The following is a 230,686-nucleotide window of genomic DNA, read 5'->3' on the forward strand; positions in this document are numbered from 1 at the left end:
ATCTAACACCCATTTTTTGGGTTGCAACATAAAATCTACCAGTAAATGTGCTAATAAAAGTTTTGTAAATAGTTCCATCGTATTAGGTGTTTATGGTATGTGAATAATAGGCCAACACTTCTTGTACCAAATCTAGGCGAGCTCTTTTTTGACGCTGACTTACCGCCGATTGTTGAATCCCCAAAAGAGCAGCCAATTCTTGCTGTTGCATCTGAGGATTTTCTAAAGCTAAGTAAATAATTTCCGCAGAAACTACACTCCAATTATCCATAAAGTCTAAAGCCAATTTTAGGATTAAATTTAAAGTTAGGTCTTTGTCGATACTGCCAGTTTTAATGGCCATGTTTATTTTTTGCGCTCTTAAGGTTTCAAAAACGCGACCTGAATTCTGATATGCTGTTCCATTTGACTCACTTATGCGCGTACTTTTAAAGCTTTCGTCACCCACACCTATTGCAAGGCGTACATCTAAGCCTTTTATGGTTTTTACTTTGGCCTTTACCAACACGCCTAGGGCTAGAGCTTTTTCAGGGCTTGTCTTGATTTGAAATTCATCACCCCTATACACTTCCCATTCCTCTGGAGTTTGTCCAAATTTTGAAAGTTGTTTTTTTAATACAGGCATCCATGCTTTAGCCTCACGACTCTCCGAATTGATAATATCCCCTGTTAGTATTGCGATCATAATTTATAAGCTAAAGCGCTAATATATAAAAATATAAGTCAAATAGATAATATTTTTATATATTAGCCAAAAAACTTCTTTTAAGGCACTTAAATTAAAACCATCTACGTACATTTTTGACATACTGCTTATAGGCTTCGCCAAATTTTATGCTCAAAGCTTGCTCTTCAGGGAGGATTTGAAACTTATTCATATAGGCCACAAAAAATACCAACACTAAGAAATTGAAAGCATTAGGCAAGTATAGGCCCCAAGCCAAAAGGAGAAGCAATAAGCTCAAATACATGGGATTCCTACTTATTTTATAGATTCCGCTGACCACTAATTCAGAAGCTTTTTGAGGGTCTCTAGGATCTATACTTGTTTTGGAAGTAAAAAATTGAATCAAAGATACAGTCCCCAAAAACATCCCTACACCGAACAAGGCCCACAAAACATAAAATCTCCCTGTAAAATTAAAATCACCAAAGGGCAAAAAACGAGCTACTAGGTACATTAAAAGCGCTGTTATCACTGTTACTAATGCTGGTGGTATTTTTAAATGCATCTGTTAAATTTAAAATCCTATTTTTGGTTTAAAATTACATTTTAAAAATTAACTACGCCTACATGAAACTTGTTTTTGCCACCCAAAATCAAAATAAAGTTAAAGAAGTTCAACTACTTTTACCTGAAAACATCCATGTTTTGTCCCTACAGGATATAGGTTGTCTTGAAGAAATACCAGAAATAGCAGACAGCCTAGAAGGCAATGCCATCCTCAAAGCTAATTTCGTAACAGCGCGTTATGGCTATGACTGCTTTGCTGATGACACTGGATTATTGGTGGATGCATTAAACGGCGCACCTGGAGTTTTATCGGCACGCTATGCCGGAAATGAGAACAACTCTGAGGCCAATATGAATAAGTTACTAAATGCCCTACTCCACCACAGCAACCGGAAGGCTCATTTTAAAACCGTCATTGCCTTAAATTTAAACGGTGCCCAATACGTTTTTGAAGGCAAGGCACAAGGCGAAATTACAAGCGAAAAAAGAGGAAATCATGGTTTTGGCTATGACCCTATATTTAAACCAGACGGTTTTGAGGAAACCTTTGCAGAACTCCCCATAGCCATAAAAAACGGCATAAGCCACCGCGCTAAAGCCATAAAAAAACTACTGCTTTTTTTGAATGAAATGTCATGATAAATAAAAAGTTAATAAATAAACTTCAAACTCATAAATAAGTAGTACTTTTGCAGCTTTAAATAACGCCGCTAGTATAGCATGTGTTGCGCTGAGTATTAATAGGTTATAAACATAATCGCTCTATGCAACATACATATTTGCGATTAAGTATAACATATTATGACAAAATTTGAAGCGCTAGGGCTTAAAAAGACCCTACTAGACGCTATTGTGGATATGGGTTTTGAAACTCCGTCCGAAGTACAAGAAATGGCAATCCCCATTTTATTAGAAGGTGACACTGATTTAGTAGCACTTGCACAAACTGGAACTGGAAAAACCGCCGCTTTTGGTTTCCCGTTAATCCAAAAAATAGATGCCAATAGCAAAACCACACAAGGTTTAATCTTATCTCCTACTCGTGAGCTTTGTATGCAAATCACAAACGAAATGCAAGCCTACTCTAAATACGAAAGAGGTATCAATGTTGTTGCTGTTTACGGTGGCGCAAGCATTACCGACCAAGCACGTCAAATAAAAAGAGGTGCTCAAATAGTTGTTGCAACTCCCGGTCGTATGAAAGATATGATGAGTCGCGGCTTAGTGGATATTTCTAAAATAGATGTTTGCATCTTAGATGAAGCTGATGAAATGCTGAACATGGGCTTCTATGAAGACATTAAGGAGATTTTATCTGATACCCCAAAAGAAAAAAATACGTGGTTGTTTTCTGCAACAATGCCTAAAGAGGTTGCTACAATCGCAAAAAAATTCATGCGTAATCCGCAAGAGATAACTGTAGGTACTAAAAATTCTGGTGCTTCAACCGTACAACATGAATACTATGTGGTTGGTGGTCGTGACAGATACCCTGCTTTAAAAAGGTTAGCAGATACACATCCTGATATCTTCTCTGTTATTTTTTGTAGAACTAAAAGAGATACTCAGAAAGTTGCCGAAAGTTTAATTGAAGACGGTTATAACGCCGGAGCTTTACATGGCGATTTAAGTCAAAACCAAAGAGATTTGGTAATGAACGCCTTTCGTAAAAAGCAAATACAAATGTTGGTAGCTACAGATGTTGCTGCCCGAGGTATTGACGTTGACGATATTACACACGTTATCAATTACCAATTACCTGATGAAATTGAAACCTACACGCACCGTAGTGGTAGAACGGGTAGAGCTGGTAAATCAGGGACCTCCATGGTCATTATTACTCGTAGTGAACTTAGAAAAATTAAAGCCATTGAAAATAAAATTGGTCAAAAATTTATTACAAAAAATATTCCTTCTGGAATGGAAATTTGTGAAATTCAATTGTACCATTTAGCGAACAAAATAAAAGATACCGAAGTAAATGCCCAAGTTGAAGCCTATTTACCTGCTATCACTAAAGTATTTGAAGGGATTGATCGCGATGAATTAATCAAAAAAGTAGTTTCCGTAGAATTTACACGTTTCTTTAATTACTACAACAAAACAAAAGATTTGAATGCTTCTGGTTCTGACCGAGGAGATAGAGACGATAGAAATTCAGATCGTGGCAATAATAATAGCGGAGAAATACCAACAAGTGGTGCCGTTCGATACTTTATTAATGTTGGTGAAAAAGATGATTACGACTGGATGTCTTTAAAAGATTTCTTAAGAGATACTTTAGAAGTGGGTCAAGATGATATTTTTAAGGTTGATGTTAAGGAAAGTTTTTCGTTCTTTAATACTGATGCTTCTATTACTCCAAAAATTTTAGAAACCTTTAAAGATTTTAAAGTTGAAGGTAGGTTTGTAAATGTAGAAATCTCAAGCAACCCTGGCGGTGGCGGTGGCGGAAGCCGCAGTGGCAGCAGAGACCGAAATCGCGGTGGCGGTGGCGGCAGAGATAGAAGCCGTGGTGGAGACAGCGGTGGTTATGGTGGCAAGAAAAGAGAACGTTCTTCGTCATCCTCAAAAGGAGGTTTTAAAGACGATAGCGGCTCTAAAAGAAGATCTGGTGGAAATAGGTCTAATTCAAGATCAGAATCTAAAGGAGGTTCAAAAGAGTCTAGCGGCGGTAAAAGCAAAAGAAGAAGTGGCTTCTTTTAAGGAACCCATTTTTAGTTAATTTCATAATAAAAAAATACGCTTCGGCGTATTTTTTTAGTTTTCTTTAGTATTTTCGTCCTTATTTATCTTATGAAATCAAAATTTACACTCTATTTTTTCTTGCTATTTTCCGTATTAATTTCCGCTCAAGAAAATGACATAAACGAAGAAGGCAAAGAAGAAATAATGACCGCGCTTGTCGTAAATGCGCAAGACGGTTCACTAATGGAAAGTGTTCATGTGATCAACCTCAACAAAGTGAAAGGCACCATTACTGACGAAAAAGGTGTTTTTAATATTATAGCTTCTGTAAACGATACCTTGTACTTTAGTTATATTGGTTTTAAATCTCAAAAAGTAAGGGTAACCAATGACATGTTTAAATTTAAGGATACTAAAATTACCTTGACAGAACTTGCTTATGCCTTAGAAGAAGTCATTGTCAGCTCTTATAATTTAACGGGGTATCTTGAAATTGATGTTAAAAATCTTCCTGTTAACGATGCCTATCAGTACAGTATTTCTGGTTTAAATACGGGCTACGAAGCAGGTAAAAAAAATCCGAGTGCAGTGAGTAAAGTACTTGGAGCTATTTTAAATCCTGCTGATTTATTGCGTAACCTTTTTGGAAAAAAACCAAACCAAATGAGGAAATTACAACAAGTTAAGAATGATGATGCTATCAAAGATCTTCTAGCCTCAAAATTTGATAGAGAAACCTTAACGGAATTGCTTCAAATTGAAAAAGTAGATATTGAAGACATTTTGAACAACTGTAACTATTCAAAATCTTTCATAAGAACGGCAAACGATCTTCAAATCTTAGATGCGATAAGCGGATGCTACGAAGATTTTAAAGTACTAAATAGAAAAAAATAAAATACGCTTCTTACTAGAATTAAAACTATTTGTTACACTGAAATGAGAGAATGCTGTAGCTTATTAAATAGATTTTCGAATTCATTACAAAATCCCAGATTCATTTTATAATTTTAGGCAAAATAACACATGATGAAAAAAATACTTCTAATTCTACTCGTATCCTTTTTTATAATATCATGTAAACAAGCCAAAAAAGGACCTTTACTTGATGCCCAAACTTCTGAGAAATTAATTTTAGACAAACCTTTTGTTTGGGAAGGTGCCAATATCTATTTTCTTTTAACTGACCGCTTTAAAAACGGAGATACCACCAATGACCTTAATTTTAATAGGACCGAAGAACCTTCTCCATTAAGGGGTTTTATGGGTGGTGATATTAAAGGAATTACCGCTAAAATTAATGAGGGTTATTTTACAGACCTGGGTATTAATGCCATTTGGTTTACGCCTGTAGTAGAACAAATTCATGGAGCTACTGACGAAGGCACCGGAAATACTTATGGGTATCATGGGTATTGGACTAAAGATTGGACTGCCTTGGACCCCAATTTTGGCACTAAAAATGATTTGGAAGAAATGGTAAAAACTGCCCATAAATACGGTATTCGTATTTTAATGGATGTAGTGCTAAACCATACTGGTCCAGTAACCCCAATAGATCCTGTTTGGCCTTCTGATTGGGTGAGAACTGCACCGGCGTGCACTTATAGTGATTATAAAAGCACTACAGCCTGTACCTTGGTCGCTAATTTACCCGATATTAAAACAGAGAGTGATGCAGAAGTTGAACTTCCCGAACACTTACTGGCGAAATGGAAAAAAGAAGGTAGATTGACCTCAGAGTTAGATGAATTAGAGCAGTTTTTTGAGAATTCAGGTTATACAAAAACCTCTAGAGCCTATATCATTAAATGGTTAACAGATTATGTGCACGATTTAGGTATTGATGGCTTTAGAGTAGATACTGTAAAGCATGCAGATGAAACTGCATGGAGTGAACTATACACTCAAGCTTCGATCGCCTTTAATTTGTGGAAAAAAAATAACCCAGATGATGTCTTAGATACCCAAGATTTTTATATGATGGGCGAAGTATACAATTATGGTATTTCTGGAGGTAGGACATTTGATTTTGGAGATAAAAAGGTAGACTATTACGACCACGGCTTTAAAAGTTTACTCAACTTTGAACTGAAGTATGATACTAAGAGTGATTATGAAACTATTTTTACAAAATATGATGACTTGCTGCATACATCATTAGAAGGAAAAAGTGTCGTGAACTACCTAACTTCGCATGATGATGGGAGTCCTTTTGACAAAGAACGCAAAAAGCCTTATTATTCAGCGAATGTACTTTTGTTAACCCCTGGAGCCTCTCAAGTGTATTACGGTGATGAAAGTGCTAGAAGCTTAGAGATAGCGGGTACAAAAGGTGACGCTACTTTACGTTCCTTTATGAATTGGGAAGAAATTGACAGTCTACCTGAAACAAGAAAAATACTCGAACATTGGCAAAAATTAGGTCAATTTAGAGCGAACCATCCGGCTGTTGGGGCTGGAAAACATAAAATGCTCACGGAGTCACCTTATGTATTTCAAAGAACCTATATAAATGGCACTATAGAAGATAGGGTAGTCATAGGCCTAAACTTACCAAAAGGAAAAAAAACATTGTCTGTAAAAGATTTTTTTAGCGATGGTACTAAATTATTTGACAGCTATTCCAAAACCTCATTAGAAGTAAGGGATGGTAAGGTAATTTTAGATTCTGATTTTGATATTGCTTTACTAGAAATACAATCCTAAACATTTATTAAAAGCTTTCGATTTTAGTTGTAAAATCCATTACTTTGCAGGCTAATTTACAAGAGTTTTTTTAATGAAATTAAGCCGAAGAATTTTTATAAAAAGACTTTTTTTAAGTGGATTGGGTATTGCTGGTATTGTGTACTTAGATAGCTTTTGGATAGAAAAATATATCATCGATTGGAATGAGCATGATCTTTCTGAAAGCAGCAAGGATAAAATTAAAATCATCCAGTTATCCGACTTACATTTAAAGGAAATAAAATATTTCCACAAAACTATAGCTGAAAGAATTAACAGCGAACTACCTGATGTCATTGTGTTTACTGGGGATACCATTTCACGACGAAACAGCTTAAATATCTTTGAAGAATTATTAAACCTTATCAATCCAAAAATCTTAAAAATTCTTATTTTAGGGAATAAAGAGTATGATGCTAGAGTATCTTTAGAAGTGCTAAAAAAAGCTTTTGCTCCCTTTAATGGCTACGTACTTGTCAATGAAAATTTTGGGTACACCAAAAACAAAAGACGTATTAATATTTTAGGGATTGATGATTATTTACATGGCACACCTGACTTTAATGCCGCTGTCTCCACCATAGAGGATTCAAGCCTAGAAACCATAGTGCTAAACCACTGCCCAGCGTACACAGACACCATTGACGAATTAAATAAAAGCACAAAAATCCCAATAAAAATGGTGCTATCAGGGCATACTCATGGGGGGCAAGTCACCTTTTTTGGGCGTGAAATATACACACCAGACGGTAGCGGTCGCTATTTAAAAGGTTGGTATACTTCAGGCAATACCAAAATGTATGTCTCAAAAGGGATAGGCACAACTGTTCTACCCTTGCGATTTTTTGCCAGAGCAGAAGCTTCCATTTTTTATCTATAAAAAATACGGGAAGGGTATTAAATTTTTAAAAGTTGAAGCCGAAATCCTACCTAAAACAAGCTGCTTCGGGTAAATTTCACGCATCCCAAGAACGCTCTACAATTAATTTTAAAGTACCTAAACCCTCTTCAAAATCTGTTCCGACCATTTTATCCATATTTACAAAAAGTGTAAAAATGTTCATTGGAAAGTTGGTTTCTCCTTTAAAACTCCAAATAACTTTTGTCTTTGCTTCTGTAATAGTTTCCACTCTTAAGCTGCAATACGAAATAGATTTGAGCGGTCTGTAAAAACGAAGTTCCATTTCCACCATTTCGCCATCTACGATGCTCATGATCTCTTGCTCGCCTTCACCTACCTCTTTATTTCCGCTCCAATAATTAATGGCCCCTACTTGTCCGTCCACACCCGTAATTCTTATGTTCATATGAGCGTCTTTTTTAAACCAAGGCGACCATTCATTTTGCCTTTTCAAATAACGTACATAGTCGAACACCGTAATTTTTGAAGCAAAAATCTCTATTGATCTTGACACCTCATAGGTTTTAGGGGCGAGAAATATCAATACCGTCGCTAGTAAAATAATACCTGAAATACCATAAAGTGCTAAAGTCATAGACTAGATTTGATGCTGACTAAAGATACATAAAAATCACCTAATACTTGGTTTTAGTAGCTCTTCACAAGCTATGACGACTTTCAAAATATGTAATTAGGTTATCATCCTTTCGATCATTATAATAATAAGCGAACTAAAGGATTGGTACTTTAAAAGCTTAAGAAAAATCTAAAATGCTTATTTTTACAGGGAACTATGTTGAACCTTTAGAACATTATTTTTTGCTTGTTCCTCAAAAGTATAAGTGTTCCAATGAAGCGTACCGTTGTTCAGTATAAATACATTTTTCGCTATTTCAATGTAGTACGTATAAAAAATTTAGGGTAATGAAAAAAATTGTTGTTTTAACTGGTGCAGGGATTAGCGCTGAAAGCGGTATCCAAACATTTAGAGGCGCAGATGGCTTATGGGAGGGGCATAATGTGATGGAAGTAGCCTCTCCTGAGGGTTTTAAAAAAAATCCTTTATTGGTATTAGATTTTTACAACAAACGGCGCCAACAGCTATTAATGGTAAAGCCAAATCAGGCACACCAAGCGCTTATAGAACTAGAGACGCATTTTAATACGACAATCATTACCCAAAATATTGATGATTTACACGAAAGAGCGGGGAGTTCTTCGATCGTACATTTGCATGGCGAATTATTAAAAGTAAGAAGTTCTGGAGGAACAGATGGCACTGATGATGAAACTTTAGACTGGAGAAAAGACTTACTTTTAGGCGATACTTGCCCCAACGGATACCAATTACGACCTCATATTGTTTGGTTTGGCGAACAAGTGCCGCTTTTTGATAAAGCCATTGAAATCACCGAACAAGCTGATATTTTAATCATCATAGGGACTTCAATGCAAGTTTATCCCGCCGCAAGTTTAGTGAATTTTATTTCGCAAAACACACCTATCTATGTGGTAGACCCAAAACCTAGTGTCCGGAAAAACGATTTTAATAATTTAACCATTATAGAGAAAACCGCTGTTAACGGCGTGCCAGATTTAGTGAGCAAGCTAATTGCAAATTTTCCCAGATAAAGCGTAACGGATGTCAGTAACAACAGTACAGGAAGCATTAAGCCATGTAAATCATTCACGTGAAAAAAGAATGGAAATGGCCCTTTTAGTTTCTGAAAATACGGCTTTAATAAAACCATTACTTAAAATGGCATTTACCATTGATGACCCCATATCTTGCAAAGCATGTTGGGTATTAGAATTTACAGCAAAAGAAAATTTAGCATTTATTTATCCGTATTTAGATGAGTTTACCTCGAAACTAAGTACCGTACATTTAGAATCTGCTATGCGGCCTTTAGCTAAAATATGTGAATACTTAACCACATCCTATTTTAGGCAACACAGCATACCCACTAAAAATAGCCTTAGCGATGCACATCTAGAAAAAATCACTGTAGCTTGTTTTGATTGGCTAATCAATCCCCATAAAGTCGCAACACAAGCCTACGCTATGACCTCATTATTATTATTGGGAAGAAAATTTAAATGGATTTTACCTGAACTGAAATTAATACTAACACAAAACTATGCCGATGGCAGTGCTGCCTATAAAGCAAGAGCTAGAATGACCTTAGCTAAAATAAAGTAGTATTGGGTACTGGATTTTGGTTTTTTTGCCATTCGACATTCGCCTTTTGACATTAGACTTTTGACTAATAAACCCTATCTTTGCCACTTCAATAAAACCAATCAATTACAATGGCTTTAAATAAATTGAATGCGATTTCACCCATAGATGGTCGCTATAGAAATAAAGTAGATAAATTAGCTGATTTTTTTTCTGAAGAAGCGCTCATAAAGTATCGTGTACATGTAGAAATTGAATATTTTATAGCGCTTTGCGAAATCCCCTTACCTCAGCTTGCGGGCTTTGACAAAACAAAATTTGAAGCCTTAAGAAAAATTTATTTAGAATTTACTTCTGAAGATGCACAGGCCATCAAAGAGATTGAAAAAACGACCAATCACGATGTAAAAGCGGTTGAATACTTTATAAAAAACAAATTTGATGCTTTGCATATAGCAGAACATAAAGAATTTATTCATTTTGGATTAACGTCTCAGGATATAAACAATACCGCCATTCCACTTTCTTTAAAAGACGCTATGAACGAGGTGTATGTACCTCAATATTTTGAGCTTCTAGAAGAATTAGAAGCCTTAGTTTCTGAGTGGAAAAACATTCCTATGCTGGCAAGAACTCATGGACAGCCAGCTTCCCCTACTCGACTAGGAAAAGAAATTCATGTGTATGTAGTGCGCCTAAAGGAGCAATTTAATTTATTGAATGATATCCCAAGTGCAGCAAAATTTGGTGGTGCAACAGGAAATTACAATGCACATAAAGTAGCATACCCAAGTATTGATTGGCAATCATTTGGACAAGAGTTTGTTCAAGAGAAATTAGGTTTATACCATTCGTTCCCAACGACCCAAATAGAGCATTATGACCATATGGCCGCTTTATTTGATAATTTAAAAAGGATAAACACCATTATTTTAGACCTAGACCGCGATTTTTGGACCTATGTGTCTATGGATTATTTTAAGCAAAAAATAAAAGCAGGGGAAGTAGGCTCATCCGCAATGCCCCACAAGGTTAACCCTATAGATTTTGAAAACTCTGAAGGAAACTTAGGTATTGCTAATGCCTTATTCGAGCACTTATCCGCAAAATTACCCGTGTCAAGATTACAAAGAGATTTAACGGATAGCACCGTGTTGCGCAATATAGGCGTACCTTTTGCACACACGATGATTGCTTTTCAATCTACCCTAAAAGGTTTAAACAAGTTATTGTTAAATAAAGAAAAGTTCGAGCAAGATTTAGAAAACAATTGGGCAGTGGTAGCCGAAGCGATTCAAACTATTTTAAGACGGGAAGCGTATCCTAACCCCTACGAAGCTTTAAAAGGCTTAACACGTACTAACGAAAAAATCAACCAAGGCACTATTGCCAATTTTATCGACACTTTAAAGGTTTCTGAAAGCATCAAAACCGAATTAAAACAAATCACACCAAGTAATTACACAGGCATTTAAGGATGTAAAGCCGCTACATACCGTAAGAAAAAGCAATTTTTATAACTTTAAAACCTCTTTAGGCCTTATAAAAAGTGATATAGTGAACCTATCATTGGCATCTTTTTTAGATCTATAAGTACCCTACAAATAATCCTGTTTTGCATAGCATCAAAACAGGATTATTCAAGTATTTTAACTTTTTTTATTCGAAAAATGTACCTAAAGCTTTAATTTGATCCCCACTAAAGTCTGTACTTTTCATGGCATCCATTAATTGCACTAAGTGAGCCGGATTCATATTGTCGCCTAGCACTCGTACCAACATAAACCCTTTTTCATCGCTATCGCCGTAGACGATTAATTCGTCTATAGCTTCAGTTTCTCCTGAATAACTCATAATTCCCTTGCCAAAACTCGTGTTAATCTTCATTAACTCTTCGTATTTTCCGTTCCTTAAAATTTCTTTTACATTGGCCTTTTCTGTAATAAAAACACTTGAATTATCTACGGTTTTCTTAAAGGCTATAATATTTAATTTTTTTAAGGAGGCAACAGCTGTTTTTTGCTCCGGAGTTAATGTGGCCTTATCTAAATTCAATAAGCTTACCGGCAAATCAAGTGATATAAAGTTGGGGTTTTCTGAGTTATCTACATAGTATTCCTCTAAACTTTGGTTTGATGAGCAGCTTACTACGACTAAAGCCAATGCTACAACTAAGGGATATATCATCTTTTTCATGGTCTTGGATTTTTTAAAATTTTATAAATTTTTATTTACTTCTCTTTGCTTGGTTGAGTTCTTTAGGAAGGTTCATTTTATTGGTTAGAGCACTAATTTTTTCTAAATCTATATCTCCCGTCATCGTTAGTAAAACCGTTTCTACCTGCCGATTCCCAATGCTTGCTTCCTTAATATTTTCAATTCCTGAAGTAAACATTAAAAGTTCTTTTACATGGGTATCTTTTCGGCCTTCTCTTACGTAAAATCTTACATTGACATCCTCACTTTTTACGCGCATTAATTCTTCCAGTTTTGAAGATTTTAAATAGCTACCGACGGCTTTGGTCATTTTTATGGAAGCCTTTTGATCTTCTGTAATAAAAACTTTTAGGCTTTGTAATCCACTTGCGATAGCTAAAAAATCTTTTGCATCCTGATCATTTTCATCAATTCCGAGAGAACTGACAAGGTTGATCATGTTTTTATTAACTACTATTGACGATACATTATCCATGTTTTCAAAAGGATCAAATAGGGATTGTGAAAATCCTAAAATTGGCAATAGTGTTGCGATTAAAAATAAACTGATTGTTTTCATGACTGATTGTTTTTGATTATTGATGATTGTTTATGATTGCTATTTATTTTTGATGAATGATGATTCCTTATTTTCCTTTTTTTGATGCTTTACCTAATTCTTTTCCACCTGGTAAATTCATTTTATCGGTTAAGGTGGCAATTTTTTTTAAGTCTATATCTCCTGTTAAGGACAATAGAACAGTTTCAATTTTTAGACCGTTCATGTCCACATCTTGCAGTTCTTTGCGATCTTTTAATCCCGTAACCAGCATAAGTAATTCTTTTACATGGTCTGCATCTTTACCTTCCTTCACGTAAAATTTTACATTCGAATCTCCGTCACGCACTCTCATAAGCTCTTGGTAGGTAGCAGCACTTAGCTTTTTGGCTACCCAACTATCTAAATCTTTTGAAATTGAAGCACTTTCTGTGGTAATGACCTTAAAACTGGTAATAGAATTGACTAAAGAGAAAAAATCTTTAGATTCTGGATCATCACCACTAATACTCATTTTAGCCAACATTTGAAACATTTTTGGCTGCATGGCAACATAGGTGACATCGTTATTTTCTGCGTATTTGTCAAAAATATCTTGACTAAAACCAAGACTAGGCAAAACGAGTAAGGCAATAAATAATAGGGACTTTTTCATATTTTTTTTTATTAGGGTTTATTTATTTTAAAAATTTATTGGTGTTCTTTTCGAATTCTTGTAAATAACTAATCTGTTGTGTGCCTTTATCAAAATTAAACGCGAGTAATTTTAAAGCTTCTTGTGCAGAAGCAATTTCTTCTTGCGTGTATTCATTTTCTAGAGGATCATTTTTAGGTTGCATAAAATAAATTCCAAAAAACAGTATAACCGCTGCTGCCACAGATATCCATTTGAAGGGACTTGATTTTTTCTTTATGAGGAGCGGCTTTTTAAAAGTCTCATTTTTTGCCTTTTCTAGTTGTACAAAAATAGGCTGGTACTCTTTTAAATGGGGGACAACCCCATTCGTTGAAAAATAAGCTTTAAGTATTTTTTCTTCGGCTACCGTTGTAGTAGCTTCAAAATACTTTTCAAGTAACTGTTCTATATTATCTAATTCCATAGCTGTGTTTTTCTAATAATTTTTCTCTGACTGTTTTTCTCGCTCTTGATAAGGCTACACGTATTGCCGTGGGTTTCATATCAAGCATCACCGCAATTTCATCGAACTCGTATTCTTCTACATCACGCAATTGTAATACCATTTTTTGCTGTTCGGGTAATTCCGCCATAATTTTCTCAACCCATGTAACGCTATCTTTGGTTTCAAGTTGGTTTTGCAAAGACCTAGAGGCGTCTGTATAATTGCTATGTACCAATTTTAAATTCCCAGCTTGTTTAGATTTTAAACGATCTAAACAAAAATTTTTAGTCATGGTCATTGCAAATGCTTCTACATTGTTATAGTTTTCTATGCTAGCCTTCTTTGACCATAATTTTAATAAAACCTCTTGGGTAGCATCTTCTGCTTCTTCCGTAGAAACTAATAAACGCTTAGCCAAGCGATATAATTTATCTTTAAATGGCATGATAAGGTTTATAAATGCTACTTGTTTCATTTTTGGTTTAGGTTGTTGATAAAACCATGTACAGGGTTTATACTAGCAAGACGAGTTACAACGAATATTGTTACAAATAATTTTTTTTTAACGCTAATGTATTTAATTTAGGACGATTAAAACTAATTGAATCCTATTACCGTATATATTTCAAAGTACAAAAAAGCTATTTTGGCATGTTTTGTGTACCGTAATAAAAAAAAGAAAATTATGAAAAAGAACTTTATTCTACTAGCTTCAGTAGCAATAGCCCTATGTACAAGTTGTAAAAAAGATGAACAAACTGAACAAGAAGTAATAGTAGCCGACGTTGAACTTGCTAATGAAGTCAATGAATTTATTTGGAAAGGTATGAATGCTTGGTACCTATGGCAAAATGAAGTACCTGTATTGGCTGACAACAGATTTATCGACAACAACGAGTTCTACACGTATTTGAACGGGTTTTCTGAGCCTAGAGACCTTTATAATGCAGTGCAATCTAGTAAAGATCGTTTTAGTGGAATCGTGGACGATTATGATATCTTGTTTAATTCGTTTGCTGGTGTTGCAAAAACTACTGGTGTTGAGTATTCATTAACAAGACCTCCAGAAGGGGGCACAAGTGTAGTTGGTGTTGTTCGCTACATCATCAACGGTTCTGATGCAGCTGCTAAAGGAATTCAAAGAGGTGATATTTTTTACGCCGTTAATGGCACGCCACTCTTTGCAGAAACTAACGCTGATGGCAGAATTACGAATAGTAATTTAAATTTACTGAGTGCGGACACGTATACCTTAAACTTTGCGACAATTTCAAATGGGTCTACAACTCCAAATGATGTCAATATTTCATTAACACAGCAAGAGTTGACAGAAAATCCAATTCATATCTCCAAAATTATTGAAACCGGTGGTAAAAAAATTGGTTATATCATGTACAATAGTTTCACGAGCAACTTTGACGATGAATTAAATACAGCGTTTCTAGAGTTTAAAAATGCTAATATTGATGAGTTGGTGCTTGATCTAAGGTATAATTTAGGTGGTTCTGTAACCTCATCAACTAGGCTGGCTAGTATGATCACCGGACAATTTAATGGACAACTTTTTTCCAAAGAAAAGTGGAATGGTAAATGGACTAGACTACTCGGATCTGATAATGCTTTTGTTTCTAGAATAGATAACGATTTGATTAACAGCGTGGGTATGACCCGTGTTTTTGTAATAGCTACAGATGATAGTGCGTCTGCAAGTGAATTATTGATCAATGGCTTAACACCTTATATCAATGTAGTGCATATTGGAGATGTCACGGTAGGGAAAAATGAATTTTCAATTACCCTTCTTGATAATCCAAATCAACAAGCCGATCTTACAGATGGAAGTAAAATTAGTTTTCCGTATGCCAACTTTTTTTCTACCACCCTACAGAATGCTAATAAAAATCATAAATACGCATTACAACCACTTGTGGGTACGAACGAAAATGCCGCAGGTTTTTCGGAATTTACAACAGGCCTAGTTCCTGATTTTTCGCAACCAGAAAGTTTAGGCAATTTAGGACAGTTGGGAGAAATTAATGAGCCGCTACTTGCGGTAGCCATAGCTCAAATTACTGGTGCTACAGGGAAATCATTTTTAACACCCGTAGCTGAAAATTTAAAAATAAAAACCATAAGTAGCTCTAATAGCTTAAAGCCCTATAGAGATGTGATGCTTCAAGATACGGAAATAAAATTTAAATAAGTAAATACTTATAATTCTAAACAGCCCTAATGATCGTGAATGCTTAGGGCTGTTTTCAATGTATTGTCTAGCCTACCTTTTTTAATCGTAATTTTAAACCTTAGCTGTATTTTAAAATGAAAAAACAACTTTACTTAGTGCTAGCCCTAGTATTCTTATTTACATCTTGCTCAGATAATGATGATGATGTAAACACTGATGTCGTCGTTCAAGATTTTATGTGGAAAGCTATGAATACCTATTATTTTTGGCAACAAGATGTTTCAAATTTAGCGGATACCAAATTTCCTACATCTCAAGAATACCAAGAATTTTTAGCTTCTGCTCCAAACCCTGAAGTTTTTTTTGATTCTAAACTTCGTTTTAGTGAAGACAGATTTAGCTTTTATTCCGATGATTACAAGGAGTTAGTCAATAATTTTGCTGGTATTTCAAAAAGTAACGGGTTAGAATTTGGATTAATTAATTCCGCAAGCCGAGGAGTATTTGGTATTGTTCGCTATATTATTCCTAATTCTGACGCGGCCACAAAAAACATCCTGCGGGGAGAGGTTTTTAATGGTGTCAACGGTCAAACGCTCACCTTAGAGAATTATGAAGAGTTACTTTTTGGCAATAGCGACACCTACACCCTTAATATGGCCGATATTACAGCAACGACAATCAGTAGAAATGATAAAGAGGTAACGTTAACGAAACAAGAAGGACTCACTGAAAATCCCGTTTTTACGACGAAAACTGTAGTATTGAGTGGTAAAAACATAGGCTATATCCTATACAATGGCTTTACCAACGAATTTGATGAAAATTTGAATGCGGCCTTTGGCCAATTAAAGGCTGAGAATATCACAGATTTAGTACTAGATTTGAGGTATAATGGTGGTGGATCCGTTAACTCAGCTCGTTTATTATCAAGTATGATTCATGGAACTGATGAAACAAAGCTTTTATTTCGTCAGCGTTGGAACGACAAATTACAAGCACAATTTACACCAGCACAATTAGAAGACTATTTTGCTAGCAGAACGGCTAGTGGCACCGCCATAAATACACTAAATTTATCAAAAGTGTATATTTTGGTAAGTAGAAGTAGTGCGTCTGCCAGCGAACTCGTTATAAACGGATTGCGACCGTATATGGATGTTATTTTACTAGGTACCACCACAAGAGGTAAAAATGAATTTTCTATAACCTTAGTAGATGACGCTAGTAGACCTAATGGTGCTTATATCTATACGAGTTCTAGAGAACGGAACATTAACCCCTTTAATTCTTGGGCTATTCAGCCACTGGTCGGTAGAAATGAAAATGCCTCCGGTTTCTCTGATTACACGTCGGGATTTAACCCTGACATTGAACTAGCCGAAGATGCCACTAATTACGGTATCTTAGGAGACGTTAATGAGCCTTTATTTGCAAGAGCTCTTCAGGAAATTACAGGAGTTTCTGGCAAAAGAGACTTTACAGTAAACGTACCAACTCCTATCATGACGAGCTCTAAAATGTTTACGCCTCTAAAAGACCACATGTATATAGATAAAGACATAAACGTCAATTTCTAAAAATTCTAATGGATAAATAAAAAGGGTCAGCTTTACGGCTGACCCTTTTTGTTGTGAACGCATTCAGACTTTTACAAACTTAAAGTAAAGCCTATTCTTACATTTCGACCACGCGTGTTAAAACCAATGGTTTCCACAAATTCTTCATTTAAAAGATTATCCACATTTAAAAATACCTTTAATTTCTGGTCTAACAGGCTGTGACTAAAATAAAAATTCACCATTGAAAAGGCTTCTAAATTTACCTGGCGAGCAGGGAAAGTGGAAAAATCACTATCTAATCGCTTCCCTACAAAAGCATAGTTTAAAGAGCTAAACGTAGTCTTGCTCAAAGTAATATCAAAAGATGTATTTAGCTTGTGTTTTGGAATCCGTATCGCATTGTCGCCTTTGCGCTCCGTAAACGTATAATTGGCGGTCCATTGTACAGCCCCACTCAAATTCCAATCTAACTCCGCTTCTAAACCTTGTGCGTCAATAAAACCTGCACTATTTTGATAGCCGTTAGCCCCGTCATAGATAATAGGGTTATTCTCATCTCTATTAAAATACAAAGCGCTTACTCTTAAGGCGGTAGTGGCATACTCTACCCCTCCTTCTATAGTTCTGTTTTCTTCAGGTTGTAAGTCAGGATTTGCTCCAAAAAAACCATATAATTGCGCCAGGGATGGCGTAATATAGGATGTGGCATACGAACTCAATGCCTTTATATATCCTTCATTCAAGGTATAGGTAAAAGAAGGATTTAAATTATACACCAACTGATTGCCATATTCGGAGTTTGTATTAAGCCTAGCACCTGCATTAATATTTAATCCAAAAGAAGAAACATAAACAATATTCGCATAAGGATCGGTAATGGTAATTTTTTTATCCACTGAAAACTTTGATTCGTCTTGAATATAATTTAAGCCTACTATGGTATAAAATTGATTATGGAAGGTATATTTATTAAAGAAGTCTACCGTATAATTATTGGATTCAAAATCATTTGGAAAAGCACTAATGTTTTCAGAATTATACTCAGCAAATGCCGCATTTAAGTTCAGGGACCCCTTATCAGAATAGCTATATTTTGAAGCTATACCAAGACGTTCTTGCTGGCTATTGTAGAAAAACAGTGCGTCTTCACCATTAAATGAATCATCGTAGGCGGTTTCTAATTGCGTTTGATTGGCATATACTTGAAAATTAAAATTTTTAGCAAATTGGTAGCCTAGTTTTACATCTAAACTGTAGTTAGCATAGGGGTCTTTCTCAGGAGTGTTTGCAATATCTGAAAGTCCGTTTGAATACCGATTCGTAATTCCTAAACTATAGCTAAAACCCTTTAAACTACCATTTACATTCGCCAAATTGGTGAATTCAGAAGCATTATAATTTTGATTATCGGCCGTTTGTTGTGTACCCACTGTCGATTGAAAATTACCAGCAAGCATTTTTTTACTGGCTTTTTTGGTCCTAATGTTGATTACTGCGGTAGCAGCGTTAGTGCCATAAAGCGTACTAGCAGCACCTTTAATGATTTCAATGGATTCAATATTGGCTACCGGTAGCAAGCGTAAATCATACTCCGAAGCTGAAGATGACGGATCAGAAACCCGGATACCATCAATAATTACTAAAACTTGTTTACCGCGACCCCCACGTGCAAAAATACCCAGAATATTTCCTTCTCTACCCCTACTGCCGTTAATTTCAAAACCACTTTTGGTGGTGATAATTTCGGCAACTGTTCTGCCCTGGTTGCGTTCTAATTCTTCTCTGGTAATTTTTATTACTGTTTTACCTGAGTTTTCTCTCTTTAATGCAAATCGAGAATCACTGACCACCACTTCATCTAGCTTTTGAAGTGTAATAGAGTCGTACTGCTGCTCTTGTGCAGCAGTACTTGTACCTGCTAAAACGATAGCACATAGACATAAAAAATTTTTGTTCATTTCGATGGTTTCGAATAAACGGGAGCATAGTATGTATAAAAATCCATACGCAAACTTTTATCCCGAAAGTTTAACATTGTTTGTTTGAATTTGGCAGGTCTCCTGACTTGTTTATTGCCATTCACCTTCCCAAGTATAAACTCAGTGGTTAATGAAGAAATGACAAACGCCTATTACGAACTGACATTAATATCAGTGCCGATTCGGCACAACTTACAGTTGCGGGAACAGTTCTAGATTTTAACTAGATTCCCTTTTAATCTAAACAATTACAAAAACAACTATTTAGAACCTAAATTCAAAACGAAGGTATTACTTAAAATAAGAACGAATAGAAAAAAATTATTTTTTCTTATTCATTTTTATCGCGAGCCAAATAATTCCGACTAAAAAATGAACTAGAATTACAGCAGCAATACTATAGATGATTACATTGGAGTCGCTTCGCATTTTTTAAAAGTTTTAGCAAAATTACTATATGAAAAGCATTAAAAATGTGACCTTTGTCATAGTACAGGTTTTATTTGTCTACCATGAAGCATAGCTTACTATTCTTACTCGTTGTTTTCTCTTTTTCCTGTAAATTAGAAAAAAAGGAAGCTGCGATTGAAACTCATCATACCAGTAAAGAACTGCTATTTGCTAAAGGTTTTACGATTGAAAAACAAGATTCAGGCGTGACCCTAATTACCCTAAAATCGCCCTGGCCAGGTGCTGAAAAGGCATTTACCTATGCTTTGGTTCCCAAAGAAAAAATACGGGAGATTAAGCTAAACAAAAAAGCTTACGACGCTATTGTAGCGGTCCCTATTGAAAAAGTAATCGTAACTTCGACCACACATGTCCCTGCTCTTGAAAGTTTGGGTGTCGCGAACAAACTAGTAGGTTTTCCGGATACCAGATACATCTCTTCAGAGGAAACAAGAGCTTTGGTGGAGACTGGAAAAATTTTAGAATTAGGTGTAAACGGAGCATTAAATACCGAAATGGTTATTGCACTGCAACCCGATTTAGTTGTTGGTTATAGTTTGAATAGTGAAAACAACAACTACGAAACCATACAAGCCGCCCAAATTCCGGTGGTATACAATGGTGATTGGATGGAAGAATCCCCTTTAGGTAAAGCGGAATGGATTAAGTTCTTCGCTGCTTTTTTTGATAAGGAAAAAGAAGCGGACCACTACTTTTTAGAAGTAGCTACTGCCTATCAAGAAGCAAAAGCATTAGCAAAAACGGCCACAAATAAGCCTCAGGTAATTAGCGGTGCCATCTACAAAGACATCTGGTATTTGCCAGGAGGAAAAAGTTGGGCGGCACAATTTATTTCAGATGCCAGCGCCAACTATATATATCATGACAACGAAGAAAGTGGGAGTCTTTCTTTAAGTTGGGAAAGTGTGTTAGAAAAAGGGCAAAGCGCTGATTTCTGGATATCCCCTGCGCAATTTACAAGCCATAATGCAATGCTAGAAAATAGTCCACATTACCAACAATTTGATGCTTTTAAAAAGCGACAAGTTTATTCGTTTGCGGGAACTGTGGGCAGTACTGGTGGGGTCATCTATTATGAATTGGCTCCAAACCGCCCTGATGTAGTATTAAAAGATTTAATTCATATTTTTCATCCTGAATTATTACCGAATTATACACCCTACTTTTTTAAACCTTTGAAATAAGTGCTAGAAACAAAATCATATCGTCTGTATTTTATGTTGCTTACACTACTCATGATAGCTCTTGTGTTTGTTAATATTAGTTTAGGTTCTGTTACGATTCCCTTAAAAAACACCTTCACTATTCTTTTTGGTGGCGATACTTCAAATACATCTTGGACCTATATCATTTGGGATTCTAGGATTCCTAAAGCCTTTACCGCCATTCTAGTAGGTAGTGGTTTATCACTTAGTGGTTTATTGATGCAAACCTTATTTAGAAACCCATTGGCAGGGCCTTTTGTTTTAGGCATTAGCTCAGGAGCAAGTTTAGGTGCTGCACTTTTAATTATGGGGGCTAGTATTTTTTCTAGTATTTTTTCTTTTTCACTATTTAATGATGTCAGTTTGGCTATCGCTTCTAGTTTAGGAAGTTTTCTGGTCTTATTAGCCGTACTATCGGTAGCAGCAAAGGTAAAAGACACCATGTCGCTCTTGATTATAGGCTTGATGTTTGGAAGCATCACTGGTGCCGTGGTAAGTGTACTCTCGTACTTTAGCTCGGCTGAAAAACTACAACAATACATTTATTGGGGTTTTGGAAGCTTAGGTGGACTCTCTTGGTCTCAATTAGCCTTGCTAAGCCTTCTGGTTGGTATTGGTATATTTTTAAGTATTATATCCATCAAACCATTAAATGCCTTTTTGCTAGGAGAAAATTACGCACAAAGTTTGGGCGTGGAACTAAAAAAATCACGTTTTATTATCATTATGGCTACAGGCTTATTAGCGGGAGCCATAACCGCCTTTGCAGGTCCTATTGCTTTTATTGGTTTGGCCGTTCCCCATTTAACCCGGCAGTTATTCAATACTACGGATCATAAAATTTTAGTACCCGCTGTATGTATTTATGGGGGTATCTTAATGCTGGTTTGTGATACTATAGCTCAATTGCCAACATCAGCAAGTGTATTACCGATTAATGCCATTACAAGTATCATTGGTGCTCCAGTGGTGATTTGGTTGTTAATTCGAAAAAGAAAAATGGTTTTTTAATATTGAGTCAAAAAGTCTAATGTCGAAAGTCTTAAAGTTGAATGAAATTTAGTTGATAGAACTTATATTGAATGAAAATGTACATTGAAAAAAGTGCAAGTTCAAGTGTCAAGTTCAAAAAAATCATATCTAAGAACCCATTATGATTAATATAACAATTGTTTGATTTGAAGATTTAATTAATGTGATAACTTAACAATGTAACTAATGTTATAATGATGATTTTAAGATTTTATAATTTGATTTTTTTTAAAATTAGTCAATGTAATCATCACTTGAAACATGAAACAAAACTCAAACTTGAAACTTGAAACTTGAAACTTGAAACAAACAACATAGTGAAAGAAAAAGCCTTAGAAATCAAAAACCTAAACATAGGGTATAAAAGCAAAAAACATGAAACTGTTGTGGCTCATGGTATTTCTTTTGACTTGATTCAAGGAGAATTAACGGCCATTGTCGGCATCAACGGAATCGGAAAATCTACCTTGCTCCGCACTATTGGAGCTGTACAACCAAAACTTTCAGGAGCCATCATGATTGACGGCAAAGAGCTTTCGACCTACTCTACCCTGCACCTGGCCTCTAAAATTAGCTTGGTACTTACCGAAGGCTTAGCAACAAAAAATTTAAGCGTTATTGAATTAATTGCATTGGGCAGACAACCTTACACCAATTGGCTTGGAACCCTAAGCGTACAAGACAAAGAAAAAACAAAAGAGGCGATTCAATTGGTAGAGATTGAAGCACTACAACATAAACGATGTTACGAGTTGAGCGACGGACAGTTACAGCGTGTATTGATTGCAAGGGCCTTGGCTCAAGATACACCTTTAATGCTTCTCGATGAACCTACTACACATTTAGACTTATATCATAAAGTGCAGCTCCTAAAGCTACTTAAACATATAGCACACAAAACAAATAAAACCATTTTATTTACGACCCATGAAATTGAAGTTGCGATTCAGCTTTGTGATAAAATGTTGATACTAAATAAAGAAAATAGTGTTTTTGGACAACCCTGTGAATTGATTAAAGAGGCCCATTTTGAAAAATTATTTCCTACAGATATGATTCAATTTGATGCAAATTCCGGGAGTTTTAAAATAAAATAAGTCGTGCTTTTGTTTATAGTTTTTGATAATTTGCAGCCTAGTTTTTAACGACAATCAAGTATCTTTACTTTTTTGATTTTAGCACCATGAACGAATACCTTATCTATTTTAGCATCATCATCCCTTGTTTGGCTATTGGCTTTTTCATAGGAAATTACATACAAAAATTAAAAACGACCTCCACACAGAGTGCTTTAGTAGAGCGTGAACAGCAACTACGACAAAACATCAGCAGTTTAGAAGAACAGCTCTTTAAAGCTAAAGAAGACACTGCAGAAATTAGAGTTCGTTCTGAAGAAGCTAAAACGGAGCTCCGCAACGAAAAAGAACTGCTCGGAAATCAGATTACCCGATACCAGGCAGATTTAGAGAATCTTCAACAAAAGAACACCGAACAAAAACAAGAAGTTGAAAAATTACAAGAAAAATTTACGAAAGAATTTGAGAATCTTGCGAATAAAATTCTAGACGAAAAAAGTTCTAAATTCACAGAACAGAACAAAGAGAATATCAAGAATATTTTAACGCCGCTGCAAGAAAGAATTCTCCTTTTTGAAAAAAAGGTTGATGACAGTCAAAAAGAAAGTGTGGGGATGCATTCAGCTCTAAAAGAGCAATTGGCCAACCTACAAACACAAAATTTAAAGATTACTCAAGAAGCAGAAAACTTAACGAAGGCCTTAAAAGGTGATAGTAAAATGCAAGGAAACTGGGGCGAATTAGTCTTAGAACGGGTGTTAGAAAAATCTGGATTAGAGAAAGACAGGGAATATTCCGTACAACAAAGTTTTACCCGTGAAGACGGTTCAAGAGTATTGCCTGATGTAATTATTAATTTACCTGACGGTAAAAAAATGATCGTAGATTCTAAAGTTTCATTAACGGATTACGAGCGTTATGTAAATGCAGAAGATGAATTTAAAGAAAAATTTTTAAAAGATCATATCAATTCACTACGGCGTCATGTGGATCAGCTTTCCGCTAAAAAATACGAAGATTTGTATGCCATGGAGAGTCCTGATTTTGTTCTATTATTTGTCCCGATTGAACCCGCATTTGCAGTCGCGATTAACAATGACAATTCACTGTACAACAAGGCATTTGAACAGAATATCATTATTGTAACACCTTCTACCCTATTGGCTACCCTACGTACCATAGATAGCATGTGGAACAACGAAAAACAACAACGTAATGCTATTGAAATTGCACGACAAGCTGGGGCGCTTTATGATAAATTTGAAGGTTTTGTAAGCGACTTACTTAAAGTTGGTAAAAAAATGGACGAAGCCAAAGGAGAATATAAAGGGGCTATGAATAAACTAACTGAGGGACGTGGTAACATTGTTTCTAGCATCGAAAAATTGAAGAAAATGGGTGCCAAGGCCAAAAAATCAATTCCTGAAAACCTTTTAAAAAGAGCTTACGACGATAGCGATGAGGATGTGGAAGAGCCCAAAAACGATCTGCGCTAGATGCTGCCAGAAAAACTACAGTACCTTATTTTTAACGTATAACCCATAATCAAACTATGAAAAAAATTCTCGGCCTTATCATTACGGTTCTACTCGTAGGCTTTGCTGCGTATTATGCATTTATCTATTTTGTGCCTTATAGCGAAGGTTTACGTTCTGGAGAGCTCATTAAAATAAGCCACAAAGGTGTTGCCATTAAAACTTGGGAAGGCGAAATTAGTCAAGGCATTTCAGGCGCTCAAATATTTTCGTTTTCGGTATTAGATAAAGATCAAGAAGTCATTGACCAATTACAGGAATATCAGGGACAGTATGTAAAGTTAAATTACGTAGAACGTTATAGAACCTTCTTTTGGTTAGGCGATACACGGTATTTTATCACTAAGGTACAGAAAGAAAAATCCCCTCATTTTGGAAATTAATAGGTAGCTTACTATTTAGACCATAGCCTATTGAAACCATCAGGGATTAAAGCACTTCATTGCAATTCAAGACAAAATTAGTACACAAGGCATAAACACAGCTCCACCCTATGAACGACTATAAAACATCAAAAGAATCGCGTGTTTCCATCACCGAATTAATGCTGCCCTCACACTCTAATTTTGGAGGTAAAGTCCATGGAGGCCATATTTTAAATTTAATGGATCAGATTGCTTTTGCCTGCGCTTCTAAACATTCGCGCAGTTATTGTGTAACGGCATCCGTAAATAAGGTAGATTTTTTAAATCCTATTGAGGTTGGTGAATTGGTGACCTTAAAAGCGGCAGTGAATTATACAGGCAGAACATCCATGGTAGTGGGCGTTCGGGTAGAATCGGAAAACATTACCACCGGAAAAAAGAAGCATTGTAATTCCTCTTATTTTACAATGGTGGCTAAAGATATAAACGGGAAAAGCATTCCTGTTCCTGGACTCATTGTGAATGATATACAAGGAGCCAGACGCTATGCCAGAAGTATTCAAAGGAAAACAGAGGCGACCTCCAGAAGTTCAAGATTTGATCCTGCCAATTTTAAAATTGAGGAGCATTTAGCAGGCTTAGCTACCGAAAATATTAAATTAGACCTTTAACGAATACCTGCGGCTGCATCTTCGTCTAAAAACCAAATCAACTTTCTAGAGCTTGGTTTCACTAAGGTAGCAGGATACTTCTTAAAGTCTCCTGTTTCTTTAATAATTTCTTGTACTTTTTTGGTTTTACTAACGCCGGTAACTAAAAAAGCCACCAGATCGGCATTATTAATAATAGACCCCGTGATGCTCACACGCTGTTGACCCGAGTCCGGATGAAGCGCTACCACGCAGTGGTTCTTAGCCTCCCATAGTTGAATTTCATGTGGAAAAATAGAAGCGGTATGCCCATCATCACCCATGCCTAAGATGACGAGATCAAATTTGGGAATTTTGTGTTCACTTGGCAATTCTTTTTCTAAAACAGCACTATATCGAACGGCTTCTTTTTGAGGATCGTTTTCTCCTTGTATTCTATGAATATTTTGTTCTGGTATGGCAATTTTAGAGAGTAAATGTGCTAGCGTCATTTTATAATTACTGTCGTCATCTGTCGGTGGTACACAACGTTCATCTCCCCAATAAAAATGAACCTTAGTCCAATCTAAATCTGAGTAGTTTTCCGCCAAATAATCGAACACTATTTTTGGAGTACTTCCTCCTGATAAAGCAACATTCAAGGTTTTATTTGATGCCACCAAATCAGCAAAAAAGATTGAAAATTTGACTGCTACTTCTTGTTTTGTTGGGTATATTCTTACTTGCATAGTATCAATTTAACAAATTTCACAAAAACCGTCATCATCTATTAATTGTTCACCAGGGTTTCGCCATCCTAAGCTACCTTCAATTAAATCATCAGAATTTTTAGGTCCCCAAACACCGGCAGAATAGCCGTAGGTTTTTACTTCCTTTCCATTTTCCCAATAATCTAAAATAGGGTCCACAAAAGCCCAAGCGGCTTCTACTTCATCGGCTCTGGCATAGAGTGTGGCATCACCTTGCATACAGTCTAACAATAAGCGTTCATAGGCCTGCATAATATTCGAATCTGCTAAACTAGAATAATAAAAATCTAAGTTTGCACGCTCCACTTTAAAGCCTTGTCCAGGTACTTTTACACCAAATTTAATCAAAATACCTTCATCAGGCTGAATCCTGATGATCAGTTTATTATCCTTATTTCCGAGATTTTGGTCTTTAAAAATTTGATGGTGCGGCGTTTTAAAATGAATTACTACCTCTGTCACTTTAGTAGGCATACGTTTGGCAGTACGCACATAAAACGGGACATCTTTCCAGCGCCAATTATCTACAAAAAACTTTACCGCGGCAAAAGTTTCAGTTTTAGAGTTCGGATCTACGCCTTCTTCTTCTCGATATCCCTTTAATCTTTCTCCATTTAGTTTGGAGGCGATATATTGACCTTTGATGGTATTTTCCGAAAGAATTTTTTCATCGGTCATAATGCGCAATGATTTTAAAGCTTTTACTTTTTCATTCCGTATTTCTTCAGCCGATGAATTTATAGGGGGCTCCATGACAATTAATGAAACAATCTGCAATAAATGACTTTGAAACATATCGCGTAAAGCGCCCGATTTGTCGTAATAACCACCTCTTTTCTCTACGCCTACTGTTTCTGCATTCGTAATTTCGATATGGTGAATCGCATTTCGATTCCATAAAGGCTCAAAAATAGAATTCGCAAAGCGGGTAACCAATAAATTCTGAACAGTTTCTTTACCCAGATAATGGTCTATTCTATAAATCTGATTTTCATGAAAATATTTCTGTAATCCTGTATTTAACTCTTTAGCAGTGCTTAAACTATACCCAAAAGGCTTTTCTACAATAATCCGCTTCCAACCTTCATCTTCATTCGTTAAACCAGCGTCACACAAGTTTTTAGCAATAATTTCGTACAAACTAGGCGGTGTAGAAAGATAAAATATATAATTGTCGTTGGTTTCGTATTTCCTATTTAAATCTCCAATACGTGCGCTTAAACGACCGTAGTTTGTTTCATAATTGTCCCCGATATCCTCGTAAAATATTTTTTCAGAAAATGTGTTGATAAAATCCGAATCTTCCTTCTCTAATTTATTTGAAAGATAGGTGCTTTCTTGTACTACCTTCTTTCGAAACTCGCCGTCGGTTAGAGCACTTCTGCTCGTCCCTAAAACAACAAAATTTTCAGGCAAATGCTTTCCTTTGTATAAACTGTAAATGGCTGGTATTAATTTTCGTGCTGTTAAATCTCCTGAAGCACCAAAGATAATAAGCATTTGGTTGTTCGTTTTTTGCATATAGGTCCTATGGTTTTTTTAGTACACTTTTGATCTAATTTTAATTTTTGTACCAAAAGTTGAATTCAGTTCAGTAATTTTGAACTTATAGTAATGCTAAATTAAGACTAATTTACAGTTTTTAATAGTTTAGCATGGCACTTAACACAATATTTACACCTTTCGTTAGGTATTAAACAATTATATAAATGAAGCATGCAGGTTATGATTTTGGATTAGTAGGGTTAGGCGTCATGGGACGTAATTTTATATTGAATGTTGCTGACAATGATTTTAGCGCCTTTGGTCACGATCTAGACCAAGAAAAAGTGGATGCCCTAAAAACTGAAGGCGGAGCTTTGGAACGTGTTAATGCCTCCAGTGATATGAAGACTTTTGTGCAGGCCTTAGCAACACCGCGCAAGATAATGCTTTTGGTACCCGCGGGCAAAATTGTCGATACGGTTATCGAAAGTCTTTTACCCCTTTTAGAGAAAAACGATATACTCATCGACGGTGGAAATTCTTTTTTTACAGACACGGACCGAAGAGAAACTTATTTACAAGAAAAAGGGATTCACTTTTTTGGTGCCGGTGTTTCTGGTGGTGCTAAAGGCGCAAGAAAAGGTCCAAGTATTATGCCTGGAGGAAATAAAGAAGCCTACAGTCATGTAAAACCTATTTTTGAAGCGGTAGCGGCGAAATATAAAGGTGAACCTTGTGTGGCTTATTTAGGACCAAAATCTGCTGGAAACTATGTGAAAATGGTGCACAATGGAATCGAATATGGTTTGATGCAATTAACATCGGAAATTTATGACGTTTTAAAAAAATCAGCAAGACTCAGCAATCAAGAATTACATCAAGTATTTGATACTTGGAATAAAGGCCGGCTCCAATCATTTTTGGTTGAAATATCAGCAGAAATTTTTAAGCAAAAAGACGATAAAACAAATGCTGATTTAATCGATAAAATATTAGACAAAGCCAAACAAAAAGGTACTGGTAAATGGACGTCTCAAAATGCCATGGATTTGGGAATTCCCGTCCCAACAATAGATGTTGCGGTTAGTATGCGTGAAATTTCAGCCCTGAAAGAGGAGCGTGTTGCCGCTGACAAACTATACGCCCGCCCAACACCAACGCAACAAAACAAAGACAAAATGATTACGATGGCGGAAGAGGCCTTGTATTTTGCCTTTATTACGACCTATGCACAAGGTTTACATCAATTAGCTGATGCCTCAAAAGCCTATGAATACGATTTAAATGTATCGGTGATTGCCAAAATATGGCGTGCTGGTTGTATCATTAGAGCGGGATTATTAGCCGATATCTCAAAAGCCTTCACAGCTAATAAAAATTTAGAAAATTTATTGGTATCACCTGCTTTTATACCGCAAGTACAAAAAGCAGTGCCCGCAGCTCGTGAGTTAGTGGCTTATGCCGCAACAAACGGAATTCCGATGGCTGGATTATCCAATTCACTGACCTATTTTGATGCCTATACCTCTAGTACATTACCACTAAATTTAATTCAAGCACAACGCGATCATTTTGGCTCACACACCTATGAACGTAACGACATGGATGGTATTTTTCATACGGAATGGGGTGTTTAATTTATCATTTATATGATTAAATCTATAGAGGTTCTTAAGTATGTATTTCTTTTTTATTGTTTTATAAGTTGTAACGACACAAAAATTTCAGAAAAAAATGTGGAAACCGAAATCCCATCCGATGTTTTTATCACTGTTTTAGGTACGCTACAAGACGGTGGTGCTCCACATTTAGGCTGTAAAAAAGATTGTTGTACTCGTTTATTTGAGAATCCTCATGCGGATAGAAAAGTAGTTTCATTAGGACTTATAGACCCCAAAAACAACAAGAAATACCTTTTTGAAGCCACTCCAGATATCGTCACCCAATTAAAAACCTTAAAAAACTACCTACCTAAAAACGATAGTGAAACACCAGATGGTATTTTTCTTACTCATGCCCATATTGGTCATTATACGGGACTCATGTATTTAGGGAAAGAAGCGGCAAATACAAATAAAGTTCCGGTTTATGCCATGCCAAAAATGGCAGACTTTCTAAACACCAACGGTCCTTGGAGTCAGCTGGTGCAAAACAATAATATTCAATTAAGTCCGCTACAAAATGAGGAAGGCATAGCTCTATCCCCAGAAATAACCATTAGACCTATTTTAGTACCACATCGTGATGAATTTTCTGAAACGGTGGGTTATTATATAAAAGGGCCTAATAAAACGGCACTTTTTATTCCTGATATTGATAAATGGGAAAAATGGGATAAAAATATATTAGAAGAAATTAAGAAGGTAGATTATGCTTTTTTAGATGCCACCTTTTACAGTGGAGAAGAAATAAATACTAGAGATATTTCACAAATTCCGCATCCATTTATTAGTGAAAGTCTTAAAAAGTTTGAAACGCTAAGCAAAACAGAACAACAAAAAGTAATTTTTATACATTTTAACCATACCAATCCTATTCTAGACACTGAAAGCCAAGCCACAAAAAATGTATTAGCCAAAGGTTTTCGAGTGGCACGGATTTGTGATGTGTTTGAGTTGTAATGTATTGCTATGCGTAAAGATTAAACGGTATTTTGATTTCAAATTTCACGTTCAATCTTCGATAGGTCTTTTGATGCTAGAAATGACAATTATAAACTTCTAAAACAAAAATATAAATTGAACCTCCTTAAAAACCCAAAATATAAAAACCTGCAACTACTCCTGTCTGCGCTTGTCGTGATCAGTGTGAGTTTTGTGTATGGAGGAAATCCAAGTGTGTTTATGCCTTATGTTTTTGGCTTTGATGTTGTTGCTATCGATTTAAAAAACATACTAAGAGCGGTTATGGGCTTGTATTTAGCGATAGGTGGCTTTTGGGTATATGGCATAGTGCATCAGAAGTATTGGGAAACTGCCACCTTACTTAATATTTTATTTATGGGCGGACTCGCTTTTGGACGTCTCGTAAGTACCATTTTTGATGGTGTTTCACAGCAATTTATGGTTGGCCTTGTGCTAGAATTCATCTTTATGCTTTGGGGGATGCACAATTTAAAACAGTTTGGAAACGCAAAAATTTTATAGTAATGCTAGCCTTAATTTTCTAAAAGTAGTATCTTTCAATCTTTAGAAAAATCTATTTAAAACGCTATTTTACCATGAAGCATTTCTCACTTTTTTTAGTTCTATTTTTAGGCTTTACCATCACTATTTTTTCACAGGAATACAATAAATCGCCCTTAACGATTAAAGAAATTATGCAAGGCGATACTTTTGTGGGTCATTTACCTTCAAGTGTAAACTGGTCTCAAGACGGCGGTACCATTTATTTTGACTGGAATCCTGTAGGGGCCACGAGCGATTCCCTTTACGGATATTCTTTAAAAACAGCAACAACGAATAAGGTAGCATACGCTATTGAAAAAGATCTTCCTTCACGTTCTTTCAATCTGAACACTAGCAAAACAAAAAAAGTGTATGCCAATTCTGGCGATATTTTTATCAGCGATTTAAGTAAGAATACTAGGTTTCAAATTACGAACACTAAAGATTACGAGAGTAATCCTTATTTCGTAAAAAATGAAACTGAAATTGCGTACACAAAAAGCGGAGACATTTATACTTGGTCGATTGCTACTGGAGCAACCACTCAAATCACAAATTTTACGGATAGAAAAGAAAAAATAGAAAAGAAAAATGCCAAAGACGAATGGCTACAAAATGATCAATTGGCACTGTTTGATGTGCTTCGAGAGCGCAAAGAAAAACGTGATGAGCGACAAAAAATAAGAGAAAATCGCGAAGAAAAAGCACCTTTAGAAATCTATACGGATGGGAAATCTATCTTCAATCAACAATTGAGTCCGAATGGTGATTACGTGACCTATGTTGCTGCAAAAAGAGCCAAAAATGACGGTACAATCATGCCCGATTATGTTACAGAATCTGGCTATACCGAGAATGAAAATACACGTTCCAAAGTGGGTGATGATCCCACCACCTACGAAATGTTCATTTATGATATCAAGAATAACAAGGTGTACCCTGTAGTTTTAGACAATCTAGAAGGTTTAGATTATATTCCTGAATACACCAAAGACTACCCTGATAAAACCTATAAGAACGAGAATAGAATCGGGTACATCTCCGGTCCTAATTGGAATGATGCCGGCACAAAAGCGGTTTTAGACATCAATACCAACGATTATAAAGACCGTTGGCTGGTGTTATTGAATGCTGAAGATGGAACGATTACCAATTTAGATCAACAACATAACGAAGCTTGGGTTGCTGGTCCTGGTATTGGGGGGTATTCCGGAGGCGCTATGGGTTGGATGCCTGATGATAAAAGCATTTGGTTTCAATCTGAAAAAACAGGCTACTCGCACCTCCATACCATGGATGTAAAGACCAAAAAAGTAAACGCACTAACGTCGGGTAATTTTGAAATTTACGATCCGTTTTTAGCTAAAGATGAAAAGCGTTGGTATTTTACCGCCAATAAAAACCACCCAGGAGACCGTCAGTTTTATACCATGCCTTTAAATGGTGGAAAATTACAGCAATTAACCACCATGGTGGGAAACAACGAGGTAATATTATCCCCTGATGAAAAATCTATGGCGATTTTATATTCCTACTCCAACAAACCAACGGAATTATACCTTACTACAAATCCTGTTTTTTCTAAAAAAACGGAAGCTCCAAAACAAATTACACAATCGACCACAACACAATTTAAAAATTACGATTGGCGCGCCCCAGAAATCATTACGTTTAAAGCAGATGATCAGGCCGAAGTCTATGCCCGTTTATACCAACCCAAGGCCGAGGTGAAAAATAAAGGTGCCGTTATCTTTGTACATGGCGCAGGCTATTTACAGAATGCACACCAATGGTGGAGTAGCTATTTTAGAGAGTATATGTTTCACAACTTCTTGGTAGATAATGGTTATACGGTTTTAGATATTGATTATCGCGGAAGCGCCGGATACGGTCGTGACTGGCGTACTGGAATTTATAGACATATGGGAGGCAAAGATTTATCAGATCATGTAGATGGCGCGGAGTATTTGGTAAGCAACTACGGCATTGATAAAGATAAAATAGGCATTTATGGTGGATCTTATGGCGGCTTTATTACCCTTATGGGTATGTTTAACGAGCCAGACACTTTTAAAGCAGGTGCTGCGATTCGTTCTGTGGGCGATTGGGCAGCTTACAATCACGGCTATACCGCACGCATTTTAAATACGCCAGTAACCGATAGTTTGGCGTATCGTAGAAGCTCTCCTATCTATTTCGCAGACGGCTTACAAGGTGATTTACTCATTTTACACGGGATGATTGATGATAATGTTCATTTTCAAGATATGGTGCGCCTATCACAGCGCCTAATAGAATTAGAAAAACCGAATTGGGAAATGGCAGTATACCCGTTAGAGCGCCACGGTTTTATAGAACCTAGTAGCTGGACGGATGAATACAAACGTATTTACAAGCTTTTTCAAGGCAGTTTGATGGGGATAAAGCCCGAGGAATAAACTCCTGCAAGTCTTCGTTTTTACTAAAATAAAGGGCTATGATAGGCTACTTAAAACTACCTTTTATCGATAATTTTAAACCTTTGGTAGAATGACGGGTAAATCGCTTACAAAATGTGTAGTAAAACTATTTCTATGTAACTTTTTTCAACTATTTTAGGGCAACTAATTTTATGGTTATTAGTAATAATACTGATATCCATATATTAGTCAAAATGCAAACAAAACACCCAAACTCAAAAGAAAAAAAGACGAAAACTATTTAGTTTTCGTCTTTAGGTTTAATAAGTTCAGACTGACATTTTTCTAAAAAGTTTTTCTGTCTTGCAATCATTTGTTGCCTTAATTTATCAATGTCCATAAAGTCATTACCAAAATTACTTCCAAAAAAATCATCATTAAAGAAACGTTTGCTAAAAAGTGAATCTTGAGAAAACACGTCTGAAAAACCTTCATTTTCAAATCCTGAATAATTTTTAAAGAATCTGGATTTAAAAGATTGTATCAAACTATCCTTATCGGACAAAGAAAGACTATCGAATTCGTCATTGGATGACCACGAATAAATACTGTCATACCTTATCATATTACCATTTTCATCAAATTCCTTATTGACTTTCCAAGTTCCTTTAGGTTGTTCAACTAATTTACTATCACTCTCTTTTGTTTCTGTTTTTTGTTCATTTTTTTGTCCGTTGCAACTATTACTTAACAATCCAACCATAAAAAACAAAATATACTTTTTCATCACTTTAGATTTTAAGTTAAACTTAATTTAGGCGTTGGCAAAAATGTCCTGAACAGTCCACCAGTTTCTGTGGTTTTAATCAATTTGTTTTGGTGGAACACTTCACAATTTCTTTCACCACTTTTATACCAAATACATTCCAAATAAGTATCATTATCTACTAATCCAAGTATTGAATCTTTTTTTGAAACATATTTGAGAACTTGCATTTTTGGAGCGGTAAGTTTTCCTTTAACTTTTACCCAATCCCCAGATTTAAACTTTCTTGGCATAACGATATAGTTTTAAAGAATTAAACTGATTATTAAGAGGATGCTGAATAAATCAGCATCCTTCTCATTATTTTACTCAAAAAATTAGTGAAACAATTATGAAATCTTAATACTTCTGGCAGGCTTTTGTTTGGCCTCTTCTTTTTTCGGCAAAAGAATATTCAAAATACCATTTTCATAGCTCGCATTAATCTTTTCATCATTTACACTTTCTGGTAAAGTAAAAGTTCTTTTCAACGAGGAATAACCAAACTCTCTACGGGTATAATTTTCTTCCTTGTGTTCACTTTCTTCCTTCGTTTCTGTAGAAATAGATAATACTTCATTATCGAGGTCAATATGGAAATCTGATTTCTTTAAACCTGGTACGGCCATTTCCACCATAAAGGCATCGGCAGTTTCCTTGATATTCACCTTAGGTAAAGTAATGGCAGTATTGAAATTTGAGGTAAGTACTGATGATAGGTCCCTGTTAAAGATATCTTCTAACCAGTTTGACACCGTAGGGAAGTTTTGATTTGAATTTCTGTTCGCTAAACTTCCGTTTTTAGGAACAGTTGCTAAATTGTTCATAATTAAAAAATTTAAATTAAACATTATTTCAAATTTGAAATCTATTGCGATTTCAATCATTTCAAACAAATAAAATACCAAAATCAAATAAAGGAATTTTGTTGAGATTTTTATCTAATATTCTAAGAAATTTTGTCATAATTCTGAATAATTGTCATATTTACTCATAATAAAATGACATATTTACACTTGGATACTTATTAAAAAATGGAAATTAGATATGAAAAATAAAACCTGCCGGAATCAAAGCTTGTGATAAGCACTACACACAACAAAGTACTGTGATAAAAAACAAGTAAAATCTTCGCAGATTTTCTATTCGGTTTGTTTTTGCTAATTTTAGTACATAAACACGAAACGAAATCATACACTAGACCGTTGTGTAATTTAAACAACCAGAATAGATGACAGAAAAAACAGACGATTTAGATAATTATCTAGATAATCATTACATACATCGAAGTAATTGGTTAAGAGCTGCTGTCCTTGGAGCCAATGATGGAATTTTATCAACTGCCAGTATCGCGATTGGAGTTGCTGCTGCGAGTGACATGCGAGAACCTGTTATTTTAGCAACATTAGCTGGATTAGTTGCTGGTGCTTTATCGATGGCAGCTGGAGAGTATGTTTCTGTAAGTTCACAAACAGACGTAGAGAAAGCTGATATTGAGCGCGAAAAAATTGAATTGAAAGAAATGCCCAAACTTGAATTACAACGATTAGCGGAAATTTATGAAAAAAGAGGACTGAAAAAAGATACCGCATTAACTGTTGCTAAAGAATTAACCGAACACGATGCATTAGGAGCACATATTAGAGATGAATTAGGAATTAATGAAATTAGTCAAGCTAAACCAATGCAAGCTGCCTTTGCTTCAGGTGCTGCATTCACAGTTGGAGGATTACTTCCTTTTTTAGTAACACTTTTTCTTCCGTTAAAAAGTATGGCATATTCACTTTATGGTTTTGCATTATTTTTTCTAATAATATTAGGAGCATTAGCAGCCAGAACAGGTGGTTCAAGTATAGCGAAAGCAGTTATTCGAATTACATTTTGGGGAACAATTGCTATGGGACTGACTGCTTTAGTTGGTTATTTCTTCAATGTTAATGTCGGATAAAAAACTACAAACAACGGGCTGTATAAATTATAGCCCAAAGCAGCTGATATGAATAAGGGCACTTATGATAAACCTATCGTTGTGCTTCATTATAACCAACCAATAACCAATGATAAAATTCTTTAGAAAAATTAGACAAAACTTGCTTATGGAAAATAAAACTGGAAAGTATTTGAAATATGCCATTGGAGAAATTGTTTTGGTCGTAATTGGAATATTAATTGCACTTCAGATTAATCAATGGAATGAAAATCGAAAGGAAAATAATGCGTTAAAAATATTAACTGAAAATCTAAATAATGAATTCCAGAAGAATTTGAAAGAACTTGAGATTGACTTATCACGTGTTAAAAATACAATTACTGCGAGTACTACTTTATTATCATATACAGGTTTAAAAAATGTTGAAGTGAATAACAATATAATTGATAGCTTAATTTATTTTGCTATCTCTAATCCTACTTGGAATCCAAGTTCTTATGTATTAAATGACATCAAAAATTCTGGTAAATTATCAACTTTGAAAAATGAAAACCTTAAACTTCTTTTTTATGACTGGGATAGACTTTATGAAGATATCCTAGAATGGCATGCTGGCTCAACTACTAATACAAACCGACTAGTTTATTTTGTAGGTGAAAAAGGATCCCTAGTTAATATTGACAATTATAATAAAAAAAATGAAAAGGATACAAAGTTCGAAATTGAAAATAAAGACTTATTACAAGAAATACGTTTTGAAAATGAACTAGAGAACAGTTTATATTCTTTAATAGAATTGGAAAAAAGGTATCATAAAGCAAGTGTTTTATTAAATAAAATTATAGAGCTTTCAAATACTGATGATAGTACAAAATAAAATAACGAAGGGCTTGCACCGTATATAATTAATTCTTTGGTCCCTCCCGACTTACGGACAATCCTTCGGATTATTCTATCCGTGATACTTTACTATCTTAGTACGCTAACCACGTAACTAATCATATCCAAGACTATTATAAACCATCTAAAAAAATAGGAAAACAAATTTGCCCCGTAAACCTAAGCATTACGATCGTGACAACAACAGTAAAAACCCAAAGCAAAAAAATATTCATTGTACAGATTTTTGTGTTATTTTTAGAGCTGCTTTTAAGGGTATACCCACTTTCTTATCAAGCTAAAAAATGGAGGAATCATGTCTCAATTGCTAAAATTTAGAGAAAAAGCCAACCTAACGCAACAACAACTATCTGAAAAGTCACATATTTCAGTAAGAACCATTCAACGTATTGAAGCAGGGAAAGCACTAAAAGGCCATACCTTAGAAGCCTTAGCAAAAGCTTTAGCCATTGACAAGGAAGCACTTTACGAGACAGACCCAGACATTAAAGTGGAGAATTTTTTTTGGATTAAATTAATTAATTTATCCTCTTTACTTCTTTTAATTGTTCCATTAGGCAGTATCCTTCTTCCCCTAATTCTTATGTATTGGAAAAAACAGATTAATCCCATTACCAAACAGCTCGTTTCGCTTCAAATTTTATGGACTTTATCCTTTCCTGTCATTCTATTCATCGTAATTTTTCTTGGAAATTTAGTTCCGTTGAGCAAGCAACTCGTTCCACTGACTATGCTGTTATTGCTATTGGTTAATATGTATATCATACTTCGCAATACAGCCGCACTAGATAAAAACAAACAACTTTATATCAAATTGAAATTCAGCATTATATAAAGGCGACAAGCAATTGTCGTGTTATTGGCAGGTATAGTTTAGCTTTTTTTTGAGGATTGAAAGTAGTTTTGTACGTATTCAACAATCAAATCATTTCAACAATGAAAAAGCACGCGTTATTACTTCTATTATTCTTGAATTCTGCCCTACTAGTATCGCAAAATGTGGCCTTCCCTGAAATGGAAAAATGGCTAAAAGAAAACCACATACCTACTTTGGGTTTGGGCATTATAAATAATGGCGAACTAAGCCAAATACAAGTATATGGCCATCTTACACCGGAACAAAAAGCGCCTTATAATACCCTATTTAATGTGGCTTCATTAACAAAACCAATTACGGCCGTTGTGGCCCTAAAATTAGCTAGTCAAGGAAAATGGAATTTAGATGAACCGCTAACCAAATACTGGATTGATCCTGATATTCAAAACGATGCTAGAACTAAATTACTGACGACACGACATATTTTAAGTCATCAAAGCGGGTTTCCCAATTGGAGAACTGAAACATTAGCCTTTATGTTCACTCCAGGAACACAATATCAATATTCAGGGGAAGGCTTTGAATACCTTAGAAAAGCATTGGTAAACAAGTTTAATAAAAGCTTACATGAACTAGCGTCTGAACTCATTTTTGAACCTTTAAAGATGGAAGATACCCATTATGTTTGGGATCATAATACCGATGAATCTAGAGTAGCTTTAAACTTTGATGCCGATGGAAAAAGCTATGACACCTATAAACCCAAGACAGAAAATGGTGCAGATGATGTACTCACCACGATTAAAGATTATGGTACCTTCTTATGTAGTGTTATAAATGGTGATGGCTTTTCTGAAGCTATATTTAATGATATGCAAAGCAATCAAGTAGCCTCAACCAATGGAAAACATTTTGCACTTGGTTTTGAAAAATATAATTTTAAAGACGGTAACTATGCCCTATCGCATGGTGGTAGTGATAAAGGTGTCCAAACTATTGTATTCATATTTCCGAAAACCAAGCAAGGCCTATTAATTTTTACCAATGTAGATGACGGATACAAGGCTTTTGAAAAAATTTTAATCGACTATTTGGGCGATTATGGAAAAGAAATTGTCGCCATTGAAACAGGCCAAAAATCGACCTACCGTCCAGAAAAATCAATGAATATAGAAAGTGATAGCATAGTGTATGCTCCCATAGATCAAGCCTTGTATGATACTATTATGGTAAAGGACAAAGAATTTTTTGATGCCTATAATTCTTGTGATTTAGAAAAACAAGCTTCGATATACGCCGCGAATATTGAGTTTTTTCACGATAAAGGTGGACTCATAACGTCAAAACAAGACATTATTGATGGAACAGAAAAAAATATCTGTGGTAAAGTAACCCGAGTATTACTAGAAAAAACGGTTGAAGTTTATCCCATTAATAATTATGGAGCCGTTGAAATAGGGTTTCATAAATTTTACAACCGTGAAGAACCTGATGCGGAGTCTGTACCCAGTAAATTCATCATCATGTGGCATCACGATCATGGCACATGGAAAATGTCGAAAGTGGTGAGCTTACATTAGAGCTAACCTGTAAAACAAAGCATTAATAAAAAACTTAAAAGTCTTGACTTCAATAAAAAAATCCCCAATAAATTGGGGATTTTTAACTTTTATACGCTCCAAATTTTACTTGCTTAAATACATTTTTCTACGCGCATATAAGTTGTAAAACTCATCGTCTTTTAAACTGTCAATAAATAAAATGCTTTCGCCTGTACTCTTCATTTCTGGGCCTAAGTTTTTATTGACATTGTGGAATTTCTCAAAAGAGAACACAGGTTGCTTAATGGCATAGCCTTCTAATTGAGGATTAAAGCTAAAGTCCTTCACTTTTTTCTCACCCAACATCACTTTGGTTGCATAATTCACATACGGCTCTTTGTAGGCCTTTGAAATAAACGGTACGGTCCGTGAAGCTCTAGGGTTGGCTTCAATGATGTACACAATATCATCTTTTATCGCAAACTGAACATTTATAAGTCCCACGGTATTCAATGCCAAGGCAATTTTTTTCGTGTGATCTTTTATTTGCTGCATTACAAATTCGCCTAAATTAAAGGGTGGCAAAGTAGCATTAGAATCTCCAGAATGAATTCCACAAGGCTCAATATGCTCCATGATACCGATAATATAGACATCTTCGCCGTCACAAATAGCATCGGCTTCTGCCTCAATGGCGCCATCTAAATAATGATCTAAAAGCAGTTTGTTTCCAGGAATCGATTTTAACAAATCAATGACATGCTCTTCTAACTCTTTTTTATTGATCACAATTTTCATCCCTTGTCCTCCTAAAACATAAGAAGGTCTAATTAAAAGCGGGAAGTCTAATTTATCCGCAAGCGCCAATGCCTCATCTGCCGTTTCAGCGACTCCGAATTCGGGAAACGGAATGTTATTTTCTTCTAACATTTTAGAAAAACTACCTCTGTCTTCGGCTAAATCTAAGGCTTTAAAGCTTGTGCCAATAATTTTTATGCCGTACTTATCGAGTTTCTCCGCTAATTTCAATGCGGTTTGTCCGCCTAACTGCACAATTACGCCTTCTGGTTTTTCGTGTAGAATAATATCGTAAATATGTTCCCAGAAAACAGGCTCAAAATATAATTTGTCTGCGGTATCAAAATCGGTTGAAACAGTTTCAGGATTACAATTAATCATAATGGTTTCATAGCCACATTCTGCGGCTGCTAAAACCCCGTGCACACAGCAATAATCGAACTCTATCCCCTGCCCAATGCGGTTTGGGCCTGAACCCAACACTACAATTTTCTTTTTATCTGTAACAATACTATCGTTGGCCACGTAGCGCTTTCCGTCTGCGGTTTCAATTTCTTCTTCGAACGTAGAATAGTAATACGGCGTCATCGCCTTAAACTCCGCCGCACAAGTATCCACTAGTTTAAAAACTCGGTTAATATTAAGTTCTGTACGTTTTTTATGCACTTCACTCTCATAACAATCGAGCATGTGCGCTATCTGGCGATCTGCAAAACCTTTTTGCTTGGCTTCTAGTAAAAGATCTCTAGGTAAGGTTTCAATAGTATACGTTTCTATTTCTTTCTCTAATTTATGCAGTTCTTCGTATTGTTTTAAGAACCACATATCAATCTTGGTGATTTCATGAATTCTGCTTAACGGAATCCCCAACTGAATTGCATCATATATAATAAACACACGATCCCAACTCGGAATGGTAAGTTTGCTGATGATTTTATCATAATCTTTTAACCCTTTACCATCAGCACCTAGGCCGTTTCTTTTAATTTCTAAAGACTGGGTCGCTTTATGTAAAGCTTCTTGAAACGAACGTCCAATGCCCATCACTTCCCCTACCGATTTCATTTGCAAGCCTAAGGTACGGTCAGATCCTTCGAACTTATCAAAATTCCAGCGCGGTATTTTAACGATGACGTAATCTAAGGTAGGCTCAAATAAAGCTGAAGTTGATTTTGTAATTTGATTATCTAATTCGTCTAAGTGGTAGCCAATCGCTAATTTCGTCGCTATTTTTGCAATAGGGTATCCGGTTGCTTTTGAAGCTAATGCCGAAGAACGGGATACTCTTGGATTAATTTCGATGGCAATAATATCTTCTTTTTCATCGGGACTTACCGCAAACTGAACATTACAACCTCCTGCAAAATCACCGATACTACGCATCATGTGTATGGCCATATCCCGCATGCGCTGGTAGGTTCTATCCGATAAGGTCATCGCTGGAGCTACGGTAATAGAATCTCCAGTGTGGATGCCCATGGGATCCATGTTTTCTATCGCACAAATAATAACAACGTTATCGTTTTTATCCCTTAGCAACTCTAATTCATACTCTTTCCAGCCCATTAAGGCTTTGTCGATCATCACCTCATGGATGGGTGAAATTTCTAAACCACGACTTAATAATTCATCAAAATCTTCGGCTTTGTACACGATCGATGCTCCTGCACCACCCAAGGTGTACGATGCTCTGATGACCAAAGGAAAACCAAACTCTTGTGCAATTTCTTTTCCCTTTAAGAACGATGTTGCTGTTGCTTGTGGTGCCATGCCAACACCAATTTTAAGCATCAATTCTCTAAATTTCTCACGATCTTCAGTGATATTGATCGCGGCAATATCCACGCCAATTAATTCCACCCCAAAATCTTTCCAAATGCCTTTTTCATCAGCCTCAATACATAAGTTTAACGCAGTTTGGCCTCCCATAGTTGGCAAAACGGCATCAATATTAGGATGTTTTTTTAAAATCTCGATGATAGATTTTGTGTTTAAAGGCTTTAAATAAATATGATCTGCCATACTCGGGTCGGTCATGATGGTCGCAGGGTTACTATTAATTAAAATAGTTTCTATCCCATCTTCACGTAAGGAGCGTAAGGATTGAGAGCCGGCATAATCAAACTCACAAGCTTGACCGATTACAATAGGCCCCGATCCAATAATTAAAACAGATTTGATACTTTTTTTCTTCGGCATGGTACTGATATTTTATAGCGTGTTATATTATATATTTAAAAATAGACAAAAAAAAAGGTGTTACTTAAAAAAAAGTAACACCTTATATTTTGAAAATCAATTCAATCATTTATTTTTTATGTCTGTTCTCTGAAGAAACAGTTAGCTTCTTTCTTCCTTTTGCTCTTCTTCTAGCAATTACTTTTCTTCCATTTACAGACGCCATGCGCTCTCTGAAACCATGTTTGTTTCTTCTTTTACGCTTTGATGGCTGGTATGTTCTTTTTTGTCCGGGCATTTTCTAATACTTTTTAATGTTTTTCAAAACCGCGGTTCTGTCCGCAAAATCTGGGCGCAAATATACAAAGAGTTTTTGCTTTCACAAATCTAATTTAAAAAATATTTAAGTTTGTTTTTATTACTTTTGCCGAATCAAAATTTAAAACCTAAAATTAACTCCATTACAAATTTACAACTATCATGTTTAACAAGATTTTTAAATTAATACTAGCCGCCTTAATCATTGCCTATGCCGTTTACCAGTTTATTGAGGGCAATATTGGAAATGGTATTTTTTTAATCCTTTTTTCAACCATTTTTATCTTTTTATATTTTAGAAACGAGATAATTCTACTCGCGTTTTTAAGAATGCGTAAGCAAGATTTAACCGGAACTGAAAAATGGTTGTCGAAAATAAAAAATCCAGAGGCTGCTTTAACCGTAAAACAGCAAGGCTATTTTAATTATTTACACGGAATTATTTATTCGCAAACTAATTTAACCACTGCTGAAAAATACTTTAAAAAAGCTTTAAAGCTTGGTTTAACGATGGATTATGATGTGGCCATGGCAAAGTTAAGTTTAGCAGGTATCGCCATGCAGAAGCGCAGAAAAAGAGAAGCTACGATGCTTTTAAACGAAGCTAAAAAGCTAGACAAACAAAATATGCTCGCTGATCAGATAAAGATGATGAAGGAGCAAATGAAAAAAATATAAGGTAAGACCTACCGGTTTTACTTAAAAAAGTACAATTTACTTCTTCTTAAAAAATTAAAATCATACACCGTACTTTTAATACTTAGCTTAGTTGCTCTTATGGGTATTTTTTACTAGGCTATTACTTTAATGAGGTCATCTTGTAATAAAAAAAAAGAAGCTTTTTAAAAGCTTCTTTTTTTGTTGTGATTTTTTACTATTTACTTTGAGAACTTATAATAGCCCTTATTTGGAATTTCAATGGTGTATTTTTTTCGAGACGCATTATTTAAATGTGGCTCGCGTAACCAAGGGTTGTGTCGTTTTAAGATTTTATAATTAATTTCATATTGCTTAGCAAAATCGGAAAAATTACTGATCGGAGCATCTACCTCAACATTAAAAGTAGGTACCTGAGTATACATATCTTCTTTGCGTATATCAAAGCCATACTTTTGGGGATGCGATAAAATTTCTTTAATCGCTAAAATTCGAAACACATAGCGACCTGTTTCCTGTCCTAATAACAAATCATAATAGGCATTGACATCTTGAGCTGTTAAGTTCTTCTGAATGCCATAAGATCCAGCATTGTAAGACGCTGCAGCTAAGGTCCAGTTTCCAAATTTAGCTTTTGACTTTTTTAGGTATTCACATGCTGCTTCAGTCGCTTTTTCCACATGGTACCGCTCATCGATATTTTCATTTATTTCCAGTCCGTATTCTTTACCCGTAGTTTTCATAATCTGCCAAAAACCAGAAGCTCCCGCTGGAGATACCACATTTTCTAAACCACTTTCTGCAACGGCTAAATATTTAAAATCATCCGGAACACCATTTTTCGCCAAAATAGGCTCTATAATGGGAAAGTATTTATTGGCTCTTTTCATTAATAAAAGGGCATTAGACTGCCAATAGGTATTTACCAAAAACTCTCGATCTACACGTTCCATAATTTCTGGATCATCAAAAGGAACTTTTTCTCCGGCAAAATTTAAATCTTCTGGAATATCAATCGCGCTTATTTTGTAGGTCGGACTAACATTTTTAGTATTATTTTCCGCAGCAATTTCTCTATTTAAAGGTTCATTTTCATCCGTTACGTTTTGTACGGCAAAAATTAAAGTGCTGCCTACAAACAGCACGCCCAATAGCATCAATATATTTTTTAAAAATTTCATAGTTATCGCGTTTATAGTAGTTCAAAGATATTGAACTGGTTTATATTATGTTCGTTTATATGTAAAAAGTTTAAACAAGCTGTTTATATAGAACTTTCATTTTCCAAAATTAGTGTAGGAAGGTGCTCATTAAACCATTTATGCCGGTGAATAATCATGGTATGGGTACCATTTTTTACAGAAATACAGTTGTGAATATTTTCTATAGGGAAAACGGCATCTTTATCTCCTTGAATGTGCACTAAATTTGGCAGCACCGTCGTTTCTTTCCAGTTAATAATCTGATCTATGGACCAATCTATATAGGCCTTATCTCTGATCGATAAATACTTTTCATACAGTGCTAATCGTTTTGTGACTGTTTCCCCAAAAGCATATTTTGCTAGTAACTCTACATTGTGCACCAAACTTGTGGGTAATAACTTATGAATTTTTGTATACCTCGAAAATTGCATTCTTTTTGGAAACTCTTTTGATGATTTAACACTCGAAATAATAATCACTTTTCGTGTAGGCATCTGTTTGGCCATTTCTTGTACCAAGATACCACCAAAGGAAACACCAATTAAAACAGGATTTTTATGCATCACTAAGGCACACATTTTTAAGGCGTATGCTTCAAGGCTTTCATTTTTTTCTGGCATAAACCAAGATAATTCGTGTACTTCAAAAATTTCCGGAGCTAATTTAAGATGTTCAAATATCAAAGGAGATGCTGCCATGCCCGGCATTAAATAAACAGGTATTTTCAAATTAATCAGTATAAAGTAAAGATACACAAAGCTAGGAAGTTAGTGATAATTATAGTACTTTTACGTACTTATTTTTTTTCATTACGAATATTTCACTGATGGTAATCGAAGCTCAGAACATCTGAGAACTTACATGGGTTTCAAAACATAAATTAAAATCAAAACTATATGAATGAAGTACAAATTAAGGACAATAGTTTTTTGCGTCAGTATGAAACTAGTGTTGATGGTCATTTAGCGAAGATTGAGTATTCTTCACAAGAACGAAAAATTTTCTTAACGAAATTAGTTATCCCTGAAGAAATCACCCAATCGGGTTTTAAAGATGCTTTTTTAGGGGCTGTTCTTGATGATATTCAGGAAAAAAATCTGCGAGTGGTACCAACGAGCCCACAAATTGCAGGTTTTTTAAGAAAAAACAGAAAATACAAAGATATGCTCCCTATTGGAATTCGTATCTAAATTGCAGTACTATACCTTACGAAAAATATATTTTTAACCTCTCTTTTGAGAGGTTTTTTTATGCTTCAACATGCGCTTCAACAAAATCAAAACGCACTAAGCCATCTTCATCAATCTTAGTTAAGGCTACTTTTTTAAGTTGATTGACCAATTCAGGATCCCAAGCGGCCTTTACTTTCACGTAATTTTCGGTAAAGCCATGAATATAGCCTGCTTTGTTTTCACCTTCAAATAAAACAGTTCTTATGCTGCCTAATTGACTTTCGTAAAAAGCCCTTCTCTTTTTAACCGATAAACTTCGCAACATTTTACTGCGTTTGTTCCTGACTTTTTTGGGAACCACGTTCAACATATTAGCGGCTACCGTGTTATCACGCTCAGAATAGGTAAAAACGTGTAAATAAGAAATGTCTAATTCGTTTAAAAAATGGTAGGTCTTTAAAAACAATTCGTCTGTTTCACCGGGAAAACCAACAATGACATCAACACCAATACAGGCATCTGGCATTACCTCTTTAATTTTAGTAACACGATCAACATACAAACCGCTTAAATAACGCCTACGCATCAACTTTAAAATTTCGTCACTTCCACTCTGCAAGGGAATATGAAAATGAGGCACAAAAGAATTGCTTTTGGCGACAAAGTCGATTGTTTTATTCTTTAAAAGATTAGGTTCTATAGAGGATATGCGCAACCTGTGAATGCCTTCAATTTGATCTAAAGCTGCTACTAAATCGTAAAAAGTGTGCTCATGCTTTTTGTTTCCAAACTCACCTTTTCCGTAATCGCCAATATTAACTCCCGTTAAAACAATTTCCTTTATGTCTTGGGAAGCTATTTCGTAAGCATTTTTGACCACGTTGGCTAAGGTATCACTTCGTGAAATACCACGGGCTAAAGGAATGGTACAGTAGGTACATTTATAATCACAACCATCTTGAACTTTTAGAAAGGCTCGGGTTCTATCACCAATAGCATAACTGCCCACATAAAAATCAGCTTCTTCTATTTCGCACGAATGGATAGCGCCAAAATTGTTTTTTGAAAGGTCATTGATGTAATCCGTTATCTTAAACTTTTCGGTAGCGCCTAACACCAAATCAACACCATCAACGGCTGCTAATTCTTCTGGTTTTAATTGCGCATAACAGCCAATGGCCGCTACAAAAGCCTCTGGGTTTATTTTTTGAGCTTGTTTGACAATATTTTTAAAGCGCTTATCGGCATTTTCAGTCACCGAACAGGTATTGATCACATACATATCGGCCCTCTCTGAGAAATCTACACGATCAAAACCTTCGTCCTGAAAGCCTCTTGCAATTGTGGATGTCTCTGAAAAATTTAGCTTACAGCCTAAGGTATAAAATGCGACTTTCTTTTTCAATGTACTCGTATTTATTTAATTACTATGTATTAATGCCTGCCATGCAAAGATAGTGATGGCTTAGGAAAGTAAAAAAGAATATAGATAGCGAAGCTTTAAATTATGTTCGAGCCGATACCCTTAAGATCCTAACCTAGGTATTCATATTTTAGAGTGACCTTGACTAATATTTTCTCCATTTTTTAGTCTCCTCGAATACGTGATTTAAAATATCTTCATCAAGAGTGGTAAATTCGACCCCTCGCCTCGCCATCATTACCTTTGCGGCTTCAAAGGCTTTTGCTGGTTGATAACTGATAAATCCTGAAGCTCCACCCCAACTAAAACTAGGAACAAAGTTTCTTGGAAAACCAGGTACGTAAATATTGCAGTTGACCCCAATAACCGTTCCTGTATTAAACATGGTATTTATAGCAGATTTACTATGATCACCCATCATTAAGCCACAAAACTGAAGGCCTGTTTGTTCAAAACTCTCCGTCTCATAATTCCAGAGTTTTACTTTTGCATAATTATTTTTCAAATTCGAATTATTTGAATCTGCACCAATATTACACCATTCTCCCAAAACAGCATTCCCCAGATACCCTTCGTGACCCTTACTTGAATAACCAAAAATAACAGAATTACTTATTTCTCCGCAGACTTTACTATAGGGACCAACTGTTGTGGCTCCATAAATTTTGGCACCCATTTTAACTACCGCATGGTCGCACAAGGCTAAACCACCGCGAATAAGACTTCCCTCCCAAACTTCGGCATTTTTGCCTATATAAATTGGGCCCTCAGTAGCATTTAAAATGCTGTGTTCTACTTTTGCTCCTTCTTCAAGAAAAATATTTTCTGGACAAATTAAGCGGTTCGTATTAGATATAGGCTCACTTATTCGGCCTTCGGTGATCAAATCAAAGTCGGCCTGCAAAGCTGCTGCATTTTTAGAAAAAATATCCCATGTTTTTTCAATTCTACATACCTCGCCTTGAAACTCTATGGCTTCATAGGTCTCAAAATTAACCTCCTCTTGTGTGTCGCTGGTATAAAAAGCAATGACATCTTCCCCGTAAAAAATAGCTTGGTTCACTGTTAACTCGGTGACCATATCCACCAATTTTTTAGTCGGTAAAAACGAAGCATTGATTAAGACATTCTCTTCCATTTCAACCATAGGGTACTTTACGGACAGGTATTCTTCTGTAATCGTGGTCGTGGTACTTTTTAAATAATGCTCCCACTTTTCTCGAATCGTCAGTATGCCTATACGAATTTCGGCAACAGGTCGCGTAAAAGTAAATGGCAATAGTGCTTTGCGTACGGTGCCATCAAAAAGTATATAATTCATTTGTTTCGTTTTTAGACAAAAATAAAAAAAGTCACGCTCCGATATCTATCAGGGCGTGACTTTCTTTTATAAGAGTTAAGAAGTGTTATTACTTCTTAAATTTGTCGTACTTATTTTTGAATTTATCAATACGTCCAGCAGTATCTACCAATTTAGCTTTACCTGTGTAGAACGGGTGCGATGTTCTTGAAATCTCTAATTTAATTAATGGATATTCTACACCATCAACCTCTAAAGTTTCTTTTGTATCAGCAGTAGACTTCGTTAAAAAAACATCTTCGTTAGACATGTCTTTAAAAGCAACTAATCTATAATTCTGTGGGTGTATATCTTTTCTCATGAGTTTAAAACTTTATAACTTGTATTTTTCGAGGTGCAAATTTAAAATTTTTTCCGGATATACCAATAGATAATGATAAAAATATACTACAATTTTGACAACCTTGGTATTTAAACAAAATAATAAAGATTATTTTTGCCTCACAAGCGTAAAATTACACAAAATTGAAAACAACGAGCTCATCAAATATTAAAAACTTAGTATTCCCTATTGCAATTGTATTTGCTATGGCAAGGATACTTTTAGATCTAGGTCTAAAACTCATAGAAACCAGCGCAATACCTTATTACTCATCCTTCTTTATTGCTGCAGTTTTCGAAATTATTGCCATTGTTTACCTGATAAAAAAATATAAAAAAAGCAACCAAGAACAATTATCGCTTAGTGAAGCTTTAGTCGTAGGTGTCATGTTTATGGTTATTGTGGGTACTTTATTTGCCCTACAGTCTTTTTTATACGACACGTATGTAAATCCTGAATTTCAAAAAAACGCGGCCTTAGAATTTGCTAATCTTTATGGCAAGGGTGCTGATGTAGAAAAAATGATGATTGGCGAGGAAAATATACAAGCAACAAGTTCTATTTTCAGTATTTTCACCAGTATTCTTAAATTTTCTTTACTAGGTATTTTAATTTCATTTATTGTAGGAAGCATCTTAAGAAATAGATAAGAACAAAAAAAGACAGACTATTTACATGACAGCAAATCAGACTAAAATTTTAAAATTTGGCGTTAATTTCGGCCTCCTAACGGGTTTTGTGGTTGTGCTATATACCATTATTACGGTAGCATTAGGCTTGCTGTATGACAAAAGCATCACCAAGGCCTTTATTGGATTATTAGCACTGGTCATCCCCATAAGTTTTACCATTGCATCCTTTAAAAAACAAAATGATAATTCACTGAGTATAAGCGAAGCATTGGGAGTTGGCATCATAACAGCATTAGTGGCTTCCGTATTGATTATTATTTTTACCTATTTGTTAAGCAACTTTATTATTGATGATTATTGGGAAGTATCCGCGGCAAATAGTCGCATAGCCTTGCAACAACAATTTCCTGAAATAACAGAAGACCAGTTAAATGCTAAAGTAATTTCGCAACTAGAACTGTCCTGGATCACTTATCCGCTTATTCTTTTATTTAATGCAGCGATAGGCTTTATCACCTCCTTTATTACAGGGATGGTCTTAAAAACAAAAGAGACGTTTAGATAGAAAAATTGTTTTAGCGTAACATTTTTATGTAAATTGATGCTAATTAAGTAATTAGCAACCTAAAAATCGATTTAAAATGGAAGAACTAGAACTTAAAACAAGAAAATTCTCATTTACTTTCGGTGTACTTTTTGGTGTCTTTAGTATTATATTTAGCTTAATGCTATTTTCCGCAGATTTGCAATATGAAAATGGCGCATTGGTGCAGATAATTCCGTATGTACTTTTGGCAACTGCCATAATTTTAGCCATGGTACAATATAAAAAAGCAAATTCCGGCTATTTGAATCTAAAACATGGAATGAAAATAGGTAGTTTAACTGCATTTATAGGTGCAATTATCGCAGTTCTTTATTTTTATGTTTTCGCCAATTATATGCAACCCGATTTTTTGGATAACATGTTCGAAATTCAAAAACAACAAGCTATGGAAGCAAACCCTTCTTTATCTTTAGAACAAATAAACCAAGGAATAGAAATGCAAAAGCAATTTGCATGGATTTTTTATCCTGCAGTAATTTTTATGTATACTATTTTTGGATTTGTAGTAGGACTTATAACGGGACTAATTATGAAAAAAGAAAAGTCAGCTTATTAATCTCAAAATTGTATTTTTGAAAATATTTTCAGAAATAGTGCATGAACTTATCTATCGTAATACCCTTATTAAACGAAGAAGAATCCTTACATGAACTTCATCAATGGATTGTTTCTGTCATGGAGGCCCACCAACTTTCCTATGAAATTATTTTTATTGATGATGGTAGTACAGATACTTCTTGGCAAAAAATAATAGAAATTTCCAATCAAGATCCTCGTGTTCAAGGCGTACGATTTTTAAGAAATTATGGTAAATCGCAAGCATTACATGCTGGTTTTAAGGCTACTAAAGGCGATGTAGTGATTACTATGGATGCAGATTTGCAAGACAATCCTGAAGAAATACCAGAATTATACCGACTTATTATAGAAGAGCAATACGATTTAGTATCGGGCTGGAAAAAAAAGCGCTACGATGCAGTATTAAGTAAAAACCTGCCTTCCAAATTATTTAATTGGGCTGCACGTAAAACAAGTGGTGTACAACTGAACGACTTTAATTGTGGTTTAAAAGCTTTCAATAAAGTAGTTGTAAAAAATATAGAAGTTTCGGGCGAAATGCATCGCTATATTCCTGTTTTAGCCAAAAATGCAGGGTTTTCTAATATTGGTGAAAAAATAGTACAACACCAAGCGCGAAAATATGGCAAAACGAAATTTGGTATGGAGCGCTTTATTAATGGTTTTCTAGATTTAATTACCATTTGGTTTGTTTCCAAATTCGGAAAACGCCCAATGCATTTATTCGGCGCATTGGGGGTTATGATGTTCATCATCGGTTTTGGATTTTCATTATATTTAGGGATTGATAAATTATTTATTCATCAAACAGGACGATTAATAACCGACAGACCACAATTTTTTATCGCGTTAACAGCTATGATCATTGGAACCCAATTATTTTTAGCAGGCTTTTTAGGAGAAATCATGGTGCGTGCTAAAAACAATGAAACCAGGTACACTATTGCTGAAGAAATAAATAATACCTTACTTTTAGAAACGAAAACTAGTAAATTAAAACTATAAAATTTAAGTCACTCTTTTATGGAAGACATCCTAAACACTGCCAAAGCTTGGTTATCAAGCCCTTTCGATAAAAAAACTAGAGACGAAGTTCAAGAGTTAATAACTTCAAATACCGAAGAATTAAAGGACCGCTTTTATAAGAATATGGAGTTCGGAACGGGGGGTATGCGCGGCATCATGGGGGCTGGCACCAACAGAATTAACAAATATACCTTAGGAAAAAGCACTCAAGGATTGAGCAACTACTTAAAGCAAACCTACAAAAACGAGGCTATAAAAGTGGTTATTGCTTACGATTGTCGCCATAATAGTGATACTTTGGCGAAAACAGTAGCCGAAGTTTTTTCGGCGAACGGCATTCATGTTTATTTGTTTTCAGAACTAAGAACCACACCCGAATTGTCGTTTGCGGTACGCCATTTAAAATGCCATGCCGGCATTGTCTTAACGGCATCACACAATCCGCCAGAATATAATGGCTATAAGGTATACTGGACAGATGGTGGGCAAATTGTGCCTCCTCAAGACACGGCGATAGTTGCTGAAATAAATTCATTAGCCTTCGAGGATATTAATTTTGAAGCAAAACCTGAGTTAATTCAATTAATTGACAAAGAAGTAGATGAAGCTTTTATATCAGAGTCTGTAGCAAAAGGAAGCTTTAACGCAAAAGGAAAAGATGATTTTTCAATTGTTTTTACCTCCTTACACGGTACTTCAATTACGGCTATTCCCGAGGTTTTAAAACGTGCAGGCTATAAAAACGTAACGATTATAGAAGAACAAGCCAAGCCTGACGGTAATTTCCCAACGGTAGTTTCTCCTAACCCCGAGGAACCGGAAGCGCTCTCTATGGCGATTAAAAAAGCAGAAGAACTAGGCGCAGATATGGTGGTCGGTACAGATCCAGACAGTGATCGTTTGGGGATTGCCGTTCGTAACTTAGAGGGCCAAATGGAAATTTTAAACGGGAACCAGGCCATGGTTCTTATGACCAATTTTCTTTTAGAAAAACAAAAGCAAAAGGGATTCAAGGGCAACGAATTCACTGCTTCAACCATTGTTTCTACACCTATGATGGAGGCGATGTCGCAGGCCTACGGTGTTGAATACAAAACGGCATTAACGGGTTTTAAATGGATCGGAAAAATGATCAAAGATTTCCCTAACCAACATTTTATAGGTGGTGGCGAAGAAAGTTTTGGCTATATGGTAGGTGATTTTGTACGTGATAAAGATGCGGTTACTTCTACCCTACTCGCTTGTGAAATTGCCGCCGATGCGAAAGCAAAAGGAAGTTCTTTTTATGAAGACTTAATAGATTGTTATGTAGCTTATGGCTTCTACAAAGAAAAATTAATTTCACTGACCAAAAAAGGAATGGATGGCGCTGCCGAGATTAAGCAGATGATGATCGATTTCAAGGAAAATCCAGTAGTTGCAATCGATGGTTCTAAAGTCATTATAGTCGATGACTATAACACATCGACTTCTAAAAATATAAAAACGGGAGTGGTTACCGCTATTGATATACCCACCTCTAATGTGCTAATTTACACCACAGAAGACGGTACTCGAATGGCTGCTAGACCTAGCGGCACCGAACCTAAAATAAAATTTTATTTCAGTATCAACACAAGCTTAGATAGCGCTAAAAACTTTAAAAAGGTAAATGCAGCATTAGAAGCTAAAATAGAACGAATTTTGAGTGAACTCAAATTGTCGTAATGGAGTATTACAAGAAAATTCTTCGCTTTGCGAAACCCTATGCTAATTACGGCTACTTAAATATTTTTTTTAATGTACTTTATGCCTTGTTTAGTGCGCTTTCGTTTGCGGCACTTATTCCTATGCTAGATGTACTTTTTAATAAAACTGAAAAAGTATTTACAGCGCCGGTTTATACCGATATTGCCCATATTAAAGATTATTTACAAGCGTATATCAATTACCGAGTAACCGCTTATTCTGGTGATGATGAAATGAAAGGTCTTGTTCTAGTTATTGGTTTGGTCTTAGTATTGTTCCTGCTAAAGAACTTTTTCAATTACCTGGCGATGTATTTTATTACATTTTTAAGAAATGGAGTCTTAAAAGACATTCGCAATAAAATGTACGAGAAAATTACAGAATTACCACTTTCTTTTTATTCTGAGAAAAGAAAAGGCGATGTCATTGCAAGAATAACTTCCGATGTATTAGAAATTCAACATTCGTTTTTATCCGTTTTAGAATTGATTGTTCGTGAACCGTTGACGATTCTATTTACCATAGTAATTATGTTTGGCATAAGTGCTAAACTAACCTTTTTTGTATTCATTTTTATTCCTATCGCTGGACTCATCATTTCAAGTATTGGAAAAACTTTAAAGAAAAAATCAGATAATGTTCAGCGAGAACAAGGCGAATTTTTATCGATTACTGAAGAAACTCTAGGTGGCTTAAAAGTAATTAAAGCCTATAACGCAGAATCACGTTTTAACACGGCCTTTAAAAACTCTACGAATCGTTTTTTTAAATTTTCAAACATATTATTAAACAGGCAAAATTTAGCCTCACCCACAGGAGAGTTCTTAGGAATTTTAGTTATTGGTGTGTTATTATGGTTTGGTGGCAAAATGGTATTAATTGAAAACACCTTAGATGCTTCTTCTTTTATTGCGTATATGGGTTTAGCCTATAATATCCTTACACCAGCAAAAGCGATCAGTAAAGCATCTTACGGCGTTAAAAAAGGCAATGCCGCCGCGGAACGTGTATTAGAAATCTTAGAAACAGAAAATACGATTACCGAAAAAGAAAATGCGATTGCTAAATCAGCGTTTGAAGAAAGTGTACAACTACATAATATCAGTTTCAAATATGAAGATGACTATGTGCTTAAAAACTTTAACCTGACTGTTCCAAAAGGACACACCGTGGCCCTAGTGGGGCAATCTGGTAGCGGAAAAAGTACCATTGCAAACCTAGTTACGCGTTTTTATGATGTCACTGAAGGCGAAATTTTGATTGATTCGATCAATATAAAAGACTTCAAAAAAGATTCCCTTCGTGGCCTTTTAGGGCTAGTATCACAAGATTCGATTCTGTTTAACGATACGGTTAAAAACAACATCAGCTTAGGGAAAGAAAATGCCACAGACGAAGAAATTATAGCAGCGGCGAAAATTGCCAATGCACATGATTTTATAGCTGAATTGCCTGATGGGTACGATACCAATATAGGCGATAGTGGTAATAAGTTAAGTGGTGGCCAAAAGCAACGCTTGTCGATCGCCCGAGCGGTTTTAAAGAACCCGCCTATTATGATCCTCGATGAGGCTACCTCAGCCTTAGATACGGAAAGTGAGCGTTTAGTACAAGATGCCTTAGAAAAAATGATGCGAAACAGAACCTCCATTGTCATTGCACATCGATTATCTACCATTCAGAATGCGAATACTATCGTAGTACTTCAAAAAGGGGAAATCGTAGAACAAGGTTCACATGCTGCACTATTAGCAGCAAACGGAGTTTATAAGAAGTTAGTGACCATGCAGTCGTTCGGGTAATTTGGTTATTGGGTTTAAAACGTTTAAGCTTTCTAGTTTAAAGTATGTTTTTAACGTATCATTAAACGTTTATTACATTCCGTATTTTGAGTTTTTTTGAACTTGACACTGGCGCTAGAACTTTTGTTTTTTTTTTTAAATTAAACCTTTTCTTATTTTTAAAGTCATATAAGTAGTATTAGATAACTCAATTTGGTATCAGAAGAACTTTTAGTAAAGCAATTGCAAGCACCTACTACTCAGGCGTCTGCTTTTCAGTTATTGGTGAATACCTATAAAGAACGCTTGTATTGGCACATCAGAAGAATTGTTGTAGACCATGATGATACCGATGATGTTTTGCAAAACACTTTTATTAAAATTTTCAGAAATATAGATGGTTTTAAAGGCGAAAGTAAATTATACTCTTGGATGTACCGGATTGCCACCAACGAAGCCCTAAGTTTTATTAAGGAAAAAACTAGAAAATTAGGCAACAATAACATGGAAGTGCAGCAAAAAATGATTGAAAATTTAGAAAGTGATGTTTATTTTGAAGGTGATTTTATACAGTTACAACTCCAAAAGGCCCTTGCTACCCTGCCAGAAAAACAAAAATTAGTTTTTAACATGAAGTATTTTGAAGAATTAAAATATGAAGAAATTTCTGAAATTCTTGAAACTTCTGTCGGCGCATTAAAGGCCTCATACCATTTGGCAGTAAAAAAAATTGAAAGCTTTTTAATCGAGCATTAAACCTTTTAACACATTGATAGTCTTATAAATAATGAATAAAAAATTAGACGGATTTAAGATACCTGAAGACTACTTAGATAATTTTACCCATAAGCTTATGGCTAAAATTTCAGAGGAAAGTTCTCGTGAAACTAAGCGTGATGGCTTTAAAGTTCCAGAAGCTTATTTTGACGCTTTGTATACTAACATTGAAACTAAAATAAATAGCCCTTCACCGAAAGTTATACAGCTTAACCCATTCAAAAAATATTACTATGCTGCTGCTGTGGCGGCTGTGCTTCTATTTTTTATTGGTCTTAACTTAAACACTACTGCTGAAATTACTTTCGATGACCTCGCAATTTCTGATATTGAAAGCTATTTTGAAGATAACGATTTAGATTTTAGCACTTACGAACTGGCTGAAATGTTACCTATTGATGAATTAGAGATTAAAGACATCATCGACCATCAATTAAATGATGAAAATATCATCGACTATATCGATAATAGTACTGACACTTTTGAAGAATTAAATTTTGATCCCAATGAATAATTTAAAAAAAATACTATTCCTAACACTTCTTTTTTCAAGTGCCCTATTTTATGGCCAACGTGACGTGGATAAGGATAAAATAAAAACGCTAAAAATTGCATTTATAACCGAGAAATTAAATTTATCGTCTCAAGAAGCGCAAGGTTTTTGGCCTATCTATAACGATTATCAAGCCGAAAAAGAAAAATTGCGCCAAAAAGAATATGCAGAAATTCGTTCTAAAATAAATGATGCCGATAAGCTATCTGAGAAAGAAGCCGCTACACTTTTAAATAAAGTAATGCTGCACGAAGACGACGAAAATAAAATTCTAGAAAACTTTATGGGTAAAGTAACTAAGGTTATAAGCGCAAAAAAAACACTTTTACTATTGCGATCTGAAGAAGAATTTAAAAGACAACTAATTCGTCAATACCACGAAAAAAACAGAAAAAGTAAGCCTTAAAGCAATTTTGTCCCTATTGGAAACTGAGTTTCGCGATTCTATTTTTCCCTGCAGCGTAGGCTACAGAATCATTTTTGAATCGAAGGGTATAAAATGCCTCCTTAGATAATTCAGTCCAAGTACTACCCATATCTTTAGAGTAACTAATGCCATTAAAACCTATAGCAATTAAGCCCTTCCCGTCTGAATTAGGCACAAATTGAACACAACTTTTGTAAGAAGGTGCTAGCCCATCGGCTACCAATTTCCAAGTTTTACCTCCATCAATGGTCAATGCTTTGTTCTTAAGGTTTTCTTCTGGTTTGGTATAATCACCCCCAATCGCAAAACCAATCTGTTCATCATAAAAATCAATACTGTAAATACCCTGGGTTGCTTCTGTATGAATAATGGGTGTTTGAATAAGCTCCCAATTTTTTCCCTTATCCGCAGAATAAAAAATACGTGCTTTTGTAGTGGCCACCCAAGTTTTATCGCCAACCGTTTTAATATTCGTATTACTTGCGGCGAAAGCCCCTTCACCTTCCATACCATCAGGCAATTCAGAACAAGGTAACTTTTTCCAAGTTTGGCCTCCATTTCTCGTGATGATAACCGACAAACATCCTTCCATACTGTCCCCAATAGCAATACCTTCTTGATCATTCCAAAAAGTCATGGCATCATAAAAAACGGTTTCAGCCTCTTCTTTATACACCAATTCAAATTCACCGGCATCGCCCGTTTTATATAACAAAGCAGGATTTGCAACAGACAATACAAACACATCTTTAGTGTTGTGCGCTATGGCCCTAAACTCTGGTACAATAGCATTGAACTGCTGTGTTTTTGTAAAAACTTTATCTTTCGCTAAGTCGATAGAACCGATAAATCCTTTATTCGCTGAAAATACCAAGCTTTCACCTATAATTTCAATGGCTCTAATACTTAAAGAATCTTCGTAGATGGTTTCTACACTTACGGAACTAAATGTTTTCATTTGTTTTTCTTCTTGACAAGAAAATAAACCTATTGAAAAAATTACGAGTAGTACATATTTCATTATAATAGAATTTAAACTGGTTAAAATAAAAATGACAAAACTCTAACGCCCAAAAAATACAGACATTTGGCTTTCGACCTTAGACTTTTAGTCATTTATATTAATTTGATCAAAAATAAAAGGATTAGGTTCTAAAACAATACCTTTGCAGCCTTAAATTTATAAAATACAAACAATGAAACTACATAGAAATTTGGTATTTGCCGTGGTTGATGCCTTAAACCTAATTTTTAATGAAGGGGAATATGCCGATAAAGTAGTTCAAAAAGTATTGAAATATGATAAACGATGGGGTGCTCGTGATAGAGGCTTTATTGCTGAGACGACCTATGAAATTGTTCGTTACAAACGTTTATATACCGAAATTGCAGAAGTAAAAGCACCATTTAGTCGTCCTAATTTATTTAGATTATTTGCTGTTTGGGCGGTTTTAAGAGGTATTGAGTTGCCTGATTGGAAGCAAATTGAGCCAGTTCCAGAACGTAAAATAAAAGGGCGCTTCGATGAGTTGTCAAAAATTAGAAAGTTTAAAGAATCTATCCCTGATTGGATGGATGAATTAGGAGAAAAATCTTTAGGAGAAAAACGCTGGACGAAAGAATTAAATGCCTTAAACCAACAAGCAGAAGTAATTTTAAGGGTCAATACCTTGAAAACAACCAAAGAGGCCTTACGACAAGAGCTTCTAGAAAACGGTATCGACTGTGAACCAATTAAAGGCTATCCAGATGCCCTTAAGCTAGCCGAACGCGGGAATGTTTTTACGACCGAAGCCTTTAAAAATGGTTTTTTCGAAGTGCAAGATGCTTCGTCTCAATTAGTTGCAGCCTTTTTAGATGTGCAACCTGGGCAACGGGTTATTGATACCTGCGCTGGTGCTGGTGGAAAAACATTGCATATTGCAGCCCTTATGGAAAATAAAGGGCAATTGATTGCTATGGATATTTACGAAAACAAATTAAAAGAACTTAAACGAAGAGCCAAACGCAACGGTGCTTTTAATATTGAACCAAGAGTCATAGACTCCACCAAAGTCATCAAAAAATTAGCCGAAAAAGCAGATCGTATTTTAATTGATGCGCCTTGTACCGGACTAGGTGTTTTACGAAGAAACCCTGATGCAAAATGGAAATTACAACCAGAATTTTTAGAACAAATAAAAGCCACACAACAAGAAATTTTACGTAGTTACAGCAGAATGCTAAAACCAGAAGGTAAAATGGTCTACGCTACCTGCTCTATTCTACCCCAAGAAAATAACGATCAAGTAAAATCATTTTTAGCCTCTCCAGAAGGGGCAGATTTTAGATTACTAAAAGAAAACAAAGTATCTGCTGCTGAAAGTGGCTACGATGGTTTTTATATGGCCTTATTAGAGAAAGTGGCAACAAAAAGTAAAATAGCCTAATTTTTAAAGTAATCAACAATCCACCCAAAAACTGTTAACTTTTCTCGAAAGATAATCCTTGAAAAAATCGTAAATTTGCCCTTTCTTAAAACGAACAACACGCGCAAATGATTCACTTTTTCGGAAACACCAACACCAAAGTTTTTGCTGTACAAACCAAAAACGAACTTTCAGAAGAAAACACTACAAAATTGAGCTGGTTATTTGGCAACCAACCTAAAATAAATATGGCGTCATTAGACGCCTTTTTTGTTGGCCCAAGAGCTGCCATGATTACACCTTGGAGCACCAATGCTACCGAAATTACTCAGAATATGGGTATCGAAGGGATTATCAGAATCGAAGAATTCAAAGCTTCGAACGCTGATGACCAAAACTTTGACCCTATGTTGTTGCAAAAATATAAAAGCTTACATCAAGATATTTTCAACGTAGCTATTTCACCAGAAAAAATTCTTGAAATTGATGATATTGCGCTTTACAACCAAAAAGAGGGTTTAGCCCTTAATGACGAAGAGGTTGAGTACCTCAACAATTTATCTAAAAAATTAGGCAGAAAATTGACAGATTCAGAGGTTTTCGGATTTAGCCAAGTAAACTCTGAACACTGTCGCCATAAAATATTCAATGGTACGTTTGTGATTGATGGTCAAGAAATGCCATCTTCCTTATTCAAACTTATCAAAAAAACATCCCAAGAGCACCCGAATAGTATTGTATCGGCCTATAAAGATAATGTGGCTTTTGTAAAAGGTCCTAAAGTGGTGCAATTTGCTCCAAAAACTGCTGATAAGCCCGACTTTTACCAGGAACAAGATTTTGATTCGGTGATTTCTTTAAAGGCAGAAACCCATAACTTCCCCACAACCGTAGAGCCCTTTAATGGCGCTGCTACTGGTGCCGGTGGTGAAATTAGAGATCGATTAGCAGGTGGAAAAGGTTCGCTTCCTTTAGCAGGAACTGCGGTTTATATGACGGCATATTCGCGTTTAGAAGAAGGTCGTAATTGGGAAAACGGCATGCCAGCCCGTGAATGGTTATACCAAACACCCATGGATATTTTAATCAAAGCATCGAACGGAGCTTCTGATTTTGGAAATAAATTTGGACAACCATTGATCTCTGGTTCTGTACTAACTTTTGAACACGCTGAGACTTCTACTACGCTCAGCCCACGTAGGTTAGCATATGACAAAGTCATTATGCAAGCAGGTGGTATAGGCTATGGAAAAGCAGAACAAGCGATAAAAGATAAACCCAAAACAGGCGATAAAATTGTAATTCTTGGTGGCGATAACTACCGAATCGGGATGGGTGGTGCAGCTGTTTCGAGTGCGGACACAGGCGAATTTAGCGCTGCTATTGAATTAAACGCGGTACAACGCTCTAACCCTGAAATGCAAAAACGTGCCGCCAATGCAGTGCGAGGCATGGTAGAAAGCGATATAAACACCATTGTTTCTATCCACGATCATGGGGCTGGTGGCCATTTAAACTGCTTATCCGAATTGGTGGAGGAAACTGGAGGGAAAATAGATTTAGACCAACTCCCTGTTGGTGATCCTACGCTTTCTGCCAAAGAAATTATCGGGAACGAATCACAAGAACGCATGGGCTTAGTGATTGGAAAAAAAGACATTGATCTACTAAAGCGCATTGCCGATAGAGAACGTTCGCCAATGTACGAAGTTGGTGAGGTTACAGGTAATGATCGATTTACCTTCGAATCGAAGACTACCGGTGAAAAACCAATGGATTTAGCTTTGGAAGATATGTTTGGTAGCTCTCCGAAAACCGTCATGAATGATGTTACCGTAAAAAGGAACTACGATAATCCGCAGTATTCTTTAGAGTTTTTTCATGATTATTTAGATCAAGTTTTACAACTAGAAGCTGTAGCTTGTAAAGATTGGCTAACCAACAAAGTAGATCGTTGCGTAGGTGGAAAAGTAGCCAAACAACAATGTGTTGGCCCCTTACAGCTACCTTTGAACAATTGCGGGGTCATGGCTTTAGATTATAAAGGTAAAGAAGGTATTGCCACCTCTATTGGCCATGCGCCTATTGCGGCTTTAATAAATCCGGCAGCAGGAAGTAAAAATGCCATTAGCGAAGCGCTTACGAATATTATTTGGGCACCCTTGAAAGATGGTTTACAATCTGTTTCCTTGTCTGCAAATTGGATGTGGCCATGTAAAAATGAAGGTGAAGATGCACGTTTATATGAGGCTGTGCAAGCGGTGTCGGACTTTTCAATTGCTTTAGGGATCAACGTACCTACCGGAAAGGATTCACTTTCCATGAAACAAAAATATAAAGATGGTGATGTCATTTCTCCAGGCACCGTCATTATTTCAGCAGCCGGAAATTGTAATGACATTACCAAAGTAGTCGAGCCTGTATTGCAGAAAAAAGGCGGCTCTATTTATTATATCAATCTATCTCAAGATGCTTATAAATTAGGTGGCTCTTCTTTTAACCAAATTCTCAATAAAATAGGCAGCGATGCGCCAACGATTACCAATGATGCTTTTGTAAAAAATACATTTAACACCATTCAAACTTTAATCAAAGAAGGGCAAATTTTAGCAGGACATGATGTAGCTTCTGGAGGATTAATCACAACCTTACTTGAAATGTGTTTTGCTGATGTTGACTTAGGAGCAGCATTAGACTTGACAAGTTTAGGAGAAGAAGACACGATTCAATTGCTTTTTTCAGAAAATTCAGGCATCGTTTTTCAAGCAAAAGAGGATAGGTTGGTAGAAGAAGTTTTAGCCACAGCTAAGATTGATTTCCACGCGATCGGGAAAGTTACTTTAAAACCTATGCTCCGCATTAAAAATGGAAGTATGGAGATGGGCTTAAACATCAATACACTTCGGGATACCTGGTTTAAAACATCGTATTTATTAGATCATAAACAAACTGCGAACGGTTTAGCAAAAGTGAGATTTGATCAGTATAAGATGCAAGCTTTAGCCTATAATTTTCCTAAGGATTTTACGGGCACAATTGCGAGCGAAGCGAAGTTATCTGTTAAAGGTAAACAGGATACTTCTCTCAACGATCGTCCCAAAGCGGCAATTTTAAGAGAAAAGGGCAGCAATTCGGAACGTGAAATGGCTAATGCCATGTTTCTTGCTGGCTTTGATGTAAAAGATGTACACATGACCGATTTAATTTCGGGTCGTGAAACCCTAGAAGATATTCAATTCATTGGCGCCGTAGGCGGATTTTCTAATTCAGATGTTTTAGGAAGTGCCAAAGGATGGGCTGGAGCCTTTAAATACAATGAAAAAGCGAATACGGCATTGAAGAATTTCTTTGCTCGGCCTGACACTTTATCGGTAGGTATTTGTAATGGATGCCAGTTGTTTATGGAATTAGATTTGGTCAACCCCGAACACCATACCCATGGCAAAATGACCTATAATGACTCGAATAAACACGAAAGTAATTTTACATCGGTTATCATTCAAAAAAATAATTCTGTTATGCTTTCCTCTTTAGAAGGCGCTAAACTTGGGGTTTGGATTTCTCACGGTGAGGGTAAGTTTAGTTTACCACTTTCTGAAACCGACTACTCTATTGTTGCGAAATACGGGTATGAAAATTATCCCGCAAACCCAAATGGCAGTGATTTTAATACGGCTATGCTTTGTGATAAAACAGGTCGACATTTGGTAACCATGCCCCATATTGAACGCTCTATATTTCCTTGGAACTGGGCACACTACCCTAAAGATAGAAATGATGAAGTTTCACCTTGGTTAGCTGCTTTTGTAAATGCTAGAAAGTGGATTGAGAACAACTAAAAAATGTATTTAGAACCTTAAAAAAGCAAAGACTACCTCATGTAAATTAAGTAGTCTTTGCTTGTTTTACATTATAAATTGCTCAAAAAATCGTTAATATTTTTATCAATCTCATTTTAATACTCCCTTTTTTCTTATTTTGCAGCGACAATCCAGAATTACCCTATGCAGAATATAAGCCGCCTTTTCGATTTTCCTTATTATCAATTAGAAAAATATAACCTAACAGTTGCTCTTGCCACAAAATATAATGAAAATTGGATTACTACCTCTACACAAGAGTATATTAACAAAGCCAATGCTATAAGTAGAGCACTACTTCGTTTGGGAGTAAAACCGAATGATAAAATTGCCATAATTTCTATGTCTAACAGAACAGAATGGAATATTATGGATATTGGAGTTTTACAATTAGGTGCCCAAAACGTACCTGTTTACCCTACGATATGCGAAGATGATTATGCCTATATTCTAAATCATTCTGAGGCTACCTATTGCTTTGTTTCGTGTGATGAAGTATATCAAAAAGTGAAAGCTATCCAAGATCAGGTGCCAACGCTTAAAGACATATATTCTTTTGATGAAGTACCGAACTGTAAAAATTGGAATGAAGTTTTAACTTTAGGAGAAGACAACGCGAACCAAAATGATGTTGAAAACCTTAAAAATGCCGTAAAACCTAGTGATTTAGCCACCTTAATTTATACGTCTGGAACTACAGGAAGACCTAAGGGCGTTATGCTGTCACATGCTAATTTGGTGAGTAATGCTTTAGAGAGTTTTAAAAGAATACCGATAGAGCTTGGTAATTCAAAATCATTAAGTTTTTTACCCGTTTGTCATGTATACGAACGCATGTTGATTTACTTGTACCAATACTGTGGAACGAGTATTTACTTTGCTCCTATTGATCAAATTAGTGAATATGCTAAAGAAGTTAAACCCCACGTGATGACCGCTGTTCCGCGCTTATTAGAAAAAGTGTATGATAAAATTATTGCCAAAGGAACAGATTTAACAGGACTTAAGAAAAAATTATTCTTTTGGGCTGTAGCCATAGGTTTACAGTACGAACCTTACGGACAAAACGGATGGTGGTACGAGAAAAAATTAGGCCTAGCCAGGAAACTAATTTTTAGTAAATGGCAAGATGCCTTAGGTGGTAACTTATCCGTCATGGCATCCGGTAGCGCAGCATTGCAACCCCGTTTAGCCCGAATTTTCAATGCAGCTCAATTTGGCGTGATGGAAGGTTACGGACTTACCGAAACCTCTCCTGTGGTTTCTGTAAACGACATGCGTAACGGAGGTTTTAGAATTGGAACCGTTGGCAAACCTTTGGATAAAACAGAAGTAAAAATCGCTGAAGATGGTGAAATTTGTATTAAAGGGCCTCAAGTGATGTTAGGCTATTACAAGGATCCTGAAAAAACAGCTGAAGTATTGATTAATGGGTACTTCCATACTGGAGATATTGGAGAAATTGATGCCGATGGATTCTTAAAAATTACCGATCGTAAGAAAGAAATGTTCAAAACTTCTGGTGGTAAATATGTAGCGCCTCAATTATTAGAAAATAGATTAAAACAATCCAGATTTATAGACCAGGTTATGGTGATTGGGGAAAGTGAAAAAATGCCTGCGGCATTAATTCAGCCAGATTTTGATTTTATTAAAAATTGGGCCAAAATACATAAGATTGAAGTTGGTACTCATGCAGAACTTGTGGTTAACGAAAAGGTGATTGCCCGAATTGCAGAAGAAGTTGAAGAAGCAAATGAAAATTTTGCCAAATGGGAAAAAGTAAAAGCATTTAGACTTACACCTGATGCTTGGAGTATCGACGAAGGTCACCTAACACCTACGATGAAATTAAAGCGTAAAATCGTAAAAGAAAAGTATATAAAACTATACAACGAAATATATGAGCATGTATAGTGCTACATATTAATTATTAAAATTCATAAAAAAAGAGATTATCGATAAGATTTAATCTCTTTTTTTAATAAAATTTATTATGCATGCATAATAAATTTTATTATATTTGAGTTTTAGTATTTATAAATGAAAGACCTTACTATAGATTATGCATTGAGATCAACTTGGCAATCGGTGGCTCGAATGTATAATGAAGAAGCCAAAATATTCGAATCTACCATGGCCGTTGGCTTTACGCTTTTAAGTATCGACCCTAAGGAGGGTACCCCCTCAACATCACTTGGCCCTAAAATGGGAATGGAAGCGACAAGTCTTTCGAGAATACTGAAAAGCATGGAAGAAAAAGGCTTAATTAAACGAAAACCAAATCCAAATGACGGTCGCGGAGTTTTAATTCACTTGACCGATTTTGGCTTAGAAAAAAGAAAAGATTCTAAAGATGTCGTATTGCGGTTTAATGAGGTTGTAAAAGACAATGTAACTCCAGAAAAACTAAATTCCTTTTTTGAAGTTATCGACGTCATTAACAAACTAGTTTCAGATAAAAAAATTTATAGTAAAGATTCAAAAACAAATTATTAGTAATGAATTTGAAAAACAAACACATCAAAAAAATAGCTGTAATTGGCTCAGGAATAATGGGAAGCGGTATTGCTTGCCATTTTGCGAATATCGGAGTAGAAGTTTTGTTATTGGATATTATTCCAAGGGAACTCAACGATAAAGAAAAAGCTAAGGGCCTTACTTTAGAGGATAACGCTGTTCGAAACAGATTAGTGAACGATTCGCTAGCTTCAGCTTTAAAATCAAAACCATCGCCAATTTACCATCAAAAATTTGCCAGCAGAATTACTACAGGTAACCTTGATGACGATCTTAGCAAAATATCAAAGGTAGATTGGATTATTGAGGTTGTGGTTGAACGGCTTGATATTAAAAAATCGGTCTTTGAAAAAATAGAAAAATACAGAACGCCTGGAACCTTAATTACCAGTAATACTTCTGGTATTCCTATTCATTTTATGAGTGAAGGTCGTAGTGAAGATTTTCAAGAACATTTCTGTGGCACCCACTTTTTTAACCCAGCACGTTATTTAAATCTTTTTGAAATTATACCTGGACCTAAAACATCTCCTGAAGTTTTGGAGTTTCTAAACGGATATGGCGAACAGTTTTTAGGAAAAACATCTGTAATTGCTAAAGACACGCCTGCTTTTATTGGAAATAGAATCGGAATATTTAGTATTCAGAGTCTTTTTCATATGGTGAAAGAAATGGGTATGACCGTGGAAGAAGTCGACAAATTAACAGGTCCTGTTATCGGACGTCCTAAATCAGCCACATTTAGAACCGTAGACGTGGTAGGTTTAGATACTTTAGTACATGTGGCCAATGGCATTGCTGATAATTGTAAAGATGATGAAAAACTAGACTTGTTTAAACTACCTGGTTTCATCAATACCATGGTGGAAAATAAATGGTTAGGAAGTAAAACAGGCCAGGGGTTTTATAAAAAAGAAAGAAAAAAAGACGGTTCAAGTGAAATTTTAACGCTTGACTTAGATACGATGGATTATCGTTCTAATAAAAGAGCCAGCTTCGCGACTTTAGAGCTGACAAAAAGCATTGATAAAGTAGTGGACCGCTTTAAAGTTTTAGTTTCTGGAAAAGATAAAGCAGGTGAATTTTACAGAAAAAGTTTTGCTGCCTTATTTGCTTATGTATCCCATAGAATTCCTGAAATTTCAGACGAGTTATACAAAATTGATGATGCTATGAAAGCAGGTTTTGGCTGGGAGCACGGACCTTTCCAAATCTGGGATGCTATTGGCGTGGAAAAAGGACTTGAAATAATGAAAGCAGAAGGAGAAACTGCTGCCGATTGGGTAACGGAAATGCTATCAAAGGATATCAGTTCTTTTTATACGGTAAAAGAAGGCGCAACTTATTTTTATGATATTCCAAATACATCTTATGCAAAAGTACCAGGACAAGATGCGTTTATCATTCTAGACAATATTAGAAAATCAAAAGAAGTATTTAAAAATAGTGGTGTTGTCGTAGAAGATTTGGGTGATGGTATTTTAAATGTAGAATTCCAATCTAAAATGAATACAATTGGCGGTGATGTATTGGCTGGCCTGAACAAGGCTATCGATATCGCCGAAAAAGATTTTCAAGGATTAGTGGTTGGAAATCAAGCTGCAAATTTCTCTGTTGGTGCCAATATTGGAATGATTTTTATGATGGCTGTGGAGCAAGAATATGACGAATTAAATATGGCCATTAAAATGTTCCAAGATACCATGATGCGTATGCGCTATTCTGCCATACCCACCGTAGCTGCTCCTCACGGGATGGCTTTAGGCGGTGGATGTGAACTTTCATTACATGCAGATAAGGTTGTGGCAGCAGCAGAAACCTATATTGGACTTGTAGAATTTGGAGTTGGTGTTATTCCTGGTGGCGGTGGTTCTAAAGAATTTGCTGTAAGGGCACAAGACCTCTTTCAAAAAGGAGATGTTGAGTTAAACGTTTTACAAGAATATTTCTTGACTATCGGAATGGCAAAAGTATCTACCTCAGCCTATGAGGCTTTTGATTTGGGCATTTTACAACACGGAAAAGACATTGTTGTTGTCAATAAAGACCGTCAAATTGCAACGGCCAAAGCACATGCAAAATTAATGGCAGAAGCAGGCTATACGCAACCTATAAAAAGAAGCGATATTAAAGTGTTAGGAAAACAAGCACTAGGGATGTTTTTGGTAGGCACAGATGCCATGGAAGACAGTAATTACATTAGCGAACACGATAAAAAAATTGCGAATAAATTAGCCTACGTTATGGCGGGTGGAGACCTATCGGAACCAACCTTGGTCAATGAACAGTATTTGTTAGATTTAGAACGCGAAGCTTTCTTATCACTTTGTACCGAGCGTAAAACCTTGGAGAGAATTCAACATATGTTGAAAACTGGAAAACCGCTTCGCAACTAGTTGCGATGCTTTAAGCCTTATGCTTTATGCATTAGGCAAAAGTTAATTTTACAAATCAAAACAGCTTAAAGCATAACGCTTAAAGCCTAAAGCATTAGAACATGAAACAAGCATATATAGTAAAAGCATACAGAACAGCAGTAGGAAAAGCACCAAAAGGGGTTTTTCGTTTTAAGAGAACTGATGAGTTAGCCGCTGAAACTATTCAGCACATGATGTCTGAATTACCTCAGTTTGACAAAAGCCGAATTGACGATGTGATTGTAGGAAATGCGATGCCAGAAGGTTCGCAAGGACTAAACATGGCTCGCTTTATCTCTCTTATTGGTTTAGATAGTGTTGATGTTGCCGGTGTTACCGTCAATCGTTTTTGTGCCTCAGGTATTGAAACTATAGGAATGGCAACCGCAAAAATTCAGGCCGGGATGGCAGAATGTATTATTGCTGGTGGTGCAGAAAGCATGAGCGCTGTCCCTATGACAGGCTTTAAACCAGAATTAAATTATGATACGGTAAAATCTGGCCATGAAGATTATTATTGGGGCATGGGAAATACAGCTGAAGCCGTAGCGAAGCAATTTAAAGTATCGCGTGAAGATCAGGATGAATTTGCCTATCATTCGCACATGAAAGCTTTGAGAGCTCAGGCTGAAGATCGCTTTCAAGATCAAATTGTTCCTATTGAAGTAGCGCAAACCTATTTAGATGAAAAAGGAAAAAAAGCTACGAAAAAATATACGGTAACCAAAGATGAAGGGCCTAGAAAAGGAACAAACTTAGAAGCCTTAGCTGGCTTAAGACCCGTTTTTGCCGCTGGAGGAAGTGTTACTGCAGGGAACTCCTCACAAATGAGTGATGGAGCCGCTTTTGTATTGATTATGAGCGAAGCCATGGTAAAAGAATTAAATTTAGAACCCATCGCCCGTTTAGTGAATTATGCAGCGGCTGGTGTTGAACCGAGAATTATGGGGATCGGACCTGTTAAAGCAATTCCTAAAGCACTAAAACAAGCAGGCTTAAAACAAAATGACGTGGAGTTAATTGAACTTAATGAAGCCTTTGCTTCTCAATCTCTTGCTGTTATTCGAGAACTAGATCTTAATTCAGAAATCATCAATGTAAATGGTGGCGCTATTGCTTTGGGGCATCCTTTAGGCTGTACAGGAGCTAAGCTATCGGTACAATTGTTTGATGAAATGCGTAAAAGAAATATGAAAGGAAAATACGGAATGGTCACCATGTGCGTGGGAACAGGACAAGGAGCGGCAGGTATTTTTGAATTTCTGTCATAAATAGCCCCCTAACCCCCAAAGGGGGAATAAATTATATAAAATCTTAATACTTAGTACTTAATACTAATTACTTTAAAAAAATGAAAACAATAGAAAAAGACAATTTACTAAGAGGAGGACAATTTCTAGTAAAAGAAACCAATTGCGAAGATATATTTACGCTTGAAGATTTGTCTGAAGAGCAAAAAATGATGCGTGAAAGCACCAAAGAATTCGTTGATCGCGAACTTTGGTCCAATTGGGAGCGCTTTGAGAAAAAAGATTATAAATTTACCGAAGAATGCATGCGTAAGGCCGGTGAACTTGGCTTATTGAGCGTTGCGGTTCCAGAGTCTTATGGAGGAATGGGAATGGGCTTTGTCTCTACCATGCTTGTTTGTGACTATATTTCAGGAGCAACAGGTTCTTTCAGCACCGCTTTTGGGGCGCATACAGGTATCGGAACCTTACCTATTACCTTGTACGGTACAGAAGAACAAAAGCAAAAATATATTCCAAAATTGGCTTCTGGTGAGTGGTTTGGAGCGTATTGCTTAACAGAGCCAGGTGCTGGATCTGATGCCAACTCTGGAAAAACTAAAGCGGTTTTATCGGCTGATGGAAAGCATTACAGCATTACAGGTCAAAAAATGTGGATTTCAAACGCAGGATTCTGTAGTATGTTCATTGTTTTTGCTCGCATCGAAGACGATAAAAATATTACAGGTTTTATCGTAGAAAACGACCCGAGTAATGGAATCACCATGGGTGATGAAGAAAAGAAATTAGGAATTCACTCCTCTTCTACCCGCCAAGTTTTCTTTAACGAAACAAAAGTACCCGTAGCCAATATGCTGTCGGAGCGCGAAAACGGATTCAAAATTGCTATGAATGCTTTAAATGTTGGTAGAATTAAATTAGCAGCAGCCTGTTTAGATGCCCAACGAAGAGTGATTGATGAGGCTACCAAATATGCCAACGAAAGAATTCAGTTTCAAACACCTATTATAAATTTTGGCGCTATTAAAGCAAAAATAGCAAATATGGCTACCAATTGTTATGCAGATGAGTCTGCATCTTACAGAGCTGCAAAAAACATTGAAGACCGAATTTCCATGCGTGAAGCTGCGGGTAACACACACCAAGAAGCTGAGCTTAAGGGCGTTGAAGAGTACGCTATTGAATGTTCTATTCTTAAAGTAGCAGTATCCGAAGACGTTCAGAATTGTACAGATGAAGGGATTCAAATATTTGGAGGTATGGGCTTTAGTGCAGACACACCTATGGAATCTGCCTGGAGAGATGCCCGTATTGCTAGAATATATGAGGGTACCAACGAAATTAATCGAATGCTTGCTGTTGGTATGTTAGTTAAAAAAGCAATGAAAGGCCATGTGGATCTTTTAGGTCCTGCTACTAAAGTAGGTGAAGAATTAATGGGAATTCCGTCTTTTGATACGCCAGACTTTTCTGAACTCTTTGCAGAAGAAAAAGACTTAGTAAAGCGATTAAAGAAAGTATTTTTAATGGTGGCTGGTTCAGCGGTTCAAAAGTATGGTCCTGAATTAGAGAATCATCAGCAATTAATGCTTGCTGCCTCTGATATTTTAATAGAAGTATATATGGCAGAATCTACTATTTTAAGAACAGAAAAGAATGCAAAACGCTTTGGTGAAGCAGCACAGGCCACTCAAATAGCCATGTCTAAATTATATTTATATAGCGCCACTGAAACCGTCATTCAAAAAGGTAAAGAAGCTATTATTTCTTTTGCTGAGGGCGACGAGCAACGTATGATGTTAATGGGGCTTAAACGTTTCACAAAATATACTAACAACCCTAATGTAGTCGCTTTACGCACGCAAATTGCCGATAAAGTAGCTGCTGATAATGGTTATACCTTTGACTAACTCAACTATTTTTTTTTACAAAGGTGAAAAACCGCTCTTGAAAGAGCGGTTTTTTTGTTTTAGTGATAAGCCAAACAAGTAGCTTGCTCTTTAACTTTCGGAAGTCTTCATGCCTCAACGACTATTTTTCTATCCACTCTCGAAAACTGGCCGTAGTGCTTTGGCTTGTCTTTACATATTCTTGGTGGTACCTTATTTTGATGGCTAAGGTATTTTTAGTATATCGCTCTATTTTTTCAACGTACTTTTTGTGTACCATTTGATTGCGATTAATTCTAAAAAAATCTGAGGAATCCACTAAAACCTCTAAACTTTTTAAGGTGGTTTCGCTCAATAAGTGTTTTTTTCCAGATGTATCATATGCAAAAATAACGCCTTCATGGGCTTCAAACAGCGTTATGTTTTCAGTTTCTAAAAAATATACGCCTCGACTTGTGTTGATGCTAAAGCGTTTTTTATAAGTTATAGTCGTTAGTTTTTTTTCAAGAATATGTTGAATTTTCGACAGCACTTGATCATCAGTCGTATTGGATTTTCTTAAGGTTAAAAATTTATTCCAAGCTTGGTTAAAACGCTCTTTTGAAAAGGGTTTTAGAAGATATTCAATGCCGTTAGTCTCAAAAGCTTTCATCAAAAATTGATCATAAGCTGTTGAAAAAATAATAGGACATGTAATAGTCACGTGCTGATATATTTCAAATGCATTACCGTCTAATAATTCAATATCTGAAATTATTAAGTCTACCTCAGTTCCCTTCAGAAATTCAATGGAACTTGCTACGGTATCTAGTTCCGTGATGATCACTACGGGCTCTTTTACTTCTTGCAGAAATCTTTTAAGTTTTTTTCTAGCAGGAATTTCATCCTCAATAATTACTACTTTTATCATTCGTTTTTTATTCAAATTATAGGCACGGTCACTGAAAAGTTAGATGCAGTTCTCCTAATTTCTATAGGGCTTTTTGAAAGCATGCCATACTGCTCCTTTAAATTAATAAGTGCTCTCCCAGAAGTGGCTTTTGGATGCAATTTTGCAATGCTATTATTGGTAACTGTTATGACATCCTTAATGCTTATTCTTATGGTTATCGGCGTTGATTCTTTTCCCAAATTATGCTGTAGTGCATTCTCAAGGAGCAATTGTAAGGTTAGGGGTACGATATTTCCATAGAAGCTTTCTGATTCAATTTCCAATACATAAGCATTCCCATATTTGTGTTTCATCAAATTAAAGTACTTTTGAACAAAGGCTAGCTCCTCGCCTATTGAAATTAGTTTTTGATCAGACACCTGTAAAACATAGCGATATATTTCCGCAAATTCGTTTAAGAATTCAGAAGCTTGGTATTTATCTTCTTCAATTAATTGATCTAAAACATTCAGATTATTAAATAAAAAATGAGGATTAAGTTGTGCCTTAAGCTGGTTAATTTTGGTCTCTGCCAGCGCTTGGTTGTAAGTGGCTATTTCAATTTGGTTCTTTTTATATTTGCGATAATAGTAGTACGCTAAAAAAAAACTCCCATAGATAAAAGCATCCATTAAGTTAGTGCCTATGGATAATACCAGCGTTTTACTGTTAAAATTTCGTTCGAAGGTATCAAAGATTAGGGCTGTTAGTAAACCTAATACTTTCATTACTATCAGAAATAGTACCACTGAAACGCTTACTATTTTTGATATTTCTTGGAGGCTAAATACCGCTGATTTTTGCCATCGCTCCATAAAAAAATTGAGTATCACAAATAAAATACAGGCTGAGACTAAAGATACCACGGCAGCTTCAGGAGTGAAAATATACCAATCCAGTTGCCGTCTTAACAAAAAGCGTATCTGTATAGACTGCGCATAGGCAAATAGAAAAACAAACAGTAAAAAGTACTTGCTTCGTTGTATTTCAAATGCAATATTTTTCATTTTTCAAAAATCTAATCCACAAAAATAGCCCTATAAATTTTTACAGGACTATTTTTTTAGGGTGTTTATTTATCGTTTTTTTGCTCTGGAAACGAAGCTATAATGTTTCCTTTATCATCAAAAAAGTCTAGTTTGGCACTGTTTTCCTTATCCACATAAAACATGGCCTTGGGTTTTCCTTCTGTATCAAAAAGAAATAATCCATTGTTTTGACTTCTTGATTTTCCAAGCATCACACGTGGAGCGCCACCTATTAATCCCAATTCCTCATATTCCTTATATTTCAATTGAGCCGCTTTGGGATCTTTTTCGCGAAGTTCTCTCAACTCATTCATTATTTCGCCCGTTTTTAGTTGAGACTCTTTTGCAGGACGATCGTTGAATACTAGACTACTAGAAACATATCTTTGATCTCCCTCGCTATAATCTTGGGTCAATAACTGCATGACTTGATCCCCATCATATTGATCATAGGTAAGCGACAAACCCGAACTATGTCCACTTTCGTTTTTTTGTCCATCGTATATAAAACCTCCACATTCAATGCCATCTTCGTTGAAGAAAATCATTCCTGAACGTTTTTTTCGTGTTTCGTTCGTTGGTCTATTATTTATCATTTCATGACCGTTAGGGAAACGCTCCACATTAGTGATCATCATTTTTACAGTCCCATCTTTTTCTACGATATTTATGCGCTCTACATCAATTTCACCAAATTTTTTATTTCCTGTATGTTGAAATGCTGTAGTAGTCATAAAAATCATCCCAAGAGAGGTCATAAATGCGAATGCTCTTAAAAATATTAATTCTTTTGTCGTTGTTTTAGTAGTCATTTTTTGTCTTTTAAGGGTTTTATATTTTGTTTTCTAAGAGCAAATATATTTGAAGATAATCGTACTATTCATAGTAAAATAATGAGCTAAGGAAAATAGCTAATGAACTAAGGAATTTACCATTTAAACTTAATGTCCATTTTAATTTACCAGCTTGTATGCTTTGAATTCAGTAGTAGAAAGTTCAAAATAAAATACTTTTTAAGTCTTATTAAACTAGATGCTGCACCATGCCTTATAAATTTATAAATTATAGGAAGTTTATTTAAAACACTTTGTTTAGAGTCAATAAGTCAATACTTTTAGTGCTTGGAATGAGCACTAACAATTTTAGTTTCTTAACTAATTGTTGATGGGCAAATTACGTAGGACCATAAAAAAATAAATTTAGATCAAAAGATGAAAAATGACCTTTTAAGAACAGCCTATTCCTCTGAAGAATTCAGAAAACGTGGTCATCAATTAGTGGATGAATTAGCAGCGCATTTAGCGCAAACTATTTCTGATAAGCCTGCAAAAGTGATCGACTGGAAAAGTCCTATGGAAGAGCATGAGTTTTGGACTGATTTCTTAGAAAATGGAAAAGCGGACAACGTATTTTCAGAAACTTTAAAACATAGCATTCACGTTCACAATCCAACATATATAGGGCACCAAGTAACGGCTCCCTTGCCTATTACGGCAGTTTCTAGCATGTTTAGCGCCCTATTAAACAACGGTATGGCTGTTTATGAAATGGGCATGGCTTCAACAGCTATGGAGCGTATTGTCACCGATACATTGTGTGAAAAAATTGGTTTTGCTGAAGATTCGAGGGGCTTTTTAACTTCAGGAGGCACCTTAGCGAACCTTACAGCCTTATTGGCCGCTCGCAAGGCTAAAGTAACAGATGATATTTGGACAGAAGGGCATTCCGCTTCCTTAGGAATTATAGTCAGCGAAGAAGCTCATTATTGCGCAGACAGGGCCGCAAGAATCATGGGCTTGGGAGAAAAAGGAATTATAAAAATTCCAGCGACGAACGATTTTAAAATGAATACTTCTTTTTTAGAGGAAACCTTAGAAAGCGCTAAATCAAACGGAATTACCGTATTTGCTATTATCGGTAGTGCGCCTTCTACGGCAACGGGAATGTATGATGATTTAGAGGCCATAAGTTCTTTTAGTAAAAAACACAATCTATGGTTTCATGTAGATGGGGCGCACGGTGGGGCAGCGATATTTTCAAAAAAGTATAAATACACTTTGAAAGGAATTGAAAATGCTGATTCTGTTGTCATAGATGGGCATAAAATGTTGATGATGCCTGCGATTACTACAGCGCTTCTTTTTAAAGACGGGGCAAACTCCTATACGACCTTTAGTCAAAAAGCCGACTATTTACTGGGAGAATCAGAAGGAGAAGATTGGTATAATTTAGCCAAACGTACCTTCGAATGTACTAAAACCATGATGAGCTTACATTGGTTTACGCTTTTAAAAACCTACGGTGAGGATATTTTTGAAGAATATGTAACCTCCTTATATAATTTAGGTCGAGATTTTGCAGAGCTTATTCAAAAAGATACACAATTTGAGTTAGCGCTTGAACCAGACTCAAATATTGTATGTTTTAGATTTAAACCTCATGGAATAAAAAACGAGCACCTTAATAAGTTAAACATAAAAATTCGTCAAGAACTCCTAGAAAGTGGTGAATTTTATGTGGTACAAACCACATTAAGAGGTGTTTTTTATTTACGAACAACCCTAATGAATCCCTTTACGACCATAGCGCATTTGACAGCATTGTTGAAGGTAATAAAAAGAATTGGTGGCAATATAGCTGTGTAGTGCTTTTAAAATAATAACATATTTTATGGTATTATCCTACTGCAAAATACATTCCACTTAATTCTCTTTTAAAGGCGATTCATTTTGGTAAAACCTAATGCCCCATCGATTCTAAAATATGTTCTTCTGACTCTTTATTAGAAAAGTTGATGGCACATTCTATTAAGGCTAAGTGCGAATAGGCTTGTGGAAAGTTTCCTAACAATCGTTTGGTTTTAAAGTCGATGTCTTCACTGAATAAGCCCAAGTGGTTGCTATAACTTAATAATTGCTCAAATTGTTTTAAAGCCTTCTCTTCTTCTCCTATTTTAAACAAACTATTAATAAACCAAAAAGTACAAATTGTAAACGATGAAGATGGCGCTCCAAAATCATCGTCATTTTTATACCTATATAACAAGCCTTCATTACACAAATCTTTTTCTACAGCTTTTACTGTACTCACATATTTGGGATCTTTTGCATCGATAAAACCATACGATTCCATTAATAATACAGAAGCATCCATATGTTCTGATCCGTAACTTTGCGTAAAGGCTTGCTTATTTTGATTCCAAGCCTTATCCATAATATCCTTTCTTATTTGTTCCTCAAGCGGCTTCCATTTTTCGATTTTATGTTGCTTGTTCAACAACTCAGCTACCTTAATGGCGCGGTCTATCGCGGTCCAACAAAGCACTTTTGAAAAGGTAAAATGTTTGTCTTCTGAACGAAATTCCCAAATACCCTTATCCGCTTCTTGCCAATGTTTTTCAACGATCCAAACGATTCCTTTGGTAATTCCCCAAAGCTCCTCTCCATTTTGAATTTCAGTTTTAAATTGTTTGATCAGTTCATAAATAACATCCATTAAAATACCATAAATATCATTCTGGACTTGCTCGTAAGCTGCATTTCCAATACGTACCGGCTTAGAACCTTTATAACCACTTAAATGGTCTAAGGTCATCTCAGTGAGTTTCTTTTCACGATTGATACCGTACATGATTTGGAGTTTTTCATCCTTATCGGGAATTAAATCTATAATAAACTGTAAATATCGTTTTGCCACGTTTTTGTGACCTAGTTCTGAGACTACTTTTATAACCATTGAGGCATCGCGAATCCAACAGAAACGATAATCCCAATTGCGTACTTCCCCTATGGTTTCTGGTAATGACGTGGTAGCAGCGGCCAAAACGGCTCCTGTTTTATCATAACTCAATAGTTTTAAGGTAATAGCACTCCTTTTAATTTGCGCATCAAACTTTTTATAGGTTGGCGTTTTTTGAGACCAATTTAACCAATAAATTCGAGTACGTTCAAGATCCATAAAGGCATTTTTTATGGTCGGTAAAAATATCTTTTCGTTGTAGGTTAACAGAAAAAAACCGTCTTCGGTAAGTGTTATTTCATTCCCCTGAACTACACACTCTTTATCAAAAGAAGTATATAAAAAAACCGTGTCGAATTTTACTTCGTGCGTAAGACTAGCAATAAAATCTTTTTTTATAAAAGATGTGGTTTTACCCTGTGCATATTCTAATTTAGGATTATAGAGCACCTTAAAACTAGGTTTTCCTGATACCAATTTCAAATACCTAACAAGCTCAGGAGGAGAAAAATGACCACCCTCATTGTTTTGGTATCTGGGCATAAAATCATGCAATTCAAAACTATTCTGGCCAGAAGTAAAGCTGGTAATTAAAATAGCGGTTTCTGCATCATAAGCCTGTTGAATTTCATAAGAATCATCTACATCAATCCCAAAGCTTCCGCCTATTTCATCATCTAATAATTTGGCAAAAACCGAGGAAGAATCAAATTCTGGCAAACAGCACCAATCTATGGATCCATTTTTAGAAATTAATGCTGCGCTCCTACAATTACCTATTATTCCGTAATCTAAATTATTCATTCGTTTAATTCTTTTTAATTATTGCAAATTATTAAAACTCTTTTAAGCGAAACTATTGTCTACATACTAAACCTATTGACAAAGTTTCAAATTTAAAGGTCTTTGTCAAAGAAATCGCTAAAAAGTATCATGGATAGTTTCATATCAATAAATTAGTACCACAAAAGGATTCATTTATTGTTTTAACCCATCTTTTTCACGAAATTTAGAAAAATTAAAATAAAATACACCAAAAAACAGCCAATCATGAGTAAAACTATCATAATCTCAAACAGACTACCTGTACAATTGCAAATTGATAATAAAAGCATAAAAGCAATACCAAGTGTGGGTGGTTTGGCTACGGGTATGAAATCTGTACATCAAGGAGGTGATAGTCTTTGGATTGGATGGAGTGGATTAACGGATGAAGAAATCCCGGATGGCATGTCGGGTAAAATTGATGAAGCCTTAGCTAAACACGGATCTTCAAAGGTAAATTTAACAGCCGATGAAGTTGATGGTTTTTATTATGGCTTTAGCAACCGAACCATTTGGCCTCTTTTTCATTACTTTTTAGAATATTCGGAGTTCGAATTAGACAGTTGGGAAACCTACAAAAAAGTAAATCAAAAATTTGCTGATGCCATTGTTGCCCAAGTAAAAGAAGGCGATATTGTTTGGGTACATGACTACCAATTAATGCTTGTACCACAGATGGTTAAAGAGAAATTACCTACTATTTCTATTGGTTTCTTTTTACATATTCCGTTTCCGTCTTATGAAATATTTAGAACTTTGCCTTGGCGTACTGAAATTTTGCAAGGTTTACTAGGGGCCGATTTAATAGGCTTCCATACCTACGATTACGAGCGGCATTTTTTAAGTTCAGTTAAGCGTTTACTTAGTTTAGAAGTTAGTTTTAATGAAATTTACTTAGAAGACCGTATCATTAAGGTGGATTCTTTCCCTATGGGCATCGATTACAAAAAGTTTAGTGATGCAGCTAAAGCACATCAGCAAAAAACACCAGAAAAAGGTTCTGAATTACAACAGCGATTAGACGCTCATAAGGCATCGACCCCTGATGCTAAGTTTTTACTTTCAATTGATCGCTTAGATTACTCCAAGGGAATTGCAAAAAGATTGAATGCCTTTGAATACTTTTTAAATAAATATCCGCAGTATAAGGAAAAAGTACGATTAATTATTTTGGCCGTACCTTCACGTAGTAACGTTCCCCAATACCAATTATTAAAAAGAGAAGTTGATGAATTGGTAGGTCGCATTAATGGTGAATTTTCTACGGTGAGTTGGACCCCCATATGGTATTTTTATAGGTCTATGCCCTTTGAGAATTTAATAGATTTGTATACCTCTTCTGATATTGCCTGGCTTACCCCTATTCGCGATGGCATGAATTTGGTAGCTAAAGAATATATCGCCACAAGAACGGATAAAACGGGAGTTTTAATTTTGAGTGAAATGGCAGGTTCAGCTAATGAAATGAACGAATCATTATTAATAAATCCGAATAATTTTGAACAAATTGCGGATGCTATTGATCAGGCTATTAATATGCCTATTCAAGAACAGCAAGAGCGAAATGATATTCTTCAAAAAAGATTAGCCCGCTACAATGTAGAAAAATGGGCCAATGATTTTATGAATTCTTTAAAAAATCAAAAAGAAAAAAGTCACGCCTATGTCTCTAAAAATCTATCGAATGACTTACTAAATTCGGTACTTAAGGAGTATAAGAACGCTAAAAAAAGATTGCTGTTTATTGATTATGATGGTACTCTAGCGGCTTTTCATAATGATCCCCAAAAAGCAAGTCCCGATGAAGAATTATACCAGCTCTTGGATAAAATAGCTTCCCAAAAGAACACCGTTATGTTTTTAATTAGCGGCAGGGATAAGGAAACCTTTACCAAGTGGTTTTTACCTAAAAAGTACAATATGATTGTGGAACATGGGGTTTGGCTTTCTAAAAACGGAGATGACTTTTTTATGCTAGAAAATGTAAAAAAAGATTGGATGGAAAAAATACAGCCAGTTTTAGAGTCTTTTGTAGATAGAACACCTGGTAGCTTTATTGAAGAAAAAAATTATTCACTAGCCTGGCATTACAGAAAAACGGATCCTGATTTTGGTCAAAAAAGAGCTTCTGAGCTCAACACCGTATTAACGAGTTTAATTGCCAATGATGACTTAAGTGTGCTTAATGGCAATAAGGTAATGGAAATTAAAAGTAGTAACGTAAATAAGGGGCGTGCGGCAATGCGCATGTATGGCGAAGCTGATTACGACTTTGTTTTTGCCATTGGCGACGACTGGACCGATGAATTTATGTTTCAAGAATTACCAGAAAGTGCTGTCACTGTGAAAGTAGGACTTCAAAAAACACAAGCTAAGTACTATGTAGATGGTACCAAGGATGTGCGTACACTTTTAAAGCGTTTTGTGGAATAAGTCGCTCGAGAAACCACTCAAAAAAAGTTTCGCCTACTCCAAATAGGAGGTGAATTCTAAAGAATACATTTAATTCATACCTTGCGCTCTTTTTTAAATGAAGATTTTTTCAAAACCAACTTGAAACCAAAACCACACATACTTCCTTTACTGGTTATCGCTCAATTTGCATGCACTTCACTTTGGTTTGCAGGCAATGCCATTATCGACGATTTATCCCTCAAAATTGGTCTGACGGATGGTTCTATGAGTTATATTTTGTCTTCGGTTCAATTCGGGTTTATTACAGGAACTTTACTTTTTGCCGCTTTGTTAATCGCAGACCGGTATTCTCCTTCTAAAGTATTTTTTATTTGTGCGATGTTTGGCGCTTTATGTAATAGTAGCTTACTCCTTGAGAACTTAACGAAAGAAATTATTTTCTTTGTACGCTTTGGTACTGGCTTTTTTCTAGCAGGAATATACCCAATTGGTATGAAAATAGCAGCGGATTATTTTGATACCCGTTTGGGAAAAGTTTTAGGCTTATTAGTCGGTGCCCTAGTTTTAGGGACTGCTTTCCCTTTTTTATTGACTGCACTAGATGTAAATACCAACTATACCCTCATTATAAAAACAACCTCTTTATTAGCCGTTTTAGGCGGATTTATTGTATTTATATGTATTCCTAACGGTCCCTTTAGAAAACCTAGTAAAAAATTACAATTAAAAGCAGGACTCTCACTTTTCAGCATTACTGCTTTTAAAAAATCTGCTTTTGGATATTTTGGGCATATGTGGGAACTGTATGCTTTCTGGGCTTTTACCCCATTGGCTATCAAAACCTATAACGAAATTAATACTACTTCTTTTTCAATTCCCTTATGGACATTTGTCGTGATTACTTGCGGCGCTTTAGCTTGTTTTTTAGGTGGCGTTTTATCGATACGTTTTGGTAGTCGTATCGTAGCTTTTATATCGCTGCTTACTTCAGGTGTTTTTTGCCTCATCTCTCCTGCCCTTTTTCTTGTTTCTCCCATACCTTTCTTAATGAGTTGGTGCATCTGGGGCATGATGGTTGCCGCAGATTCTCCACAATTTTCTAGCCTAGTTGCCAATGCAACACCTCTAGTTTTAAAAGGAACCGGATTAACCCTAGTTACCTGTATTGGTTTTGCCTTGAGTATTTTTAGCATTCAGCTCTTATCTTTTTTATCATTAAGTCTAAATCCTACTATAATTTTTATATTTTTAGCCTTTGGTCCTATCTTTGGTTTATACCATTTAAAAAGTACAAAATAAAACTCTTATGAAAAATACCTTACTCGCCTTCGCCTTACTTACTTCTACCCTATTTTTTGCACAAACAGATGCACGAATTTATGAGATCATTGATGCCGTTTCCGCTGATCGAATCAAAAAAGATGTCACAAGACTTACTGAATTCGGCACCAGAAATACTTTTAGCGATACCGTGTCGACCACACGTGGTATTGGCGCTGCTCGCCGTTGGATAAAATCGGAATTTGAAGCTATTGGAAAGGACTGCAAAAACTGTTTAGAGGTTTTTTATCAAAAAGATTTTGTAACGACTGACATGGGCTCTCGCATTCCGAATGATGCGTGGATTGTAAATGTGGTTGCCATTCAAAAAGGAACAAAATATCCAAATCGCTATATTATTATGAGTGGTGATATTGATTCCCGTGCTAGTGATACAATGGATTTTACCACAGATGCGCCAGGCGCTAACGACAATGCTAGTGGTATGGCCGGAACTATTGAGGCTGCCAGAGTATTGTCAAAATATCAATTTGAAAATAGCATTATTTATGTAGGACTTTCAGGAGAAGAACAAGGCCTTTTTGGCGGTGGCGGTTTAGCCAAATATGCCAAAGAAAAAGGCTGGGATGTCATCGGAATATTAAACAATGATATGATTGGGAATATTAAAGGTGTTGATGGTGTTATAAGTAATGTGGATTTTAGAATTTTCTCAGAACCTGTGCCCGCCACGGAAACCGATAGAGAACGACAAATGCGACGCTTTTACGGAGGCGAGGTAGACGGAATTTCACGTCAATTAGCGCGTTACGTTCACAAAACAGTAAAGACCTACATGCCCGAAATGAACCCCATGATGATTTATCGTTTAGACCGTTTTGGTCGTGGCGGACACCACCGTCCTTTTAACGATGCAGGTTTTGCGGGTATTCGTATTATGGAGGCACATGAAAACTACACCCAACAACACCAAGATATTCGCACAGAAAATGGCATTGAATATGGCGATGTTTTAGAACATGTTAACTTTGATTATGCTAAAAAATTAACGGCTGTTAATGCCATAAATTTAGCCTCTTTAGCTTGGGCACCCCCTGCACCTAAAGAAGTAAAAATTGGAGGCATTGTACAAGCTGCAGCAAAATTCGAGTGGTCAAAGGTGGATGGAGCCGCCGGCTATAAAATATATTGGAGAGACACGACCTCACCTACTTGGGATCATAGCAGATACGTTGGGGATGTATCTACTTTTACCTTAGACGGTATCGTGATTGATAATTTCTTCTTTGGCGTCTCAGCTGTAGGTAAAAATGGCTTTGAGAGTCCCGTTGTTTTTCCTAATGGGATTATGAGGTAAGGTTTAAGCTTTACATGGTTACATTTAGGATTCAAAATAGTGCTTTTCGTGTCTTGTTATTTAAACGCAACCTGAGCATTATTTTGAATCCTTTTTTTGATGTTTATTTGGTAGGTAATAGCAGCTTAAAACTTACCATTTATTTTAATAAACTAGCATCTATTGCTTAAACTCTGGAGTAATTACAATACTTCTAAACGCGATAGGGCCATGGTCTCCTTGAATTAAAATAGGACCCGGTTCACCTTCGTTACTATCTAGCGCCCCACCTGTAATTCCAGGAATGGTTTGGTCTGTTATTATTTCTTTACCATTGGCAACGATTGTTACACGTTGTCCGTTCAAGGTAATATCATACACTTGCCATTCATCAGGATTTTTAGCAGCCATTTGATTGGGCGTTAAAAAACCATAAATCCCTCCAAATAATAAGTTATTAGGGGCTAACCCGTGATTATCTTCGATTTGAACCTCATGCCTACCTCTTAAATAAATACCGCTGTTACTGCCCTTTGGATATTTAAATTCTACGTGCAGTTTAAAGTTATCAAACGTTGCGTCAGAAACTAAATTAGAGCCAGATTTGGGACTTTCTAAAATTCCATTTTTAACCAGCCATTGGTTCTCTCCCATAGCACGCCAACCTTTTAAGTTTTCGCCATTAAAAAGGGCTATGGGTGTTCCCCACACTATATTTTCATTATATTCAAGAATAGGAGCTCGTCTCGCCATCCAATCGTATTTTTTTCCATCGGAATACACCATGCTACCTTCAAGGTTTTCGGCAATCATCTTCCCTTCAAAAACCATATCGTTTGTTCCGGGCTCCCATTGAACGGGTATTGCAAAACTAAATTTTCCATTCTTCACTTTCACTTCTGCAATTGGGCGTGCGCTACCAAAGGCATAGACAAAACGCCCCACAAGGGTTGATCTGCCTGATTTTGAAATCTCTAACCAAGAAGGTAATTCTTTAGCTTCCTGCATAATGACCATGTCCCATCGACCTATAAAGGTATTTTTATCGTCCTGAGCATGTACTGAAGCACAACATAAATTAGATAATAGCACTAAAAATGCTAAAATAGCGTTGAAAAAGCTTTTCATTTTTGCGGATTTAAAGTTAAACAGGTAAATATACCGAATGAAATTATAGTTTTAAAATTACTGCTTCTAAATTACCTGCATTTTAAAACTTTAAAAAATAGTACCTTTAACTATTCTATTTCCATATCCTATGAAGCTAAAAGCAAGCCTCCTATTCTTTTTAATCGTAAGCATGACGGCCAGTGCTCAGGTCTTAGTTGCTCAAAAACAAAAATTCACAAAACAAGATACCTTACGTGGTAGTATCACTCCAGAACGTGCTTGGTGGGATGTAAATTTTTATCATTTAGCACTAGAAGTTGAGCCAGACAAAAAATTTATTTCGGGTACGAATGCCATTCGCTACACGGTTCTATCTGAACATAACACTTTGCAAATTGATTTACAAGCACCCCTAAAAATTGAAAAAGCTACGCAAGATGGAGAAAATTTAGCGATAACATCGGATGTGAATGCACATTTCATTAGCTTAAACAAACCTCAAATTATAGGCGAAAGCAATGAAGTTATCGTGTATTATTCAGGGGTTCCAAAAGAGGCCGTGAGGGCTCCTTGGGATGGTGGGTTCTCGTGGAAAAAAGATGAAAACGGAAAACATTTTATAGCGACCTCTTGCCAAGGTCTAGGGGCAAGTGTTTGGTGGCCGAATAAAGACCATATGTATGACGAAGTAGATAGTATGGCTATTAGCGTTACGGTGCCAAAGGGTTTAATGAATGTATCAAACGGCAGACTGCGTTCCACGGACGAAAATGAAACCACAAGCACCTTTCACTGGGCCGTTGAAAACCCAATAAATAACTACGGGGTTAATGTAAATATTGGCGATTATGTTCATTTTGGTGAAAAATACGAGGGTGAAAAAGGTACTTTAGATATGGATTATTATGTCTTAAAAGACCATCTTGATGTAGCTAAAAAACATTTTAAAGACGCTCCAAAAATGATGAAGGCTTTTGAGCATTGGTTTGGACCTTATCCGTTTTACGAGGATAGTTTTAAACTAGTGGAAGTACCTTATCTGGGCATGGAACACCAAAGTTCTGTCACCTATGGAAATAAGTATATGAAAGGCTATTTGGGTGAAGATTTATCTGGAACTGGCTGGGGAATGAAATTCGATTTTATTATCATTCACGAGGCAGGTCATGAATGGTTTGCTAATAATATCACCTATAAAGATATTGCAGATATGTGGATTCACGAAAGCTTTACGGCCTATTCTGAAAATTTGTTTCTAGATTTTTACTACGGAAAAGAAGCTTCGGCGGATTATGTGATTGGCACCCGAAAAAAAATTAAAAATGATACGCCCATCATTGGACCCTATAATGTAAATACCGAAGGTAGTAGGGATATGTATTACAAAGGGGCCAATATGCTCCATACCATACGCCAGCTAGTCTATGATGATGAAAAATGGCGTTCTATTCTTAGAGGTCTTAACCAAGAGTTTTACCACCAAACCGTAACTACTGCACAAATTGAAAATTATATGAGTAATCAATCCGGACTGGATTTATCTAAAGTATTCGACCAATATTTACGATCGACTACCATTCCAGTTTTAGAATATAAAATAGTTGGTAAAAAACTAAGCTACCGATATACTGACGTGGTGGAAGGTTTTAAAATGCCCTTAAAAGTAAGGGTAGGCAAAAAAGAATTAGACCTTACACCTACTGAAAATTGGACAAGCCAAAACCTAAATGGTGATTTGTCATCCTTTGAAGTGCCAAGAGACTATTATATACTAATGCGAAAACTGTAATGGTTTTGAAATTGTTTTAAAACACACCATGATTGTAAACCGGTATTAAGGCTAATTGGTATTGTTTAACAATCTAAAGAATCATCATAAAAAAAGAAGTTATTAGGATTAAAGGACAGATCTAAGAGCTTATTTTGTTTTAAAACAGAACAAATTCATTCTATTTTATGAGGCTACAGACACAAAGTATAAACTTGTTTACTATATTTAAACTATTATTTCATAAACCTATCCTAACCATGCTGTATACATCAAAAATATTATCCGTATTTCTTTTACTATTTTACAGCGCCTTGACCCTAGCTCAAGACGCGCAACAAGCCATTACTATTGAAAAAATACTCGCTCTTAAGTCGGTTTCAGATGTACAGATAAGTCCTGATGGGAAATGGGTGGCGTATACGGTTTCAGAAAATGATTTAAAAAAAGACAAAAGATTAAAAAGAGTTTATATCATTCCTATCACCGGCGGTGAGGCTATTGCCATTACAGGCAAAGAATATTCTGCAAGTCAACCACGTTGGAGCGCCGACAACAAGTACCTATCTTTCTTGGCCAGTAAAGGTGAAAATGAAAAAACTCAAGTTTGGCTTTCTAACCGTTTAGGCGGCGATTCAGAGGTACTCACCAAAATTCCACAAGGCGTAAATGAACATGAATGGTCCCCTACCGAAAATAAATTATTACTGGTACTAACAGATCCAAAACCAGAAGAATTAACAGCTGATAAGGAAGATGACAAAAAAGTAAAACCTTATGTTATAGATCGCAGGCAGTTTAAACAAGACTATGTTGGCTATCTTGATCGGTATCGAAATCATGTGTATACCTTAACTCCTGGTGATAGTTTAGCAACGCAGTTAACTTTTGGTGATTTTGATGATAGCGCTCCTGTCTGGAGTCCGGACGGTAAAAAAATTGCTTTTGTCAGCAATAGAACTGAAGATCCTGATGGAAATGCAGATACGAATATCTGGGTAGTTTCTGCATCAGGACAAAATAGTGATAAAACCTTAGTGCAAGTAACCACTAATCCAAATAAAGACGATTCACCAACGTGGAGTCCTGATGGAAAATCTATTGCCTATAGAACCGTTTTAAATGGAAAAATTCTGTGGTATGCAGGTGAAAAATTAGCTATTTCTCCGGCTATTGGTGGGAAAGCGCGTGTATTAACCGAAAGTTTAGATCGTAATATTAGCATGCCAAAATTTACTGCTGACGGTACCGCTGTTCTTTTTCTTTTAGAAGAAAATGGCGCTAGCGTGTTAGCTTCGGTTGGCTTAAAAGGTGAAAACCTTAAACGAGTTATTTCGGGGAATATAAGTGTCGGCAATTATGCTTTAAAAGGAGAAACAATTGTTCCTCTTTTAGGAAAAGTAGATCTTTCAAATAACCTATATACCTATGAAAAAAATAAATTAAAAGAACTCACCACAGTCAATGATGCTCTTTTAGCCAGTACTAAAAAACCAATCATTGAAAAAATTAATTATAATAGTACGGATGGCACTCCTATTGAAGGTTTTGTGGTAAAACCAATAGATTTTGATGCCTCAAAAAAATATCCTACCATTTTATGGATTCATGGCGGACCCACAGCCCAATACGATTTTTCATTTGATACTGAACCACAATTGTTTGCTGCTCAAGGTTATGTTGTATTGCTTATTAATCCCCGAGGATCAACTGGGTATGGGGAAGCGTTTTGTAAAGCTATATTCGCCGATTGGGGTAATTTAGATTACCAAGATGTGATGTCAGGTGTAGATTATGCCATTACCCAAGGCTATGCAGACCCTGATTTATTGACTGTTGGGGGTTGGTCTTATGGCGGTATTTTAACCAATTATGTCATTACCAAAACCAATCGCTTTAAAGCTGCTTTATCGGGTGCTAGCGAAGCGCTGTATCGTGCAAATTATGGACACGACCATTATCAGCTCACTTGGGAACAAGAATTAGGCTTGCCTTGGGAAAATAAAGATGCCTGGGAACGTATTTCTCCCTATAACGATGTGGCTAAAATACTAACGCCTACCCTATGGATGGGTGGTAGCGATGATTGGAATGTGCCTATTTTAAATTCAGAACAAATGTATATGGCCATGAAAAGATTAGGCAGAGAAACCCAATTAATTGTCTATCCTGGTGAACACCACGGTATTCAAAGGCCTTCTTTTCAAAAGGATAGATTTGAAAGGTATTTGGCATGGATGAAAAAGTATGTGAAATAAATCTTTAAGCCTAACGCAAGGTTATAATTTTGCCTTTGACCTATTTGGTCTTGTTTGTTTCTTATACGAATGCCTGTACAAAGAAAAATGGGGGTACCTGTTGCTCTTTGAACTCTTTTCAATGGGATCAAAAAAAGATAACGTTATTCATTAGGAACCTTATAAAAACAACATCATGGAAAAAATTAGACTTGAGATCAAATGGGCAATGCTATTTATAGTGATGACCCTTCTTTGGATGGTACTAGAGAAACTAGTGGGCTTACATAGCACGCGTATTGACTTACATATGTATTTGACCAACTTGTTTGCTATTCCTGCAATATTGGTTTATGTATTCGCTTTAAAGGAGAAGAAGAAAAAAGACTTCAAGGGTCAAATGACTTTTAAACAAGGCCTGTTTTCAGGACTGATCATGACCCTTATTATTACCTTATTTGCGCCACTTACGCAATGGATTATTTCAACGATAATTACTCCGGAGTATTTCCCAAATGTCATTGCTCATTCGGTGGAAACTGGATATCATAGCACTTTGGAAGAGGCTCAAGCCTACTTTAATTTAAATAATTATATGGTACAAAGCACCATAGGTACGTTGATAATGGGCGTCGTAACGACATTAATCGTGGCGTTTTTTTTAAAGACCAAAGTGAGGACGTAAAAATGATATGTGCTGGATAAAAAAAATTTAGCCAAAATAATTTCATTGCTTTGAGCAAATTATATAGGCTCCCATCTATTTTGCAGAGGAAGCGATTGTAACTAAAAAAACTTAGCTACTAATCATTACGATAGGTAGCTAAGTTTCATTTCTTTAAAACTACGGCTGAGTGCAGCCCTTAGATAGCTTACAACGAGTATACAAACCTAAAGGTTACAAAACGAGGCTGGATAAAGGTTTCTGACGTAAATACCGATACATTGTTGGCACTGTTACGTACTTGCGAATCTATATCTAAAAGGTTAGTAGCTCTAATTTCGTATTCCCATTTGGCATCTCTATCTTTTCTATACGCTAAAGAAGCATCCCAATTTTGAAATGATTGTGATTCTCCATTACCTAAATCTTGGTTGGTGTACGTATAGTTTGTTCTAAAGGTTACTCTTTTCCAAACATAAGCATCAAACTCTACCGAAGGCGCATTCGTAACAAACTTGGTTTCACGACTTCCTTGATTGTTGTTGGTAACACTGTAGCGGTAATTAAAATTTAGGTTTGGTGCTACCTTAAAATTAGTTCTGATCCCTGGGGTATAGGTTTGTGTATAGCCTTCATTAACAGACTGCAATCCTTGAATAAACTGATTAATTTTACTATAATTAAAACTTCCATTTAAAGTAGCCCTAATTTTCCCAAAGGTGCGTTGTACCCGACCAAAAACATTGACGTTTTCATCGGCGAAATTAGAATTAAAAAAAGTACTTGTTCTAATGACATTGTCAAAATTGGTGAGTCCACGAATTTGATCAACGTTATTGCTATACGCTGCACGTGCAAAAACGTTTGTATAATTAAATAAATTAAAACTGTTGTATAATAAACTTACATTATGTGATAAGGCATTTTGTAGTTCTGGTTCACCAAACTGGATGCTATTAAAATTATTCAAGACCAAACCTTGCGCTAAACGAGTTACATCCGTAAAGTTATTAGCCATGTTATAATTTAAGGTTAAGGATTCACTCTTTTTAAAGTCAATTCTAGTTTCAAATTCCGGTAACAAACGGAAGAAATTTTCTTCATAGGTTACTCCAAATTGACTGTTTTTATTTCCATACGCATGTGCCGATAGACCAGGTGTGATGGTAAACTTCCCTGTTTTAACTCGGTAGCGCATGCCTAAATAAAGATCACTAAAATTATATTGGGTATCGTTGGTCGCTAAACCATCATTTATTAAAGGAGTTGGATTAAATTGCGAGCCGTCTTCTAAAAATTGAAAAATATTAGAATTAAAATCTTGGCGACTAAGTATGGTTCCTAAAGTAAAATTTAAATTACTCTTCGCGTTTAAAATTCTAAAGTAATCTAGCTTAGCATCTAATTGGTTAGATTTTATGCGTCTATTTTGCCCTAAATCATAATTTGTTAATGAAGTATCTAATCCTAAGCCTTCCGCTGTATTGTCAAAAGCATCTACACCGTTCGGATCATTGACCAGCAGCGCATTGTAGAAAGGATCTTCGTTTCTCAATAAATGCTGTGCTTCGAAGGCAAAAATATTGTTCTCGTCAAGCGTGTAATAATAATTTATATTTTGATTGATACTGTAAGGGGTTACTTCATTGAACTGAGCCGTTGTACCGACTACAGAAGAAAAAACATTTTGGTTTTGTGCGTCATTAGATATGCGACCCAAAACATCATAATCAATTTGATTACTAAAATTAGGCTTGTAGGCAGCACTTAATTTTATAAGTACTTGGTCAGAACGATCTCTACTAGATTCTTCTTGCGATTCATCAGGGATTCCTAAATCAGGATTCGTGTATTGCACAAAGCTTGTTTCTCTAGAAAAAATGCGACTGCTATTGTAAATTAAAAATCCACTTAAATCTAAAGCTTTATTAGGAGAATAACTGAAGTTACCCGTCGCAAGTTTACTTTCAATTTCTAAGGCATTGGCTTGGTTTGTTAAGGAACCAAGTCCGTTATCGCCTAAATTTATGCTCGTACCACTGCTTCTGCTTGGTGCTCTAAAACCGCCACCAAAATTACGGATATCACGACTCGTTAAGGCTTGTTCCCCAATATTATTTAAATCCCCTATAAAGTTTAGGCTGTATTTAGGATTGTAGTAAAACAATTTGGGTTGCAATAAATAAAGCTCATTCTCTGGTGAGGCCCCACCACCGGCAGTGACCGTTCCAAACCAAAAGTTTTCCTTACCTTCTTTTAACTTTATATTTAAAGCTACATTGTCTTGATTGTTCGTTACCCCACTCAACTGACCTACTTCAGAGTAGTTACGCAACACCTGAATTTTATCAACGGCGTTTGACGGTATATTTTTTGTGGCAAGTTTCGTGTCACCATCAAAAAAGTCTTTTCCATTGATCATTAATTTATTCACTACTTTGCCTTCAACCTCTACCTGTCCGTTTTCATTAATTTCAAAGCCGGGTAAATTTTTAATTACATCTTCTAATTTACGCTCTGTTCCTGTGTTAAAAGAATCGGCATTATAGATTAATGTGTCTCCTTTAATACTCACGGGCATTTCATAGATAAGCTCTACCTCGTCGAGCATGTTATCAGGCTGCATGATATAATTTTTGGTAATGTCTGCTTCTAAAGTAGAAATAAGATCATCAATCCCTTTCATTCCCACGTAACTAATTTTAATGGTGTACGAGCCATTTTTTCCTAATTGTAACTTAAAATTACCTTCGGAATCTGTAATACCGTACGATTCTAAACCATTGGTGACTTTGTTAATAGCCACAACATTGGCTAATTCAAGAGGAGCATTTAAACTGTCTGTTACTACACCTTCAAATTTAATTTGAGCATGCGATATCGTTGCTACAAAAAGTAGCACAATTGAAAGTATTTTTTTCATAAAATTAGGTTGATTTGTGTAGTATGTTATTGGTTGTTTTTGTTGTTCAAATTAACCCCGTCCTCGTCCTCGATTGTTTCTCATTTCAATCATTTTTCCTTGAACTGTTTCGCGGTATTCACTTTTCGTAATCTCTTTTCCCTTATCGGGTGCTTCAATCTTTAATTTTGTCTTAGGATTCATAACAATTTTAGAACATAGCATGGTTGTATTTCCTGCACTTACTTCTAAGATAAGACCCGGTAATCCCCAATACTCACTAGGACCATGACTAACGGGTACTTGAAGGGTATACCATGCTTCAACCTCTGTCATGGGTATTTCAGGAACTACTTTTTCTACTGCCGTTGAGTCTGCATTTGCCTCAGGTTCTTGGGCTATGTCGCTCCAGGAAAAATTGTACCAAGTTAACTCTGCCGTTGGTATAGATGCCGTAGCTTTAAAACATAAATACTGACCAATTTGTTTTGATTCTGATCCCATTTTCCAATTGATCACTTGTAATTTATCTTTTACTAAAAATTGCTTGCCGTAAAACTCTTGACTTTGAATCAACATATTTTCTTTTACGTTTTTATAAGAGTCACCTTGGGCAAAATTCTTACCCCAAGAATCTGTTGCTCCTGACATGGCGTCTAATTTATCTTCTTCATTAAAAAAAGAAGCCTCCTTATCAAAGCTAAGGACATATGTTTTTTCTAATCTGTTTTTCATACGCTCTTGTATCTGCTTTTTTTGAGCTTCGCTCATACGTGCGCCCCAGGTCCCAAGATCCATGGTAGACTTAGAAATGTATGTTGCTTCACCCTGAAATTCCTGAGCATTACTAATGAACGATTGGCATAAAAAGAAAGATAAAATACTGATTTTAAAAAGTAAGGATTTCATAATAAAAAATTAAATTTGTTTTGTTTAACAAATATATAAAAATATTGAACAAATTTTTTTTATTGTCATAATATTAACAGTGTTTATACAGTATCTACAAGCAAAATCTAATTTCTTAAACAGAATAGTAAAATTATACAAATACTCCTTTCTATTGAACGACTACTAAATTGTAGTACACTACATTCTCAATCAGTAGTACGTACAGCTCTTTGATTTTAAATTAGGTTTATGGTTTAACTAAGCTTAGTTAAATATTTGTTAAAGAAAAAAAGTAGCTAGAGTAAATGGTGAATAAGTGCTGTTAACAATCTAAAAATCCTGAAACTTTTTCTTCGTAATCCTAATCTTAACTTTTCACTTTTAGCAATGCGCACGTTTCTATTTTAGAGATAAAAAAACGGTAATTATTTGAACAATACCGTTCAATTCTAATGCAACAAACAGACCAAAAGGCTTGTTACCTACCCCATTATGTAGTACATTAGAGCGTATCAAAATAGCGCAAGAGCTATAGAAAAAGTGTTCATGTATGAGTTACAAACTAGGAATTCTTAATGTGATAGGATTTTTTTTAATGATATCCTGTACTCGTAATGTTGAAACCATACAGCCCGAAGTTAAAAATATCACCGAAAGTGTTTATGCGTCAGGATTCATAAAGAGTAAAAATCAATATGAAGTGTATGCTAAGACTACGGGAATCATCGAAGAAATTTATGTTTCTGAAGGCATGCAAATCAAAAAAGGAGACCCTATTTTTAAATTGAATCAAAAAGATTTAAAAATTGTTACGGATAATGCTAGAGTTGCTTCTTCAATGGCTGATTACACAACAAATTCTGATAAATTAAAAGATGCAAAAACAGCCATAGCCTACGCCATAAAAAAACGCTTGAATGATTCTTTATTATATGATAGACAAAAAAAATTATGGGACAACAGAATTGGAAGTAAGGTAGAGCTTGAACAAAGAGAACTCAATTTTGAAAATGCCAAGTTGAATGTGGCCAGCGCTCAAACAACTTACGAAGATTTAAGACGTAGCTTAAAACTAAGTTCGGATCAAAGTAAAAATAATTTAGAAATTGCAAAACTTTTAGAAAATGATCTCATTATACGAAGTGAACTTGATGGTGTGGTTTATAAACTGAATAAAGAAAAAGGAGAACTCATTACTAGTCAAGAACCTCAAGCCATCATTGGCGCTACTACTTTCACTATCGAATTAGCCATTGATGAATTCGATATTGTAAAAATTAAAATAGGTCAGGAAGTAATTATCCGTATGGATAGTTATAAGTCTCAGGTGTTCGAAGCTCAAATTATAGCCGTTGATCCCATGATGAATGCAAGAACACGCTCTTTTCAAGCCCATGCTACTTTTAGAAAGGAACCCAAGGAGTTATATCCGAATCTCACAGTAGAGGCAAATATTATTATTCAAAAAAAAGAGGCTGTTTTAACCATTCCTAGGAAGTATATGGTCAATGACTCTAGTGTTATGCTTGAAGGAGGAAAACTAAAACAGGTAGAAACAGGGTTAATGGATTATGATGTAGTCGAAATAAAAGCGGGCATTTCAAAAACAACGAAACTAGAATTACCTAAAAAATGAAGGTAAAGCATATTACAGAAATTGCCGGTGCGCTCATGCGGGCGCGATGGAAACAAACACTAGTTGCGGCCATTGGCGTTACTTTTAGTATTGCGCTGTTTATTACGCTACTTGGTTTTATGGAAGGGCTAAACCAATTGTTAGACGGCATTGTTTTAAATAGAACGCCACACGTACGACTATACAATGATATTCTGCCCTCCAAAAAACAACCTATAGCGCTAAGTGAAGACTATCAAAACTACTATCATTTTATCAGCTCTATAAAGCCAACCAATACAAGAGAGGAAATTTATAACGCCAAAAAAATCATCAATAAACTCGAAAATGATAAAAGAGTAAAGGGAGTAGCGCCTAAAGCCACTGCGCAAGTGTTCTATAATTTAGGGAATATAGATGTCAACGGCATTATTAATGGTATCGACCCTGAAAAAGAAGCACAACTTTTTTCATTTTCAGACTACATTACCCAAGGAAATTATAAGGAACTCAAAACGGTAACCAATAGTATTATACTAGGACAAGGTGCGGCAAAAGTGATGAATGCTGAACTGGATGATATCATTACGATCACAAATACCGAAGGTGAGCAATTTACCTTAAAAGTAATTGGCTTTTTTGAATCTGGAATTGCCGAAGTAGATAAAGTTCAAAGCTATACGAGCCTAGCTACCACACAAAAAATACTCGGTAAAAACAGCAACTATTTAAGTGATATTCAGATAAAACTACATCATTTAAATCTGGCTCCTGCATTAGCCTTGGAATACGAACAGTTTTTTGAACTTGATGCCGAAGACATACAAACAGCCAATGCGCAATTTGAAACAGGTAGTAGTGTTCGGTCCATTATCAGCTATGCTGTCGGCATTACACTACTTATTGTATCAGGGTTTGGTATCTATAACATTCTCAATATGCTTATTTATGAAAAAATGGATACTATTGCCATCTTAAAAGCCACTGGCTTTGCAGGTGCTGATGTTAAAAAAATATTTTTAACTATTTCTCTAAGTATTGGCGTAGCAGGTGCTTTGGCTGGCATACTCTTAGGTTTTTTATTCTCACTTGGTATTGATGCCATTCCTTTTGATACCGCTTCATTACCTACGGTAAAAACCTATCCAATTGATTATGGAATTCACTATTACCTGATAGCCGTCATTTTTGCCATTGCCACCACTTCTTTAGCCGGTTGGTTGCCCGCCAAAAAAGCGAGCAAGGTGGATCCTGTCGAAATTATAAGAGGTAAATAAATGCATAACAATACCATCCTTAGTGCGAATGGCATCAACAAATCGTTTTACGACCCTGTAGAAATACATGTTTTAAAAGATGTCTCTTTTACTGTTTCTCGTGGAGAATATACTTCTATTATAGGTAGATCGGGAAGTGGAAAATCTACCTTACTCTACATATTATCTACAATGGATACTGATTTTACAGGAGCGCTTTTTATTGATGGTATTAGCATCCGTGATAAATCCGAACAGCAGCTAGCAGCCATACGAAACGAAAAGATAGGATTTGTGTTTCAATTTCATTATTTACTCAACGAATTTACTGCCCTCAAGAATGTGATGCTACCTGGGTTTAAGCTAAATAAGCTTAGTGAAGAAGAGTTAGAGCATAAAGCCTATACCCATTTAAAAGATTTAGGCATTGAAAAATTAGCCAAAAAAATGGCCTACCAATTATCGGGCGGTGAAAAGCAACGTGTTGCTATTGCCCGTGCCATGATCAATGATCCCGTATTGCTAATGTGTGATGAACCTACAGGAAATTTAGATTCTAAAAATGCAGCTATTGTTTTTAATATCTTTAAAGAACTAACTGAAAGCTTTAATAAAACAATATTGGTAGTCACACACGATTTAGATTTTGCTGATAAAACAGGGCGTATCATTGAATTAGATGATGGCCGAGTTATCCGAGATTAAAAAGCTGTAAAAATCATTTTAACTAAGGTTCTAATTTTTAGGTAACATAAAACAGATTAAAACATGGAAAATAAAAACTCGTTTTTGTGTATTAAAATACTCAAGCTAAAATAACGCTATAATTTGATGCTTAAAACACTTTTAATTAGTGGCTTGCTTTACCTTTTCTTTTTGCCCTATGAGACTTTCTGCCAGGAAAAACAAAGCGGTGACTATATCGTAAATATCGAAGGAGATACCCTGTTCGGAAAAGTTCAACACTTAAATAAAAAAAATGTCAATCCAAAATATTACAAAAAAATTAGGTGGACAAATCAGCAAGGGCAACGCAGAAAATTCAATAGAAAAGATGTTTTAGCTTTTAGTGTGGACCATCAAATTTTCGAAGGTTTTTGGCTAAAACCATCATCACAAAATGGCTTATTTGGAACGTTTACGTACACTATAGATCCTAAAAAAAAAGAACGCTATTTTTTAAAAACACTGCATAGAGGTAGTCTAAATCATTATGAATTGGGGTGGTGGGAACAAGGCGAATCGCTTTTCCTGACCTTAGAGTTATTTAAAAAAAAAGAGGACATGTTTTTAATCAGGGTAGATCAAGGTGTACTCGGTTTAAAAAGAAAATCACTAATCCATTATTTTCAAGAATGCCCTCAGCTAGTAGAGAAGATAAAAAACAAAGTACTGAAAAACTCCTCGGAAATTGTGAGTTTTTACACTACAAAATGTGATAATCCCCAATAAAAAGTTAGTCCTTTTATCCTAAAATTGATAAATGTTTCCTTAAATACGGTTTGTGTGCATTTCCTAATTGTTAATTTAACCTTACCTTTGTACCTCCATTTTTTGAGGCAGACTAAGCTAGCGTGTTTTCGTTATTGGTAGTACTCTTAAAAATGGATGCTTACCATGTCAAAATTACCTCAAGAAAATATTTTTTTAGACCTATCAGATTACGGTAGATCACCCGCCAGATTCATTGCCAAATCCTTTAAAAACACAGCTGTTACGCCCATACACATCACCTTGATATTTGTAGTCTCAGGACTAATAGGTATTTGGTGTATTCTCAATGAACAGTATTGGTATGCTGGTTTCTTTTTGATTCTGAAATCTATTTTAGACGCTGCAGATGGAGAGTTAGCCCGGATAAAGCAAACCCCATCGTACACGGGAAGGTATTTAGACTCTGTGTCTGACATCATTTTAAACTTTTTGATCCTATGGACCGTTTACCATGTAACCAATGGCTCCTTACTTTATATGTTTTTAGCTTTTTTTGGAATGCAATTACAAGGCACACTTTACAACTACTATTACGTAATTCTAAGAAATAAATACGATGGAGATACCACGAGTCGTGTTTTTGAAATCGATACGCCAATAGCCCTAAAAGGTGAAAAGCAAAGCCATGTCAATATTTTATTTTCTTGCTATAAATTCTGTTATGGTATTTTTGACCAACTTATTTATGCCTTGGATAAAAATGCAGCTAAAAGTAAAAAATTACCAAATTGGTTTATGACTTTAGTTTCTATTTTTGGTTTGGGTTTTCAATTACTGCTCATTTCAATTTTACTAGCTTTTAATTTAAAAGAATTCATTATTCCTTTCTTTATCCTGTTTTCTATTTTTATCTTTATTTTTATTGGCATCCGGAAACTTATTAACCATTAACCACGCTTGTCTTTAATTTATTCTAATTTTAATGAAAGCCATGAAAAATCTACTATTTTTTTTCTTTTTTGTTGTTTGCTTTTCTTCGAATGGCCAAATCGTGTTGCAGGCAGATCGAGTTTTTGATGGTGAAAAGATCCATATGAATTGGTCTGTTGTAGTTGAGAAGAATATGATTACTTATGTTGGTCCTACTTCAGCATTACCATCCGGAGTGTCCTATGAATTTATTACACTTAAAAATAAAACATTGATGCCTGGTTTAATTGAAGGGCATTCACACCTATTATTACACCCCTATAACGAAACAAGCTGGAATGACCAGGTACTAAAAGAATCACCTGTAGAACGTGCTGTAAGAGCTACGGTACATGCTAAAAGCAACCTGCTATCTGGCATTACCACGATGCGGGATTTAGGTTCGGAAGGTGCTGGTTACACAGATATATATCTAAAGAAAACTATTGAGGAGGGTATTATTGTGGGGCCACGTTTAATAGTTGCTGGCCCGGCTATTGTGGCCACTGGGGCCTACGGACCAAAAGGGTTTCACGATGGTGTCGTTGTTCCTCTGGGTGCAGAACCAGCTAGTGGTATTGATGAAGTGATTAAAACAGTACGCACACAAATAGGCAACGGAGCTGATTTTATAAAAATATATTCCGATTATCGATGGTCGCCCGGGCAGGCTGCCCAACCTACTTTTTTACAAGAAGAAATTAATGCGATGGTTCAAACAGCAAAAAGTGCAGGTACCTACGTAATAGCTCATGCTAGTACCCCAGAAGGTATGAAAAGAGCCATTCTGGGAGGTGTTGAAACTATTGAGCATGGTGATGGTGCCACTCCTGAGATTTTAAAATTAATGAAAGATAAGGGCGTTGCCCTATGCCCAACCCTTGCCGCTGGCGATGCCATTGAGCGCTATGCTGGATGGGACAAAAATACAATGCCCGATACAGAACGTATCCTTAACAAAAAGAAAAGCTTTCAGCTCGCTCTTGAGGCCAATGTTTCTATAGTATTTGGTGGAGATGTCGGTGTTTTTTCGCATGGCGAAAATTATAGAGAACTAGAGCTCATGGTTGCGTATGGCATGAATTCTTTGGAGGTTTTAAAATCGGCAACTTCCGGCAATGCTAAGAGGCTACATTTAGATACTTTAGGGCACATAAAACAAGGGTTTCTAGCAGATATTATTGCCGTTGAAAACAATCCAATAGAAAATATTAAAGCCATGCAAAATGTTGTATTTGTCATGAAAGACGGCGTGATTTATAAAAATTTATAATGCACTTCACCCATGAAAAACAATCTTGAAGAAAAATATTGGACGAATCGCTATTTAGAAAAACAAATGGGATGGGACATTGGTTATCCGTCCAGTCCTATTAAAGCATATATCGATCAACTTAAAGATAAAGACATTCGCATTCTAGTGCCAGGGGCAGGTAATGGCTATGAAGCGGAATATTTATTCAAAAACGGATTTAAAAATGTTCATGTTTTAGACATTTCAGAGCTACCATTAAAGGCCTTCAAAAAAAGAAATCCTACTTTTCAGGAGCAAAAGCTACTCCACGAAAATTTTTTTGAACATACTGGGACCTACGATTTAATTCTAGAGCAAACATTTTTCTGCTCTTTTGTACCTACCAAGGCCAATAGAAAAGCGTATGCCCAACAAATGTCAAAACTTTTAAATTACAAAGGAAAATTAGCAGGTTTGTGGTTTTCATTTCCCTTAACCAATGATATGGAGAAAAGACCATTTGGCGGTGACAAAGAGGAATACCTAGGCTATTTAGAACCGTATTTTGAGGTTAAATCTTTCGAAGTCTGTTACAATTCTATCCCAGAACGTGAAGGTAATGAGCTCTTTGGTATTTTTGTAAAAAAATAAAATACCTAAGCTTTTAAAATGTCCTCCTCCATAACGGTCAAGGTTGATGTAAGATATAGCACAGTTCGAATATCCCCTTTTTACTCCTTACTTTTTTAGCTGAAGCTACTTTTTAAGTTGAGCTTTTTCTAATATACTAACTCAGGCTATTTTCTATTTCTCTTTTATTTTTGGTACCTTTAAACCAACTAAATATATCAAATACTTTAAACGATTTTAATCCAAGCTAAACAAATGAAAAAACTTCTTTCCTTACTACTACTTTTTGTCGTGTATACTACAAGCGCACAGAACTTTTCCATGGATCTAGTTCAAGATTTAAAACCTAGAAATATTGGACCAGGAGGCATGAGCGGTCGTGTTACGGCTATTGATGCCATTCACGCTAATCCAGATATTATGTACGTGGGCACAGCCTCCGGAGGTGTATGGAAATCTACCTCTGGCGGTATTAAATGGGATCCTATTTTTGATAAAGAAGTTACGGCATCTATTGGAGCTGTAGCTATTCAACAAAGTAATCCATCCGTAATTTGGGTAGGTACAGGAGAAGGGAACCCAAGAAATAGTTTAAATGGTGGCTACGGCATTTACAAATCGCTCGATGCTGGTAAAAGCTGGATCGCCATGGGTCTAGAAAAAACACGTCATATTCACCGTATTGTGATTGATCCCACGGACCCTAATATTGTTTATGCTGGTGCTATTGGTTCTCCTTGGGGAGAACATCCAGAGCGTGGCGTTTTTAAAACCACCGATGGCGGAAAAAGTTGGAAAAAAATACTATTTACTAATAACAAATCGGGTGTAGCTGATCTGGTCATGGACCCTACAAACCCCAATAAACTTATTGCCGCTATGTGGGAGCATAAGCGTGACCCTTGGTTTTTTAAATCAGGTGGAGAAGGTAGTGGTTTATATATGACCCACGATGGAGGCGAGAATTGGAAAAAGCTAACGGAAGAAGATGGTTTACCTGCAGGAGAATTAGGGAGAATGGGTGTTGCTATCGCTCCAGGAAAAACAAATATTATTTATGCTTTAGTAGAGGCAAAAAAAAATGCCCTCTACAAATCTGAAGATGGTGGCTTTAAATGGAAAAAAATAAACGACAAAGAAGATATTGGCAATAGGCCCTTTTACTACTCCGAAATTTATGTAGATCCACAAAACGAAAATAGGGTATATTCTGTTTTTACCTATGTCAATGTTTCTGAAGATGGCGGTAAAAACTTTAGTGAATTAATGCCCGCCTATAACGCTGATAATGGCGTTCATCCTGATCATCACGCGTGGTGGATTCACCCTAAAAATGGTCAATTTATGATGGACGGTAATGATGGTGGTATGAACATCACCAAAGATGGTGGAAAATCATGGCGTTTTATAGGCAATATTCCTGTTGCACAATTTTATCATATCAATACGGATAATGAATATCCTTATAACGTGTATGGCGGTATGCAAGATAACGGCTCTTGGCGAGGACCCGCCTATGTTTGGAAAGCACAAGGCATTAGAAATAGTTATTGGCAAGAAATTGCCTTTGGTGATGGCTTTGATGTTGTTCCTGACCTAGAAGATTCGCGATATGGTTATGCCATGAGTCAACAAGGAAATGTATCAAGATATGACCATATTACGGGTAATAATTACGTGGTAAAACCTACAGCACCTGATGCGGATACCAAGTTACGCTTCAATTGGAATTCGGGAATCGGTCAAGATCCTTTTGATACGAGTACCGTATATTTCGGAAGTCAGTTTGTACATAAAAGCTCCGATAAAGGATTAACATGGAGCGTTATTTCTCCAGATTTAACAACCAATGATCCTGAAAAACAGAAACAAAGTGAAAGTGGTGGCCTATCTATGGATGCCACTGGAGCAGAAAATCACTGTACTATTTTAGTTATAGAGCCGTCAAGTATCGAAAAAGATATGCTTTGGGTAGGAACGGATGATGGACGTGTGCATATCACTCAAAATGGCGGAAGTTCTTGGTTAGAAGTAGGTCAAAATATCAAAGGACTTCCTCAAGGAAGTTGGATTGCTCAAATCAAAGCATCCAATAAAAACAAAGGAGAAGCTTTATTAATTGCGAATGATTACCGTAGATTTAATTTTACACCTTATGCGTATAAAACTAAAAACTACGGTAAAACATGGGAGCGTATTGTCGACCAAAATGATGTTAAAAGCTATACCTTGGCCATTGTTGAAGATATAGAGAACCCTAATCTACTATTTTTAGGAACCGACGATGGCTTATATATCTCGTTTAACGCCGGTGAAAAGTGGCAAAAATGGACCGAAGGATTTCCTACGGTATCGACAAAAGATTTGGTGATTCACCCAAGAGAACACGATTTAGTTATCGGTACTTTTGGTAGAGCAGCATGGGTTTTAGACGATATTAGGCCCCTCAGAGCGATTGCAAATGACCCTAGCATTCTACAACGTGAGGCAAAAGTGTTTACGCCACCAACTGCTTACCAATCTGCCATACAGCAAGCTACAGGAAGTAGATTTGGCGCTGATGCGATGTACAATGGCGATAACAGAAAATTAGGCGCTATGATTACCTATTATATTAAAGAAGGTAAGTCTAAAAACGATAAGTCTACAGATACAACAGTGAAAAAAGACAGTACCCCAGATCAACGAACAGGTGTCGAGAAAAAAGATTCCATCCAGTTTGAAATTTTTAATGGCACTGCGTTAATCCGAACCTTAAAATACAAAACTCCGGAGAAACCAGGTTTCCACCGTATCTATTGGAGGATGGATGAAAAAGGTCCAGAACGCGCTTCACGTACTATTCGAAAAAGAACAGGCGAATCTGGTGGAATTGATGTAAAACCTGGCCTATTTAAGGTAAAAATGAGTTATGGTGCTATCGTCGATGAAACTCAGGTCGAAGTGAAATCTGACCCTAGAATAGCTGTAGATCTAGCGTCAATAAACGAAGTGTATGAAACCAGTAAAAAAATTCAAAATTTCGCACAAACTGCTGCTGATGCCGTTCGGCAATTAGCAGAAAGCAAGGAAGTAGCAGAAAAATATAAAAAAGAGCTGAATGAATTAGACAAAGAGAAATATAAAGACGCGATTAAATCTTCTAGCGAAATTAGCAAAGAAATAGATGCCCTTATGGCCTTGTATTTAGGAAAAGAAGATAAAAGGCAAGGTATTACGAGAAATCCTGAAATAACGGTATTACAACGTATTGGAGAAGCTAACAGTTATGCATCATCTCGTAAAACAGGTATTACAAGTACAGAAAACAAATTAATTCAATTCGCCGAAGAAGCGCTACAAGAAGCCCTTGTAAAAACAAATGCTTTTTTTACTGGCGAGTGGTCAACCTACAGGTCTAATCTAGAAAAAATAAACAATTCGCCTTTTAAAGAAACAAAAATAATAGCCATTAAATAACACTCAACGAGATGAAGAAAATTGTATTTTTAATTACTTTGTGCATGATTACAGCAACAAAGGCGCAAGAAACTGGCGAAGATGATTGGGGCTCTTGGTATATGTATTTCGGCACCAACAAAATCTCGGATAAACTAAGTATTCATAGCGAGGCGCAATTCAGGTATTATGAAACGGCTACTAACTTTAATCAACTGTTACTGCGTACCGGTTTAAACTATCATATTGATGAAAATGCCATAGCAACAATAGGCTACGCCTACATTGGTACAGATACAAGCTTTGAAGAAATACGCAATGAAGAGAATACCAATGAACATAGAATATTTGAACAATTGATTCTTAAAAATAAGGTTGGAGAATTCTTATTTGAACATCGGTACCGATTAGAACAACGCTTTTTAGAAAACCAAGGAGCTACGGATACTGAACATAGAGCACGCTATCGTTTGCAGGTAACCTTACCGCTAACAAATACTTTCTTTCTTAATTTTTACGACGAGGTATTTATTAATTTTCAAGATCAGATATTTGGCCAAAACAGATTGTATGGAGCCTTGGGAGTTCATGTTACCGATAATCTATCCGTTCAAGCAGGCTATTTAAAAAATCATTTTAACACTGCTAATTTTGACCGTATGCAGTTTGGTATATTTTTTAATCCCGACCTGAGAAAGAAAAAATAGCATTTGTGCTAATATGAAATTGAATTGGGTTTGATTCTAGTATAAAATATGTGTAATTTTAAAGACTTAATAAAAAATAAAAACATGAAAAAAATAGTATTTGTCCTATCCATTGCTTTAGTTGGCTTAACCTATAGCTGCAAAGAAGTAAAGAAAGAAGCTCAAGAAGCTGGAGAAGAAGTTGAGGCTACCGTGAATGAAATACAAGAAAGCATGGAAGCAAAAATGACTGAAAAAACCATGACCATTACTTTGATGCCTAAAAGCGATAGCAATGTGAAAGGTGAAGCAACCTTTACGCAAAAAAATGGTACCGTAATGATGGTGGCGACCCTCTCTGGATTAACACCTGGTGTACACGCCATTCACTTACATGAAAATGCAGATTGTTCTGCTGCTGATGGTACGTCTACTGGGGGGCACTGGAATCCAACCTTTCAACCTCACGGAAAATGGGGTGTTGCAGAAGGATACCATAAAGGTGATATAGGAAACTTTACCGCAGATGCTGATGGAAATGGAAAAGTAGAATTCTCAACAGAGGAATGGTGTATTGGTTGTGATGATGATACCAAAAATATTATAGGCAAAGCTGTCATTGTACATCAAGGCACGGATGACTTTACCACACAACCCACTGGAGATGCAGGTGCACGTGTAAGCTGCGCAGGAATCATTCAATAAAAAAAAGTGAAAAAGTGAAAAAGCTGTATTTTTTGCAGCTTTTTTTTTATTATCTTACTCCAGTAAATACCCTAAATGGAATTAGAAGTTTTAGTAGAAAAATTTCGGAACAAAGACGAAAAGGCTTTTGAAAAGCTCTACGCTATGTATTCGGATAGCATTTGTGGCGTTATTTTTAATGTTGTAAAAAATACGGATATTGCTCAAGAAATTTGTCAAGATGTTTTTATAAAAGCATGGAAAAACGCCCATACCTATAACGCTACGAAAGGGCGTTTTTTTACTTGGATGTTAAATATAGCTCGAAATGCAGCCATCGACGAGGTACGCTCAAAATCTCATAAAAATAGCAAACAAAACCTATCCTCTGATTTTTTCGTAGATATACTTGAAGACAAAAATGATCTCAACAATCAAGTGGATGCCATTGGAATAAAAAGTTTATTATCACATCTGAAAGAAAAATGTATTCAGATCATAGAACTCTTATATTTTCAAGGGTATACACAAAAAGAAGTAGCAGAAGAATTAGAAATACCTGTGGGAACAGTTAAAACTAGAAACAGAAGTTGTATTTCACAAATTAGGGGCAATATTTCGATATAGCATATGGATATAGATAAGTACATAGCATCAGGTATTTTAGAGCTTTATATAGCAGGTACACTAACGGAAGATGAAAATTTAGACGTTCTTAGTTATGCCCGAAAGCACCCTGAAATTCAAGCAGAAATTGAAGCCATTGAGGCCTCTATTGTTGCATTGACAAAAGCTGCCACACCAACACAAACCTCAAAATATAGCTACACTACGCTTTACGATAAAATTAAAACCACTTCAGAAAGCGAAGTGAAAGTGATACCATTGCCAAAAGAAAAATTAAACTGGTCCTCTTATTTAGGCTGGGCCGCTTCCGTACTATTAGTAGCTGCATTAGCCTGGATGTACACTCAAAACAACGCACTTAAAAACGAGTTGCAAAGTTCTTCACAAGCAACTGTTAGCCTAGAAAAGCAAATTGAAGAAGCTAAATCGTCTTTGGTAAAATCTGAAGAATTATTAAGCACCATAAGAAATAAAGACATTCAAGTCATAGCCCTAGGCGGCCAGGCAGTTGATCCAAATTCGTATGCCAAGGCCTATTGGAACAAAAAAGAACAGCAGGTTTTTATTGATGCACAAGGACTTCCTGACCCTCCAGATGGTATGGTCTATCAAGTTTGGTCTTTAAAACTCGACCCCCTTACACCTACGAGTATGGGGCTATTAGAAAATTTTATTACTGACGATAATCGAGTTTTTGCATTAGCAAATCCGAATGAATCAGAAGCTTTTGGGATAACCCTAGAGCCGGCCGGAGGAAGTGAATCCCCGAATTTAGAGCAACTATATACTTTGGGTGCAGTGTAGTCCTAAAAAATAGCTTATAAATCCTTTTTGACGCGGTGAATTTTCATGGCTTTGATCATCCATTTCGGCAATGGGTTTGTAGGGTTTCGTTTTTTTAAATCGATGTAAATACCCCACTTTTTAAAAATAGGTACTTTATGTGTTTCTACCATTTCTATTAAAGTCCCATCAGGATCTTCTAAATAACCAAACTGGCCGGCAGCATCTCCCATATCAAAACTGTCTGTACTATCAACTGTAAATGAAAAGTTGTGTAGTGCAGCCTCTTCTTTAAAGGCGGTCATACCATGTATATCAAAACACAAATGGATATACCCGACATCACCCCATAACCTGTCTTTATAGATTTTCAAAGGTGTACGATTTAATACCTGTATTAATTCAATTTCTGAACTTCCTAACAATTCACCGAAGCCGCCAACGGCTCTTTTTGAATGTCTTAGAATCACTCTATGAAATGTGTTTTTTCCTCCGGGTAAATTCTCAAAATCCTTAAAAACTCCTTTCTCATCGAAATACACGATATCATATCCCAATAATTGTTGGTAAAATTTAATTGAAATAGCCATATTCGAAACACCAATAACAGCTCCCATAACTCCGCCACTTAGAGATTTGGTACTCGTATATTGCTCTTCGTGCTCTACAAGTTGCACTAAATTATGCCATGGGTCAGCACAAAAAAAATGAGATCTTAGCGTATCGATGGATTCTAGTTCACCTAAAATTGAAAGCTGTAACTTTTGAAAAATAGTGTGATTTTCTTTAATTTTAGTACTGCGGACTTTCATTATATTGATGCCTAAATCACCTAATAAAAGTTTTTCTTTGGATATTTTAGGCACCCTATCTTTGAATTGCCAAATTTCTAAGCCGCCGCCGCCCTTCAGATTTAAGGCTAGCAATGCAATTCTTTTATAGCTAATATTATCTGTATATCGCGTCATCAAGGCAGCTTCTGCCTCATCTTCAAATACAAGGATATCAAATCCCAAAAAAGTGCGATACCAGTTAAAAACATCTTTGGCATTTACCACACCTATACCCATTTGTTGAATACCGTTAATTATTTTATCCATAGCTATTGTTTGTTGGTATAGGGTATTTTAAGTAATTTATGATGTAGCGATTTTAATTTTTCGGGAGGATAGCCGTACTTAAACAAGAGAACGAGCAATAAATTAGAGGCATTCACTTTTAGATAAGAATTCGTTTCGTATTTCCGAGCCGATACAATTAAATCATTTTTGATAATGGTATAGTTGACCCTATTTTTTTTCATTCGCTTAAAAAACTCAAAATCTTCCATGATGACTTGTTGTTCATTAAACTTACCTAAGTCTGTAAAAACAGTTTTTTTTATAAACAAACATTGGTCACCACCCCCCGTAAATAAGCTATCTTTAGCCGTAAATGAAGCGTTTATGCGCAAGAGAAAATTTTCTTTATCAAACTTATACGAAAAAAACCCAGCTTCATACCTAGCCTTAAATGCCTGTTGAATATCCACAATAAAATTCTTAGGTGGCTTTACATCGGCATGTAAAAAAACCAAATAATCACCTTTCGCTTGTGCTGTTCCACAGTTCATTTGTATAGCTCTTCCACTTTGCTCACAGGTAACAATTGTCGTAGTTAACGAACACGGAATTTGAACACTATTGTCGCTATTTGTTGCCGATAATACAACAATAATTTCGACTGCCTTTTCTTTTGTTATGTGCTCTAAATAAGGTATTAAATATTTAAGATTGGCTTCTTCGTTATGTGCTGGAATTATAATAGAAATCATAAATTTGTTCAACTGTGGTTTAAGAATTAAAGCTATTTATTTATGTGTTAAAGCCTCGTTATTTCATATCATTTACGTAGATTTAACCAAATTGGTTTTATAAAATTTTAGCAGCACTTTTGTAAAATGTTAGGAAGATCAATTTACCTAAGTACTACAGTTCATCTAAATATATATATAATTACTCATGTCGAAATTAGCCATTAAACTACTAGTATACACCATTATCTTTTTTTTTATAAACCATAATGTTACCGGACAGAATAGCGAAAATACCCCGATAAAACTTACGAAACAATCTGAACAATTTTTAAAAAATATAAAGTCAGGAAAAAGCACCTCAGAATTTAGAACTCAACTTGCCACTACTTCTATTGAAACATTAGAAAAAAGTCTAGTCACTGATTTAGAAAAATTAGCTTTTTGGGTGAATATTTATAACGGATATATTCAAATAGTTTTAGCTGAAAATCCTGATTTATATAATGATAGAGGATCATTTTTTAAGAAAAAACAAATCCCAATTGCAGGTGACACTGTATCCTTTGAAAAAATAGAGCACGGTATTATTCGCAAATCACAATGGCCTTTAGGTTTGGGATATGTTAGAAAGTGGTTTCCTAATGCATTAGAACGAAAATTAAGAGTCGAGAACCGAGATTATCGCATACATTTTGCCTTAAATTGTGGCGCCAAAGACTGTCCACCAGTAGCGATTTATGAAGCTGATAAGCTTGATGCACAGTTTAATAAAGGAACAGAAAAGTATTTAAAAGACACATCGATCTACGAAAAAGATAATAAAAAGGTCATTATCACCCCTTTATTTAGTTGGTTTAGAGGTGATTTTGGTGGTAAAAAAGAAGTGAAGCGTATTTTAAAAGAATTTAAAATTATCCCTGCAACCGAAAAAATCGAAATAGATTATAAAAACTATGATTGGACTTTAGATTTAGATAATTGGACAGAATTATAAATTATAGGACCTAAAATGTTGTGCAAGGTCACAAATCCTTTTATTCTTAGCATACCTAAAACTTCGAAAAAATCCGCATTCTAGGCCAGACCATTTAAGAACAGACATATAAAAACAAGTATTTCTAATTAATATTCTTTAGATATGCTTCTAGAATTGAGCATTCCTTTTTTTATTTCATTGCTTAGTTCTCTATTTGCCAAATATATTTTCACTGCCACGGATAGCATAAAGAAAAACCAAAATCCTAAAAAAAAATATTCCATAACGTATTCATTAATTGCAGTTTACACCTTATACCAGCGCTACAACTGCTGTTCAATAATACATACGATGCTCCCTATTTGAAGGTTTTACCTGTTGGCTTGTTTTCTATACTATTCAACTAAAAAAGCATCGTAGTATCCCGACTACGATGCTTTTGACCTAAAAACAAAACAAAATAATTCGCTTAGAATGTAAAACTCAGATTCGCTTTAATAAATAACGGTGTACCTGGAATAAAATGAATCTCTTCGACCGAATTGGCTTCATTTGCTAATCGCGATTCGGTTGCAAATTGCGTTTCATTCCATTCCGTATCAAATAAATTCTCTATGGACATACCTATATTTAAATTTTTTGAGATTTGATAATTCGCATTTAAATCGGTTACAAAATACCCTTCTGCAATGATAGAATTATCTTCGTTTGCTGGTCTATCATCAATAAATCGATAACGCAAGCCTCCTGAAAATCTTCCTAAATCAAGCACACTGAAACCCCCTGCCATAGTAAAATTGGGAGCCAATGGAATATAATCGTTTCCGCTTGCCTCCTCGAGGCTCCTCGCCTTGGTGAGAGTAGCATCGGTATTAAAAAACAACCAGTCAGTTAGCTGATAGCGCAGGCCTAAATCTAAGCCAAAACGCTCTGTTTTACCACTGGGTTCTACAATACCTGCATCACCGACATATACAAATTCTTGTTCTAAATATAAGTACCAGGCGGCAGCATTTACTAATAGTTTTGAAAACGGTCTCCAAATAGTCCCTAAATCTGACCCATAAGCAGCCGGTAAAATGTCTTCTCCTGTTTGCGCCACAATGACCCGGGTATCGTTTGAATGGAAACCAATTCCTGATTTTAAAAAGAATTGTAAATCTTCATTTTCACGATATAAAAAATTTAGTTTAGGTGAAAAAGCAGTTTTAGATGCCAATAAATTGGTGTATGCCGTTTGCAATTCATCTACATAATTAAAGTTAAAGTTATCCACGCGTAGGCCAGGAATAATTGACCATTTATTGCTCTTATAATCAAGACTTGCATAAGCAAAACTATTCGTTTCTTTAACATCCCCTAGCTGTATGGTATTTAAAGTCTGACTGCGATTTAAGGTATTTGAAAGTTCTACATCATTTACATTATCGGTTCTAAAACCCACTCCTGCTTTTAAAACAGCATCGCCCTTTTTCCAGTTTAAGTTTTTGTAAAGTTCAGATTTGAATCCAAAAATATTTCGGTCTTCCTGCTGTTTTATTTGATCTCCGTTTACAGGATCTTCTAAGAAAAAAGTAAAATTAGAGTACAATAAAAATTTGTAATTGGTATAAAACACATTAGACTTTACAAAGGTATTTTCATCTATCACTTTTAATACTTCTGCGTTCAGATTGGTGCGTTCTGTGGTACCTCCTTCGGTATCATCAATGGCTCCAAATCTTGAGATAAGTCCGCTATCTACAGCCCGCTGAGGAATTTGACCAGAAGCATCCCAAGTACTCGTAAAATGAGATGCACTTAACGAAAAGGTACTCCCATCTTTAAATCTGGTGTTGTATTTACTAAAAACATTTAACCTTGAAAAATTTTGAGGTGTTTCGAAAGCACCATCAAACTGCATATACTCTGTGGCTACAAAGGCATTGCTGTTTTCTGTTTTTAATAGATTAAACATCCCTAAAGTTCTATTCCAGCCAAAATCACCATACTCTAGCTTTAATAGGTTGTTGGGCAACATATCTTTCGTCTCAAATGCCACATAGGCTGCGGTTGAAAAATTACCAGCATGGGCATAATAAGGACCTTTTCCAAAATCAATATTATCCATAGTTTCTGGGATTAAAAAATGTAAATCAGCATAGCCTTGACCATGCGCATGAGAAACCATATTTACAGGCATGCCGTCTACAGAAATAGCAATATCAGTTCCATGATCAATATCAAAACCTCTTAAAAATAATTGTTCTGCTTTACCTCCACCGGCATGTTGACCGATAATTAAGCCTGGAACTTTTTGCAGTAATTCCTGTGAAGAACGTACCGGGGTAGTTTTTAAATCGATATCAGAAATAACATTTAATCCGTTTAAGTTAGGGCGAATAACAACCTCATCTAATTCTAAAGACTGTTCGTTTAATAGTAAGGTAATTCGTTTTAAAAAATCTTCCTTAGAAATTATAAAATTTAATTTTTCATAGCCTAATGCTCCTATGCGCAAGGTATCTCCTAGGCTATTTTCATCTAACTTAAAAAAACCTAATTCATTGGTATGTGTATGCTTTTCCGAATTTAAATTTAAAATATAGGCGCCCTCTATCGGTTTATTTTGCTGATTTACTAATTTACCTTTTAACTCCTGAGAAAAGCCAGAACTAAAGCAAAACAAAAAGCCTATAAGTATATTGATTATTTTCATAATGATGGTTTATAAAGAAACTTTTGAATTAAAAAAATGCAACTGTCTTAAAAAGTTATAAAGCTTCAATTTTGGGTTTCATGAATGGACCCAATTCATAAATAGCTTCTGATAATTCTTGCTTTAGAACTTTTACCTGAGTATTTTTTCCATTTACTTTATAAATTTCTGCTGCTGTATATAAAATGGCAGGTTCAAAAGTTTTTCCTTCAATATAATTTTGAACAATATCTAATGCCTTTTCTTTATCACCCAACTTTAAATAGCTGGCTGCTAAAAAGTGATAGGCTTCTGGTGTTGGTCTATTTGCAACTTCACGTTCAGCGAGTACTAAAGCCTTGTCAAGCTGTTCTGTTTTATTTAAAAATAAATCAATGTTATAGGCATTGTACATATCTCCGTATTTTGGATTTTTCACCGAAGCAAAATAGGTATCTAAATGCATAAAAGATTCTTTTTCATTACCCATAAACTCTGCTATTTCAGCTTTCAATAGGTAGTAATCAGGTGCTTTGTAGTTTTTGGTCACCGCCTCTAAAATTCGCAAGGCTTCCTTTGGGTTTTGTTCGTGAGAAAAAACAATCCAAGCAATACCCTTTTTTGCATAGGCGTTTTGAGGATCTAAATGCAGCGCTTTTAAATATAAGTCGTAGGATTTTTTGATATTCCCGTCATGGCCATAATAATCTGCTAAATTGGTATAGGCCCACAACGTTAAGGCTTCATTTTTCGTGTTTTCAGCTTTTTTGGTAGCCTGCTCCATATAATTGATGGTAGAGGATAAATCTCCTTTATAATCATTCCATTTTGCAGCGCGAATTAAAAAATCAAAATTATTTAAGTCAGTAATACTGTCTAAATAGTTTTTTGCAAGAGGATAGTTTCCCAATTCCATATGCACATCAAACAATAGACTTTGGGTTTCTAAGCGTCCCCCTCCTATTTTTTGGGCCGTTTCAGCCTGTACAAGTGCCTCTTTAAACCTATGCTGCGAAATATAATTTCTTGCTAGGGCTCTTCTATACCCAGCTCTGCCCACCGCGGCAATTTCTACTGCTTTTTCTAAGGCCTTTTCCGCTTTTTTTAAATATTCGATGTCACCTGTTGCCTTAAAATAGCTGTCATACTGCCCAGCAACAATACCAAAACTGGTGAGTTGAATACTATCGGGTTGAATTTTTGAGTTCCACAAATCAAAATATTTTGAAGAAGTTTCTGGAGCTGCTGAATTTAAGTACTGATGATAGTCATCAGCATGTGTAATTTTATTTTTTGTTTCAGATTGACAAGAAAACAATATAGTAAATAGGGATATATAGAGTATCTGTTTCATAATGAAATTATTTTGTTTTAGGGTTTGTTTTAAAAATATGGGAGGATAACTTGTATCCTCCCAATTCTCCTTCATAGCATCCTTATTCTGGGTTGCCCAAGTAAGGAAAGGTAGTTGTGGGGTTGGCTGTGATACCAACGCCGTCTGATGTTAGTCTGGGTAAATTAGGCATTCCATCGCCGTCGGTATCTTGACCGCTAAAACGATTACCTTCCATACCACCAAATAATAGTATTAAAGAAACATCGATTACATCATCTTGAATCATTCTTCCTGTTAATGCCACTTCATCGCCATCTGGCACTAAAATTCTTCCGTCCATATCCGCATCAGTTCCTGGATTAAAATATGTTGTTGGTAAATTTGGAGCTACTTCTAAAACATCAGCAGCCAAATAGCCTGTTAAACTTGCAGCATCCAAGCCCAAAATGTTATTCTCGTAGTTAACCGCTGCAGGATCTGCTCCTAAAATATTGGCATACACATCATGATAAGCTTCTAATCTTGCTTCAAATCCAGCTTGAAAAGTTGCCGCCATATTAGCTGGAAGGGTTCTGTTGTGCAAATCTTTAGTGGCATCATCAGCACTTAAAACTGTATTGATTCCTGGTCGACCCATGTGATCTACCTGTGAATAGGTACCTGAAAAATCGGCCTTAGGATCTGGCATTTGCATCGTATCATTGTCATCATTATCGCATGAGACAAAAGAAATTGCTGCTACGTATAGCATGGCGTATAGTACATTTGAAAGTTTCATAAATTCTTGTTTTTAAATAATTAATTATTGTTTTCTGTTTGATGTTACCCATGTTTTGTAAACCTCTAATCCCAAAGCATTGGTCGCTGTAGTTGCTCCTAATAAACTATTAGGTAATTCAATAACAACAGACATGGTATTGGCGCCGTCAAAAGTATCTACAGCTTCATTAGCCGCTTTAAAGCCGTTTGGCGCTGTTCCTCCGATAACCGCGTTAAACTGAAAGAAGTCAAAGAAAAATGCGTCTTGGCGTGGTCCCGCGAATAACTTAACACCACTTGCGGTTGTTGTTACTTTAGCACTTGCCTCTGAAATTTCAACACTACCTAAAGGAGCATCAACCCATACTTGACTATCCAAACCTTTTTGCGCAGGAGCAACTGGTCCAAAGAAGTACATAACACCATCTCTAGGAATCGCTTGGATCACCAAATCTTCTACTAAATCACCGTCGGTATCAATGTTAATTTCGGTAAGAACGTCTTCATCAAAAGTACCATACGCTAAATCTGGTAATACATTAGACTGTAAGTCCACAATAAAAACAGTGTTATCTGAACCTGTTGTTGGCTCAAAAGCATAAAAATCTGCAATATCTGCGGAAGTTCCTCTAGATGATGGAGCGTCGATATGATCGGCGGCTACCAAAACAATAGTTGCAACTGCACAAATGGCAAGTCCTAAATAAATTTTTGTTTTTTTCATAATTGAAAGTTTTTAGATTATAAATTCAACAACACTTACGAGGGAATTAAAAGTAGGTTTGTTTTTAAGTGTTAAAATTTTGTTAAGATCAAAAAAGCAGGCTCTGCGGTTCTGAATTTTAAAAAAGAATAGTAGTTACTTTTGGCAATTGTAGTAATTTCGCATTTTAAACAGCAATAGTAATGAACCCTTCATCAAACGGTTGGATTGATAAGTTTGGATATTTAGTAAAAGATTATCAAAGTCTGTATGATAATTTTGATGAACTCTATACACATTTAAAGGAGTTAGGATTTATTTATGGTATTAATATTAAGATACCTGAATTTATTCATCCCGAACACCCCTTGTCCGAAGATGAAAAGGCTAAGATTAATTTATTAACAGGCCTTTACTTTACCTATAAAAACAAAACAGGAACAACTGATTTTTCAAAATTTCTAGAAGCTATTTTTGAATTCTACACACAATTAGGAATTGGTAAAATATCATTACTTCAAAAAATACTAAACGGAAAGAAGACATCATCTCAACTTGAAAAACTGATAGAATCTCGTGTTTATTTAGATGACAATGTCATTAGCAAAACCTTCAATAGCATTATTACCAACTCCTTACTATGTATTGATGTGTTAACATTTAAGAGTTATTTAGACGAAAAAAATGATATTAAAGCCCATGCAAAGGAGCTAGAATACATTACCATTAACATGACCTATCATGCCTTAAATTCAAAAAAAAAGAATAAAAAGGATGAAAAATTAGCACAGCTATTTGCTTCTTCTTTGACTTTTGTAGATAGTGCAATTAATAATTTTGACGATACGTATAGACAAAAGTTAACCACCAAATTTGTACCCTATGAAAATAATTATTTTCTAGATGTTGCTTGCTTAACCGTATGGGAAGATCAGTCCTTAGACTATAAGGAATCTAAGTTCATTTTTGGTGTCGGAAAAGACCTTGGAGTAGCCCCAGAAAAAGTATTAAAAGCCATAGAAGACGTTGCCGTTTTTTTTGAAAAAAATTCAGCTCAAGTTCCACATTTAAAAGACAAAAATTTAGCTGTTCAGTTTTACGATAGTATGTCGAGAATCGTAAATAAATTAATTTTAAGAAATAGCAAAAGGCTTCAAAAAGAGCTTTCAGAAAGTAAAGAGTTAGTGGCACTTTTATCTAAATCAACAGTCAAAGATTTAAGTGCTGAAGAGAAGAAAAAAGTACAGAATCAATTGCTCGATATTTTCAAAAGTATCCCTTCCTTAGCGATTTTTATATTGCCAGGTGGTGCTGTATTATTACCTATTTTTATAAAATTAATTCCTAAATTGCTCCCCTCATCTTTTGATGACAATCGTATTGAATAAAAACTTAAAACCATATAAAAAACCCACTATAAAGAAAACTTATAGTGGGTTTTTTACTTATTTAAAATGTATTAAATCAGGGTTTTAAAACTACTTACTCTAACCACAACTTAAAGTCTTTTACACGCTCTCGACTAACGATGATTTCTTGCTCATTAAACTTTATTAATTTAATCTGAAGCCTTGAATTGGTGTAGGAGACCATATCTTTTATGTAGTTGACGTTCACATAAAATTTACGACTCACTCTAAAAAATAATTTGGGATCTAAATCATCTTCTAAGTTTTCTAAGGTGGTTTCTAAAAGGTAATTTCTACCGTCAGAAGTCGCTGCATAGGTTCCTTTGTTTTCACTGTAAAAACATTCTACTTCGTCGGCATTTATGATTTTTAGGTGCTGCCCTATTTTGGTGGTAAAACGCTTTTTAAATTCTCGCTCAACAGGGTTCACTAATAGCCTTTTTATATCGTCAAAATCAATAGCTAATTTTTGCTTTTTGGGCGCTAAAGATTGGTATTTTTTAACGGCAGATTTTAGCTCATCTTCGTCAATGGGTTTTAACAAATAATCGATGCTATTTAGCTTAAACGCTTGTAGGGCATATTCGTCAAAAGCAGTGGTAAAAATGATAGCACTTTTAACCTCAACAACATCAAAAATTTCAAATGAAAGTCCGTCTGAAAGTTGGATATCTAAAAAAATTAAATCCGGGTGTTCGTTATTTTGAAACCAATTCACAGCTTCTTCAACCGAATGTAAAAGCACAGAAACCTCAACACCTATTTCATTCAACAATCTACTTAATCTTCTGGCTGAAGGTTTCTCATCTTCAATGATAATGGTTTTCATGTTTTTGATATTTGGTGTTGGTTTCTAGTTTTAGATTTAAAGTTTTTTGGTAAACCTTAAGTACCACTTATTCGATTTTAAAAGATTTGTAATTCTAGTTTCCCAAGACGTACACTTATTTTTACTCAGCAAATTTTGAACTTAAACTTGCGCTTGAACTTTGTTGTATTCTTAACTTAAATACATTTTTATATTATCCTTACTCACGCATATACTTTTCTAGCTGCTTATGTTCCCATTTTTTAACAAAAGAGGGTTTTGAGCCAAAAACAACTATCGCATGAACCAATAAACCTATCCCCCAAATAATTGGTGTACCAAAAACATTCCAGTTTATCCAATGTAAAAAATCTGGGTTCCCAATGGCTTCTTTGCTTATCAAAGTAAAAATAATCTTTTCTTTAAATATAATAAGGGTAAGATTGATGATGATATAAACTACCAGATGGTTATAAAATCCCTTTAGGTTAGCTACCTTTAATTTTGCTCTTTCGAATTTTGAATTTTGATTGTTTTTCATGGTTTTCTATTTAAACTTTTCAATATCAACTTTATCTTGATCCACATACTTTTTTATTTGGCGTGCTTCCCACTCTTTGCTAAAAAAAGGATTTACCCTACTTATTTTCAAACCATGAACCAACAGCCCAATTCCCCAAAAAAATGGCGTAATGAAGGTTGAAAAATCGAAGAATGCTTGTGCAAACGATTCCCCATTTTCTATATTATTCATAATTTTTATCAGTATCAGTAACGTATTGATAATAACATATACCGCTGCATGAATATAAAACCCCCTTAATTGGGCGATACGTGCTTTAGCCCTTTCTAATTTTAAATGTTCATTTCTCATCGTATGATTTCATTAAGTTACTTGACATTAGATCATAAAACATTTGACTTTAGGGTTTTTATTACTCCCATCTTGTTTTTTGTTCCTCATCTTTCATATATTCTTTTATTTTTCGCTCTTCCCAATTTTTTCCGAAAACCGAATCATATCCAAAAATTTTTATAGCCTTGATTATAGTTCCTATAGATACGCCAAAAACAACCCATAAAAACCATGGATAACGCCATTCATTCGTGTAATAATTTATAGCACCTGTAAGTACTATCACAAATAAATTGCCCAATAATGAACTGTAAAACTTTTTTAGGGTTGCTACGCGTTCTTTTGCCTTGAAATATTTGTCTTCTGGTTGAATATTATACATGATTTTTATATTTGTTTATTTTATTTGAATCAATCAAAGATCTAGTAATCTTCATTGAAACCTAAATACGATATACTGAATTGTTGATTTATTGGTTTGAGTTGTAAAACCCTTGGAATAACTCCCCTAAAACGAATCATCATCCATGTATTCACGCATTTTACGAGCTTCCCAGTTCTTTCCAAATAAGGGGTTGTAGCCAAAAGCTTCCATACCGTGAGCGGCCAGTCCAAATCCCCATCCTAAGGCTGGAAAAATAGCCCAAGGAAAACTTGTGGTATTGTAGTTGATGATGATTAGAAAAGGTATGACAATACAATATGCCAATAAGTTGCCATAAAAGCCTTTAATATTTTCAACTTTTTCTTTTGCTTTCTCGTAGCGTTTATCTTCTAAATATACTTTTTGTGTTTCCATACTTGAAATTTGTTTTGTGAGTATCGGTAATTCTACTCTGAATTCCGATGCTGATTTAATGATATTTACTTTTTTATCTGAAAGTATCCCATACCGCTCTTGAATATTCTTTAAACCCACTCCTGTGCTCTTTTTTACGACTGATTTTTCTTGTAAATTATTACTAATGACCAGCCTGCCGTTTTTTTCAAAAACCTTAATATGTAATGGTTTATGCGGCGAAACCACATTGTGTTTTACGGCATTTTCTAACAATAACTGCAAAGATAAAGGCACTATTCTAGCTTCTAGATTCGTGGTTTGTTCAGGGATTTCAAAAACTATACTGTCCTCAAACCGCATTTGCAATAGACGCACATAGGTTTTTGCAAATTGCAGTTCTTCATCAACAGAAACCAAATCTTTATTCTTTTGTTCTAATACATAGCGATATACTTTTGAGAGGGAAGTGGTAAACTTTTGTGCCTGTTTAGGGTCCTCTTCAATTAAACTTGTCAATACATTTAAACTATTGAATAAAAAATGCGGATCTAACTGATTTTTTAAAGCATCGAATTTGGCCGAAGCAGTACCTGCAATTATTTTTTGCTCGGTTACCTTTTTTTGCTGACTAGCTCTATAAAAATAAATAGCGTGAAAAAAAACCGAGACGACCATTGTAATCAAAAGTGATACCGCGTAAAAAGTGGGGTTTTCAGAGTTAATAAAACCTACCCAATCTTTATTACCTAATACTACTTCCATAAAAAATCGGATTAAAAAAACACCGGCCATAGTAAGAACTACACTTCCTAAAGCGCCAATCAGCAACCTATACTTTCCGTACTTTTTCCAAACCACTTTATGATTCAAATGATCGAAAAAAGAAACATTTATAAGCGTAAGTACACAGGCATAAAGCATATAAAGCCCTAGGTTTTGAAAGAAAATAGTGTCTAAACTCAGGGTTCTACCGCCAAGAACACTCAATCCAATATCAATAAATGCAATTACCAAACCAACGATAAGGCCTATTAGGATGGTTTTTCTTAAATTCTTCATTTTAAATTTTTTCAGCGAACTTGTCTACTTCTTACTATTTTTCTTTAAAGATATTAAAAAGTGACTTGTTGGATCTTTATTTTTAAAGCACATAACGCTCTTATTTTGAATGACCACAAATTTGAAGGCTTTTGCAGTTAAAGCAAACTAAGGAGTGCTGAATTGTAGTATTAACAGGCTGAATTGTCACAAACTACCTTATGCCCCTGTGGAAAAGGTAAGAAACTCAAGACCACTGCACTAAAAGAAACATGAAATAGGTTTTTTAACCTGATTCTAGATCTCTTATTCTTTTATGAGCAGGATGCTAATGCACTACTAGAAAGTGAAAATCAGTGAACTAAATGAATTAAAATCTCATGGTATAGCCGTTCGATTCATTTTAGCATATGATTAGAACGTTTCGGCTTCAGGTTTCCTTAAAAGAGGAATCAACCTAAATTTTTTTTAGTGAAAGGCTGCAAAGTATTTATGTTTAGTAGAACAGAATAATACCGTAAAGGTATTGGCTCAATCGAATACACCGGCAAACTTGGTAGGTATACCTTGAATTAAAGCTTAAATAAAACTTAGTATTTTTAACTTTTTAAACACTCCTTCTATTAAAATCGCTTTTTGGATTAAACCTTTGATAGGTTTCGTTAGTCTAATGTTAAATATTTACCAATTTTATAATATTCAAAGTACTTTAGTGCCAACAATAACCAAAGACTCATTAAACCCTTACACAACGCATGCAAAAATTTACACTCCTACTCATTTTAAGTTTATCCTTTAGTTTCATCAACGCACAAAACAAGGATAAGGAAAATCAAACGCCAACTCCAAATTATAGAGCTGCTGCTAAATACTCACCGACCAATTTAGGAAAGTTAGTGCATTCAACTTCAGTCAACCCTCATTGGTTAAAAAATGGCAATCGCTTTTGGTATCAATACAAAACCACTGATGGCTCTAAATACTATATAGTGGATGCCGACAATCGCAGTAAAAGAGAACTTTTTGATAACGAAAAAATGGCTAAGTGGTTAACCGAGATGACTAAAGATCCCTATGATGCCAAACATTTGCCTAAGTTCGATTTTGAATTCGTAAAAAACGAAACTGCGATACGCTTTTACGTCACATCTACTGAAAAAGTTGATGAAGAGAAAAAAGACGAAGACACAAAAACTGAAAATAGTATAGAAAAAGATTCTACAAAAACGGTCGACAAGAAAAAAGAAAAAACTAAAAAGGCTAAACAGGTCAATAAGGTTTATCATTTTGAGTATGTTCTAGGTAGTAATACTTTAACCCTTATTAGCAACAAAAAGAAAGGTGATGAAGACTGGAAAAAATGGGCCAATATTGCACCAGACAGTTCTATCGTATTATTCTCCAAGAACTACAATATGTATTGGATGGATAAAGAAAATTTCCTAAAAGCCGTAAAAAACGAAAAGGATTCTACTATCGTGGAAAACCAATGGACCACTGATGGAGAGGAAAATTATGATTTTGGCGGAAGTACTCGTGGTGAAAACAATGAAACGAAACTAAAGAATAAAGACAATCGAAAATCTGTTCGTGGCCTTTGGTCTCACGATTCCAAAAAATTTGTATTTGAAAGAACGGATTCTAGACACATTAATGATCTTTGGGTTATTAACACGACCTCTAGCAAGCGACCAACCCTTGAGACTTATAAATACCATATGCCAGGTGAAGATGAGTTTTACAAAGCGGAGCTTCATGTGTTCGATATCCCTACAAAAAGTAAAATTCAGGTACAATTAGACACTGTAAAACAGCAGAGCATTCAAGTATACCGTGAACCTACAAAAAAATCAAATGAGGATGATGACTTCAGACCGTCCTTACTTTTATCTAAAAAAGGTAAAATTTATTACAGTACCATAAGCAGAGACCGCAAAAAGCTCGATATATGTGTTGCGGATATCAACACGGGGGAAACCAAAGTATTGATTGAAGAGCGTTTTAACACCTATATTGAAGCACGGCCTTTAGTCCTATTTAATAACGAAACTGAAATGCTACATTGGGCAGAACGTTCGGGATGGGCACACTACTATTTATATGACATTGAAGGTAATTTAAAAAACGCCATTACTTCTGGATCCTATCATGTAGAAAGCGCGGTTGGCGTAGATGAAAAAAATAGAAAATTATACTTTACAGCACATGGTATTCCCAATGACCAAGATCCTTATTACGAACATATGTATAGTATTAACTTAAATGGTTCTGGATTAAAAGCATTAAATCCTGGAGATTATAACACGAGCACCGACATGGGTGATGCTAATGCCTTTTTTGTAAATAACTATTCTAGAGTAAATACTGTACCTAAATCAGAATTAAGATCAAGTTCTGGAAACCTGATCATGGTATTAGAAGAGGCTGATTTATCGCAATTGATGGCTACAGGGTATCAGTTTCCTGAAACTTTTAAAATGAAAGCCGATGATGGAATTACAGATATTTATGGTGTCATGTACAAACCATTCGATTTTGATGAAACCAAATCTTATCCTTTATTAGAATACGTGTATCCTGGACCCCAAACTGAAGCTGTAAATAAGTCCTTTTCCTTGGGTATGGATCGTTTAGATCGTATGGCCCAAGTTGGATTTATTGTAGTAACTATGGGAAATCGCGGTGGGCATCCTGACCGTTCTAAGTGGTATCATAATTATGGGTATGGTAATTTAAGAGATTATGGTTTAGCAGACAAAAGACATGTGGCAGAACAACTTGCCGATAAACATCCCTTTATAGATATTGAAAAAGTGGGTATTTATGGTCACTCCGGTGGAGGTTTTATGTCTACAGCAGCCATGCTGGTGTATCCAGATTTCTTTAAAGCTGCGGTATCTTCTGCTGGTAACCATGATAACAATATTTACAATAGCTGGTGGAGTGAAACGCACCATGGTGTTCAAGAAGAAATGGATGATGACGGTAACGTAAAATACAAATACCTGATAGACGACAACCAATCTTTAGCCAAAAACTTAAAGGGAAATTTAATGCTCATCACTGGTGATATAGATAATAACGTTCACCCAGGAGGCACTATTAGAATGGCCAATGAGTTAATTAAAGCCAACAAGCGCTTTGATTTTATGCTTATGCCAGGTCAACGTCATGGTTTTGGCAACATGACAGAGTATTCATTTTGGCTACGTGCTGATCATTTTAGCAAACACTTTCTAGGTGTAGAAGCTACAGCTATCGATATCAGTGAAATCAATAGAGATCAGCCCAAATCTAAATAACAAAACATGAAAAGGAACCACGTTTTAAAACGTGGTTTTTTTTTGGAATTCTCTATACGTATCACACTCTAAAAAATATACAGTACATAAGTTATAAAAAATGAATACTGTGTTGTGGTTTGATATGCTGTTTGGTAAATTTCAACTAATTTTGCAGCATGATTAGAACGTTTCAGCTTCGAGTTTCATTAAAAGAAGAATCGCAAGAAGGGATTCTTAGCACCAAGGCTGCTAAATATTTAGGGGTAGCTGAAAAAGATATTACCGTTAAAGTATTGCGTAAATCTATTGATGCGCGTAAACCGAGTATCTATTTTAATTATAAGCTAGAAGTTTATCTCAGAGAAAAACCTTCTGAGAAGCCTGATTATTCTTTTGATTACAAAGATGTCTCTAAAGCGAAAGAAATTCATATTATTGGTTTTGGTCCTGCAGGAATGTGGGCGGCGCTGCGTTGCTTAGAATTAGGTTTTAAACCCATCGTATTAGAACGTGGTAAAAATGTACAAGAAAGACGAAGAGATATAAAAGCTATTAACCAAGACCATATTGTAGGCGAAGATTCTAATTACTGCTATGGCGAAGGTGGAGCGGGTACCTATTCCGATGGAAAATTATACACCCGAAGTATTAAACGTGGCGATGTACGTCGAATTTTCGAAAGCTTAGTGCATCACGGAGCTACCGATCAGATTTTGATTGATGCGCATCCGCATATTGGCACCAATAAGCTCCCAAAAATAGTGGAGAATATTCGAGAAACTATTTTGAAATTTGGTGGCGAAATTCATTTTAATACCCGAGTGGTAGATTTCACGATTCAAAATAATGCCATCAAAGCCATACAACTGCAAAATGGTCAAGAAATGCCCGTTACTAAAGTAATTTTGGCTACCGGACACTCCGCCAGAGATATCTATTATCTATTGCATAAAAAAGAAATTGCTTTAGAAGCTAAGTCATTCGCCATGGGTGTTCGTGTAGAGCATCCACAACATATTATCGATAGTATTCAATACCATTGCTCAGGCGAGCGTAACGAGCTTTTACCAGCAGCCTCTTACAGCTTGGTAGAACAGGTTAAAAATAGAGGTGTATATTCATTTTGCATGTGCCCGGGTGGCTTTATTGTTCCTGCCGCGACCTCTCCAGGAGAAGTAGTTGTTAATGGTATGTCGCCCTCTAAAAGAAATAACTTATTTGCTAATTCGGGCATTGTAGTAGAAATAAATGCCAATGAAGATTTAAAAAAATACGAAGCGCATGGCGTTTTAAAAGGTTTAGCTTTTCAAAAAGATTTAGAACGATTGGCTTTTACCGCCGGGGGAAGAACTCAAACAGCACCAGCCCAACGTTTAACTGATTTTGTAGAAGGCAAATTATCCAATGATCTTAACCCCTGCTCCTACCAACCAGGTTTAAAATCAGTTCCCTTACATTCTCTCTTACCCAAATTTATAGGAAGTAGATTACGGGGTGGATTTGCAGCTTTTGGCGAGAAAATGAAAGGATACTATACGGCTGAAGCAAACGTGATAGGCGTAGAATCAAGAACCTCTTCCCCTGTCAATATCCCAAGAAAGGAAAACTTAGAACATCCAGAGATTTCAGGACTCTTCCCATGTGGCGAAGGTGGCGGCTATGCAGGTGGCATTGTTTCGGCAGCTATGGACGGAGAACGTTGTGCAGAAGCGGCTTGTGTTTAATGAAATTAAAAATTAGATGGTTAAAAATGACCTTAGAACTAGCAGTAACTTCAATTCATTCTAGAAATAATCGATCTTAACCGACACTCATTAGTTCAATTTTTACGACTATTTTTGAACTTACGCTTTTTCAATCAGCGCAGCCGAAGTTTGAGCTTGAACTTTTTTTTCAGTATGACCTGAACCTCCTAGTTACATTTTACATTAGTAATCCTATTCAAATCAATAAATTATCAAATCAAACACAATGTTACCTGAAACAATTGGTACATTGGTACATTATTTTAATTTTGCAATAGAGTAAACTATAGATGAAAGACGAACAAGCAACCCGAATTAATAAATACCTAAGCGAAGTTGGTTATTGCTCGCGTAGAGCGGCCGATAAATTAATCGAGCAAGGCAGGGTTACGGTAAATGGTGCTGTTCCTGAAATGGGGACTAAAATTACCCCTGCAGATGAAATTCGCGTTAATGGTGAATTGGTTGGGAAGCCTAAAGAAAAATTCACCTACCTCGCTTTTAATAAACCCGTAGGAATTGTTTGTACTACTGATACCGGTGTAGAAAAGGATAATATCATTGACTTTATTAACTATCCCAAACGTATTTTCCCCATAGGACGACTTGATAAACCCAGTGAAGGCTTAATTTTTATGACCGATGATGGCGATATTGTCAATAAAATATTAAGAGCTAGAAACAACCACGAGAAAGAATATATTGTTGCAGTAAACAAGCCTGTTACCTCAGATTTTCTAAGAAAAATGAGTGTCGGAGTTCCTATTTTAGATACAGTTACAAAACCATGTAAGGTGACTAAAATTGATAAATACACCTTCAGTATTATTTTAACTCAAGGTCTAAACCGCCAAATTCGTAGAATGTGTGAGCATTTAGAATATCGGGTAAAGCGATTACAACGTGTGCGAATTATGAATATTGATCTCGATGTAGAAGTGGGTAAATGGCGCCATTTAACCGATGCTGAGTTATCCGAAATTAATCGGCTAGTGGCTGATTCTGAGAAAACGGTTTAGTGCTTAAAAACAAACACTAAGCTGAATCGCCAAGTAATTTATTTTGAATACTTACTTTACAATAGCCAAGTTTGTTCACCTTAAGTGCCTCGCTTAACTATTCGTACTCAAAAAATCTATGTAGTGTCAGGATGTAAGAAGTATAGGCTTCTTTTCTGTGTTTTTATGGCTAAGGTTTTATTTATTTACTCCTTAGCTTTTTAATTCCTCAACGACAGTATCAACCAACTATTTCACTAGCCCCATACCCGACTACCGTACTGTTTAACTATTTCACTACCTTTGCAAAATATTTATAAAACTACATGACATTTAAAGAGTTAGGAATTGCAGCTCCTATTTTAAAAGCGCTAGAACTACAAGGGTACGAAAACCCAACTCCCATTCAAGAACAAGCAATTCCTATTTTACTTAAAGGCAAAGACCTATTGGGTGTTGCACAAACCGGTACAGGAAAAACGGCAGCCTTTGGGATTCCCATATTACATCATATTTATCAGAACAATAGCGGACTCGGAAAGCGAAAAATAAAAGCTTTGGTGGTTACACCAACGCGTGAATTGGCCATACAAATTGGTGAGAGTTTCACGGCTTATGGCAAGTTTACAGGTATAAAAAATACTGTGATTTTTGGTGGTGTAAAACAAGGCAAACAAACCGATGAATTGCGAAAAGGCGTGGAGATTTTGGTGGCTACGCCGGGTAGACTTTTAGACTTGATGAATCAAGGCTTTATTTCACTTCGTGATTTAGAATTTGTGGTGCTCGACGAGGCAGATCAAATGCTCGATATGGGCTTTATTCACGATGTAAAAAAAATTATTGCGAAACTACCTCCAAAACGGCAATCGCTTTTCTTTTCGGCAACCATGCCTAAAACCATCGTAGAACTTTCACAGAAAATTCTGGGCGATTTTGAACAGGTCACCATTAAACCGCAACAAGCGACGGCAGAAAAAGTCACGCAAGGTATTTATTTTGTAGCCAAAGGCGACAAGGTAAAATTGTTAGTGCATTTAATCGAAGAAAAACAAACCAAAGCGGTGTTGGTTTTTTCAAGAACAAAGCATGGTGCCAATAAAATTGTAAAGTTGCTGGATAAGGCTGAAATAAATGCGGCCGCTATCCATGGCAACAAATCGCAAACGGCACGACAAAATGCTTTGAACGATTTTAAAGACGGAAAATTAACGGTTTTAGTAGCTACTGATATTGCAGCACGTGGCATTGATATAGACGAGTTGTCTTTAGTGGTAAATTACGATTTGCCAAATGTACCTGAAACCTACGTACACCGAATTGGCCGAACAGGTCGGGCAGATGCTAGTGGTGTTGCCTTATCGTTTTGTGATGGAGAAGAACGACCCTATTTAAAGGATATTCAAAAGTTGATAAAACAAACCATTCCTGTCATATCAGACCATCCGTATGTAGATGACGGTTCTAAGAAAGGAGAACCTGATGAAGATAGGAGGCCTAGACAACAAAACAACCGACCTAAAAATCAAAATAACCGAAACCCGAGAAGTAAAAATCGCAATCGGAACCCTAGGAATTAAGGGTGAAAAGTAAATAGTGTTCAGTTTGCCCTAATAGGGAAACAAAAAAAGAAATAGAAGTTTTAAAATTATTTTTTTTAACTGCCAACTGCCTCTGTTTACTGATTACTTATCCCCATATGATTAAAAAAACGAAAGAAGCCTCACTTTACAGCGAGGCTTCTTTTTTACAATGTATTCAAGTTTATTTCCCAAGCATCATGAGCTTATTGCATTTTATTTCGGTGATGTAGCGCTTCTCCCCTTCTTTGGTTTCATAAGAGCGGTGTACCAATTTACCTTCGATGGCTATTTGCTTTTCTTTGGTTAAATAGTTTTCTACAATTTCGGCGGTTTTTCCCCAAGCAACAATATTGTGCCATTGGGTGCCTTCTACTTTTTCACCTTGTGCGTTTTTGTAGCTTTCGCTTGTTGCAATTGAAAATTTAGCAAGTTTACTTCCACCATCAAGATTTACAATTTCTGGGTCGTTACCCAAGTTTCCAATCAACTGTACTGAATTTGTATGTGCGTTCATAATTTTTAAAATAAACCAACTGCAATAAAGAAACAACAAGACCGTTTTTGAATGATATTTAAATTTAATAACCCTAAATCTTAATCCATGAAAATTAAAATGTTTTTCCCGAATTTTTTATTAGTATTATTTATTGCAAGTTTTGCTTTGTCATGTTCAAATGATGATCAAAAAGATGTGGAACCAACAATTTCTGCAGATGAAATCGCTAGAATAAACGAGCTTGTTGCAGCAGATTTAATGGTACAATTTAAAGTAGCCGATCCCAGTTATAGCAAGGAGGTTAAATTTACGTCAACAGCAGTTGAAATAATTGATGGCGAATACTTTTTGGTTTCAACATCATCAGAATTGAAGACTACAACTTTACTAAAAGTTGTTGAAACAACACAAGAAAATAAGCTTGCATTGTCATTAGTAGACGCCGGTGTTTCTTGCACGTCGAAAGTTTGTATTAGCGGTCTTGGATGTACTCCTAATAGTAGTAATTTATCTTGTAGAGAATGTCCAGGTGGCGACTGTGCAAGAACTATAACTTTGGATGTAGACCTATAAGTAGTAATTTACCTTGTAGAGAATGTCCAGGTGGCGACTGCGCAAGAACTGTAACTTTGGATTAGTGATTTTACTTAGAAAAACGATATTCAGAAATAAAAAACTTGGTTTTTATATTTCCTTAAAGTCTACATAGAAATAGGGATTCTTTCAAACAAACATAAAAACGGTTCAGGTATATACCTGAACCGTTTTTGCTTTTGATGAAAAATATTATTTCCCAAGCATCATGAGCTCGTTGCATTTTATTTCGGTGATGTAGCGCTTCTCCCCTTCTTTGGTTTCATAAGAGCGGTGTACCAATTTACCTTCGATGGCTACTTGCTTTCCTTTGGTTAAATAGTTTTCTACAATTTCGGCGGTTTTTCCCCAGGCCACAATATTATGCCACTGGGTGTCTTCTACTTTTTCACCTTGTGCGTTTTTGTAACTATCACTGGTAGCGATAGAGAATTTGGCCAATTTTGCGCCACCTTCCAAGTTTACAATTTCTGGGTCGTTACCCAAGTTTCCAATCAACTGTACTGAATTTCTAAGTGCGTTCATAATTTTAATTTTACGTTATAACAGTTCATACTATCGCAACACTATTGTTTCGACACTGCAAACATAAAACGACATTTCAATGGCACACGGTTCGGAAATAGTTACTTACGTTTACAAACGTTTGTAGTCGTTTGTAAAATATCATATACTTATAAATCAATATTTTACATAGAGTTCAAGCGCCATGAATTATTTTTAATTCGTCCTTTTATTATTTCCGTTTTGAAAAAGTAATAGGGTATCTATACACATTTATAAGAACTACTAAACCTGTTAAGTCATCAATTTTTAAAAAATTTCTCAAAATTGGGAGGCGAATAAACCAAAAAAAAACTTAAAGTTTTTATTTATCTTAAGGTATTTTCTATTTTTACCGTACCATGGAGAAAGGCAAGCACATCACTAGCAAGAAGCAAGTACGGCAAAAAGCCGTATCGCTTTTGTTATTTGTACTATTCTTATTTCCAAATGCTATTCAATTTGCACATGCTTTTGATGGCCACAAACACACGACCTGCAAAGAGGTAAATACGCATTATCATGAAACGCTTATTGATTGTGAAATTTGTGATTTTCACTTTGTTCCGTTGACCTATGAAATTTATGACTATCCAGATTTTTTAGTTTCCACTATTCCTACTGCTTCTAAAAAGCACTTTACAACTTTATTATATACTCCTTTTCATACCACCAATACCCAATTAAGAGCACCTCCTTATTTTCTTGTTTAGTTTAAAACTAAGTATTCTTAATCAAGAAAAATTATATGCGTATTTACACTTTGTTGCTTCTGTTAATTTGCAGTGCAACCGCCATTTCACAAAATTGCAACAATACCCTTTCAGGAAAAGTTATCGACCTTCACGACGGTACTATACTCGTTGGAGCTACCTTAATTGTAGCCGGAACTGAGCAAATGGTCATCACCGATCTAGAAGGGAATTTCACGATTCCCAACTTGTGCAATCTAAGCTATAATATTCAAATATCACATCCCTATTGTTTAACCAAAGTATTGAATATTAAAATAGATGGCGATACTAGCAAAACTATTTATTTAGAACACCATATAGAGGAATTAAACGAAATTATTGTTAAAGGCCTATCCATTACTAAAAAGCTAAATACCATTATTGAGAAAAATATTTCTCAAGAAGATTTAGAACGCTATAGTAGTGGCTCCTTAGGTGATGCCATAAATAGTTTGTCGGGAGTATCCTCCTTAAACACCGGAAATACCGTTGTAAAACCCATGATAAACGGATTACATAGTAGCCGTGTCATTGTTATCAATAACGGAGTTCAAATGGAAGATCAAGAATGGGGTTCAGAACATGCACCGAATCTAGATATTAATGCTATCGGAAGCATTTCTGTCATTAAAGGGGCTGGGGCCTTGCAATACAGTGGTGACGCTATTGGTGGTGTTATTGTTGCAGAAGCCGCTAAAGTGCCTGTAAAAGATAGCCTTTTTGGAAAAACATTAATGACAGTTGCTACGAACGGTCGTGGTGGTTCTCTAAGCTCACAACTCACCAAAAGTTATGAAAACGGTTGGTATGGCACTGCGCAAGCAACCCTAAAACGCTTTGGCGATTTTGAAACTCCCGATTACGTGCTAAGCAACACGGGGATTTATGAGACCAATGCTTCTTTTCGGGTGGGTTTTAACCAGTTTAAATATGGTTTTGAAGCTTTATATTCAGTTTTTAAAAATGATATAGGAATATTAAGAGCATCTCACTTGGGAGGCGCGGAGGACCAATTTAGAGCCATAAATAGCGACAGACCTTTGATTATTAATGACTTTACCTACGACCTTAATGAACCAAGGCAGGAGGTTACCCATCATTTAGCGCGCTTAAAAGCATTTAAAAGGTTTAACGGATTAGGGAAACTTAGTTTGCAATACGATTTTCAGCAAAATAATCGCTTAGAATTCGATGTGCGTCGGGGTGACAATAGCGGGGAAGCTTCTCTAGATTTGGCATTGAGTACGCACACACTTATGCTTGATTTAGATAGTAAATTATCTGAAACTACAGACCTAAAAACAGGGATAGTGGCTAGATATCAAGATAATTTTGCGAATCCAGAAACTGATGTAAGAAGGTTAATCCCTGATTATGATAAATATGATTTGGGTGCTTATGCTATTGTTGATCATCGTTTAAACGACAAATGGTTGCTCGAAGCTGGTGCACGATTCGATTACACCTTTATCGATGCTTTAAAATTTTACAGAACCTCGTTTTGGGAATCACGTAATTACGATCAACTATTTCCAGAATTGGTGATTGAAACTTCAGGCAACCAAGTATTAACTAATCCGGAGTTGCGTTTTAATAATAGTTCAGCCACAGTGGGTGCTAATTATTTTATGGATGAAGACTACACACTAAGCTTCAATTATTCGTTGGCGTCTCGTGCTCCAAATCCGTCTGAGCTTTTTAGTGAAGGCTTGCATCACTCTGCCTCTCGGATCGAGTTGGGCGATTTGCGTTTTGTATCAGAAGTTGCCCATAAATTTGTGGTAAATTTTCAGCGTGAACATGAGGTTTTTAGTTTTTCTGTAAATCCGTATGTAAATACTATAAATAACTTTATGTTGATTGAGCCCACTGGTATTCAACAAACGGTTCGTGGTAATTTTCAAGTTTGGGAATACCGCCAAACCAATGCGCGATTGCTAGGCGTAGATATTGATGCACTGTACCAATTTTCGAAAAACATACATTACAAGCATCAATTTTCATTGGTCAAAGGCTACGATCTCACTAGAAATTTGGCCTTAATAAATATGCCCTCAGCAAATACACAGAATGAAATTGTTTATCAAAATTCAGAGCTAAACAATGTAAGACTAAGCATACAAAGCGATTTTGTTTTTAGACAAAATGAATTTCCAGATAATAATTTTGAAGTTTTTATTCCGGAAACACAAACTACAGAGCTTATTGATGTAAGTACGCCACCCGATGCGTACCATCTACTTAATTTCAACTCGAGTATGGATTTTAAAATGAACGAAAAATCGAGCTTGACTCTTGGGTTTGCCATGACCAATATAACAAATACACGATATCGAAATTACTTAAATCGTCTGCGGTATTACGCAGATGATTTAGGTCGTAATTTTTTACTTAACATAAAAATCAATTATTAATTATTTAAAATATTAAACATGAAAAAAATACAATTTTTAGCAGCATTTTTATTTGCAGGATTACTTTTAACTAGTTGTGATGATGATGAAAATCCAATAGCTATAAATGAAGAAGAGGTAATAACTACCTTAACCGCTACATTAACACCTGTTGGAGGTGGAACGACCATCACCTTACAAACGCGTGATTTAGATGGCGAAGGGCCTAATGATCCTGTAGTAACAGTTTCTGGTAATTTAATGGCGGGTGCAGTTTATAACGGTACGCTTGTTTTATTAAATGAAACCCTAAATCCAGCAGAAAATATTACCGATGAAGTTGAGGAAGAAAGCAATGAGCATCAATTCTTTTTTACCATTGGTGGACTAGATGCGACTGCTGTTTCAGCAAACAATGATAGTGATGGTAACCCATTAGGCACCATGTTTACACTTACAGCTGGTGCTGCAAGTACTGGAACCTTAACGTTTACATTGCGTCATGAACCAAAAAAACCAAATACTGGTTTAGCCGATGCTGGTGGTGAAACCGATGTTAGTGCAACATTTAATGTTACTATAGAATAATTTCTTGGAATAAAAACTTCAAATTCTAAACACCCTTTAAAGCTTTTGCCTTAAAGGGTGTTTTTTTGCTTAAATTAGCACAAGACAAATTAATGGTAATCATGTATATCCCGCAACACTACAAACAAACTAAACTAGCTGAAATAAAAGATTTTTTGATTCAAAATAGTTTTGGTATTCTAATCAACCAAGTGAACAATAAACCATGGGCAACGCATATTCCGATAGAATTAGATACTGACGAAAACGGCAAGGATATTTTAGTTGGGCATATTTCAAGAGCCAATCCCCAAGCTTCATATTTTGATGATGAAGGTGACGTACTATGTATTTTTAACGGCCCGCATTCGTATATTTCCTCATCGTGGTACAAAGAAGAAGAAGTACCTACTTGGAACTATATTGCCGTACATATTTACGGAAAGTTGACGGTTATTAGTGAAGAAGAAGTGATGGCATCACTCCATAAATTAGTCGAAAAATATGAGAGGAATTCAAAAAATCCTATTTCACTACATGACATGTCTCATGAAACTTTACAACAAGTTAAAGGTGTTGTTGGTTTTAAAATTTCGATAGATAGCATACAAGCTACCTATAAATTATCCCAAACAAGAGCTGAAGATCACCCAAAAATTATCAGTGAACTTGAAGACACAAAATCAGCATCTGCTTGTGCTATTGCTCAAGCTATGAAACAATACCAGTAAATAATTGATTGTATAAAATACCATCAAAAATAGCGCTAGGCACCGAACCCAAACTATTAGGATATGATACACTTTAAAATTTTTAGTAAGCCGTTTATTTTAATAGGCATTATTTTTCTCTTTTTGTCCTGTTCGGATGCTGAGAACAAGACCAAAGAGCCAGATCCAGAAATGATAAAGCCAGTTAGCTTTACTGTCATTGGAGATGTACCTTACGGCGATACCCAAAGAGATGGACTTATAGCTATGGTGAATACCCATAATACGATCACTAGTTCACAATTTGTAGTCCATGTTGGCGACATTAAAAGGGGAGCTGATCCTTGTAATGAAGCTGTTTATGCCGATGTTAGTAGTATTCTAAAAACCTTTACAACACCCACGTTTATGCTGTTGGGAGACAATGAATATAATGACTGTTCCGACCCTATAGAAGCCTTAGGCTACTGGAAACGCTATTTTCTAAAATTTAATGAAAATTGGACTTTCGATCAAAACATAACCTACCAAGTGGCACGAACTGAAAATTTTAGTTGGGTGCAAGAAAAAATACTTTTTATTGGGTTAAACATCGTAGGAAGTAGTGTTCATGATCAGGCAGAGTGGACCGAAAGATTAACTGATAATGTCAATTTTTTAAATACTCAAATCGAAGCCAACAAAAATAATATTGAAGCCATTGTCGTCATGGCCCATGCCAATATGGTAGAGGCTGGTGCTGCAAAATTTGAACCCTTCACCATTCCTTTTAGAGCTGCAGCTGCTTCGTTCGAAAAACCAATTTTATTTTTGCAAGGTGACGGGCATTTTTGGTTTAGAAATAAGCCTTGGGATGAAAAAAACATCACCAGGGTTCAGATAGATGGTGGCAACAAAGCAGTACAAGTAACCGTTGATGCTCGTAAAAGCGATCCTTTTTCTTTTGATAGAACTTTCTTAGATTAGACGAGTAACGCCCCTGATGATAAAGCAAGAGAAAGGCCTGTTGTGCATACCTTTGTTGGGGTAAAAAAGATAAATAGCCCATAGTATTGATATAAAACCACACTTCAGCACCCCATTTCTACAGTTGAGTAGTTTCTGTTTTAGTTTTGTTAAATAGATTTGCAACTTTGTGATGTAATTAATCAACACTTAAAAACAATCACATGAAAAATTTAGCAATTTACACCGCATTTTTATTTTTAACGAGTTTTGGCTTTTCGCAAGAAGCACAAGGACAGAACATTACAGTAACCATTGATAACGTTCTGAGTAATGAAGGTAAAGTATTACTTTCATTGCACACAACTGATACCTTTATGAAAGGACCAGGAATTCAAAATTTAGAAAGTACTATTATAGATGGTAAAGTTAGCTTTACTTTCAAGAATGTTGCCATAGGAGAATACGCCATTATGGCTTTACATGATGCCAATGACAACAAGCAAATGGATTTTGAAACCAATGGAATGCCTAAAGAAAACTACGGCATGTCAGGAAATGAAATGTCTTTTGGACCTCCAAGTTTTGGAGATGCAAAATTTGAAGTTAAAGACGAAGATCTATCGTTTATCATTCGATTTTAATACCTTGCAAATTAAACAATTAGGAGTATCAAAGTGCAAAAGACCATAAATAAAGGGTCTTTTGCACTTTTTACTTTATACCAAATACACTACATAGGCTCTAATACCCTTTTGTTTAAATTTTAAGCAAAATATTCCCTGTATTTTATTTTTATCAGGCCTTTATTTAAATAATATATACCTTAAAAACAACTTGTTTTAGCGAGAGTTTTTATAATTTTACAGTATAAAATAACACGAATGACAATTACCCAATTACAATATGTTCTTGCTGTTGCTGAGTATAAAAATTTTACTTTAGCTGCCGAAAAAAGTTTTGTAACACAACCCACCTTAAGTATGCAAGTTCAGAAGTTAGAGGATGAATTAGACATTCTTATTTTTGATCGGAGCAAAAAGCCCATTGCTATTACCGAAGTTGGTAAAAAAATTGTTGCACAAGCTAAAAATATTGTCAATGAAGCCAATAGAATAAAAGATATTGTCGATCAAGAAAAGGGGTTTATCGGTGGCGAATTTGTTCTAGGAATTATCCCTACGGTTATGCCCACGTTATTGCCTATGTTTTTAGATACATTTATCAAAAAATACCCCAAGGTAAATCTAATTATCAAAGAGCAAAATACAGACGATTTAATTCGGAATATTCAAGATGGCCATATTGATGCTGCCATTGCCGTAACTCCTTTAGAAATTGAATTTATCAAAGAACGCCCACTTTATTATGAACCTTTTGTAGGGTACATTCCTAAAAATCATCGTTTAGGGAATTCCTCAAAAATTGATGTAAGTGATTTGGATATCAATGACGTATTACTGCTACAAGACGGACATTGCTTTAGAGATGGAGTGTTAAATTTATGTAATACCTCTAAAGTAGCTCATAGAGAACAATTTCAGATACAAAGTGGAAGTTTCGAAACCTTAATTAATTTGGTCAATGAAGGTATGGGGATGACGCTTTTGCCCTATCTAAATACTTTAGGCTTAAGTGAAACCAAAAAAGAAAATTTGAAATATTTTAACACCCCATCACCCGCAAGAGAGGTAAGTATTATCTACCATAAAAGTGAATTAAAAATTCAAATTACAGAAGCTATTAAAGAAGTAATTTCAAGTATCGTTCGTGGAGCGATTACTTTTCAAGATGTTAAAATCATAAGTCCGATTACCAACACAAAAAAATAAAAAAGCCACCAAATTTGGTGGCTTTTTTTATTAATTCGTAATTAATATTAAACTTTGTTGCAATTCAGGCTTGTCGTCAATGAACTGTTGAAGCCAAATTTTTAGTTGTTCTACTTCCTCTGGCAACAATATTGAAATTGCTTTTTTTACTTCTTTATAAAATAATCGTGTATCAAAACTAACTTTTTTGAGCACTACAATAGTATACTCAAGCATTGATTCTGTCATGATAAAAAATTTTTTATTGTTAGGCCTAAGATAACCAAAAAAAAATACATTTTATTACTTATACCTAGTTAAAAAATAGATAAATTGCTGTTAAATCACTTAAATTACGTAGTTTTCAACAGTATGAAACCATTCTTTTTTATGAGAAAATTTATTGTTATCGTATTGTTATTGAGTACTTTATCAAGCTGCACAACTACAAAAAAACAGTATATAAAGAAGCAAACTGCAAAGATTTTAAACGATGCTGTTTTCGAAAATCAATTTTTAGGTGTCATGGTCTATGATCCCGTAAAAAAGGACACCTTGATAAGCCTTAATAGCCACAAGTATTTTTTACCAGCTAGTACTACTAAAATTTTTACCTTGTACACAGCCCTGCGATCCTTACCTGACAAAATTCCCGCTTTAAAATATAGGGCTATTAAGGATACTCTGTATATTCAAGGCACTGGCGATCCAACATTTTTACATCCCTATTTTCAAGATAGTACTACCCTATCATTTCTAAAAAATTACAAAAACATCGCACTTATTTTAAATAATTTTGAATCAGAACGCTATGGCCCTGGATGGGCTTGGGAAGACTATGAATTTTATTTTCAACCAGAGCGCAATGCCTTTCCTATGTATGGTAATGTGGTATCTATAACCAAAGCCGATACGATAAAGATAACTCCCGACTACTTCAAAAATAATGTCATAGACCTAAGCCATACCAAAAGCAGAGCCGATTATAGCAATACCTTTTATACTAATTTTGCTAAAAAAGACAGCATCGAAATACCCTTTATAACAGATACTACCCTTACAAAAAACCTTTTAGAACAGGTATTAGATAAAAAAGTTAGTATTGCAAACCAATTTCCTATGGGAGAAAAAAGCATCTTATACAGTGTGTCCTCAGATTCGGTTTACAAAAGAATGATGGAGGTAAGTGATAATTTTTTAGCAGAGCAATTATTGGTACTATCGAGTGCTACCTTATCGGATACCTTAAATGTTGAAATGGCTCAAAAAAATATCCTTCAACAGCAATTAATTGGTTTATCCGAGCAACCTAGATGGGTTGATGGTTCTGGATTATCACGATACAATCTGTTTTCTCCTGCATCATTTATTCAAATTTTAGATAAAATGTATACCGAAGAACCCAAAGAACGCTTGTTTAATTTGTTTCCTGTGCGGGGGAAATTGACAGTAGCTGAAGGTTTAGATGGGGAAGGAGTTCCCTATATCTATGCTAAATCAGGTTCTTTTGGGAACAATTACAATCTAAGTGGGTACTTGCTCACCAACTCAGGCAAGGTATTGATTTTTAGTTTTATGAATAATCATTACAGAGCATCTACAGAAGAAATAAAAAAAAGGATGTACGCTTTTTTTGAAAACCTAAGAGATCATTACTAAGTAAAAAAAACAGCTTTCATATTGCCTATTTTCTGAAGAAAGTGACTGAATTTAAAATAAAAATGACGGCGTTTATACCATGCTTTTAAGCACCTTGATGCATCCCTTTTTTCAATACCTATCGTACACTTTAAAACCTATTATCTCCATCCAGCAGGTTCCCTAACTTCCCTAAGACACTTCCCTCTCCTTTATCTTTTCCGCCATTAGGTATCGATGCCAAAACTCTACCTGCCAGTCTACTAAACGGTAATGATTGTATATACACCGTACCTGGGCCGCGTAATGTGGCGAAAAACAGACCTTCTCCACCAAAAATTGAGTTTTTTATACCTCCAACAAACTCGATATCATAATCGACGGTTTGTGTAAACCCAACAATACATCCTGTATCTACTTTTAAAACTTCACCTGCCTTTAGTTGTTTTACAGCTAAGGTACCCCCTGCATGAATAAAAGCCAAACCATCACCTTCGAGTTTTTGCATGATAAAGCCTTCTCCACCAAATAAACCACGCCCTAAGCGTTTTGAAAACTCTATACCAATAGCAACGCCTTTAGCCGCGCATAGAAAAGAATCTTTCTGACATATAAATTTTCCCTGTATCTCCGATAAATCAACGGCTAGAATTTTTCCGGGATACGGAGATGCAAAACTAATTTTTCGCTTCAATCGTCCAGAATTTAAGAAGGCAGTCATAAACAGACTCTCCCCAGTTAATAATCGTTTTCCTGCAGAAAAAAATTTCCCCAAAACTCCTTTGTCTTGATTAGAACCATCACCAAAAATAGTATCCATAACAATATCCGTATCCATCATCATAAAGCTACCTGCTTCGGCAACAACTGCTTCTTGAGGGTCTAGTTCTATCTCTACAAACTGCATTTCTTCTCCAAAAATTTGATAGTCAATTTCGTGTGCGTTCATTTTACTTTTTTTAAATAGTTATTCAATTTTTTTTACACAAGCTTATGAAATACTAAGTTGTTATCTTATTAAGAATTTGCTGCATCGCTTCTGGATTTTGAGTTCCTACCAAATACTTCTGGCCATTTTTTAATCGAATAGCCAATCCTTTATTTCCTTTCACATTATAAACCATCCCATAGCTGCCACTTATTCTGATGCCGTATCCAACAAATCTATAGGTTACCACGTTTGCAGACTGGATCTCACTCCATTCCCAAGATTTTTTAAAAAATGGAAAAAAGCGAACCGTAATTGCTACTTGATCAATGGTAGTGTTCAATCGCATCACTAGAAACAGCAGCAGAACCAATAACATAATGACTAGCGAAATCCAAATATCATTAGAAGGATCCAAATGAAAAGAAGAATTTTTAGGGTTGGGAACATCTATAGTAGGTGGTATTAAAGTATAGGCTATGATTACAATAGGCGCTATAAGGAGCAACCACAACCACCATTGGGTAAACTTTTGTTGCTCACTAAATAGTATTTTAGGCTTCATCACTTATTGTTTTAGGCGTATGGTCCACTCAAAGTTAAAGGTAGATACCACGACTCCATCCGCATTTACGCCTACTGATTTCATCCAAATGGTTTGCCCTTCGCCTGTTGCTACCGCTGTATCAATAGCCCCTTTTATTAAATCACCATCTTCGCAGGTAAAGGTAATTTTACCCCTTGCTTTTTTAGAAAAACTAGCATTATTATGGGCCACAAGCATAGATATATGATGACCACTTTCTTTAATTTGATCAATCATCATAGCTCCAGTACTTAATTCGGCCGCCATACCTTGTACGGCCCAAAACATAGAATTAAAAGGATTCTGATTCACCCAACGATGCTTTACGGTAACTACCGCTTTACTTCTTTCAATATGCCGTAAACGCACGCCACACCACCATGCCGATGGTAATTTAAAAAATGCAAACATGTTAAACTTACTTGCGGATACTGCCATAGTTATGCTTAATATTCCATAAAAGTATTGAAAAATATTGAGCTATCAATTGTTAATTTTTTGTTAATATTTGGTACTATGTGTTGCATAGTACCTTCTTTTGGATATATATTTGTATAAGAAATTACCAAGTTATGACAGATACATTATCAAAACACGAGAAAAATTTATCCGCATTACTACATGCTTCTACGTTTTCAAAATTCTTTTTCCCTTTTGGAAACTTTATTGTGCCTTTAGTTTTATGGACAGCCAATAAAAATGAATACCGTTTTGTAGACTATAATGGAAAGCAGGTTTTGAACTTTCAGCTAAGTTTATTGCTCTATGCTATAGTACTCGGCCTAATTAGTGTTCCATTATTTATCGGGTTTCTGCCGAATATCTTTGAATTTGGAAACTTTTCATTTGGAAATTTAAATGATTTTAATCGCTTTAATTTTCATTTTAATAGTGATGCCTTCCGATTTGGGAGCTGGCTAATTCCACTAGGGATCACCGGATTATTACACACTGCCTTATTTGTACTAAATATTGTGTATACTATTCTCGGGGTCATCAAAACAAATGAAGGAGAAAAATTTTCCTATCCCTTAACCATTAAATTTATAAAGTAAGCATAAAAGGTATTCATCACACCTTTACAAGGAGGAGTTTATTCATCAATCTGAAATCAATTAAAACAAAATGCAATTCTCATCAGAATCAACAAAAAGAACGAACAGTCACATATGCCGTATAATTTAACCATCAGGTTAGCTTGATATGTGCATTAAAAGCAAGGCAAAATTATGAATGTAGAAAATACAAAAGCGCAAATGCGTAAAGGAGTTTTAGAATACTGCATCCTCTCCATTTTAAATGGAGAAGATAAGTATGCTTCTGAAATTCTAGAAACCTTAAAAAATGCAAAAATGCTAGTCGTAGAAGGCACTATTTACCCCTTACTGACACGATTAAAAAATGCGGGATTATTAAATTACAGATGGGAAGAGTCTACCTCCGGCCCACCGAGAAAGTATTACACCTTAACAGAAACAGGTAAACTATTCTTAAAAGAGCTCGATTCCACTTGGGATGAATTAAGAAGTGCAACAAATTTGGTAACCAACAACAAAAACAACTAACGATGAATAAGACAGTAAATATAAATCTCGCTAATATACTTTTTCATATTGATGAGGATGCCTATAACCGAATGAAAAGGTACCTTGAATCTGTAAAACGTTCCTTTGCCAATACCCCTGGGAGTGATGAAATATTGGCAGATATCGAAGCTAGAATAGCGGAACTTTTCCACGAAAAGTTAGCCAACGATCGACAAGTAATTACCTCTAAAGTAGTTGATGAAGTAATTGCCATTATGGGTCAACCCGAAGATTACATCGTTGATGAAGATATTTTTGAAGACGAACCTAGAAAAAATACGACCGAAGCCAAACGAGTTAAGAAACTATACCGCGATGTCGATAAGAAATATGTTGCGGGGGTTTCGGCAGGACTCGCACATTATGTTGGTATTGAAGCCATATGGGTTCGAATCTTATGGCTCGCGTTAACTTTTTTCTCTGGTGGTGGTTTTATTTTAATTTACGGTTTATTGTGGATTTTAATTCCTGAGGCTAAAACCACTGCTGAAAAATTAGACATGCGTGGTGAAGACGTAAACATCAGTAATATTGAACGCAAGGTCAAAGAGGGTTTTGATGATGTTGCCGAGCGCGTTAAAAATGTAGATTATGAAAAAGTAGGCAATAAAGTTAAGAGTAGTAGTAAAACTTTTTTTGATACGATAGGCGATATCATCATGTTTTTCTTTAAAATTTTCGGAAAATTCATGGGGATACTATTAATATTGGCTGGAGGAATAGGCCTATTAGCCATGCTTGTAGCCTTATTTACTGCAGGTGTTTTTGATAACGTACATGTGGGCCCATTAAACCTATATGAATTGGTGGATGCTACCAATACACCCCTGTGGTTGGTGGTCGTATGTACCTTCTTTTTAGGGGCAATTCCATTATTTTTTCTCATGTATTTAGGTCTTAAAATATTGATTACCAATTTAAAATCTATAGGTTCAGTAGCCAAATTCACACTACTAGGCTTATGGTTACTATCCTTAATTTTCTTTATAGTTTTAGGGGTACAACAAGCCACTTCAAGAGCATTTTGGGATACTACAGCCATCACAAACGAATATCCCTTAGCAAACCAAAACGATACCTTAAATATTGTATTAAATTCTAATGAAGTCTATTGGAAAAGAAAGCAAATGAATTTAGGCGATTTAATGGTGAGTTTTGATGATGAGGGCAATGAAATATTAGTTTCCAATGATGTGCGTTTTAGCTTTAAAACTTCAACGGATTCTTTAATGCGCGTAGAGGTTAAAAAAAATGCAAATGGGAGTACTTTTTCAAATGCTAGAGAAACGGCCGAAAAAATTAACTATACCTATTCTATAAGCGGTAATACCATTAATTTCAATGATTTTTTAATTACAGATCGCGAAAATAAATTCAAAAATCAAGAAGTAAAAGTAGTCGTCTATATTCCGAAAGGCACTTTGCTAAACTATTCGGGTTTCGGTAAGGATTGGTGGGCCTTAGATTTACAAAGAAATGATTTCCCAGAAGACGCTAAGATATCAGATTTTACCTATAAAATGAATGCCAATGATAGTGTTATTTGTACCAACTGTCCAGAAAAAGAAGTCAATATTTCAAACGAAAATAATAAGGTGAAAATAAATGCCAACGGAATTGATATTAACCTCAACGACAATGGCGAAAAAGGCAGTATTAAAATTGATAAAAACGGAATTGATATCAACATCGAAGATACGAATGACAAGGGGAAGATTAAGATTGACGAAAATGGAATTGATATTGATATTAAAGACAATAGAGAATCGTTTAAAATGAAAATTGACGAAAACGGCGTGAACGTAAATAATTAAAAGTTTTGGAACTTTACACCTATCATAAAAAATAAACTTATAGGTTTAAGGTTCATTATAACAACTCAAGCCTGAATTTTGACAACTGAGTACTTATGAATACCAAAAACTTTTAAAAATCAACATCTTTACATCAATCTTAAAAACAACAATCATGACAACATTAGTAAAAATTGCCATTACCATAACCTTAAGTCTGCTTTTGACTTCTTGTGGATTGGACTTTAGCACAGGAGAAAAAGGAAATGGAAACATCACGGAGCAAACAAGAGAAGTCTTAGAAAACTTCACGACTATAGCAGCTTCTGAAGGTATCAACGTGTATGTAACACAAGCTGAAGAGTTTAAAATTAAAGTAGAGGCCGACGAAAACATCCATGAATTAATTGGCACTGATATTAAAAATAACACCTTGAAAATTCATGCGATAAAAAATATTGGTAAGGCTACTAAAAACGTCTATGTATTTCTACCCATCATCAACAGTTTAAATAGCTCTAGTGGCGCGCAGTTACAAACTGAAACGGTGATAAATACGTCAGAACTAAGCATCAATGCCAGCAGTGGAGCCCTTGTAGTTGCAAGTGTTACCACTGATAACATAAGCGTTGATGCGAGCAGCGGAGCCAATATCACACTATCTGGAACTGTAAAAAATAGCCGTGTAGATGCAAGCAGCGGTGCGAATATAAATGCCTCAGCGTTAACAACGGCGATAAGTAAGGCTCAAGCCAGTAGCGGAGCTAATGTACAACTGAATGTGGTTGAATCTTTATATGCAGATGCCAGTAGTGGTGGTAATATATCCTATTCTGGTAATGCTACGCTCAGCAGTAAAAAAAGTGTTGCTGGTCAAATCAATAATGTTGATTAATACCGCTTCATTTCGAAGTCAAAAGCTACTGAAATTTCAGTAGCTTTTTCTTTTTATAATCTTTACAGATTAGCTACTTTAGTAGAAACTTTAGCCGTATGAACATTACACTTAAAAAGTATGTATTGCCCTTAAAACACACGTTTAGCATATCGAGAGAGTCAAGAGATTTTCAGGACAGCTTAATTGCTTGCCTTTCTTTAAATGGCACAACAGGATATGGTGAAGCTACAGCTAATCCGTACTACCATATAACCACAGAAAGCCTAATGGCTGAGATTACGGCTATACAAAATGATATCGAGCAATTTAACTTTACGAAACCAGAAATATTTCACCAATTTTTGGTCGAAAAAGGCTTATCTAATTTTGCTATTTGTGCCTTAGATCTCGCGGCTCACGATTTATATGGAAAGTTATTAGGAAAACCTCTATATCAAATATGGGGCACCACACTTGAAAATTACCCCACAACCAATTACACTATAGGTATTGATAGTATCGATAAAATGCTAGCGAAAATGCAGGAAACCCCTTGGCCTATTTACAAAATAAAATTAGGTACTGATCAAGATGTAGCCATCATAAAAGAACTTCGTAAACATACCGATGCCGTCTTTAGAATTGATGCAAATTGTGCTTGGACCGCCGAGGAAACTATCTTTAATGCGCCTCAGTTAAAAGATTTAGGTGTAGAATTTTTAGAGCAACCATTAAAGGCCGATGATTGGAAGGGTATGGAAAAAGTGATGCACCATAGTGTATTACCCATTATAGCGGACGAAAGTTGTATTGTAGAAGCTGATGTGGAAAAATGTGCCATGCATTTTAGTGGTATCAACATAAAATTAACGAAGTGTGGCGGACTCACGCCTGCCTTAAGGATGATAAAAAAAGCAAAAGAATTAGGGCTTAAAGTTATGGTGGGTTGCATGACAGAGTCTACCGTAGGTATCTCTGCTGTTGCCCAGCTTATTCCTCAACTTGATTATGTGGATATGGATGGCGCGCTCTTATTAAAACAAGATATTGCCGATGGTATCGTAATTCAAGAGGATGCTACTGTTATTTTCCCTTCTTTGGGAGGAACTGGTGTAACACTAAGATAAATTTTACATGAGCGTAGAAGTTGCTGAATTTCCAGGTAGAGAAATTACTGTACAGGGCAAAAAGTTTCTTTATTTTGGTGGTACTGGCTATTTAGGACTTCAAAAAGACGAACCATTTATACAATTATTTATTGAAGCCCTTCAAAAGTATGGCACCAATTATGGTGCTTCTAGAAAAGCAAATGTTAGACTCTCGATTTTTGAAAAAGCAGAACAATATTTAGCAAATTTAGTAGGTAGTGACGCTTGCCTAAGCATGTCTTCTGGTTTTTTAGCAGGTCAATTTTTAGCCCAAACCTTATCAAAAGATAATGAGGCCTGTTTTTATGCCCCAAATACCCATAGCGCGCTTTATACCTCTCAACAAAAAACCAAATCATACGTCACCTTCAGTTCGCTAAATATTGCACTTCGACATTATGTAGAAGAGGCTAAACATAAAACGCCAATTGTTTTTCTAGATGCCATAGATTTCTCTGGAGCTAATTATCCTTACTTTGAAGGTTTAAAGAAGCTTCCCCTTTCAGAAATCATTTTAGTGATAGATGACTCTCATGGCATAGGCATCGTTGGTGAAAATGGCAGTGGCATATATAAAACCATAAAAAAACTAAAGCCTAAAGAAGTCATCGTATGTTGTTCTTTAGGCAAGGGGTTTGGAATACAAGCAGGTGCTATTTTCGGAACAAAAGAAAGACTAGAAAATTTAAAAAACACCGAATTCTTTGGTGGTGCTAGTCCAGCTACGCCTGCAGGTTTAGCAACCTTAGTCGAGGCAGAGCATCTCTACCAACAAAAAAGAATTCTATTAGCCCAAAATATTGCTGTATTCTTGCATCATTTAAAAAACCCTTCAAAATTTCAGGGTATGAAAGGGCACCCTGCTTTTAGTTTTTCGGATGAAAACTTAACCAAACACCTAGAAGAAAACGCTATTATAGTCACTAGTTTTAGATATCCTACCGAAGATGCAAATCTTATGAGCAGAATCGTAATAACTGCTGCACATACTGAAGATGATATCCTCAGACTTTGTGAGGTAATTAATCGCTATTAAAAATCGCTCAGTTGAGCTCAGTTGTTGTTCGGATACCCTTTCAACTAGAAAATTAAACGTCTCGAAATAAAAAAAGCCATTCTAATATTTTAGAATGGCTTTTAAAACTTAATCGATTATATTTATTCATCCCACCATACTGGTGTTATTGGAGATTCTTGATTGGCTAAAGCATTTGTAGCATTACGTGCAATTTCAGATGCAGGATATTCTGCTCTCCTAAACCATTGCCCCATAAATTCATTAGTGTCAGCAGCTTGCTCTTCTCTAATTACTAGTCCGGTAAAAACATCATCTGAAAAGTCATACCTTCTAAAATCAACAAAAGTTTCAGGATTTAAGAAATTATTGATGTATTTTTCTTTCATTATATGATTTAACATAAGGCCAGCTTCCCCTACTGCGACGGATGCGTCTGCCACATAATCTGCACCACTTACACCATACATTGCCATACTTGCATTAATACCGGCCAAATAGGCGGTATACGCAGCGCTGTTAGATCCTGTACTTGTCGTGGTGCCACCATTCGCCAAAAAAGCTGCCTCAGCCTCAATAAATTTAGCCTCAGCAAAACTAATCAATAGTAAAGGTGAATCAATACTTGTATAATAGCCATCTGTTTTAAATCGGGTATTTGCTGGTGAGCCATCAGGAGAAACACCCACACCACCACTAACAAATCCTTTATATTCTGTCGCCGTTGCTGGTATTTCAGCAAATAAAGGCAATCTAGGGTCGATCGAAATGGAACCACTTAAAAAAGGATAATAATTACCATTCATGGAACTTACTAGCTGACTAGCAATATCGTTTCTTAAGTTACCAGTTGCTCTAGCCAACACTTCTGCAGAATACCAAGGGTTTATTCTTTTATCATCATAAAACATTTGAAAATCATCTGCATTAGACGTGTATCCATTGGTTATAGTCGCTAAAACATCATTGGCACTTACTGTACCCTTATTTACTAAATGTAATTGATACCGGGCCTTCATAGTATATGCTGTTCTCAACCACTTGGCAGAATTACCTTCATAAATAAGATCAGAATTTCCTAAATTAAAACCAGAATTGTCTGCTGCTTCTAAAGCAGCAATTGCCCCGTCTAATAAACTAAAAATTTGCGTGTAAACATCTTCTTGTAGATCAAATTTTGGAAAATTATTATCTGGACCGTTAGCAGCTTCAGAATAAGGAATATTACCCCAAGTGTCTGTAGCGATACCTATATTAATAGCTGTTAAAATATCAGTAATAGCACCAATATGGGTGGCATTATTCTCAATCGCTTTTTCTTTAATAGCTTTTAGGTTTGGCAAAATAAATAAATATACTTGATTCCACAGGCCAACTGCCTCTGTTCGCCCAGCAGCACCTCCTCCAGTACCTACGAAATTTTGCACATAATTACCAAACGATAATTCAGCAGAATACTGTGCTTCCATAGTGCTATGAATTACTGGAGCCATTAAATCTTGCATCCTTAACTGCTCTAAAGTCGCCGTATTAGATGGCGTGTTAACATCAAAGTAATCATCGCTACAGGATGCAAAAAAAACAGTTGCTACTGCTAATACGACTAGTTTTGTTATATTTTTTTTCATCATAATTTTTTTTAAAATCCAACATTAATACCAAATGTGTAACTTTGAGAAATTGGCACACTTAAACCTGTAAAACCGTAAACATTACTACCAGCGCTATATTGGTTACCTTCTGGATCAAAACCATCAAAAGGTGTCCAAATTAATATGTTATTTGCATTAACGTTTACACTCAAATTTGATATTTTCAAATCTGAAACAAACCTACTTTTAATATCATAAGAAAGGGTGACATTTCTTAATTTAACCCAAGAAGCGTCTTGCACTAGAACCTCTGCAGCTCTATTAAATTGGTTAGAGTTTCGATAATAGTTCTGACCTACTAAACCTTCCATAGTGTTGGGTGTAAAGCCACCACTACCATCATCCATTACACCGTCTAACACCGTTAATTCTCTAACAAGGGTGCTGGCTGTATTTCCATTTCTAATAGCGTTTCTTAAACCAGAATCATATAAGTCTCCACCTTTCTTGTATTCTAACAAGAAATTAAAACCTAATCCTTTCCACTTAAAACTACTGCCTATTGAGGAAACAAAATCAGGAAATGCATTTCCTACCTTTACGCGTTCACTGGTAATAATTTCAGGAAGGCCATTGGCGCCTATATACCGTTGACCATCTTCATAACGCCATTTATAGCCGTATAAAGTGCCCATTTTATCGCCAGCCCTAACTTCTGAAGTTATTCCTGCGAAACCAGAATCAGCAAAAATTATAGCTTCAATGTCTTCAGGAATTTCTAATACTTGCCCTTCATTTGTAGACCAAATTAAGGTTACATCCCATTGAAAATCTGGTTTTTGAATGATATTACCACTTAATAGTAATTCGTGACCAAAAACTTCAAAATCACCAGCATTTCTTGTGATTCCAGACAAACCTGAAGAAGCAGCAGTTCCCACCGTAAAAATTTGATCTTTAACTCTTGTTTTGTAGTATGAATAATCTAAACGAATGCGATCTTTAAAAAATCTAAAATCTAATCCAAACTCCGTGGATTGGTTTTTCTCTGGTACTATATTCTGATCACCCAATAAAGTACTTCTTCTATACCCACCGGTTCCTCCAAAAGGAAAATCACCATCGACAATAAAATACTGTCCAACATCCCCAAAACCAGGACCTTTACCAACCTCAGCCCACGAAGCTCTAAGTTTTCCAAAGGTAAAAACATCGGTATCGCCAAAAACATCAGAAATATCATAAGCTAAACTCGCAGATGGGTAAAAGAAGGATCTATTTTCTTTTGGAAGTGTTGACAACCAGTCATTACGTCCAGTTAAGGTTAAAAATAATTTATCTTGGTAGCCTAATTTTAATTCACCAAAAACACCCATATTTCTTAGTTGAGTAACATCGTTATTGATGAAAAAATTAGTAGTATTGCCGATCTCGTTAATACCTGGAACATTTAAGCTTTCACCTCTTGCTTCATTATACTCTCTTTTAGAATCTGAAATTTGATGTCCTAAAGTCAATTCCGTTGTAAAGTCATCAGACCAATCTTTTGTAAAAGCTGCTAAAAAGTTCGACTCTAAAGCTGTAAAATTGATATTTTGATTTAAAATAAATCCGCCAACTTGAGAACCTCCGTCTAAATCTGCACCAACAAAACGATTCCGATTATCAGAGTAATTATCAATTTGAGCAGCGTAGGTAATATTTATCCATTCTTTAGGAGTCCAATTAAAAGTAGTGTTACCCACCCACCTATTCACATCATCCACTAAACTACTTGTTTCCATTAAATACCTAGGATTGTCTATAATCCCGAAAGAATAATCTCTTTCAGAACCATCCGGATTTTGATAATCATTTATAGGAAACGTACCCGAATAATAACTTAATGCACTCATGACGGATTTATCACCACCATTAGCTCTTTTTCCTCCAGATTTTGTATAGGATATTGACGTGTTTATTTTAAAGTTGTCGGTTACCTTATACCCAGAATTTAACCTGAAGTTTGTTTTTTCATAATCTGTATTGGGCAAGACGCCATCTTCACTATTATTTCCTAAGGAGAAAAAATAATCTAATTTCTCGTCGGCTCCACTAATACTTAAATTCACTTGAGAATTAAATCCCGTTCTGAAAATATCAAAAGGGTTATAAAATTGATCCCCTGTTAAATCTACTGCTGTCCCGTCAGCCAAAAAAGCTACATCATCAGAATATTTGGGACCCCAATTATAAAATGAAGTTGCATTTTGAACCCGATTAAAGCCCGTAGGAGAATCTGGATCGTACAATGTTCTAGGAAGACCGTTAAAGCCTTCTCTATAAGTAGTTTGCCAATTTGGTGTTTTATTAATCTCTCTAAACGTGGTTGATGCTGTTAGGTTTATTTTAGCCTTACCCTGTTTTCCTTTTTTTGTTGTAATCACGATGGCGCCATTGGATGCTCTAACGCCATATAACGCAGTTGCTGCTGCTCCTTTCAAAACACTAAAAGTTTCAATGTCTTCAGGGTTAATATCGCCTGCTCTATTCGAAAAAGCAAATTGCTCTGAACTACTCGGAGAGTTAGAACCTGCACTTGGTCTAACATCACCGGAAAAAGTATCATTATTTATGGCTATACCATCCACTATAATTAACGGTTGGTTACTTCTATTAGGGTTTACCGAGGTGATACCTCTTATTAAAATATCGACACCTCCACCAGAAGCTCCTGAGGTTCGATTAATTTGAACACCTGCAACTCTTCCCTGCAAGGTTTCAAAAGCATTTGCTTGTCCATTTAAATTTAAATCTTCTGTATCAATCTGTGTTACAGAATATCCTAAAGATTTTTGCTTCTTTTCTATCCCAAAAGCTGTAACTACAACTTCATCTAAGGCACTAGCATCTTCTTCTAGAACTACATTGATACTTTTAGACGCTGTCACTGAAACTTCTTTAGTTTTCATACCTAAGTATGAAAATTTTAAAATATCGCCTTCAGATGCTGCGATACTAAAATTTCCGTCAAAATCTGTTGTTGCACCCGTGGTTGTGCCTTTAATCAAAACTGTGACTCCAGGTAATGGAGCTCCATTCTGATCTTTAACGCTACCCGTAACGTTTTGTGCCATACCGTATGCACATAAAAATAGCGCGGTAAGCAATAAAAGTGATTTTTTCATATTTGTTTCGATTGGTTAACTCTAGCTAAAGTCCTAAAAAAAACTTAAAAAACAAACAATTAAGGGTTTAAATGTGATTAATCTAATTTTTTTGTTTTTTACAATAAACAATATCAAAATTTTCATGGTTTCATTACAAATCATTGAATTGAAAACGAAATGAATTAAATTTCCATAAATAGGCCCCTCTTTAAAAAAATTATCGTAACTTATTGTTATGTAATAACTTAAACTATAATGTCATGAAAAAATTAGTTATCTTACTTTTTTCGGTGTTGTTTTTAATTTCATTTTCTACAACAACTGCTGAAAAAATTCAAGGAAATACCAATAGTTTGGAAGGAACTTGGGAGCTCGTAAATCGTTATAATTATAACGGGATGAACGTAACAGACACCTTATTTAATTTGAATGGATACCAACAAATTAAAATTTACAGTAAAGGAAAAGTAATGTGGACTAGGTATTCTCCTAATGATCCTGCGGAATGGTTTGGCTATGGAGCCTATGAAGTCAAAAATAATAGGTTAGAAGAGCGTTTAGAGTTTGGATCTAAAACAATGATGAAAATTCAAGATACGGTACAAGTCTTTAAGTTTAAATTGCAACTTGAACCCAATTATTACCAACAAATTACCCTTGATGATAATGGAGATCCTATTTTTTCTGAGAATTACAAAAGAATCGATTAAAACTAAAACAAAAGGCTTTTTAAGTTATCCAAGGGCGCTATACACCTACGAGAATAATTTAAAAAGCCTTTGTCATAATTACTTATGCTATAGCAGCTGGCGTTTCAATTGTAGCCAAATAGCGTTCAGCATCTAAAGCCGCCATACATCCCGTTCCTGCTGCTGTAATAGCCTGCCTGTATTCCTTATCTTGAGAGTCACCGCAAGCAAAAACACCAGGTAAATTTGTTTTAGTAGACTTTCCCTTGGTGATCAAATAACCCGTATCATCCATATCTAACTGACCTTTGAAGATGTCCGTATTCGGTTTGTGTCCGATTGCGATAAAAAGGCCTGTAATGTTTATTTCGCTTTTCTCGCCACTAATATTATTCACCATTCTTAAGCCCTCAACGACTTGATCCCCTAAAACCTCGTCTACTTCTGTATTGTACAGAATAGTTATATTTTTTAGGCTATTGACTCTATGTTGCATTGCTTTTGACGCTCGCATTTCGTCTTTACGGACTAGCATTGTTACACTTTTACAGATGTTGGCAAGATAAGATGCCTCTTCTGCAGCCGTATCACCAGCACCCACAATGGCAACATCCTGTCCTTTATAGAAAAAACCGTCGCAAACTGCGCAAGCAGATACTCCACCACCTCGAAGTTTTTGCTCACTTGGTATGTTTAAATACTTAGCTGTAGCCCCAGTAGATATGATCACTGTTTCGGCTTCAATTTCAGTAGTGTCATCCACTACAGCTTTGTGAATACCTCCAATTTCTTTGCTTAAAGTAACAGCTGTGATCATTCCTATTCTGACTTCTGTACCAAAACGCTCTGCTTGTTTTTGTAATTGCATCATCATGGTAGGGCCATCTATGCCATCAGGATAGCCTGGAAAATTATCTACTTCTGTCGTGGTAGTTAACTGTCCTCCCGGTTCCATCCCTGTATATACTACTGGTTTTAAATCTGCACGCGCAGCATAAATGGCAGCAGTATACCCTGCAGGGCCCGATCCTATAATTAAGGTTTTAATTCTTTCAATTTTTTCTGACATAATCTATATCTTCATTATTAATTTTTTAACATACAGTATAAAAAACTGTTTTATAGCTACCCGTCGCATTTATTCTGGCTTTTTTTTAGCTTATCCTTTTTGGGATGTCAAAAATAAGTTTTTTGTAAAAAAACATGCGTTAAAAGTTATCAAAAGTTGTTATACCCCTATTGATGCTTCAAAAACATCGCTATTTTCTGTTTTCCGATTGTAACATGGCCACAGATACTACAGTTCTAAACCCAACATGTTCCGATGCGGAGTCCGGACTTGTGCCCATTCGTGAGGATATGCGATAACTGGCACAGTAGGAATCACTGCATAGAAAGGAGCCTCCTTTAATTACTTTTTCTGTTGCATAGGGGTTGTTAGGATTATAAGCCTGCTGAGGCCCTTTCGGATTTACCGTTGCCTTATTCAACTGCTGTAGTTCTCTATAATATTTGCTACTGTACCAATCGCTTGTCCACTCCCAAACATTACCAGACATATCATATAGTCCATAATCATTTGGTGGATACGATTTTACCTCTGCACGCCGCTCATGACCATCTACCATAGTATTATTTACTGGGAATTCTCCTTCCCAGGTATTGGCTTTTGTGCTTAAAACAGAAACATCGTCTCCCCAGGCGTATACTTTATTATTTTGATTTCCTCGTGCCGCACGCTCCCATTCTGCTTCCGTAGGCAACCTTTTGCCTGCCCATGTACAGTAGGCCAATGCATCTTCAAAAGAAATTTGAACCACAGGATCGTTCTCCTTTCCGACAATAGAACTTTCAGGCCCATTAGGATGCCTCCAACTTGCACCTATCTTCCACTCCCACCATTGAGAAAAATCGTATAAATTAGGGACCGAACTTTTTGTTTTTTTAAACACCAGAGCTCCTGGTTGCAAAATTGAATCATGGGGTTTTGGTGTTCCTTCGGGCAATTGCTTCTTCATTTCGTCCCACGCAATAGCACGCTCAGCTACGCTGATATATTTCGTTTCCTCTACAAATTTTGAAAATTCTGCATTGGTCACTTCTGTTATATCCATAAAAAACCCATCGATATGCACTATATGTGCCGGTTTTTCATGTTGCATGGCCATCTTATCTTGTTGCACCGCACCCTGTTGAAACGCACCACCCGGAATCCAAACCATACCTTGAGGGGTCATTACATCATCTGGCTCATTAATTTGAATTTTAATAGGCTGTTTTTCATCCGTGGCAGAATCAGAGTCTTTTGTGGTACTCTCTTTTACATTCTCTTTTGTTTGCTCTTTACATTGCAAACTGAGCAAAGCAAAAAAAAGTACAATTGGCACTAAATTTCTCATTAAAACAGGAATATGAATTCAATATTAAAAATACACATAAACTTTACAAGAATAAAAATAGTAAGGCTGAAATAAAGCTGATTGAATTTACTTATCGAGCAAGCAAAAATTTGCCATATGCTTTGTTTCTCTTTATATTAGTACTATTAGTATCACGATTTACAGAATTGGCATTAGTTTTGTTATACTTTTGCGTACTATAGTCCCTCAACAACAATCCATAAGCATGAAAAATTACTGTATTATTTTCTCTATATTTTTCTTTTATTCCACCGTTATTTTTTCTCAAAAACTTAGCAACGAAAAAATAAAAGAACAAATTACTAACTACAAAAATGACATCAGAGGTCCCTATAAGGACATTCGATGGTTTTGTACTGATGGGAGTATTCGTCAACCCAAAGATCCTTGTCCTGATAATATTGGGCCTGGTGTGCAACATGCACGTTATAAAGATGCAGTCCTTGCTTTAGGAAAAAGCAATCATATTTTTTTAGGCCAAATTTTAGCCGCGACCAATGTTAAAGACTTCTGGGATGCGGAAAAAAACCATTCTAGATTAAAACAATACCAACTAGAGAAGTATTTAAAAACTATTGATAATGGTTGGATTTTACAAAAGGGACAATTTTACCGGGGGTCTATTCAATCTGAAGATGAGCAAGCTTGGGGTATTGAATTTTATAATTGGCTGCTTTCAGATTCGGATCGCCTTGCTCAAAATTATTTTCTAATTCGTCAATCCCTAAAAGATATCCCCTATGAAGGAGATGCGAATACATCGCAATTAATGCGCAGTCAATCTAAGGTCATCTCAGATGTATATTTGCCTTTTATGGATCTCAGGGTAAAAATTCACAGTCAACCTGAATTTTCCGACATACAAAAAGTAAAAGATTTTAAGCAAAAAAATGCTTCGAAATTAACGACCACACTGAACGAGCAATTTGATGCTTTACTAAGCACCATGACTACTTTTTACAAGCCTATTGATATGAATGCCTTTTTGACCAATGCTCCTTTGGTTAAAAAGAGCGCTATAGGCTCTCGCATTGCAGCCTATGCTGCAGCTTCTGCAACTGCATCACCTCAAAATTTAATCATCGACTCCTCTGAGTTATTGTTAGAATTAAGGAATTCTATTCTAACAGAAGAAAATCCACAGTTGCGGCTACAACTCCTTGATATTTCCTTAAAAATCGAAAATATTTTGTTCAAGAACGCTTCAAAATGGGAACCATCCACAGTGAATTCTTTATTAGAAAAAATTTGCTATTTAGGGATGGCCACGGCTGGCGCGGGGTATATTGAACTTTGGGAATGGGAACAAATTAAGGGTTCATTAAGCCAATATGAGGTAGAAACCATGACCTTAGGACAAATAACTGCTGTTTTACAAAATGCAAGAAGTGCATTAGAATGGAGTGCTGCTATGGTAAAAGCCAATTACCAAGACGTGGTCAACGACTATACAGAATTTGAACCAAAAGCATATGGGTTTATTGATGATAAGATCAGGGGCTCTATAGCTTTATATTTAGGAAAAAGTGTTGGAGAATTAGGGGATTATATGGCAAAAGAATCCTCACTTACCAATAAAGTCCTAAACGTACAAAACCAAAGTACTTTCCGAGGACTTAACCCTGGATATGCCTTTGGCACCTTAGTCGTTGTAGAGGGCTCACCTGACGAGATAGAAGTGTCATCCGATAAAATCTATTTTTTTCAGCGTGCGCCTGCCGATTTAAAACCGGTTTCCGGTATTGGCACTGTAGCGGAAGGCAATATGGTTTCTCACGTACAGTTACTCGCACGTAATTTAGGAATTCCAAATACAGCATTATCCGATGAAAATCTGAAAGATTTAGCAGCATTTAATGGACAAAAAGTATTTTTTGCCGTCTCTAACAAAGGGAATGTTATCTTAAAATTAGAGAAAGATATGTCCGCTATTGAAGTAGCACTTTTTGCTAAAAAAGAACGAACAGAAGGTAAAATAGCGGTTCCAGTAGAAAATATTAGACTACAAGAGACGGCTATTTTAAATATGCGCAATGTAGATGCCGAAGATTCTGGAAAACTATGCGGACCCAAAGCGGCTAATTTAGGCCAATTGAAAAAAATGTTTCCTGATAAAGTGGTTGAAGGCCTAGTGATCCCTTTTGGAATTTTTAGAGAACATATGGATCAAACGATGCCTGGACAAACGATCTCTTACTGGAAATTTTTAAATACTATGTTCGCCGAAGCAGACCATATGCTTTCGAAAAATATTGATGAAAAAGAAGTTGAAAACTATCAGCTCCGTCAATTAGAAACGCTGCGCGCTGCCATTAAACAAATGCCTTTAAAAGCTAGCTTTACTGCAGCCCTTGAACGTGAATTTTCTGCTGTATTCGGTAAAGAGCTAGGAGCTATCCCCGTTTTTCTTCGCAGTGATACCAATATGGAAGATTTAAAAGATTTTACTGGAGCGGGACTCAACCTCACCATTTTCAATGCAGTTGAAAAAGAAAAAATAATTGCTGGTATTAAAGATGTTTGGGCTTCACCCTATACAGAACGAAGTTTTAAATGGCGTCAGAAATATCTACTAAATCCTGAAAATGTATTTCCATCTATTTTAGTCATTCCTAGCGTTGATGTGGACTATTCGGGCGTTTTAATCACCAAAGGCTTAAGCTCTGGAGACGAAAACGATTTAACCATTGCGTTTAGTCGAGGTGCGGGTGGTGCTGTGGACGGTCAGTCGGCAGAAACCTATTTGATTAAAAGCAAAGGAGGTTTTGAACTGTTGGCTCCCGCTCGGGAAATTTCTCATACCACCCTACCTATAACTGGTGGAACAGGTAAAAAAACGGCGACTTTTGAAAAATCGGTATTGAGTGCTCAAAATATTAGAGAAATACAAGAATTGGCGGAGACGATTAGACAAAGAATGCCTAAAGAAACCAATAGTGATTATAATGGAGCTTATGATGTAGAATTGGGTTTTAAAGATGATACCTTATGGTTATTTCAAATTCGACCCTTTGTCGAAAACAAAAAAGCGCTTAGTTCAGGTTACTTAGAGTCTATAACGCCGAAAATAGATGCGCTTAAAAAAATACAACTTTCAACAAAATTATAAAAATGAAAAAAATACTTCTTCTTGCTGCTGCTATTATTCTGTGTTTAGCGTTCACAAGTATTACATTGTATCCTATTGATGGGTATGAACAAACTGGGATAAAACGACTGTTACGACTAGAACTAATTAAAAATGGAGCGCTAAAAGAAACGACCCCCTTACCCGAAGGGGCAAAAAAATCGTGGAGCGATATTCAATTGAACTTAAGTGAAAGAGCTTCCGATAGTGTTGGTAGTTTTTTTCAAATAGATGAAACTTTCCAAAAAGAAATTAATGGTTTATTTAGAGGTTTAGATAAGAGTTATTCGCTCACGGTATTAGACATTTCTGATATAGATCATATTCGGTACGCCAAACGCAACGAGACGGCTGGCTATCAGCCAGGTAGTGTAGGTAAATTGGCCGTTTTAATTGCGCTTTTTACTCAATTAGAGAAAATATACCCTGATTCATGGGAAAGTAGAACGGATTTATTGAAACATAAAAATGTAAAAGCGGGCGTTTGGGGTTTAACAGACGAGCATACCATTCCTATCTATAATATTGAAAAGAAAACTCAAATTAAAAGGCAAGTTGTGGCCAGCGATGTTTTTTCACTATACGAATGGGCAGATCATATGCTTTCGGTAAGCAACAATGGTGCTGCAAGTATTGTATGGCGTGAGGCTTTATTAATGGCTGCCTTTGGCCAGGAATATCCCGAATTAACCGACGAAAAGGCTTTGGAATACTTTAAAACAACGCCCAAAAAAGAGTTGACCGATTTAGCAAATGATGTGGTCAACTTACCGCTCCGGGAATTGGGTATTTCGCACGATGAATGGCGTTTGGGGAGCTTTTTTACAAGAGGAGCAAATACCTATGTGGGTGATAAAGGCGGAAGTATTGGAACGCCAGTAGGCATGATGAAATTTCTAGTTCAACTAGAGCAAGGCCAAGTTGTTGACGCACAAAGTAGTCTTGAAATGAAACGCTTGATGTATATGACCGATCGAAGAATTAGGTACGCACAATCTCCCTCTTTAAAAGATGCTGCCGTGTACTTTAAGTCAGGAAGTTTGTATAAATGTGATCGCTCAAACGGACAAGTATGTGGAAAATATATGGGTAATATTCAGAATTTTATGAACTCTGTGATTATTGTTGAACAACCTGATAATTGCACCTATATGGTTGTTTTAATGACCAACGTATTGGGTAAAAATTCAGCTTCAGACCATATGTATTTGGCTTCTGCCATTGATAAAATAGTGCGCAAATAATGATTTCATCTAGCATGTAGATGACCGTATACCAAAATTTTTAATTAATTTTTAGCTAAGGCATCAATAGCTTCTTGGGCGAAAGAACGAATTTTTAAATGATCGTCATCCAAGTAATTTTTAAGTAAAGGAAGGTACTTTTTATCATGCTGCTTGCCTATTAAATAAAACACGGCAAGTTTAAGTTTTTCATCATTCGCTTCTAAGAGAAGCTGAAAACATTCTGCTTCTGTCAGTAGTTTCTGTTTCAACTGATGAATGACCTCTTCAGAGGTAACATCAATAGCACTAGTTTCAATAATAGGAAGTAGTTTTCGTTTTAATTCACCAGAGAGCAGATTGTCTAGAAACTCAATAGCGTTTGTTCTCGCCTCTTGTTTATCACTTAGGAGGCCAGCATACGCAATAGTCATATCGTGTTGTTTGTATTTTAAGCCTAAAAGTTTAAAAATACGCTCTAGCCCTGCATCTAATCTACGTTCTAAAAGTTCTAAAAGACTAGCACGAGCATCACGTTCATCGGGAGAAATTGCTTCTTTAGACTTTTTTCTATTCCTGTAAGAAACAATAATTTGAGTATGCATCGCTGATAAGGTATTATGATACAGCTTACACTCTTCATAGATACTGGAAACAATTTTTGTATGCTTAAATTGTAAATGTTCATCGTCTGCTTTTAAATCACTTAGGGCGCGAATTGCTTCTAAGCGAACCGTAAGATCACGATCTTCAAGTAATTCAAATAAATACTTCACCGAATCTTGTGATCGAAAAGACTTTAAAACGAGAGGGAGAAACCGTGCTGCTTCAATAGAAATCTCGTTATTTTTCACCATAAATATTAAGGTTGGTAGTATTTGCTGTCCATAATTCTGGAGGGCTGACACGGTCGCGAGGCGCACTTTTTTATTCGGTAAAAAGTCAACTAGCAATGGAATAAACCCTGGATTCAGAGTGGTACCCGCTGCATGAATTGCAATTTTCAAAATAGCTTCATCGGTCGTTGAAAAATAGTATTTTAGAAATTCATAAAACTCGGGTATGTTCGCTGCCCCTATGGTTTTTAATAAAATTTTGAGCCGTTCAACATCGTTCGGAGCTAGTTTTATCTGTTTAATTTCCGTTCTAATCCTTTGCTCCAAGGTATACATGGTTCGTAAAGAAAAGTTGTCCCTTGACTCACGAGCCAAACATAATAAGGCGGTATGCGCTATCAGCGGCTTTTCATGGTCTAAATAGGCGTCAAAAACAATGGTTTCATTTTTTGCAGCATGTAACAATAGGTAAGCCAGAGTTGCCTCCACCAAATCTTCATCATTCGTATCTAGTAATTCTTGAATTTGAGCAACGATTGTTGTACTATTTAAAAAATACAAATTTTGTATAGCGGCCGTTTTTACTTTATCTGACGGATGTCGCAACAGCGCTTCAACATGGCCTGTAAATCGTTTGTCATTGATTTCTTGAAGCTTGTTGAGCATAAACAAAATTTGACTTTCTGAGCCCGATTCAAAGACAGCTTTCATTCCCTCAACTACGGATACATTTTTTCTGAGTACTTTAGTTTCCTTTACTTTAATATTGGTTATTTCTGCCAAATTTTCTCTGAATGTTTTAAAATATTCCTTTCTTACCTTAGTAATAAAGTAGGCCCAAACTAATACTAAAAGTAAAATTATAGCGGTGATATAATAGGTGGGTAAATCGAGGCCTTTGATGGCGAAAATCAAAATAAAACCTGCAATACCTGTAGCCACACTATCTACAACAACATCAATAAATGACTTGGTTTTATTTTTAAGTTCAAATGGTAAAGGCAATGCAAGTAGTTCACTAGCACTTTTATGAATCGATTGTTTTAAGGTACCATCAACAGCTTTAATAAAGATAATAACCGATAATTCTGGAATAATAAAAAATAAGATGCCCCCAGCAAATATTCCAAGGGGTAAAAGCATTAAAGAAAACCCAACCCCCCAAATACCCACAACTCTCTGGGTGAAAAATAATTGTATCAGTAAGGATACCAGGTTGAATGTAGAAAACCAAAAGGCAAAAAAAGAGGTTAATTCGTCTGGATCAGCAATCGTTGCAGAAGCAAAATCACTATAAAGGTAATCCACTAGTTTTGCCACAATTACGCTAATAGCCACAATCCCTGCGAGATACGATAAGTGTCTAGAGTTTTTAATGAGTGTTAATGGCCTTACTTCACGAACAGCTGTTCTTTTCTTCTGTTTAAACGTATTTAACTTTACAATTCTGTTTTTCCAAATTTTATTAAGTAACACGATACATAATCCTAAAAACAGCGCAGCAATAAAAATTACATTTTCATTGCCTATGATGGGGGCTAAAATTGAGGTTAAATATCCTCCTAAAATACCACCTAGTATAGCACCCGAACCGATAAAGCCAAATAAGCGTTTTGCCTCGCGGGGGTTATATACTAAATTAGCCATTACCCAAAATTGTGACGCTGAAAGTACGGCATGAATCGCCACCCAAACATAGAAAAAGAAAAGCATCCATTTGTTGAGGTAGTGAAACTGAAGCAACAATGCCAGAATTACGATAAGTACAATGGAAACGATTAAGGTAAACCTTATTATTTTTTTTAATGAAAACTTTGTCAGCGCTCTGGAGTACGAATACGAACTTAAAATAGCAATGGCTGCAACAAGTAAAAAAGCGAGAGGAAGATTCTCTACACCAAGCTCAGATAAAAAAAGGGCATTTACGGTAGGCTTGATAATGAGGAGCGAAGCTATAATCAAAAAAATATAGCTCAACATGTAAAAGGATATTCTAAATTCTCCTTCTCTAATATCAAATGTTTTTTTTAATAATCGTAGGAGCATAAAGTTTTAAAATGGCGTACTAATTACTCGCCAAAGATATTCGCTTTTTTAAAACTTTCTCAATAGGTTTCACTAAATCTCTTATAATTTGTTCTCCATTGGCATCATCGATGAGCGCCACTAGGATATAACGGCGATCTGGATCATCTCCCCAAACCAAAATTGAATCGGAATGAAATGTGCGCCAAGAGCCTGACTTTCTAAACAAACGGGCTTTAGGGGCAATTTGATCTAAAGTATTGACAAATTTATGGTGCAATTCAGGATTTTCCATAATCCCCAGCATTTGAGTCGATCGTTTTTCGTTTACTAATTTACCATTGGCTAATAAATAGTAATACCTACAAACCTGAGTCACTGTTGCGGCATGGCTTAAGTTTTTTAAGGGTTCTCTGTTCGTGTCACCTCCACTACCATACCTTTTACCAACCCAAAGACCACCCCCTTTATGCTCGTCATAAAAAGCATATTTAGGATCTGTCATTACATCTTCTAATTTCTTATAGCCTACGCGATCAATCATTCGAGTAGAAGCCTCATTATTTGATTTACTGATCATTAAACGCATATCATCTTTTACCGCCTGTGTCTCTTTAAGCTCTCCTTTATCGATAGCATCCATGGCCGCCAATAGAATGGCTATTTTAGGTAAACTTGCGGCATACATCATGTGGTTTCCATTAATTCGCGCAAATCTTGTATTGTTTTGGTTGCTGAGATCAACAACACCAACAGCCATTTTCTTTTCACTTATTAATTTTCTCCATTCAGGATTTGATTTTAACTCTCTTTCTAAATTAGATTGAAGTGTGGCATTCAGTAAACTAGGAAGTTGTTTAATTTCTGAATCTGGAATTTGAATAGGTAATGCTTCTTGTGCAAGAAGCATAGTAGAAACTATAAAAAATAAAATGACAAGTATTGAATTCTTTTTCATGTAACTTCCTAAGATTTAATCGAGTTCAAAAGTATCTTATTTCTGCCATACTTTTTTGTTAAATTTTTAACTATTAAAAAAACCTGTAAAGACCTTATAAAACTTTAGTTACCAAGTTTTTACAGCAACAAAAAATGTTAAAAAACTATCGACTAAGAACGTAAAAAAATAATTTTTAGTATCTCTGGAATTAAAAAATAATCCTAAAAAATTAATACCTACCAAAGGGTAATTTGCTCAAATCAACATTCCCACCTGAAATGATGATGCCAACTTTTTTGTCCTTAAACAACTCCTTTTCCTTTAATAGCGATGCTAAAGGAACGGCACAGGAAGCCTCACAAACTATTTTCAAGCGCTCCCAAATTAATTGCATCGCATCAATGATCTCTTGTTCTGTTACGCGTATTATTCTTTCTATTCCTTCTTGGATAATGGGGAAATTTTGATCTCCGAGTTGCGTTTTGAGTCCGTCGGCTATGGTATTCGTAGTACTATTCGATTCAATTCGCCCACTCAATAAAGACCGGTAAGCATCATCAACTTCAAAAGGTTCTCCCCCGATTACTTTACAATTATTTCCAAAATATTTAGCGGCCAAAATTGTTCCTGCTACGAGTCCACCCCCTCCTACCGGTACAAAAATAAAATCTAGATCTGGATTTGTTTCTAATAGCTCCATGGCTGCTGTTCCTTGACCTAAAATCACGTCCATATCATTAGAAGGGTGAATAAAAGTAGCTCCTTTGCCTTGCTCAATATCATTGGCCGCTGCTTCTCGGGCCTGAAGAGTAGGTTCACAAATAAGCACTTCACCACCATAGCCTTTAACCGCATCAATTTTTACCTGTGGCGCACTGGAAGGCATCACAATATACGCCTTAACACCTACACTTTTAGCTGCTAAAGATAGGGCTTGAGCAAAGTTGCCAGAAGAATGAGTGACCACACCTTTTTTTCTTTTATCCTCTGATAGCTGCAGTATGGCGTTTGTGGCGCCTCGCATTTTAAAGGCTCCCATTTTTTGAAAATTTTCGCATTTAAACACTAAAGAGGCACCCGCCATTTCATTGATAAGGGTTGAACTTAAAACGGGCGTATTGTGAATATAGGGTTCAATACGTTTATGGCAATTTATAAGTTCTTGTTTTTCCATAATATTAATTTTTACAGCAGTGTTGACAGTTACAGCTCAAAAGGCTTCAAAAATTTAATTCTCTGACCTAGCCTTACAATTTCGGGTATGGCATACTCAAAAATAGTGCATAATTTACTACTATTTCTTGTGTGCCCTGTATATTAACCTTAATCCTCTCTTTTGTTCTTTCTAATTTATTTATCTAATTTAATGAATCACAAACTTAAGACGTGTAAAATTAATTGCTTTTCAGGCTTGCTTACGAATCCCGAAGCCTCGGGACTCGCGGATTTTCTACCAGCCTCCCGGCTGGCAGGTTAAGTTTTTTTTTGCTGAATTAGGTACTCAAGCACCTTATTAGTATTTTAAATGTTTAAACTTATCATTTCAAACCAATGGAACACCTCTCCCTATTCCTAGTCCTTCTATTGATAAGCTGCAAAAGCGAGCCAAAAAAGGAAGTCCAAACTATAAAAGGCAATGACCATTTTGTCATCGCAAAAAACTACTACGCTGTTTTGAACCATACGGATGCTATGGAAATGGCAACTTTAGTGGGCGATAGTATCGTCATTAGCGAAAGTGAAGACAACTATGAAGAACGTAAATCTAAAAAGCAGTACCTAAATTGGTGGCAATGGGATGGGGTTTTCGAGCCCAGCTACAAAGTCCAACAACTTGAGAAAGTAGGCGGTACCGTAAAAGCTAAGGTTTGGAAATTTGACAAAAGACTTTCCTTTATTCACGACGAACCGGTGATCTGAACAGAAATCATCTATTTTGATAACAATCATAAAATCAGCAAAGTAGATCGCATCAACTACGAAGTTTTTGATGGAGCGAAATTTGTTAAAAACAGAGATCCCTTCGTCAACTAGATTGCCGAAAACCACCCAGAATTAGATGGCTTTAATCAGGACCAAACCAAGGCTCGCGGCATCAACTACCTAAAAGCTACGGAGCTGTATAAAAATAGAACAACAAGATGAAATTATTTTTAGTATACATTATTTTCTTCTTCGGAGTGTCTAACATAACTTCACAGGTTTATCCTGATTTTGATGACATCATTGAAAACACCTTTCCTGTAAATGATATTGGCGAATACCACGGGAGGGAAAATTGGTATGGCTATCGGGCGATAGCCATGAAGGCAACAAGGAAAACGGATTCTATTACAAACACGGAAAAATGACTTGGGCTTCTGGAGAAGTGTACGAAGGGGAATATAAAGAAGATAAAAAGAACGGTTTTGGCACCCTAAAATGGCCCAATGGCAACATTTACGCAGGATATTAGGAGCATGATCTAATGCATGGAAAAGGTACCGTAACAAACCCAGATGGTTCAACTTTTAAAGGGGAATGGTCCAAAGGTGTGTTTATAAAAGAGAAATAGCTGCCTAATTAGAAAATCTAGAATGCTATTGTAGAAATGTGCTGCAATTTCTAAATAAAAAATAAGATGACAAATACAAACCATACCCCATTTGGTACCGTTACGTACTTCATGAAACATGTCCCAAAAAACTGTAGTTCTAAAACAAATACGTTTCAGTTGCCTGTAGCTTAGGCCTTTTTACCTGTATAAAAACAATAAAAGCCCAATCGTTTGATTGGGCTTTTATTTGCTAGGTATACCTAGCAAATGCTAAGGAATTAAAATTTAAATTCGATTGTTCAGGAATTAAACAAGGTATTATTCTTTCCCTTCGGTAAGGTTAACACCATTGCGCAAGAGCATTACTCCCATGGCAATTAACCAAAGTACTTTAATATGAAATACTGGTTCATAAATTTCAAAGTTATCGGCTATAGACAAAATTATACCCATAGCAACTAGACCTAATAGGGCTGTAAACCATCCCAACCAAAGACTAACAATTTTCCATTTAATTAGCGCAGCACCTAATAATACCAAGCCAACACCTGAGAATATACGGCCAAAGCGAACAAAACAAGTTACATATTGATTGGTATATAAAATGCTATCCATAAAGGCTTGTATTTCTTCAGGAGATTTACCCGCCGTTTGTCCAACACCCCAAGCACCATAATTATAGTAATAGGCTGCTGCAATAGCAATCGTAAAAGTACCTACAATAGTCATCCCTGCTCCAGGTAAAATGAGCACTCTATAGGGTTTTCTTGCTGTTATGGCAATAAATGAAAACATAGCGATTGCCATGGTCACCCAGCCAAAAATGTGAATCCGATACATCCAAATCCAGTACCATACACTTTCACCAATGGATGCGAAATCTGTAGCTACAAAATATTCACCAACATGATGTGATGAAAGCGCCCAACCACCCCATAATAATAAGGCAGCAACAAGAAATGCCCAACCTGTAAATTTTGTTTCGAAATCTTTTATCATAATATTTTGTTTTTGAGTATTCAGCTAAAATACATGGAGCAAAGTAATTTCTTTGTAACAAATGTTACACAAGCCATATAACGCTGTAAAAATCAGTGAGCAATATAGGCAGTATAGAAGCCGTATCAACTGATCTGTATCAGTAGTTTCACTATTTTAAGAAGCTGATTTTGATCAGTTTATTTATCAAAAAAAAATATTACTATTGATTTTTGCAAAACAAATGCAGTACTTTTTTAGCCTATTGTAACATTTGTTACATAACATAAATAAAGGAAGTTGTATTTTGTCCTACAAATTATTTTAGTAACCTAAAATTAAACCATTTTGAAAAGAAGAGATTTCGCTAAAAAGGCTAGCCTGAGTATGTTCGCATCACTTATAGGAGCAGAAATTGTTTTTGGTTCCAGCATGTTGGAAGGGTACAGTCCTTTAGCTTTGCAAGATCCTGATCCTTTTAAATTATTTAGTAAGAATAAGGATATGGTGGTGCTCAATAGTAAGCCATGGAATATTGAAGCACAAGCACATTTGCTAGATGATAAGGTTACACCGAACTCTTCTATGTTTATTCGTAATAATGGCTTAATGCCTGAAGGTATTGATATTAAAAAATGGACGCTTACCATTGATGGTGAATCGGTAGAAAAGTCAAAAACATACACCTTAGCAGAACTACAATCAAAATTTAAACAGTATACCTACCAATTAACGTTAGAGTGCGGTGGAAACGGTAGAAGTGAGTTTAATCCACCTGCCAAAGGCAATCAATGGACCATAGGTGCGGTGCACTGTGCGGAATGGACAGGCGTTCGTTTACGCGATGTACTAGAAGACGCAGGCATAAAAAGCAATGCCGTGTACATCGGATTTCATGCAGTAGATCAGCATTTAAGTATGGATCCAACAAAAGAACCTATTTCTAGAGGTTGCCCGATGCCAAAAGCATTGCAAGACGAAACCATATTGGCTTTTAAAATGAATGGGGAAGCTATTCCTTTAGCACATGGCTATCCTTTACGTTTAATAGCTGGCGGTTGGCCCGCTTCTGTTTCTGGAAAATGGGTGAATAGAATTAGTATCCGAAATAAAGTGCATGATGGTCAAAAAATGACAGGCGATGCCTATAAAGTACCCTGTAACCCAGTAGCTCCTGGAGAAAAGGTGAAAGAAGAAGACATGTGTATTATTGAATCGATGCCTGTAAAATCGTTAATTACCTTCCCAAAATCGGGTGCCATCATAAAAGAAGGAAAAACCTTAGCTATAAGAGGTCATGCTTGGGCAGGAGAATTAGAAGTTGCTAAAATGGAGTATTCCATAGATTTTGGCGCTACATGGACAACCTGTGAGGTTCAAAAACCAGTAAACCGATTGGCATGGCAGCATTTTGGTGCACAGGTAAAATTTCCAAAAAAAGGCTATTATGAAATTTGGGCTAGAGCAACAGATGCGCGAGGAATTGCCCAACCTATGTTATTACCGGGATGGAATCCAAAAGGATACTTAAATAATGCCTGTCATAGAATTGCAGTAAAAGTAAGCTAGATGTCAAAAGAAGAAAAGGTTAAGGAATCTATTAAAAAAGTGTATCATTTAATGCTCACACTTTTCGGTTTGTTTTTTGTTGTAGCCGGCGTTATTCTGCTGAACACCTATAATCCAGACTTTTTTACAGCAACACCAGAAACTGAAACCTTGGTAAGCATACCAGTTGAAGTAGATGAAGATAGGATAGAAAACGGTGTACATGTAAGAACTGGATTTATTGAAGCTGAAGGACTAATGACGGTTGTTAATAATTGTACCAATTGCCATTCTTCGCAAATAATTATTCAAAATAGAATGAATACCGAACAGTGGAATGCAACGATTAAATGGATGCAGGAAACTCAAAATCTTTGGGATTTAGGAGGAAATCAAGAAATCATTGTTAATTATCTAGTGACCAACTACCCCTTTGTAGATAAGGGAAGACGCGAAAATTTATCGAATATTGATTGGTATGAACTTAAGAATTAAAATTCTTTTATCTCTACTCGTTTTTGCAGCCTGCAAAAATGAAAAAGCTACTGATACAATTCAGCAAATTTCTCATGACGTACCTGAAAAAGTTGACTATTTAATTACTATTGAAGAATTTAAAATTATTGCTAATCGCCCAAATAGTAAAGTCTTAGACTTTAGAGAAAAAGAAGCTTATGAACAAGGACATATAAAAAACGCATTACATATTTGGCGAACAGACATTGAAAACAACTCATACCCTTATAAAGGGATGATGGCGAGTAAAGATCAGATAGAAACTGTATTTAGTGCGCTAGGAATTTCCACGAATGATACGCTCATAATCTATGACGATAACGGATTGTGTAATGCTTCTAGGTTATGGTGGGTGTTACAAAATTATGATTTTACAAACGTGAAATTATTACATGGAGGATTTGAAGTGTGGAAGGCTACAAATGGTTTGGTAACAATAGAAAGACCTATAATAAAGAAAGCAGTGTTTCAACTAGCTGAAAAACCATCAATGAAGTATTACGTTTCTAAAGAAGAATTACAAGATGCTCTAAATAAAAACCTTGTTATACTAGACACGAGAACTCATGATGAATTTTCAGGAAAAAGACAAAAAAAAGAGGCCACAAAGGCAGGGAGAATAAAGAATAGTGTATGGATAGATTGGGCAGACGCCATTAGCTATAATGGCGACAAAAAAATAAAACCAGTGGAAGAATTAGAATCTATTTACAGTAAATTAAATATAACAAAAAATGACCCACTTATCGTGTATTGCCATAGTGGTATGCGTTCTGCACATACTACTTTTGTATTAACACAATTGTTGGATTATAAGCAGGTTAAAAATTATGATGGCTCATGGATAGAGTGGAGCTATTTTAATGATTTACCATTTAAGAAAGACAGTTTAACACAAATAATTAATTAGAATCATGGAAAAATATTTAGATGCTTTTGTAAATGCTTTTAACGGTACTGTAATGTGGACCTGGAAATCCATAATCTTTGAAGTACCTTGGTATACGAACTATTTTTGGGGACTTACCGCAATATCATTAATAGTGTGGTTTTTAGAAATGGCATTTCCTTGGCGAAAAGAACAGTCTATTTTTAGAAAAGACTTTTGGCTAGATGCCTTTTACATGTATTTCAACTTCTTCCTCTTTGCCATTGTTATAAGCGGTATTTATAAGGTTTTAGCGGTGCTTTTTGGCGATTTGAATATTACTGCAAAAAGTCTGGCAATTATAGATATTTCTAGTTGGCCCATGTGGGGACAATTATTAATTTTCTTTATTGTACTTGATTTTGTACAATGGTTTACCCATGTATTATTACACAAATACCCCTTTTTCTGGAAATTCCATAAAGTGCATCACAGTGTACAAGAAATGGGCTTTGCTGCCCATTTAAGATACCATTGGATGGAGAACATCTTATACAAACCATTAAAAACATTTGGCGTGATGATTCTCGGTGGTTTTGAACCCGAACAAGCCTATATTGTTCACTTTATAGCCATTACAATAGGGCATTTAAACCATTCGAATATTAAAATTACATGGGGGCCTTTAAAGTACATTATCAATAACCCCGTAATGCACTTATACCACCATGCTACGATATTGCCAAAAGGATCGTATGGTGTAAATTATGGGATTAGTTTAAGTCTTTGGGATTATATATTTAAAACCAACTATATACCAGAAGATAGTGGACTTGTAGATATAGGATTTATTGGAGATGATAAATTTCCGAAAGATTTTATACATCAGAATCTTTATGGCTTTAAAAAGGAGCAAAAATAAGGAGCCGAATTATTTTTCACTTAACAAAAATAAACCTATAAAAATCCATCTTTATAGGTTTATAGGAAGCTTTATACTACAGATGAATAAATAAATAATCCAATACCAAACTTTATTATTATGTACAGAAATATTATAAAATTATGTGTTCTGATATTTTCGACGGCTTCTTTTTCGCAGGCTGGTCATATAATGCAAGGTGTAGGTTCAGTAAATATGTCTATGGGTGGTGCTGCAACTGGTCAGCCACTTGATATTTCAGGAGCCCTACATTGGAATCCTGCCTCCATCTCCGCCTTTGATGATAAAATAGTAAAGTTTGATATTGGACTCTTCTTTTCTTCTCCAGAATTGCGTTCTACAGTACCTGAATTTGATACTAATGGTCAGCCTACAGGTAATTTTTTTAGCGGAAATACAAAAGATGATAGAGGTGTATCTCCCCTTCCTTCTTTGGCAATGGTTTGGGGAAAAGAAGGGAGCAATCACACTTTTGGAGCATCCGCTTTTGGAATAAGTGGTTTTGGTGTCACTTTTCCTGAAAGCACTACAAACCCTATCAATATGCCGCAAGCTATGGGTGGCTTTGGCAGGATTGAATCTGACTATATACTTTTACAAGTTGGTTTCACATGGGCTTATAAGCTATCGAATGAATTTTCTATAGGGGTAGAACCTACTTTTAACTATGCAACCTTAGCGTTAATACCCAACCCGACCGCCAATCCAACTGGGGCAGGATATCCATCGTCAGATAAGGCTTCAGCTATAGGCTATGGTGCACAATTTGGTGTGTTTTATGACTCCGGCAAAGGATTTAAAGCGGGAGCCTCCTACAAAACTACCCAGACTTTTGAAAATTTTGAGTTCACTAATACATATTTAGACAACTCCACTTCAACCAATAGTTTTAACATGGATTACCCGGCAGTTTATTCTGTTGGACTTGGCTATTCTTTAGAGAATGTTGATCTAGCCTTGGATTACAGAATGGTAGACTATGAACATACCGATGGCTTTTCAACTAGTGGTTGGTCTCCTACAGCTTCTGTATTAGGATTTGGATGGAAAAACATGAATATCATTTCAGCAGGGATACAATACAAAGGTGTAGATAAATTACCTTTAAGGATTGGATATACCTTTAGTTCCAATCCAATAAGTAGTGAATTAGCCTTCTTTAATGTACCGGCACCAGCTATTATTAAAAATGCTTTTCAATTTGGGTTAAGCTATAAGGCAAGTGACCGATTTTCTATAGATGGAGTATACCATTATGGCGCAAGTGGCGATGCTACTTCCGGACCGATTCTCAATCCTCAATTCATTCAAAATTACCCACCATATGGGGCTATTCCTGGAAGTGAGGTGTCCTACGATATGACTACTTCCATGATAATGGTAGGGGTGAGCTATACCTTTGATAAGGTAATGTGACGTATCACGAAAATCATTTTCTTCGGCACTTCTCATGGCAAACACCACTTAGGCAACTTTTTAATTTTTAGGTCTTTTAGTATTACGATTAGAACTTAAGAAGAATAGCATTACATGCTAATATTCAAATTACACAAATTCTAATCAAAGAGCTTTAGTTAGGTTCATTCAGAAAATTTTCCATAAACCTCAAAGTAAAAATTTGAGGTTTTTTTATGGCATATATTACTACTATTTTTGCCGATTTCCAGTGCTTCTTGATTTTCTTGTGAAGAAAATAACGGAAAAGGTGCTGTTTGTCTGCATTGTTTAGAGCTTTAGTTTGACATTTTTTTTAAAAACGAAAGTCAAATTGCTTTTAAATGCGCTATGAATTTACGACAATTAAGTTAAAAATGTGCACACCTGATTGTACACCTTTTATTTGTTATTCTTTGATATTATCTGATGCCATTAAAAACAAAAAACACTGATAATCATACGATTAACAGTGTTTTGTTTAAACCTATTTCTAGGTTCGTCGGGATGACAGAACTAAATTGTCAAGCCATAATATTTTCATTACCAGACATTTAGTCCGTTTCAATAAACCGAGGTAACCGTAAAGGTAACCTATAGTATAAATTTTATTTCTTATTGTAAATATACTTTAATATTCGAAACTAAAAAACAATATATTACGCTAAATTCTATTTTTTTGAACTCAAAAACAGCTGACTTTTATAAACCCAACTATATTTTTAAAAAATTAAATCTAAGGATTCATTTAAGAGGTTCTTATTTCCCTTTCATGAGTTTTTCTAAATACTCAATTTTTTCTTGTTCAGCTTGAAGCAATCGCTCGTAAAGTTTTTTATTGTCTTCATGGGCTTCTAAAAGCTTATCGAGTGGATTGAATGTACAGCCATAATTAACTGCCGATGAATTGTCAACGTGATAGGTGTTCCCGATTATATTTAAAACAGCCTCGTCAGAAAAATTCTCAATTCCTTCTTTTGTTACCCCAAGAATAGTTGCAATCTGTTCCAATTTGTCATTTTCAATCTTTTCAGATTGTTCAATTTTAGAAACAGCCTGTTGGCTAATACCTAATTCTTCGGCTAAGGTTTCTTGTTTCATCCCCCTAAGCTCTCTAATACGGCTTATTTTTCTACCGATATGGTTTGATTTTGTTGCTGCTTCCATATTCCAAATATAGCTTTTTTTTCAAAATTTAGACTAGTTGTATCTCACAAATTTATTTGCGTAAAATACAATCAGCTGTGGTTCGATACCTCTTGATTTTGCATTTAATTTATGTAAATATCAAAAATCATGAAAGACAATGAGATACTAAAATTCCCTTTACGGGAAGAACTTATAAATTTACTACAAGAGGAACTACCATTACATTCCGTTTATGTTATAAGCTTTTCTTCAGAAATAAAGAGACAAGAGATTTTTTTGACACCTAAATGCAATAGCAAAAATGAAATGTTTACCTACACTTTACTTATTATTGGATTTAAATCACCAAGTAAAAACCTATCTGAATTTATGGAGGAGCTATATGTAAAGACGAAACAGGGCTGTAGGGTTAACATCATTTTTCATACCCTTTCTAATATCAAAGAAAGAATAGAAATAGGCGATAACTTTTTAACTAGAATCATATCCCAGACGCCCTGCATGTACAAAATGGACAATGCATTATATAGATTCAGCCGAATTAAGCTGTTCTTTCACAGTAGCATATACAAAAGGATTAAAAAAGAGTGGAAAAGTCGCATCCATCGGGCAGACTATCTACTTGCTGTTGTCAATACAAACGATGAAAAAAAAGACGCTAACTCAAAACTTGCTGTAATGCATTTTGCTTTAGAGCAGGTATGTCTAAGTCTTTTGCTTATTTTCTGGGAATACAAGCCACATTTCTATTCCTTATCCTATTTAATGCAATTATGCAGTCATTTCACTGAGTTGCCAAATAAAGTATTTCCTAAAACCACATTCGGTTTACAGCGCCAATTTTATATGTTATGTAATGCGCAGCATATTCTGCGTTTCAAAGTCACTAATGAATTTTCAAATAAGGATGCAGATAAGGTTTACAAACTATGTTTACGGTTTTATAAAGAATCCAAAATACTCGGAAAAATAAAACTGGAACAGCTTAAAAAACTTCATCACCCAGAAGCAGTTCATAATTAATTATTCCCATAAAGAAGAGAAACTATGAAAACAAACACCAAAAAAATAAAGCAAGTCAAAAAGTTACTTGAGAATTTCTCAGGAGTACAAACAGAACCGTTTCGCAAAGGTACTAGAAAGACGATTAGTTTTGAAGTGTTCGATCATGAAGATATCACGCACAGTATTTCCGCACTTTTAGAGGTCTGCTATTATGCGTTGGATGGCGATGGTAGTTTTATAGCTCCAAAGCATACCAACAAGTCTCAAATATCCTCAGTCACCAAGGTATTGGAAATAGTGATAGACCTCTTACCCCATGAGCAAATGTTTTGTATGGATAAGCTAACAGAAATATTGGCTGATGAAAAGAAAAAAGAATTTGATTAGAAATGTATTGAAAACAAAAAAATAAACGAAAAGAAAATTTCAAAAACACTTAAACAAAATAAGCACATTTTCAGAACGATGAAACGATGACAAAGTGATGCTGTAGAAAACGTAGTACTGATAGGGGTTTAGGAGGATTTTGGACAATTCTTGAAAGAGATGCTGATGAAAAAGAAAAAAACACCTTACTAATTATACTTTTTTTTGATGAAATGATGATATATAGTGTTAAGACTAGTAAAAATAAGGACTTAAGGCGTCATCGTTTTGTCATCATTTTGTCATCAAAAAATTATGTTGATACGAATTGGTATTAGAAGGCAAGATATGGATAAGAAATCAACAATAGCACCATTGTGTAAAAAAGTCTGGGCATCCGTTCAAAAATACGCCGACAAAACTTAAGTGCTTTCGAAAAGAGCAACAAAAAAAAAGCTTCGTTGCGAAGTCCGTTCCACCCAAGAGCCTGATCCTTATTAAAGGTAAGCAAAAAAATCAATGGATGGCTCGAATAAGGCCAAGCTATAGGCGTTTGTGCCATCTATCTTACCTGTACATGAATAACCTTTAGATAGTACTTTAGAGCTCCTTAAAAAAATAATTATAAATTCTTTTTTTTCTTCACCAGCACATAATTTTAATGACTATCGGTTTGGAATAAAAAACATGCCAAAGATACCAGACCGCAAATAAATGAAGCTAAGAATTGAATCATTTACTTTTTTTACCCTGAGTACTTTCCTTTTTTAAAGTTAAAAAAAAAGCAGAAAATAAGATAAATTGAAAAAGGATTCCTCCTTGATTCCATTTACTTCTTTCAGAGCCTATCGCCTTCCCTTTTTGATGGTTAGATATAACCTAGGATTTAAAATTAGCAAAGGGCTATAAATAGCGTAGCGTTTTATGCGCCCACTAATTTAAAATCCTATAGGTTTAAAATCAAAAAGGGAAGGTGTCAAAAGAATCAATCTAAGAAATCGTTTGAAGTTAAGATCGGAATCCAAAACTAAAAAGTTGGTCAAGCGAACGTAAGTCAAAAAGTAATCTCTAGTAAAAACATATAATAATCAAATTACTTTTTGGCTTGTGTTCAAGACCTTTGGACGAAGCCTTATTTTCTGAAATGAAATGTAAGGAAATAAGGGTGAGGACTAGGATGGTTGTTGCGATTTTCACAAAAGGGTTGTTAAGCTAAAAATGCTTTGTGAGTTGTTAAAAAATATGAGTTAAAGTTTGATTGAATTGCATTTTAATGACTCTTAGTTCTTTGTTACCAAACGTTTTTATTTCCGACTTGCTATAAATTCATCTGCAATAATGTATGGTTGACCTAAACTAAAATCGTTTGGACTAACATCTTCATTTCCAAAAATCAGAAGTTTAGCATTCGGTCTATTCGCATAACCTTTATCATATCCATCCGTTTCCTTTTTTACTTTAAAATCTATTCCGTGTTTTTTACATACTTTTTCAATCGATTCTTTTAAAGGTTTTGGTATTGATACATTCCGCTTTCCGTTTTGTTTATAATTCTCATTCAGAGCCCAAAAATTCTTGTGAATTGGAATCCAATTTCCAGCAACTTTTTCATATTCAAAGAATAAGTCACCCATAAATTCACTCGGATTTTCTGGATATTTTATCAATTTACATTCCAATTTCGCTTTATGATAAGTCCAAAGTAGTGGATGGTCAGTTAAAATTTTCAGTTTAATGTATGGAAGATACAAGTCAGCGTAAATCCTGTTAAAATCTATTGTTTTGTGAGCAATTAATCTCCAATGCTCAACATTATGCATTTTTCCGAAATCGTCTTGCTCTTCAACTACAAAATTGAATTCCATTGTTTTATATTGACCAATCTGACCTTTTAATTCAGTCAAATGTAAATGTCCATTTTGATAGAATTTTGTAGTATTTGTTCTTTGGATTAATTGTTCAATCATTGTTTTTTCAAATTCTGACTAACGTCAAGTTAAATCATTGGTAATCAAGTTATTTTTAAATCCGAGATCTTCGGGTTTTAATTCAAATTTATCGATTTGTTTTTTAATACGGTTCATGAGCCCAAGTTTTCTTTTTTGATCCAGGAACAGGTATTGTTTTGGAGGTTGATATTCGACTTTTTTTGTGACCATGTTCCATATAATCACAGCAAGTTTTCTTGCTGTCGCGCTGACGGCTGAATGTCTTCCCTTTCGATATGCGACTCTTCGGAAAAAGTCTGAAAGGTGGGTGTCCTTTAGGTTGCCAATGGCATTTGCTGCCTGACGCAAGGCAATTTTCAATCGATTGCTTCCCTTGGGTATTCTATTGCTTAGTATTTTTCCACCTGATATTTTATTGTTTGGTGCGAGCCTTAACCAAGAAGTAAACTGCTTTGATGATCCGAACTTATAGAACCCATCGGGACCTATCTCGCTCATTATCGTCAGTACAGTCGAATGACTCAAGCCTTCTATGGCGAAGAGATCGACTCCATCAAAATAACGGAAGGCAATTTGGTTCATGTCCTTGATTTGCGGTGCATTTTTGTTGATTCTTTTATGGGGCTTTTCAGTTGTTTTTATTTTGTTCCTTTCTGGATGCTGTTTTAACTCATGCTTTAAAAAGTGTTCGATTCTTTTGTCGCAGTCCGCTATCTTTTTTTGAAAGAATTTATAGCACTCAAACTCTTGCTGCAGCCCAAAAAGATAGTCAGTACGGTTGTTGCCGTGCAGGGCCCTGGCAATTTCCTCTATTGGTTTCCTGCAATTGTAGTGTCTGTGATCGGCCAGGCTTTTGGGGTCTAGATTGCCCTTTCAGATGTCCTCAATGATCTTCATTCCTGTAAGTCCGCACACATCCTTGACCACGACGTCCAATCTAAAGTTCAGTAGCTTTAGGTACTTCTGCATTTTGTGTGTTGTTGATGCCGCCAGGTCTATCCAGTTTCCCCTTTGCCGGCAGAATGTTCTTAGCTGCTCTGTTGTATTGTCGGGCAGGAAACTGCCTGTGAGCAGTCCAAGAGTGTGTAGTTTCTGTATCCATCGACAGTCCTTTACATCTGTTTTTTTGCCTTTGGCATTTTTGGTGAACTTTCCATTGGCAAGTACCACTTCAAAACCAAAAGAGATAAGCTCGACATACAGGTTTTGCCAATAGTCACCCGTGGACTCCATCGCCACTGTGGTTACGCCAGAGTCCAGGAGCCACTGGCAAAGTTCGGTCAGATTTTCGGCGTAGACCCCGAACTCCCTGACATCCTCGAGTTCTTGACCAATAGCCACATAGTGTGAGCGACTGCCCACATCGATTCCGGAGGCATTGAAATTAACAACGTCCATTCCGAGCTTCATTTTTCTTTCCATGATAAAAAAGTTTGTGGATTAGTAAAAAATGACCCTAAGGAAATGTAACTTTGATATATAAAATTATGCTGAACGGTGTTCCACTATTTTGGACCACCACTGAAATTATCAACAAGCCCTTGAATTACTACTTCAGGGGCTTTTACACTTCAACCAGAATGTGTCCCGGGCTATTATGCACCAGTTTGAAAATCGGCCTTACATAGGATCGATATAAAGTTCGGGAGTTCTTACCGTTAGCTCAAGAAATTAATAGAAATTTTTTGTGTGGGGAATGTGTGGTAACGCTACGTTTATGAAAGGTAGCGTTTAAAAATGCGCTAACTTTTCGATTCAGCAAAAGCTAAACCTTTTGCGTTTTGTTTAAATTTTTTCTCTAAAAGCAAAATCAAAAGATATGGCGGACTTTACAAACACCCTAAATACTATGTATTTTACACTTGCCGCTCTATTTTCTAAAGCCATGGTTATTTTCTTTTGTCAGCATCTGGGTAAGCCTATTTACAAATCCTTTCCTTAGAATAACCATTTCCTTCGATAATTATTAAATTTACTCAAATTAATTCATTAACCTTGTTTAGTCCATGCCCGAGTATCAAATTTTTAAGAATATTCAGAAACATATTTCGTTAAGTGATTCTGAAAGGCAACTCTTCATTTCTTTAGTAGTAGAAAAAGATATAGCTAAAAAAGAAATAGTACTGGAGCAAGGTTCTATAAGCAGGAAATTATATTTTGTCGAATTTGGAAGTTTAAGGGCATTTAACGTCAACGAAGAAGGTAGGGAATCCACTATTATGTTTGCAGTTCAAGATTGGTGGATTACTGATATGAACTCTTTTATAAATCAAAAACCCGCCTTGTTATCAATAGAAACATTAGAAGTCAGTCGGTTAATAGAATTTGATTTTTCTACGCTAGAAGAACTATATAAGCGGTTACCAAAATTCGAGAGATTTTTTAGAATTATTTTTCAAAACGCTTATATTAGAGAACAACTTAGAGTTTTAGATAAAATCTCTTTTACTACAGAACAACAATACACAAGATTCGTTGAAAAATACCCTCAAATAGTCCAAAAAGTAACCCAAAAGCAAATTGCATCTTATCTTGGAGTTACACCTGAATTTTTAAGCGCTGTCAAAAAGAAATGAGCTTGTCTTAAACTATCTTAATTTTTAGGTTGTTGTTATTTACGTTCTTTACAAAAACTTAAATTATGATGATGATTTTAATCGCGGGTCCTTACCGAAGCGGAACAAATAATGATCTGGAACTTATCAAAAAAAATATGGACAGATTAGAGTCCGTTGCACTGCCGATTTTTCGGAAAGGTCATATTCCTATGATTGGTGAATGGGTGGCAAATCCATTGATTGAGTTAGCGGGTTCAAAGGAGGTCGGAGATGAAATATTTACTGAAATTCAATACCCCACAGCACACAGGTTATTGACTAAATGTGATGCAATTTTGAGAATCGAAGGTGAATCAAAAGGAGCTGACCAAGATGTCAAAATAGGAAAAGAGTTGGGCTTAAAAATTTACTATGACGTAAATAAAATTCCAGATGCAGAATAGTAAAGTTCGGAATCTAAAGACCGAGGTACTTTCTGATAATTGGTATACTTTGAGAAAAGTCACTTTCGATTATTTAAAAAGGGATGGAAGTTGGGAAACACAAAGCAGAGAAACTTATGATAGAGGAAATGGTTCAACTATACTTCTTTATAATAAAGAACGGTCAACTGTAATACTTACAAGACAGTTTCGAATGCCAACTTATGTAAATGGCAATAAAACGGGAATGCTAATCGAAACTTGTGCTGGACTTTTGAGTAAGGAAAATGCAACAGAATGTATTAAAAGGGAAACACAAGAAGAAACGGGATATGAAATTTCTTCCGTGCAAAAGGTATTTGAAGCATATATGTCTCCTGGCTCTGTAACTGAAATTGTTTATTTTTTTATTGCAGAGTATAAGGACTCCATGAAAGTCTCGGAAGGTGGTGGAGCAGAAGGTGAACAAGAGGAAATTGAGGTTTTAGAACTGAAAATTGACGAAGCGGCTAAAATGATCGAAAACGGGGAAATTAAAGATGGAAAAACAATAATGCTATTACAATATATACAACTAAGAGGTATACTATAAAGTAACATGTTCAAAATAAGTCCATTCGCAAATCTGCTCAAAATTCCTCTAATTTATAATTTTTTTTTGAGCGATTGAAGATAACGACTTACCTAAGAACAATATGGGAGTAAATAGGCGTTTGCCTTCCGGGCATGTACTTAGGAAAGTCTTTTGGTTTTGTTTTATTTTTTTTCATCAGAGCAAAACCCTAAAGATTTTGCACACACATAAATATACACAAACCATTGGTTTAAACACCAAAACCCGCATTACTCATAGGTTTTGTTGTAAACAGTTTTTAGAATATTACTCTTATTCTATTTTTGGTTTTATTTAATTCCTGATCAACTTTTTATATCAAAAATTCAAATTAATAATAATCTTCTGCTATTTTAAAAAGTTTGGATTTCTTTTACCAACCCAACCTTCACCAGTATAAACAAACAAAGGCACAATTAGTTTTTCAATAGAATCAATAAGATGTGAGTTATTTTCTATTGGTTGTTTCGACAACATTTGCCCAGTAATTATCGATTTTTTTCCAATAGTGTTATCGAATAAAATTCCTCTAAGCCATATTTCATTGGGTAAAACATAATTAATTGAGAATATCACACGATTATATGAATCGAGAATTTCAAAACCTCTATCATCTTGATTCCATGTGAAAAGACAATCGTTATTCAAAACAAACTGACTATCTTCCATAATTAGCGAAGCTTCTCCCTTACTATTTTTTAATATCCCTGTAAATAATATTCGATTGGTTAATGAATCAACTTTAACTTGTAGATTACAATCAGTTGGTAAGTGATTTTCAAGTCCCTTAGGAAAAAAGCACATCCTTTGTTTTAATACTGAGATAGATCCTTTCCAATTAAGTCCAAAAAAAGTTGAGTCGTTTTTTCTTGAAGAAGGTCCTAATATAAAGTGTATTGAATCTTTCTTGTTGGAATTTGCGGAACTTAACAAAATCCCTCTTTGATTCCTATCTGGGTTACATTCCCATGGTAAAGTAGAATTCACTTCTATTATAGGGTCTGAAAACACGCTATTATATCTGTCATAAGCTTCCCAAAATAATAGTGCTATACCAATAATATAAACTGTTTTTGCATATGTGGATGTAGAAATTGATTTCCAATGGGATTTGCAGAATAATAATATAAAAATTTTCTCTTTACATTTCTTATTATCTACTTTAATTCTACATTTTTTCATTTTGGCCATATGTATCTTAATGAGATAATTGTTTACAACTCGATATATCTGTATATAATATATTTAATACAGGTTTATGTTTCGGGATAAACGTATTAAAACTTTAATTATTAATACTGTGTTCCAATTATTTAAAATTTAGGTTTCGGAAATAGTCTATCTTCCAAATATATGAATTTACCTTTAGATTTATTTGTAAACTTTAAGACTATAATTTTGAGCATAGACTTATGTAAGTTTCTAATGTTTAAAATATTTTATCATAAGTATAGGCTGAAAATTCAAAACATTGAGTTGTCTATTTTTAGTAAAAAATAGCCTAAATTATTTATGTCTAATCCTCACCAACTATATATGAATTTTGTATAATGTAGATGTAATCTATTTTGAATAACTAATATAATTTCATTTTTCCGTGAAAAACACATTGGGTTTGTTCAGCTGAGCGTTTATTTCCTTGAAAAATGAAAATTTCCAAAAAATCCAATATAAATATAAATCAATAAACAAAGGGCTTCCGAAGGATAATAAAAACATAACATCGCTTTAGCGTGTTATCCTCTTGCTTTTCCCCTTAGTTTTGTAAACATACTTTTTTTAGGGATCATTTAATTGTTTGAGAGTTTCTTTAATTCTTAACTTCCCATCGGGGAATTCTCCACATAGTAATAGCCTCAAGGCCTTACTAAAATTATTTTAAATCTACCCTAAAACACTACCCAACTTAAACATAGGCAAATACATAGCAATTAAAATAACGCCAACTACAATCCCGACAAAAAGTATGATTAATGGTTCCATTAAGGTTGACATCAGTTTTGATTTTTGCTGAACCTCAATACCATATTGTAGATTTAACCGATTAAAAATGAATTCTGTTTGGTTGGTTTCTTCCGCTACCTTAACCAAAGAAATCATTCGATGATCAAATATTTTGTTTCCTTTTAGACTATCACTTAAACTATAGCCCTTTACTATTTTTTCTTCAACCGATTTTAAAGCGTCTTTTAAAGGATAAAAATCAATCATTTTACTTACTAATTCTATACTATTCAAAATAGGAACTTTTGAAGAGGTTAACAAAGTAACCGCTTGGGTGAATTGCGACAAATAAACGGATTTTATAAAATCTCCGACAAATGGAATTTTTAAATATCCATAATCTCTATGCTTTTTGAAATTTTCATTTTTGGTGAGTAGTTTCCTGAAAATTATAATTATCAATAAAAATGCAACAACCCACCAACCATAATTTCCAATAAAATCTGAAAGACTTACTATAAATTTCGTAATACCAGGCAATTCCACATTATTTTGTTTAAAAATATCTTGAAACATGGGGACTACCAAACGCAACATAAAAATAACGACTAAAACGGCAGTAACTAGAATAATTATTGGATAGGTAAGTGCGCTAATCAAGTTTCTGCGTTGTTCATTTTTCCTAGCAAAAAAACTACCGAGCTCTTCGCTTATTTTGGACATTGTTCCCGTTTCTTCTCCAATTTTTAGCGAATAATATTCGTACTCGGTAAATTCCTTTTTAGAATGAATAATTTCAGAAAAACTCATACCTGACACCAAAAGATCACCCATTTCGTGAAAAAATGTTTTTAACTTATCCTTTTTCTGATTTTCCTCAATAAGTAATAAGGCTTCTTTTAAGTTAATTCCTGCCTTTAAGAGTACACTAATTTCAGTATAAAAATCTTCCTTTTTTTTATTGGAGAAGGATTTCCCGAAAAAGGTAAGTTCCTTTTGCAACAGGGTATTAATGTCCTTACTTTTTCCAGAAGGTCGTTTAACAGTCTTTGTGTTTTCTAGTTTAAAACCCATTATTTCAAATATGTTTGAGCCGTATTATTCTTATACACAAAAATTACTTTAGCACCTTCTTCTTTTTTTGTCAAAATTTTGATAGCATCAATTTCTCCCACTGAAACTTCATTACCGTCAAAATAAAACATTTTATCAGTAATCGTAATTTTCAAAGTATCTAAATCACGTATAACAGTAGTTTCATCAAATTGATATTCCATTACTCCTACTTCATTTTCAAAACTTAAAATATCACTTTTAGCGTTATAATTTATCGTAGAATAGGATCTAAAATCTACCCAAAGTGCTTGTCTCAAAAGGTTCACTTCTGTTCCCTGTTCATAGTTTTGTTGAATGCCACTCATTTGTTTCTGAACTAGGTTTAAAACACTAAAAGCAAGACCGATAACGATTATGGTAATCACTAATACCACAATCATTTCACTCAAAGTAAATGCTTTAATGCGCTTTAAACTATTCAATTTCATAAATATAGGACGATACCGTTTTTTTAGATTTGTTATTTGTTGCCTCTAGCTTAACAGAGCCAACCTGTTTAGGAGAAACAGAGGACATTTGTATCTCCCAATCATTCCATTCCTCTGAATAGGGTATTATAATTTTTTCTTTATAGTACTCGTATTCTAGCTCTTGCAACTTTTCTGTTATTGGCTGGGTATTCCCGTTAATGTAAGTAGTAAAAATTGTATTTAAAAGTAAACTTGCCATCATAAAAACCACTACAATCAACACAGTAGCGACCATAGTTTCCATTAAAGTGGAGGCTTTTATTTTTTTTAATACAGCCATTTACTTACTTTCTTTTTATTCCTATTTTCGTCATATAATAATCCTACATACTCATTGGATAGCAATGGAGCATTTATCTGTCCGTTGTACAAATGATTTTTATATATACTCCCATTTTCCAAGGCCATAAACATTGCTGTGGTAACACTGCCTAACACTTCTCCTTTTAGTTCTAAGGCCTCTTCACAATATAACTCTCCTATAATGGTCACCATATCATCGATTTTAATCTGAGGATAAAATTGTTGATCGGTAGCGCTTCCTAAATATAAAACGACACCTGAAACCGTCGTATTTTGTTCGATACTAATATTAGCATTTTGTTGATTTGGATTTGCTCCTTGGCTTTCATTTTTACTATTCACTACCAAGGCAGAGGGATAGTTTAACTGACAATTTTTTCCGACTTCGATAGTTTTTGAAGCTATGGCTTGAAAAGTACCGAGAACTTTGTCTTTAATAATTATTTCAGGGGCTATAAGTATAACATCTTGTAAAATTGCAGACTCCTGGACAATAATCTTTCGACTAGCATTAATGATAATATTTCCTGTTAATTTTAGGTTTGAAAGGGATATCACATCACCATAAACAAATTGGGTTTCTTGATGAAAGCTTAGCGCAAATTCAGTTCCGTTCGGTAATGAAATAGCCTCACCTACTCCGTAAGATTGACTAGATGTAAGCTTATTTAAATTCTCCTGTAATTTAGCATCTAGTTTTGGAAGTTCACTTATACTTATTTTTTGCTGCCCGTATAATAACTGTTTTTGAAAATAAGAATTTCCAGAAATGTTTCCCGTTCTTATCCCTTGTTTGGGTAAGAAAGCATCCCCGACAATTTTTGTGTTTCCCGCAATGACCATAGGTCGATTTATATCTTTTAGATAAAGTGCTGGTGAATCTTTTAAATATTCAGCGCCTACGAGTGCAGTTTTAGTGAACTTACTTTTTTGAAATGAAGCGACCACCGTATATTTTTCAAAAATGCCCCAGTAATTTTTAATAACCTTAGTTTCTATAGGATCATCAATACCAAGTTTTAAAGGAAGTGTATCATTTAAGACTAAATCTTGCTGCATGGCATAAGCCAACCCTAAATCTGTTTTTTTGATGGTTTGTATCAACAAGTCTGTTTTTTTACCAAAAAAGGAATGGGTATAACTTAGCGTCACGAAAGTCAATAATAAAATAGCGATAACAACCCCTATAAAGAGTACAAACTGTAGGGCACCAGCTTTAAGTTTCAGGTTCCATTTCACTTTTCAAGGGATAAAGTGATTCGTTTGTTTTGGTAGCTTACTTTAATAGTTTCTGTAGAACCAGAAATCAGCGTTACGTCAGCAATCTTATCTTTTAGTTTCATCATGTGCTGCTGTCCGTTGATAGTTACAAAAAATATTTTCTGTTGGCTATTGCCGTCGGTAATAAAACCTGAATATTTAATATCAATAGTCGGCTGAGTGACAACTGTTTTATTTGTGTTTGTTTTCTTGGGTTTAGTTTCAGTTTTCATAGCCGTTTCTAAAAACGGATCTCGATAATCAGCAACAATACTAAACTTATCACGCTCTTGGATTTTTTTAGGTTTAAAGGATAGGGGCCTAGACGATGGCACTTCTTTTACTTTATCAGGCATCCAATTGATTATTTTATAGCCGATTAATCCCCAAACTATAAGTACTAGGGCGAGTAAAAGATATGTTTTTGTATTCTTTTGCACTTTAGTTGATGGTTACACTAAAAACGTTAGAAAAATTACTTTCATTAAAAGCATCATAAGCTTTTACACGCCAATAATAAGTTTCACCTGAGGTAAGGGTAGCTGTAAACGTTTTATCTGTTCCTATGTTTTTAGATTCTAGGGTTTGTAAATCCTCCGTTTGGTAGATAAAAATACTATCGCGTTCTGCTGTTCCTGCAATATTTTCACGAGTCCATGAGAAATTAACCAACGTCTCAGGCTCAGTTGATCCATTTGCTGGAGCTGCCAAAACTGGGTTATTTGGTGGAATAATATCCGCATTTACATCACCATCTATTTCAAAACCAAAACTAACATAAGGAGTTTCATAGCCCGAATTAATTGCCTTTATACGCCATTGGTACACACCATTTAACAATCTTTTTTCAATACTCGTAATTACCCTGCCTAAGGTGTCTTGTATCACCGTACTATCCATTAAAATTTGTACCGCATTCTCAAAATTTGGTTGCGCTATTTGAATGCGATAAGCTTCTGCACTATTCAATTCATCCCAATTAAAACTTACCGTATTAGAAGCTATAATAGTGCCGTCTTTAGGTGCTAAAATTTGAACTTCGGCTGCTGAAATATCATCCACCTCTAAAATATCATCACAAGAAAATAGAAATAAACTAAAAGGCAATAGCGTTATGTACTGTTTTACATTCATACTATAATTTTAAATAAGATTTGGTTTTTGATTTTATTTTAGATGCTTTAGTATAAGTATCCCTAGGGCAAGCTTCGTTTTTTTGCACCAAGGCTTTAATAATCTTATTATGATACCTATCCGCCCCCCAACAGAAAGAAACATAACTATACTCAAAAACTTCAAAGTGCGAAAAATCTATTTCAATTTTTTGGTTGTTGTTTACTGTGAATACTGTTAATTTATTTCTAGCATCTTTTTGTAATAGTATGGTTTCTGCCTGCATCAATGTAGATCGCAATTTATCAGTTATGGTTATATCGATACTCGTTACCAGCTTGTAATCTCTATCATTTTCTAGATAGGAACGCACCCCATTATTAATATCATTATTTAAAAGATCCGTTAACTCAATTTTATCTAAGAGTTCTAGGCGAATGTATTTTGGTTTAAAGGGCATCGAATCTGTATACGAAACACTATTTATTCGGTTTGCATTTTTTAAATAATTAGTGTATTTATTGTAGCTCGCTTTATTAAATGGCATCGCTTTAGCAGAAACCAAAAGCGGTTGTTCATAATTTAGAATTCCGATTTGCGCTTGTGACTGATACCAAAAATCACCTTTTATCTTCACAAAACTCCCTAATTCAGGAAAAGTAATTGCCGCAGTTTGTAGTTTGTTTTTGTAGCTTGAACAAGAATTTAAACTTAAAATAAATAAACCTAATACTAAAATTAAAAAAAAATGTTTCATATTATTTATCACTAACAACATATAAATTTACTTTAAAAATATTACCGCTTCAACGAAAAATGCCCTTTTTCAGTTTTACCATTATCATACGTAAAGCTAAACCAATAATCAGATGCAGGTAAGGCTTGGCCGTTATACATCCCATCCCAGCCTTGACTATTTAACGGTATTTGTTTTACTAACTTTCCATAGCGGTCGTAAATACTCACTACAGAGTCAGGATATTCATTACCGCCGATAATATTCCAGAAATCGTTAGTGCCGTCTCCGTTGGGTGTGAAGAACTTTTGATAGCCTAAAACGAATATAGTTTCTGATAGTGTTCTACATTCAAAAGGGTCTCTCACATAAATTGTATAATTACCGGGAAAAACCTCAAATTCATTTGTATTTTGATAGGTAATCCCATCAATGGAATATTCAAAATCGCCTATTCCTTCTGCATTTATTACTATTTGTATTTTATCAGAAAATCCATTGGTGTCGAAACTTATGGTTTCTGGTGCTCCTGAGGAAACTACTTCAAAATTCGTGGTGTTTTCACAAGTTATGCCGTTATTCGTTTCGGTCACAGTAAGTTCATAGTTTCCTAAACTTGAAACGCTGAAGTTTCTTTCGGTACTAAGTTCTATATTTTGATTGTTTTTCCACGAATAACTTTCAAAATCGCCTCCATCAATTTCTAAATTTGGACTATCGGGACAAATGACATAGGTTTCTTCTAAGTCTATTTTTGGCAAACTATTGAGGATCAATTGAAAATAAGTAATGGCATAACAGCTTTCTAAACTGCTATTGCTAATTCTAGCATATATCGTTTCTGTTGTTTGTTGGTTGGTGTAGCTTGTTTTGTTGATAGGGTTTTGATTGGCTATCGCATTTGCTTCGCTCGTAAAATAGCGCACATTAAATTCATTAGAGTTTTGTAGTCCTAAAACTTCAGTATCTTTTCGCGATAGATCAAAAGAATCTTGTCCTGTTTGATTAACGTTGCAAGCGACAATATTTGTAACCATGCTCGTAATGGGCGTATTAAAAACTTGTACTTGAAAACTACTAGTGACAACGCAAGCCGTGTTTGAGTTACTTTGTACCCTGTAAAACACCTCTTGTGTTCTTATGGTATTGTTCCATAGTCCCACAATAGGGTTAGTATTGGTATCGGCCTCAGTTTGACTTGTGTAATAAGACACTGTAAAATCTAAGTTGGATTGATTGCCTAGAATTTCAACATCTTTTTCGCTAAAATCAAAACTTGTAATCCCGTCATTATCATTATCGCAAATTTGCCAATTAGTTACTGTTTGAAGTACAGGCGAGTCATTTATTGATAGTTGAAAAGTAGTCGTTGCGTAGCAGCCTGAACTCGCATTATTTGCCACACGTACATAGATAGTTTCATTGTAGGCAGTGGTATTGTTATAATCAGTGTTGTTTAAGGCGTTTTGACCTACATCCGCATCGCCTTGGGAATTGTGGTAACTTACCGTGAAGCTTGTTGAACTTTGACTGCCTAAAACAGTAGCATCATTTAGAGAAAGGTTAAAGTTTGAAATTCCATCATTGTTATCATCACAAACAGCACTATCAGCAATCGTATTTGCGGTAACTCCTAAAATGACTTCTACTATAAAACTTCCTGTTTGGTAACATTCATTGTAGGCTGAGTTTTCAATGCGGTAAAAAATATCTTCTGTTGGGTTTGTATTCGTAAATAGACCGACAATAGCATTATTTCTAGTATCTGCATCTGCTGGATTTCGGTAATAACTGATGCTAAAAACAGAAGCATCTTGATTGTTTAGTATTTCAGTACTTTTAGTACTTAAATCAAAATCATAAAAACCATCCGTATCATCATCGCAGACGGTCCAATTTGGTACTGTTGTAGTTGCTTCTGGGGCTTTTTTTACTGTGATATCAAAACTTGTGGTGGCATAGCATTCTGGATTATTTCTATTGTAAATTCGTGCATATACTATTGTTGTAGTTCCATCACTAGTTCGAGCATATTCGTTTGGTAATTCATTTAAGCCATTTTCGGCATCTAAAAGCGCGTTGTGGTACGATACACTAAAAATACCAGCATTTTGCAATCCTAAAATTTCTGAATTTTTGGAGGATAAATCTAGTTCGTATTTAAGTGCTGATGTACACATATTTATAGTTGCGATCGGGTTAGCTATAGGATTTTCATAAATGGTGAGCTCTAAAGACTTTGTAGCGATTTCTACGCCAACTGTTGCTGTTACTGTAACCGTGTAATTGCCTGCTGTAGCATAAACATGGTTTGGTGTTAAGGCTGTTGACGTATTATTTGCACCTGAAATCGGTTCACCAAAATCCCAAACTACAGAGTCGACCGTGTCATTTAAGGTAAATGCTGTCGTATCACCTAAACAAGTATTTTCAGCGGTAATGTCATCAATTCTAAAAAAAGATTGAATAAACGGTGGTAAACCTGCCATACCGATACGACCATTCAAATCGACGGAATTGTAAATAAAATTACAGCCTACCCCCAACACATTAGGGTTTTCAATACTAAACAAGAATGGTGTGCCTGACACCAGTCCATAAATTTTACCATCTATAGCAAGTTGTAAGGTATAACCGATATAAGCACCATTACCAATAATAGTTTCTGATGCAGCAATATCTGCTGCCTCCAAATTGTATTGATACATATTTTGTATTTCTACAAAACTTTCTGTTTCTGATAGGTATAAAATCTTACCTGATGGTGAAAATTCTACTCCATATAAGTACCAACTATCGGATACCTGAACCATATTACTTACCACTCCTGTAGTAGTATCAAAATCAAAAACAAAGCCTGCTCCAAAAAAACCAGTATAGGCTATAACCCCTATATTACCTTGTGGATTAATTTTCATAGCACCTGCTCTATGGTTAATTCTTGTAATCGAAAATATACTTGGACTTGTTACTGGAGTTAAATTTACACCGGCAGTTGTAATTGAAAAGGCTTTGAATTCATTGGTGTCAACAGTATGCCCCAACACCCAAATATCTTCTCCATTTGCATTTTTAACAGCTGTAACCTTTTCTGTGCTGGAAGGCAATAAATTTATATTTTTTAAGGCCGTAATAGCACCCAATCCACCATCCAATGTTATATCTACTTCAGAATAATTCATTCCGTTGCTACCAGATTCAAAATCCACAGTAAAAATGTAATAAATATTTGGGTCTTGTGGTTTAGGAACAATCATTGCAGTTTGTGTACTATCATCACTACCTAATAAGCCTGTACCATTGAGCATTATTTGGTGATTGCGATTCCATACTGTACTACCATCCGAATAAAATAGAAGATTGCCATCAGGGTCTGAAATTGTGGAACAACCTTCCATGGTATTTAAAGCACCATCGGTTAATGCCACAGGGGTACCACTATTAAAATCTAAACCTGCATTTTCACCAAAATACCAGATAGCCGCTTCTTTTTGGCTAAAAACCAAAGTGGACGCCAATAGAAAAATGAAAATGGTTAGTTTTTTCAAAGGTTGACTTTATACGTAGGAAAAATACTAAAATTTAACAGAAAAAAGTGCCTTATTTTATGATTTTCGATAAAACAACTCAAATTCTATAAATACTATTTTTGAAGCATAATTACCGATTTAAAAGCATTTTAGGCTATACATACAAATCTTGAAAACTAAGAAACCTAGTTTTACAGTAATATAGCTGTCTTCCTCTTCGTTTTCCTCGTTTTATACAATGTAACGAGCTGCATTTTTTACAGTTCATAACTGTAAAAATAATCAAGAACCCGTTTGACCCATGAAAGAATTTAGAATTATTATTTGACAATATCTAATCACCTTTAATGAGGTCAATTAACAGAAGTAAGCCTTAATTAAGAGACCTACTTCTAATTTAAATTATTGATAATCAATATATAGTTTTGAGCCATTTTCAAAAGCACCCATTTGGGACACTACAAAAAACCACCTCATTAAAGGTGGTTTTTTGATTAAATTTAATGCTTGGAAGATATTATCTTACAAACTATCTCTTACATATATTTTCTTTTCAAAATATGTTTTACTAATTTTATTTATTACTGAATTACTATTAGCTAATTTTTCAGGATAATATTCAATAGCAATACCTCTTAAAATTTTATCTCCACTTGTTTTAAACCATTTTCCAAATGGGACGACAAATTTTTGATTTAATCTTTTGTTGAAAAATTTCCGATTAAATGTATCTGATTTTATACTTAAAAAAGTGTCTACCTCTATTAAACCTTCATTAATAAATCCTTTTTCATATTTATTTTCGTAACCCTTAGATAATAAAACATAAAATTCAGAATTTGAAGAAAATAACCTTGACCTTAAATATGCAGCCGACCTTAAAGGCTCATTTAAATTGATAGTATCTTTATTGAATAAAAAATCAACAAATTTACTTTGTTCAAATATGGTATCTTTTCCTTTAACTTTCCAATACTGGTTTAAATATTCTGCTCCTCTAATATTTAAAAAATCTCGTGTAAAGATAAGCTCTCCTTTATTATCATAGAAATGCCATACCCCAACGCGGTTATCTTCTATATCAATAAATCCCTCTGATTCAACAATGCCATTTGGATACATTATTTTTTTATTTATAAATTTATCGTCATAATATTTCTTAAAAGAAATAACATTTCTTTTTTGTGAAGTATAATAGATTGAGGAATCCAACCGCTCCTTATTTTTATAATGTATTGCTTTTAGATTTCCATCATTATAAAATTCTTTTACTTCATTTTTTTTCTCAACACATGAAAATAAAAATATGCACATAGATATAATAAAACTGTTTTTCATAACTCTTATTCTTTTGGTCTTACAACTCTAATACTATCTATTTCAGCATTACCACTTAAACCTAACTGCCCATTTTGTGCAGATTCTATTACCTTACTTGCTCCAAGTGAATCATTCCTTTGATAATTGGTTGATACCTTGCGTCTTGCCATACCGACTCTAAACATTTTTAATTTTTCATAATAAATGATAACATTATATTTGGTATCATCAACATCAGGTTCTGGACTCGGAACTTCCATTGTTGCTTCGTTAGATTTAAATAATGAAGCTATTTCATTTAGAATAGTATTAAGTGGATTAATATCCCCAGAACCTGCAATTATACTGTGAGACCCTCTGTCCGTACCGGTAACAATACCACCACCAGCAGTTGTACTAGTTCCTGATAAACCATCTCCCAAGATAATTAGACCATCCTGTGTCGTGGTAGATTGTTCTTTAGATTTCTTTTTACCTGTTACGGTAACTTCATCCAAAGGAATAGAATTTAGTCTCATTGGAGTACCATCTTCTCCCCAAATTATTCTTGACTCTTCATCATAATACGTTGGTCCAATATAAGTATATCCTTTTGGCAAAATTGTATTTTCATCAACATCAGGGTCAAACCAAACTGAGCCATCAGGACGTCTATAATAATCCGTAAAATTTTGAGAATCATTAGGGTCTGCAAATAAACCATTGATATCTACATAATATACTGGATTGTTAAGAGCATAGTTGTATGGAGAGCTAATTCTCATTGACTCCGATAAATTATCTATATTGAACCAACGCCCTAAACTTGCATCATAATTTCTCCATCCGTAATCAATCCAATTAATACCTAAATCTTTTTCAAGCTCTTTACCATTGTAATTATAGTAGTTATTTTCCACACCATTCACAACATTATTATACCCTTTATGTTCAAGTCCAAAGGGATAAAAATTACTCTCTTCTATGATCTCGGATTGTGTTTCTATAACCCTATTACTATTAGCATCCGAGTATGATAGTCTAACGTTCCCCAAATGGTCTTTATATTGATATACATATTCGTAGTTTCCGTTCTCCACATGTACATACCCTTCTGGCGTACTAAAGAACTGCAAACTACCGTTCTCATAGATATAGTTGCCTGCATATTCCGTATTACCTGTACTCACTGTTTTCTTTTGTTTTACTCCCGTTGCATCGTAAATATACGAAATTGTTCCACCATCTATACTCACTTGTGTAGGTAAATTTAAGTGGTTGTAGTTGATTGTAGTGATTTCTTTGTTGGTGTCACTCGTCATGTTCCCATTAGCATCATACACATAATCTGGTACAGAATCAGATCCTCCATTAATGATATCATCCTTAAATCCAAAACGGTCTAGGGTTGATCTGTCATCTACAATTCTCAATTTGTTACCACCATTATAATAGGTGTACACCAAATCATCCATTAGCCCAAAGTCTGTAGTTGCTACTGCTAAAGGATTATCAGATCTATGTCCGTTTCGTTTTAATTTACCAATATTTCCATTTTTATCATATTCAATTCCAAACACTCTATAACGTTGGTCTGTCGTATTGTCTGTAGCTGCTGTTATTCTATTAAGAGCATCGTATCCATATTTGTACCATTTTAAACTATTGTCTGTATTCGCTGTGCGCCACTCTGTTTCAGAGATATTACCGTTAAATAATGGTGTTGCTCCATGGTTCATGGTATTGTAATTGATTTTAAAAGCAAACAAGTCAGTACCCATACTCGCAGGATTATTAATCTGCTTTAACCAGCCTCGTATATTATAGGCATAATCAACTGTTTGTAAAGTGCCCCCAACTTGCTTTTGTTTTAACTGCCCAAGATCATCATAAGTATTTTCTGCAATAACTTCTATAGCTCCGCTATTGATTGTTTGTTCTTGCTTAAGCAGTCTGCCCATATGGTCATAGGTAAAACTATCTTCAGTGATGATTGGGGCATTAGTTCCTTTCGTGTGGGTAACTTTACTTTGTTCTACTTTACCAACAAAGTCTAATTTAGTTTCTACAATGTCATTAGTATTTAGATAATTGTTTTTACTCGCGCCGTAGATACTCCTACCCTTTTGATCATATCCTGTGATGCTAGTAATCCAGTCAGTAGTTGTCAGTACTCGTACTTTGCCTACAGTAGCTAGTCCTTTGGTATTAGTTGCTTTCGCTTGACCCTGTACCACTGCGGGTATGCTTAAACCATCAGTGTCTACATAAGTATCATAATAGTTTATCGTATGGATCTCGCTAATACCACTTGTCGGGTATCCTCCATTGTTGTAATATATTGGAGTACCTCCTATAATTGTCGTTGAAGTTGCTTGTACTACCCAATTAGGAGTTGTTATCGCATTGGCTGCAGTTTGAAGCGTGGTTCTTGTGGTACTGGCTGGTATGCTAACCAAGCCTGTGTAAGCTACTCTTCCAAAGGCATCGTATTTTGTAAATAGCCATTTACCTTGTGCTTTTAAATTAGGGTCTCTGGTCAGTATAGGTTGGTCTAGTTTGTTATAGAGTATTTCTTCCCAATTCGTTGCTGTACCTTTACCGGGTATTTTCTTTTCCACTAATCGGTTGCGATGATCGTACTTGTATTGGTAGCATAACTCGTTGAGTTCTGTTGCTGATATACCGTCTGCCGTATTTACCTTTGGAGGGATGACATAAGTTAGATTTCCAAAGTCGTCATACACATAATACGTATCGTGAGCAGCTTGTGGCGCGCCTGGGAGATCGGCATACGTGCGCTTTAATACTACTCGACCTTGTTTGTCAGTAAACTCTTCGGTGGTATTGTTCTTTGTAGTACCGCTGTGGTTTTCATCTTTCGTGATATTCTTATACAACTCTGTTGCTTCGTAATAGCCAGTAGAGCCTCCTGTTAAGGTTGGTGAATAGGTATTGTTTGAGAATGTAGTTGTTACCCCATAAAGGCGTACATTATCATTATTTGAATTGGTTGGATTATTTGGATCAAATGTATTTGTTTGATACTCAAATTCTATTTCGTGACCACCTCCTTTGCGCCAATCGTATCCTGGTGCTGCTTGTTTGGTGACTCTATTTAAGGGCGAAGGTTCAAACTCCTTCTCTGAAAAAGGATTTAGATAACTTGCATTTAAATCTGTACCATAATTGGCTTGGTAATAGGTATTGGTAGCTGTGACTACATCTGTTCGGTAACTGCCTACTGCACCTGTAGTGGTTTGGTAGGGTAAATAGTCTTTTACCTGTCGGCCATAGGCATCATAGCCAATATGGGTGATGATATCTTTTTTGGTCGGCGATACTTTTATATTTACACTCTGCATCGGACGTCCTAAACCATCAAAATAAGCGATGCTTTCTATGATATCCCTATTCTGAGCAATTTCAGTATCGGTACTCATTGCTCTTTGGTAGCTGCGAGTATAAACGTAATTTTCATTACTAAATGTAGGAGGGGTATAATCGCAACCATTGTAAGTCCCTGCTTCATCTGGGCAATTATCTGTATTATTCAAAACATAGCCTATAGGTTGTACGCTGTAGTAAACACCATTGGCTGGATCGCCAAAACCATCTCCGTCTACATCTTGATAGAAGTATTGAGGTTGTATGTTAGTAATGTTTGTTGTACTGTCATCATAGTCATTTCCATTGCTCACATAACTAGCGGGCTGAGTACATGAAGTGGTCGTGGAGTTTGAATTTCCAAAACCATCTCCATCGGTATCGGCATACCAAATAGTATTAGGATTGATGTTTGCATTTCCATCATTACAGTCCAGACTATTATTCACATAATTTGATGGAGGTGTACAACTAGTTTGCGTGATGGAAGCATTGCCGAAACCGTCTCCGTCTGAATCGGCATACCAAATAGTATTCGGATTAATGTTTGAATTCCCATCATTACAGTCTAGATTATTATTCACATAATTTGATGTTTGTGTACAACTAGTTTGCGTAATGGAAGCATTGCCAAAGCCGTCTCCGTCTGAATCGGCATACCAAATAGTATTAGGGTTGATGTTCGAATTCCCATCATTACAGTCTAGATTATTATTCACATAATTTGATGGTTGTGTACAACTAGTTTGCGTAATGGAAGCATTACCGAAGCCGTCTCCGTCTGAATCGGCATACCAAATAGTATTCGGATTAATGTTTGAATTCCCATCATTACAGTCTAGATTATTACCAACATAATTGGGTGGAAGTGTGCAACTAGTTTGCGTAACTGAAGCATTGCCGAAGCCGTCTCCATCGGTATCGGCATACCAAATAGTATTAGGATTGATGTTTGCATCCCCATCATTACAATCTAGATTATTATTCACATAATTTGATGGTTGTGTACAACTAGTTTGAGTAATGGAAGCATTACCGAAGCCGTCTCCATCATTATCGGCAAACCAAATAGTATTAGGATGGATGTTTGCATCTGCATCATTACAGTCTAGATTATTATTCACATAATTTGATGGTTGTGTACAACTAATTTGTGAAATGGATGCATTCCCGTATCCGTCTCCATCTGAATCGGCATAGTACGTTGTTGAATTATTTATAATAGCCTGAATAGCGTGTCTGGTAGGTGCGGCACAATAGGCAATGTTGTTGTAACTTTCTGCGTAATATGTTGTTGTAGTACTTATATTTGGCGTATTAAAAGTCAATCCCGTAGCTAATGGAGCACCTCCTGTAGGGGTGCTATACCAACGAATTGTATTTGCATTATTACCTGGTGAAGCTGTTAAACTTACACTCCCTGAACCACACCGGTCATTATCATTACCAATAGCTGATGATACTAGTCCGTTAACCGTAATTTTAACGGCATCTGTATATTTAGTAATGCTGCCGGAAACAACTCTTCTCTGGTAATATCGTGTTGATGTTAATCCTGAAGGCGGATTATAAGAAGTACCAGTAGCTCCATTGATATTTGTAAAACCTGAAGTACCATTCGATGACCATTGCCACTGATAAGCATAACCACCTGAACCTCCCGAAGCTAAAGTTACATTACCTAAATTGTTAGGATCTCCAGAATAACAAATCGTATCTTCTCCTGTTATACTTCCAGGGTCTAACCCTGCTTGTACCGTTACATTTTTTAAAACCAAATAATAGGAACCTAAATAATCTTGTACTTCCGAAGAGACAAAACCTGAACCTGCCGTTGTAAAATTAACTATACAATCAACAGGTGTTGAAGATGTTATAACTCCTGCATCAGAGAAAAAATTTGCACTAGAAATATTGTAGGTATCGCCTGTTATATTATACTGATGGGACTCTCCGACATTTACGGAAGAACTTCCCGTGAGACTAAAGTTTGACCCTCCTCCTCCGGGACCACCAAATTGGGCAAAACTCTGTGATATGTAAAATAAAATAAAGAAAAAAGTAAGGGTTTTGCTTAAATGTTTAAAATCCATTCTTGAGTTGGTTTAAATTCTATTAAAATATTGATTTGGCACCATAACAATAGACTCCGTACCATTTTGTATTGTGGATATCAAAAGCATAGATCCCGAAAGCTGAAATAAAAATTTATATTCTGTTCCGTTAGGACTAACAATAACCAGTGTATTGCCCTCCACTTTCCATTTTCCCAATGATTCTACTCCATTTGCTAAAATTTGATAGTAGCTTCCATCATTTGAAAATTTTATTTTCTTACCTATATAAGCCGATTCAACGCGCACTTTCATGGCTGGATTTCTAACAAAATGATCTTTTACTTTTTGATCTCTTTGAGCAAAAGAAGATTGCGCATCAAATTGCCATGTACCTATAAGTGGATTCTGTCTACTCCCCTGCGCACTTAAGGTATTTACAGCAAAACTCATTACTACAATAAAAAATACTAAGGCCTTTCTATGGTGTAAATAAAATAGTATATTCTTCATTTGGTGGTTTTTGTGAATTTTAATGAAATTATTGCTGACCCTTATAACGATACTCGTAATCCGTAACTAAATTGCCGTCAGCATCTTTTACAAACTCTAAACGGTTGAATCCATCATAATGGTAGTAGATCGTATTGCCTCTAGGATCTGTCATGCTCGTTACCCCTATCAATGGATCATAAGTATAGGTAGTAACCATGGCGTTTGTTAGATTGGTTCTTAGCTTATCAAGTTCCGCTTCCATATCACTACCTGTTGTAGCACTATTATTAATCAAAGTCATATTAAGGTTAACTATCGCTATTTGAGCCTGGGTAGCATTCTCTATCTTGGCTACTGGATATTGCTTATTATAGCCCCAAACGTAACTAACATGAATTCCATCTGCTTTTGATACCTCTAAAGGATTACCAAAATCATCATAATCGTGATAAATAATTCTAGACTCCAAAGGGTTGGTGCCCTTAGAAGATTGAACAAATTCTGGAAGCACTAAATTAGATGGCCAAACTTCATAATTAGTATTCATTTTACTTAATAATTCATTAGCACCAAACACATCATCATTATTTAAATCATGGTAAGTTTCGGTTTTGAGAACCTCAGATAAACGATGCTGGTCTAATAAAGGAGTATAATTTAAATCCTTTGGGTAATAAAACTTATTCAACATGCTGTTCCCCTTACTATCAATTGTCATTGTACTCTTAACTTGATAATGAATATTGTAATTATAGGAATAGATTGTTTCTTTATTAAAATTACCATTATCAAAATAATCCTTCACTGTCGTGCTTAGCAAATCTACCGTCCCCCCTGTTAAATGGTATATTCTATAACCAGGGACAAAATTGATATCTCCTTGCAATGGGGATCCTTGACGCATAAACAAAGGAAGTTTGAAAAGGGTTCTGCTTTTTACAGAGTCTGAAGGAATGCTAGTTACCCAATCATGTATAGTTCCTACTGGGGTGAATTCAAATGATGGGTCGACAAAACCAGAAAATTCGAAGTCTTGTATATATTCATTATTACTGTATAGATATTTATTGTAAACTTCTTTTACTTTGGTCAAGGTATCATTTTCGGTATTTACCTTTTTCCTCACTATTGTTTTTATGTTCTTACCTCTTAACCATTCATTATCTGTGGGAGGATGGTATGGAAATTCATAATAATCACCACCTGAATCACTAAAGTTCGTAAACAAATATTCTGTTTTTCCAATATTATCCTCTTTGGTACCATGATATTCTATAACACCTGAGTAGCCAATACTATTAGGCTGAAAAGAGCTATACGCACTTCCTGTATCGTTATAGTGAGTAAGTGCTCTAAAACCATTATTGTTTACGGTGTTAATATAAGATGGCAAACCAATAATACTGCCACTGGGCCCACCGAAGGATTGTAAATCTTCATCATAAGGAAAACTATATTCGTATTCCTTAAATGTAGAGCTACCAGCTGCACTTATATTTTCAATTTTTTGAATACGCTTTCCAGGGCCATAAAGTAAATCTCCAGTATCGGGTATATCATATTCTAATGTTACTTGAAAATCAATATAATTGTTCAAATGTAGGTTAGGATCACCATTCCAACTTATAGGAAATACCTTGATTGTGCTAGAAGTGCTAGAACCAGTATTAAAAATGTAATTTTGGTCTAAGTTTACCGATGAATTATTTAAAGTAAAATAAAAAAGACAACTTGGAGGTGGATTTGGATCGTTAGCATCTGAAAAATGAAAGCACGAAAACGTATAAGACACACTAGTATTAGCAGGTAATTGAATAGTATAAGGAGTATAACCACCAGTATTGACATTATAATTGAAATCTGATTTTCGAAGCACAATTGTCATTTCATCATTTGAACCTGGATTGATTTTTGGCAATTTAAGAGAAGCCATGGCAAAAGGTATACGGCCCTTATTGTGTTCGTAAGTAAACTTTGTTATTCCCCCTGTTGGATAATTAATTTGTTTTAACAACCCAGCTTCAGATTTTAGGATGTCAACTCTTCTATCGGGTACGTAGGTTCCATAATCAAACATTCTTGTAAAAGGCCCATTATTTGTTGCTCCATTATAATAGCCCCAATAATCTTGCCTAGAAGAAAATGTACTGGGCAATATCTGAGGATCATAAGTAAAAGTATATGGCGGTAGCTTTTGTCCATTTGAGCCCACTTGTTCTACACTATCTAAAAACATTCGCTTAAATGACTTACTAAATTGATTATTATTACTAAAAAATCCTAGCAAATTAGTAGCATCTACACTTACTGTATAACTATAATTAAGATTAAAAGTTTTTATCAATTTAGCACCATTATATAGCATAATCTTATCTAGTGCATGACCGTCATAATCTTCTCTTATTGCCTGTTCTTTTTTAAAAACAATGCTATCCTTATTTTGATTGAAAGTTATTTTAGATAACTGTGTTTCATAATTAGAAATATTTGAGAGTCTTGTATGAATGCCATTTATGTCACTCATCCCAGATACTGAGTTTGTTGCATTAGAATCACCTGTTTGGTGTTTGTCATATGATTTTCTGTAAAAACCTGTATTATTTTGCTGATAATAATAACTTATTAATTCTCCATAAATAGTTTCAATGTCCATTAGCTTCCACGAGCTAAAAGTAGTAGCATATGTTGATGACTGCGAATCTGGAACTACGTTTCCTGAAAAAAATATAGATAAGCCAGTTGAAGATTGAAAATCTCTCCCTGTTCTGGAAGAATCTTTAGATTCCCCAAAATAGTATTTATTACCATTTGAATCTGTTATTACAAAAGAGCCAATACTACTAATACCATTTACAACTGTATTATACATGCTATAAGTGATTTTTACATCACCAAAACTTTGAATTACAGGCTGGCCGTTTTTATAGTCCAAAACAAACTTACCGTTGAGACCTCCCGCACTGAAACTAAATTGGTCAGGGTAAAAATCGTAATCTGGATAACTCATTTCCATATTTGAAACAGTTTGTCTTGTAGATAAAGAATCAGAATAACTCATGAAATGATTACGATTAGATAAGTATCCATAATTAACTGCTTCATCACTCTTACCTCTTACCTGTCTTGATATAGACCCCCCATAATGTAGAGACCAACCCATACCCGTTCTTGGAGCTGTTTCGGAAACTTGCACGCCTCTTGCATGATAGCTCAGATTTATAGGAATTTGAATTCCTTTTTGTTGAATAGTATAGATTGGGACTGAAATATTCGGTAATCCTGTATAATGAGATACTGGAACGTCAGTGAAATTTGCCAGAGCCGCGGCTTCTGGGGATGGCGGCACAATTGTTGGTAATTCCTGTGCAGTTAAGCAATTTATGGAAAAAATTAAAACTAAAAATATTCTCATATCAATAAAACTTATTTATTTCTTTACTTTTAGAAATTGAGATTAATTGAGGGATTTCTACCTAATCTAAAATCCATATCAAAACTTTCATAATAGTAGCTTATGAAAAATTCAACTTCATAAAAACTAACTAGTTTATATAACTTCATCCATACTTTTTTTGATGAATTAATTAACTTTAATAGACTAAATACCTGAACCCAAGTTAATTATTAAAAAAATGTTAAATCAAAAATAATCCTTGAAATAAGTAAGGGAAAAACTTACAGTTTTGCTAACTAGTAAAACTCTTGTTGTAATGAACTGAATATTTATAAAAAATTGGGAGAGAAATTTAGGCTATAACAAAAAAGCTTTCTGAAGGCATTCTATTTATATTTGTTCTATTACCAGAATGGAATTGCCATTAACATCTGCGGCAAAGTTCATTGAGAGTTAATACTAAAATAATAATAGAATCGTTTTTTTTAAATTAAGGAAAATCATTACAAACTGTAAGGATTTTAAATTGACTATAATCCCTTTTATGATTAATTTTAAATTTTTGCTCTAAATCAATTACACCAACCATTTCCCAAATCAAGGATGAAAAAAAAGATTAATGTTTTGATCGCAGAAGATCACCACCTAATTATAGAAGCATATAAAAAAGTTTTAGAAGAAATTTCAATCGAGAGTTTAACCCATCAATTTGTTATTGAAACTGCAAATGACTGTGAAAGTGCAAGAGCAGTAATTAACTCCATTTGTGAATCGAAAAAAATACATTTAGCTCTTTTAGATATTAGTTTGCCTCCCACAAAAGATAAAAAAATTTTGTCTGGCACTGATTTAGGTATATTACTAAAAAATAGAAACAATGGAGTGAAAATAATTATTCTTACCTCCCATAATGATAGTTTTAGGCTCAACAATATTTTAAAAGAGGTTGATCCAAATGGTTTCTTAGTAAAGACAGATATAAAAATGGAAAACCTTAAGTTGGCTATTTTAGGTGTTTTAGCAGGTAAATCCTTCTATAGTGAAACTGTGCTTAATATGTTAAGAACGCAAATTAGAGCCGAAATAGTACTAGATAAAATTGATAGACAATTGTTGTATGAATTATCAAGAGGAGTTAAAATGAAGGATTTACCTGGCTTATTACCTTTATCTATGGGAGGTATTGAAAGTAGGAAAAGAAAACTAAAAGAAGTATTTAAGATTTCAAAAGAAAAAGATGCTGTCTTACTTGAGGTTGCCAGACAAAAAGGATTTATATAAATGAAAAAAATAAAAGCAATTAACCTGCAGGAAATGCTAATCGTATTGGCTATTATTGGAATACTTCTGCTTTTAGCACTACCAAATTTAATGCCTTTGATCACTAAGGCAAAAAGTGTTGAAGCACAAGTACAACTTAAAGCGCTATATAACGCACAAACTACTTATAGATATATGAACAGTACATATTCTGGTGATATTATGGCCTTAGACTTTGAAGCTCCCAAAACTGTTAAGGAGAATGGTACTGCTAATTATCAATATTCAATTACAAGTTCAGGAACATCTACCTTTAGGGCTAGAGCAGAAGCGATTACAGATTTTGATGGAGATGGCATTTTAAATGTTTGGGAAATTGATGAATTGGGCAATCCTAAACAAATTATTAAAGATTGATTTTGTTCTTAAATTTTTTGGTTACCGGATGTTTATTATTGATATTTTATCAGGATTATAAATCAAGAGAGGTATATTGGTTTCTATTTCCCTTTCTAGGGATGCTACTCAGTGTATTGTTTTTTTTAAACTCCCATTCCTATTTTGTGCTATTAAGTATGCTATTTAATAGTATGTTGGTTTCTATGATCATTTTGATTCTATATTTGTACACCAGATTTATTTCTAAAAAAAATTTTTTAGACCATAGTTTTGGTTTAGGGGACATCCTGTTTTTTTACGCATTTTGTTTAGGTTTTCCATCGCTCACCTTTATTGTGCTTTTTACTTTTTCTATTCTCTTTACTACATCGCTCTATTTTATCCTAAAAAAAGATAAAAAAAACAAAACAGTTCCCTTAGCAGGATTTATGAGCCTGTTTCTTGTGTTTATTTTTGGTATAAGTCTAATTATTGAATACCCAATACTATACATTCACTAATGGTAAACGACATGCTCCATATTGATAAAAAATTAATACAACTCGTTGCTACTGAGCAGGCCTTTCATTATAGAATTGTTCCATTCAAAGCTGAAAATGGCGTTATATATTTTAAGACCGATACTTTGGAGGTTAAATTATTATCCTCGGAACTAAAAATAGTTTTAGATACCAATGTCAGTCTAATTAAAGTACCGTCAGAAGAAATAAATAACTTACTTAGTGCTAATTATCGGCAAAACCAAAATAGAAACAAAACAACCCTAAACTATACGTCTGATTTTTTGGAAAAAATACTAATGTCAGCTAATGAAATTGGAAGTAGTGATATCCATTTTGAACCTTACGAGAAAAGTTGTCGAGTACGCTTTCGCTTAGATGGAAAATTAGTAGAACAGTTTACTATTTCCAACGACGAATACCCATCTATTATAAATAAAATAAAAATTCGTGCATCCCTAGACATCGCAGAGAAACGTTTACCACAAGACGGTAGAATAACCATAAAAACTAGCCTAACCGAATTTGATATTCGCGTATCTACTCTACCTACGTTATTTGGTGAGAAAATAGTGCTACGGATTCTAAGTAAAGATACTTCTGGGATTGATTTAAATAATTTAGGATTTTCAAAAAACGAACTTAAAATTTATAAAGAAGCTATCAAAAAACCTAATGGTATGATTCTGATTTCAGGACCTACGGGTTCAGGAAAAACAACGACTCTGTATGCAACTTTAAAACTTTTAAACGATAGTAAAACGAACATTCTAACTATAGAAGATCCAATAGAATACACTTTAGAAGGAGTAAATCAAGTTCAACTTAAGGAAAATATTGGTTTAGATTTTGCAAACGCTATGAGAACGTTCTTAAGGCAAGATCCTGATATTATTATGGTTGGTGAAATAAGAGATGTTAACACGGCGAACATGGGCATCAGAGCTGCACTCACAGGTCATTTAGTGCTTTCTACTATTCATACAAATTCTGCTTGGGCGACTATTTCTAGGTTAATAGATATGGGGGTTCACTCTTTTTTAATAGCGAGCACTTTAAACTTAAGTGTTGCGCAACGCTTAGTTCGTAAACTTTGTACTACTTGCAAACAAAAAAAAGAAGTAAGTAGACAAAAATTTCCAGACGATTTTAAATCAGCTATTAATTTTACACATCATTACATAGCTGTTGGTTGCACAAAATGCCATCATACAGGATATCAGGGTAGAAAAGCTATCTATGAAATCATACCCATCACGAAAGAACTTGTTCTAATGATAAAAGATAATGTTTTACAAATTGATGATTATTTAAAAACTAATAACATAAGGACCTTACAACAAAATGCCATTGAAATGATTAATGAAGGGAGTACCTCAATCGATGAAGTATATTCGATGTTAACCAACTAAAAATGAAAAAAAATCTAATATTACTTTACTTCATTCTATTTTTCTTAAATAGTTTTTCTCAAGATGAAAGTAGAATTCAAAATATTAAAAATAATTTGGAATTTCTTGCTCAAGAAAATGAAGGTTTATCTGAAAATTTAAAATTAGAAATTAATGTTACTAATATTACACTCTCTAATTTTCTGCTAGCAATATCAAATGTTCATAAAATCAATATTGCTATTGATCCAAGCCTGGAAGGAATTTCATTAGTAAATAATTTTTCTAATGTTACCGTAGCAGACTTATTAGTTTTTCTATGTAAAGAATATGATTTAGCTATCAATTTTACGGGAAATATTATCTCTATTTACAAGTTTATCCCGGAACCTATAGAACAGCCAGAAAAAGAAATTTTAGTTCAGTTTGATCTTTTAAATAATCAGATTTCTCTTGATTTAAAAAATGACCCTTTAGAAAAAGTATTTCGCAAAATTATTGACATTTCAGGTCAGAATTTACTTTTTACTAGGCGCATGGAAAATTTACCATTAACTTTTTATGCAAAGAACGTTCCCTTCGAAAGTGCTCTTGAGAAATTAGCGGAACTAAATAATTTGACTTTCTCAAAATCAAGAGATGGTTTCTATTTATTTGATACATTTTATGATTCCGAAGATACAAATCAAGGAATCATTGTTAGAAATAATTCTTTTAGAGATAATCTAAACTATCAAGTTTTAGATACTATAAATAAGCTTTTAACTGTAGATTTTAATGGTACGTCAATAGAAAAAATAATCCAAGAGATAGGATATGATTTGGGCTTAGACATCTATACCGCAACTCCTTTATCCCAGGCTGGGTTGGTTACGTTTAAAGCGAAAGAAATAAACTTCGATTCACTTTTAGAAAAAATTTTCGAAAGTCAAAGGAGCGCGACTTTGGATAGTAGCCCAAACAAAATTGATAATAATAACCCTTCCCAAGGTCGTTCACAAAATGGAATTCAAAATATAACAGAGATAAATAGCTTTACCTATAAAAAAGAAAATGATATTTATTTTTTTGGAACCACAAATCAACTAAGCGTACGAAATATAGAGGTGATACCAATGATGCATAGATCTATTGAACTGCTTGGGGATCCAACTTCATATACAGGTAGTAATAGAACCGCAGGAAGAACTAACTCCGGCAGCGTTAATTTTGTGGGTGGTAATAATTTGCAGGGAGGATTTCAAAACAATCAAAACTTCAATAATCAAGGGTTCAATACCAATGTTGGAGGAAATTCTAATTCGCGAAGAATCAATACGGAATCTAACTCTTTTGGATCATATGATAATGAAGTAGAAGCCTTAGTGAAGATATTACCTGATGACCTTATTTCTGAATTGGATATAAAAGTTGATTATGAACTTAATAGTTTCTTGGTTAGCGGTCCAGCTGCAAATATAAATAGGTTCAAAAATTTCATAAAACAAATAGATAAACCTGTTCCTGTAATTCTTATTGAAGTTATGATCTTAGAAGTAAATAAATCCTCAACGGTAGAAACAGGAATTAGTTGGGGAATTGGAGACGAACCAACAAAAACTCAAGGTTCAGTTTTCCCTACGACAGATATTACTTTTGGTGCTGAAACGATTAATAAGGTAATTGGTGGTTTTGATGGGTTTGGTTCCTTTAACGTTGGTAAGCTTATACCCGACTTTTTTGCAACAATTAAAGCAATGGAACAAAATGGAAATATAAAGATTCGTTCAACACCTAAACTTTCTACTTTAAATGGTCATAGAGCCAGATTATCTATTGGTGAAACCACCTATTATGTAGTGACAAATCAAAATTTCTTTGGTTCTCAAATCCCAACCTCTACCGAAATACGAAATTATCAACCAATAGATGCGGAATTAGCCATTAGCATAAAGCCTTTAGTGTCGGGAAATGGACAAGTTACTCTAGATATAAATGTTTTGCAATCAGATTTTAGTGGAGAAAGAATTGAAAACGATGCACCTCCTGGATTAACTTCGAGAGAGTTTAGTTCTATAATTCGTGTGCAGAATCAAGACATGGTTATTCTTGGTGGCTTAGAAGAAAAAATTAAAAATGATAGTGGCAATGGTGTTCCTTTTTTAGCTAGAGTTCCTTTAATAAAATGGCTGTTCAGTAGCAGAAAAAGAGAGGATTCCAAAAAAAAATTAACTATTTTAATTAAACCCACAGTTATCTACTAATGCTTCAATCTCTACTTAATTTTATAAATGAAGGAAATCTTTATTATGGTTTAGAAATAGTTGAACACAATACGAAGATAACTTTTCACTTATCCGAAATAAAACGAAAAAGAGGAGAATTATTAATACGTAAAACATTCTCAGATTCCAATTTAATCAAACTAGTCGAAATAATAAAAAAAAACTCTCCCGTAATTTTAACTCTTAACACGTCTGATATTGTTACTAAAATCACTCCCTCTGGTCGATTGCAAAATACTGAAGTTATCGTTCATGATCAATTTCCAAATTTAGATTTTAGCTCTTTTTATTACTCATTATTTCAAAATAATGGATCAACTCTAGTATCCATAGTAAAAAAAGACAAAATATCAGCCTATCTTGATGAACTTTCTAGTCTAAAAATTAATCTTTTTAAGATAGTTTTAGGAGTTTCTGAAATTCAAGTGATTGTACCCTATTTAAATACTGAAACACTACATATTTCTAATTGTGAATTATTTTTAGAGAACCAAGTTTTAAAAAAAATTACTTCATTTGGTTCTGAAAGAATTTTAGAACAATCTAAATATGAGATAAACAATCTGACCATAGGATCAAATTTCATTTTGGGATTTTCAAGTGTATTAAATTATATATCAAAGGATTATAAGGCTGAATCCAATTTTGATGATAAGCAGTCATTTTTGATGACAGAGTTTAAATCCAATCGAATGTTTGATTTGTTATTAAAAACTTCTTTAGTCTGCATACTTGTGGTTTTATTATTCAATTTCTTCGTGTTCAGTCATTATTTTGAAGAAAATAATGCTTTAAAAACAATGGCATCATTTAATACCGATAATAAAAAAGTACTAATTGAATTAAAAGAAAAAGTAGCAAATGGGGAAGAAAGAGTTGAAACAATGCTATCTACTTCAAATTCAAAATCATCATTCTTTTTAGATCAAATAGCATTGACAATTCCCAATTCAATGAGTTTATCTGAAATAAAATATCAACCCCTCTCAAAACCAGTAAGGGATTCTAAAGCAATTGAAATTAACAAGAATATTATTATCATATCAGGAAACTCAAAAAACTCTAAGGACTTTTCTAAATGGATTCAATTAATTGAATCATTAGAATGGATAAAACAAGCTCAAATTTTAGAGTATGACTACGAGAATAATTATAGTTCTATTTTTTCAATTAAAATAGACATGGATGAAAACTAATAATAAATTAACCTTATTAATCTTAAGTATATTAATAGCTTTATTTGTCTGTTACAATTTTGCAATTAAAAATACAATACAACTCCATAAAGAGCATAATAAATTATTAAAAGAAGTTGTATTTTTTAATAATATCTCTGATGAACTTGCTTTACTAAATAGAAGAAAAAGATACAATGATTCAATTTTATTGGAAATGAATCTTGAAAATACCTCAATAGAGAATAATCTATTAAGAATCTTAAATATAGAAGCTAGCAAAAATAGTCTTGATATTATTGATTTTAATACTCCACATATTTACATAGATAACAATGGAGAGGTTTATACCTACAACTTTACGCTTCAAGGCGGTTTTATAGATATAATTTCTACATTACATCAATTGGAATTAAATGGAAATTTTGGAGAAGTAGCTCATGTTAATTTATTAAAAAAGAAAAATTTCAAAACAAATAAAGACTATTTAATTGCTACAGTTTTTATTCAGAATTTTAAATAGAAATTATGTAAGTTCAAATTATTAAAAGAAATTTAAATTCTTGACTTAAAAAGAAATAGCATAAACTAGGAGTGGAAAATTTGGATAAGCTTTATTCCACTACCTTTTTGATAAACAAACCAAAGGATTTTAAATTGTAGTTCTTAGGTATTATTGTATAGTAATTTAATGAAGATACTACGTTACTCATTTATAAAAGCTAAAAAACAAAACAAACAACATTTTTGGACTGGATTTTAGACAAGAAAAATAATTTAGTACAAATACTAATAACTTACACTAGTTTCTATGCTTTCCTTACCATTTAACTTTATGCGTAAAGCTTGCATATCTAATGAAACTTTTTGCTCAATCACTTTTGCGTAAATCTGGGTTGTTGAAAGTTTTGTATGTCCTAACATTTTTGAAACGGTTTCTATAGGCACACCGTTTGAAAGGGTAACAGTAGTTGCGAAAGTATGTCGCGCCGCATGAAAGGTCAATTTTTTGTTTATTTTCAGAATTAAGGCTATTTCCTTCAAGTATTTATTTATTTTTTGATTTGAAAATACCGGTAGTAATTTTTCTTTCTGGCCTTCAAGGCCTTGGTCATATTTTTTCAAGATTTCAAGAGCCTTATCTAAAATCGGAATTTTTACAGTTTCATCATTCTTTTCCCTTTTCGTGAAAATCCAATAATTACCGTCAATGCCTCGTGCAATGTGATTGTTGTCAAGCAGTTTTACATCTATGTAGGATAAGCCTGTATAACAAGAAAAAAGGAAAACATCCCTCGTATTTTGATGAATATCTTTTGAAAGCTTCCCAGATTCCAGAATTTCAAGTTCCGATTGGGATAAAAGAACTCGCTGATGTTTTGCGAACTTCAGCGAGAATCTTACGAAAGGGTCTTTATGTATCCATTCCAATCGAAGTGCCAAATTCATCATTTTTTTTAGTCGTTCCAAGTGCTTCATAACACCATTATTTCTCAAGGGTTGAGAACTATTAATAGATTTTCCGTTGCGTAAAAACTGTTCAAAATCAATGATGAATTTATAAGATAGTTGTTTTAAATAAACATCATTAGTCTTTAGTTTATTCTTTAAATATCGTTTTATATATCGTTCCGTAGTGAAATAGTTCTTTAGGGTTCCTGGCTTTAAAACTGAAACCATATTTATATTATGATAAGACACCAACTGAAGTAATGTTTTGTGCTGTTCATCTTCTCCAAGGTATCTAGCTTTAATGGATTGCGCCGTAATGTAAATAGAATCACCTAAAAGTTGTTTGTGACAAGTTAATAAATCAGAATAGACTTGGTCTAAATATAAATTCAACGCCTTACCCTCCGATGTTCGTAAAGTTGTCCTTTTTGAGCGATTATCCCAATAGGTAACCGATGTGAATCGTTTTAAACTGATTTCAGCACGTTTTCCTTCAACGGTTACACGTGCATAAATAGGTGCAAAATCATCTTTTGCTTTGGCAATACTAGGCCAAAAATGAATTGAAAAAGTCTTCGAAGTCTGCATAAACTCTTGCTTTAAGTTAATATGATTTGTTTTTCGAAAGTCAAATCGATACGAAAGCCAAGTTTATTGAAATATAAATGTAGTGAAAATTCTGGTAACAAATTAGGTAACCGAATAGGTAACCTTTGATATGATATTAAAGCTAATTATATGAAATCAAAAAAAATTAAAACCCTTGATTTTCATACAATTAGCTATTTTTTGGTATCTATTGATACCTTAATTGTCGGGATGACAGGATTTGAACCTGCGACCCCTCGACCCCCAGCCGAGTGCGCTACCGGACTGCGCTACATCCCGAAATGTATTTAGCAACACCAAGTTGCCTATTTTTAATAGTTTCTCAAAAGTACTTAGGCTTACTGTAGTGCAGTTTATCCTGAGCGCCGTCGAAGGGCTACATCCCGAAATGTATTTAGCAACACTAAGTTGCCTATTTTTAATAGTTTCTCAAAAGTACCTAGGCTTACTGTAGTGCAGTTTATCCTGAGCGCCGTCGAAGGGCTATAGCCCTAAAAATCATAATCGACGCCAAATATACAATTAACCGTTTGTAACTAGCAAGTTTTTTATAGCTCAAATACGACAAAATTTTAACCTCATAAAAGTCATTGTAAAGAAGTTTCGATACATTCATTGACCAATTAATCAATAAAAACTATATTAGACGACTAATAAGATGCTTTCATGAGATTTTTGACTTTAATACTTAGTATTTGCTCCCTTAGCGTATGGTCGCAAAAAAATCCATATTTTAAAAATGAAGTCTCAAGCATTACCAAGAAGTATGAAACGGTATGGAATGCCGATCGTGACGCTATTGTTTTTACGGGTAGCTCTAGCATCAAAATGTGGAATAACATTCCTGAATTATTCCCTGACAAGCAAATTATCAATACGGGGTTTGGTGGTTCCCAAGCCATAGATTTATTGGGCTATACCGACGAATTGATTTTAAATTACCAACCTAAAAAGGTTTTTATTTACGAGGGTGATAACGATATATCAGCAAAAAAAAAGCCAAAAGAAATCATTAAAACGCTTGAACAGATCATAGCGAAAATCAAAAATCAAAATAAGGCGACTAGCATTATCATCATTTCAGCCAAACCTAGCATTTCGCGCTATCATCTAAAGAATAAATACCTACGACTCAACCGAAAAATGAATCGGCTTTGCAAAAAAGATCCGGTACTAGAATTTGCTAATGTTTGGGATATTATGTTTGAAAAAAGAAAATTAAAGGCTGGGCTTTTTTTATCGGACGGTTTACATATGAATGCTAATGGTTACCAACTTTGGCATAGTGTACTAAAAAATCATATCAATTAATTCACAATGAAAAAAAAACACTTTTTTGGCATTCTTATATTCATGCTCACGGTATTGAGCATCTCATGTGGTGAAAATAAGAAAAAGCTAGTTCTAAATTTTCCCAAAACTAATCTAGCTGAAGAAGCTCTAATTCCAAAACCATCGAGCATAATCGCTACGAATTCTGCTTTTGGCTTAGACAAAAATACGGTGATTTATACCTCTCAAACCTCTCAAGATTTTGTAGACTTGGGTCACTTTTTATCGGATAAAATTGCAGAGAAAATACAATTAACTATTCCCGTAAATGCCAGCCCTTCAGAAACGGTAGAACGTATGATTTACATCAACCAATCTGACAGCTTAGATTTAAAAACCAACGAATCATACCAATTGTACATCACCAAAGATTCTATTATCATCAATTCAAAAAATGCTGAGGGTGCATTTCGAGGGGTTCAAACCTTGCGTCAAATCATTCCTTCACATAGTAATGACAGCATCACTTCGCATAAAATGTGGTTAATCCCAACGGGTAAAATTAGCGATAGCCCTAATTTTGAATACCGAGGGGCCATGCTCGATGTAGCGCGTCATTTTTTTACCGTACATGAGGTGAAGAAGTATATTGACCTTTTGGCTTATTACAAAATAAATTACTTGCATTTACACCTATCAGACGATCAAGGCTGGCGTATTGAAATAAAATCATGGCCAAAATTAACTGAAGTATCCGGAAAAACAGAAGTTGGTGGTGGTGAAGGAGGTTTTTACACACAAGAAGATTACTCATCAATTGTTCATTATGCCGCTAAACATCATATGACTATTGTTCCTGAAATAGATATGCCAGGGCATACGAATGCTGCATCTGTAGCCTACCCGTTTTTAAATGGTAATGGTAAAGCCCTGCAACCCTATATAGGAATGCGTGTTGGTTTTAGCACTTTTGACACTAGAAAAGACAATACTTATTCCTTTATAGATGATGTGATTAGAGAAATAGCAGCGATTACTCCTGGCCCTTATTTTCATATCGGAGGTGATGAAAGTCATGTAACTAAAAAAAATGATTACATCTATTTCGTCAATAAAGTTGAAAAAATAGTTCAAAAGCACGGAAAAAAAATGATTGGTTGGGATGAAATTGCACAAGCCGATATAAATTCAAACGCCATTACACAATTTTGGGGAAAAGAAGCCAATGCCATTAAAGGCGCTGAAAAGGGATCTAAAATTTTAATGTCACCGGCTAAAAAAGCCTATTTAGATATGCAATATAATAGCCTTTCTAAGCACGGTTTGCATTGGGCTGCTTATATCCCTGTGGATAGCGCTTATATTTGGTCTGTCGAAAAATTTTTGAAAGATCTGCCAAAAGAAAATATTTTAGGCATAGAAGCACCGCTTTGGTCTGAAACTATTACCACTATGCAGGAGTTAGAATATTTGGCTTTTCCTAGAGTCATTGGGTATGCAGAATTAGGCTGGACAAAAGATGAACATAGAAATTGGGAGGAGTATAAAGTAAGACTTGCTAAGCAAGCCCCATATTTAGAAATGATGAAAGTGAACTATTATCCATCAGAATTAATAGACTGGAAGCCCTAAACTTTTAATAAAAAACCTTAGCACTTTACTTATGAAAATCCTTAGTAGTTTAATGTTATTCGCTGTACTGTTTGGTTGTAAATTAGAAAAAAAAATGGAACAAAAAACCCTTGAAACATCTCCAAAAACAACAAAGGATCAAACTTTTTACGTAGGTACGTATACCCAAGAAGAGAGCAAAGGTATTTATAAGTATGGCTTATCAGATACAGGGGTATTAAGAAAAATAGGTTTAGTAGCCACCACTGAAAACCCCTCTTTTTTAGCCCTTAGTCATGATCAGAAGTATTTGGTTGCCGTAAACGAGGTGGCCGAAGAAAATGGTGGGTTTGTAACCTCCTATGCGATTAAAAATGACAGTTTAATTTTTATAAATAAATCGTTATCGGGTGGTGAAAACCCGTGTTTTGTTGGTATTTCTAAAAATGGAAGTGTTTTAGTCGCTAATTATAGTAGTGGTACTGTTGGACTTTTAAAATTAGAAGACGATGGGACTTTAAGCGAATTATTAGACATACAACAACATACAGGAAAAGGCATTACCGAAAGACAAGAAGCACCTCATGCGCATTCGGCGTGGTTTGAAAAAAATAGCGAACAAAAAATTATTGCCGTAGACTTGGGCAGCAATGAATTGTGGTTTTCTGAAATAGACCCATCCAGCAACAGCTTTTTACCCACTAGCCAAAAATTAGCCATGGCTGCTGGAGCAGGCCCAAGACATTTAGCTTTTCATCCTTATGAAAATAGTATGTATGTTTTAAATGAATTAGACAATAGCATTACACTTGTAAAAAAAATTGAGGACACTTACACCAACACAAGCACCACAAGTACGATACCCAACGATTTTAGTGGCTTTTCCAAAGCCGCTGATATCCACGTTTCTAAAGATGGTAAATTTTTATATGCTTCGAACAGAGGGCATGATAGTTTAGCTATTTTTAGTATTAATCCTAAAGATGGCTCTTTACTATTGGTAGGGTTTGAACATACCAAGATTAAAACCCCGCGTAATTTTTCTTTATCGCCTGACAACAAATTTTTAATTGTCGCAAACCAAGATGCGAATACCATCATTGCTTTTTCACGAGATTCCAATACCGGCTTGTTGCGCTTTGTATCTGAAATACAGGCGCCGACTCCTGTTTGCATCCTGTTTACAGAACAATCATAAATCAAAATACTTCCTTAAGCTTTCATAAGAAAAAGGCTAGGCGCATGTTTTCTAAGCGCAAAAAAAAACAAGAACTATGTTGCCATAGCTCTTGCCTTTACACATATCATAAAAATATTCTTATTACTTTTTAATTCCAGGTAAACCTGTAGGTTTTTTAGTCTGCCAATAAAATGTTTCTGCCTTTTTTTCCAAAGGCCAAACCTCATCTAAGGAGTTAGCTTCATAAATTCTTCCGTTTTTAATCACATAATGCACAGAATTACTATTGCGAATATCGTCTAAAGGATTTTTATCTAAAACTACCATGTCTGCCAACTTCCCTACTTCAAGACTTCCTAGATCACCATCCAAACCAAGGGCTTCAGCGCCTAATATGGTGGCTTGTTTAAGGGCATCAATGGTTTTCATTCCACCACTTGCGTTAGACCATAATTCCCAATGGTATCCCAAGCCTTGTAATTGCCCGTGACTCCCTATGCCTGCCAAGCCCCCAGCTTCAATTAAATCTTTCATGAATTCTGCATGCTTTTTAAAAACATGTTCTTCATCCATAAACCATCCTGGTCTACGTCTTGATTTTTGCGCTAATTCTTCGTAAGGCGTGAAGTATTGTATTTTTTCATCGCCCCATACATCCTCTCTTGAATAGTAGTAATTTTCAGCCCATGGCCCTCCATAGGAAACCAATAAGGTAGGTGTTACCGCCATTTTAGATTGAGCAACAGTTTTTATGACATCTTCATATAAAGGATATATAGGAAAGCTATGTTCATGACCAGGGTATCCATCTAATAACTGTGTCATATTTAATTTAAAATCTAATCCTCCTTCAGTGGTTGGCATTAGCTTTAATTCTTTTGCAGCCATAATAACCCATTGCCTTTGTTGCCTGTTACCTACCAAGTACATTTTAATACTCTTCGTATTGTAATATTCACTATACTGTTTTAAAACTTCCTTGGCGTGTTCTAAACTTTCAATTTTGTATCCCCAAAATCCAACACCAGGTCCGGTACTATAAATACGAGGCCCATCAATCATACCCGCCTCTACCATATCAGAATACGTTAAAACATCGGTAGTTCCTGTTTGTGGGTCTCTGGTTGTTGTAACACCATAAGCCAGATTTGCTGCATACGACCAAACTTGATCTTTGTGTATTTCAAAGTTTGGTCTCAAATGTGCGTGGGTATCAATAAAACCTGGCACTATAGTTTTACCCGTGACATCGATAATTTTAGCGCCTTTCGGAACATTTATAGTTTCAGCGTTTCCTATTGCTGTGATTCGATTATTTTCAATAAGAATGGCCCCATTTTCAAGAATCTCATTCCCCTTCATAGTGATTATCCTTCCACCTTTCAATACCACGGTACCTTGAGGTGTATCTTTGGTATAGTTTACCTTGATCTTAAACTCTTCGGCTTCAAACTTTGGATCTTTCTTTTGATCGTTTTCATCTTTTTTATCAGTTTTAGTGCTATCTGAAGGTTTTTCTAGGCCTTTTAACTCTTTTTCTTTCTTTTTTGCTGTGGCTACACTGTCTTTAAATATTTTACCAGCTTCAAGACTATAGCTAAAATGACTCGCACCTAATGACCAATGCACTTTTTTACTATCTGAAGACCAAGTAGGAAATTCGCCCCCTAAAACAGTTAATTTTAAAGCAGGAAATGCCGCTGACTCAGGTTTTGCTAATGAAATAGTAGGCGTTTTACCATATCGAGGAATCACTACTTCATAAATATCATTGTTAATTTTAGCTAAGGCTGATTTTCCATCGGGTGAAATACGAATTTCAGATGGTCTTGAGGCCGTATTGTTTTCCATCCACCCTGCTTCTGCAGTAGGCATTGATGAAGGCATATACCCAGTGGCATCATCATGATCTTTCCCAAAAATATCTTGAGAGCCATAGGTTTCAATACCCGTTAATTTTAAATGTTCTTTCTCATCCGTACCATCCCAACGGATAGATAAGAGTACATCATTTTTACTCAAATAAATGCGATCATCAACTTTTGTAAAGTGAGGTTTTTCGCGATTTTTTGTTTTATCGATCATTTCAATAGCACCACCATCAGAAGATATCCAAACCAAATCTTCCTGAGCTCTCCCTGGTAGACCGCCAAGAGCATCCTCATAGGTTTGCGCTGTTCCTTTGTGAAAAGCGATTCGATTACTTTTATAGGACCATTCTGGGTAGGTATAAATACCTGCTTCTTGGGTTAATTGAATAGGTTTTGGACGCCCGTCTATATTAATTTTATACAAGTGACCACCTCCTTGTTTCCAAGTCGTAAAAACCAAAAATTTACCATCGGGTGACCACGAAGGTTGCGCTTCCGTAAATTCATTGGTCGTCACACGCTTTGGTGTACCTGTTGGTAAATCCATTGTGTATAACCGATTTAAGGCAGTAAACGCTAATTTTTTGCCGTCTGGAGAGGGTTTAGCGTCGCGTATTTGAGTGACCAAGGCTTCTTTGGTATCTTCAATAGGATATTTAAAGGCCAATCTTGGTCCTAAATCAAGAGCGACATTTGCGGTAAAGGGAATCTCGGTCGCGGTATTTGAACTTATCGAAATAGAATAAATTTTACCGCCATAGGAAGCTATTACATTTTTACTATCAGGGGTAAATGACATGGCGGGTAGTACGCCCAAAGGAGCAATCGACTCTTGTTCGTCGCGTTGCACGGGATAGGCCAACCATTTTTCATCACCAGTTTTTAGATTGCGAATTATCAGTCCCGTTTGGTCTTCAAAACGACTGCCGTAAACCAACCAGCTACCATCAGGAGATGGCGTAGGCGTAAAAGCAGAACCATAACGCGATGTAATTACAGCCATATCAGCATCTTCCATGTCATAGGTGCCAATTTGGTATTGAGGTAATTGTGCGTTGTAGTTCCAAGAACCCTCACGCTGAGAAAAATATAGTAATTTACCATCAGCACTAAATGCAGGATCTATAGCCTTTATTGATTTTGGCTCTCCAAAAAGTTCAGTACCAGTACCGCTATCTTTGCTGTACATATGCAATTTAATATTTCTTCTCCCTTTTCCACCTACAATATATGCACCGTCAGGTGTCCATTCAGCTGAGAAAAAATTATGTTTAGAATCTTTTGTAATTTGTTTGTCTTTTTTTGTTGCCAAGTCCATGGTCCAAATATTATCAGACCCACTTTTGTCAGAAATAAATAAGAGTGATTTTCCATCAGGACTGAACCTAGGGTGTACATCGTATGCCAAACCCTTGGTTAATTGTGATGCCGTTCCACCTGCTATAGGTATGGAGTAAATATCTCCCATTAAGTCAAAAACAATAGTTTGACCATCAGGACTAACATCTAAAGAAATCCAAGTTCCTTTTTGAGTGGTAAAAGAAATTTTTCGTTCTGGTTCAAGGGGTAATTCTTTGGTTGCCATTTTAAGGGAGTCGTTTTTAGACTGCGCTTCTTGCGCCAGAATAAAAAAACTACTGAAGTTTACGATCAAAAAAAGCAATACAAAATGAAGCTTGGTATATTTTTTCATATGAATCTCGTTAGGATTAGTTTGGTGGTTTTAAATATAGGCATATTTATGGAGAAAATACAAAGTAAAAGTCCTCCAAAAAACAAACGTTTTAGCTACTGTACCAAGTATTTTAGTATTTCCCTTGTTATGGCTGCCATTTTTAAACCATTTGTATAGAGCACAGCATCCCCTAAAAAAATCACAACTTACAAGCTAACATTGACCAAAATTTATAGTTTTTTAAAGTTAAGGTCACGGACCTTGAATAAAAACCAATTGATTAGCCTATAGCTGATTCTAAAAATCAGAAGTACAATTTAAATTCAGTCCCTTTGTTGATTTCACTTGACACTTCGATAAAACCTCCGTTGTTCTGGAGTATGGTATTGGCCATGTACAAGCCCACTCCTAATCCTTCAACATGGGTATGCATTCGTTTAAAGAGCCCAAATATTTTATCTGGTGTTACATTACCATCAAAACCAATTCCATTATCTGTTATAGTAAGCAGCTTTTTATTGTCGACCAGCGCTGTTTTAATGCTAATAATTGGCGTCCTTTTTGGATGGCGATATTTTATGGCATTTGAAATGAAGTTGTGTAAAACGCTTTCAAAATGAATAGGGTCATAAACTATGGTATCCCATTCCTTGAAGTCCTCCTTAAAAACTGCACCAGATTTCATGATTTCATGGGTGTGTAGCACTTTTATTTTATCCAACACCTCTGAAATATGCAGCTCTTGCTTTTGATGTTCTGAGTGCGATTTTAAAGCTATTATTTGACTTAAGGCATGCAATTTATCGGTCATGACCTTCGTGACTAATTTAACTTTTTCAAATAAAAACATGCCTGCCTCTGAAATTGCATTTTCACTAATCAATAAACTATGCAAGCCATATAAGTTGGCTAAAGGTGCTTTTAAATCGTGTGCCGTTATAAAGGATAATTCTTCTAATTCTTGATTCCTTTTTTTTAGACTTTGATTTAGGTGTACTAATTCAAGTTGTTTTTCATGCAAGTCATCAATCTTTTGTGTCAACTGGGTGATGTCTATTGCAGTGATTCCAATGCCTTCATTTAATTTGAAAATTTTAATTGAAAATTGAAAAAAATCCTCATCAATCGTGCATGGAATTTGTTTTAAACTGATGGAAATACCAGTCTGAATGACCTTCATCAAAGAATGATAATAATCTGTATCTGCCAAATTTGGAAATACCTCTAGCAAATGTTTGCCCGGCAAATTGTCTCTTTTCGTTTTTATACTAGATGCCGCTGCTTGATTAACAGCTACAAAGTATAAATCTTTATCTAGAATTACACATGGAGAAAAGGCGGCCTCAAAAAAGGCATCTCCTAAGTTGTTGTTTTCTGTGGTTGTGGTCAAGTCCATATTTTGCATGTTTTGAATTGGGATTAAAACATAATTATGGCACTAAATTCTATTATTTAACACTATATTTCTTACAATTATATATAAATAAACCTATAGTGTAGGTGAATGGAAGTTAGGTGTCGACCAATCAAAAAGTGAATGCTTTGCTATAAAAAAAGGCACGACATATATCGCGATATATGTCGTGCCCAATTCTTATAAAAAAATAAGCAGGTTACTTTTCGGCTGCCGTAGTATCGGTAGCTTCTTCATCTTCTTTTTTAGAAAAATCTGTTATTCCCTGCTCATGAAGCATATTATACCACTGAATCACTTTTTTGATATCGCTGGCATACACTCTTTCCTCGTCATAATTAGGTAAAATTTCAAAGAAGTACTCTTCTAATTTCAACTTATCATCTTTATGACTTATGGGTGTTTTTTCTCCATTTTCCTTTTCCTGTATTTTTAAAAACACTTCCCGTAAGGGTATTTCTTCGTCTAAGGTATAAATAGCTATTTCAGAGAGCACACTTACATTATTCTTAAAACTCACTGTTATTTTTTTACCGTCAAGTAAAGATTCTGCTACAAAACCAGCTCTAGTTTGTGTCAATAATTTGAATAGGCCTGGTTTTCCCCCTATGGATAAAATTTTATCTAAAATCATTTCTTTTTAATTTCTGGACAAATATTAGAATTTTAAATGTATAAAAAAACTAGATTACCTACCTTTTTTCACATCCGGAAATCGCATGCGGTAATCTACATTTATTTTTCCTTTTGAAATATTGCTTAACCTGTTTTTAATCAATCTCTTTTTTAGGCTAGATAATTTATCTGTAAATAAGATTCCCTCAATATGATCATATTCATGTTGAATGACACGTGCTAATAGGCCATCAAAAGTTTCACGCTTTTTAGTAAAGTTTTCATCCTCATAAGAAATTGTAATTTTACTGTTACGTTTTACATCTTCTCGAACATCAGGGATACTCAAGCAGCCTTCATTAAAAATCCATTCTTCTCCGGTCTCTTCTTCAATTTCAGCATTAACAAATACCCTTTTAAAACCATTTAGTGCTTTTTGTTCTGCTTCTGTTAGCTCTTCATCATCTGCAAAAGGCGAAGTGTCAATGACAAATAAACGAATTGGCAAGCCTATTTGAGGGGCGGCTAAACCCACGCCACTGGCATTGTACATGGTCTCCCACATATTCTCAATTAACGCATCGAGATTAGGATACTCTTTGGTGATGTTGTCGCCTACTTTCCTTAAGACCGTATCTCCGTAAGCTATAATAGGTAAAATCATTTTTTAATTTCTATTTAAATAGGCTTGTAAAATAATGGTAGCACTAATCTCGTCGACTAGGGCTTTATTCTGCCGTTGTTTTTTATTTAAACCACTATCAATCATGGTCTGGAAAGCCATTTTTGAAGTAAAACGTTCATCTTGACGCTCTACGGGTATCTTTGGAAATGTAGCTGTGAGTTTTTTTAAAAAAGGAATAATTAAGGCCTCCGACTCTGATGGCTCATTATTCATTTGTTTTGGCTCCCCAACCACTATCTTAACTACATTTTCTTTTTCTATATATTTTTTTAAAAACACAATTAACTCTTTCGTAGGTACTGTTGTTAAGCCTGATGCTATCAGTTGTAATTCATCGGTAATGGCTACGCCTGTCCGAACTTTCCCAAAATCTAAAGCAACAACCCTACCCATGCATTATTTTTTTGCAAAAATAAAGCTTAATTTGTTATATTAATACTTATGTGTCATTAATTAGCCGTTGAATAGTATATTTGAGGAAAATTTTAGCTTAAAAAATGACCGAATTACAACAAAAAATAGAAAAAGCTTGGGATAACCGAGATTTACTAAATGACTCGAAAACGCAAGAGGCCATCCGCGCTGTGATTGCCTTATTAGATGACGGAAAATTGCGATGTGCCGAACCTACTGCGAGTGGTTGGCAGATCAACGAATGGGTTAAAAAAGCAGTAGTCTTGTATTTCCCCATCCAAAAAATGGAAACCTTAGAAGCTGGTATTTTTGAATACCACGATAAAATGCCCTTAAAAAGAGGCTATAAGGAAAAAGGAATTCGAGTAGTACCAGGTGCCACCGCAAGGCATGGTGCTTACATTTCTGCTGGTACTATTTTAATGCCTAGCTATGTCAACATTGGTGCTTACGTAGATGAAGGTACTATGGTAGATACTTGGGCAACGGTGGGTAGTTGTGCACAAATTGGCAAAAACGTACATCTTAGTGGCGGCGTTGGCATTGGCGGTGTTTTAGAACCTTTACAAGCAGCACCTGTAATTATTGAAGACAATGTTTTTTTAGGCTCTAGATGTATTGTCGTGGAAGGCGTTCGTGTAGAAACAGAAGCCGTGCTAGGCGCAAATGTAGTCCTGACTGCATCAACAAAAATTATTGATGTAACGGGTGAAGTTCCAGTGGAAAGAAAAGGCTTAGTTCCCGCAAGATCTGTAGTCATACCAGGTAGCTACACAAAAAAATTCCCCGCTGGCGATTATCAAGTACCTTGTGCATTAATTATAGGAACTCGTAAAGAAAGCACCAATAAAAAAACTTCATTAAACGATGCGCTTAGGGAATACAATGTAGCGGTTTAAAATTTTATAAGACCTAAAAATCTGCTATCATGCATTTTGTTTGGTAGCAGATTTTTTTATTTATTCACCCAATTCCTATAAACTCCCTCCTATTTTTTTTAGCTTTGTTCACAAGCTAAAAGTGCTTTTAGGGCAATATAAAAAATACAATCCAAAATGAAAATCGTAATTCTCGCCGCAGGTATGGGTTCAAGACTCGGAAATCCTTTTCCAAAACCACTAACACCTTTAGTGAATGACAAAAGTATTATGCAAACTCAGATGGAGAATTTAACACAGTATTTTGCCATCGATGATGTTTATACCGTAGTTGGGTTTAAAAAAGATTTAATCATGGAGCGCTTTCCTGAGGTGAGCTATATTTATAATCCTTTCTTTGACAGCACCAACACCTCAAAAAGCTTATTAAAAGCACTTAATAAATTTAAGGACAAATCGGTTTTATGGTTGAATGGTGATGTGGTCTTTGACGCTAAACTTTTTGAAGTTTTAAATCCTTATATGAAGCAAAAACAATCTTTTGTAGCGGTAAACACCAGCAAGGTAGCGGATGAAGAAGTAAAATATACCTTAAAAGATGGCTTTATTGATGAACTTTCAAAATCAGTAGAAAATGGCCTAGGAGAAGCCGTGGGTATTAATTATATCGCTTCAAAGGATATCAAGCAATTTATTAAGCGTCTAGAAGAATGTGACGATAATGATTATTTTGAACGTGGCCTTGAAATTGCCATTCGTAAAGATAATTTAAAAGTTGCTGCTGTTGATATTTCGGCCTACAATTGTATGGAGGTTGACTTTAAAGAAGACTTAGAAAATGCCAACAAATTACTTCGTCAATGAAAGTGATTCTCTTTTGTCAGAATACCTATGCCTTCGGAATTTTAGCTCCGATTAAAGCTGTTTTAGAGGAAGAGAATCATTCTTACATTTGGTATATTCAACCTAAACTAATCGCTAGTTTTCCCTTCAAAAATGAACTATTTACAACGAGTATTCTTGATGTACAGCTTTTTAAAAGTGATGTAATTTTTGTTCCTGGCAACGAAGTTCCGTATTATCTAAGAGGATTAAAAGTTCAAGTTTTTCACGGTTTTGCAGGTGAAAAAAAAGGACATTTTAGAATTCGCCATTATTTTGATTTATACCTGACACAAGGCCCTTTTTTTACCCATAAGTTTAATGAACTTAAGGCTAAATTTAAAGATTTTGAAGTCATTGAAACAGGTTGGCCTAAGCTAGATATTTATTATCAAAATGATTTGGACTATACTGAAAAAAGAGCCCATCTACTCGACAGTCATAAGGCCAAAAACATTCTTCTTTATGCACCTACTTTTTCACCAAGCCTAACTTCAGCGCCGTACTTACTTGATGAAATTGAAGCTTTAGCACAACGAGAAGATTATTTTATCTTGCTAAAGTTTCATCCTTTAATGCATGCTAAATGGATCGACGTTTACAAAACCTTAGCGGCAAAATATCCGCAGGTCCAATTTGTTACAGACCCTAATATAGTTCCTTACTTACAGCTAGCTGATCTTTTAATCACGGATACTTCTTCTGTCATTTATGAATTTTTACTCCTAGATAAACCCGTCATCACTTTTAAAAATATCTCCAAAGAAATAAAATGGGAGAACAGTCTCCACTATACTAATTTGGGGCCATTAGTGGATAAAACGCTACAGCACGATGAATACGCCGCGGCCAGATTAAAAATCAATAATGCCTACCACCCGTATACCGATGGTAAATCTGCAGAACGCATGGTGCACGCGGTACAGCACTACATTTCGGAAAACGGAGTTCCAGAAGGCCGAAAATTATCCTATCTAAGACGAAAAAAAATACATAAAATTTTTGGTAAACCCATTCAACATCCTTTTAACGGCAATAAAAAAGTAAAAATATCTGCTGCCGTCATTACCTTTAATGAAGACGAACATATTTATCCCCTATTAGAAAACCTGCAATTTGCAGATGAAATCATCATCGTAGATTCGTTCAGTACCGATGGTTCTATTGAAAAAATAAAAGAGTTTAAAAATATTAAGCTGATTCAAAGACCTTTTGTAAATTTCACAGATCAAAAGCAATTTGCCTTAGACCAATGTGCTCATAATTGGGTGGTCTTGATAGATGCTGATGAACGCCTGACGGATGGCTTAAAAAACGAAGTTTTAAAAACAGTACATTCTGATCAGCCAAAAGCTGCCGCCTACTTTTTTAAAAGAACCTTTATGTTCAAAAATGAAAAAATGCGCTTTTCAGGCACGCAATCAGACAAAAACTATCGCTTATTTCAAAAATCAAAAGTACATTTTGACACTTCAAAAACAGTCCATGAAACTTTAGTTGTCCATGGAGATTCTGCCGTTCTATCGCATAAACTAATACATTTTTCCTATAAGAATTACGAAGATTTTAAAGCAAAAAGGTTGAAATATACCCACATGCAAGCCAAAGAGTTATTGGCTAAAAACAAGAAGCCCACCCTACTCCACTTTCTCTTTAAACCCGCGTTCCGTTTTATAAAACACTATATTATTCAATTGGGCTTTTTAGACGGTAAAAAAGGACTTATTTTAAGTTATTTAATGGCATTGGGTATTTATAATCGTTATGCCGTACTGAAGAGACTTCAAAAAAAAACTGATTTAAAATAGCAATTGCTTTTTTACTGTTTTGTACTGCTCGTTCGTCTTTATATATTTTAGACCTAGGTAGTACGTAGATAAAAATGCCCAATAAAAACCTTCCTTTCCATTTAAAAAGTTGAGTTCTAAAATATACTTTTTAAAGAATTCATATTTTACTCTGATAAAAATAAAAAGCAAAGGGTGTTTCTTGTTTTTAAGATACTCACCTTCTGCATAAATCGTTGCGTAGCTATTCAATTTTTCTATATAGGTATCTAAAGAACGTGTTTTAAAATGTAAAAAATTATTTTTTAGTTTTCCTTTATTTCCGTTTAAAACAATACTTGCGTTTACTTTTTTCCCATCAAAACTCCCTAGTTCCTTTTTAAATAGGCGTAAAAAGCATTGTTTACTTTCAGGACCATAGTTGAAAACCTTATCTAAAAAAACTTGTTTTCGTTTTATATAATAACCATCGGCATTTGGCGTAGCTTTTAAAAGTTCTTGTATTTCTTCAATTAAGGCTTCGGTTAAAATTTCATCGGCATCAATACTTAACACCCAATTATTTTTCGTCTGTTCTAATGCGAATTGTTTTTGTGTACCTAAACCATCGAAGTCTTTGTGAAAAATTTGAGCTCCGTATTTTTCACAAATGGCTAGTGTTGCATCCGTACTTCCCGAATCTACCACTACAATTTCATCTGCCCACCATAAAGATTTTAAACATTTTTCAATGATGCGCTCTTCATTAAAAGTAATAATAAAAACAGATAATTTATTTCTCATGGCGCATTTTAAATAGTCGTGCAACAAATAACACTTAATGAAAGTTGTAATACCTCTTAATTGTATAACAGAAATTAGGTGAAAATAGTATGCGGTACTTTATAGTGCTGGTTTAATCGCTCATCATACAGAGCTACTAAAAAGTAATGTTCTATTTTTGAAGGCGCAGAAGAGTTTAGCCTAAATAATAGTCTTATGATTCGCTATACCTAGCAAATAGGGGTAGAGTTTTCAATATTTTAAAAATAGCATATGCAAGAAGAGATAAACAAATGCATTGAAGTTCTCCGTCAAGGTGGTTTAATTGTGTACCCTACGGATACCCTTTGGGGCATTGGCTGCGATGCAACAAATGAAGCTGCTGTTGCCAAAGTTTTTGCCTTAAAAAAACGTGAACTATCAAAAAAAATGAGCTGCCTTGTTGCCAATGATTTTATGCTCGAAAAGCATGTGAAGCAAGTTCCTGAGCTGGCTTATGATCTCATAGATTTAGCGACAAAACCCACCACCATTGTATATGACCAACCTATGGGCATCGCTAAAAATTTAGTTTCAGCAAATCAAACTATAGCCATTCGAGTAGCGTCTGATAAGTTTTGTCAGTATTTAATAGCAAAGTTCAAAAGACCCATTGTGGCAACATCAGCAAACCTCAGCGGAACTCCAGCGCCTAGAAATTTCAAAGAAATTAGTGCTGCTATTTTAAAAGGTGTAGACTATGTGGTAAATTTGCCCGAAGAAATGAATTTAGCAACACCATCATCTATAATTCAACTAAAGAATGACGGAACTGTAAAAATCATCCGAGAATAGTACCATGCATATAGATCATAAGAAAGCCTTAGAAAATCCTATTTTTTCAATTGTGTCAGTCGCCGCCAAAGAGCTTGACATTGATGCATATGTCATTGGTGGTTTTGTTCGCGATTTTTTATTAAAAAATAAGGTAGCTAAAGATATCGATATTGTTGCTATTGGCAGTGGCATTGCTTTGGCCAAAAAAGTAGCCGCTAAACTAAAAGGGAAACCAGAGGTTTCTGTTTTTAAAAATTTTGGTACCGCTATGGTAAAATATGGCGATATTGAGCTAGAATTTGTAGGGGCTAGAAAAGAAAGTTACCATGAAAATAGTCGTAAGCCTGTTGTTGAGGATGGGTCTTTAGATGACGATCAAAAAAGAAGAGATTTTACCATAAACGCGCTAGCCATATCTTTAAACGAAGCCAATTACGGTGAATTATTAGATCCATTTGATGGAGTAAAAGATTTAAAAGATAAAATAATCCGCACACCTTTAGCACCAGGAATCACCTATTCTGATGATCCTTTACGCATGATGCGAGCCATTCGATTTGCGACACAACTTAACTTTACAATTTACACGGCTTCACTAGAAGCCATAACAGCACACAAAGAACGCATCAAAATAATTTCAAAAGAGCGGATTGTTGATGAATTACATAAAATTCTGGCAAGTGAAAAACCATCTCTCGGTTTGGCGCTACTTCACAAAACAGAATTATTAGCCTATATACTTCCGGAATTAACCGCCTTGCAAGGCATTGAAGAAATAGAAGGACAGCGCCATAAAGATAACTTCTGGCATACCCTAGAAGTCGTTGATAATATCGCAAAACATACCGACAATCTCTGGCTGCGCTGGGCTGCACTTTTACATGATATAGGCAAAGCACCGACCAAGCGTTTTGATAAAAAAATTGGTTGGACATTCCATGGGCACGAGTTTTTAGGATCAAAAATGGTTTATAAGCTCTTTAAAAGACTTAGAATGCCTTTAAATGAAAAAATGAAGTTTGTTCAAAAAATGGTCATGATGAGTTCTCGGCCTATCGCAATTTCAGAGGATATTGCGACCGATTCTGCCGTTCGTAGACTTGTTTTTGATGCAGGAGAACATATCGACGATTTAATGACCCTTTGCGAAGCTGATATCACCACAAAAAATCCTAAAAAGCAGAAGAAATACAAGAATAACTTTACACTCGTTCGCCAAAAGATTGTAGAGGTCGAAGAACGAGATCACATACGAAATTTTCAACCTCCAGTTACTGGTGAGGAAATCATGAAAACATTCAACTTAAAACCTTCCAAAGAAGTGGGTGTTCTAAAAGAAGCGATCAAAGAAGCGATTTTAGAGGGCGAAATTCCTAATGAATACGAGGCCGCTAAAAAATTTATGTTTGCTAAAGCTAAAAAAATGAAAATCCTAAGCTAGTGATTTAGAAGTGTTGCTAAAAAATTCTTTATTTTCTTTTAATCTTAACAAGCTCAATTTTCATTTCTAGACTAAAGTGTAGTAATTTTGCAATTCAATTTTTACATGATGCACAAACACTTTAGAAAAATAGCAAAAATATCCTTAATTCTCGTTTATTTAGTCATCATAGCAGGTGCTTTTGTAAGAATGACAGGCAGTGGAATGGGCTGCCCTGATTGGCCAAAATGTTTCGGATATTACATTCCACCTACCGAAGAATCAGCTTTAACATGGGATGCTGGTAAAGAGTTTAAAAAAGGACAACTGATTATATTCGAGAAATCCCTAAAAAGCGCTAAAAGCGACTTTACAACAGCTGAAAGCTATAACGAAAAGAACTGGGAGAATTATACGAAACACGATTACGCTATTTTTAATGTTTGGCACACCTGGATAGAGTATATTAACCGGCTTTTAGGGGCTTTAGCTGGCTTAGCCACACTAATTCTTGCGGTTATATCCTTTAGTTATTGGAAAAAAAGCAAACGCATTACCCTATTGTCATGGTTCGTTGTTTTTGGAATGGGCTTTCAGGCCTGGTTAGGAGCTACCGTGGTTTATTCGCTTTTAGCCCCTTATAGAATAACATTGCATATGCTTATGGCCTTGGTCATCGTCGCTGTGCTCTTCTATTTAATCTATTATACCTCTACGCTACGAGTAACAAACAGTGGAAATCGCAAACTCGCCGTCTTGTTTTCAGTAGCCTTAGTCTTTACACTTATTCAGGTAGTTTTAGGAACTCAAGTTCGAGAATTTGTAGACCTCCAATCAGATATTTATGGCAGTCAAGCCAAAAACCAATGGTTAGCCAACCCCACCTTGCAATTTTATATACACCGTTCGTTTTCAGCGGTGGTTTTGGCACTGAATCTTTATATTATTTTTTTAATTGCAAAGCTCAAAGTAGGATTTCGAAAAATTAAATGGGTGATCTATTTGTTAGTGCTTGAAATTATATCAGGTATAGCCATGTATTATATTGATTTTCCGTTCGGTAGCCAAACCTTGCATTTGGTTGTTGCGGCCTTGCTATTTGGAGTGCAATTCTATTTACTTTTAGAAGCTTTAAAATGGACAAAAAGTCCTAAAACTTTGTAACTTTGCGGCTACTTTTAAAATCGAGGTAATGATTTACAAAATCCGTATAATTTTAGATGCAGAAGAAGATATCTTTAGAGATATTGAAATTGAAGCGAGCAGCTCATTAGAAGATTTTCATAATGCAATTACACAAGCATTTGGGTTTTTAGGAAACGAAATGGCATCATTTTACACCTGTGATGAAGAATGGAATCAAGACGAAGAAATTGCCTTGCATGACATTAACGATACTAACTCAGAGCTGCGTTTAATGAATGAAACATTTTTAGAAGATATTATCACTAAAAACAATCCTAAGTTAATTTATGTCTATGATTTTTTCAGCATGTGGACGTTCTTTGTGGAATTAGCTGATATTGTGGATAAAGAAGATGGCAATACCTATCCTAACATATTATTTAGTTTTGGAGATTTACCCGATTCCCCACCAGAAAAAAAGTTCGAAGCAGATCCTACATTCGATTTTGACGATACTTTTGATAGTTACGATGATTTAGATTTTGATGAAAATTGGAATTAAACTTGTTTAACATGGCAAATACCAAGTGTTAGGACCAACAATTATATAGGATGCGTTCCAACACCAAGCAGCCATAGGGACTTGAACAAAACAAAATCCAATTAAAAAACCTACTGTTACCCTTTTAGGCTTTTTAAACTTTTAAACGATACACCCATAGATTTCTGCCAGTGCGGAGATAAAAATTAAATAACAATCAATGATCAATTTATACGCTACCCAAATAGATAGCATATCGCTACATCGCGTTGGGAATAAAAATAAAAATGAGACTATTTTTTTATCAGAAACACCGCATAGCCTCAATGATGAAACTACGGGTTTATTAAAGGAATATTTTTTTAAACCTTTTCGCGAAAAGGAAGAAAACTATTTTCATTTTGCTAATGAGGTCGATGTTGAATTCAACGAAATGTTTAAAATAGTGTCCACTATTTTTAATGATCCTGATAGTATTCATGCAAACTCAAAGAAAATAGCGTCTTATTTATATGAACAGTCTAACCACCCCCACATTAAAAGTGGCGAAGTTTATGTAGCTTATTTAACCGGACTATTGTTAGATAATGTAAAAGTCAATGCTGTTGGTATCTTTAAGAGTGAGTTGAAACACGATTTTATTCAATTTGAAGAAAAAGGAAGCAATTTAGACATCATTATTCAGCAAGGCATTAATATCAATAAATTAGATAAAGGCTGTTTAATTTTTGACACTAATAAGGAAGAAGGCTTCAAAATTTTATCGGTAGACAGCAACCGGTATGATACCAAGTATTGGCTTGAAGATTTTTTAGGAGTGACACCACTATCTGATGACAACTTTAAGACTAAAAATTATTTAAAATTTTGTCAAAATTTCGCTAAAGATGTTGTTTTACCTGCAGAAGACAAACAACAAGAAGTTTTGTTTATGAACCGAGCCGTAAACCATTTTGCAAAAAACGATTCTTTTGAAGAAACTAATTTCTTGAATGAAGTGATGGAAAACCCCGCACTAATTCCCGAATTTAAGCACTACAAAGTAGAAAAAGGCCCTAAATACAGTGTTGAAGATGTTTCTAGTTTTGATATTGCCAATAAGGCCGTTTCTGATGCCCGAAAAAAGATAAAAAATGTAATACATCTAGATACCCATATCCAAATTAAGTTAGATTTTATAAATCCAGAATCTGCGGAAAAGTTCGTAGAAAAAGGATGGGATGAAGAAAAACAAATGTATTACTATTTGGTGTATTTCAACAAAGAGCAGAAAAGTTAAGGATTTACAACTTAATTTTTCGTTCTAAAATTTGTTTCATACTTACGTCTTCATAATTACGTTTTACAAAATCAAGGGCGAGGTTTAATACTTCGCCCATTTTTGTGCAATTTTTAAAATTCACATCATGGGTGAGCTCGTATATTTGAAATTTTAATAATTCAACGTTTTCAGGCGTTGAAATTTCATCCACTAGGCAAGCTTTCAGCAACCTTTTTATTCTATTTCCTGAACTTTTTATACGTTTTGCTACAATAGAACGTTCCTCTAATTTATACTGATCTATCGATTTTAACTGTAGTTTAGAGCGAACCAGTTCTACCATCTGATAATTTTCTTTAAAAAATTGAGGTCGATATACCTTTAACTTGCCCTCAAAACACTGCTGATCAAAATCGATAGCTCTTATTCGGTACACGACATGATCAAAATCATGTACGGGCACTATAACGTAATTATAGGCACGCATATCACCCAATAATCGAATCATGCATCGTTCATTGAACTTTACAAATTCTTTAGCCAATTGCGCTTTTTCAGATTCTGGACAATTGGGCAAGATTTCTTTTATAAAAACATCTCCTGGAATGCCCGCTATATGCTCTTCAATTAAAGTGTTTTTATAGACTAAAAAGTTAAGGTTATACGGCGATAACATATGCTCTAATTCTAAACCATAAATACGTGAAGCATCGGTTTTTTTGATGTAGAAATAGGTGAAGTTGTCGTTTAGAATATTTCTAACTTTGATACGGAAAGGTTTAGAATTACCAAAGGTGCAAAAATCGACAGCATCAATATTGAGGTATTTAAAAATATCATCTCCTCCATCAGATAGTAAAATAGAATATACTTTTTTTAAACTTAAATCTATTTCTATACGATCATACTCTGAATAATATACGCGTACCCACAAGCTGTCTTCGTCATTTGAATCGTAGACAACCACAGAACCTGAAAACCTAAGCAAATCTTCATAAAAAATAGGTATTTCTATGGTTCTGTTATAGTGATTCAAATAACTATTTAATTTTTGACTTACAGGGTATGCCGGCTTTTTTTTCGACATTAATCTTTCTTCGGACATATTCAGAATGCTATATATAGGTAATTCTTAAAGTTATCATTAAATTCAAGAATCACAAGAGTTTACTTAAAAAATATCGTAATAAGTATCATTGATTTTAAGCCTCTTCTCTATTTGAATCAACCTTATAGCTTCAATTCACTACATAGCCTAACTACTTCACAACAAAGAATTGTTTCTGACATCAAGTACCTGTTATTTTACAGGGTAATTTCTTTTTTCTAAAATACCAAAACATTTTCAGATCAAGTGGTATTAAATTTAGGCCCCAAATCTGTCATTACAAACCGAAGAATAACCTACAGAGTAAATCAAAACTAAGGACTTCGTGTATAGCATTCAAATATCATTTCTGAAAACTCCATAGGTTCAAAGAAAAATTTCTACTAAATTTCTGAAACTAATAAATTGTTTTTTATTGTTTAGTGTAACAATTAAGGCTATTCATCGTCTTACCTTAACAACCTAAAACCCTTTCTCTTTGGAAACGATACTTACCGTAAATAAGCTCACGAAAAAATTTGGTGCTCTGACCGCTGTAAACGATTTGTCGTTTACTATTGAAAAAGGCAATGTTTATGGTATTTTAGGGCCCAACGGCAGCGGTAAATCCACCACTTTAGGTATTGTTTTAAATGTAGTCAACGAAACATCGGGAAACTTCAGTTGGTTTGATGGGAATACCACAACACATGATGCTCTGAAGAAAGTAGGAGCTATCATAGAAAGACCTAATTTTTATCCGTATATGACGGCAGTCCAGAATTTAAAATTGGTCTGTAAAATAAAAGAAGTTTCAGAAACTAAAATTGAAGAAAAATTAGAAATCGTTGGACTACTAGATCGTAAAAATAGTAAGTTTTCTACCTATTCTTTAGGTATGAAACAACGCTTAGCCATTGCTTCTGCCCTACTCAATGATCCTGAAATTTTAATTTTAGATGAACCTACGAACGGATTAGACCCTCAAGGAATTCATCAAATCAGAGAAATCATATTAAAAATAGCCTCTCAAGGTACTACCATACTTTTAGCATCACATTTATTGGATGAAGTAGAAAAAGTATGTAGCCATGTTGTGATTCTTAGAAATGGCAAAAAATTATATTCAGGTAGCGTGGATACCATGTTAGCGAGTCATGGTTTTTTTGAGTTAAGGGCAAAGAAAGAAAAGGAATTACTCGATTTCTTAAAAGAAAACAAGAGTTTTAGTGAGGTTAAAATTCATGATGGCCTTATTACAGCTATTTTAAAGGAAGAAATTAATCCTGAGGAATTAAATAAATTGCTTTTTGATAAAGGGATTATACTTTCGCATTTATCGAAAAGAAGAGCAAGCTTAGAAGAGCAATTTCTAAGTTTAACAAAAAATACCAGAAACTAAGGTATT

At 35.2% G+C, this 230,686-nt stretch carries 193 protein-coding genes, 1 tRNA gene, 2 pseudogenes and 1 riboswitch (1 of these 197 cut by a window edge); of the genes and pseudogenes, 116 read left to right on the top strand and 80 right to left on the bottom strand.

Translation table 11 applies throughout. The features are described 5' to 3' along the window. The 3 genes from GQ45_RS04795 to GQ45_RS04805 form a co-directional block, all read right to left on the bottom strand. Positions 1–78, bottom strand: partial view of a DUF3307 domain-containing protein gene (locus tag GQ45_RS04795; RefSeq protein ID WP_047415536.1) — the beginning only. 627 nt of this gene lie to the left of the window's left edge; only the first 78 of its 705 coding nucleotides appear in the window; its start codon is at positions 76–78; its stop codon lies beyond the left edge, outside the window. A gap of 4 nt (positions 79–82) precedes the next feature. Beyond that, complete coding sequence (locus GQ45_RS04800; RefSeq protein WP_047415537.1) at positions 83–685, bottom strand: SatD family protein; 603 nt, start codon at positions 683–685, stop codon at positions 83–85. Between the two features lie 94 nt (positions 686–779). Beyond that, the gene (locus GQ45_RS04805) at positions 780–1,232 is read right to left on the bottom strand and encodes an isoprenylcysteine carboxylmethyltransferase family protein (RefSeq protein WP_047415540.1); all 453 of its coding nucleotides are present in this window, start codon (positions 1,230–1,232) and stop codon (positions 780–782) included. 62 nt (positions 1,233–1,294) lie between these two features. Here GQ45_RS04805 and GQ45_RS04810 point away from each other — a divergent pair, with 62 nt between their 5' ends. The 5 genes from GQ45_RS04810 to GQ45_RS04830 all read left to right on the top strand — a co-directional run bounded on the left by GQ45_RS04810 (position 1,295) and on the right by GQ45_RS04830 (position 7,532). Next, entirely contained in the window at positions 1,295–1,873 is a 579-nt protein-coding gene (locus GQ45_RS04810) for a non-canonical purine NTP diphosphatase (RefSeq protein ID WP_047415541.1), read from the top strand. A 162-nt stretch (positions 1,874–2,035) separates the two neighbouring features. Beyond that, complete coding sequence (locus tag GQ45_RS04815) at positions 2,036–3,940, top strand: DEAD/DEAH box helicase (RefSeq protein ID WP_047415542.1); 1,905 nt, start codon at positions 2,036–2,038, stop codon at positions 3,938–3,940. Positions 3,941–4,030: 90 nt separating this feature from the next. Next, complete coding sequence (locus tag GQ45_RS04820) at positions 4,031–4,819, top strand: carboxypeptidase-like regulatory domain-containing protein (protein ID WP_047415544.1); 789 nt, start codon at positions 4,031–4,033, stop codon at positions 4,817–4,819. Positions 4,820–4,951: 132 nt separating this feature from the next. Next, entirely contained in the window at positions 4,952–6,631 is a 1,680-nt protein-coding gene (locus tag GQ45_RS04825; RefSeq protein WP_047415546.1) for an alpha-amylase family glycosyl hydrolase, read from the top strand. Positions 6,632–6,704: 73 nt separating this feature from the next. After that, positions 6,705–7,532, top strand: a complete 828-nt coding sequence (locus GQ45_RS04830; protein WP_047415547.1) for a metallophosphoesterase — start codon at positions 6,705–6,707, stop codon at positions 7,530–7,532. Positions 7,533–7,608: 76 nt separating this feature from the next. On the opposite strand, the gene GQ45_RS04835 is transcribed toward GQ45_RS04830, so the two are convergent. Beyond that, positions 7,609–8,148, bottom strand: coding sequence for an SRPBCC family protein (locus GQ45_RS04835; RefSeq protein ID WP_047415548.1), 540 nt, complete (start codon positions 8,146–8,148; stop codon positions 7,609–7,611). A gap of 329 nt (positions 8,149–8,477) precedes the next feature. Here GQ45_RS04835 and GQ45_RS04840 point away from each other — a divergent pair, with 329 nt between their 5' ends. From GQ45_RS04840 to purB, 3 genes are all read left to right on the top strand, one after another. Beyond that, positions 8,478–9,185: an NAD-dependent deacylase gene (locus GQ45_RS04840; protein ID WP_047415549.1), complete on the top strand. Its 708-nt coding sequence runs from the start codon at positions 8,478–8,480 to the stop codon at positions 9,183–9,185. Between the two features lie 10 nt (positions 9,186–9,195). Beyond that, positions 9,196–9,756 (top strand): hypothetical protein, encoded by a 561-nt coding sequence (locus GQ45_RS04845; protein WP_047415551.1) that lies wholly within the window; start codon positions 9,196–9,198, stop codon positions 9,754–9,756. A gap of 110 nt (positions 9,757–9,866) precedes the next feature. Then, entirely contained in the window at positions 9,867–11,210 is a 1,344-nt protein-coding gene (gene purB, locus GQ45_RS04850) for an adenylosuccinate lyase (protein ID WP_047415554.1), read from the top strand. 184 nt (positions 11,211–11,394) lie between these two features. Here the strand turns inward: purB and GQ45_RS04855 are convergent, their stop codons facing one another. From GQ45_RS04855 to GQ45_RS04875, 5 genes are all read right to left on the bottom strand, one after another. Next, a complete protein-coding gene (locus GQ45_RS04855; RefSeq protein ID WP_047415555.1) occupies positions 11,395–11,931 on the bottom strand; it encodes a DUF4252 domain-containing protein in 537 nt (178 codons plus the stop codon). A gap of 31 nt (positions 11,932–11,962) precedes the next feature. Further along, positions 11,963–12,511 carry a DUF4252 domain-containing protein gene (locus GQ45_RS04860; protein WP_047415558.1) on the bottom strand — a complete coding sequence of 183 codons (549 nt, stop codon included), beginning with the start codon at positions 12,509–12,511 and terminating at the stop codon, positions 11,963–11,965. A 67-nt stretch (positions 12,512–12,578) separates the two neighbouring features. Then, positions 12,579–13,145, bottom strand: a complete 567-nt coding sequence (locus GQ45_RS04865) for a DUF4252 domain-containing protein (RefSeq protein ID WP_047415560.1) — start codon at positions 13,143–13,145, stop codon at positions 12,579–12,581. Positions 13,146–13,167: 22 nt separating this feature from the next. Next, a complete protein-coding gene (locus GQ45_RS04870) occupies positions 13,168–13,590 on the bottom strand; it encodes a hypothetical protein (protein WP_047415562.1) in 423 nt (140 codons plus the stop codon). Next, positions 13,577–14,086 (bottom strand): RNA polymerase sigma factor, encoded by a 510-nt coding sequence (locus tag GQ45_RS04875; RefSeq protein WP_047415564.1) that lies wholly within the window; start codon positions 14,084–14,086, stop codon positions 13,577–13,579. The genes GQ45_RS04870 and GQ45_RS04875 overlap by 14 nt, the downstream gene beginning before the upstream one ends. Positions 14,087–14,296: 210 nt before the next feature. Between GQ45_RS04875 and GQ45_RS04880 the strand changes: the two genes are divergently transcribed. After that, positions 14,297–15,814: a S41 family peptidase gene (locus GQ45_RS04880; RefSeq protein ID WP_047420043.1), complete on the top strand. Its 1,518-nt coding sequence runs from the start codon at positions 14,297–14,299 to the stop codon at positions 15,812–15,814. Between the two features lie 116 nt (positions 15,815–15,930). Continuing rightward, positions 15,931–17,376 carry a S41 family peptidase gene (locus GQ45_RS04885; protein WP_047415566.1) on the top strand — a complete coding sequence of 482 codons (1,446 nt, stop codon included), beginning with the start codon at positions 15,931–15,933 and terminating at the stop codon, positions 17,374–17,376. 71 nt (positions 17,377–17,447) lie between these two features. On the opposite strand, the gene GQ45_RS04890 is transcribed toward GQ45_RS04885, so the two are convergent. Continuing rightward, positions 17,448–19,316 carry a TonB-dependent siderophore receptor gene (locus GQ45_RS04890; RefSeq protein ID WP_047415567.1) on the bottom strand — a complete coding sequence of 623 codons (1,869 nt, stop codon included), beginning with the start codon at positions 19,314–19,316 and terminating at the stop codon, positions 17,448–17,450. Positions 19,317–19,390: 74 nt separating this feature from the next. Further along, positions 19,391–19,627, bottom strand: a riboswitch (cobalamin riboswitch). A gap of 222 nt (positions 19,628–19,849) precedes the next feature. Here GQ45_RS04890 and GQ45_RS04895 point away from each other — a divergent pair. From GQ45_RS04895 to GQ45_RS04920, 6 genes are all read left to right on the top strand, one after another. After that, positions 19,850–20,992, top strand: a complete 1,143-nt coding sequence (locus tag GQ45_RS04895) for an ABC transporter substrate-binding protein (RefSeq protein ID WP_047415569.1) — start codon at positions 19,850–19,852, stop codon at positions 20,990–20,992. A gap of 51 nt (positions 20,993–21,043) precedes the next feature. Next, positions 21,044–22,024 carry a FecCD family ABC transporter permease gene (locus GQ45_RS04900; RefSeq protein ID WP_369798271.1) on the top strand — a complete coding sequence of 327 codons (981 nt, stop codon included), beginning with the start codon at positions 21,044–21,046 and terminating at the stop codon, positions 22,022–22,024. Between the two features lie 314 nt (positions 22,025–22,338). Beyond that, positions 22,339–23,142 (top strand): ABC transporter ATP-binding protein, encoded by an 804-nt coding sequence (locus GQ45_RS04905; RefSeq protein WP_052188121.1) that lies wholly within the window; start codon positions 22,339–22,341, stop codon positions 23,140–23,142. 86 nt (positions 23,143–23,228) lie between these two features. After that, complete coding sequence (rmuC, locus tag GQ45_RS04910) at positions 23,229–24,617, top strand: DNA recombination protein RmuC (RefSeq protein WP_047415572.1); 1,389 nt, start codon at positions 23,229–23,231, stop codon at positions 24,615–24,617. Positions 24,618–24,673: 56 nt separating this feature from the next. Continuing rightward, entirely contained in the window at positions 24,674–25,039 is a 366-nt protein-coding gene (locus GQ45_RS04915) for a hypothetical protein (RefSeq protein WP_047415574.1), read from the top strand. A 110-nt stretch (positions 25,040–25,149) separates the two neighbouring features. Further along, positions 25,150–25,692, top strand: coding sequence for an acyl-CoA thioesterase (locus tag GQ45_RS04920; RefSeq protein ID WP_047415576.1), 543 nt, complete (start codon positions 25,150–25,152; stop codon positions 25,690–25,692). Here GQ45_RS04920 and pgl read toward each other — a convergent pair. Next, positions 25,689–26,399, bottom strand: a complete 711-nt coding sequence (pgl, locus tag GQ45_RS04925) for a 6-phosphogluconolactonase (RefSeq protein ID WP_047415578.1) — start codon at positions 26,397–26,399, stop codon at positions 25,689–25,691. The two genes, GQ45_RS04920 and pgl, sit on opposite strands and share 4 nt — an antisense overlap. Positions 26,400–26,408: 9 nt before the next feature. Further along, positions 26,409–27,941 carry a glucose-6-phosphate dehydrogenase gene (gene zwf, locus GQ45_RS04930; RefSeq protein ID WP_047415579.1) on the bottom strand — a complete coding sequence of 511 codons (1,533 nt, stop codon included), beginning with the start codon at positions 27,939–27,941 and terminating at the stop codon, positions 26,409–26,411. Positions 27,942–28,129: 188 nt separating this feature from the next. Here zwf and gndA point away from each other — a divergent pair, with 188 nt between their 5' ends. From gndA to GQ45_RS04950, 4 genes are all read left to right on the top strand, one after another. Then, positions 28,130–29,542 (top strand): NADP-dependent phosphogluconate dehydrogenase, encoded by a 1,413-nt coding sequence (gene gndA / locus GQ45_RS04935; protein ID WP_047415582.1) that lies wholly within the window; start codon positions 28,130–28,132, stop codon positions 29,540–29,542. Between the two features lie 99 nt (positions 29,543–29,641). After that, positions 29,642–30,526: an MBL fold metallo-hydrolase gene (locus GQ45_RS04940; protein ID WP_231555154.1), complete on the top strand. Its 885-nt coding sequence runs from the start codon at positions 29,642–29,644 to the stop codon at positions 30,524–30,526. 117 nt (positions 30,527–30,643) lie between these two features. After that, complete coding sequence (locus tag GQ45_RS04945) at positions 30,644–31,051, top strand: DUF4345 domain-containing protein (protein WP_052188122.1); 408 nt, start codon at positions 30,644–30,646, stop codon at positions 31,049–31,051. A gap of 74 nt (positions 31,052–31,125) precedes the next feature. Further along, positions 31,126–33,510: a prolyl oligopeptidase family serine peptidase gene (locus GQ45_RS04950; protein ID WP_047415590.1), complete on the top strand. Its 2,385-nt coding sequence runs from the start codon at positions 31,126–31,128 to the stop codon at positions 33,508–33,510. A gap of 262 nt (positions 33,511–33,772) precedes the next feature. Here the strand turns inward: GQ45_RS04950 and GQ45_RS04955 are convergent, their stop codons facing one another. The 3 genes from GQ45_RS04955 to GQ45_RS04965 form a co-directional block, all read right to left on the bottom strand. Next, positions 33,773–34,258: a hypothetical protein gene (locus GQ45_RS04955; RefSeq protein ID WP_047415593.1), complete on the bottom strand. Its 486-nt coding sequence runs from the start codon at positions 34,256–34,258 to the stop codon at positions 33,773–33,775. An 11-nt stretch (positions 34,259–34,269) separates the two neighbouring features. Beyond that, positions 34,270–34,530 carry a hypothetical protein gene (locus tag GQ45_RS04960; protein WP_052188123.1) on the bottom strand — a complete coding sequence of 87 codons (261 nt, stop codon included), beginning with the start codon at positions 34,528–34,530 and terminating at the stop codon, positions 34,270–34,272. A 96-nt stretch (positions 34,531–34,626) separates the two neighbouring features. Then, positions 34,627–35,103 carry an Hsp20/alpha crystallin family protein gene (locus GQ45_RS04965; protein WP_047420053.1) on the bottom strand — a complete coding sequence of 159 codons (477 nt, stop codon included), beginning with the start codon at positions 35,101–35,103 and terminating at the stop codon, positions 34,627–34,629. A gap of 404 nt (positions 35,104–35,507) precedes the next feature. On the opposite strand from GQ45_RS04965, the gene GQ45_RS04970 reads away from it, so the two are divergent. The 4 genes from GQ45_RS04970 (at position 35,508) to GQ45_RS17495 (ending at position 39,503) form a co-directional block, all read left to right on the top strand. Then, positions 35,508–36,224, top strand: coding sequence for a VIT family protein (locus GQ45_RS04970; RefSeq protein ID WP_047415596.1), 717 nt, complete (start codon positions 35,508–35,510; stop codon positions 36,222–36,224). A 148-nt stretch (positions 36,225–36,372) separates the two neighbouring features. Continuing rightward, complete coding sequence (locus GQ45_RS18210; RefSeq protein ID WP_052188124.1) at positions 36,373–37,083, top strand: hypothetical protein; 711 nt, start codon at positions 36,373–36,375, stop codon at positions 37,081–37,083. 318 nt (positions 37,084–37,401) lie between these two features. After that, on the top strand, positions 37,402–37,941 hold the full coding sequence (locus tag GQ45_RS04980) for a helix-turn-helix domain-containing protein (protein WP_047415599.1): 540 nt from the start codon (positions 37,402–37,404) through the stop codon (positions 37,939–37,941). A gap of 101 nt (positions 37,942–38,042) precedes the next feature. Further along, positions 38,043–39,503, top strand: coding sequence for a serine hydrolase (locus GQ45_RS17495; protein WP_052188125.1), 1,461 nt, complete (start codon positions 38,043–38,045; stop codon positions 39,501–39,503). A gap of 105 nt (positions 39,504–39,608) precedes the next feature. On the opposite strand, the gene carB is transcribed toward GQ45_RS17495, so the two are convergent. Together carB and rpmH are read right to left on the bottom strand one after the other, a co-directional pair. Continuing rightward, positions 39,609–42,461, bottom strand: a complete 2,853-nt coding sequence (gene carB / locus GQ45_RS04990; protein WP_047415602.1) for a carbamoyl-phosphate synthase large subunit — start codon at positions 42,459–42,461, stop codon at positions 39,609–39,611. Positions 42,462–42,570: 109 nt separating this feature from the next. Next, complete coding sequence (rpmH, locus tag GQ45_RS04995) at positions 42,571–42,738, bottom strand: 50S ribosomal protein L34 (protein ID WP_047415605.1); 168 nt, start codon at positions 42,736–42,738, stop codon at positions 42,571–42,573. 182 nt (positions 42,739–42,920) lie between these two features. Between rpmH and GQ45_RS05000 the strand changes: the two genes are divergently transcribed. Continuing rightward, positions 42,921–43,436 carry a hypothetical protein gene (locus GQ45_RS05000; RefSeq protein ID WP_047415608.1) on the top strand — a complete coding sequence of 172 codons (516 nt, stop codon included), beginning with the start codon at positions 42,921–42,923 and terminating at the stop codon, positions 43,434–43,436. A gap of 200 nt (positions 43,437–43,636) precedes the next feature. Here GQ45_RS05000 and GQ45_RS05005 read toward each other — a convergent pair whose 3' ends face one another. Then, a complete protein-coding gene (locus tag GQ45_RS05005; protein ID WP_047415610.1) occupies positions 43,637–44,596 on the bottom strand; it encodes a lytic transglycosylase domain-containing protein in 960 nt (319 codons plus the stop codon). Positions 44,597–44,679: 83 nt separating this feature from the next. Further along, a complete protein-coding gene (locus GQ45_RS05010; protein ID WP_047415612.1) occupies positions 44,680–45,327 on the bottom strand; it encodes an alpha/beta fold hydrolase in 648 nt (215 codons plus the stop codon). 189 nt (positions 45,328–45,516) lie between these two features. Between GQ45_RS05010 and GQ45_RS05015 the strand changes: the two genes are divergently transcribed. Beyond that, entirely contained in the window at positions 45,517–45,810 is a 294-nt protein-coding gene (locus tag GQ45_RS05015) for a GNAT family N-acetyltransferase (RefSeq protein WP_047415614.1), read from the top strand. Positions 45,811–45,868: 58 nt separating this feature from the next. On the opposite strand, the gene mtaB is transcribed toward GQ45_RS05015, so the two are convergent. The 3 genes from mtaB to GQ45_RS05030 all read right to left on the bottom strand — a co-directional run bounded on the left by mtaB (position 45,869) and on the right by GQ45_RS05030 (position 48,876). Beyond that, positions 45,869–47,197 carry a tRNA (N(6)-L-threonylcarbamoyladenosine(37)-C(2))-methylthiotransferase MtaB gene (mtaB, locus tag GQ45_RS05020; RefSeq protein WP_047415617.1) on the bottom strand — a complete coding sequence of 443 codons (1,329 nt, stop codon included), beginning with the start codon at positions 47,195–47,197 and terminating at the stop codon, positions 45,869–45,871. A gap of 163 nt (positions 47,198–47,360) precedes the next feature. Continuing rightward, the gene (locus GQ45_RS05025) at positions 47,361–48,536 is read right to left on the bottom strand and encodes a GlmU family protein (protein WP_047415619.1); all 1,176 of its coding nucleotides are present in this window, start codon (positions 48,534–48,536) and stop codon (positions 47,361–47,363) included. A gap of 88 nt (positions 48,537–48,624) precedes the next feature. Next, positions 48,625–48,876: a type B 50S ribosomal protein L31 gene (locus GQ45_RS05030; protein ID WP_047415621.1), complete on the bottom strand. Its 252-nt coding sequence runs from the start codon at positions 48,874–48,876 to the stop codon at positions 48,625–48,627. A gap of 164 nt (positions 48,877–49,040) precedes the next feature. On the opposite strand from GQ45_RS05030, the gene GQ45_RS05035 reads away from it, so the two are divergent. From GQ45_RS05035 to GQ45_RS05075, 9 genes are all read left to right on the top strand, one after another. Beyond that, positions 49,041–49,547, top strand: a complete 507-nt coding sequence (locus tag GQ45_RS05035; protein ID WP_047415624.1) for a DUF4199 domain-containing protein — start codon at positions 49,041–49,043, stop codon at positions 49,545–49,547. Between the two features lie 25 nt (positions 49,548–49,572). Continuing rightward, positions 49,573–50,094, top strand: coding sequence for a DUF4199 domain-containing protein (locus tag GQ45_RS05040; RefSeq protein WP_047415627.1), 522 nt, complete (start codon positions 49,573–49,575; stop codon positions 50,092–50,094). Between the two features lie 76 nt (positions 50,095–50,170). Beyond that, positions 50,171–50,692, top strand: a complete 522-nt coding sequence (locus tag GQ45_RS05045) for a DUF4199 domain-containing protein (RefSeq protein WP_047415629.1) — start codon at positions 50,171–50,173, stop codon at positions 50,690–50,692. A gap of 41 nt (positions 50,693–50,733) precedes the next feature. Further along, on the top strand, positions 50,734–51,720 hold the full coding sequence (locus GQ45_RS05050) for a glycosyltransferase family 2 protein (RefSeq protein WP_047415631.1): 987 nt from the start codon (positions 50,734–50,736) through the stop codon (positions 51,718–51,720). 18 nt (positions 51,721–51,738) lie between these two features. Continuing rightward, a complete protein-coding gene (locus tag GQ45_RS05055) occupies positions 51,739–53,448 on the top strand; it encodes a phospho-sugar mutase (RefSeq protein ID WP_047415634.1) in 1,710 nt (569 codons plus the stop codon). After that, the gene (locus GQ45_RS05060) at positions 53,448–55,271 is read left to right on the top strand and encodes an ABC transporter ATP-binding protein (protein ID WP_047415636.1); all 1,824 of its coding nucleotides are present in this window, start codon (positions 53,448–53,450) and stop codon (positions 55,269–55,271) included. The genes GQ45_RS05055 and GQ45_RS05060 overlap by 1 nt, the downstream gene beginning before the upstream one ends. A 192-nt stretch (positions 55,272–55,463) precedes the next feature. Beyond that, positions 55,464–56,006 (top strand): RNA polymerase sigma factor, encoded by a 543-nt coding sequence (locus GQ45_RS05065; protein WP_047415639.1) that lies wholly within the window; start codon positions 55,464–55,466, stop codon positions 56,004–56,006. Between the two features lie 31 nt (positions 56,007–56,037). Continuing rightward, complete coding sequence (locus GQ45_RS05070; RefSeq protein ID WP_047415640.1) at positions 56,038–56,541, top strand: hypothetical protein; 504 nt, start codon at positions 56,038–56,040, stop codon at positions 56,539–56,541. Beyond that, positions 56,534–56,986 (top strand): hypothetical protein, encoded by a 453-nt coding sequence (locus tag GQ45_RS05075; protein ID WP_047415643.1) that lies wholly within the window; start codon positions 56,534–56,536, stop codon positions 56,984–56,986. Before GQ45_RS05070 ends, GQ45_RS05075 begins: the two co-directional genes overlap by 8 nt. Before the next feature lie 13 nt (positions 56,987–56,999). Here GQ45_RS05075 and GQ45_RS05080 read toward each other — a convergent pair whose 3' ends face one another. Beyond that, entirely contained in the window at positions 57,000–58,028 is a 1,029-nt protein-coding gene (locus tag GQ45_RS05080; protein WP_047415645.1) for an oxidoreductase, read from the bottom strand. Between the two features lie 175 nt (positions 58,029–58,203). Here GQ45_RS05080 and GQ45_RS05085 point away from each other — a divergent pair, with 175 nt between their 5' ends. The 7 genes from GQ45_RS05085 to GQ45_RS05115 all read left to right on the top strand — a co-directional run bounded on the left by GQ45_RS05085 (position 58,204) and on the right by GQ45_RS05115 (position 71,372). Continuing rightward, on the top strand, positions 58,204–59,436 hold the full coding sequence (locus GQ45_RS05085; RefSeq protein ID WP_047415647.1) for an RsmB/NOP family class I SAM-dependent RNA methyltransferase: 1,233 nt from the start codon (positions 58,204–58,206) through the stop codon (positions 59,434–59,436). A 107-nt stretch (positions 59,437–59,543) separates the two neighbouring features. Further along, positions 59,544–63,254, top strand: coding sequence for a phosphoribosylformylglycinamidine synthase (purL, locus tag GQ45_RS05090; protein ID WP_047415650.1), 3,711 nt, complete (start codon positions 59,544–59,546; stop codon positions 63,252–63,254). Between the two features lie 165 nt (positions 63,255–63,419). Then, positions 63,420–65,192, top strand: coding sequence for a long-chain fatty acid--CoA ligase (locus GQ45_RS05095; RefSeq protein WP_047415652.1), 1,773 nt, complete (start codon positions 63,420–63,422; stop codon positions 65,190–65,192). A gap of 126 nt (positions 65,193–65,318) precedes the next feature. Beyond that, positions 65,319–65,774, top strand: coding sequence for a MarR family winged helix-turn-helix transcriptional regulator (locus tag GQ45_RS05100; RefSeq protein WP_047415654.1), 456 nt, complete (start codon positions 65,319–65,321; stop codon positions 65,772–65,774). Positions 65,775–65,776: 2 nt separating this feature from the next. Continuing rightward, on the top strand, positions 65,777–68,191 hold the full coding sequence (locus GQ45_RS05105) for a 3-hydroxyacyl-CoA dehydrogenase/enoyl-CoA hydratase family protein (RefSeq protein ID WP_047415658.1): 2,415 nt from the start codon (positions 65,777–65,779) through the stop codon (positions 68,189–68,191). A 101-nt stretch (positions 68,192–68,292) separates the two neighbouring features. Further along, positions 68,293–69,483: an acetyl-CoA C-acyltransferase gene (locus GQ45_RS05110; RefSeq protein WP_047415660.1), complete on the top strand. Its 1,191-nt coding sequence runs from the start codon at positions 68,293–68,295 to the stop codon at positions 69,481–69,483. 80 nt (positions 69,484–69,563) lie between these two features. Continuing rightward, on the top strand, positions 69,564–71,372 hold the full coding sequence (locus GQ45_RS05115; protein ID WP_047415661.1) for an acyl-CoA dehydrogenase family protein: 1,809 nt from the start codon (positions 69,564–69,566) through the stop codon (positions 71,370–71,372). A 121-nt stretch (positions 71,373–71,493) separates the two neighbouring features. On the opposite strand, the gene GQ45_RS05120 is transcribed toward GQ45_RS05115, so the two are convergent. From GQ45_RS05120 to GQ45_RS05130, 3 genes are all read right to left on the bottom strand, one after another. Beyond that, on the bottom strand, positions 71,494–72,261 hold the full coding sequence (locus GQ45_RS05120; protein WP_047415663.1) for a LytTR family DNA-binding domain-containing protein: 768 nt from the start codon (positions 72,259–72,261) through the stop codon (positions 71,494–71,496). An 11-nt stretch (positions 72,262–72,272) separates the two neighbouring features. Beyond that, on the bottom strand, positions 72,273–73,289 hold the full coding sequence (locus GQ45_RS05125) for a sensor histidine kinase (protein WP_047415665.1): 1,017 nt from the start codon (positions 73,287–73,289) through the stop codon (positions 72,273–72,275). A 65-nt stretch (positions 73,290–73,354) separates the two neighbouring features. Continuing rightward, positions 73,355–74,122 (bottom strand): hypothetical protein, encoded by a 768-nt coding sequence (locus tag GQ45_RS05130; RefSeq protein ID WP_047415667.1) that lies wholly within the window; start codon positions 74,120–74,122, stop codon positions 73,355–73,357. 399 nt (positions 74,123–74,521) lie between these two features. Between GQ45_RS05130 and GQ45_RS05135 the strand changes: the two genes are divergently transcribed. Further along, complete coding sequence (locus GQ45_RS05135; protein ID WP_047415669.1) at positions 74,522–75,955, top strand: aminotransferase class I/II-fold pyridoxal phosphate-dependent enzyme; 1,434 nt, start codon at positions 74,522–74,524, stop codon at positions 75,953–75,955. 94 nt (positions 75,956–76,049) lie between these two features. Here the strand turns inward: GQ45_RS05135 and GQ45_RS05140 are convergent, their stop codons facing one another. Beyond that, positions 76,050–77,852, bottom strand: coding sequence for a glycoside hydrolase family 15 protein (locus GQ45_RS05140; RefSeq protein WP_047415671.1), 1,803 nt, complete (start codon positions 77,850–77,852; stop codon positions 76,050–76,052). Between the two features lie 246 nt (positions 77,853–78,098). On the opposite strand from GQ45_RS05140, the gene GQ45_RS05145 reads away from it, so the two are divergent. The 3 genes from GQ45_RS05145 to GQ45_RS05155 all read left to right on the top strand — a co-directional run bounded on the left by GQ45_RS05145 (position 78,099) and on the right by GQ45_RS05155 (position 82,926). Next, on the top strand, positions 78,099–80,306 hold the full coding sequence (locus GQ45_RS05145) for a bifunctional alpha,alpha-trehalose-phosphate synthase (UDP-forming)/trehalose-phosphatase (RefSeq protein ID WP_047415674.1): 2,208 nt from the start codon (positions 78,099–78,101) through the stop codon (positions 80,304–80,306). A gap of 120 nt (positions 80,307–80,426) precedes the next feature. Further along, entirely contained in the window at positions 80,427–81,587 is a 1,161-nt protein-coding gene (locus GQ45_RS05150) for an MFS transporter (RefSeq protein ID WP_047420060.1), read from the top strand. Between the two features lie 7 nt (positions 81,588–81,594). Continuing rightward, a complete protein-coding gene (locus GQ45_RS05155) occupies positions 81,595–82,926 on the top strand; it encodes a M28 family peptidase (protein WP_047415677.1) in 1,332 nt (443 codons plus the stop codon). A 159-nt stretch (positions 82,927–83,085) separates the two neighbouring features. Here GQ45_RS05155 and GQ45_RS05160 read toward each other — a convergent pair whose 3' ends face one another. Further along, the gene (locus GQ45_RS05160) at positions 83,086–84,033 is read right to left on the bottom strand and encodes a DUF1080 domain-containing protein (RefSeq protein WP_047415680.1); all 948 of its coding nucleotides are present in this window, start codon (positions 84,031–84,033) and stop codon (positions 83,086–83,088) included. Between the two features lie 130 nt (positions 84,034–84,163). Between GQ45_RS05160 and GQ45_RS05165 the strand changes: the two genes are divergently transcribed. The 3 genes from GQ45_RS05165 to GQ45_RS05175 all read left to right on the top strand — a co-directional run bounded on the left by GQ45_RS05165 (position 84,164) and on the right by GQ45_RS05175 (position 88,705). Then, positions 84,164–85,804 (top strand): M1 family metallopeptidase, encoded by a 1,641-nt coding sequence (locus GQ45_RS05165; RefSeq protein ID WP_047415685.1) that lies wholly within the window; start codon positions 84,164–84,166, stop codon positions 85,802–85,804. A gap of 239 nt (positions 85,805–86,043) precedes the next feature. After that, positions 86,044–88,041, top strand: coding sequence for a S9 family peptidase (locus GQ45_RS05170; RefSeq protein ID WP_047415688.1), 1,998 nt, complete (start codon positions 86,044–86,046; stop codon positions 88,039–88,041). 175 nt (positions 88,042–88,216) lie between these two features. Next, complete coding sequence (locus tag GQ45_RS05175; protein WP_047415690.1) at positions 88,217–88,705, top strand: DUF4199 domain-containing protein; 489 nt, start codon at positions 88,217–88,219, stop codon at positions 88,703–88,705. A 187-nt stretch (positions 88,706–88,892) separates the two neighbouring features. On the opposite strand, the gene GQ45_RS05180 is transcribed toward GQ45_RS05175, so the two are convergent. Both GQ45_RS05180 and GQ45_RS05185 read right to left on the bottom strand, forming a co-directional pair. Continuing rightward, positions 88,893–91,607 carry a carboxypeptidase regulatory-like domain-containing protein gene (locus tag GQ45_RS05180; protein ID WP_047415692.1) on the bottom strand — a complete coding sequence of 905 codons (2,715 nt, stop codon included), beginning with the start codon at positions 91,605–91,607 and terminating at the stop codon, positions 88,893–88,895. Between the two features lie 51 nt (positions 91,608–91,658). Then, positions 91,659–92,495: a GLPGLI family protein gene (locus tag GQ45_RS05185; protein WP_047415694.1), complete on the bottom strand. Its 837-nt coding sequence runs from the start codon at positions 92,493–92,495 to the stop codon at positions 91,659–91,661. Positions 92,496–93,027: 532 nt separating this feature from the next. Between GQ45_RS05185 and GQ45_RS05190 the strand changes: the two genes are divergently transcribed. From GQ45_RS05190 to GQ45_RS05245, 12 genes are all read left to right on the top strand, one after another. Next, positions 93,028–94,113 (top strand): efflux RND transporter periplasmic adaptor subunit, encoded by a 1,086-nt coding sequence (locus GQ45_RS05190; RefSeq protein WP_047415697.1) that lies wholly within the window; start codon positions 93,028–93,030, stop codon positions 94,111–94,113. After that, positions 94,110–95,369, top strand: coding sequence for an FtsX-like permease family protein (locus tag GQ45_RS05195; RefSeq protein ID WP_047415699.1), 1,260 nt, complete (start codon positions 94,110–94,112; stop codon positions 95,367–95,369). The genes GQ45_RS05190 and GQ45_RS05195 overlap by 4 nt, the downstream gene beginning before the upstream one ends. After that, positions 95,370–96,053, top strand: coding sequence for an ABC transporter ATP-binding protein (locus GQ45_RS05200; protein ID WP_047415702.1), 684 nt, complete (start codon positions 95,370–95,372; stop codon positions 96,051–96,053). 126 nt (positions 96,054–96,179) lie between these two features. After that, positions 96,180–96,800 carry a hypothetical protein gene (locus GQ45_RS05205; protein ID WP_047415704.1) on the top strand — a complete coding sequence of 207 codons (621 nt, stop codon included), beginning with the start codon at positions 96,180–96,182 and terminating at the stop codon, positions 96,798–96,800. 165 nt (positions 96,801–96,965) lie between these two features. Then, positions 96,966–97,733 (top strand): CDP-alcohol phosphatidyltransferase family protein, encoded by a 768-nt coding sequence (locus GQ45_RS05210; protein ID WP_047420062.1) that lies wholly within the window; start codon positions 96,966–96,968, stop codon positions 97,731–97,733. A gap of 40 nt (positions 97,734–97,773) precedes the next feature. Next, positions 97,774–99,024 (top strand): amidohydrolase family protein, encoded by a 1,251-nt coding sequence (locus GQ45_RS05215; protein ID WP_047420064.1) that lies wholly within the window; start codon positions 97,774–97,776, stop codon positions 99,022–99,024. 12 nt (positions 99,025–99,036) lie between these two features. Continuing rightward, positions 99,037–99,636, top strand: a complete 600-nt coding sequence (locus tag GQ45_RS05220) for a methyltransferase domain-containing protein (RefSeq protein ID WP_047415706.1) — start codon at positions 99,037–99,039, stop codon at positions 99,634–99,636. A gap of 234 nt (positions 99,637–99,870) precedes the next feature. Further along, a complete protein-coding gene (locus GQ45_RS05225; protein ID WP_047415708.1) occupies positions 99,871–103,074 on the top strand; it encodes a hypothetical protein in 3,204 nt (1,067 codons plus the stop codon). Positions 103,075–103,085: 11 nt separating this feature from the next. Next, complete coding sequence (locus GQ45_RS05230; RefSeq protein WP_047415711.1) at positions 103,086–103,760, top strand: DUF2490 domain-containing protein; 675 nt, start codon at positions 103,086–103,088, stop codon at positions 103,758–103,760. Positions 103,761–103,844: 84 nt separating this feature from the next. After that, on the top strand, positions 103,845–104,444 hold the full coding sequence (locus GQ45_RS05235; RefSeq protein ID WP_047415713.1) for a superoxide dismutase family protein: 600 nt from the start codon (positions 103,845–103,847) through the stop codon (positions 104,442–104,444). Positions 104,445–104,519: 75 nt separating this feature from the next. Continuing rightward, on the top strand, positions 104,520–105,050 hold the full coding sequence (locus tag GQ45_RS05240; RefSeq protein ID WP_047415716.1) for an RNA polymerase sigma factor: 531 nt from the start codon (positions 104,520–104,522) through the stop codon (positions 105,048–105,050). Between the two features lie 3 nt (positions 105,051–105,053). Beyond that, positions 105,054–105,854, top strand: coding sequence for an anti-sigma factor domain-containing protein (locus tag GQ45_RS05245; RefSeq protein ID WP_047415719.1), 801 nt, complete (start codon positions 105,054–105,056; stop codon positions 105,852–105,854). 14 nt (positions 105,855–105,868) lie between these two features. Here GQ45_RS05245 and GQ45_RS05250 read toward each other — a convergent pair whose 3' ends face one another. Next, the gene (locus tag GQ45_RS05250; RefSeq protein ID WP_047415721.1) at positions 105,869–106,933 is read right to left on the bottom strand and encodes a VOC family protein; all 1,065 of its coding nucleotides are present in this window, start codon (positions 106,931–106,933) and stop codon (positions 105,869–105,871) included. A 2-nt stretch (positions 106,934–106,935) separates the two neighbouring features. Further along, complete coding sequence (locus tag GQ45_RS05255) at positions 106,936–107,646, bottom strand: TIGR04283 family arsenosugar biosynthesis glycosyltransferase (RefSeq protein WP_047415724.1); 711 nt, start codon at positions 107,644–107,646, stop codon at positions 106,936–106,938. Between the two features lie 187 nt (positions 107,647–107,833). Between GQ45_RS05255 and GQ45_RS05260 the strand changes: the two genes are divergently transcribed. After that, on the top strand, positions 107,834–108,622 hold the full coding sequence (locus tag GQ45_RS05260; RefSeq protein WP_081980880.1) for a DUF547 domain-containing protein: 789 nt from the start codon (positions 107,834–107,836) through the stop codon (positions 108,620–108,622). A 451-nt stretch (positions 108,623–109,073) separates the two neighbouring features. On the opposite strand, the gene GQ45_RS05265 is transcribed toward GQ45_RS05260, so the two are convergent. The 3 genes and pseudogenes from GQ45_RS05265 to GQ45_RS18215 all read right to left on the bottom strand — a co-directional run bounded on the left by GQ45_RS05265 (position 109,074) and on the right by GQ45_RS18215 (position 114,100). Further along, positions 109,074–111,302, bottom strand: coding sequence for a TonB-dependent receptor domain-containing protein (locus GQ45_RS05265; protein WP_047415726.1), 2,229 nt, complete (start codon positions 111,300–111,302; stop codon positions 109,074–109,076). 55 nt (positions 111,303–111,357) lie between these two features. Then, positions 111,358–112,635 (bottom strand): CDC27 family protein, encoded by a 1,278-nt coding sequence (locus GQ45_RS05270; protein WP_047420068.1) that lies wholly within the window; start codon positions 112,633–112,635, stop codon positions 111,358–111,360. Positions 112,636–112,717: 82 nt separating this feature from the next. After that, a pseudogene (locus tag GQ45_RS18215) lies at positions 112,718–114,100 on the bottom strand (DUF4331 family protein). A gap of 182 nt (positions 114,101–114,282) precedes the next feature. Here GQ45_RS18215 and GQ45_RS05285 point away from each other — a divergent pair. Beyond that, positions 114,283–115,467 carry an LETM1-related biofilm-associated protein gene (locus GQ45_RS05285; RefSeq protein ID WP_047415732.1) on the top strand — a complete coding sequence of 395 codons (1,185 nt, stop codon included), beginning with the start codon at positions 114,283–114,285 and terminating at the stop codon, positions 115,465–115,467. A gap of 94 nt (positions 115,468–115,561) precedes the next feature. Here the strand turns inward: GQ45_RS05285 and GQ45_RS05290 are convergent, their stop codons facing one another. The 5 genes from GQ45_RS05290 to GQ45_RS05310 form a co-directional block, all read right to left on the bottom strand. After that, entirely contained in the window at positions 115,562–116,317 is a 756-nt protein-coding gene (locus GQ45_RS05290) for a LytTR family DNA-binding domain-containing protein (RefSeq protein WP_047415735.1), read from the bottom strand. Positions 116,318–116,516: 199 nt separating this feature from the next. Continuing rightward, positions 116,517–116,837, bottom strand: coding sequence for a 2TM domain-containing protein (locus tag GQ45_RS05295; protein WP_047415738.1), 321 nt, complete (start codon positions 116,835–116,837; stop codon positions 116,517–116,519). A gap of 6 nt (positions 116,838–116,843) precedes the next feature. Next, positions 116,844–117,170 carry a 2TM domain-containing protein gene (locus GQ45_RS05300; RefSeq protein ID WP_047415741.1) on the bottom strand — a complete coding sequence of 109 codons (327 nt, stop codon included), beginning with the start codon at positions 117,168–117,170 and terminating at the stop codon, positions 116,844–116,846. Positions 117,171–117,231: 61 nt separating this feature from the next. Continuing rightward, on the bottom strand, positions 117,232–117,534 hold the full coding sequence (locus GQ45_RS05305) for a 2TM domain-containing protein (protein ID WP_047415744.1): 303 nt from the start codon (positions 117,532–117,534) through the stop codon (positions 117,232–117,234). A 126-nt stretch (positions 117,535–117,660) separates the two neighbouring features. Beyond that, positions 117,661–118,992 (bottom strand): 2TM domain-containing protein, encoded by a 1,332-nt coding sequence (locus GQ45_RS05310; RefSeq protein WP_047415747.1) that lies wholly within the window; start codon positions 118,990–118,992, stop codon positions 117,661–117,663. A gap of 734 nt (positions 118,993–119,726) precedes the next feature. Here GQ45_RS05310 and GQ45_RS05315 point away from each other — a divergent pair. The 4 genes from GQ45_RS05315 (at position 119,727) to GQ45_RS05330 (ending at position 126,578) form a co-directional block, all read left to right on the top strand. After that, on the top strand, positions 119,727–122,273 hold the full coding sequence (locus GQ45_RS05315; RefSeq protein ID WP_047415750.1) for a DPP IV N-terminal domain-containing protein: 2,547 nt from the start codon (positions 119,727–119,729) through the stop codon (positions 122,271–122,273). A 158-nt stretch (positions 122,274–122,431) separates the two neighbouring features. Further along, the gene (locus tag GQ45_RS05320) at positions 122,432–123,979 is read left to right on the top strand and encodes an NAD(P)/FAD-dependent oxidoreductase (protein ID WP_047415753.1); all 1,548 of its coding nucleotides are present in this window, start codon (positions 122,432–122,434) and stop codon (positions 123,977–123,979) included. 311 nt (positions 123,980–124,290) lie between these two features. Further along, positions 124,291–125,019: a 23S rRNA pseudouridine(2604) synthase RluF gene (rluF, locus tag GQ45_RS05325; RefSeq protein ID WP_047415755.1), complete on the top strand. Its 729-nt coding sequence runs from the start codon at positions 124,291–124,293 to the stop codon at positions 125,017–125,019. Between the two features lie 305 nt (positions 125,020–125,324). Beyond that, positions 125,325–126,578, top strand: a complete 1,254-nt coding sequence (locus tag GQ45_RS05330; RefSeq protein WP_047415756.1) for a DEAD/DEAH box helicase — start codon at positions 125,325–125,327, stop codon at positions 126,576–126,578. A gap of 184 nt (positions 126,579–126,762) precedes the next feature. Here the strand turns inward: GQ45_RS05330 and GQ45_RS05335 are convergent, their stop codons facing one another. Continuing rightward, positions 126,763–127,095, bottom strand: coding sequence for a single-stranded DNA-binding protein (locus tag GQ45_RS05335; RefSeq protein ID WP_047415758.1), 333 nt, complete (start codon positions 127,093–127,095; stop codon positions 126,763–126,765). 87 nt (positions 127,096–127,182) lie between these two features. Here GQ45_RS05335 and GQ45_RS05340 point away from each other — a divergent pair, with 87 nt between their 5' ends. After that, positions 127,183–127,650 (top strand): hypothetical protein, encoded by a 468-nt coding sequence (locus GQ45_RS05340; RefSeq protein ID WP_047415760.1) that lies wholly within the window; start codon positions 127,183–127,185, stop codon positions 127,648–127,650. Between the two features lie 213 nt (positions 127,651–127,863). On the opposite strand, the gene GQ45_RS05345 is transcribed toward GQ45_RS05340, so the two are convergent. Next, complete coding sequence (locus tag GQ45_RS05345; protein ID WP_047415763.1) at positions 127,864–128,196, bottom strand: single-stranded DNA-binding protein; 333 nt, start codon at positions 128,194–128,196, stop codon at positions 127,864–127,866. Positions 128,197–128,576: 380 nt separating this feature from the next. Here GQ45_RS05345 and GQ45_RS05350 point away from each other — a divergent pair, with 380 nt between their 5' ends. From GQ45_RS05350 to GQ45_RS05380, 7 genes are all read left to right on the top strand, one after another. Then, the gene (locus GQ45_RS05350) at positions 128,577–128,927 is read left to right on the top strand and encodes a hypothetical protein (protein WP_047415766.1); all 351 of its coding nucleotides are present in this window, start codon (positions 128,577–128,579) and stop codon (positions 128,925–128,927) included. A 35-nt stretch (positions 128,928–128,962) separates the two neighbouring features. Next, on the top strand, positions 128,963–131,362 hold the full coding sequence (locus GQ45_RS05355; RefSeq protein WP_047415768.1) for a TonB-dependent receptor domain-containing protein: 2,400 nt from the start codon (positions 128,963–128,965) through the stop codon (positions 131,360–131,362). An 18-nt stretch (positions 131,363–131,380) separates the two neighbouring features. Further along, positions 131,381–131,929 carry a hypothetical protein gene (locus tag GQ45_RS05360; protein WP_047415770.1) on the top strand — a complete coding sequence of 183 codons (549 nt, stop codon included), beginning with the start codon at positions 131,381–131,383 and terminating at the stop codon, positions 131,927–131,929. Positions 131,930–132,030: 101 nt separating this feature from the next. Continuing rightward, positions 132,031–132,639, top strand: a complete 609-nt coding sequence (locus GQ45_RS05365) for an FMN-binding negative transcriptional regulator (protein WP_047420070.1) — start codon at positions 132,031–132,033, stop codon at positions 132,637–132,639. A 63-nt stretch (positions 132,640–132,702) separates the two neighbouring features. After that, positions 132,703–133,584 (top strand): metallophosphoesterase, encoded by an 882-nt coding sequence (locus GQ45_RS05370; protein ID WP_047415773.1) that lies wholly within the window; start codon positions 132,703–132,705, stop codon positions 133,582–133,584. A gap of 203 nt (positions 133,585–133,787) precedes the next feature. After that, a complete protein-coding gene (locus GQ45_RS05375) occupies positions 133,788–134,207 on the top strand; it encodes a DUF2141 domain-containing protein (protein ID WP_047415776.1) in 420 nt (139 codons plus the stop codon). Between the two features lie 240 nt (positions 134,208–134,447). Continuing rightward, positions 134,448–135,395: a LysR substrate-binding domain-containing protein gene (locus tag GQ45_RS05380; RefSeq protein WP_047415780.1), complete on the top strand. Its 948-nt coding sequence runs from the start codon at positions 134,448–134,450 to the stop codon at positions 135,393–135,395. A gap of 30 nt (positions 135,396–135,425) precedes the next feature. On the opposite strand, the gene GQ45_RS05385 is transcribed toward GQ45_RS05380, so the two are convergent. Beyond that, positions 135,426–135,623 (bottom strand): hypothetical protein, encoded by a 198-nt coding sequence (locus GQ45_RS05385; RefSeq protein ID WP_047415782.1) that lies wholly within the window; start codon positions 135,621–135,623, stop codon positions 135,426–135,428. Positions 135,624–135,764: 141 nt separating this feature from the next. Between GQ45_RS05385 and GQ45_RS05390 the strand changes: the two genes are divergently transcribed. Next, positions 135,765–137,033 (top strand): D-alanyl-D-alanine carboxypeptidase/D-alanyl-D-alanine-endopeptidase, encoded by a 1,269-nt coding sequence (locus GQ45_RS05390; RefSeq protein WP_047415785.1) that lies wholly within the window; start codon positions 135,765–135,767, stop codon positions 137,031–137,033. Positions 137,034–137,163: 130 nt separating this feature from the next. Here GQ45_RS05390 and GQ45_RS05395 read toward each other — a convergent pair whose 3' ends face one another. Genes GQ45_RS05395 through GQ45_RS05405 form a run of 3 tightly spaced genes read right to left on the bottom strand, consistent with a single transcriptional unit; the run spans position 137,164 to position 138,964 of the window. Next, on the bottom strand, positions 137,164–137,961 hold the full coding sequence (locus GQ45_RS05395; protein ID WP_047415788.1) for a TIGR00266 family protein: 798 nt from the start codon (positions 137,959–137,961) through the stop codon (positions 137,164–137,166). 52 nt (positions 137,962–138,013) lie between these two features. Next, positions 138,014–138,505: a hypothetical protein gene (locus tag GQ45_RS05400; RefSeq protein ID WP_047415790.1), complete on the bottom strand. Its 492-nt coding sequence runs from the start codon at positions 138,503–138,505 to the stop codon at positions 138,014–138,016. A gap of 3 nt (positions 138,506–138,508) precedes the next feature. Next, positions 138,509–138,964 carry a DUF4442 domain-containing protein gene (locus GQ45_RS05405; RefSeq protein ID WP_047415791.1) on the bottom strand — a complete coding sequence of 152 codons (456 nt, stop codon included), beginning with the start codon at positions 138,962–138,964 and terminating at the stop codon, positions 138,509–138,511. A 134-nt stretch (positions 138,965–139,098) separates the two neighbouring features. Here GQ45_RS05405 and GQ45_RS05410 point away from each other — a divergent pair, with 134 nt between their 5' ends. The 6 genes from GQ45_RS05410 (at position 139,099) to GQ45_RS05435 (ending at position 144,966) form a co-directional block, all read left to right on the top strand. Further along, positions 139,099–139,581: a DUF4870 domain-containing protein gene (locus GQ45_RS05410; RefSeq protein WP_047415794.1), complete on the top strand. Its 483-nt coding sequence runs from the start codon at positions 139,099–139,101 to the stop codon at positions 139,579–139,581. Between the two features lie 174 nt (positions 139,582–139,755). Continuing rightward, positions 139,756–140,091: a PadR family transcriptional regulator gene (locus GQ45_RS05415; RefSeq protein ID WP_047415796.1), complete on the top strand. Its 336-nt coding sequence runs from the start codon at positions 139,756–139,758 to the stop codon at positions 140,089–140,091. A 2-nt stretch (positions 140,092–140,093) separates the two neighbouring features. After that, positions 140,094–141,926, top strand: coding sequence for a PspC domain-containing protein (locus tag GQ45_RS05420; protein ID WP_047415797.1), 1,833 nt, complete (start codon positions 140,094–140,096; stop codon positions 141,924–141,926). 154 nt (positions 141,927–142,080) lie between these two features. Next, on the top strand, positions 142,081–142,800 hold the full coding sequence (locus tag GQ45_RS05425; protein WP_047415799.1) for a head GIN domain-containing protein: 720 nt from the start codon (positions 142,081–142,083) through the stop codon (positions 142,798–142,800). A 98-nt stretch (positions 142,801–142,898) separates the two neighbouring features. Beyond that, positions 142,899–143,909 carry a dipeptide epimerase gene (locus GQ45_RS05430; RefSeq protein WP_047415801.1) on the top strand — a complete coding sequence of 337 codons (1,011 nt, stop codon included), beginning with the start codon at positions 142,899–142,901 and terminating at the stop codon, positions 143,907–143,909. A gap of 7 nt (positions 143,910–143,916) precedes the next feature. Continuing rightward, on the top strand, positions 143,917–144,966 hold the full coding sequence (locus tag GQ45_RS05435; protein WP_047415803.1) for a pyridoxal phosphate-dependent aminotransferase family protein: 1,050 nt from the start codon (positions 143,917–143,919) through the stop codon (positions 144,964–144,966). A gap of 122 nt (positions 144,967–145,088) precedes the next feature. On the opposite strand, the gene GQ45_RS05440 is transcribed toward GQ45_RS05435, so the two are convergent. Both GQ45_RS05440 and GQ45_RS05445 read right to left on the bottom strand, forming a co-directional pair. Next, positions 145,089–146,576, bottom strand: a complete 1,488-nt coding sequence (locus GQ45_RS05440; RefSeq protein WP_047415805.1) for a SusD/RagB family nutrient-binding outer membrane lipoprotein — start codon at positions 146,574–146,576, stop codon at positions 145,089–145,091. Positions 146,577–146,584: 8 nt separating this feature from the next. After that, positions 146,585–149,704, bottom strand: a complete 3,120-nt coding sequence (locus GQ45_RS05445) for a SusC/RagA family TonB-linked outer membrane protein (protein WP_047415807.1) — start codon at positions 149,702–149,704, stop codon at positions 146,585–146,587. A 242-nt stretch (positions 149,705–149,946) separates the two neighbouring features. Here GQ45_RS05445 and GQ45_RS05450 point away from each other — a divergent pair, with 242 nt between their 5' ends. Next, the gene (locus GQ45_RS05450) at positions 149,947–150,396 is read left to right on the top strand and encodes a hypothetical protein (RefSeq protein ID WP_047415809.1); all 450 of its coding nucleotides are present in this window, start codon (positions 149,947–149,949) and stop codon (positions 150,394–150,396) included. 82 nt (positions 150,397–150,478) lie between these two features. Here the strand turns inward: GQ45_RS05450 and trxB are convergent, their stop codons facing one another. After that, a complete protein-coding gene (gene trxB, locus GQ45_RS05455) occupies positions 150,479–151,444 on the bottom strand; it encodes a thioredoxin-disulfide reductase (protein ID WP_047415811.1) in 966 nt (321 codons plus the stop codon). Positions 151,445–151,634: 190 nt separating this feature from the next. Then, positions 151,635–152,774: an SUMF1/EgtB/PvdO family nonheme iron enzyme gene (locus tag GQ45_RS05460; protein ID WP_047415812.1), complete on the bottom strand. Its 1,140-nt coding sequence runs from the start codon at positions 152,772–152,774 to the stop codon at positions 151,635–151,637. A 226-nt stretch (positions 152,775–153,000) separates the two neighbouring features. Here GQ45_RS05460 and GQ45_RS05465 point away from each other — a divergent pair, with 226 nt between their 5' ends. Together GQ45_RS05465 and GQ45_RS05470 are read left to right on the top strand one after the other, a co-directional pair. After that, positions 153,001–155,904 carry a PEP/pyruvate-binding domain-containing protein gene (locus GQ45_RS05465; RefSeq protein ID WP_047415814.1) on the top strand — a complete coding sequence of 968 codons (2,904 nt, stop codon included), beginning with the start codon at positions 153,001–153,003 and terminating at the stop codon, positions 155,902–155,904. A 2-nt stretch (positions 155,905–155,906) separates the two neighbouring features. Further along, positions 155,907–157,166 carry a serine hydrolase gene (locus GQ45_RS05470; protein ID WP_047415815.1) on the top strand — a complete coding sequence of 420 codons (1,260 nt, stop codon included), beginning with the start codon at positions 155,907–155,909 and terminating at the stop codon, positions 157,164–157,166. Between the two features lie 44 nt (positions 157,167–157,210). Here GQ45_RS05470 and GQ45_RS05475 read toward each other — a convergent pair whose 3' ends face one another. The 3 genes from GQ45_RS05475 to GQ45_RS05485 all read right to left on the bottom strand — a co-directional run bounded on the left by GQ45_RS05475 (position 157,211) and on the right by GQ45_RS05485 (position 162,120). Further along, positions 157,211–160,027: an MFS transporter gene (locus tag GQ45_RS05475; RefSeq protein ID WP_047415817.1), complete on the bottom strand. Its 2,817-nt coding sequence runs from the start codon at positions 160,025–160,027 to the stop codon at positions 157,211–157,213. Between the two features lie 19 nt (positions 160,028–160,046). Further along, positions 160,047–160,964, bottom strand: a complete 918-nt coding sequence (locus tag GQ45_RS05480; RefSeq protein ID WP_047415819.1) for a serine hydrolase — start codon at positions 160,962–160,964, stop codon at positions 160,047–160,049. Between the two features lie 211 nt (positions 160,965–161,175). Then, a complete protein-coding gene (locus tag GQ45_RS05485; protein WP_047415820.1) occupies positions 161,176–162,120 on the bottom strand; it encodes a pyridoxal-phosphate dependent enzyme in 945 nt (314 codons plus the stop codon). A 377-nt stretch (positions 162,121–162,497) separates the two neighbouring features. Here GQ45_RS05485 and GQ45_RS05490 point away from each other — a divergent pair, with 377 nt between their 5' ends. From GQ45_RS05490 to GQ45_RS18300, 3 genes and pseudogenes are all read left to right on the top strand, one after another. After that, positions 162,498–162,866 (top strand): hypothetical protein, encoded by a 369-nt coding sequence (locus GQ45_RS05490; protein ID WP_047415821.1) that lies wholly within the window; start codon positions 162,498–162,500, stop codon positions 162,864–162,866. Positions 162,867–163,087: 221 nt separating this feature from the next. Next, a complete protein-coding gene (locus GQ45_RS05495; RefSeq protein ID WP_047415822.1) occupies positions 163,088–163,297 on the top strand; it encodes a hypothetical protein in 210 nt (69 codons plus the stop codon). After that, positions 163,294–163,500, top strand: a pseudogene (locus tag GQ45_RS18300) (hypothetical protein). Before GQ45_RS05495 ends, GQ45_RS18300 begins: the two are co-directional and overlap by 4 nt. 300 nt (positions 163,501–163,800) lie before the next feature. On the opposite strand, the gene GQ45_RS05500 reads toward GQ45_RS18300, so the two are convergent. Then, a complete protein-coding gene (locus GQ45_RS05500; RefSeq protein ID WP_047415824.1) occupies positions 163,801–164,481 on the bottom strand; it encodes a hypothetical protein in 681 nt (226 codons plus the stop codon). A 366-nt stretch (positions 164,482–164,847) separates the two neighbouring features. On the opposite strand from GQ45_RS05500, the gene GQ45_RS05505 reads away from it, so the two are divergent. The 5 genes from GQ45_RS05505 to GQ45_RS05525 all read left to right on the top strand — a co-directional run bounded on the left by GQ45_RS05505 (position 164,848) and on the right by GQ45_RS05525 (position 169,751). Beyond that, positions 164,848–166,029 (top strand): sulfite oxidase, encoded by a 1,182-nt coding sequence (locus tag GQ45_RS05505; RefSeq protein WP_231555155.1) that lies wholly within the window; start codon positions 164,848–164,850, stop codon positions 166,027–166,029. Further along, on the top strand, positions 166,030–166,503 hold the full coding sequence (locus GQ45_RS05510; RefSeq protein WP_047415828.1) for a hypothetical protein: 474 nt from the start codon (positions 166,030–166,032) through the stop codon (positions 166,501–166,503). Beyond that, a complete protein-coding gene (locus tag GQ45_RS05515; RefSeq protein WP_052188126.1) occupies positions 166,487–167,434 on the top strand; it encodes a sulfurtransferase in 948 nt (315 codons plus the stop codon). The genes GQ45_RS05510 and GQ45_RS05515 overlap by 17 nt, the downstream gene beginning before the upstream one ends. 4 nt (positions 167,435–167,438) lie before the next feature. Continuing rightward, entirely contained in the window at positions 167,439–168,314 is an 876-nt protein-coding gene (locus tag GQ45_RS05520) for a sterol desaturase family protein (protein ID WP_047415829.1), read from the top strand. 120 nt (positions 168,315–168,434) lie between these two features. Then, positions 168,435–169,751 carry an OmpP1/FadL family transporter gene (locus GQ45_RS05525; protein WP_047415831.1) on the top strand — a complete coding sequence of 439 codons (1,317 nt, stop codon included), beginning with the start codon at positions 168,435–168,437 and terminating at the stop codon, positions 169,749–169,751. 777 nt (positions 169,752–170,528) lie between these two features. On the opposite strand, the gene GQ45_RS05530 is transcribed toward GQ45_RS05525, so the two are convergent. Further along, positions 170,529–170,936 (bottom strand): helix-turn-helix domain-containing protein, encoded by a 408-nt coding sequence (locus tag GQ45_RS05530; RefSeq protein ID WP_047415833.1) that lies wholly within the window; start codon positions 170,934–170,936, stop codon positions 170,529–170,531. Between the two features lie 129 nt (positions 170,937–171,065). Between GQ45_RS05530 and GQ45_RS05535 the strand changes: the two genes are divergently transcribed. Both GQ45_RS05535 and GQ45_RS05540 read left to right on the top strand, forming a co-directional pair. Continuing rightward, entirely contained in the window at positions 171,066–171,941 is an 876-nt protein-coding gene (locus GQ45_RS05535; protein WP_047415835.1) for a hypothetical protein, read from the top strand. Between the two features lie 24 nt (positions 171,942–171,965). Next, on the top strand, positions 171,966–172,310 hold the full coding sequence (locus GQ45_RS05540; RefSeq protein ID WP_047415837.1) for a hypothetical protein: 345 nt from the start codon (positions 171,966–171,968) through the stop codon (positions 172,308–172,310). 1,283 nt (positions 172,311–173,593) lie between these two features. Here GQ45_RS05540 and GQ45_RS05545 read toward each other — a convergent pair. The 3 genes from GQ45_RS05545 to GQ45_RS18225 all read right to left on the bottom strand — a co-directional run bounded on the left by GQ45_RS05545 (position 173,594) and on the right by GQ45_RS18225 (position 175,660). After that, positions 173,594–174,256: a hypothetical protein gene (locus GQ45_RS05545; RefSeq protein ID WP_047415839.1), complete on the bottom strand. Its 663-nt coding sequence runs from the start codon at positions 174,254–174,256 to the stop codon at positions 173,594–173,596. Positions 174,257–174,280: 24 nt separating this feature from the next. Then, positions 174,281–174,820 (bottom strand): transposase, encoded by a 540-nt coding sequence (locus tag GQ45_RS18220; protein ID WP_231555156.1) that lies wholly within the window; start codon positions 174,818–174,820, stop codon positions 174,281–174,283. A gap of 291 nt (positions 174,821–175,111) precedes the next feature. Further along, positions 175,112–175,660: an IS110 family transposase gene (locus GQ45_RS18225; RefSeq protein ID WP_231555157.1), complete on the bottom strand. Its 549-nt coding sequence runs from the start codon at positions 175,658–175,660 to the stop codon at positions 175,112–175,114. A gap of 584 nt (positions 175,661–176,244) precedes the next feature. Here GQ45_RS18225 and GQ45_RS05555 point away from each other — a divergent pair. The 3 genes from GQ45_RS05555 (at position 176,245) to nudK (ending at position 177,810) form a co-directional block, all read left to right on the top strand. Further along, on the top strand, positions 176,245–176,814 hold the full coding sequence (locus GQ45_RS05555) for a Crp/Fnr family transcriptional regulator (protein WP_047415841.1): 570 nt from the start codon (positions 176,245–176,247) through the stop codon (positions 176,812–176,814). 137 nt (positions 176,815–176,951) lie between these two features. Continuing rightward, the gene (locus tag GQ45_RS05560; protein WP_231555158.1) at positions 176,952–177,239 is read left to right on the top strand and encodes a DUF4406 domain-containing protein; all 288 of its coding nucleotides are present in this window, start codon (positions 176,952–176,954) and stop codon (positions 177,237–177,239) included. After that, positions 177,229–177,810: a GDP-mannose pyrophosphatase NudK gene (gene nudK, locus GQ45_RS05565; RefSeq protein ID WP_047415845.1), complete on the top strand. Its 582-nt coding sequence runs from the start codon at positions 177,229–177,231 to the stop codon at positions 177,808–177,810. Before GQ45_RS05560 ends, nudK begins: the two co-directional genes overlap by 11 nt. A gap of 369 nt (positions 177,811–178,179) precedes the next feature. Here the strand turns inward: nudK and GQ45_RS05570 are convergent, their stop codons facing one another. The 13 genes from GQ45_RS05570 to GQ45_RS05630 all read right to left on the bottom strand — a co-directional run bounded on the left by GQ45_RS05570 (position 178,180) and on the right by GQ45_RS05630 (position 198,950). Next, positions 178,180–179,013 carry a hypothetical protein gene (locus GQ45_RS05570; protein ID WP_156125353.1) on the bottom strand — a complete coding sequence of 278 codons (834 nt, stop codon included), beginning with the start codon at positions 179,011–179,013 and terminating at the stop codon, positions 178,180–178,182. 702 nt (positions 179,014–179,715) lie between these two features. Next, positions 179,716–180,849 carry a type II secretion system F family protein gene (locus tag GQ45_RS05575; RefSeq protein ID WP_047415849.1) on the bottom strand — a complete coding sequence of 378 codons (1,134 nt, stop codon included), beginning with the start codon at positions 180,847–180,849 and terminating at the stop codon, positions 179,716–179,718. Further along, a complete protein-coding gene (locus tag GQ45_RS05580) occupies positions 180,849–181,319 on the bottom strand; it encodes a hypothetical protein (protein ID WP_047415850.1) in 471 nt (156 codons plus the stop codon). Before GQ45_RS05580 ends, GQ45_RS05575 begins: the two co-directional genes overlap by 1 nt. Beyond that, a complete protein-coding gene (locus GQ45_RS05585; RefSeq protein ID WP_047415851.1) occupies positions 181,306–181,641 on the bottom strand; it encodes a hypothetical protein in 336 nt (111 codons plus the stop codon). Before GQ45_RS05585 ends, GQ45_RS05580 begins: the two co-directional genes overlap by 14 nt. Next, the gene (locus tag GQ45_RS05590; protein ID WP_047415852.1) at positions 181,629–182,903 is read right to left on the bottom strand and encodes a hypothetical protein; all 1,275 of its coding nucleotides are present in this window, start codon (positions 182,901–182,903) and stop codon (positions 181,629–181,631) included. The genes GQ45_RS05585 and GQ45_RS05590 overlap by 13 nt, the downstream gene beginning before the upstream one ends. Beyond that, complete coding sequence (locus tag GQ45_RS05595; protein ID WP_047415854.1) at positions 182,900–183,364, bottom strand: hypothetical protein; 465 nt, start codon at positions 183,362–183,364, stop codon at positions 182,900–182,902. Before GQ45_RS05595 ends, GQ45_RS05590 begins: the two co-directional genes overlap by 4 nt. Before the next feature lies 1 nt (position 183,365). Continuing rightward, positions 183,366–184,058: a hypothetical protein gene (locus GQ45_RS05600; RefSeq protein ID WP_047415856.1), complete on the bottom strand. Its 693-nt coding sequence runs from the start codon at positions 184,056–184,058 to the stop codon at positions 183,366–183,368. 1 nt (position 184,059) lies between these two features. Then, complete coding sequence (locus tag GQ45_RS05605; RefSeq protein ID WP_047415857.1) at positions 184,060–184,794, bottom strand: hypothetical protein; 735 nt, start codon at positions 184,792–184,794, stop codon at positions 184,060–184,062. A gap of 41 nt (positions 184,795–184,835) precedes the next feature. After that, positions 184,836–188,321, bottom strand: a complete 3,486-nt coding sequence (locus GQ45_RS05610) for a T9SS type B sorting domain-containing protein (RefSeq protein WP_047415859.1) — start codon at positions 188,319–188,321, stop codon at positions 184,836–184,838. A gap of 504 nt (positions 188,322–188,825) precedes the next feature. After that, entirely contained in the window at positions 188,826–189,641 is an 816-nt protein-coding gene (locus tag GQ45_RS05615) for a hypothetical protein (RefSeq protein WP_047415861.1), read from the bottom strand. A gap of 5 nt (positions 189,642–189,646) precedes the next feature. Further along, positions 189,647–195,082 carry a DUF6443 domain-containing protein gene (locus GQ45_RS05620; protein WP_047415863.1) on the bottom strand — a complete coding sequence of 1,812 codons (5,436 nt, stop codon included), beginning with the start codon at positions 195,080–195,082 and terminating at the stop codon, positions 189,647–189,649. Between the two features lie 12 nt (positions 195,083–195,094). Continuing rightward, the gene (locus tag GQ45_RS05625) at positions 195,095–195,556 is read right to left on the bottom strand and encodes a hypothetical protein (protein ID WP_156125355.1); all 462 of its coding nucleotides are present in this window, start codon (positions 195,554–195,556) and stop codon (positions 195,095–195,097) included. A 28-nt stretch (positions 195,557–195,584) separates the two neighbouring features. Continuing rightward, complete coding sequence (locus tag GQ45_RS05630) at positions 195,585–198,950, bottom strand: RHS repeat domain-containing protein (protein ID WP_047415867.1); 3,366 nt, start codon at positions 198,948–198,950, stop codon at positions 195,585–195,587. Between the two features lie 585 nt (positions 198,951–199,535). On the opposite strand from GQ45_RS05630, the gene GQ45_RS05635 reads away from it, so the two are divergent. From GQ45_RS05635 to GQ45_RS05665, 6 genes are all read left to right on the top strand, one after another. Next, complete coding sequence (locus tag GQ45_RS05635; RefSeq protein ID WP_047415869.1) at positions 199,536–200,213, top strand: response regulator; 678 nt, start codon at positions 199,536–199,538, stop codon at positions 200,211–200,213. Beyond that, positions 200,214–200,609, top strand: coding sequence for a type IV pilin protein (locus GQ45_RS05640; RefSeq protein WP_047415870.1), 396 nt, complete (start codon positions 200,214–200,216; stop codon positions 200,607–200,609). It abuts the gene before it with no gap. A 481-nt stretch (positions 200,610–201,090) separates the two neighbouring features. After that, entirely contained in the window at positions 201,091–202,503 is a 1,413-nt protein-coding gene (locus GQ45_RS05650) for a GspE/PulE family protein (RefSeq protein WP_047415872.1), read from the top strand. A 2-nt stretch (positions 202,504–202,505) separates the two neighbouring features. After that, on the top strand, positions 202,506–204,725 hold the full coding sequence (locus GQ45_RS05655; protein ID WP_047415874.1) for a type II secretion system protein GspD: 2,220 nt from the start codon (positions 202,506–202,508) through the stop codon (positions 204,723–204,725). Further along, the gene (locus tag GQ45_RS05660) at positions 204,725–205,942 is read left to right on the top strand and encodes a hypothetical protein (RefSeq protein ID WP_047415876.1); all 1,218 of its coding nucleotides are present in this window, start codon (positions 204,725–204,727) and stop codon (positions 205,940–205,942) included. The genes GQ45_RS05655 and GQ45_RS05660 overlap by 1 nt, the downstream gene beginning before the upstream one ends. Beyond that, entirely contained in the window at positions 205,932–206,444 is a 513-nt protein-coding gene (locus tag GQ45_RS05665; RefSeq protein ID WP_047415878.1) for a hypothetical protein, read from the top strand. Before GQ45_RS05660 ends, GQ45_RS05665 begins: the two co-directional genes overlap by 11 nt. A 266-nt stretch (positions 206,445–206,710) precedes the next feature. Here the strand turns inward: GQ45_RS05665 and GQ45_RS05670 are convergent, their stop codons facing one another. Together GQ45_RS05670 and GQ45_RS05675 are read right to left on the bottom strand one after the other, a co-directional pair. Then, positions 206,711–207,961, bottom strand: coding sequence for a site-specific integrase (locus GQ45_RS05670; protein WP_047415880.1), 1,251 nt, complete (start codon positions 207,959–207,961; stop codon positions 206,711–206,713). A 226-nt stretch (positions 207,962–208,187) separates the two neighbouring features. Then, a tRNA-Pro gene (locus GQ45_RS05675) sits at positions 208,188–208,261 on the bottom strand. A gap of 387 nt (positions 208,262–208,648) precedes the next feature. Here GQ45_RS05675 and GQ45_RS05680 point away from each other — a divergent pair. The 3 genes from GQ45_RS05680 (at position 208,649) to GQ45_RS05690 (ending at position 212,063) form a co-directional block, all read left to right on the top strand. Further along, positions 208,649–209,293, top strand: a complete 645-nt coding sequence (locus GQ45_RS05680) for a GDSL-type esterase/lipase family protein (protein ID WP_047415882.1) — start codon at positions 208,649–208,651, stop codon at positions 209,291–209,293. Between the two features lie 6 nt (positions 209,294–209,299). Further along, positions 209,300–210,886: a family 20 glycosylhydrolase gene (locus tag GQ45_RS05685; RefSeq protein ID WP_047415883.1), complete on the top strand. Its 1,587-nt coding sequence runs from the start codon at positions 209,300–209,302 to the stop codon at positions 210,884–210,886. Between the two features lie 94 nt (positions 210,887–210,980). After that, positions 210,981–212,063, top strand: coding sequence for a lactonase family protein (locus GQ45_RS05690; RefSeq protein WP_231555159.1), 1,083 nt, complete (start codon positions 210,981–210,983; stop codon positions 212,061–212,063). Positions 212,064–212,186: 123 nt separating this feature from the next. Here GQ45_RS05690 and GQ45_RS05695 read toward each other — a convergent pair whose 3' ends face one another. The 5 genes from GQ45_RS05695 to ruvX form a co-directional block, all read right to left on the bottom strand. Further along, positions 212,187–215,609, bottom strand: coding sequence for an amidohydrolase family protein (locus GQ45_RS05695; protein ID WP_047415887.1), 3,423 nt, complete (start codon positions 215,607–215,609; stop codon positions 212,187–212,189). 286 nt (positions 215,610–215,895) lie between these two features. Continuing rightward, positions 215,896–216,987, bottom strand: coding sequence for an ATP-binding protein (locus tag GQ45_RS05700; RefSeq protein WP_047420076.1), 1,092 nt, complete (start codon positions 216,985–216,987; stop codon positions 215,896–215,898). 217 nt (positions 216,988–217,204) lie between these two features. Then, a complete protein-coding gene (locus GQ45_RS05705) occupies positions 217,205–217,639 on the bottom strand; it encodes a DUF5606 domain-containing protein (RefSeq protein ID WP_047415889.1) in 435 nt (144 codons plus the stop codon). A gap of 54 nt (positions 217,640–217,693) precedes the next feature. Then, positions 217,694–218,284: a peptide deformylase gene (gene def / locus GQ45_RS05710; protein ID WP_047415892.1), complete on the bottom strand. Its 591-nt coding sequence runs from the start codon at positions 218,282–218,284 to the stop codon at positions 217,694–217,696. A 3-nt stretch (positions 218,285–218,287) separates the two neighbouring features. Beyond that, positions 218,288–218,698 (bottom strand): Holliday junction resolvase RuvX, encoded by a 411-nt coding sequence (gene ruvX / locus GQ45_RS05715; RefSeq protein ID WP_047415893.1) that lies wholly within the window; start codon positions 218,696–218,698, stop codon positions 218,288–218,290. 104 nt (positions 218,699–218,802) lie between these two features. Between ruvX and GQ45_RS05720 the strand changes: the two genes are divergently transcribed. The 3 genes from GQ45_RS05720 (at position 218,803) to GQ45_RS05730 (ending at position 222,287) form a co-directional block, all read left to right on the top strand. Beyond that, positions 218,803–219,618 (top strand): 2,3,4,5-tetrahydropyridine-2,6-dicarboxylate N-succinyltransferase, encoded by an 816-nt coding sequence (locus tag GQ45_RS05720; RefSeq protein ID WP_047415895.1) that lies wholly within the window; start codon positions 218,803–218,805, stop codon positions 219,616–219,618. A 156-nt stretch (positions 219,619–219,774) separates the two neighbouring features. Beyond that, a complete protein-coding gene (locus tag GQ45_RS05725) occupies positions 219,775–220,461 on the top strand; it encodes an NTP transferase domain-containing protein (protein WP_047415896.1) in 687 nt (228 codons plus the stop codon). Next, entirely contained in the window at positions 220,458–222,287 is a 1,830-nt protein-coding gene (locus tag GQ45_RS05730) for a CDP-glycerol glycerophosphotransferase family protein (RefSeq protein WP_047415898.1), read from the top strand. The genes GQ45_RS05725 and GQ45_RS05730 overlap by 4 nt, the downstream gene beginning before the upstream one ends. On the opposite strand, the gene GQ45_RS05735 is transcribed toward GQ45_RS05730, so the two are convergent. After that, the gene (locus GQ45_RS05735; RefSeq protein WP_047415900.1) at positions 222,279–223,049 is read right to left on the bottom strand and encodes a glycosyltransferase family 2 protein; all 771 of its coding nucleotides are present in this window, start codon (positions 223,047–223,049) and stop codon (positions 222,279–222,281) included. The two genes, GQ45_RS05730 and GQ45_RS05735, sit on opposite strands and share 9 nt — an antisense overlap. Before the next feature lie 252 nt (positions 223,050–223,301). Between GQ45_RS05735 and GQ45_RS05740 the strand changes: the two genes are divergently transcribed. The 5 genes from GQ45_RS05740 (at position 223,302) to GQ45_RS05760 (ending at position 228,209) form a co-directional block, all read left to right on the top strand. Next, complete coding sequence (locus tag GQ45_RS05740) at positions 223,302–223,862, top strand: L-threonylcarbamoyladenylate synthase (protein ID WP_047415902.1); 561 nt, start codon at positions 223,302–223,304, stop codon at positions 223,860–223,862. Between the two features lie 4 nt (positions 223,863–223,866). After that, positions 223,867–225,285, top strand: a complete 1,419-nt coding sequence (locus GQ45_RS05745; RefSeq protein WP_369798272.1) for a CCA tRNA nucleotidyltransferase — start codon at positions 223,867–223,869, stop codon at positions 225,283–225,285. A 108-nt stretch (positions 225,286–225,393) separates the two neighbouring features. Continuing rightward, positions 225,394–226,428 carry a heme A synthase gene (locus tag GQ45_RS05750; protein ID WP_156125483.1) on the top strand — a complete coding sequence of 345 codons (1,035 nt, stop codon included), beginning with the start codon at positions 225,394–225,396 and terminating at the stop codon, positions 226,426–226,428. A gap of 28 nt (positions 226,429–226,456) precedes the next feature. After that, complete coding sequence (locus tag GQ45_RS05755) at positions 226,457–226,951, top strand: hypothetical protein (RefSeq protein WP_047415906.1); 495 nt, start codon at positions 226,457–226,459, stop codon at positions 226,949–226,951. Between the two features lie 199 nt (positions 226,952–227,150). Then, positions 227,151–228,209, top strand: a complete 1,059-nt coding sequence (locus GQ45_RS05760) for a nucleoid-associated protein (RefSeq protein WP_047415908.1) — start codon at positions 227,151–227,153, stop codon at positions 228,207–228,209. A gap of 4 nt (positions 228,210–228,213) precedes the next feature. Here the strand turns inward: GQ45_RS05760 and GQ45_RS05765 are convergent, their stop codons facing one another. Further along, positions 228,214–229,296, bottom strand: coding sequence for a hypothetical protein (locus GQ45_RS05765; RefSeq protein ID WP_047415910.1), 1,083 nt, complete (start codon positions 229,294–229,296; stop codon positions 228,214–228,216). Between the two features lie 481 nt (positions 229,297–229,777). Between GQ45_RS05765 and GQ45_RS05770 the strand changes: the two genes are divergently transcribed. After that, on the top strand, positions 229,778–230,680 hold the full coding sequence (locus tag GQ45_RS05770) for an ABC transporter ATP-binding protein (RefSeq protein WP_047415913.1): 903 nt from the start codon (positions 229,778–229,780) through the stop codon (positions 230,678–230,680). The last annotated feature ends 6 nt before the right edge of the window (positions 230,681–230,686 follow it).

The organism is Cellulophaga sp. Hel_I_12 (assembly GCF_000799565.1).
In the GTDB taxonomy this organism is placed as follows: domain Bacteria; phylum Bacteroidota; class Bacteroidia; order Flavobacteriales; family Flavobacteriaceae; genus Cellulophaga.

Excerpts from the sequence above, each read along its gene's own strand:
- GQ45_RS04800 (WP_047415537.1), bottom strand. The coding sequence starts at position 685 with ATGATCGCAATACTAACAGGGGATATTATCAATTCGGAGAGTCGTGAG.
- GQ45_RS04805 (WP_047415540.1), bottom strand. The coding sequence starts at position 1,232 with ATGCATTTAAAAATACCACCAGCATTAGTAACAGTGATAACAGCGCTT.
- GQ45_RS04810 (WP_047415541.1), top strand. The coding sequence starts at position 1,295 with ATGAAACTTGTTTTTGCCACCCAAAATCAAAATAAAGTTAAAGAAGTT.
- GQ45_RS04815 (WP_047415542.1), top strand. The coding sequence starts at position 2,036 with ATGACAAAATTTGAAGCGCTAGGGCTTAAAAAGACCCTACTAGACGCT.
- GQ45_RS04820 (WP_047415544.1), top strand. The coding sequence starts at position 4,031 with ATGAAATCAAAATTTACACTCTATTTTTTCTTGCTATTTTCCGTATTA.
- GQ45_RS04825 (WP_047415546.1), top strand. The coding sequence starts at position 4,952 with ATGAAAAAAATACTTCTAATTCTACTCGTATCCTTTTTTATAATATCA.
- GQ45_RS04830 (WP_047415547.1), top strand. The coding sequence starts at position 6,705 with ATGAAATTAAGCCGAAGAATTTTTATAAAAAGACTTTTTTTAAGTGGA.
- GQ45_RS04835 (WP_047415548.1), bottom strand. The coding sequence starts at position 8,148 with ATGACTTTAGCACTTTATGGTATTTCAGGTATTATTTTACTAGCGACG.
- GQ45_RS04840 (WP_047415549.1), top strand. The coding sequence starts at position 8,478 with ATGAAAAAAATTGTTGTTTTAACTGGTGCAGGGATTAGCGCTGAAAGC.
- GQ45_RS04845 (WP_047415551.1), top strand. The coding sequence starts at position 9,196 with ATGTCAGTAACAACAGTACAGGAAGCATTAAGCCATGTAAATCATTCA.
- purB (WP_047415554.1), top strand. The coding sequence starts at position 9,867 with ATGGCTTTAAATAAATTGAATGCGATTTCACCCATAGATGGTCGCTAT.
- GQ45_RS04855 (WP_047415555.1), bottom strand. The coding sequence starts at position 11,931 with ATGAAAAAGATGATATATCCCTTAGTTGTAGCATTGGCTTTAGTCGTA.
- GQ45_RS04860 (WP_047415558.1), bottom strand. The coding sequence starts at position 12,511 with ATGAAAACAATCAGTTTATTTTTAATCGCAACACTATTGCCAATTTTA.
- GQ45_RS04865 (WP_047415560.1), bottom strand. The coding sequence starts at position 13,145 with ATGAAAAAGTCCCTATTATTTATTGCCTTACTCGTTTTGCCTAGTCTT.
- GQ45_RS04870 (WP_047415562.1), bottom strand. The coding sequence starts at position 13,590 with ATGGAATTAGATAATATAGAACAGTTACTTGAAAAGTATTTTGAAGCT.
- GQ45_RS04875 (WP_047415564.1), bottom strand. The coding sequence starts at position 14,086 with ATGAAACAAGTAGCATTTATAAACCTTATCATGCCATTTAAAGATAAA.
- GQ45_RS04880 (WP_047420043.1), top strand. The coding sequence starts at position 14,297 with ATGAAAAAGAACTTTATTCTACTAGCTTCAGTAGCAATAGCCCTATGT.
- GQ45_RS04885 (WP_047415566.1), top strand. The coding sequence starts at position 15,931 with ATGAAAAAACAACTTTACTTAGTGCTAGCCCTAGTATTCTTATTTACA.
- GQ45_RS04890 (WP_047415567.1), bottom strand. The coding sequence starts at position 19,316 with ATGAACAAAAATTTTTTATGTCTATGTGCTATCGTTTTAGCAGGTACA.
- GQ45_RS04895 (WP_047415569.1), top strand. The coding sequence starts at position 19,850 with ATGAAGCATAGCTTACTATTCTTACTCGTTGTTTTCTCTTTTTCCTGT.
- GQ45_RS04900 (WP_369798271.1), top strand. The coding sequence starts at position 21,044 with ATGATAGCTCTTGTGTTTGTTAATATTAGTTTAGGTTCTGTTACGATT.
- rmuC (WP_047415572.1), top strand. The coding sequence starts at position 23,229 with ATGAACGAATACCTTATCTATTTTAGCATCATCATCCCTTGTTTGGCT.
- GQ45_RS04915 (WP_047415574.1), top strand. The coding sequence starts at position 24,674 with ATGAAAAAAATTCTCGGCCTTATCATTACGGTTCTACTCGTAGGCTTT.
- GQ45_RS04920 (WP_047415576.1), top strand. The coding sequence starts at position 25,150 with ATGAACGACTATAAAACATCAAAAGAATCGCGTGTTTCCATCACCGAA.
- pgl (WP_047415578.1), bottom strand. The coding sequence starts at position 26,399 with ATGCAAGTAAGAATATACCCAACAAAACAAGAAGTAGCAGTCAAATTT.
- zwf (WP_047415579.1), bottom strand. The coding sequence starts at position 27,941 with ATGCAAAAAACGAACAACCAAATGCTTATTATCTTTGGTGCTTCAGGA.
- gndA (WP_047415582.1), top strand. The coding sequence starts at position 28,130 with ATGAAGCATGCAGGTTATGATTTTGGATTAGTAGGGTTAGGCGTCATG.
- GQ45_RS04950 (WP_047415590.1), top strand. The coding sequence starts at position 31,126 with ATGAAGCATTTCTCACTTTTTTTAGTTCTATTTTTAGGCTTTACCATC.
- GQ45_RS04955 (WP_047415593.1), bottom strand. The coding sequence starts at position 34,258 with ATGAAAAAGTATATTTTGTTTTTTATGGTTGGATTGTTAAGTAATAGT.
- GQ45_RS04960 (WP_052188123.1), bottom strand. The coding sequence starts at position 34,530 with ATGCCAAGAAAGTTTAAATCTGGGGATTGGGTAAAAGTTAAAGGAAAA.
- GQ45_RS04965 (WP_047420053.1), bottom strand. The coding sequence starts at position 35,103 with ATGAACAATTTAGCAACTGTTCCTAAAAACGGAAGTTTAGCGAACAGA.
- GQ45_RS04970 (WP_047415596.1), top strand. The coding sequence starts at position 35,508 with ATGACAGAAAAAACAGACGATTTAGATAATTATCTAGATAATCATTAC.
- GQ45_RS18210 (WP_052188124.1), top strand. The coding sequence starts at position 36,373 with ATGGAAAATAAAACTGGAAAGTATTTGAAATATGCCATTGGAGAAATT.
- GQ45_RS04980 (WP_047415599.1), top strand. The coding sequence starts at position 37,402 with ATGTCTCAATTGCTAAAATTTAGAGAAAAAGCCAACCTAACGCAACAA.
- GQ45_RS17495 (WP_052188125.1), top strand. The coding sequence starts at position 38,043 with ATGAAAAAGCACGCGTTATTACTTCTATTATTCTTGAATTCTGCCCTA.
- carB (WP_047415602.1), bottom strand. The coding sequence starts at position 42,461 with ATGCCGAAGAAAAAAAGTATCAAATCTGTTTTAATTATTGGATCGGGG.
- rpmH (WP_047415605.1), bottom strand. The coding sequence starts at position 42,738 with ATGCCCGGACAAAAAAGAACATACCAGCCATCAAAGCGTAAAAGAAGA.
- GQ45_RS05000 (WP_047415608.1), top strand. The coding sequence starts at position 42,921 with ATGTTTAACAAGATTTTTAAATTAATACTAGCCGCCTTAATCATTGCC.
- GQ45_RS05005 (WP_047415610.1), bottom strand. The coding sequence starts at position 44,596 with ATGAAATTTTTAAAAAATATATTGATGCTATTGGGCGTGCTGTTTGTA.
- GQ45_RS05010 (WP_047415612.1), bottom strand. The coding sequence starts at position 45,327 with ATGCCGGGCATGGCAGCATCTCCTTTGATATTTGAACATCTTAAATTA.
- GQ45_RS05015 (WP_047415614.1), top strand. The coding sequence starts at position 45,517 with ATGAATGAAGTACAAATTAAGGACAATAGTTTTTTGCGTCAGTATGAA.
- GQ45_RS05025 (WP_047415619.1), bottom strand. The coding sequence starts at position 48,536 with ATGAATTATATACTTTTTGATGGCACCGTACGCAAAGCACTATTGCCA.
- GQ45_RS05030 (WP_047415621.1), bottom strand. The coding sequence starts at position 48,876 with ATGAGAAAAGATATACACCCACAGAATTATAGATTAGTTGCTTTTAAA.
- GQ45_RS05040 (WP_047415627.1), top strand. The coding sequence starts at position 49,573 with ATGACAGCAAATCAGACTAAAATTTTAAAATTTGGCGTTAATTTCGGC.
- GQ45_RS05045 (WP_047415629.1), top strand. The coding sequence starts at position 50,171 with ATGGAAGAACTAGAACTTAAAACAAGAAAATTCTCATTTACTTTCGGT.
- GQ45_RS05050 (WP_047415631.1), top strand. The coding sequence starts at position 50,734 with ATGAACTTATCTATCGTAATACCCTTATTAAACGAAGAAGAATCCTTA.
- GQ45_RS05055 (WP_047415634.1), top strand. The coding sequence starts at position 51,739 with ATGGAAGACATCCTAAACACTGCCAAAGCTTGGTTATCAAGCCCTTTC.
- GQ45_RS05060 (WP_047415636.1), top strand. The coding sequence starts at position 53,448 with ATGGAGTATTACAAGAAAATTCTTCGCTTTGCGAAACCCTATGCTAAT.
- GQ45_RS05070 (WP_047415640.1), top strand. The coding sequence starts at position 56,038 with ATGAATAAAAAATTAGACGGATTTAAGATACCTGAAGACTACTTAGAT.
- GQ45_RS05075 (WP_047415643.1), top strand. The coding sequence starts at position 56,534 with ATGAATAATTTAAAAAAAATACTATTCCTAACACTTCTTTTTTCAAGT.
- GQ45_RS05080 (WP_047415645.1), bottom strand. The coding sequence starts at position 58,028 with ATGAAATATGTACTACTCGTAATTTTTTCAATAGGTTTATTTTCTTGT.
- GQ45_RS05085 (WP_047415647.1), top strand. The coding sequence starts at position 58,204 with ATGAAACTACATAGAAATTTGGTATTTGCCGTGGTTGATGCCTTAAAC.
- purL (WP_047415650.1), top strand. The coding sequence starts at position 59,544 with ATGATTCACTTTTTCGGAAACACCAACACCAAAGTTTTTGCTGTACAA.
- GQ45_RS05095 (WP_047415652.1), top strand. The coding sequence starts at position 63,420 with ATGCAGAATATAAGCCGCCTTTTCGATTTTCCTTATTATCAATTAGAA.
- GQ45_RS05100 (WP_047415654.1), top strand. The coding sequence starts at position 65,319 with ATGAAAGACCTTACTATAGATTATGCATTGAGATCAACTTGGCAATCG.
- GQ45_RS05105 (WP_047415658.1), top strand. The coding sequence starts at position 65,777 with ATGAATTTGAAAAACAAACACATCAAAAAAATAGCTGTAATTGGCTCA.
- GQ45_RS05110 (WP_047415660.1), top strand. The coding sequence starts at position 68,293 with ATGAAACAAGCATATATAGTAAAAGCATACAGAACAGCAGTAGGAAAA.
- GQ45_RS05115 (WP_047415661.1), top strand. The coding sequence starts at position 69,564 with ATGAAAACAATAGAAAAAGACAATTTACTAAGAGGAGGACAATTTCTA.
- GQ45_RS05120 (WP_047415663.1), bottom strand. The coding sequence starts at position 72,261 with ATGATAAAAGTAGTAATTATTGAGGATGAAATTCCTGCTAGAAAAAAA.
- GQ45_RS05125 (WP_047415665.1), bottom strand. The coding sequence starts at position 73,289 with ATGAAAAATATTGCATTTGAAATACAACGAAGCAAGTACTTTTTACTG.
- GQ45_RS05130 (WP_047415667.1), bottom strand. The coding sequence starts at position 74,122 with ATGACTACTAAAACAACGACAAAAGAATTAATATTTTTAAGAGCATTC.
- GQ45_RS05135 (WP_047415669.1), top strand. The coding sequence starts at position 74,522 with ATGAAAAATGACCTTTTAAGAACAGCCTATTCCTCTGAAGAATTCAGA.
- GQ45_RS05140 (WP_047415671.1), bottom strand. The coding sequence starts at position 77,852 with ATGAATAATTTAGATTACGGAATAATAGGTAATTGTAGGAGCGCAGCA.
- GQ45_RS05145 (WP_047415674.1), top strand. The coding sequence starts at position 78,099 with ATGAGTAAAACTATCATAATCTCAAACAGACTACCTGTACAATTGCAA.
- GQ45_RS05155 (WP_047415677.1), top strand. The coding sequence starts at position 81,595 with ATGAAAAATACCTTACTCGCCTTCGCCTTACTTACTTCTACCCTATTT.
- GQ45_RS05160 (WP_047415680.1), bottom strand. The coding sequence starts at position 84,033 with ATGAAAAGCTTTTTCAACGCTATTTTAGCATTTTTAGTGCTATTATCT.
- GQ45_RS05165 (WP_047415685.1), top strand. The coding sequence starts at position 84,164 with ATGAAGCTAAAAGCAAGCCTCCTATTCTTTTTAATCGTAAGCATGACG.
- GQ45_RS05170 (WP_047415688.1), top strand. The coding sequence starts at position 86,044 with ATGCTGTATACATCAAAAATATTATCCGTATTTCTTTTACTATTTTAC.
- GQ45_RS05175 (WP_047415690.1), top strand. The coding sequence starts at position 88,217 with ATGGAAAAAATTAGACTTGAGATCAAATGGGCAATGCTATTTATAGTG.
- GQ45_RS05180 (WP_047415692.1), bottom strand. The coding sequence starts at position 91,607 with ATGAAAAAAATACTTTCAATTGTGCTACTTTTTGTAGCAACGATATCG.
- GQ45_RS05185 (WP_047415694.1), bottom strand. The coding sequence starts at position 92,495 with ATGAAATCCTTACTTTTTAAAATCAGTATTTTATCTTTCTTTTTATGC.
- GQ45_RS05190 (WP_047415697.1), top strand. The coding sequence starts at position 93,028 with ATGAGTTACAAACTAGGAATTCTTAATGTGATAGGATTTTTTTTAATG.
- GQ45_RS05195 (WP_047415699.1), top strand. The coding sequence starts at position 94,110 with ATGAAGGTAAAGCATATTACAGAAATTGCCGGTGCGCTCATGCGGGCG.
- GQ45_RS05200 (WP_047415702.1), top strand. The coding sequence starts at position 95,370 with ATGCATAACAATACCATCCTTAGTGCGAATGGCATCAACAAATCGTTT.
- GQ45_RS05205 (WP_047415704.1), top strand. The coding sequence starts at position 96,180 with ATGCTTAAAACACTTTTAATTAGTGGCTTGCTTTACCTTTTCTTTTTG.
- GQ45_RS05210 (WP_047420062.1), top strand. The coding sequence starts at position 96,966 with ATGTCAAAATTACCTCAAGAAAATATTTTTTTAGACCTATCAGATTAC.
- GQ45_RS05215 (WP_047420064.1), top strand. The coding sequence starts at position 97,774 with ATGAAAAATCTACTATTTTTTTTCTTTTTTGTTGTTTGCTTTTCTTCG.
- GQ45_RS05220 (WP_047415706.1), top strand. The coding sequence starts at position 99,037 with ATGAAAAACAATCTTGAAGAAAAATATTGGACGAATCGCTATTTAGAA.
- GQ45_RS05225 (WP_047415708.1), top strand. The coding sequence starts at position 99,871 with ATGAAAAAACTTCTTTCCTTACTACTACTTTTTGTCGTGTATACTACA.
- GQ45_RS05230 (WP_047415711.1), top strand. The coding sequence starts at position 103,086 with ATGAAGAAAATTGTATTTTTAATTACTTTGTGCATGATTACAGCAACA.
- GQ45_RS05235 (WP_047415713.1), top strand. The coding sequence starts at position 103,845 with ATGAAAAAAATAGTATTTGTCCTATCCATTGCTTTAGTTGGCTTAACC.
- GQ45_RS05240 (WP_047415716.1), top strand. The coding sequence starts at position 104,520 with ATGGAATTAGAAGTTTTAGTAGAAAAATTTCGGAACAAAGACGAAAAG.
- GQ45_RS05245 (WP_047415719.1), top strand. The coding sequence starts at position 105,054 with ATGGATATAGATAAGTACATAGCATCAGGTATTTTAGAGCTTTATATA.
- GQ45_RS05250 (WP_047415721.1), bottom strand. The coding sequence starts at position 106,933 with ATGGATAAAATAATTAACGGTATTCAACAAATGGGTATAGGTGTGGTA.
- GQ45_RS05255 (WP_047415724.1), bottom strand. The coding sequence starts at position 107,646 with ATGATTTCTATTATAATTCCAGCACATAACGAAGAAGCCAATCTTAAA.
- GQ45_RS05260 (WP_081980880.1), top strand. The coding sequence starts at position 107,834 with ATGTCGAAATTAGCCATTAAACTACTAGTATACACCATTATCTTTTTT.
- GQ45_RS05265 (WP_047415726.1), bottom strand. The coding sequence starts at position 111,302 with ATGAAAATAATCAATATACTTATAGGCTTTTTGTTTTGCTTTAGTTCT.
- GQ45_RS05270 (WP_047420068.1), bottom strand. The coding sequence starts at position 112,635 with ATGAAACAGATACTCTATATATCCCTATTTACTATATTGTTTTCTTGT.
- GQ45_RS05285 (WP_047415732.1), top strand. The coding sequence starts at position 114,283 with ATGAACCCTTCATCAAACGGTTGGATTGATAAGTTTGGATATTTAGTA.
- GQ45_RS05290 (WP_047415735.1), bottom strand. The coding sequence starts at position 116,317 with ATGAAAACCATTATCATTGAAGATGAGAAACCTTCAGCCAGAAGATTA.
- GQ45_RS05295 (WP_047415738.1), bottom strand. The coding sequence starts at position 116,837 with ATGAAAAACAATCAAAATTCAAAATTCGAAAGAGCAAAATTAAAGGTA.
- GQ45_RS05300 (WP_047415741.1), bottom strand. The coding sequence starts at position 117,170 with ATGAGAAATGAACATTTAAAATTAGAAAGGGCTAAAGCACGTATCGCC.
- GQ45_RS05305 (WP_047415744.1), bottom strand. The coding sequence starts at position 117,534 with ATGTATAATATTCAACCAGAAGACAAATATTTCAAGGCAAAAGAACGC.
- GQ45_RS05310 (WP_047415747.1), bottom strand. The coding sequence starts at position 118,992 with ATGAAGAATTTAAGAAAAACCATCCTAATAGGCCTTATCGTTGGTTTG.
- GQ45_RS05315 (WP_047415750.1), top strand. The coding sequence starts at position 119,727 with ATGCAAAAATTTACACTCCTACTCATTTTAAGTTTATCCTTTAGTTTC.
- GQ45_RS05320 (WP_047415753.1), top strand. The coding sequence starts at position 122,432 with ATGATTAGAACGTTTCAGCTTCGAGTTTCATTAAAAGAAGAATCGCAA.
- rluF (WP_047415755.1), top strand. The coding sequence starts at position 124,291 with ATGAAAGACGAACAAGCAACCCGAATTAATAAATACCTAAGCGAAGTT.
- GQ45_RS05330 (WP_047415756.1), top strand. The coding sequence starts at position 125,325 with ATGACATTTAAAGAGTTAGGAATTGCAGCTCCTATTTTAAAAGCGCTA.
- GQ45_RS05335 (WP_047415758.1), bottom strand. The coding sequence starts at position 127,095 with ATGAACGCACATACAAATTCAGTACAGTTGATTGGAAACTTGGGTAAC.
- GQ45_RS05340 (WP_047415760.1), top strand. The coding sequence starts at position 127,183 with ATGAAAATTAAAATGTTTTTCCCGAATTTTTTATTAGTATTATTTATT.
- GQ45_RS05345 (WP_047415763.1), bottom strand. The coding sequence starts at position 128,196 with ATGAACGCACTTAGAAATTCAGTACAGTTGATTGGAAACTTGGGTAAC.
- GQ45_RS05350 (WP_047415766.1), top strand. The coding sequence starts at position 128,577 with ATGGAGAAAGGCAAGCACATCACTAGCAAGAAGCAAGTACGGCAAAAA.
- GQ45_RS05355 (WP_047415768.1), top strand. The coding sequence starts at position 128,963 with ATGCGTATTTACACTTTGTTGCTTCTGTTAATTTGCAGTGCAACCGCC.
- GQ45_RS05360 (WP_047415770.1), top strand. The coding sequence starts at position 131,381 with ATGAAAAAAATACAATTTTTAGCAGCATTTTTATTTGCAGGATTACTT.
- GQ45_RS05365 (WP_047420070.1), top strand. The coding sequence starts at position 132,031 with ATGTATATCCCGCAACACTACAAACAAACTAAACTAGCTGAAATAAAA.
- GQ45_RS05370 (WP_047415773.1), top strand. The coding sequence starts at position 132,703 with ATGATACACTTTAAAATTTTTAGTAAGCCGTTTATTTTAATAGGCATT.
- GQ45_RS05375 (WP_047415776.1), top strand. The coding sequence starts at position 133,788 with ATGAAAAATTTAGCAATTTACACCGCATTTTTATTTTTAACGAGTTTT.
- GQ45_RS05380 (WP_047415780.1), top strand. The coding sequence starts at position 134,448 with ATGACAATTACCCAATTACAATATGTTCTTGCTGTTGCTGAGTATAAA.
- GQ45_RS05385 (WP_047415782.1), bottom strand. The coding sequence starts at position 135,623 with ATGACAGAATCAATGCTTGAGTATACTATTGTAGTGCTCAAAAAAGTT.
- GQ45_RS05390 (WP_047415785.1), top strand. The coding sequence starts at position 135,765 with ATGAGAAAATTTATTGTTATCGTATTGTTATTGAGTACTTTATCAAGC.
- GQ45_RS05395 (WP_047415788.1), bottom strand. The coding sequence starts at position 137,961 with ATGAACGCACACGAAATTGACTATCAAATTTTTGGAGAAGAAATGCAG.
- GQ45_RS05400 (WP_047415790.1), bottom strand. The coding sequence starts at position 138,505 with ATGAAGCCTAAAATACTATTTAGTGAGCAACAAAAGTTTACCCAATGG.
- GQ45_RS05405 (WP_047415791.1), bottom strand. The coding sequence starts at position 138,964 with ATGGCAGTATCCGCAAGTAAGTTTAACATGTTTGCATTTTTTAAATTA.
- GQ45_RS05410 (WP_047415794.1), top strand. The coding sequence starts at position 139,099 with ATGACAGATACATTATCAAAACACGAGAAAAATTTATCCGCATTACTA.
- GQ45_RS05415 (WP_047415796.1), top strand. The coding sequence starts at position 139,756 with ATGAATGTAGAAAATACAAAAGCGCAAATGCGTAAAGGAGTTTTAGAA.
- GQ45_RS05420 (WP_047415797.1), top strand. The coding sequence starts at position 140,094 with ATGAATAAGACAGTAAATATAAATCTCGCTAATATACTTTTTCATATT.
- GQ45_RS05425 (WP_047415799.1), top strand. The coding sequence starts at position 142,081 with ATGACAACATTAGTAAAAATTGCCATTACCATAACCTTAAGTCTGCTT.
- GQ45_RS05430 (WP_047415801.1), top strand. The coding sequence starts at position 142,899 with ATGAACATTACACTTAAAAAGTATGTATTGCCCTTAAAACACACGTTT.
- GQ45_RS05435 (WP_047415803.1), top strand. The coding sequence starts at position 143,917 with ATGAGCGTAGAAGTTGCTGAATTTCCAGGTAGAGAAATTACTGTACAG.
- GQ45_RS05440 (WP_047415805.1), bottom strand. The coding sequence starts at position 146,576 with ATGATGAAAAAAAATATAACAAAACTAGTCGTATTAGCAGTAGCAACT.
- GQ45_RS05445 (WP_047415807.1), bottom strand. The coding sequence starts at position 149,704 with ATGAAAAAATCACTTTTATTGCTTACCGCGCTATTTTTATGTGCATAC.
- GQ45_RS05450 (WP_047415809.1), top strand. The coding sequence starts at position 149,947 with ATGAAAAAATTAGTTATCTTACTTTTTTCGGTGTTGTTTTTAATTTCA.
- trxB (WP_047415811.1), bottom strand. The coding sequence starts at position 151,444 with ATGTCAGAAAAAATTGAAAGAATTAAAACCTTAATTATAGGATCGGGC.
- GQ45_RS05460 (WP_047415812.1), bottom strand. The coding sequence starts at position 152,774 with ATGAGAAATTTAGTGCCAATTGTACTTTTTTTTGCTTTGCTCAGTTTG.
- GQ45_RS05465 (WP_047415814.1), top strand. The coding sequence starts at position 153,001 with ATGAAAAATTACTGTATTATTTTCTCTATATTTTTCTTTTATTCCACC.
- GQ45_RS05470 (WP_047415815.1), top strand. The coding sequence starts at position 155,907 with ATGAAAAAAATACTTCTTCTTGCTGCTGCTATTATTCTGTGTTTAGCG.
- GQ45_RS05475 (WP_047415817.1), bottom strand. The coding sequence starts at position 160,027 with ATGCTCCTACGATTATTAAAAAAAACATTTGATATTAGAGAAGGAGAA.
- GQ45_RS05480 (WP_047415819.1), bottom strand. The coding sequence starts at position 160,964 with ATGAAAAAGAATTCAATACTTGTCATTTTATTTTTTATAGTTTCTACT.
- GQ45_RS05485 (WP_047415820.1), bottom strand. The coding sequence starts at position 162,120 with ATGGAAAAACAAGAACTTATAAATTGCCATAAACGTATTGAACCCTAT.
- GQ45_RS05490 (WP_047415821.1), top strand. The coding sequence starts at position 162,498 with ATGGAACACCTCTCCCTATTCCTAGTCCTTCTATTGATAAGCTGCAAA.
- GQ45_RS05495 (WP_047415822.1), top strand. The coding sequence starts at position 163,088 with ATGAAATTATTTTTAGTATACATTATTTTCTTCTTCGGAGTGTCTAAC.
- GQ45_RS05500 (WP_047415824.1), bottom strand. The coding sequence starts at position 164,481 with ATGATAAAAGATTTCGAAACAAAATTTACAGGTTGGGCATTTCTTGTT.
- GQ45_RS05505 (WP_231555155.1), top strand. The coding sequence starts at position 164,848 with ATGTTCGCATCACTTATAGGAGCAGAAATTGTTTTTGGTTCCAGCATG.
- GQ45_RS05510 (WP_047415828.1), top strand. The coding sequence starts at position 166,030 with ATGTCAAAAGAAGAAAAGGTTAAGGAATCTATTAAAAAAGTGTATCAT.
- GQ45_RS05515 (WP_052188126.1), top strand. The coding sequence starts at position 166,487 with ATGAACTTAAGAATTAAAATTCTTTTATCTCTACTCGTTTTTGCAGCC.
- GQ45_RS05520 (WP_047415829.1), top strand. The coding sequence starts at position 167,439 with ATGGAAAAATATTTAGATGCTTTTGTAAATGCTTTTAACGGTACTGTA.
- GQ45_RS05525 (WP_047415831.1), top strand. The coding sequence starts at position 168,435 with ATGTACAGAAATATTATAAAATTATGTGTTCTGATATTTTCGACGGCT.
- GQ45_RS05530 (WP_047415833.1), bottom strand. The coding sequence starts at position 170,936 with ATGGAAGCAGCAACAAAATCAAACCATATCGGTAGAAAAATAAGCCGT.
- GQ45_RS05535 (WP_047415835.1), top strand. The coding sequence starts at position 171,066 with ATGAAAGACAATGAGATACTAAAATTCCCTTTACGGGAAGAACTTATA.
- GQ45_RS05540 (WP_047415837.1), top strand. The coding sequence starts at position 171,966 with ATGAAAACAAACACCAAAAAAATAAAGCAAGTCAAAAAGTTACTTGAG.
- GQ45_RS05545 (WP_047415839.1), bottom strand. The coding sequence starts at position 174,256 with ATGATTGAACAATTAATCCAAAGAACAAATACTACAAAATTCTATCAA.
- GQ45_RS18220 (WP_231555156.1), bottom strand. The coding sequence starts at position 174,820 with ATGAACCAAATTGCCTTCCGTTATTTTGATGGAGTCGATCTCTTCGCC.
- GQ45_RS18225 (WP_231555157.1), bottom strand. The coding sequence starts at position 175,660 with ATGGAAAGAAAAATGAAGCTCGGAATGGACGTTGTTAATTTCAATGCC.
- GQ45_RS05555 (WP_047415841.1), top strand. The coding sequence starts at position 176,245 with ATGCCCGAGTATCAAATTTTTAAGAATATTCAGAAACATATTTCGTTA.
- GQ45_RS05560 (WP_231555158.1), top strand. The coding sequence starts at position 176,952 with ATGGACAGATTAGAGTCCGTTGCACTGCCGATTTTTCGGAAAGGTCAT.
- nudK (WP_047415845.1), top strand. The coding sequence starts at position 177,229 with ATGCAGAATAGTAAAGTTCGGAATCTAAAGACCGAGGTACTTTCTGAT.
- GQ45_RS05570 (WP_156125353.1), bottom strand. The coding sequence starts at position 179,013 with ATGAAAAAATGTAGAATTAAAGTAGATAATAAGAAATGTAAAGAGAAA.
- GQ45_RS05575 (WP_047415849.1), bottom strand. The coding sequence starts at position 180,849 with ATGGGTTTTAAACTAGAAAACACAAAGACTGTTAAACGACCTTCTGGA.
- GQ45_RS05580 (WP_047415850.1), bottom strand. The coding sequence starts at position 181,319 with ATGAAATTGAATAGTTTAAAGCGCATTAAAGCATTTACTTTGAGTGAA.
- GQ45_RS05585 (WP_047415851.1), bottom strand. The coding sequence starts at position 181,641 with ATGGCTGTATTAAAAAAAATAAAAGCCTCCACTTTAATGGAAACTATG.
- GQ45_RS05600 (WP_047415856.1), bottom strand. The coding sequence starts at position 184,058 with ATGAATGTAAAACAGTACATAACGCTATTGCCTTTTAGTTTATTTCTA.
- GQ45_RS05605 (WP_047415857.1), bottom strand. The coding sequence starts at position 184,794 with ATGAAACATTTTTTTTTAATTTTAGTATTAGGTTTATTTATTTTAAGT.
- GQ45_RS05615 (WP_047415861.1), bottom strand. The coding sequence starts at position 189,641 with ATGAAAAACAGTTTTATTATATCTATGTGCATATTTTTATTTTCATGT.
- GQ45_RS05620 (WP_047415863.1), bottom strand. The coding sequence starts at position 195,082 with ATGGATTTTAAACATTTAAGCAAAACCCTTACTTTTTTCTTTATTTTA.
- GQ45_RS05625 (WP_156125355.1), bottom strand. The coding sequence starts at position 195,556 with ATGAAGAATATACTATTTTATTTACACCATAGAAAGGCCTTAGTATTT.
- GQ45_RS05630 (WP_047415867.1), bottom strand. The coding sequence starts at position 198,950 with ATGAGAATATTTTTAGTTTTAATTTTTTCCATAAATTGCTTAACTGCA.
- GQ45_RS05635 (WP_047415869.1), top strand. The coding sequence starts at position 199,536 with ATGAAAAAAAAGATTAATGTTTTGATCGCAGAAGATCACCACCTAATT.
- GQ45_RS05640 (WP_047415870.1), top strand. The coding sequence starts at position 200,214 with ATGAAAAAAATAAAAGCAATTAACCTGCAGGAAATGCTAATCGTATTG.
- GQ45_RS05650 (WP_047415872.1), top strand. The coding sequence starts at position 201,091 with ATGGTAAACGACATGCTCCATATTGATAAAAAATTAATACAACTCGTT.
- GQ45_RS05655 (WP_047415874.1), top strand. The coding sequence starts at position 202,506 with ATGAAAAAAAATCTAATATTACTTTACTTCATTCTATTTTTCTTAAAT.
- GQ45_RS05660 (WP_047415876.1), top strand. The coding sequence starts at position 204,725 with ATGCTTCAATCTCTACTTAATTTTATAAATGAAGGAAATCTTTATTAT.
- GQ45_RS05665 (WP_047415878.1), top strand. The coding sequence starts at position 205,932 with ATGAAAACTAATAATAAATTAACCTTATTAATCTTAAGTATATTAATA.
- GQ45_RS05670 (WP_047415880.1), bottom strand. The coding sequence starts at position 207,961 with ATGCAGACTTCGAAGACTTTTTCAATTCATTTTTGGCCTAGTATTGCC.
- GQ45_RS05680 (WP_047415882.1), top strand. The coding sequence starts at position 208,649 with ATGAGATTTTTGACTTTAATACTTAGTATTTGCTCCCTTAGCGTATGG.
- GQ45_RS05685 (WP_047415883.1), top strand. The coding sequence starts at position 209,300 with ATGAAAAAAAAACACTTTTTTGGCATTCTTATATTCATGCTCACGGTA.
- GQ45_RS05690 (WP_231555159.1), top strand. The coding sequence starts at position 210,981 with ATGGAACAAAAAACCCTTGAAACATCTCCAAAAACAACAAAGGATCAA.
- GQ45_RS05695 (WP_047415887.1), bottom strand. The coding sequence starts at position 215,609 with ATGAAAAAATATACCAAGCTTCATTTTGTATTGCTTTTTTTGATCGTA.
- GQ45_RS05700 (WP_047420076.1), bottom strand. The coding sequence starts at position 216,987 with ATGGACTTGACCACAACCACAGAAAACAACAACTTAGGAGATGCCTTT.
- GQ45_RS05705 (WP_047415889.1), bottom strand. The coding sequence starts at position 217,639 with ATGATTTTAGATAAAATTTTATCCATAGGGGGAAAACCAGGCCTATTC.
- def (WP_047415892.1), bottom strand. The coding sequence starts at position 218,284 with ATGATTTTACCTATTATAGCTTACGGAGATACGGTCTTAAGGAAAGTA.
- ruvX (WP_047415893.1), bottom strand. The coding sequence starts at position 218,698 with ATGGGTAGGGTTGTTGCTTTAGATTTTGGGAAAGTTCGGACAGGCGTA.
- GQ45_RS05720 (WP_047415895.1), top strand. The coding sequence starts at position 218,803 with ATGACCGAATTACAACAAAAAATAGAAAAAGCTTGGGATAACCGAGAT.
- GQ45_RS05725 (WP_047415896.1), top strand. The coding sequence starts at position 219,775 with ATGAAAATCGTAATTCTCGCCGCAGGTATGGGTTCAAGACTCGGAAAT.
- GQ45_RS05730 (WP_047415898.1), top strand. The coding sequence starts at position 220,458 with ATGAAAGTGATTCTCTTTTGTCAGAATACCTATGCCTTCGGAATTTTA.
- GQ45_RS05735 (WP_047415900.1), bottom strand. The coding sequence starts at position 223,049 with ATGAGAAATAAATTATCTGTTTTTATTATTACTTTTAATGAAGAGCGC.
- GQ45_RS05740 (WP_047415902.1), top strand. The coding sequence starts at position 223,302 with ATGCAAGAAGAGATAAACAAATGCATTGAAGTTCTCCGTCAAGGTGGT.
- GQ45_RS05745 (WP_369798272.1), top strand. The coding sequence starts at position 223,867 with ATGCATATAGATCATAAGAAAGCCTTAGAAAATCCTATTTTTTCAATT.
- GQ45_RS05750 (WP_156125483.1), top strand. The coding sequence starts at position 225,394 with ATGCACAAACACTTTAGAAAAATAGCAAAAATATCCTTAATTCTCGTT.
- GQ45_RS05755 (WP_047415906.1), top strand. The coding sequence starts at position 226,457 with ATGATTTACAAAATCCGTATAATTTTAGATGCAGAAGAAGATATCTTT.
- GQ45_RS05760 (WP_047415908.1), top strand. The coding sequence starts at position 227,151 with ATGATCAATTTATACGCTACCCAAATAGATAGCATATCGCTACATCGC.
- GQ45_RS05765 (WP_047415910.1), bottom strand. The coding sequence starts at position 229,296 with ATGTCCGAAGAAAGATTAATGTCGAAAAAAAAGCCGGCATACCCTGTA.